Raw genomic sequence first — 230,686 nt, forward strand, 5'->3', positions numbered from 1 at the left:
GCAAGGGGCACGCCCTCAACTAGCGGTAAGTATCGATGCGCGTAATTTACCAGCTGCGCTAAAGCAGCTGCCAAAAATGCTTGAATCTTTGCGTCAGAAAAGCATTCACTTCCAGGTTATCTATCTAACCACCGATGCGCGAATTCTTCTTGAGCGATACTCAGCCACGCGTCGTCGCCACCCTCTTACGCGTGATAGTGACATGACGCTTGAAGAGGCCATCAATAAAGAAGAAGAAACCCTGCTCGACATCCGTGATCTTGCCGACCTGATGATCGACACATCGCGTCTGTCGGTTCATGACCTGCGCCGCCGAATAACGGATCAGGTTGCCCAACAGCGTGAAGATAGATTAACGCTGACACTAGAGTCATTTGGCTATAAACGTGGCGTCCCACTTGACGCTGATCTCGTCTTTGACGTGCGCTGCTTACCAAATCCCTACTGGGACCCTACGCTGCGCCAATACACTGGGCGTGACGCGAACATCATCAACTTTCTTAAGGGATATCCCGTCGTAGAAGAAATGCGCAATGATATCCAGACATGGTTGGAAAAGTGGCTACCCGCTTACCAAAATAGCCAGCGCAGTTATATGACTATTGCTATTGGCTGTACCGGCGGGCAGCACCGTTCTGTCTATATGGTGGAACAACTGGCACAAATGCTGGTGAAACAAGCGGGAGAGGTTCAACTCCGTCATCGTGAGCTAGGCCTGCAGTACACCCTAAGTGAACAGCAGCCCTCCACATCCGAGCCTTCAACAAACGCGCAATAAGCAACGCCTTTTCTTCACGACCCCACTCGGCTAAAAGGAACCAGAGTGCCAGAAAGAACCTTAACACTCACTAATCAGCGCGGCCTTCATGCTCGTGCAGCGACAAAACTCGTCAAGTGTAGCCAACAGTTTTCGGCCAACATTCACGTTTACAAACAACAGCAAATGGCTGATGCGGCCAACATTATGTCGTTATTGATGCTGGCCGCCCCTTGTGGCACTGAACTTAGAGTCCATGCGGAAGGCGACGACGCCGAACAAGCACTAGAGGCCATTGAAGCACTATTCGACGCACGTTTTGACGAAGAGCACTAACATCAGTGAATACCACTGACATCATTAAAACAGCATCAGCCAACGTGTTAACTGAGCTGTTAGCTAAGGTGTTAGTTACCAGCGACGGTCATTGCATCAATTAGCCAGCTACCCGTGTGAATACTGCCACGGGTATCGATGTCATCACCGACTGCGACCAAGCCAGCAAACATGCTATTCAAATTACTGGCAATAGTGAACTCCTCGATAGGGTGCTGTATTTCACCATTTTCAACCCAAAAGCCGGCAGCACCTCGCGAATAGTCGCCAGTCACGCCGTTAACCCCCTGTCCCATTAGCTCAGTCACCCAAATGCCACGCCCCATCTGCTTCAGCAAATCATCTCGGGGCGTCAGCGGCGCTAACAAACGTAAATTGCGTGCCCCACCTGCATTACCTGTAGATTGCATACCTAAACGCCGCGCACTGTAAGCAGACAGCATATAGCTAGCCACACTACCCTGATCAATAAAGCGATTGTTGCGAGTTTGAACGCCTTCAGCATCAAACGGCGAGCTAGCCGTCGCACCCACCTCCATAGGCCGCTCTTCCAAGCCAAACCAGCTCGGGAATAGCTGGCTACCTAAACGATCACATAAGAAAGAGGATTCGCGATAAAGCGCCCCACCTGCCAACGCCCCCATCAAGTGACCTACTAAGCCGCTGGAAAGTGACGGGTCGAACAGCACCGGAAAGGTACCTGTTGGCGGCCGTTGAGCGCCTAACCGACGTAGCGTGCGTGACGCCGCTTCGCGGCCAACCTCCGCGGGATCTCGAAGCATGGCGGGATTACGTGCCGAGGTATAATCGTAATCGCGCTGCATGCCCTTCTCATCCTGTGCAATCAGCATGCAGGAAAGTGAATGACTACTGCCTTTCTGGGTGCCGAGGAAACCGTGGCTGTTAGCGTAAACTCGCACTCCCTCACCACTGGATAGCGAAGCGCCTTCCGACTGATGAATTCCCGCAACATCACGCCCCGCTTTCTCACATGCCAGCGCCAAATCGATTGCTTCATCAGTCGTCAACGACCATGGATAATGCACTTTAAGGTCAGGTAGGTCAGTTGCCATTAGCGACGCATCTGCTAACCCTGCGGCAGGGTCCTCCCCCGTATAACGGGCAATTGCCAGGGCTTTCTCTACCGTGGCTTTAATTGACGCGCTGCTGGCATCGGTAGACGAGGCGCTGCCCTTGCGCTGCCCAACATATAGCGTAATGGCAATTCCTTGATCACGTGAAAGTTCGACAGTTTCCACCTCTCCAAGACGCACGCTTATCCCAAGGCCTTGATCTACACTAGCGCCGACTTCAGCAGCATCTGCGCCTAATTTTTTTGCCAGCGCAAGCGCCTCTTCAGCACGCTGGGTTAACAGCACCTGCTGGGCCGCTGCATCAAATGCTTGTGCCATTTTGGCCTCCTTTTCGCCTGAATCGCATTGGCGGATCAATGTTGTGGTCGCAGCCTGATATAATGCTGCAAACGAAACTAATTAGTGAGTTCTAGTATGCCTAAGCAACGCCCCGAACCCCTCGATATTGATGAACAAGAAGAGCGCCCTAGTAAGTCTCAGCTCAAGCGGGAAATGCATGCTCTCCAGGCGCTTGGCGAAACGCTTATCGCGATGAAACCAGCCGAGCGCGCAAAATTTCCGCTCTCTGACGACATGTTACGCGCCATAGAAGAAACCTCTCGCATCCGCTCCCATGAAGGCCGCCGTCGCCATATGCAATATGTGGGCAAGCTTATTCGCAAAGAAGACCTTACTGCCATACAGGGTGTCTTCGACGCTATCGAGCAGGAAAAAGAGCAGCGCGATCATGCCTTTCACCGGCTAGAAAAATGGCGCGATCGGTTAGTCGAAGAAGGCGACAGCGCTGTCGATCTATTTATGGCGGAATACCCTAACGCTGACCGTCAGGTAATACGACAACTAGTGCGCAATGCGCGTAAAGAGCGTGAGCAAAGTAAACCACCGACCAGCTCGCGCAAGCTGTTCAAACACTTACGCGATACGCTGGCACTCTAACCCCTATATGTCTCAATGACTGGGCCATAAAGGCTAGTTCATAAGGACCAAGTCATTAAGACCAAGTCATCAAGACCAAGTGATGACAATCAAGTCACGAAGACTGAGTGCCGCCGACCGTCAGCTCATCCAGCTTAAGGGTGGGCTGACCGACGCCTACCGGCACACCCTGTCCCTCTTTGCCGCAGACACCGATACCTGTATCCATTTCCATATCATGGCCAATCATTGAAACACGCCCCATTGCCTCAGGACCGTTGCCAATCAAGGTAGCCCCTTTAACAGGCGCAGTAATTTTGCCATCTTCAATGAGGTAGGCTTCGCTGGCTGAAAAAACGAACTTGCCTGATGTAATATCGACCTGACCACCACCGAAACTGACCGCATAGATACCGCGCTTAACGCTTTTGATAATGTCGGCGGGTTCATCTTGGCCTGCCAGCATGACAGTATTGGTCATACGCGGCATCGGCAAATGGGCAAAAGATTCACGCCGCGCATTACCCGTTGGCGCCATATTCATTAACCGTGCATTAAGCTTATCTTGCATATAGCCAGTTAAAATACCGTCTTCAATCAGCGGCGTGTATTGCCCTGGCGTGCCTTCATCATCCACGCTTAACGAACCACGGCAGTCAGCAACGGTAGCATCATCGACGACCGTCACACCTTTCGCCGCAACACGTTTCCCCATCTGCCCTGCAAACGCTGAACTACCCTTACGATTAAAATCACCTTCAAGCCCGTGGCCCACCGCTTCATGAAGCAAAATACCTGGCCAGCCAGCGCCGAGAACAACCGGCATTTGACCAGCAGGTGCATCGACTGCCTCTAGGTTAACTAAGGCTTGGCGAACAGCTTCTTTCGCATAGCGTTCCGCTACGTTTTCATCTCGCAGCCTGGACATGGAGTAACGACCGCCGCCCCCAGCACCGCCTCGCTCTCGCCGACCATTTTTAGCCGCGATAACACTTACATTAAAACGGACTAATGGGCGGATATCTGCCGCTAAGGTGCCATCACTGGCACGCACTAACACCACTTCATAAGTGCCTGACAATGAGGCGCTCACTTGGCTAATACAGGGGTCAGCTGCACGCGCGATGCGGTCTGCTTCTTTTAACATTGCCACTTTTTCGTCAGCAGTAAGCCCCGCCAACGGATCAAGTCCTGCATAACGACCGGCAGCGCTGACAGCCACTACCGGCTGCCCAGGTAACTGCTTACCACTACGCACAATGCCCGCTGCTGTACGGCCAGTATCCATTAGCGCATCTGCGGTAATTTGATTGGAGTAGGCAAAGCCTGTCTTTTCACCTGCTAAGGAGCGCACACCAACGCCGCCATCAATGTTATAGCTGGCTTCTTTTACTTCACCATCTTCCAGCACCCACCCCTCTTGCCAAGTACGCTGGAAGTAGAGATCGGCATAATCAATACCAGCACCCAGGGCATAAGACAGCCCTGTATCAAGGGCATCCAAATCCAGGCCACTTGGTGTCAACAAAATGGAAACAGCGGTATTTACATCGCTCTTATGTGCGGTCATTAAGGGCCTTCTAGAGTGATCTGCGGCGACGTCCACGGACCTCGCACGCGATAGTGAATAGTGGTTGCTTGATCTAACGCGCTACCAAAAAGCTGGTCCGCTACAAAAAGAGCGCCACCTACAATCGGAGCACCTACGGCTATGGCTGCGAGAGGCAAGCTTTGGCTAATAGGTAGTGTGACGCCTAGTCGCTGATCAAGTTCACGTTGTATAAGATTGACGCTTCCCGTCAGGGTTAGCGTGGTAGATGGCGCTTCAATGGAAAGTGGACCGCGCAGCAGTAATTGACCCGCGGCGACATCTGCCGTGCCATGCACCCGATCAAATGCAGTTCCTTGTCCCGTCACGTCCGAAAAATCGAAACGCAAACGACGCAGTATATTGTCAAAATTAAGCAGACCAACCAAGCGAGCCGGTGTAGATTCCAGCGTCACAAAGCGCCCATCACGTACATCGGTACGAATATCGCCTTCCGCCCGACTTAATTCAAATTGCCAGGGAGCGCCTGGCCATGCCAGCGTTGCGCTGACATCCGTGGAACGGCTGCGCATGGCTATTGGCTGGCCTAGACGCTCTAACGCAGTGCCCACATCACCACCTTGTATAGAAACATCAGCGCGGGTATGGCTATTGTTAGCGTCGCCTTCCCATACCAATTCTCCGCGGGCAGAGAGCTGCCCTAATGTCAGACCGACCGGGGAAAGAGTAAAACGTTGATCCTGGCTTTGCCAATAAGCGGTTAACGGTCCGAAACGTCCTTCGCCAACGCCAATATCGGCTAGTCTGAGCCTGCCATCCGGCAACTGGTTAAGCCATTCTGGTATAGCAGTTGGTGTGGCGTGCTGAGTTTCGACAGCATCCATCCAAGAGCCTGGTGTCGGCGCACTGCTGTCATGCGCTGCAGCAGGCATATCCAATAGTCGATCTACTTCCAGCGACGAGATAGCGATATCAAGCGGCAGCGCGCTACCGGGCTGATAATTCACTCGACCTGACACAAGGTCACCGCTTAACTGTATAGCCAAGCGCTTTCCTTCAATATTGCCTGTCGCTTCTAAGCGACCAAAACACGCATCACGGAAATGCACGCAAGGCGTACTAAGCATTACTGATATTGGCGTATCCTCACTATCGCCATTCGACGAAGATGACGCCTGCATCAACGGTGACAACGCCTCCTGCCAGTCATCAAGAGGCAACTCATCAACCTGCGCGACAACGCTCCAGCCTGGCTGCGTTGGCCAGTCACTCGGTGCGGCAGCACTGCCCAAAGCAATTACCCCTGCCAGCTCATTATGATCAAGCTGTACGCGAGCATTAACGATGTCGGCTAACTGTGTTGTTAAGTGGCCACTATCGACGTCCGCGCTTAACCGCCATGGCCATGGCTGTTCAGCGGACTTGCTAAATGGCGCTGGCAACCTGCTTGTAATACCAAGCAAGCGGCTTTCAAGGACGATCGACGGTGATGGCTGTAGGTTGACCTGCCCACGCCACTGAGCACGCCCTTCAAACAGCTGGCGAGCTTGTTCAGCGGGAATATTGGCCAGTTGAAATAAGGTGGCGACATCAATATTTCCGCCCAAGGCAATACCGTCGTCTGGAACATTGATATCCGCTTCTATGGAATTACCTGACCACAGACCCGAGACATGCCCGAGCAAAGCGCTTTTTTCGCCGTGCTGCTGCCACGTCATCTCCCCCTGAATATCTTCTAGCGGAATGTCGACAGGCTGAAAAGCAAGCGTTGTGACATTTGGTCGAGCATTAATCTCCAGCGCCAATGAGTCCGGCGCGCTCAGTGGTAACGATAAAGCGATGTCACCCTCAACCCGGCCCTCTGCACGAACATCGTTAAGCAGTGGCAGATCAATCTCAGGCATCGCCTGGAGAAACGCCAGCAGTGAATCACTATCACTGCTGACACTTCCCGACAAATTAAGCGTCTCATCAGCCATCTTTAGCACCCCATCAGAGACGTCAATGCCCTGGCTTTCAGCATGCTGAATAACCGCCTCCAACACCTGATCCTTCCAAACCAATCTGCCCTCGATCTTCTCAAGCATGGGCCAATCAGGCGCGATAGGTAATCGCCCCTGTGTGACAGAGAGGGCCAACGTGGAGGAAATTTGATCTGCAAACTGACTTTCTGAACCAGCCTCTTCCCCAGTAAAGGGAAAGCTAAGCTTGAGCGAGCCGTGGGGAACAACACCGCCTATATCGGTTAATAGCCACTCACGAAGCTCAGGCTCAAGAGCTTTAACGGGCAGCCACTGAGAGAGCGGGTAATTAAGCGCATCAACATTTGCAAACGCAATATCAAGCCCAAACTGGCCGCCCTGTTCACCCGCAATCAGACCAAAACCCCCACTCACCTCGGCACCATCCCAATCTAGGCGTAGATCCCTACCACTGATCATGGTGCTCGGGCCGTCATACACCCACTCCACCACACCCTCGGCATGGCTCAACAGCATGGGTGATTCAAACAATTCAGGAAAATTAAGCGAGCTGCTTCCAGCACTGTTAAACGTTACTCTGCCGCGAAAGTCTCTTGCCTGTACCCAAGCATCTAACGGGCCACCTCCTGGCGCTTGCTCCCAAGGCAGCACAGCCACATTGGTTAACGCCGCATCAACCCCCCAATGGCCTTCATGCTGACCTAAACGCAAACCTTGGACCTGACCACGGGGTGATAGTGTTTGTAACACTCGAGTAAGCGATTCAGGCAACAAAATATAGTCGCGCCAAGCCGCCAAAGAAGCCAGCTCAAATGCGCTGGTGCGCACCTCCCATCGATCAGGCTGGTGGGATAAGTACCAATGCCGCGGTAAGGCTGGGCCACCACTTCCACCTTCTGGACGCGCCCACTCGACGTTTTCAGCATCACCACTAAGCCATGCTTCGCCGCCCTCACCGTCTCGCCGCCAAAGGCCATTGGCCTGAATGTTTTGAAGTACGGCGTATTGAATCTCGTGGCGAAGGGTCAACTGTGGAACATCGACAGCCAAGCGAATCTCATCTAAGCGTCCTGCATGCCAGCGACCCCACAACGTAACCTCGCCTCCCATTTGCTCTAGAGAAGGCATGCGATCGGAACGTAAAACAGCGGCTAGTGCCACTAGATGATCCAGTTGCATGTCCAATTGGAGCGCCGCTGAAAAATCACGGAAACCCTGCTCTCCAGGCTGCATCTCCACGTTCATCGCAATGGCCGGCAGCGTTTCTTGTGCTTCTTGAGTCTCCTTTTCTTGAGACCCTGTTCCTTGCGAATCCACGCTTTGAGATTCTAAGATCGTGACGGCACCCTCCAAGCGCGTTCGCCGCTTATCGCCATTGAGCAGCAAGGTAGGCGCGTGCAAGGTGACGGCCTGTTGGCTTCCATGCAGCACCAGACGAGTATTATCTACCCACAATCGCTGGCGAAGAATAAGACCTGCCCAGGCGTCCAACGCCGCTAAATCAACAGTAGGCTCCTGAGACATAACGATCGGCAGCTCTGCTGGTGCAGGCCAGCCCCAAGCAGCGTCTCGCTGCTGATATAGATGAAATTCAAGGCCTGTGATGCGCGCATCATTAAATACGGGTGCAATACTTCTCAATGTCGCCCAACCATCAAGCCGTAAATGCGCACTTTCAAGGGATACTAATTGCTGCCCGTCAGGCGTCGCTGAATGCACACCTTCCAATTGCAAAACAAGATCGTTACGCGCCAACGACAGCGATAGGTGCTCGATAGTAACGGGCACCCCCACACGGGCCTCTAATAACGCTTCTATTTTCGGTGTTAGTAGGCTGGATTGGCTAATTAATAAGCGTGCCAATAATAGAAAGACAGCAAGACCTCCTAGTAACGAGGCGATCGCTACTAGGCACCATCGAGAGAATGAACGTAACGCTATCATTACATTAGTACGATGTCGTACTGTTCTTGGGAGTAGTGTTGCTCTACTTGAAAACGAATGGTTTTATTAATAAACGTTTCCAGGTCGGCGACCGCCGCAGATTCTTCGTCCAACAGTCTGTCAACTACCGGTTGAGAGGCAAGCACCATATACGTTTCGGCACTGTAGGCACGCTCTTCGCGCAATATCTCGCGAAAAATCTCGTAACAAACAGTTTCAGGCGTTTTCAACGTCCCGCGCCCACTGCATGTTGGGCAAGCCTCGCACAAGGTTTGCTCCAGACTTTCCCGCGTGCGTTTACGGGTCAACTGCACTAAACCCAGCTCAGTCACTCCGGTGCACTTCGTCTTCGCATGATCACGCTCTAGCGCTTTCTCAAGCACGCGTAACACTTGGCGCTGATGCTCTACATCCACCATATCGATGAAGTCGATAATAATGATGCCGCCAAGGTTGCGTAGCCTTAGCTGACGGGCAATCGCAGTCGCCGCTTCCAGGTTGGTTTTAAAAATCGTCTCTTCAAGATTACGATGACCGACATAACCACCGGTATTAACATCAATCGTGGTCATCGCTTCTGTCGGGTCGATAACCAGATAGCCACCGGACTTCAACTGAACCTTACGCCCCAGTGCTTTTTGAATTTCATCTTCAACGCTATACAGATCAAAGATGGGACGCTCGCCTGGATAATACTCGATACGGTCTACCGCATCTGGCATAAACTCTTCAGCGAACTCGACCAGTTTGACAAAGTTCTCGCGGGAATCGATGCGCACTTTTTCAATATCATCGCGCATGACATCCCGTAATGTACGCATAAATAACGGCAGGTCATCGTAGATCACACTAGGCGACGCCGCCGTTATTTTACGCTCACTGACTTTGCGCCAAATACGCAGCAGGAAGTACATGTCACCCGCCAGCTCTTCATCACCGACCCCCTCTGCCGCTGTGCGCACGATGAAGCCACCGGTTACCTCAATGGTCTGCTCGTCAATGCCCTTATCGAGCAGCGCTTTTAAACGCTCCCGCTCTCGCTCATCTTCAATGCGCTGAGACACGCCATGATGGGGAGAGTCAGGCATATAGACAAGATAACGTGAAGGAATCGAGAGATGGGTAGTGAGCCTGGCACCCTTGGTGCCAATGGGATCTTTGGTCACCTGAACGACAAGCGCCTGACCTTCATGTAGCAACTGACCAATAGTCTGCTGCTCATCATTAGGCGTCCCTGATGGCATTACCTCATGGGCATGAATAAACGCCGCGCGCTCAAGGCCAATATCAACAAAAGCAGCCTGCATACCAGGCAGTACACGCACTACTTTGCCTTTGTAGATATTACCTACAATGCCGCGCCTACGTGAGCGTTCAATGAGCGCCTCTTGTAAGACACCATTTTCCACCAGCGCAACGCGAGTCTCCATTGGCGTTAAATTGATGAGGACTTCACCGCTCATGCAAAATTCCTTATTGAGTCACAGTATCCTTGCCAACACAGCAGGCGGCGAAATGGCGGTTAGCTCTGCTGATAGCAGCCCGACCAGATTGGCACCCCTTGCTGGCACAACAAGCGTGTTGTTTCATAGAGAGGCAGCCCAACAACTGCTGAATGGCTGCCCTTAATTTCTTCAACAAACACAGCGGCTAAACCTTGGATGGCGTATCCTCCGGCTTTATCTACCGGCTCACCAGTTTGCCAATAGTCAGCTATTTCCTGCTGACTGATTACGCGCATCTTGACGACCGTTGTCACACAACAAGAGAGTACACCCTTGGGGCCAGCCACAGCGACCGCTGTTAATACATTATGACGACGCCCTGACAGCTTCTTAAGCATAACGGCTGCATCATGCTCATCAATTGGCTTGCCTAATATCTGATCATCAATCACCACGGCCGTATCTGAACCCAGCACAGGAAGGGCTGTTCTTGAAACAGCCGCTTGCGCTTTCGCACTCGCCAAGCGCTCCACATAAGCTTGCGCAGATTCACCCTTGAGCGGCGTTTCATCTACGTCACTTGGCATGACCTCGACCGCCACACCTATCGATGCTAACAACGCCTTACGTCTAGGCGATGCCGAAGCAAGGCATAACACAGGCGGCGATGCAGAACGTGAACTATCCATTACAGCAACTCCGGCAGCTTATTAAATGCTCAGCCGCATGAACTATAAATCATTACACGCTAGCTAAACGCTTTTCGAGCGCTTTAAGCATGGTAGACCACCAGGGCCACAGAACAGCACTGATCAGTGATGGAATCAAAAAAGACAAATGGATTGAAAAATCCCCCGTCAGCGTGCGTAACCACTGCTCAATCAACTGCACCAAGCCTAATAAGACCAACACGAGAACAGACTGCTGTACTAAAGAGTAAGCACGAAAGCGCGGGTAAACCAGGGCGCATAAGAAGGCCAACAGCGACAATATCAGAGCATGCTGACCTAACGCGGTACCTTCGATCAAATCCATCAGAATGCCGATAACAAAGCCATGAAAAACACCAACTCTATCCGGTGTTCGCATGCACCAGTAAATCAGCATTAGCCCTATCCACTCAGGCCGGTATACCTGCCACCCCTCTGCTAAAGGCATCACTTGCAAGCACAATGCAAGCACAAGCGTAAACCATACAAAGATAAGTGATACGACTGGCGTCTTAGCCATTACTGCACCTCTCGTGCAGCATCCTGCTGCAAACCAATACGCTGGGCAGCGTGCAGTGCAGCGGCTGAAATTTCCATACCCTCTCCCCAAATAGTATCCTCTATCTCTTCACGGGGCGGCGGGAACAGCAATAAGAAGTGACGTGAACGCTGCAACTGAGCAGAGGGCTCTGCGGTCACTTGAGCGAAAGGCTGACCTGGGTCGTGATAAACGTCGGTGACCCTAGCAACGGGATGGCCTGGCGGGAAGCGTCCTGCCAACCCTGATGTGGTCAGCAGATCACCTTCGCGAATGTCTGCTGTATCCGGCACATGCAAAACCTTCACGCTTCCATAACGACCAGCTCCCTGCACAATAAATCGCAGGCCATTACGGTTCACCTGAACAGGCAATGCATGGCTCGCATCAGCCAGTAACAGAACGCGGCTTGAATACGCCGACACAGCGGTCACTTGCCCCACTAAGCCAAAAGCATCAATCACCGGCTGACCGACATAGGCACCATTTCGATGCCCCCGGTCAACCACCATCTGATGACTAAAAGGATCATTATCTAGCGACAGTAGCTCAGCAGTTATGTACGGAATATCTCTACGCTGAGCTGCCTTCAGAAGATCACGTAATTCGGCATTCTCCGCGGTCAGATTAGCCAACCGCTGACCACGATGTGAAAGCGTCAAAATTTGCTCACGCAGGCGACGATTCTCATCGACGAGCGCTTGCTGGTCAGAAAGCGCAAGCGCGCCCCAGTTAAGTAGATCGCTAGGCACGCTAACGACCCACTGAATTGGGGCAACAATCATCGTCATTTGGGCACGCACATCTTCCATGCGGGTAAATCGCTGATCGGCAAACATTAAAATGCTTGCCAATAGCACACAGAAGAATAGCCGATACCCTGGCAATGACGCGTGCGAAAATAGCGGTTTAATAGGCAATCCCCCGCGATAAACCGCTACGATCAGTCGCTCGACAGCAACTCGAAGGTATGCTGATCAATCATTTCCAGTGCCTTGCCGCCACCGCGGGCCACACAGGTGAGCGGATCTTCAGCCACAATCACCGGCAAGCCTGTCTCTTCGGCGATCAATTTATCGAGATCACGCAACAGCGCGCCACCACCGGTCAGCACCAAGCCACGCTCCGCGATATCAGAAGCCAGTTCCGGTGGTGATTGCTCAAGGGCACTCTTGACCGCTGCCACAATAGAACCCAAGGTTTCTTGAAGCGCTTCGAGAATCTCATGGGAGTTCAGTGTGAAACTACGCGGTATGCCTTCCGCCAGGTTACGTCCACGCACATCAATTTCGCGCAGTTCGCCCCCGGGATAAGCACAACCGATCTCTTCTTTGATTCGCTCAGCGGTGGCTTCACCAATCAGGCTGCCGTAGTGACGGCGCACATACGCAGTGATGGCCTCGTCAAAGCGGTCACCACCGACACGAATAGATTCTGAATAAACCACGCCGTTGAGCGAAATAATGGCGATTTCGGTAGTACCACCACCGATATCAACCACCATTGAGCCCTGCGCTTCTTCAACCGGAAGCCCGGCACCAATTGCGGCGGCCATCGGCTCTTCGATTAAAAACACTTCACGAGCACCAGCACCTTCCGCCGACTCGCGAATAGCGCGCCGTTCAACCTGCGTTGACATGCAGGGAACGCACACCAAGACACGAGGACTAGGCGTTAAGAAGGTGCTTTGATGCACTTTACGAATAAAGTGTTGAAGCATCTGCTCAGTCACTGTGAAGTCGGCAATAACGCCATCTTTCATCGGGCGGATGGCGGTAATATTGCCTGGCGTGCGACCGAGCATACGTTTGGCATCGGTACCAACCGACGCCACGCTGCGCATGTTGCCAGACTGGCGGATAGCGACTACGGACGGTTCATCGAGCACGATGCCACGACCGCGTACATAAATCAGTGTGTTGGCCGTACCCAAGTCGATCGACAGATCGCTGGAAAACAGCCCCCTCAAACGTTTGAACATGGATGTTGTTACCTAGTGCAGACCGGGAACCCTGTGCGGATGCAAACGGTATCACCGCTACCCCTTGGCAGCAAGCACGAGTCGTGCCTAATACTGCCCGTTAGGGCCAATATGTGGTACCTTTTGCGGCTATTTTCTACGTCTGCTACACAAGACGAATTTAAGATGACCGTATGTATACCGCTGAACGCGGAATATGTTCCATCACGTTTGCGAGGAAAATTCGATCATGGCGCTTGAAGAATCTCATGTGCGCCGGGCCGCACACTTGGCCCGACTCGCCGTTAGCGATGACCAAGCCAGTGGTTTTGTCGACGATCTAAGCCGCATTCTGGACATGGTCGACCAGCTACAAAGCCTGGACACCGATGGCATTGCGCCGCTTGCGCACCCGCTGGATGCCACACAACGGCTGCGAGCCGACGAAGTCACGGAAACTAACCAGCGCGACGCTTTCCAGCGCTGTGCTCCGGCAGTAGAAAATGGCCTGTATCTAGTACCCCGCGTGGTGGAGTAGCCAGATTACCACGCACAGGCCGCTATTTTCTGCTCTTTCTATTCGCCCCCGAACGGAGCTTCCGGGTCATGCATGATAAAACCGTAACGCAGCTTGCCGCCGCCCTGAAAAGCGGTGAGCTTTCCAGCCGAGAGCTGACTTCACACTTTTTACAGCGTATTGAGCAAGCTGATGGCACGCTCAATAGCTTTATTACCGTCACCGCCGAGCAAGCACTTGATCAGGCAGAAGCTGCCGACAATGCGCGTGCTGCAGGCAAGGCTGGCAAGCTAACAGGCATTCCTTTCGCGCTGAAAGATATCTTTTGTACTCAAGGGGTGAAAACCAGCTGCGGTTCGAAAATGCTCGATAATTTTATCGCGCCTTACAATGCCACCGTGGTAGAGAAACTCAACGCTGCCGGCACCATTAGCCTGGGTAAAACCAACATGGATGAGTTCGCTATGGGCTCTTCCAACGAAAATAGCTATTTTGGTGCCGTAAAAAATCCCTGGGACCTTACTGCAGTTCCTGGCGGCAGCTCAGGTGGTAGTGCCGCCGCAGTAGCGGCAGGCCTTGTCCCTGCAGCAATGGGCACAGATACCGGCGGCTCTATTCGCCAACCAGCGGCATTTTGCGGCATCACCGGTTTGAAGCCTACGTATGGCCGCGTTTCTCGCTATGGCATTATTGCCTACGCGTCTAGCCTCGATCAGGCTGGCCCTATGGCGAAAAGTGCTGAAGACTGCGCACATCTGCTCAATGTCATTGCTGGCCATGATGTACGTGATTCCACCAGCGTTGCCCGCGGCGTTCCCGACTACACAGAAACGCTCAACGCACCGCTTTCCGGCCTCAAAATCGGCCTGCCAAAGGAGTACTTTGGCGATGGTTTAGACGCTGACGTCGAAAAAGCGGTCCGCGAGGCAGTGAAAGTATATGAATCATTAGGAGCGACCGTACGCGAGGTGAGCCTGCCGCATACCCACTATGCGATTCCGGCTTATTACGTTATCGCCCCTGCAGAGGCGTCCTCGAATCTCTCCCGCTATGATGGTGTGCGCTTCGGGCATCGCTGCGATGCACCGGCTGATCTTATTGACCTCTACACGCGGTCTCGTGCGGAAGGCTTCGGTGATGAGGTGAAGCGGCGCATCCTGATTGGCACACACACGCTTTCTGAAGGCTTTTTTGACGCCTACTACACCAAAGCGCAGAAAGTGCGTCGTTTGATTCGACAGGACTTCCTGGACGCCTTTGAAGACGTAGACGTACTGATGGGGCCCGCATCGCCAACGCCCGCGTTTGATCTTGGCGCCAAGAAAGATCCGGTGTCTATGTACCTACAGGACATTTACACCATCGCCGTTAACCTAGCCGGCATTCCTGGCATCAGCGTTCCAGCAGGCTTTTCCAATGGCCGTCCGGTTGGTCTGCAGATCCTGGGTACCCACTTTGCAGAAGCACAGCTGCTAAACGTGGCTCACCAGTTCCAGCAAGCCACTGATTGGCACTTACAACGCCCTGCTTTTGCCGAGGAGAACGCCTAATGCAATGGGAAACCGTGATTGGGCTGGAAGTGCACGTTCAGCTCGCAACTCGTTCGAAAATTTTCTCCGGCGCCTCCACCGCTTTTGGTGCAGAACCGAACACTCAAGCCTGTGCTGTTGACCTTGGCTTACCTGGCGTTCTGCCTGTGCTGAACGAGCAGGCCGTGGCCATGGCCGTTCAATTTGGGCTTGCGGTACACGCCGACATTCCTGAAGTATCGGTGTTCGACCGTAAAAACTACTTCTATCCCGATTTGCCCAAGGGCTACCAAACCAGCCAGATGTATCATCCGATCGTCGGCGCAGGTGATGTTGAAATCACCTTAGATGACGAATCGACCAAGCGTATTCGTATTCATCACGCCCATCTTGAAGAAGACGCTGGCAAGTCGCTACACGAAGACTTTCACGGCATGACGGGCATCGACCTTAACCGGGCGGGCACACCGCTACTGGAAATCGTCTCTGAACCGGATATGCGCAGTGCAAAAGAGGCCGCCGCGTATCTCAAAGCGATTCACTCTATTGTGACCTATTTGGGCATTTCCGACGGCAATATGGCGGAAGGCTCAATGCGCTGTGATGTTAACGTTTCAGTGCGACCTAAAGGCCAAGAAGCCTTCGGCACTCGCGCGGAAATTAAAAACGTCAACTCGTTCCGCTTTGTTGAGCGCGCCATTGCTTATGAGGTCGAACGCCAGATTGAGCTGATCGAAGACGGCGGCAAAGTCGTGCAGGAAACCCGCCTGTTTGATCCTGAGCGCGATGAAACCCGCAGCATGCGTACCAAAGAGGAAGCTAACGACTATCGCTACTTCCCCTGCCCGGATCTGTTACCCGTGGTGTTAGATCAAGCTTACCTTGATCACCTTCGCAGCCAGTTGCCAGAGCTTCCTGCCGATAAGCGGGCGCGTTTCCAGAATGAGCTAGGCTTATCGGCCTATGATGCCCACGTACTGTCTGCTAGCCGAGAAATGGCCGAGTTTTTCGAAGAAGTACAGCAAGTGTGCGGCGATGCTAAACAAGCCGCTAACTGGGTACAAGGGGAGCTTTCGGGTGCGCTTAACCGTGAAAACCTAAGCATTCAGAACAGCCCGGTTTCCGCAAAACAGCTCGGCGAGCTAATTAGTCGCGTACTGGATGACACCATTAACGGCAAAGCCGCTAAGCAAGTCTTCCAAGCACTGTGGAATGGACAAGGCGATAGCGCCGACGCCGTCATTGACGCAAAAGGCTTGAAGCAAGTAACGGATACTGGCGCGATCGAAGCGATGATTGACCAGGTTATCGCAGAGAGCCCGGCTCAGGTTGCTCAATATCGTGATTCTGAGCCAGAGAAACGCGGCAAGATGATTGGTTACTTCGTTGGCCAAGTCATGAAGGCATCTCGCGGCACGGCGAATCCGCAGCAAGTTAATGGCTTGCTAAAAGAGAAGCTGGACGCACTGCTGTAACGTCGACCGACGAGTGACAGCAGTGTCATAGCGGCTGCCTCGGCAGCCGCTTTTTTTGTGTCTATAAGCGTTATAACAACTGGCTTGGCTGGGTAAAGCGTTTTAGCTGCGCGCAACCGGCGGCCCACACGTCAGCCTCCAGCTCTGCAATGGCGGCGGTAGGAAAGCCAATCCCCTGGCTCGGCACTCCTTCTACTAACAGGCCCGCCAACTCACCCACCAGCGGCATATGGCTGACGAGCATAATCGGAGCATCTGCAGATTGATTTAGCAGCCATTCACTAACATCACTAGGTGAATCTTCCGGGGTAATAAACGCCAATGTATTAAGTTGCACACCCAAAGCATCACAGATCCGCTGAGCTGTCTGCTGAGCTCGTACAAAAGGGCTGGCATAAATCGTGGGGCAAGATAGTTCACCCTGCTCAATACGCATGGCCAGCCAGCGGGCCATTTTTTCGGCTTCAAGCTCACCACGAGGCGTTAATCGGCGCGATTGATCGGGAAACCCCGATGCAGCCTCACCATGGCGCATAACCAGCACACTAGGCATTCCTGCCTCCATTTTCACGGTGGGCTTGCTGAACAGCCTCACGAGGCAGAATAAATTCCACATCACTGCTTTGCTCGCCCATCATCAGAGTGCGTGCCATCTCCTGAGCCGGAACACCTTCAAACAGCACGCGATTCAGGCCCTCAGCCAGCGGCATATAAACACCCATTTCACGCGCTTTAGCGCAGACAAGCTTGACGGTATTTACCCCTTCAGCTACTTGACCTAATGCCGACACCGCCTCATCAAGACCTCGCCCTTCCCCCATGGCGTAGCCAACCCGATAGTTGCGGGATAGATTTGAAGAGCAGGTAACGATTAAATCACCGACGCCAGCCAAGCCTAAAAACGTCATCGGGTTAGCCCCCTGTGCAACTGCAAAGCGGCTCATTTCTGCTAGCGCTCGCGTCATCAGCATGCTGCGAGTGTTCTCTCCCATTCCCAGCGCTGCCGCCATACCTGCGGCAATGGCGTAGATATTTTTAAGCGCCCCACCCAGCTCAACGCCATGACGATCATTACTGGCATATACGCGAAAATAGCGACAGCCTAACGCTTGCTGCACCCGCGTTCTGGTGAGCGCATCGGCGCTGGCAATGACGGTGGCAGTCAACTGCTTATCAGCGATTTCGGACGCTAAATTGGGCCCCGCTATGACGCCAACGTGGGGAAACCCAGTTTCCTGTTCAAGCACCTGACTCATTAGCAAAAAGCTCTCTTGCTCAATACCTTTGGTGGTACTGACCAGAATTTGCTCCGGGGTTAACCAGGGTTTGGCAGCCTGAACAACACTTCGAAACGCTTTGGAAGGGATAGCAATCAGCACTAACTCAGCGCCTTCTAGCACCGATTGAAGATCCGTAGACGCGATGACGGCGGGATTAATTACATAATGTGGTAGATAGCGCCCATTGCGATGCTCGTGATTTATTTGCGTCACTAAAGCTTCATCGCGCATCCACTGGCGCACCTTTGCGCCATTATCTGCTGCAATACTCGCCAGAGCGGTACCAAAACTTCCGCCCCCCAGCACTGCCACATTCATCTGCTGTTCATCAGCCATGACGATATCCTGATCATTGGTCTCGTGCGTTTAGCACTTACTTTATCATCATCTCTATTAAAACAAGCGGCCCGCTTGGATATCCAAGCGGGCCGCGTCAATCAACTACTGATTCATCAAGCCGTTAAGACGTTATTAAGCCGCTTAACATAGGCAGCGGGATCATCAAGATGACCACCTTCAGCGATGATCGCCTGATCCAGCAAAATATGCGCCAACTGGCCAAACAGGTCGCCGTCAGCATTTTCCAGACGCGCCACCAGAGCATGGTTGGGGTTTAGCTCCAGAATCGGCTTCACCTCGGGCAATGGCTGGCCAGCGGCTTCCATAATCCGACGCATCTGATAGCCCATTTCATGCTCAGGAAGCACGACACAGGCGGGCGAATCGGTTAAGCGGTGAGTAATTTTCACCTCTTGAACACCATCGTTTAACGCTTCTTTGACGCGCTTAACCAAGTCTTCTTTGGCTTTAGCTGTTTCTTCCTGGGCTTTCTTCTCTTCCTCGTCTTCCACATCGCCAAGGTCCAACTCACCTTTAGCCACATCGGCAAACGATTTACCATCAAACTCGGTGAGATGACTCATTAGCCACTCGTCAATACGGTCCGATAGCAACAGCACCTCGATACCTTTCTTACGGAAGATCTCTAAGTGAGGGCTATTTTTCGCCGCATTAAAGCTGTCGGCGACCACGTAGTAAATCTTCTTCTGACCCTCTTTCATACGCTCAACGTAGTCGACCAGAGAGTGCTCCTGGGCGGCAGTATCGGTATGCGTTGAAGCAAAACGGAGCAGGCCAGCAATCTTTTCGCGATTGGCGGCGTCTTCACCTGGCCCCTCTTTTAGCACGCTGCCAAATGTATTCCAGAAGGTCTGGTACTGCTCATTGTCTTTCGCCAACTTCTTGAGCATATCCAACGCACGCTTGGTCAACGCACCCTTGATCTTATCGACTTTGGGGTCTTGCTGGAGCAGCTCACGAGAAACGTTCAGAGAGAGATCGCGAGTATCTAATACACCCTTGATAAAGCGCAGATACAGAGGCAAGAACTGCTCCGCGTCGTCCATAATGAACACACGCTGAACATACAGTTTAACGCCTCTAGCGCCATCACGATCGAACATGTCAAACGGTGCACGGCCCGGTACATACAGCAGGCTGGTATACTCCAGCTTGCCCTCAACCTTATTGTGGCTCCAGGTCAGCGGGTCGCTAAAATCGTGGGCAACGTGCTTGTAAAATGCCTTGTACTCGTCCTCAGTGACATCGCTTTTCGGACGAGCCCATAACGCAGTCGCTTCGTTAACCGTTTCCCACGTGGTGATTTCACTGCCTTCAATATCGTTGCCTTCGTCGTCCTTCGCCGTTTCGGTTTTAGGCATACGCACGGGCACTTCAATGTGGTCGGAGTATTTGCGCACTAGCCCTTGCAGGCGATAGTCGTCGGCAAACTCTTTAGCATCGTCTTTAAGATGCAGCGTGATTTCAGTACCGTGACGTTCACACTCAATATCAGCAACGGTGAATTCACCCTCACCCTTTGAGCGCCACTCGACCCCTGCTGAGGCGTCAGTGCCCGCTTTGCGGGTGCGTACCGTTACTTCATCAGCAACGATAAATCCAGAGTAGAAACCTACCCCGAACTGGCCAATTAACTTAGCGTCTTTTTGCTGCTCGCCAGAGAGCTGCTTAAGGAACTCTGCGGTACCTGAGCGTGCGATAGTACCCAGATTCGCAATGACATCATCGCGATTCATGCCAATACCATTATCACGTAGCGTGATGGTGTTAGCCTCGCGATCATGCTCAATTTCAATGCGCAGCTCGCTGTCACCTTCATAAAGCGCATCGTTATCAAGTGCGGCATAACGCAGCTTGTCACAGGCATCAGCCGAGTTAGAGATCAGCTCGCGTAAAAATATCTCCCGGTTAGAGTACAGGGAGTGAATCATTAAATTTAGGAGTTGCTTAACTTCCGTTTGAAAGCCAAGAGTTTCTTCCTGGGTTGCCGTCGTCATGCGCTTAGCCCTCATTAATCACGTTGTGCTTGGCGCTCCTGCCTAACGTTAGGCAGGAGCGGAAAAGGTTGTGAACTCAATATGGGGATAAGCGGCGGGATTTCAAGAAGGTGAGTGAGAAGAAGCGGCTGGCGTTTCTTCTGCATATTTCCAATTACGATATTCTGACAGGTGGGCATCGACACGATTAAGTAACCAACCTACGATCAAAACATCATCAACAATGCCAATCATTACGAGAAAGTCGGGAATAAGATCAAAAGGCATGACAAGATAAGCAAGTGCTAGCGCCATCAGCCCAAAGGCCGACCAGGGAATAGGGCGAAAACTGCCTCGCAGCACGTCACGCGTCATAGGCAGAAACAGCTTTAGTGCTCGGCCAATGCGTTTCACTGCCCATACACGTGTTTTGAGCCGTCGAAACAGCCACCACGTAGACATTCGTGCCATCGTTATTGAATCCTCCAGGTATCGTAATTGTCAGAACATTTTTTGCACATTTAGTTCATCATCAACCCAGCAATACAGTTCTAGCAACATAGCGGCTAGATACCATTAGCGAGCAAGAGGGAGTGCCATGCAAGCTTCGCCATTTCGATTAACATTTCGCAGCCTATGTGCGGCGATGCTCATCGGGTTACCAACTGCCTCCTGGGCAACGTCTGACTCAGCGATGCGCGAGGCACTTGAAGCTGCACGCCAACAGCAGTGGCAACAGATCAATGACCGCGCGATAGAGGGGCATATCCTTAGCGGCTATGTTGACTACCATCGCCTACGTAGCCAATTGCCTAATGCAGCCCCCAGCCAAGTGCTGCAGTTTATCGAGCGCCATGCTGATTCACCGCTATCAGAATGGATGCGTGGCCAAGCGATCGCAAAGTATGGCTATGCGGGTCGATTTGGCGACCTGCTTGCCGTTGCTGACGGCGTACCAGCAGGCACTGCTCGTCAGTGTTACTACTACACTGCTCTCTTGGATAGAGCACCTGCTGAAGCTCGCGAAGCGGGGCTTGAACTGTGGCTTGTAGGTAGCTCCCAGCCGGATGCCTGCGACCCGCTGTTCAATCGCCTTCGCGCGGATGGCACCATTGATGCCACGGCAATTTGGGAGCGTAAAATGCTCGCTTGGCAGGCGGGCGAAGAGCGCTTAAGCAACTATCTAGGCGGGTTACTGAACAGTCAGTGGCAAACAGCACTGAATACAGCCGAAACGGTCAATAACTCACCAAGCGCACTTGCCTCAGCGCCTACCTGTCTTGGCCCTGAATGCGCTGCCACGGCGGCGTTTTATAAAGCCGCCATGCAGCGCTACACGCGAGAAAACACCCCCGCAGCCTTCTCAACGTGGCAAGCCATTGGGCCACGCCTCAACTTAGCCCATACTGACCGCCAAGCGATCGAAGAAGAACTTGCGTTTTATGCACTCGTACGCAACGTTCCTGGCACCCTTTCCTGGGTCGACAGCGTACTGCCTTCGCTGAACAGCGAGCGCGTATTAGAACTGCGTGTTCGCGACGCTCTGGCCAAAAGACAGTGGACCGATGTCGTCCACTGGATCACCGAAATGCCTAGTAGCCAGCAGGAAAGTAGCCGCTGGCAGTACTGGCTAGCCAGGGCCAATGAGCAACTGGGTAATCGTGACGCAGCGTTAGCGCGTTACCAACAAGCAGCAACCGACCGAAGTTTCTATGGCTTTGCTGCTGCCGAAAAACTCAACCAACCCTACCAGCTCAACTTAGAACGCAACCATTTTGACGAAGCTACCAGGGCACAAACGGCACGCCTGCCGGTGGTTCAGCGCACCGAAGCACTCCTACGTATTGGCGAAGATGGTCTAGCCAACAGCGAGTGGCTGTATGCCGTACAGAATGGCACACCTTATCAGGCGCGGGCGCTCGCCGATTACGCCGCTCACCAGCAGTGGCATGCTCGCTTAGTGCAAACCACGATTGCAGCTGAAATGTGGGACGCGCTGGATTGGCGTTTCCCAGCGGCTTATCGTGATAGCTTCCTACATTGGGGCCGCATAACCGGCGTCGACCCTTATTTACTGATGGCCATTACCCGTCGTGAAAGTGCTTACAACCCAGTCGCCCTTTCTCCTGCCGGTGCTCGGGGGTTAATGCAATTAATGCCAGGCACGGCAAGCCAAGTTAGTCGTCAACTGGGGCTAAATGATCCAGGACCTTACGGCGTTTTAGAGCCTGAGCTTAATATTCGCTTAGGTAGCACCTACTTACGTGACAAGCTGGAACGCTATCAAGGCAATCGGTTGGCCGCCACCGCCGCTTATAACGCCGGGCCAGGCCGAGTAGATCAATGGCTAGGCAACAACAGCATGGAATCATTTGACCTGTTTGTAGAAAGCATTCCATTCCGGGAAACCCGAGATTATGTACAAGCCGTGTTGAGCTACCGGGTCATTTTCGAAAGCCTGGCAAACGGCGGCAACAGCGAGGGCGTCTCACTGCTTAGTGAGAGTGAACAGGCCGTTCGCTATGACCACGCGCTGCTTGTAAGCCGATAACCTCGACAGACCCTCCACTGATACAGCGCCCGGTTATACCGGGCGCTGCTCTAGCGCTAAACGAACGCCAAATACCACCAGCACCACACCGGTAGCGGCATTGAGCGTTTGTGCAAAACGAGCGCTGGCCAACCACTTACTTGCCCCACCCACCATTAGCACTACGCTAATTTGCCAGATATTGGCAATCACGAAATGAACCCCCGCAAGCCATAATGATTTCAGCAGTGCTGGATCAGAAGGCGAAATAAATTGGGGTAAAAATGCCATGTAGAACACCACGGTTTTGGGGTTCAAGACATTGGACAGCAGGCCTTCTTTGATAGGTTGCCAAAATGGCACTGGTGAGCCGCTTGTCATCACGCCTTGAACAGGCAAGGGGGTACCACGACGCGCCGCCAGCAAGCTGGAGACACCCAGCCAAATCAGGTAAGCCGCCCCCACCAGTTTTAGCATATGAAATGCCCAGGCCGACTGCAGCAGTATCAGTGAAATACCCAGCGCTGAAATAGTCGCATGGACGAACAGTCCGCAGCAAATAGCAATACTTGTTGCAACACCATCTCGAACACCACCGCGGGCAGTGTTGCGGATGACAAGCAGCGTATCAACGCCAGGGCTTATTGATAGCAGCGTTATCGCCACAAGGAACGAGACAAACTGAGCATCGATAAAGCCGATTTGCGTCATGAGAGGAAGCCCACCAAAAGTTAAAAAATCTTAAGTCCGCAACTGGACGCCTGAACTATTTGCTTCTACATTAATTTTGGCAGGCATTCACAATGGATGCTTGCCCAATCATTAAGCATGTTAAGGATATGGACGATGGCGACTGGCACTGTCAAGTGGTTCAACGAGACCAAAGGTTACGGCTTCATCTCTCCTGATGACGGCGGTGACGATCTATTTGCCCACTTCTCCGAAATTCAAGCTGAAGGTTTCAAGACCCTGCAAGACGGTCAAAAAGTCAGCTTTGAGGTAACACAGGGTAAAAAAGGCCTTCAGGCTTCTAACATTCGTCCGGTCTAACGCCAGAGGAATAAAACAAGGCCCACTCATGCAGCGGGCCTTATTCATATTCACTGATTATGTAAGCACATTACTCCTGGGCACGCTCAGCTTCTTGCTCCTCACCAACACTGTCTATACTTTCACTGATCGGCTGCTCACTCTCGAGGGCCTCAAACTGCTCTTCTAAACGCTTTTGCGCTTCTTCAAAACGTCTCTCAGTGTCTTCAATCAGCGCATCTACGTCGGTAGCTTCCAAATTATCATCTAAGTCAGACGTACCGGGTAAGCTGGACTCTGTTTCCCAACTTGGAGCTGGAGCGTCGCCATCCATCGGCTCCAAGGCCGGTGTCTGCTGCTCGACTTCTTTAAACTGCTCATCTAAGCGGCGCTGGGCTTCTTCAAAACGGCGCTCGGTCTCAGCAATAACGTCATCGACATCTGAACGAGTGGTTTCGCCAGGCATAGCACTGGCTTCATCGAGGGCATCTTCAGGGTCCGCTGCAAGCGTGTCTTCATCCGCCTGCACCTCTTCGTTATTGGGCGAGATTGAGGCTTCCGATGCATCATTACTGTCATCTCTCAGTGCCTCTGCTTCCTCTAGCTCCTCTGCCGCTTGGCGCGCTTCAATGTCCTCTTCGATATCATCCGCACTAGCGGCTTCATCCGTCTCTTCGCTGCCATCTGCAGCAGTAGGTGCTTGTTGAGCATCCACGTCACTGCTAGAGGTGTCCTGCTCATTTGTAGTCGTAGTATCTTCCTGTGCGTCGCCGCAGGCGCTTAGCAGCAGCGCGAGACTGGCTAGTAGCGGCATCCAAAAGCGATTTACCATTGGATTTTCTCCTTAACAGTGATTCAAATAATAAAAAACACTTAGTGGCGATCATTAGCCGTCAATAGTGAGCACCCTTCCGGCAGCAGCACTTTCAGCGCAAGCGGCACTACTTCGACGCAAAATCGCTCATAGCGACGCGCCTCTCCATCTAAGGTTAACGGCCAAGGTTCATCATCTGGCTGAGTCGTTACCGACAGCTGGCTGGCGGTAAAATAGCGCACAAAGCGCCCTTCGGCTGGAAACTGCTGCAACTCACTCAGCAACGTCGGCAACTCTGCCGCTGATGAAAAGTCCTTGACCAGTAGCACATCGAAACGGCCATCGTCGAGCTTAGCTCTTGGCGCTAATACTTGCCCGCCGCCAGATTGGCGACCATTGCCCAGCGCGAGAAGTAACAGCGACGCTTCTTGCTGCTGGTCCCCCCAATGCAACGTGCCGCAATAACTACGGTGCCGCCATGCTTTCAAAGCGCCCATCAGGGAGTATGCGCCACCACCTAACATGCGCTTTAGCGTTTTAGGGGTTGATGAGGTAATTTCGGCACCAAATCCGCCAGTTGTCATGTTGACGTAATAACTAACCGCTTCTTCTGCGCCTGACTGAGCGGTCATTCTGATCACATCAATCGGCGATGGAGACAAGTGCCTTGCAGCCTCAAGGGCTGGCCCTGGCTCCAGCGGCAAACCGAGGGAAGTAGCAAAATCGTTGGCACTGCCTAATGGCACAATGCCTAGTGCTGGTCGCAGATCATGAGCAATCCGCATGAGTCCGTTAACCACTTCATTAACGGTACCATCGCCACCACAGGCAATGACCCGCGTAGCGCCCAGCTCGACCGCTTGGGCAGCGAACTCAGCGGCATCGCCGCCTTCCCAGGTCGAACGTACGATGATCGACATCCCTGCCTTGCGCTGCTCTTCAACAGCTTCGCGCAGCGCCGGGTTACCGGCAGACTTACCGTTAATAATCAGTAAATAGTGCTGCTGTGTATCTGTCACCGGCGCATTCCCTCTCCATGGTTAGTTCGCTGGCTTACCTTATGCCAGCGCTTTCTCAACAACTTCGAATACGTTTGACGATAAAGGCTCCTGCTTAATACGCACAAGCTCATCGCGCATTAACTGCTGACGTTCTTCGTCGAAACGCTGCCAACGGGTTAACGGTGTCACCAGCCGTGCGGCTATTTCGGGATTCAGGCGATTTAGCTCAATCACCACATCGGCTAACAGCGCGTATCCTTTACCATCTAAACGATGGAAATTAATCCGATTTTGGGCAAATGCTCCGACCAGGGCACGCACTTTATTAGGGTTCTTAATTGAAAATGCTGGGTGCTGCATTAGATATTGAACACGTTCAAGAACATCTGGCTGCGGGCGTGACACCTGTATGGTGAACCACTGATCCATAACCAACGGGTCATGTGCCCATTTTTCGCCAAAGGCCTTCAGTGCTGGAGACGCGATATCATCACGGTCACTATGAACCAACAAGGTCAGCGCATGACGAACATCGGTCATGTTATGTTCCGCAGCAAACTGCGTTTCGCAAAACGTAATGCCCTCTTCGTCCTCAATCGCCATTAAATAAGTTAAGGCGACGTTTTTGAGGCTACGCTGGGCGATCTGTTCAGGCGTTGGCGCGTAGGGTTTATCGCTTTGGTTCGCTTTATACACGGCGATAAATTCATCACGCAGCGCAACGGCTAACGACTGGCGCACGAATTCGCGAGCGGCGTGTATTGCGTCCACATCTACAATTGGCTGCTGCTCGGCAATATAGGCTTCAGAGGGTAGCGTCAGCATTTCTGCCAGCACCGCTTTATCGCTCATAGCACTAGTAAGCAGCGTTCTAAAGGCTTCCACAACACGGCTGTCCATGACCTTTTCAACACCATTACGATGTGCAGCGATTAGATCATCTAACGCCAGCATAGCAAGCCGCTGGCCGGCATCCCAACGGTTAAAGCCATCGCTATCATGCGTCAGCAAAAACGCAAGGTCTTCACGCGAATAGGGAAAGTGTAGCTTTACGGGTGCAGAAAAATCGCGCAGCAGTGAAGGAACAGGCGCTTCAGCAACGTCAGTAAAGACAAACGTCTGCTCATCTTCAGTGAGATGAATAACAGCGTCGTTACCTAGCTTCTCACCTGACAGTGTTAATGTCAGATCCTGTCCCGACTTGGTGCCCACTAGCCCCATACGTACGGGAATGTGTAACGGCAGCTTGTCTGATTGCCCTGGAGTCGCGGGGGTACGTTGGCGCAGAGTGAGATGATACTCCCCATGGGCGTAATCGTATTCACCGTGCGCATCGATTTCAGGCGTGCCTGCCTGGGAGTACCAACGCATAAATTGGCTAAGGTCTACATCAGACACCTCAGCCATGCAGCCCACAAAGTCTTCAATGGTCACTGCCTGACCATCAAAACGTTCAAAATAAAGATCTGAGCCGCGACGGAAGTCTTCCCAACCCAGTAAATTACGCAGCATGCGCACAACCTCTGCACCCTTTTCGTAAATCGTCAGAGTGTAAAAGTTGGTGATTTCAATAAAGTGGTCTGGCCGGATCGGATGCGCCGTTGGCCCAGCATCTTCAGCGAACTGAGCAGTGCGGAAAAACGACACGTCTTGAATGCGCTTAACGGGAGCCGAGTTGGTATCGGCGGAAAAGCACTGATCACGAAATACAGTAAAGCCTTCCTTTAAAGAGAGCTGGAACCAATCACGGCAAGTCACTCGATTGCCTGACCAGTTGTGGAAATATTCATGGGCAACAATCCCTTCCACATTTTGGAAGGCTGCGTCCGTCGCGGTATTGGGATGAGTTAATACCGCAGCGGAGTTAAATATATTAAGCCCTTTGTTTTCCATTGCCCCCATATTGAAATCATTCACTGCCACAATCATAAACAGATCAAGGTCGTATTCACGGCCATAGGTCTGTTCGTCCCATGCCATAGCACGCTTAAGAGAGGCCATCGCATGTTCGGTTTTATCTAGGTTTTCTTGCTCGACCCATAACTGCAGCGTCACGTTGCGGCCGCTCACAGTCTCAAAAGAATCTTCCACTTTATGCAAATTCCCAGCAACTAAAGCGAACAGATAGCAGGGTTTCGGGTGCGGGTCTTCCCAGGTCGCAAAGTGGCGGCCATTTTCCAATGCACCTTGATCAACAGGATTACCATTGGCGAGTAGCACTGGTTCACTGGTGGCGTTACCAATCACCGTTACCTTAAAAGTGGCCATCACATCAGGACGATCGGGGTAATAAGTAATTCGCCGAAAGCCTTCTGCTTCACACTGGGTGCAATACATGCCGTTAGATTGGTACAGCCCTTCCAACGCAGTATTGCTGCTGGGAGCTAGCTCCACCTCACTCTCCAGCATGAAGGTCTCTGGCACATCCGCTATGTGCAGCACCTCATCCGTTAACTGATACGCAGCATCAGCCAAAGGGCTACCATCGATAGCGAGTGATATCAGCGTCAGATGTTCACCGTTAAGCACTAACGGCGCTTGTGAATCAGCGCTTGGATGACGCTCTATTTGCAGACGTGCTTTTACGCGGGTTGCTGCAGGGTCAAGATCAAACGTCAGCTCGGTATGGGTAACTAGGTAGGCGGGCGGCTGGTAGTCGCTTAAATAAACCGGCTGCGGATCAGACATAGTGCGTGACTCCTGTAAGCTTATAAATTATTTGATGAGGCAGCGCCTAACGCTGCACCATCGTATTACTGTCGATCGAGTTAATTAATCACGGAAGTTATCAAATTGTAATGGTAGTTCAGGCCCCTCTTCGCCACGTAAAAGCGCCATCACGCTCTGAAGATCGTCGCGTTTTTTACCCGTAACGCGCACTTTTTCACCCTGAATCTGAGCCTGTACTTTTAGCTTGCTGGCTTTGATACGCTTAACCACATCTTTTGCTTCAGCCTGATCAAGCCCCTGCTTTAGAACGACCTCCTGTCGGGCTTTCACACCAGACAACACCGGGTCTTGAATATCCATACAACGGGCATCAATTCCACGTGCAATCAGCCGATTGCGCAACACATCGAGCATTTGCTTTAGTTGGAAATCAACCTCAGCCTCAAGCTGAACTTTCTCTCCTTCAAGTGAAAAGCTGGCATCAACACCTTTGAAATCAAAGCGCGACTGCACTTCACGATTTGCTTGGTCGATAGCATTGGACGCTTCGTGCTGATCAAACTCTGACACAATATCAAATGAGGGCATGGCATCATTCCTAGTAAGACATGACCCACTATTCTAGAGCAGCTAGCCCCCACCCGGCCAATTTCTTACATAATGTGTCTTGCAGCGCTAACTTCGGCACCCCCAAAACTTGAACAGAATTATCCATTAACTATACAAAACTTAACCACAGCAATATTAAATTGCCGCTGGATGAATTAACCTAGCCATCATTTACTTAATCACTTACCGATGGATACCGACCATGAGCGATCGCGATGCACGTCACAAAGCGTCGATGGAAAAACTGAAAGCCCGCGTTGACGAGAAAGTGGCCAACGCTACCGAGCAGCGTGGGCTGTTGCTGATAAATACGGGCAATGGCAAAGGTAAAACGACTGCCGCCTGGGGCACCGTCACTCGCTCGCTTGGCTATGGCTATAAAGTTGGTGTCGTGCAATTTATTAAGGGATTATGGGAGTGCGGTGAACGCAATCGGCTAGAGGAAGACGCAAACCTCAGTGTTGCCATCATGGCCACGGGCTTTACCTGGGATACCCAGAATCGCGAGTCAGATACCCAAGCTTGCCAAGCAGTATGGCAAGAAGCTGAAAAAATGCTCGCAGACCCAGCGACCTATCTTGTTGTCCTGGATGAAATTACTTACATGTTGAAGTTCGGTTATTTAGATATTGATACGGTTAAGCAAGCACTGATCAATCGACCGCAAGAACAAACGGTGATTATTACCGGACGCAATGCTCATCGAGATTTAGTGGCAATGGCGGATACAGTGACAGAGATGCAAGAGGTACGGCACGCGTTTAACAATGGCCTGCAAGCCCGTCGCGGCATCGACTTCTAGTTTTAATACGGATGCTAAAAAGCAAAAAGGGGCGATTTAATCGCCCCTTTTTTCAGCTACTCAATTTTTTCAACTACTCAATCATCTCAGCAGCTTACAAACACACAAATTATTTATGCATGAATGCTAGCTTAGTCTTCAAACGGGTTACGCAGGACAATGGTTTCCATACGGTCAGGGCCAGTTGAGATAATATCAATGCTGGTACCTACCTGCTCTTCTAAGAAGCTGATGTAAGCACGTGCATTGGCAGGCAGATCCTCAACTTTCTTGGCGCCCAGGGTAGATTCTTTCCAGCCCGGTAGATCATGGTACAGCGGCTCAACAGCTTCGTAGCCTTCTGAATCAACCGGATTATCTAGCACATCGCCATCTTTACTACGATAGCCCACGCACACACGAATATTTTCCAGGCCATCCAAAACATCAAGCTTGGTTAAGCAGATACCAGAGACTGAGTTGATCTGCACCGCATGACGCAACGCTACGGCGTCAAACCAGCCACAACGGCGCGCGCGACCCGTGGTTGCTCCAAACTCATGCCCACGCTCGGCTAAATGACGGCCATGGTCGTCAAAAAGCTCGGTCGGGAATGGGCCAGAGCCAACGCGGGTGGTATAGGCTTTGGTGATACCTAGCACGTAGTCCAGGTAAAGCGGGCCAACACCTGAACCGGTAGCCGTTCCGCCAGCGGTGGTATTAGAGCTGGTGACGTAGGGATAGGTACCGTGATCAATATCCAACAGCGAGCCTTGAGCACCTTCAAATAGGATGTTCTCACCGGCTTTACGCAGATCGTGCACCATACTAACGGTGTCTGTGACCATAGGCCGTAGCTCTTCGGCCATCTGCATAGCGGTATCCAGTACTTCCTGGAAGTCCACCGCCGGCTCGCCGTGATAGTTCACCAACACAAAGTTGTGGTAGTCCAATACCTCGCCAAGCTTCGAGGCAAAACGCTCACGGTGAAGCATATCGCCTAAACGCAGACCACGACGGGCAACTTTATCCTCGTAAGCTGGCCCGATTCCACGACCAGTGGTGCCGATCTTAGCAATGCCGCGCGCTTTTTCACGTGCTTGGTCCAAACGCACATGGTAAGGCAGGATTAACGGACAAGCTGGTGACAGGCGCAAGCGCTCACGTACCGGCACGCCCTTCTCTTCAAGCTCACGGATCTCTTTGATCAGCGCTTCAGGCGACAATACGACGCCATTACCGATCACACAGGTTTTACCTGGACGCAGCACACCAGAGGGAATCAGGTGAAGAACCGTTTTCTCACCGTCAATCACCAAGGTATGGCCTGCGTTATGACCGCCTTGAAAGCGCACCACTGCTGAGGCTGATTCGGTGAGCAGGTCAACAATCTTGCCTTTGCCTTCATCACCCCATTGGGTACCCAGGACTACGACATTCTTACCCATTATGCACTCGTCTCTTGTGTCAGGGTCATTGTCTGCCAACGACCGTCAATAAACTCAAGACGGCGGTCACAACTGTGCTCCGCCGGCCCAGTACGCTGCCCAGGCAGCGCTTGAATCACGCGTTCACCCTGCTCACGCAGCGCAGCAATGGCAGCGTTAAGCGACTCTTCTTCTTGGGCAGGCGCCCAAACAGCCCCCTGGCTGGGTGAAGCCAGCGCCAGGGATGCCAATTGTTTTAAATCCATAGAAAAACCGGTCGCCGGACGCGCACGACCAAAAGCACGGCCAGTGTCATCATAACGCCCACCTTTGGCCAATGCATGGCCATAACCAGGCACATAGGCAGCAAACATCATACCAGTGTGGTACTGATAACCACGCAGCTCCGCTAAATCAAAATAGAGCGAAACGTCAAAGCGCGCCAATACACCTTTATAGAGTGCTTCCAACTGGTCAAGTGCCGCCCTCACCGGCGCGGGGGCACCGGCAAAACGATCTCGTGCTTGCCCTAACACACTTGCATCACCATGCAGCTCACCAAGCGCTATCAGCATATCTGCCAAGGCTGGGTCGCTGACACTACGGTGAACGAGCTCAGCTAACTGGCCCGGCGATTTCAGCGCCAGTGCTTCAAACAGCGCCCGCTCCTGCTCATCGCTAAGCGCAGCTGCCTCGACAAAGCTACGATAAATGCCAATATGGCCCAGCGCCAGGTGAATTTCATCAGCGCCCGCTGCTTTTAAGCTGGCCAGTGCCAAATGAATAATTTCACTGTCAGCTTCTAAACCGGCGTGACCAAACAGCTCGACCCCTACCTGCACAGGGCTTCTCCCCCCCTGATGCTGGTCGGCTTTAGCGCGCAGCACATTCGTGCAGTAGCATAATCGAACCGGCCCTTGCCGCTTCAGGGAGTGGGCATCCATACGCGCCACCTGAGGAGTTACATCGGCAGATGCCCCCATCATGCGACCCGTTAGTTGGTCAGTTAATTTAAACGTCTGAAGATCTAGATCGGTACCGGTACCGGTAAGCAAGGAGTCCAAAAACTCCACCGGCGGCGGCATTACTTGGTCGTAGCCCCAGCAATGGTAGAGATCAAGCAGCGCACGGCGCAGCTCTTCCATGCGGCTTGCCTGAGGCGGCAGCACCTCATCCATGCCGTCGGGCAATAGCCAGCGGTCAGCGATGGTCATGTGAACAATCCTGCGAGACAATGAAGGCCCAAACAAGCAGCTACATCATGACGCGTTTAGGCGTTCATGGACAAGCGCTAGTGAAATGAGGGCCACAAAAAAACCGGGCGACGCCCGGTTAATTAAGTCTATCACGTTTGTGCGCCAGATGAACCCCGCTAGGACTGCATAACCTTGCGGGGCTGGGCACACATATAACTACTCTCCGTTGCCAGGAACCGCACTACGCAAATAGCGGAAGAAATCACTATCAGGCTCCAGCACCAGCAGGTTGTTATCACCTGCGAAGCTTTCACGATAAGCGTTCAAACTGCGCCAGAAAGCGAAGAATTCCTGATCCTGACCATAAGCCTGGGAGAAAATTGCCGCTGCTTCTGCATCGCCTTCACCACGCAGCGTTTCAGAACGCTCATTGGCCTGAGCGAGCAGTACCTGACGCCGACGATCAGCGTTAGCACGAATACGCTCAGCCTCTTCCTGACCTTGTGCACGCCATTCACGAGCTTCACGCTCACGCTCAGAACGCATCCGATCAAATACTGCAGCCGAGACATCTTCTGGCAAGTCGATACGCTTAATGCGAATGTCACGTATCGCCACACCAAGCTCATCGCGCATCAGCTCATCTAGCTCAGCGGTAGGCCCTGTCATCAGATCATCGCGACGTTCGGCGATAATTTCCTGAAGATTCAAGCGACCAAACTCGTTACGTAAGCTTTCATCTACGCGCGGCTGAATCAGGCGAATCGCCATCATTTCATCGCCTGCAGTCGCCTCGTAGTAACGCGTGGGATTTACCACCTGCCACTTGACGTAAGAGTCGACAATAACCGCTTTCTGCTCAAGGGTCAGATAACGGCTGGTATCAGTATCAAGAGTCAGCAGACGCGTATCAAACTTACGAATCGTTTGCGCGATCGGTATTTTGACATGCAGTCCTGGCTGAATATTCTCTTCGATGACCTCACCAAAACGCAGCTTAACGGCACGCTGGGTTTCATCCACTACATACAAGCTATTACTAGCTAGCCAAGCCACAGCGGCCAAGCCACCTACGATTAGCAGGGATCGATTATTAATCATTTAGCGGCCCTCCCTGCGAATGGGGTTACTTGATGACGAGGATGACGAGCTACTCTGGCTTCCCCGTAACGAATCAAGCACCCGCGGATCAATCGATTCACTACTACCATCACCACTATTACTGGAAGAAGCATTACTGCCAGCAGCGCTACCGCCACGCATTTGATCTAATGGCAAATACATCAAAGGCGCATTTTCACTTACATCCAGCAGTACTTTGGGAGTATTACCAAAGACGTCTTCAATCGCATCCAGGTACATACGCTCACGCATGATGTCAGGCGCGTTGCGATACTCGGTCAACAATGCGTTAAAGCGGTTAGCCTGACCTTGTGCTTCAGCCACGACCGACTCTCTATAACCTTGACCTTGCTCAACGACACGCTGCGCTTGGCCTTGAGCTGCAGGGATAATGGCATTGGCGTAGGCCATCCCTTCGTTGATCGTACGCTGACGATCTTCACGTGCGCGAATAACATCATCGAAAGCATCGATAACGGGCGCAGGCGCAGAGGTTGACTCAATGTTAATTGTCTGGAGACGAATACCAGCGCCGTAAGCATCCAAATAAGATTGAAGGCGGCTTGCCACAGAGCTACCTAAAATTTCACGACCAGAGGTTAAAATGTCGATCATGTCAGTGCCACCGACAACGTGACGCAAGGCGGAGTCCAAGGCATTCTCGATAGAAAGTGCTGGATCGCGTACGTTTAATACGAAGTCACGGGGATTAGCCACTTGATACTGAGCAGAAATTTCCACTTCAACGATGTTTTCATCACGCGTCAACATAGACTGCGTTTGGGAAACTGACCGAACACGGGTCACGTTCACCATACGAACATCGTCAATTAGCGGCGGATTCCACTGCAGGCCTGGGTCTACGATGCCCTGATACTCACCAAAACGCAGCACGACGCCACGCTCAGACTGGTCGACCAGATAAAAACCGGATGCGGCCCAGATAGCTAAAGCGACAACGACCAGCAAACCAGGTAGCGCTAGAGAGTTACGCGGCTTACCACCACCGCTTTTACCACTCCCGTTACCGCCACTGCTTTTTTTGCCACCGCCACCCAGCATTCCGTTTAACTTATCTTGGAATTTCTTTAGTGCTTCATCGAGGTCGGGCGGACCTTGATTATTGCCACCATTATTACCTCCACCATTACTTCCACCGCGATCACCGCCGTTATTACCACGTCGGCCACCACTGCTCCAGGGGTCGTGCTGGTTGCCACCACCAGGCTCATTCCAGGCCATACATCTTCTCCACTCAGGTGTTCACCTGCACTTAGCCTCACAGTTAGCAAGGCACGGTGCTTTTAATATTATTACTATATAAATTTTGTACCATACTTCTACCCGAGTTCACATAGGCTTCACATACCCAAGCTCATTTATATTTAAGCCTATATATGCGATGCAGCCTACGTGACTACCACTCGTCAATTTCGCGTAAAGCGACGGGTAAATAGGTATTAGCACGCTCACCAAGTTGAGCCATGAGCTGATTGAAATCACGTCTAGGCAAGCGCACGTCTAAAACAGACTGTCCTTGCTCATCAAAATATTCTTCTCGAACTGCGTTCAACTCATGTAGACCAGCACGCAGCTTACCCTGCTCCGGAGACAGTGTAAGCGAAAAGCCAATAACATCATTTGCTAAACGTTCGGTTAGCGCCTCATGCAGCAAATCAAGGCCTTGCCCTTGCTGAGCTGAGAGCCACACAACCTCAGGAACGCCGTGGCCATCGCGCTCAATTCGCGGTGCACTATCAAGACGGTCGATTTTATTCATGACCTTGAGAACAGGCACGCTATCAGCGCCTATCTCTTTGAGTACACGATCGACTTGCTCAACGTTGGCATCACGATCAGGATCAGCAGCATCTATTACATGCACCAACAGCGAGGCTTCCGCAGCCTCTTGAAGCGTTGCTCGGAAAGCTTCAACCAACTTGTGAGGCAGATGGCGAATAAAACCAACTGTATCGGCCATCACCACAGGGCCAACGTCTGCAATTTCGAGACGACGAAGTGTCGGGTCAAGCGTGGCAAATAGCTGGTCAGCTGCGTATACCTCAGCATTGGTAAGCGCGTTAAACAGCGTCGATTTACCGGCATTGGTATAGCCAACTAATGAAACGCTGTGAATCTCGGCACGTGAACGTGCGCGGCGGTTCTGGTCGCGCTGGCTGCGTACTTTATCGAGCCGTTTATGAATCGACTTAATGCGCCCGCGCAGCAAACGACGGTCGGTTTCTAACTGCGTTTCACCAGGGCCGCGCAAACCGATACCGCCCTTCTGACGCTCTAAGTGGGTCCAACCGCGCACTAGGCGAGTGGACATGTATTCAAGCTGGGCAAGCTCTACCTGCAGCTTACCCTCATGGGTTCGTGCCCGCTGCGCAAAAATATCGAGTATTAAACCGGTACGATCAAGCACTCGACACTTGAGCTCATGCTCAAGGTTGCGCTCTTGGGAGGGACTTAAGCTATGGTTGAAGATCACCAGTTCTGCTTGGTGAGCTGCGAGCAGTGCTCGCAGCTCCTCCAACTTGCCTGACCCGATAAACGTTCGGGAGTCAGGGCGCTGTCGGCTAGCAGTGAGTAATGTCGCGGGCTCTGCGCCAGCAGAGCGCACGAGCTCTAAGAACTCACCCGGGTCTTCACGTGCTTGCTCATCATGAAAGTCAACGTGAACAAGTACTGCCGTTTCACCGGCATCTGGGCGCTCAAAAAACAATCAATACCTCGTGGACTCTCTAGCTATCCAACGGTGTTAGATGTCCGCGTCGGGCGCGGCTGGATCTTGTGCCGGCAAACGCACGTTGCGCGAAGGCACTACCGTGGAAATAGCGTGTTTATAAACCATCTGACTGACGGTATTGCGCAATAAAATGACAAACTGGTCAAATGATTCAATCTGGCCCTGCAATTTAATGCCGTTCACCAGGAAAATAGAGACCGGAATGCGCTCCTTGCGCAAAATGTTCAGGTACGGGTCTTGAAGGGACTGCCCTTTGGACATGTTGCTCTCCCTAAAACTGTCGTTGGGGTTGGTTATAAATGGCGCGCCCTACTGGTGCTGCGCCGCAATCTTGTTGCCCGAAAGGCCTGGGGTTGTCAAAAGAGCCAGCCGGCCACTCGAAAACACTTGCTTACGAAATCACTATCTTACGCTAAGCACCGCTTTCACGCACGAATTTCAGCACCTTATCCAGTACGTCAGGCTGCTGTGAGTCTACCCACGTAAGCGACGGCCAACTTCTTAACCACGTAAGCTGCCGCTTAGCGAGCTGGCGAGTTGCTATCACGCCACGTTCAATCAACTCGTTTTCGTCGTACTTACCGTCTAAGTGCTCCCATACTTGACGATAGCCAACACTCTTCATTGCTGGCAAGCCAAGATGAATGTCAGATCGTTGTTTGAGGGCGGCTACTTCATCTATCAAGCCCTCAGCCAACATTGTTTTGAAGCGCACCGCAATGCGGTTGTGTAGCAATTGGCGATCACTAGGGGCTAACGCTATCGACATCACCCGCCAGGGAAAGGTTTCTGGCTGCTGTTCCGCCCATAGCTCACTCATAGGACGCCCACTTACATAATATACTTCAAGCGCGCGCATTAAGCGCTGTGGATCATTGGGATGTATGCGCTGCGCTGAATCGGCATCCACTTCAGCCAGCATACGATGAAGCGCTGCCAACCCTTCATTCTGCCGAACAGCTTCCAACCGTTGACGTATGGCGGTGTCTGCGGCAGGCAAGTTAGCAACGCCTTCCACCAGACGCTTAAAGTAGAGCATCGTCCCGCCAACCAATAATGGCACGCTGCCTGCCGCGCTGATTTGCCGCATCTCCTGCAGCGCGTCTTCCCGAAAATCAGCGGCTGAATACGGCTCAGACGGATCACGAATATCAATCAAACGATGCGGCGCACGCGCCAACTCGGCAGCACTCGGCTTAGCACTGCCAATATCCATCCCGCGATATACCATCGCTGAGTCGACGCTGATCAGCTCATGCCCCAAACGCTCATGCAGAGCCATCGCCGTGTCGGTTTTACCAGCTGCCGTGGGCCCCATTAGAAAAATCGCCCAGGGGCGTGTGTCAACCATCTGCTCTTAGCACTCCCTTCGTTGTCTTAACTAACCACGCAGCTATTGTCCACGTAAGAACAGGCGGTCGAGTGCTTTCATACTCATTTGCGTCCACGTTGGACGGCCATGATTGCACTGATCGCTTCGCTCAGTGCGCTCCATATCTCGCAGCAAAGCGTTCATTTCATCAATGGTTAAGCGTCTATTTGCACGGACACTACCATGGCATGCCATGGTCGACAGCAACTCATGAATGCGTGCTTCAACCTGATGAGTTCGGCCAAACCGCGACAGCTCTTCGAGCATTTGACGTATCAGGGTCTCTGGATCTGCCTGAGCCAAAAGAGCTGGCAATTGCCGGACTAGCAAAGTTTCTGGACCCGCCACATCTAGCTCAACGCCTAACTGGGCAATGGCATCGCGCTCACTTTCGGCGGTTGCCACTTCGGCGCGACTGGCGGCCAGGGAAACTGGCACCAGCAGCGGCTGTGTATCAATCCCATCGGCTGCGGCCAGTTGGTTTTTCATGCGTTCATAAACAATTCGCTCGTGAGCAGCGTGCATGTCTACAAGCACCAACCCCTGCGCGTTTTGGGCCAAAATATAAACACCGTGCAACTGCCCTAGCGCAAAGCCCAACGGCGGCGCCGTGGTTGCATCATGCTCAGGCATCGCCTGCGTAACCTCACGCACTTCTGTCGCTTTTGATGTATTAATGCTTGGCGCGCTTGGCTGCGGCGTTAATAGCGACTCTTCATGATCCGGATGCAGCGCTTGGTAGCCCTGCATAAAACGACGCACTCGCTCTGCCCCAGGGTGGCGCTCAGGTGAGTCTGATAGCGCCATGCCTTGCTGCTGCCAACGGGGAGCCGGCGTTTGAACGTCGGCCTCATTAGTGTTGCCCGCAGCACCTACCTCTGCTACTTCACCTTCATGCCCACAAGCGGTGCTCTGTTCTTCTTCAGCAGGCTTAGAAGAAGCAAGACAATGGTGCAGGCTAGAGTAAAGGAAGTCGTGCACCATCCGACCATCGCGAAACCGCACTTCATGCTTCGTTGGATGTACGTTGACGTCGACGACATCAGGATCAAGTTCCAGGTAAAGCACAAACACCGGATGACGACCGTTATACAACACGTCGCGATAAGCCTGACGAACAGCATGGGCAACCAAACGATCACGAACGACGCGGCCATTGACAAAAAAGTATTGCTGATCCGCCTGAGAACGAGAGTGCGTGGGCAAGCCGACCCAGCCACTAATACGCAACCCACCCGCTTCACGTTCAATGTAGCGAGCATGCTCAATAAAGTTTTTACCCAATAGCGAAGCAATGCGCCGCTCGCGTGCGGCTGGCGTCACCCCTGGTGGCAATTGATGCACCACTTTCTGATTATGGCGCAGCACCCAAGCTACGTCGTAACGTGATAACGCCTGGCGACGAAAAGCTTCTTCAACATGGGCAAATTCTGTTTTTTCGGTGCGTAAAAATTTGCGCCGCGCGGGGGTATTAAAAAACAGATCCCGTACCGCGACACTGGTACCACGGGGGTGTGGCGCAGGCGTGACCCGCGCCTCCATACCACGCCCCTCAGCGACGACTCGCCACCCTTGGCGGGGGTCCTCTTCGGCATTAGAGATCAGCTCCAGTCGCGAGACAGAGCTGATCGAGGCCAGCGCCTCACCACGAAACCCCAGCGAACTCACACCCTCTAAATCTTCCAGGCTATTGATTTTGCTGGTCGCATGACGAGCAAGCGCCAGAGGCAAATCCTGCTCACCAATACCAATGCCATCGTCGCGCACTTTAATAAGCCGAGCGCCACCTTGCTCTATCTCTACTTCAATTCGCTGGCTACCAGCATCAATGGCGTTCTCTATCAGCTCTTTCGTCACTGACGAAGGGCGCTCGACAACTTCCCCCGCGGCAATTTGGTTTGCCAAACGAGGATCAAGCACATGAATGCGCGTTGGCGAAGAGATCAATTCAGACAACCGTCACCTCGGAAACCTATAATCATGAACGTGGGATGCGCAGCACTTGACCAACACGGATAACGTCACCGTTAATATCGTTGGCCTGCTTCAGTTGATTCACTGGCACACCATGGCGCACGGCAATAGCTGACAATGTATCTCCCGACTGAATACGGTACTCGTTACCGCTCGGACGACGCTGATTGTCGCGCTGCCATGCCAATAGACTTGCTGGCGGCGGATTACGCTCGAAGTGATCACGCAAACCATTGAAAATAGCCGTTGATAACCCACGCTGATGGACCGGATCCCGCAGGCGACGCTCTTCATCAGGGTTAGAAATAAAGCCAACCTCGATAAGTAGCGATGGAATATCGGGCGATTTCAACACCATGAAACCCGCTTGTTCAACACGAGACTTATGGAGACGGTTGATACGACCTAGTTGGTCGAGCACTTGGCCACCAATCGATAGCGAATCGTTTAACGTTGCCGTCATCGTGAGGTCTAGCAACACACCTCGCAGTACTTGATCTTTGTCGCGCAATGAAAGGTTGCCATCAACACCACCAATCAAGTCAGAGCGGTTTTCGCTATCAGCCAGCCATTGAGCAGTTTCAGACGTTGCACCTCGCTGGGAAAGTGCGTAAACAGAGCTCCCCTGGGGCCGCGGACTCGTAAATGCGTCGGCATGTATCGATACAAAAAAGTCTGCTTTTTGATCCCGAGCAAGCTGGGTACGCTGACGAAGACCCAAGTAGTAATCACCATCGCGAATGAGTACCGCTTTAAAGCCGCGCGTACCGTTTACCTCTGCGGCAAGACGTCGTGCAATCTCCAGCACTACATCTTTCTCGCGTGTTCCAGAAGGACCTATTGCGCCAGGATCTTCGCCGCCATGCCCAGCATCAACAGCAATAATAATATCCCGTTGCGGATGCGGTTGAGCTGGCTGAACCGCGGTAGTCGTTGGCTCTACCGCTGGCGACACCACCTCTTCAGCTACCACTTGCCCCTGTGACTGCCCCTGTGACTGCCCCTGTGCCCGAGCCTGAGCATTAGCTCTTTGAGCAAGGATTTCTTGGTCACGAATCATCGCCTCGATGGGATCAATAGGGTTTTCAACCGCGCTCTCGCCCGGGTACTCAAGATCGACCACCAAGCGATGCCCATACTGGTCGTTGGGTGGCAATGCAAAGTGACGTGGGGATATTTCACGGTTAAGCTCCAGAACAACACGAAGTCCACCGCCGTCCCGAACACCCGTTCGTACTTCATCAATAGCGCTCCCATCCAATGGCAGCGTAGACACATCGGTGTCTAGGTAGCTTTCATCAAGATCAATGACCAACCGCGACGGGTTCTCAAGGGAAAATACATTAGCGTTTGCTGCTGCCGTCAAATCAAACACCAAACGCGCATGATCAGGAGCCGCCCACAACCGCATGCTCTCTACCGTTGCCGCTTGCAGCGATGACACGCCTGCCACCATAAGAACACAGCCAAACGACACACCGCGTGCCAGATAGTTTAGTGCGCTGTTTATAGCCATTGAATCACACCACTTTCAAGCTGTTCACTGCCATGCTTGCTAACCATCTCGCTGATCACCCGTTCACCCAAGTCAGTTTCTGCGGTTAGCGTAACCAAGCGACCAGGATCAGCTACCTCCAGTGTCACTCGCAAATCAGGCGCGGGGAGCCAACCTTCACCTCGGCTCGGCCACTCAATTAAACAGAGCGCGTCATCGGCAAGCACATCTCGTCCGCCGATAAACTCAAGCTCTTCAGGATCTGCTAAACGATACAGATCTAAATGATAAATGCGCTGCGCCCCCAGTTCGTAGGGTTCTACCAGAGTATAAGTAGGGCTTTTAACCGCCCCCTGGTAGCCATAAGCTCGCAATATACCACGCGTCAATGTTGTTTTTCCTGCGCCTAAGTCGCCCTCTAAATAAACACGCCCGTGACCTTGCAGCGCCTGCCCTAATGCCTCACCAAAGGCAACGTGAGACACTTCATTATTCAATTGCACTTGCATGTAGGCCGCCTTCACGGGTTAATTAACACTCGTGCATAGGATGCCAGATCACTTGCCAGCAAGCCACGTTCACCCGTTGCTTTAGCCGCTTCATCGCCGGCCAGCGCATGCACCATCACCCCAAGCCACGCTCCACGCTCCATATTGTCGTTCTGAGCAACCAGTGTACCTAGCATACCGCTCAGCACATCCCCCATGCCGCCGCTGGCCATACCAGGATTGCCATAGGGGCAGATTACTAACCCGCTGGGGCCAGCCACTAAGCTACCCGCCCCCTTTAAAATTACGACGCCGCCCCGCGCTCGCTGTAAGGCTCGGGCAGCCGCTGGACGATCTGCTTGAACATCCGCGACGGAACAGCCTAGCAACCGAGCCGCCTCACCTGGGTGCGGTGTTAATACCCAATTATTACGACGCTCATCAGGCCAGCGGCTGGCCAACAGGTTGAGTGCGTCCGCATCAACAATTAATGGCACATCTAATTTCAAGGCACTCTGCAGTATCGCTTGCCCCCAGGCCTCTTGCCCCAGCCCCGGCCCAACAACGATTACATCTGCCTGGGAAGGCAATTGGCCTGCATCGGCGCCACCGCGAACACCATGGGCCATTACCTCAGGGCAGCGCATCAAACTAGCAGTCACATGCTCAGGTGCCGTTGCCAAGCTGACCTTACCGGCACCTAAACGCGCGGCCGCTTGAGAAGCGAGCAACGCCGCACCACCAAACCCTGGTGCACCTCCCATTACCACGACATGCCCCAGATCACCTTTATGGCTGATACGGGAGCGCGGCGTGAATACCTCACCCAAAAGCTCATCGTCCAAACGCCATGCGCTGGGCGGTATATCAAAAAACGCTTGCGCCTTGACACCTAACGGACGGAAGTCAATTTCGCCGGTATAAGCAGGTGCATCGCCAGTATGCAGGCCAATTTTGTCGCCTATAAACGTCACCGTGCAGGCCGCATTGACGGCCAGCCCCATGACGGCACCCGTGTCTGCCGAGATGCCAGAGGGAATATCCAACGCCAATACCGGTTGATGCGACGTATTGATCGCTTCAATCACCGGCCTTATTTCTCCGGCAACATCACCCGATAGCCCGGTACCGAGCAGTGCATCAACAATCACTTCACCAACCAAGGTGGTACTTGACTGCCACTGGTCCAAACCAACGCCCGCCGCCGATGCCAGCTCGGCAGCGCGAGCAACATCCCCCGTCAACGCCTCGAAAGGCCTAAGTGAGATGCGCTGTACTTTAAGCCCGGACTGCATGGCCAACGCCGCAAGCACATGGCCATCACCCCCGTTATTACCGCTACCACAAAGCACTGTCACGCTTCGTGCATGCGGCCAGCGGGAGCGGAAACTGTGCCATGCACTGGAGGCTGCTCGCTGCATCAAGGCAAAACTTTCAATACCGCCGGCAATCGTACGCCGATCAAGCTCGCGCACTTGAGCCGCTGTATAAAGGGGGCGTAGCGAGGAAGTACTTAACGTGGGCACGATCTCTCCTTAATCTGGTGACAGTTGGGCGCTAGTAGGTTGATAACCACTTATGCGTTAGCATAGCGCGCTTAACGCGCTACCGTTGATTTACCATGCAAAACTCCACTACCTTTTCACTATCTGATGATGACTTAACGCGTCTTGCAGCCCTAATCAAAACATGGGGTCGAGAGTTGGGTTTTCAGCAAGTAGGTATTACAGACACTCAGCTAGCAGCTCATGAAAAACACCTAGATGCTTGGCTTGAAAAAGGTCACCACGGTGACATGAGCTTTATGGCGAAACATGGTACCAAGCGCACCCGCCCGGAGGAGCTTGAACCTGGCACCCAGCGAGTTATCAGCGTGCGCATGGACTATTTACCCGCTGAAGTAGAAAGTACAAAAGTACTGGGCCAACCTAGCCGTGCCTATGTTTCACGCTACGCACTAGGACGCGACTATCATAAATTAATGCGCAAACGTTTGGCGCAACTAGCTAAAAAAATCGAGCAGCAAGTCGGCGCGTTTGGTTATCGCGCATTTGTAGACTCAGCCCCCGTTATGGAGCGCGCCTTAGCGCAAAAAGCAGGCCTTGGCTGGTTTGGTAAAAATGCCATGTTACTTAACCCCAAGGCGGGCTCGCTTTTTTTCCTCGGCGAGCTGTATACCGACTTGCCGCTGCCTATCGATGCACCGTTTACTCAGGAACACTGTGGCAGCTGTAGCGCCTGTCGAACCGCCTGCCCAACCGGTGCCATTGTAGATGACAAGGTCGTCGACTCGCGCAAATGCATTTCTTATCTCACTATTGAACTGCATGGCGCGATACCCACGGAGTTTCGCCGCGCCATGGGCAACCGTATTTACGGTTGCGACGACTGCCAGTTGGTGTGTCCTTTCACTCGCTTCACCCGCGTTACCCAGGAAGATGACTTTGCGCCGCGCCATGACCTTGACCGTGCCGACCTCCTTAGCCTGTTTGCCTGGGGCGAAGACGAATTTTTGGATAAAACAGCAGGCAGTCCCATTCGGCGTATTGGCTACGAACGCTGGCTGCGCAATCTCGCCATCGGCCTGGGCAATGCACCCTGGAGTCGCGCGGTAGAGGCAGCCTTGTGGGCAAGAAGAGCCTATCCCAGCAGTTTAGTGCGTGAGCACGTTGCTTGGGCGCTTGAGGAGCAGCGCCTCAAGCGCGGGGCGAAAATTGCCACTGACGGCGCTTAGCCACTTTTCTAAACTACCTTACTCCTCTTCATCTGTTACCGTTTCGAGGCGTAAGAACGTACTGCGATAGTGAACCAACTCGGCAATCGACTCCTTGATGTCATCCATTGCCAGATGGACATTCTGCTTTTTAAATCCTGCTAAGGCACCTGGATTCCAGCGTTTTGCCAACTCCTTAACGGTCGACACGTCCAAATTACGGTAATGGAAAAACGCCCAAAGATCCGGCATTTCACGCTCAAGGAAACGCCGATCCTGGTGAATGCTATTGCCACACATAGGCGATGAGCCAGAGACCACATAGTGGCGAAGAAAATCGAGCGTTTGCTGCTCGGCCTCAGCGGTAGTCACGGTGCTCGCTTTGACGCGCGCAACCAGACCACTCTCCCCGTGGGTCTTCTGATTCCAGTCATCCATTTGTGCCAACTGGCTATCAGGCTGCTTCACCGCAATCACCGGCCCTTCCGCTACGACGTTTAAATCGGCATCGGTAATCAATGTGGCCACTTCAATGATGCGCTCTTTGTTTGGATCCAGACCGGTCATTTCCAAGTCTATCCACACTAGCAAATCATCTCGCGGGGTGGCGTTGTCAGCAGTTTGCTCGCTCATTACATTCATTCCTTGGCCAGTACCGCCACTTAATACGGCGATTAGAGTTAAAGTGTGGCTTATATTGCCTTAACCAGCACCCAATACAGGACAGTAGACTGCCCAGGTGAGTACAATGCCACTATTGTACCGAGCATCAGGTGGTCATGAGCAAACGTAAATTAAGTCGCCAGCAACAGTGGCGAGTCGATAAAGTCCAAGCGGAACGTGCCCAACGTGCTGAAAAGCGCGATGTGAAAGACGCTGAAAAACTTGCCGCTGGCGAATATGGTGCCGAACAACCAGGCCGAGTTATGGCTCACTTCGGGCGAACACTAGAAGTGCGCGATGCCGATGGTACGCCCGTGCGTTGCCACCTTCGCGCCAACCTAGATGGCTTAGTCACCGGCGACCGGGTGATTTGGCGAGCAGGCCAGGACGGCTCTGGCGTCGTCGTGGCCCGCGAGGAGCGCGACAGCGTGCTAAAGCGCCCAGATCCGCGGGGCCAGCTTAAGCCTGTGGCGGCCAACATCGATCAATTGCTGATCGTCTTTGCGGTAGAGCCCGCTCCTCACCCCAATCTGATTGACCGTTATTTGGTCGCTGCCGAAGCAACAGGTATTGCCCCCGTGCTGGTGCTCAACAAAACCGACTTGCTGCCAGAAGATGGTGGCAAACTGGGAGAACTGCTTGAGCGCTACCACTCTCTGGGCTACACCGTGGTGCGCACCACCACTGCTAATGAAGCTGGCTTAGATGATCTACGCCAGCAGCTTGAAGGGCGAACATCTGTGTTTGTCGGTCAAAGTGGCGTGGGCAAATCATCACTGATTGATCTTCTGCTACCCGATGAAACTTTGCGTATTGGCGCTCTGTCAGAAGATTCGCGTAAAGGCACCCACACCACCACCACCGCTCGGCTTTATGCGATGAGTAGTGACGAAGTGGCTGACGGTGAGCTTATTGACTCACCGGGTATTCGCGAGTTTGGCTTAATCCATCTTGATGAGCAGGAAGTTACCGATGGATTTATTGAGTTTCATCCGTTCATTGGCCATTGCCGCTTCCGAGATTGCCGCCACCGCAACGAGCCAGGCTGCGCTTTACTTGAAGCAGTCGAGGCAGGCAAGATCCATCCAGAACGTTTTGCCAGCTATCGGCGCATTCTCGATAGCTTAAACGCATAATTTTTATTAGCTTGATGCCTGATATATCAATTGCTAAGCATAGGGAGCTGTCAATGAGCACCGCTAGCCATTCATCGGAAACCAACCTACTGCCGCTGATTGTTGAGCCCGAGCAGCTTCAAGAACACCTGGATAATCCACAGCTGCTGATTATCGATGTACCAGTAAATGGCGATAGCTATCGCCAAGGTCATGTACCGGGTGCTATTTACCTTGATTTTCGCTACCTAATGCGTGGCGAAGGACCGGTACCCAACGATGTGCCGAGCACTGAATTTCTCTCACGCCTGTTCAGCGCACTTGGCCTAACCCGGGATACTCACGTCGTCGCTTATGATGACGAGGGCGGTGGCTGGGCGGCACGACTGCTATGGACACTGGAGCTAATCGGCCACACCCGTTACTCGTATTTGAATGGCGGCATCCATGCCTGGAGAGATTCCGGCTTGGCAGAAAACACTGAATCCACCGCCCCAACACCAAGTGAGTACCGAGCGGAGATCTTAAGCCCGCACGCCTTAATCACCTGCGATGAAATCAAACAAAAGCTCGCAGATAAGCAGTTCGCCGTTTGGGATGCTCGCTCTAAAGGCGAGTTTGATGGTGAAAAAGGCAACAATAAGCACCTTGGTCATATTCCGGGAGCGGTCAACATGGACTGGCTCAATGCTATGGATCGCAATCGCGCACTTCGTATCCGCGATTACGCTGAGCTAATGACCGAACTAGGCGCGCTCGGCCTAACTCCCGAAATGGAAATTGCTACTCACTGCCAAAGCCATCATCGCAGCAGCTTCACATGGCTAGTCGGTAAAGCGCTGGGCTTTAATATACGTGGTTATGCGGGCTCTTGGGGCGAATGGGGCAACCGCGACGATACACCGATTGAGAAGTGAAAATACGACTGTGACTGTTTCCCAAAAAGCGTTTTCCCTAATTCAGTACCCGCTCCCCCACCATGCGCTTTCGCGTTTAACAGGTAAGCTTGCCCAGTGCGATGCTCCCGCGGTGAAGAACAAGTTAATTAAGGCGTTTATCAAACGTTTTAATGTGGACATGAGCCAAGCGCTGGAGCCAGACCCCACCGCTTATGCAACGTTTAATGACTTTTTCACCCGCGCTTTGAAAGCCGATGCTCGTCCATTGGGAGAGGGCCTGCTAAGCCCTGCTGATGGCACCCTGTCACAGTTCGGGCGTTTACAGGCAGGTCAGTTAGTACAAGCGAAAGGCCACACGTTTTCTGCCCAAACCCTGCTAGGTGGCGACAGCGCGCTAGCCGAAGAGTTTATGGGCGGCAGTTTTGCGACTGTTTACCTCTCTCCTCGAGATTACCACCGCGTACATATGCCGGTTACAGGCACACTGCGCGAGATGATTTATGTACCAGGGCGGCTCTTCTCGGTCAACCAAGCAACCGCTAACTACGTGCCAGGGCTGTTTGCGCGTAACGAGCGATTGGTGTGTATTTTCGATACCCAGCACGGCCCAATGGCCATGGTATTGGTAGGTGCAATGATCGTCGCGGCGATCGAGACTGTCTGGGCAGGCCAAGTGACGCCGCTTTCAGGCCACCCTCAGCGCATGCGTTTCGGGCAACCCATCACGCTTGAAAAAGGCGCTGAAATGGGCCGCTTCAAACTGGGCTCAACGGTGGTGATGTGCTTTGCCAAGCCGGTGACTTTTGAAGATAATCCGCTAGGCGCCAAGGTACAAATGGGCCAAACACTGGGCGAGCCTTAAAACGCGAGAAATTAGTGCTAACAATTAGCTGTTGAAAATGTAAGCACGTCTTCCAGGCGTGCTTTACCCAGCGCCAGCTGAATAAGCCGATCTATGCCCAATGCCACCCCAGCGCTTTCTGGCATTCCATGGTCTAGCGCTGCTAGCAATTGCTCATCAACATCCACCTCAGGTAAACCTAAACGGCGACGCTCAGCATTATCTTCACTGAAACGCAGCCGCTGCTCCTCAGCATCAATCAGCTCATCATAGCCATTCGCCAGTTCAACACCATTGAGATAAAGCTCAAAGCGAGAAGCGACCCACTCACCATCTGCGTCTTGATGGCGGCGCGCCAAGGCCGCTTGGCTGGCAGGATAATCCAACACAACACTAAGTTCGTTTTGGCCAAGCGTTGGTTCAATTACCATGCTCATTAACAGGTCGAGACAAGTATCGCGACTCTCTTCTGTTAGCGCATTTGCCGACATCTGGCCACGCTCTGCAGCCAAAGTACGCAATGTCTCAATAGATGTCGTGAAGGGGTCTACCGCTAAGTAGGTATGAAACAGCTCACGGTAACGATAGTGCACCACGGGGCCTACAAAACTCGGCAGCACGTTAGCAACCAGCGTGGTCGTCTCATCAATCAGCTGTGCCAGGGTAAACCCTGGGCGGTACCACTCAAGCATAGTGAATTCAATATTATGGCGGCTGCCAATTTCACCATCACGAAAACTTTTAGCTAGTTGAAATATCGGCCCACTACCTGCGGCCAGCAGGCGCTTCATATGAAACTCGGGCGACGTTTGCAGCCAAAGCCTACGCTGGCCTTTATCCGTACGCGCCATGCTAGACAGCGAGACTAAGTGCACATCGGTGCTGCCACCCTGCCCCAGTATCGGTGTTTCCACCTCCAGCACACCCCGCTCAGCGAAAAATGCACGCACCCCAGCGAGTAAGCGCGCACGCTCGCGCAACGTTTCGATACTTGCCGTTGGCTGCCAGCTAGCCGTCATTTACGTCCCCTCCAATGCTATAAAGCCACGCATGGTCATCACGTGGCTTTATAAAGTAGATGCTTTCGCGGCTAACTAACTACCGGTCACTCGGCAGCGCTTATGTTTGAAAAACGCTTAGGCACGAGAAACACTTATGCTCGAGAAACACTTATGCTCGAGAAACATAGTCGCCAGAACGCGTATCAATCTTCAGCACTTCACCCTGGTTGATAAACAACGGTACGCGCACAACCGCACCTGATGAAAGTGTGGCAGGCTTAGAACCACCCTGGGCAGTGTCACCTTTCAAACCTGGGTCCGTCTCAACCACTTCCAGTTCAATGAAGTTGGGTGGTGTAACGGAAATCGCTTTATCGTTCCAAAGCGTAATAATATAAGGCACCTGCTCCTTGAGCCATTTCTCAGTATCGCCCAACGCTTTCTTTTCAACGGCATACTGCTCAAAAGAGCCATCCGTCTTCATGAAATACCACATGTCGCCGTCGGTGTAGAGATATTCCATCTCCAAATCCATGACATCGGCACCTTCCAGTGAGTCACCGGATTTGAAAGTACGCTCGCCAACACGGCCAGTCATCAGGTTGCGTAGCTTAACGCGGTTAAATGCCTGCCCCTTGCCTGGCTTGACCAGTTCGTTCTCGACGATAGAACAAGGATCGCCGTCGAGCATTACTTTCAAACCGCCTTTGAATTCATTGGTAGAATAGTTCGCCATGATGCCTCTCAGTGTTTTATTTCAGTAACATAGTGCGCGAAGCCATGCTTCGCCGTTGATAATGTCGTTGTAAGCGTCGTCTAATAAGTGCGCGCATGATAACCCGAAGGAGGGCTTTTTTGCAGGAGAACATTATTATCGCTGATAAGCGCCCGTCTACCCAGATATACGCGTCATGGCAGCGGCAGCTTTCCCAAGCGATTCGCGACCCAGCCACTTTGTGCAAGCGCTTAAACTTGGACGACAGCTGGCTACCTGGTGCTGCTACTGGGCACCAGCTGTTTGAGATCTGTGTTCCCGACGCCTATCTTACGCGCATTGCCCCCAACGACCCCAATGACCCTCTGCTCCGCCAAGTACTGCCGGTACGCGATGAAGCCTCAACACCGCAAGGTTACGTCACCGACCCGCTAGAAGAAGCAGAGCATCAGCCTGTTAAGGGGCTCATTCATAAGTACGCTGGCCGCGTTCTGTTAATTGCCAGCCCCGCTTGTGCAATCAACTGCCGCTACTGCTTCCGACGCCATTTTCCCTACAGCGACAACTCCCCTTCCAGAGCGCAGTGGCAGGAAGCACTAGACTACCTGCGCGCCGACACCACCCTTCATGAAGCGATTCTTTCTGGCGGTGACCCGTTGGCCGCCAACGATCGTCAGCTGGCGTGGCTGGTGGAGCAGCTTGAAAATATTCCGCATCTCAAGCGGCTGCGCATTCATACACGTCTACCCGTAGTGATCCCCGACCGGGTTGATGATGCCCTTCTTGGCTGGCTAGCGGCGACACGCTTGCAAAAAGTCATGGTACTGCATATTAACCACGCCAATGAGATTGACCAAGCGGTCATTGATGCCTGCACACGCTTAAAGCAGGCGGGTGTGACGCTGCTCAACCAAAGCGTGTTACTACGCGGAATTAACGATAGCGTCAGCACGTTGGCTACCCTGTCCGAACGCCTATTTGAAGCGGGAGTGTTGCCCTACTATTTGCATGTGGTCGACCCCGTACAAGGTGCCGCCCATTTTGACGTCCCCGATGAGGAAGCCAAAACACTGGTTAAGCAGTTACTTGAACACTTGCCAGGTTTCTTAATGCCACGCTTAGTGCGCGAAGTGCCTGGCAGGACTAGCAAGACGCCGCTGTAGTTCCCATAACCATGCTAGCTGTCATCACCACATTAGCTAACGATAAGGAGGCCAACGCCTCCTTATCGGTCTGCTAGCGATCACGTCCAATCGGGTATTTACCCTAACGTCTCTGCAGTGACATTGGCAGCCGGCGCCTGGGTAGAGTGATGACGGTTAATGGCACTAAGCACACCTTTCATCGACGCGCTGGTGATGCTTTCGTCGGTGCCGACACCAAACACTGCTTTGCCATCAATGCGCACCTCAACATAGGCAATTGCTTCAGCATCGGCCCCTTGTCCGCGGGAGTGCTCATGGTAATCAATTATTTCCACCTCTTGGCCGCTAGCCACCAGCGCTTTCACAAACGCGGCCAAGGGGCCGTTGCCCTCACCGGTTACCGTTTGGCGCTCACCTCCGCGTTCCAGTATCGCTTCAAGCGCAACTTTTGGGCTTTCTGGTTCAGAGGAAAGGCGATGGCTTATCAGCGCCAGCGGCGAATGCTGCTCCAGGTACTCATCAGCAAACGCCTGGTAAATCATTTGTGAGGTAATTTCGCGCCCAGTGCGGTCAGCGACTTCTTGCACGACTTGGCTAAACTCAATCGACAGCCTACGCGGTAGTTCAATGCCGTGCTCCTGTTCCAGCAGATAGGAAATACCGCCTTTTCCAGACTGACTGTTAACACGAATTACTGCTTCATAGCTACGCCCCACATCCAGCGGGTCAATAGGTAAATAGGGTACATCCCAAGGCGCCTCGGGATGAGCACGACGATCTGCCATGCCTTTTTTAATCGCATCCTGATGCGAGCCTGAAAACGCGGTAAATACTAAATCGCCAACGTAGGGATGGCGTGGGTGGACGGGTAACTGATTGCAGTACTCGACCTCGCGCATAATGGGCGTAATGTTGGAGAAGTCCAGGTTCGGGTGAACGCCTTGAGTATAAAGGTTCATCGCAAGCGTCACGATATCCACGTTACCAGTACGCTCGCCATTGCCAAACAGCGTACCTTCCACCCGGTCAGCACCGGCCATTAGCGTCAACTCTGCCGCCGCTACGCCAGTACCGCGGTCATTATGAGGGTGTACACTGACAATCAGCGTGTCGCGCTTTTTAACATGACGACAGAACCACTCAATTTGATCAGCATAGTTATTGGGTGTTGCGACTTCGACGGTGGCCGGTAAGTTAACGATCATCTGGTTATCAATGCTAGGCCCGAAGGTATCCATCACCGCTTCGACAATTTCCACCGCAAAGTCCATCTCCGTGGTGGTGAATAGCTCAGGCGAGTACTGGAAGGTCCAGTGAGTCTCTGGATTAGCGGCCATTAAATCGCGGATTTGCGCCGTGGCATCAACGGCGATCTGCACGCACTCTGTTTTATCTACATTAAACACTACCCGCCGAAACATCGGGTCGGTGGCATTGTAGACGTGCACAATGGCGTTTTTAGCGCCTTTAAGGGCTTCGAACGTGCGTTCAATTAAATGCGGACGCGCCTGGGTCAGCACTTGAATCGTCACATCATCAGGAATTTTATCCTGCTCAATCAACGAACGGACAAAGTCGAAGTCAGTTTGTGATGCCGATGGGAAGCCCACCTCAATCTCTTTAAAACCAACGTTCAGCAGTAGATCGAACAAACGCTGTTTGCGTTCTTGATCCATGGGGTCGATTAACGACTGGTTGCCATCGCGCAAATCTACACTGCACCATATAGGAGGCATTTCGATACGCTGACTAGGCCAACGGCGGTCAGGCAATTCAACGGCCACGAAGGGGCGATATTTTTTAGAGGGATCGGACAACATCATGACGTCGCTCCTGTCGTTAATCTGTTTTTGGCAACCCTGTATTAGGTTGGTCGGTTTGGTCACTTGAAGCTGATAGAGTGCCTTTATGGGCCATGGCAGCCTCCATACGATCAAGCTGCGCTTTTAACGTATGCACGTCGCTACGCAGAGCTTGCAATTGAGCTGAGTCGCCTTCGCCGCTATCCAACTCCATCTGCGCACTCTCCTTTTGCATAACATCGAGCACGATACCAATCATCATATTGAGGAAAATAAACGCGGTAAGGAATATAAACGTCAAATAATAGATCCAACTCCAAGCATAGACCTCTTGGGTGGCATACATAACGTCAGTCCAATCTTCAAACGTAGCGATGCGAAACAGCGTGAGCATCGCTACGGAAATGTTACCCCATAAAAAGTCGTCAACGTTATGGAATAAAAAGCTACCCAGGGCAGCATAGATATAAAAGATGATAAACATCAGCAGTACGACATAGCCCATCCGAGGGACCGACTTCACCAACGCTCCCAGCAACATTTGCAGCTCAGGAATCATCGACACCAAGCGCAAAACACGGAAAATTCGCAGCAAGCGTGCCAGCAGTACCATCTCCGAGTCGTCCATGGGGATAAGGCTAGCGGTCACTATCAGAAAATCGAAAACATTCCAACCTTTCTTAAAAAAGCTGACTAAGTTGCGCTCGGCTGCCATTCTGATCAAAATCTCAATCAGAAAGAACACGGTTACGGCAATATCAAGATAAAGCAGCCACTGCTCTATTCGGGAGGTTTCCTCATAGGTTTTCGCGCCTATTACCAGGGCAGAAATCACAATGATGGAAATCACGGCGCCTTCAAACAGCTTGTTTGAGCGCAGCTTTTCGAAGCGGGCTTGCCAGGTATTGAATGGTTCACTCATGGAACAGGGAGTCTCTAAACGGTTAACGGCATCACTTTATACTAAAATCACGTACTTACTATACAAGTGATATCCTGTTGTTTCACTTGAAGTATCTCCGCCACCCAGGTAGCTATTGCCACCTTGGTGTTTCACGATTTTTTGCGCTGGATAAGCCCATGACACTGCTGTGGATAGCCTTACTGCCCCTGTTAGGCGTGCTGGTGCCGGCATTAAATGCCAAACGCGGCCGCACCCTGTGCTCGCTGGCGACAAGCATACTGCCCGCTGTTGCCCTGCTGCTGACACTGTTGCAGATCCCCGCCCTGTTAAAAGGCGAAGCACTGCGTTTTAACGCGGCATGGATGCCTGAGCTAGGCCTTGAGCTGGCATTTCGTTTAGATGGCTTGTCGTTGCTGTTTAATCTTTTGATTATTGGCATCGGTCTGCTGATTTTATTGTATGCACATTTTTACCTAGACAAAGATGAGCCATTCGGACGTTTTTATGCCTTTCTGATGCTGTTTATGGCATCGATGGTGGGCATTTCGATGTCTGACAACCTCATCTTACTCTGGTTATTCTGGGAACTAACCAGTCTTTCGTCATTTTTGCTGATTGGCTTTTGGTCGTATCGTAGTGATGCACGTAAAGGTGCCCGCATGGCGCTTACCGTTACCGGCGCTGGCGGCTTGGCCCTACTAGCGGGTCTCCTACTGCTGGGTGATATGGCCGGCAGCTATCGAATGGACGATGTACTTAGCAGCGGCGCTGCCATCGTCGCCGATCCTCGCTATCCGCTGATGCTTGGGCTGGTTCTACTCGGTGCATTTACCAAGTCAGCTCAGTTCCCTTTCCAGTTTTGGCTACCTCATGCCATGGCGGCCCCAACGCCAGTCTCAGCGTATCTGCACTCTGCCACTATGGTGAAAGCGGGTATTTTTCTGATGGCACGCTTACACCCTGCGATTGCTGGCAGCGAGCTTTGGAGCGTAGTGGTGCCACTCATAGGTACTATCACGCTACTCTACGGCGCTTGGTTTGCCCTGTTTAAGACTGACCTAAAAGGAATTCTCGCGTTCTCAACCGTCAGCCACCTAGGCTTGATCACCGTATTATTGGGTATTGGTAGCCCGATGGCGGTGTTAGCAGCCCTGTTTCATATTTTGAATCATGCGGCCTTCAAAGCGGCCCTGTTTATGAGTGCAGGAATTATCGACCATGAAACAGGCACCCGAGAACTCAAGCAATTAGGCGGTTTGAAAAAGGCGATGCCTGTTACAGCACTGCTGACCACATTGGCCGCTGCAGCCATGGCAGGTGTGCCGCTATTTAACGGATTCCTTTCCAAAGAGATGTTCTTTACCGAGACGTTAGCAACCCCGGTACTAGGTGGGCTTAGCTGGCTACTCCCTGCGCTGGCAGCGTTAGGAGGCATTCTTTCTGTGGCCTATTCGGTGCGCTTAGTGCATGCGGTATTTTATAAACCTGCAACAGAAGCAACGCCTAAAGCGCCTCACGAACCTCCTCATTTGATGCGGTTACCGGTGGAAATCCTCGTAGCGCTTTGTGTCTTAGTCGGGCTTTTCCCCGCTTTTTTTGCCACTGACATTTTACAACTAGCGACCCAAGCCGTATTGGGCGAGCCACTTGATTTCCACTTGGCTATTTGGCACGGCATCAACTTGCCATTGATGATGAGTGGGCTGGCCTTTGTTGTGGGCATCACACTCTACTGGCGCCATACGGATCTACGCCGTTTTGTGCAATCATTCCCCAGTATTGATGCGCGCCGCGTCTTTGAGCGCTTTATCGTCACTCTGGGTTATCGTGCCGAACAGCTTATCACCAAGCTTGAAGGCAACTCGCTTCAGCGCTATATGGGCTGGCTGCTTTTCGCGGCGTTGCTGATGGGTGTGATTGGCTTGGCAAGCATTGACGGCTTAACTGGCTCGAAAGGCAATCAGCCAATTGATGGTATTGTTTTATTAGGTGCTGGCATGCTGATATTCGGGGGAGTAGCAACGGCTGCTACCCATCGATACCGGTTAATCTCACTACTGATGCTTTCGGTCGTAGGCTTATTCGTTGCCCTCACCTTTGCACGCTTTTCTGCCCCAGACTTAGCACTGACTCAGCTATCGGTAGAGGTTGTTACCATGATACTGCTGATGTTAGCGCTATTTTTCTTACCCCAAAAAACGCCGCGTGAATCGAGCCCTAAGCGCAACGTACGGGATATGTTACTGGCAGGCGCATTAGGCTTAGTGGTGGCTAGCCTTAACTATGCGGTGATGACACGTGAGACGCTGTCGATTTCTGAGTTCTTCGTTGAAAACAGTAAACCTGGTGGCGGCGGGTACAACGTCGTCAACGTCATATTGGTCGACTTCCGTGGTTTCGATACGCTTGGCGAGATTACTGTGCTGGCCATTGCTGGCCTAGCCATCTTTAAACTATTAAACCGACTACGGTTGTTTATCCCACATAGCGATGGCGAAGGTCGTGTTTGGTCGCCTGATCGCTACCCCGCCATTTTAACGTCGATTTCTATGACGTTACTGCCGCTGGCGCTGCTGGTTTCTGCGTTTATCTTCTTACGCGGCCATAACCAACCTGGCGGCGGATTTATCGCCGGCTTGATTACGGCTGTCGCGCTTATCTTGCTGTATATGGCACGCGGCGTTGAGTGGGCACAAGAGCGCCTAAACTTCCCCTTCCAGCCAGTGGCCGTGGTAGGCGTTGCCATTGCAACACTTACAGGGCTGGGTAGCTGGCTTTTGGGCTATCCGTTCCTGACGTCATCATTCGGTTACTTTACGCTACCACTGATTGGCACCTTTGAACTGGCTACCGCTCTGCTCTTTGATCTTGGCGTTTATCTAGCGGTTGTCGGTGCAACGCTGATGATTCTGGCCAACCTGGGTAAAGTCACCACGCCACACCGCCCCGTCACCGAACCCAAAGCAAGCGATGATTCGAGTACGCCTAATAACAAGGAGTCCCACTAATGGAAATGCTCTATGCCATTACAACGGGCATATTAACTGCGTGCGGACTCTATCTAACACTGCGCGGGCGTACGTTCCCCGTTGTGGTTGGTCTGACGCTGCTCTCCTACGCGGTCAACCTATTTTTGTTTTCCATGGGAGGCTTAACCACGGATGGCGCTGCTCTGGTAAATGAAGGCACGAACATTGCTGACCCGCTGCCCCAGGCACTGGTATTAACAGCGATCGTGATTGGTTTTGCGATGACCGCCTTTGTGGTCATCCTGGCCATGCGTGCACGCAGCGAAGTAGGTAACGACCATGTCGACGGCAAAAAGGAAGACCACGAATGATCCAGCATCTGATTGTTTTCCCCGTGGTGCTACCGTTAGTCGCGGGTATTTTGTTGCTTTATCAACGCCAGGGCTTAGTGCGCTATAAGCGTATCGTCAGCGTTGTCGCCTCGATACTTCTGCTGTTCGTCTCAATAGCGCTGGTCAACCAAGCGGCGAGTGGTGACATTACTTACTACGCTCTGGGCGACTGGCAGCCACCGTTCGGCGTGGTGCTAGTGCTGGATCGCTTGTCGGCATTGATGGTGTTAGTCACCGCTATTTTAGCGGTCGGCGCGGTCATTTTTGCCTGCGGCGGCGACGATGAAAAAGGCAGCAACTTCCACGGCCTATTTCAATGGCAATTGCTAGGCATTAACGGGGCCTTTTTAACCGGTGACCTGTTTAACCTCTTCGTATTTTTCGAAGTGTTACTCCTGGCCTCTTACGCATTACTGCTGCACGGTGGCGGTAAAGCACGTATCCAAGCCAGCGTTCACTATGTCGTGCTTAACTTAGCGGGCTCCTCACTGTTCCTGATCGCCGTGGGCATTTTATATGGTGCAACGGGCACGCTGAACATGGCTGATATGGCACATAAGCTGTCCAGCCTGCCCGCTGAGCGCGAAGGCTTAGTCACCGCAGGGGCATTGATGCTGCTGGTAGTTTTCGGTTTAAAAGCGGCTATTTTGCCTCTCTACTTTTGGCTCCCCCGCGCTTATGCAGCAGCTCCCGCACCAGTGGCAGCGTTATTCGCCATTATGACAAAGGTGGGGATTTACGCGATTTTGCGCGTTTATTCGCTGATATTCAGCGATCAGGCAGGTGGTCTAGTCGCACTGGAACAGCCCTGGGTATGGTGGTTAGCGCTAGCAACGCTAGCCGCAGCGGGTGTTGGCGTTATCGCCGCACGTGATTTACGCCTACTGATAGCGTATCTGGTGCTTATTTCGGTAGGCACGCTACTGGCTGGCATTGGCATGCGTTCTCCTGCCGCGACATCAGCACTTCTCTATTATCTCATTCACACCACGCTGATTACCGGCGGACTTTTCCTGCTAGCGGAGATGATTGGCCTACAGCGGGGCAAACCCGGCACGCGCATCGTTAAAGGCCGACCATTGGTGCAAGGAAATGCACTAGCGCTTACCTTTTTTATCGGTGCCATTGCCGTGGCCGGGTTACCGCCACTATCCGGCGCGTTAGGGAAGGCACTCATGCTTAACGCCGCCGAAGGTGGTGAGCGCCTGTGGCTTTGGCCGCTATTACTATTAACGAGCCTTGCGTCGTTAATTGCCCTTTCTCGCGCAGGCTCTACGCTGTTTTGGCGCAGCCACCGTGGCAGCCCAAGCGGCAGCAACCTCTCTCGCTACCAATGGATTGGCATGCTGTGGCTACTTAGCGCGGCACCACTAATGGTCGCCTTTGCAGGGCCCGTGAGTAGCTATACCCAGGCCACGGGAGAGCAGTTGGCCAACCCGCAGCTGTTGATTAATTCGCTTCTGCCTGATGCTGGAGACGCTCAATGATTGCCCCCCGCGCTTGGCTCCCTACGCCGGTACTGTCACTGCTGCTGCTGTTGGTATGGCTATTACTTGTGCGTAGCTTTGCATTCGGTCAGATCGTGCTAGGCGGCGCGCTGGCCATCCTTATTCCGTTATTGACCCATCGCTTTTGGGACGCACGCCCCCGCATTGGTAAACCGCTTAAACTCTTGCGTTTTGCGTTTCGCGTACTAGGCGATATCGTCATCGCCAACTTCGAAGTTGCGTACTTAATTGCTAACCCCTGGCGTAAAGTCAAACCACACTTTATTGAATACCCGCTGATGCTTGAAGAACGCTTCACCATTACACTTCTCGCAAGCACCATTAGCCTAACCCCAGGAACAGTTTCAGCGAATTTGAGGATGGACGGAAAATCGTTGCTCATTCATGCACTTGATGTAGACGACGAGGACGCCCTAATTGCCCAAATTCGCGAGCGCTATGAGCGCCCCCTTAAGGAGATTTACGAATGCTAAGCGCCGCACTCGTGATCACTTTAGCGCTAGTGGTAATGGCGCTACTGATGAATCTTTATCGCCTAACCATTGGCCCCGACCTGCCAGATCGCGTGCTGGCGCTCGACACTATGTATGTCAATTCAATTGCGCTGATCGTACTGCTGGGGCTGTGGCTCAACAGCAAGACCTACTTTGAGTCTGCGCTGTTAATTGCCATGCTCGGTTTTATCAGCACGGTGGCCGTATGTAAGTACATTTTACGAGGGGATATTATCGAATGAACCGTGTAACGTCTCAGGAGATGCGCTAATGTCCTTTTTTGTCGAAGCGCTGATTTCACTACTGCTGGTAGCAGGCGGTATTTTCGTCTTTATCGGCTCACTGGGTCTCGCTCACCTAAGAGACTTCTACATGCGCCTCCATGGCCCTACCAAGGCCACCACACTCGGCATAGGCTGCATGCTTGTCGCCTCAATGGGTTACTTTTGGAGTATCGATGGCAAGCCTGACGTACAAGAACTGCTAATCACGCTGTTTTTATTCATTACCGCACCGGTTAGCGCTCACTTGCTCGCCAAAACGGGTCTTCACATGCAGCTCAAGCACGTAGATAAAACCCAGGGCAAACCGGTAGAACTCCGCTCAGAAGAAGTCGGTGAAAAACCTGTCCCGCACCCCGACAAGGGACATGGTTAAAAGGCAGGAACACCCGTTCTTGGTTACTTAGCGCTGGCTGAAACGCCAGCGCTTTTTATATGTCAACGACGCGAGATAGTAGTGGGAAGCGACACTTTCCGGTAAGCTCCTTGCGTTTTGTTAGCCTGTTTTGAGGTAATTATATGTGGAGCCTGCTTAGATTGTCGGCACTGTCATTAACCACGTTGATGATAGCGGGTTGCTCAGACCCCAAAATAGACACAAGCTCAATGCCAGCCGCCGTAGTTTCGGTTGAGAAAGTGCGCGACTCACTCCCCGCCTACAAGCGCGATGAGTTTGATCAAGCATTAACGATCATTGCCATGTCATCGTTTAGCGGCATCGATTTACTCAATGCCCAACGTATGAATGCCGCCGAAATTGCCGAGTCAGCGAATGCCTACATGCATGGCCTAACGGGTGATGAGATTATAGAGCGCGCCGATAAAATGCTGCGCGAACGCCGTGCCCGCGAACGCGAGCAGGCGCTGCAAACGCTTGATCGTCTAGAAACCAAACAAGCGCGGGCCGAACACGATCAACAACAGCGCGCCCAGGTGAGCATTGAAAGTGCCGATTACTACATCAGTACCAGCCCCTATGGCGCATTCGAACCTGTCATTGATCTTCAGGTAACGAATGGTTCTGACCAAGAGGTATCAGAACTGTTTTTACATGGCGTATTGACCAGCCCAGGACGCGAAACAGCGTGGGTCGATGAAACGTTTTACTATGTTATTGCTGGCGGCCTGGCACCCGGCGAGACCGCACAATGGAGTCTTGCCCCCAACCGCTTCGGCCCCTGGGGTAATGATCAGATTCCCCGCGATTCACAGCTAACCTTAACGCTACTGGGGATAAATAACGCGCAAGGTGAGCCACTTTGGAACTCACCATCGCTTAGCGAAAATGAGGTCGCTAAGCTAGAAGCCCTGCGTGCGGAGTATGGCGGTGTTAACGCTCAAACTGCCAACTAGGGCTAAGGCGGTGCTAAAGCACCGCCTGTTCACTTGGTAGCGCTATCAGTCAGTCGATCAAATCTGCTTCCCGATAGCCAATTAAATACAGTACCGCATCAATTCCCAACGTTGAAATTGCTTGACGAGCTTGTGCGCGAACCATCGGCTTGGCGCGAAATGCAATACCAAGCCCCGCTTTTGCCAGCATTTTCAGATCGTTGGCACCATCACCAACGGCAATGGTCTGCTCTAAGGTAAAACCTTCACGTAACGCAATTTGCTCTAAAAGGTCGGCTTTGCGCTGCGCATCGACAATCGGTTCTTTCACATCGCCGGTCACTTTGCCATTTTCAATGACCAGCTCGTTGGCGTGGATTTCGTCAAAACCGAGCTTTTCCTGAAGATGGCGAGCAAAGTAAGTAAAGCCCCCAGACAGTATCACCGTGCGGTAACCAAAGCGCTTTAAGTTCGCCATTAGCCGCTCAACGCCGTCCATTAATGGCAGCTCGGCAGCAATCTCTTTTAAGACCGACTCGTCTAAACCGGCTAGTTTACTCATACGCTCGCGGAAGCTTTCTTGAAAATCCAGCTCGCCACGCATCGCTCGTTCGGTCACGTCGGCGACTTCATCTCCGACCCCATGGCGGCGAGCAAGCTCGTCAATCACCTCAGTCTTGATCAGCGTCGAGTCCATATCAAAACACACTAAACGACGATGCCGACGCCAGATAGTATCTTCTTGAATAGCAATATCGACACCATGCTGGGCACCTAGCGCGAGCGCCTTTTCGCGTAGGGCTTCTAGCTCTACATCACTGCCTCTGAGCCAACATTCAACGCAAGCCCCGTTAGCAGGCGAGTCACCTTCAAGCGCTTCGCGGCCTGAAAGACGGTGAATTAGCTCAACAGTGAGACCAAACTCTGCGGTCAGCGATCCTACTTCAGCTAATATGCCGGCAGGCAGCTTGGGGGCTAGCAGGCTTAAGATTAGTCTTGGTTGGCTGGCTTGCTCACTCCAGCGCTGATAGTCGTCACCACTCACTGCAATTGCCTGCACGTCTAAGCCTAGCGTATCTCCTGCTTCACTAAGAGCGGCTTCCAAAGCGCTGTCCTGATCAAGCCCCACCAGCATTTCCAAAGAGAGCATGCCAAACGTCACGCTTTGATTAATATCCAACAGCCGGGCACGCCCAGCCGCCAATGCATTACCCAGGCCAGCTAACTGCCCTGGGCGTGCAACCCCGGTCGCACGAATCAAATAACGTGTTGCCATGACTTACTCCCCTGCCTCTAAACAATCTACTTTTTGGAAACCGCGAGGCAGTTTGCTGCCTCGCCTACCGCGTTCACCACGATAATACGCGAGATCGTCGGCTTTCAGGGTTAGCTTACGCTTACCGGCATGAATAATGAGTTCACCACCCTCTGCCACAACGGCAATATCGCGCACAAACTCTTCACGTCGAGCCGCACGCGGGCCGGGAATATCGAGCATTTTATTGCCTTTCCCTTTGGCCATTTCAGGCAGTTGATCTAACGGAAACAGCAGCAGCCTGCCTTCATTGGAAACCGATGCAACCCAATGGCCTTCGCCTTCCGGCACTTCCACTGGGGCCATAACGCTGCACCCTTTAGGAACACTCAGTACCGCTTTACCGGCTTTATTTTTGCCTGTCAGCGCCTCGAGCTGCGCGACAAAACCATAACCACCATCACTGGCCAATACGTATCGTTTGGTGGGCGGCGCCAGCATTAGCCCTGCCATGCGCGCACCTGCCGATACGTTGACACGGCCGGTAACGGGTTCACCCTGGCCTCGGGCACTAGGCAAATTATGCGCTGCTAGGGTGTAAGCGCGGCCAGTGTCGTCTAGTAACACCAAGGGTTGATTGGTTTTACCACGAGCCGCCAGTTGGAAACTATCGCCGGCCTTATAGGAGAGCCCTTCCGGATCGATATCATGGCCTTTCGCCGCACGAATCCAGCCTTTTTCCGACAACACGACGGTAATCGGATCAGCGCCTAACAACTCTACTTCAGAGAGCGCTTTTGCTTCACTACGCTCAACCAGCGGCGAACGACGCGCATCACCATGCTCTTTACCCGCCGCGCGGATCTCTTTTTCAATTAACGTGGTTAGCTTAGCTTCACTACCCAGCAAGCCTTGCAGTGACTTGCGCTCTTTCTCCAGTTCATCCTGCTCGCCGCGAATTTTCATCTCTTCCAGCTTAGCAAGATGGCGCAATCGCAGCTCTAGGATCGCCTCTGCCTGCCGCTCAGAAAGACCAAACGCAGCGATCAATGCTGGCTTAGGCTCATCCTCTTCACGAATAATACGGATCACTTCATCAAGGTCGAGGTAAGCCGTCAGCAGGCCTTCAAGAATATGCAGACGGTCTTCGACTTTACCTAAACGATGCTCTAAGCGGCGGCGCACGGTCGCTCGCCTAAAGCGCAGCCACTCGCTCAGCATATCGGGTAGCGGCATCACACGGGGGCGGCCATCCAGGCCGATCACGTTCATGTTCACCCGCACATTTTTTTCTAAATCCGTGGTGGCGAACAGGTGCGCCATCAGCGATTCAACATCCACGCGGTTAGAGCGTGGCTCAATCACCAGGCGAGTAGGCTCTTCATGGGTGGACTCATCACGCAGGTCGGCTACCATCGGCAGCTTTTTGGCCTGCATTTGCGCGGCGATCTGCTCTAACACTTTGGCACCGCTGACCTGATAAGGCACAGCGGTAATCACGATATTGGTCTCTTCGCGCACATAGCGAGCGCGCAGTTTGACCGAACCACGGCCTGATTCGTAGAGCTTGCGCAGGTCTTCTTTCGGCGTGATGATTTCGGCATCGGTGGGGAAATCGGGTGCGGGTACAAACTCCATCAGGTCGACAGTGGTTGCTTCCGGGTTCCGCAACAGGTGACAGGTCGCCTCTACCACTTCAGTCACGTTGTGAGGTGGAATATCGGTTGCCATCCCAACCGCGATGCCGGTACCGCCGTTGAGTAACACGTGCGGCAAACGCGCGGGAAGCACTACCGGCTCTTGCATCGTGCCATCGAAGTTGGGGGTCCAGTCCACGTTGCCCTGGCCTAACTCGCTGAGCAGCACTTCTGCAAACTTAGACAGCTTGGCTTCGGTGTAGCGCATGGCAGCAAAGGATTTGGGGTCATCAGGGCTACCCCAGTTGCCTTGCCCATCCACCAGCGGATAGCGATAGCTAAACGACTGGGCCATTAGCACCATTGCTTCATAGCACGCGCTGTCGCCATGGGGGTGAAACTTACCCAGCACATCACCGACGGTACGCGCCGACTTTTTGTACTTGGCATTGGCGTGCAGCGCCAGTTCACGCATGGCGTAAATAATGCGCCGCTGCACAGGTTTCATCCCATCGCCAATATTGGGCAAGGCGCGGTCTAAAATGACGTACATCGAGTAGTCGAGGTACGCTTTTTCGGTGTAATCGCGCAGGGACAGCCGTTCGACGTCACCCTCTGCTACCTGAATATCCATGTCAATCATATCCTACCTTAACAACAAAACCGCCCCAGTCGGGGCGGCTGATAAGCGGACACGCGGCCACTTAGCATGGCACGCTATGTTAATTGATACTTTTCATGCGATGCATTCGACAGTGCTGGAGCCTGGGATACCGCTTGCGCACCGCCGTGAAACTCGTCCAGCAAGCCTTTTAAGCGCTGGGCCTGTAACGACAGTTCATTAGCAGCCCCTGCGGCCTGGCTAACCAAGCCCGCATTCTGCTGGGTCACCGTATCCATCTGCGTTACCGCACTGTTAATCTCGTCAATGCCATTGGTTTGTTCGCTGGAAGCTTGGCTGATTTCGCTAATGCGTGCCGTTACTTCCTCAATGGCAACTACAATCTCTTTCATAGCGGACTCAGCTTCTTGAGCATAACCGCTGCCCGTCGCGATCTGCTCAGACGTGGTTTTGATCAGCCCATTAATGTTTCTGGCCGATGCAGCACTGCGCGAGGCAAGCTCACGTACTTCACTGGCAACCACCGCAAAGCCTCTTCCGTGCTCACCCGCACGCGCTGCTTCTACCGAGGCATTTAGCGCTAATATATTGGTTTGAAAAGCAATATTTTCGATTACTTGAACAATTGAAGCGACTTCAACAGAGCTTTCGTTGATCGCTTCCATGGATTGCGCCAGCCTCGATACCTGTTGGCCGCCACGCTTCACTTTATCCGCTGACTCTTTTGCCCGCAGGTCTGCCTCTTGAGCGTTATCAGCGTTTCGCTTCACCGTAGCTGCCATCTCTTCCATCGTTGATGATGTCTCCTGAAGAGAAGCCGCCTGCTGTTCTGTTCGGCCAGAAAGCTCCGTATTGCCTGCCGCGATTTCAGTGGACTCGCTGGCGATGGCATCGGCCACGCTCCGCACATCACCAAATAGCCGCTGTAGTTTCTCCGAGTATCGATTAACAGCACTGCGCAGCTCACCAATCTCATCCTCGCGATAGATCGTCAGCTCGCGACTCGAGTCGTCCTGCCCCAGCTGATCGATTTGGCGGGTAGTGCTGCGTATTTGCGCTAGCAAAATACGCCCACCCCACCATCCAAGCCCCAGTAAAAGTGCCAGCAAGGGGACAATAAATAGCAGTAGATCACGTGTTAACGTGCGAGCCAAAGCCGTGACTTGCTCGCTAGGCGTTACTAACCCCAGCGTCCATCCCGTACGTGGCATGTCAAATAAGCGCACCTCAGCAGCTTCTGCTAACACGCCTGCATTTTCGACACTCGCCTGTTCACGGCCAGCAGTTATCGCCGTTATAACGGGCTGAAGCCAGGGCATATCACGGGCAACGTCAGCTAAACCTTTCATCTCATCAGAGGCTTGCTCTACCCCCGGCAGGTCAATGACATTGCGCTCATTATCCAGCACAAAGGCGTAACCGCCTGTGCCACCGCCATTTTCTGCAAGAAACTCGGCCACGCCGCCTAGCTGCATATCAATGGTGGCGACTCCTGAAAAAGCGTCATCGATATAATACGGAACACTACAGGTCACCATGGCAACCCCTGTCGCTGGGTCGCGGTAGGCAGCAGACCAAACGCACTGCCCTGGCGTCGCATCGCGAGCACTGCTATACCATGCTTCGTCGTGGTATGGCGCAATAGTGCTTGCGTTGTAGTCATCCAGAAACTCCAACGCTCCCTGAGCATTACGTGCCCAGAAAAAACTGAAGCGCTCGACACCCGGCGAAAATGCGTCTGGCTCAGGCCAAATACCGCCTCCGGCAATTGTCATATTGCCGTTATCATCGACCACATTGGGCAGTGCTTGCCGGTAAATCGCTTCATCTTGAGGAAGCGACTCGGCCAACGCCGCTAAGCTCGAGGTATTCCCCTCGACGCGAGCCAGCTGGCCATTCAGCGCATTCACGATAGAGCCGCCCGTACGCTCAATCAATGACTGACTTGCATCGATCACCAGCGGCTGACCACGCCATGCCATCACGCCGTAAATACTTACAGCCATTAGTAGTGTGAGCACCACTGCAGACAACGTTAACTGCCGAGAGATTGTGTTGAACAAAGCTATTCCCCTGTCTATGAGCGTTTTTTTACGCGTCTTAGTATGTAAGCTACCTATTCAACTATCGGCCAAATAGCATGGCACTGTAATAATGCCTGTTAACGTTTGCCTAGCAGATTGGGCTCCCCCCTCCGGTCTTTATAACTGGCTTTGCAACTGTTGCGAAAACAGTCGCAAAAACAGTCGCAAAAACAGTCATTAAAACCAGACTGATGACGCTTCTATCTCTGTAACTACACCTCTACATCAGCGAGATTGCCGTAATCTTCTAGCCATTTTTTGCGGTCACCGGCGCGTTTCTTGGCCAGCAACATATCCATCATTTCCATCGTGCCATCGCCCTCTTCCAGCGTTAACTGCACTAGGCGACGAGTTTCTACCGACATAGTGGTCTCACGCAGCTGTAGCGGGCTCATTTCACCCAAGCCTTTAAAGCGCTGAACGTTAGGCGTGCCACGCTTTTTCGCCAGTTGCTTGAGAATGGCGGCTTTCTCGCTCTCATCCAGGGCATAGTGCACTTCTTTACCTAAGTCGATTCGGTAAAGCGGCGGCATGGCGACAAACACATGCCCGGCATCCACCAGGCTGGGGAAGTGTTTTACAAACAGCGCGCACAACAGCGTCGCAATGTGCAGGCCATCGGAGTCCGCATCCGCCAGGATACAAATTTTGTGGTAGCGCAGTTTTTCAAGATCTGCGCTGCCGGGGTCGGCACCAATCGCCACGGCGATATCGTGTACTTCCTGAGAGCCATAGATATCGTGGGTATCGACTTCCCAGGTGTTGAGGATTTTGCCGCGCAGCGGAAGAATGGCTTGAGTTTCACGGTTGCGTGCTTGTTTGGCACTACCACCGGCCGAGTCGCCTTCGACTAAAAACAGCTCACTCAGGGCAGGATCCTGGCCGGAACAGTCGGCGAGTTTGCCTGGCAACGCGGGGCCAGAAGTCACCTTTTTACGGGCGACTTTTTTGGACTTTTTCTGGCGCTGCTGAGCGGCGCTAATCACCATTTCGGCCAGCTGTTCAGCCTGTTCAATGTGGTGGTTAAGCCAAAGCGAGAAAGCATCTTTCAACACCCCAGACACGAAGCCCGCAATCGTGCGTGAGGAGAGCCGCTCTTTGGTCTGCCCGGCAAACTGGGGATCAAGCATTTTCACCGAGAGCACAAAAGAGGCTCGCTCCCATAAATCATCGGCGGTTAGCTTAATGCCGCGGGGCAACAGGCTGCGGTATTCACAGAACTCCCGCAGCGCTTCCAACAAACCTGAACGGAAGCCATTAACATGCGTGCCGCCCTGAGGCGTGGGAATCAGGTTTACGTAGCTTTCCAACAACGCGTCGCCACCTTCGGGCAACCACTGAATCGCCCAGTCAACGCCATGCTCATCGTCGCTAAAATGGCCGACAAAGGGTTCATTCGGTACCACTTCATAGCCATCGGTAGCTTCAGCCAGGTAGTCCTTTAAGCCATCGGCATAGGCCCATTCAGTTTTGGTGCCATCAGGCTCTACCAGCGTAACCGCCAGTCCAGGACACAGTACTGCCTTGGCACGTAACAAGTGCTTTAACTTTGAAAGGGCAAGCTTTGGGCTGTCAAAGTAGCTCTCATCTGGCCAAAAACGCACGAGAGTGCCCGTCGCTTTTTTTGCCGCTTTACCAATTTCGTGTAGCTCTTCGACTTTTTCGCCAAACTCAAAGGCCATGGCATGGCGCGCGCCATTACGAGTAACTTCAACATCTAAACGGCGCGATAAGGCATTAACCACCGATACGCCAACCCCATGCAAACCGCCCGAGAAGCGATAGCTGGAGGAGGAAAACTTGCCACCCGAGTGGAGCTTGGTAAAGATTAGCTCGACGCCCGACACGCCATGTTCAGGGTGCAAATCGATCGGCATGCCACGGCCGTTATCCTGCACTTCTATGGCACCATCGGAATGCAGCACCACGCTAATAGCCGATGCATGCCCTGCGAGGGCCTCATCGACACTATTATCGATAACCTCTTGAGCGAGGTGGTTAGGACGCGAGGTGTCGGTGTACATACCGGGACGCTTACGCACCGGCTCCAGCCCTGACAGGACTTCGATGGAACTCGCGCCGTACTGGGAGGCATCAAACTGGGTCATGTAACATCGGTTCCTAAAAAAATAGCGCTAGCAGCCGCTCTTAAGTACTTGAAACAAAGCGTACTGAAACAAAACTCATTGAAACGAGTCTTTGGCGGCTTACAAAAGGGCACAGGATAGCGGAAAAGCAAAAAGCTGTATATCCAGCCATGAAAATCATAATAGCGTGCTACTCCTGCTCTGCCGCCCAAAACGCCTCGATCAGGCCGCGGCTGGAAGCATCCATACGGGAAATATCACCGCCTCCATCAATGATCGCCTGGGTGTCGGTGGCAATTTTCTTACCTAGCTCAACGCCCCACTGATCAAACGGATTAATATCCCAAATAACCGCCTGTACAAACACTTTGTGCTCATACAGGGCGATCAGTGCCCCCAGCGTAAAGGGTGTTAGCTTATCCAACAGGACCGTTGTAGAGGGCTGGTTCCCACGGTAGCGCTTGTGCTCTGGGCGAGGGCCTTCATCCTCTAGAGCGTCATCCCCCAGCATCAGCACTCGTGACTGAGCAAAGCAGTTCGCCAGCGCTAGGCGGTGCTGTGCTTTTAGATGGCGACGTGTATCCGGGTCTTCCACTTCATCGTAGCGCTTCAGCGGTGCTATAAAATCGCATACGACCGGCTGGGTGCCCTGGTGAAGTAACTGATAAAAGGCGTGTTGAGCGTTGGGACCAAGCTGCCCCCAAAGCACTGGGCACGTTGAATAATTCACCGCTTGGCCTTGGCGCGTCACCGACTTACCGTTGGACTCCATCTCAAGCTGTTCAAGATAGGCAGCAAAGTACTCTAAGCGTCCGTCGTAGGGCAGTATCGAATGGGCACGAATATCCAGGAAATTGACGTTCCAGATACCAGCTAACCCCAGCAGTACTGGTAGGTTTTCTTCCATCGGTGCATCACGGAAGTGGCAGTCCATTGCATGGGCACCCGCCAACAGTTCACGGAAGTTATCCATACCTACGACGAGCGCAATCGGGAGGCCGATGGTGCCCCACAAGGAGTAACGCCCGCCGACCCAGTCCCAGAACATCAGTTGGTGATCTGAGGAAATACCCCACTCACTCATCTTTTCAGGGCTCGCCGACACACCAATGAAGTGCTGGCGAACAATTAACTCTGCGCTTAATGGTGCGGCATTGGGAAGATCGCCATGCTCAGAAAGCTTTCCTAATAGCCAGTCTTTGGCCGTATTAGCATTGGAAAGCGTGTCGATAGTGGTAAACGACTTGGACGATAAAACAAACAAGGTTGTTTCAGGATTAAAGCGACTTAGATAATCCGCCAGCTGGGAGCCATCCATGGTAGACGCAAAGTGCACGTCCAATGGGTGCCCCTCTTTTGGACGATAATCTGCCAGCGCATGGGTGACCATTAACGGACCAAGATCCGAGCCGCCGACACCTAAATTCACCACATGCCGGATCGGCTTACCGGTTGCACCACGCCACTGCCCCGCCTGTAAGCGCTGCACCAAGCACTCCATTTGGGCAAGGCTGTCATGCACAGCGGCCACCACATCTTCCCCTTCTACTTCAAGCGTGGCATCAGCAGGTAACCGTAAAGCTGTATGTAGTGCGGGGCGATTTTCACTGACGTTGACACGCTTTCCGCTTAGCAGCGCATCAATCGCCCCAGGCATTCCCGCCTCATGCGCCAGCGCCAGCAAGTGTTCAAGGGTGTCATCATCCCAACGCTGTTTAGATAAATCCAAGGTTAAACCTGCCACTTGGCGCGTGAAGTTCAACCAGCGACTGCCATCATCACCGAACAAATTTTTTAAGTGTACCTGTTGTAGCGTGTCAGCATGATGCTTCAACGTCTGCCATGCGGGTAGTGTATCGGGGGTTGTGCGTGTTGCTGAAGCCATATGCCTTCTCCTGTGGCGCCATTCCATGCAGCAGGAATCTGTTATAAACAGGTCTGTTCTGGTGTATCAAGGGCGCGTAAACTACGCAGCCTCATTAATAATCCTGGCTTGCCCATGAGTGATGCATCTTACCGCGACGCTATCTTTTCAACACCCTTAGATAAGGTGGCAAGGTTCTCCTTCGACGAACAGGTCGTTGCGTGCTTCCCTGATATGATCCGCCGTTCAGTGCCCGGTTACGGGCAAATCCTCGGCATGTTGAGCTTAATTGCCCAACGCCATTTGCGCCATGGCGCTCACGTTTACGACCTAGGTTGCTCGCTGGGCGCATCCGGCCTGGCACTGGCGGGTGCACTTCCCGCCGATGCCTTTCGTTATACCGGTGTGGATCTTTCACCCGCCATGGTGGCTAGGGCCAAGCAAACCTTTTCAGAAGAGTGCCCAGACCATGCCATGCAGATCGAGGAGGCCGACATACGCACGCTTGAGTATGCACCTTCCGGCATGATCATTCTTAATTTTACGCTGCAGTTTCTGCCCCCTGCCGATCGCGATGCGCTGCTGAAGCGGCTTTACGATGCCCTTGAACCGGGCGGCGTACTGATTTTATCGGAGAAAACCATCGATGCCGATGAGCGGGATAACGCATGGCGAGTCGAGCGCTACCATGACTTCAAGCGTGCCAATGGCTACAGCGATATGGAAATCAGCCAAAAACGCACAGCGCTGGAAAACGTGCTGATTCCCGACACGCTTGATGCCTTACATGGCCGCTTAGCCCTAGCGGGCTTTCCTCGCTCAATGACTTGGTTCCAGTACTTGAACTTTACCTCGCTGATCGCCTTCAAGGAGGATTAAGGTGCCGCTGTTACCCGATGATCATCGCGCGCTTTATCAGGCATTTTTAGATCAAGCCAGCCAGGATGCCGCACTGACACCCTGGCTTGCCAAGCTGCCTGAACAGCTGGCCAATGGGCTAGATCGCCAGCGCCATGGCGACCTGTCCGCCTGGGAGAAGGCAGTTGCCAAACTACCTGCTCTACCCGAAGAGCGCCACGTCGATCTTACCAGCGATACAGTGAGCGTTGATGTCGCTTTGAGTGATAGCCAAAAGCGCCAGTGTTTTAACCTGCTGCGCAAACTGTCGCCCTGGCGCAAAGGCCCCTTTCGGTTGGGTGGCATTGATATCGACACCGAATGGCGCTCCGACTGGAAATGGCAAAGAGTCGCCCCGCATCTCGCGCCGCTAAAGTACCGTAAGGTATTGGATGTTGGCGGTGGCAGCGGCTACCACGCTTGGCGCATGGCCGGAGAAGGCGCAGCCTTTGTGCTAGTGATTGATCCTTCACCACGCTTTTATTGGCAGTTTCAGGCGGTGCGCCACTTCGTTGGCAATGCCGACGGCGGCCGCACGCAGTTTCTACCGGTAGGCATTGAAGATGTGCCGGAAAAGCTGGGATTTTTCGATACGGTATTTTCCATGGGCGTGCTCTACCACCGTCCTTCGCCACTTGAGCATCTGCAGCAACTAAAAGAGGCGTTAGCCCCTGGCGGTGAACTGGTGCTAGAAACACTAGTGGTGGAAGGCGATGAGCAAACCGTGTTTGTACCCGGCGAACGCTACGCCGCGATGCCTAATGTTTACTTCCTGCCCTCTTCAAAAGCGCTATGCCACTGGCTAGAACGGTGCGGTTTTACCAATGTGCGAGTGGTCGACGAAGCGCTAACAACACTTGACGAGCAGCGCTCAACCGAGTGGATGACCTATCAATCGCTAGCGGATTTCCTCGACCCCAGCGACCCAACCCGCACCATTGAAGGCTACCCCGCCCCACGTCGAGCGGTGATTATCGCCAACCGAAACTAATACGAATACGTTATGTCGTATTTTCAGCAGTATAGGCCTTAATGAAACAGTTCTTAATTACACAGCCAGTCATCACCTAGTTCATAATGACGTGCTCACTAATAGAACATCGAGGAGTAAAGATGGGTTTTTTAGCATGGATTCTATTCGGTCTTATCGCCGGTGTTATTGCAAAAGTGATTATGCCTGGTAAAGATCCAGGTGGCCTTATCGTTACCATTCTTCTCGGTATTGCTGGCGCCTTTGTCGGTGGCTGGATTGGCTCACTGGTTGGGCTTGGCACCATGGGTGACTTTAGCTTTGGAAGTTTTGTGACCGCTATTGTAGGTGCTTTGGTATTGTTGGCTGGTTACCGGATGATTAAGAAGTAATTTGTCTGCATCCAACGCATAACGCTGAAAAGCCGCTCTAATGTTGAGCGGCTTTTTTGTTACTCATCGTGGCTTCCCAAGCTCTAGCCAATCTCAACGCCGCAAAATCACCAGCCAGCGGCCAAGGTTCATCACGCTGGCTAACGAAGCAGCAACGTAGGTGAACGCGCAGGCGGTAAGCACATGGCGAGCGCCGGGCATGTCATAGGGCGGCACGTACTCTTTAAGCAGTGGCAGTGCACGGTTAAAGCTGGCATCGAACTCAACGGGCAGCGTCACTAGATGCACCAGCGCGGCGGTGCCAAAACTAATAACGGCCATGGCGATAACCGCTGCCAGCCCACCAGGCAGTCTTGTGAGCACAAACAGAAACGGTGCGGCCATCATTAAAATAGCGCCCAGCTTTTCTGCCTTTTGCGCTACTTGAACCATACGACTTCGGGCTAGCAGAGGCGCGTAGCCTTCATGGTGTTGAATAGCGTGCCCGACCTCGTGGGCAGCAACGGTCACTGCCGTCAGTGAACGGCCATCATAATGGTCCGGGGTGAGACGTACGCAGCGCGATTCCGGGTCGTAATGATCGCCAAACTCGGTACGCTCAACTTTCACACCTTCAACACCCAAACGGCGTAGCAGATGCTCGGCAAGCTCCGCGCCGGTACCCGGATAGTCATCCCGCCCACGGGTGTGGCGTTTCAACACCCATTTTGCCCATAGGTTAGGCAGAACAAAAATGGCCAGCGCCAATACGATTAACACAATGACCATGATCACACTCACCGCTGATTAAGAACCTAAATTAACGACCCGCTAACCCGTGTTTAGTTTTACCATGAGCACAAAATAGGCGCACTCACCTACAACTATTCAGGGTCATTGTGATGCGCGTCTACATCCCGTTGTACAGCCTGCAGCCCTCTGGCAGAAATATCGCCTTTAGAGTAGGCATGTTCGGCGATCAAAATACTGTCAGCAGCGAGTACTAATTCACAATCAGTATGGGCAAGTTCATCCCGTAAACGCTGAATCGCCTCTTCCCGTTGAGGATCCTTATCAACCCGACGAATATAGATCGCTTTGATTCGTGTGGGATATGCCTTCACCACCTCGGTATAAACCTCTGGGTCGTGCTGGCCGCTGTCACCAATCAAAATGCAGGGCATATCGTGATAGAGCGCTAACATGCGGTCGATCAAATCACGCTTGTGCGCTTCAGCCCGCCGCGGCCACGGGCGGCGCAGAGAAATCCCCCACTCGCGTAGAAACAGAATGGGCCCGACGGGTATGCGATTGAGTTGAAAGAAGGTTTCCAACATCTCATAGATTGCCCAAGGCCCTCTGGAAACATACAAAATAGGCCGTTCAGCTTTCTCAGTTTCCCCTCGATACAGCGCCTGATAAAGCGATGCCACCCCAGGAAAAGCCGTGCGTCGATGCGGCTTACGGACAAACAAGCGATACAGCATTTTGAGCTTTTCAGCGACACCAGTGAACATGACGGTGTCGTCAATATCACTGATCACCAACAGGTCTGCTTCGGGAGGCGGCACGTAAACTTCGACGCTGGTCCGGATTGGCGGGTGGCCGTCAGCATGAACCATGATATCGGCACGATGCCAGGAAACATCAACCGGTAACGCAGTACTGATCGGCAAGTGAGCGTCAAAGTAACCGTCGCGGTCAGTCGTTAGACACAGCTGATTATCGCCAATGCGTATATCCACTTTGGCATTAGCGAGGCCGCGTCGAAAGATACGTCGAGCAACATCTGCAGTGTCTCGCAACATACCTCGCCGAGGTATCGCCCTACCTAATGCGGCCTGACGAAACACGCGCCCCATCACAAACACCTCTTGCTGGGAACCATAACCACGGTAGGGGTGCACCATCATCCCCCCATGACCGCTGTCGCGCTTCATCGGCTGTGCCACCACGTGAGCCAACCGCTTGGCAAAGCTTGCCCACTGGTGGTACCACGCCATTATTGGCACCCACACGAAAAACACTCAGCCACGTCATCGGCAACCGCTATATTTTGCGTCATTCCTAACATTGTTCACTTCCTGTGATGGCTCTGTTAAATAGCTAAACGGTCACCAGTGTGGCGTAATGGCGGGTGTCCCTCAACCGCCAAAAGCCATATTGCTAAGCGTTGTACAACACTTCTCCCAAGCCGCTCACGTCATAGCCTTGCAAAGCCCCCGCCCGCTGGATAAAACGCTCCTGGCGAGTAAATGAGATAAGCGCCTGAACCGCTGGTTCGAAGTAACTTCGGCGGTGCATCACCAAGTCAAATGATTCTTCAATTAGCGGTATAAAGTGTAGGTGTTGACGGTGGGCTGCTGCTTCGACCCCAAGTCCAACGTCCGCTTCACCTTGAGCAATGGAAAGGGCCAGATCATCTTCGCTCAACGAAACGTTAGCTGCCAAATTTAGTGTATTCGGTTCAATCGCTGACCGCTGTAGCAGGCAACGCAGCAATTGAGCCGCACCTGCATCAGGCTGACGGTGGGCAAGCGTAGCCTTCTGCCGAGAAATATCATTAAGCGTTTGAATGCCCAGTGGATTTCCTGGTGCCACTAGCAACCCTTGCTGACGCTTCGCCCAATGCAGCACGATTAAGTCCCGCACCCCCCCCAGCCCTAGTGCCGCTGGCTCGTTATAGCGCCCGGATTCAAAGTTGAGTAAGTGAATACCCGCCAGCATCGCTTTTCCTTCCATCAAACGGCGCAGGCCATCGCCACTGCCGTGGCACAGTGAAGCCAAATCACTACCGCTTTCGCGAACCGCCCACTCCAACAGTGGATCTTGGCTACCCGCCACTATCAACGGCAGCGGCGAACGCAGCGCTTGGTCACCTTCTAAATGGCTAAGCACCCACATATCGATATGCTGACGAGGAAAGAGCAATTTTCCGGTAGCGCGGCTGCAAGGTATCTGCCCCTGGCGCACCAAGTCATACACCTTTCGCTCTTTTAAGCGCAGGTAGTCGGCCACCTCTGCCGTGGTGAGGAATTCCCTTAACATGCTCATGCGCCTCGCACTTTACTGCATATAGCTGCATATATTTCAGGCTAAAGTGCATTACATCAAGTTTGCGTACATTATGCTAGCGGATGCACCTAAGGTGATTGAACTCACATGATGTCGGTTGTTAAAACGATGCTGAATTACAAAAATGAGGGTGCGAACAGCAATGTCCCCAAGTGAGAACCCCTTTTACACAGCGCTTGCCTTGATTCTGGGCATGGATCAGGGGCTAATCGATATCGTGATGCTGTCACTGCAGGTATCGTTGCTTGCAGTACTGCTCGCTAGTGCACTGGCATTACCACTGGGCGCAGCGCTGGCTCTTTGGCGCTTCCCTGGCCGCAATGCGTTGATCGTGCTGCTCAACGCGCTCATGGGTCTTCCCCCAGTGGTCGCTGGGCTATGTGTTTATCTACTGCTTTCCCGCGCGGGGCCACTAGGTCAGTTTGGGCTGCTGTTTACGCCAACGGCCATGGTGATTGCACAAGTCATTTTAGTATTCCCGATTATTGCCGCGCTTACTCGCCAGCAAGTAGAGACACTGCATAACGAGTATGCCGAACAGCTGCGCTCCCTTGGCCTGAAGCAGCTACGGATGATGCCTACTCTGCTGTGGGACGCACGTTTCGGACTATTAACCGTGATACTCGCAGGCTTTGGCCGCGCTAGCGCTGAAGTCGGCGCGGTGATGATTGTCGGTGGCAATATCGATGGCGTTACCCGCGTAATGACCACCAGCATTGTGCTGGAAACCAGCAAAGGCAACCTACCCCTCGCGCTGGGATTAGGCATAGTGCTGCTTAGCCTTGTGACGCTGATTAATGCATTGGCTCACATGGTCAGTGAGACGGCTAAAAGGCGGTTAGGATGAACGCGTCTGTTTTTCCACCAGCTAGTTTTCCTCAGTCTCTTATGACGACCGTGCCTTCGCTGCATTTAGATCAGATCAGTTTTGAGCATCGCGGCCATCGTTTACTCGCCCCCACCACACTGACACTCTCAGGCTGCCAGCGCACACTGATTATGGGCCCCAACGGCGCAGGAAAGAGCCTGTTAATGCGTTTGGCCCACGGCCTGCTCACCCCCAGCAGTGGCCACGTTAGTTGGCAGGGAGAGCCGCCTGCCCAAGCCATGGTGTTCCAGCGCCCGGTGCTACTGCGCCGCTCGGCAATCGATAATTTGACCTATGCCTTGGCAGTTAGCGGAGTGCCACGTCGGCAGCGCAAACATATGGCCCTGCAGGCACTCGAAAAATTTGGCTTAGTCGCGCTTGCCAAGCGTCCTGCCCGGGTGCTCTCCGGCGGCGAACAGCAGCGCCTTGCGCTTGCTCGCGCCTGGTTACTTAACCCTGCCGTGCTGTTTTTAGATGAGCCTACATCTGCTCTAGATCCTGCTGCTATCAAGGCGGTTGAAGATGCGGTAAATGAATTTCATCAGAACGGCACCCGCATCATTATGACGACCCACGACCTGCATCAAGCACGCCGCCTGGCTGATGAGGTGGTGTTTATGTATAGCGGTCAAGTGCTAGAGCACACACAGGCCCAACACTTTTTTGACACGCCAGCTTCCACACAAGCGGGAGCCTTTATTCGCGGCGAACTTGTTTGGTAACCCCAGGAGCAACCCTATGAAAAAAACCACAACGTTGGCTACCGCTAGCTTATTAACCTCAGGATTAGTAGGCCTCTCGTGGAGTGCCTCACTGCTCGCTAACGATGATTTCATCACCTTAGCGTCAACCACCTCCACTGAAAACTCAGGGCTATTTGACGCGATTATTCCTACCTTCACCGATGCCACTGGCATTGATGTGCGTGTGGTTGCTGTAGGAACAGGACAAGCGTTTGAGATTGCCCGCCGAGGAGATGCCGATAGCCTACTGGTACATGACACGGCGGGCGAAGAGCAGTTTGTCGCCGATGGCTACGCCAGCGAGCGCCTGGACGTCATGTATAACGACTTTGTGATTGTTGGGCCCAGCGATGACCCTGCAGATATTAGCAGTAGTGCCAACGTCACCGAGGCGTTTGCACGTATCGCGGAAAGCGAATCACCCTTTGCATCCCGCGGAGATGATAGTGGCACCAACCGTGCCGAACTGCGTTTATGGGAAGGTGCAGAGGTGACCCCTCAAGGTGAATGGTATCGCGAGTTAGGTAGCGGCATGGGGCCAACCCTAAATACCGCTGCAGGTATGAACGCCTACACATTCACTGACCGTGCAACTTGGGTAGCGTTTGAAAACCCGCAAGACTTAACACTGTTATTTGAAGGCGACGATGCGCTGTTTAATCAGTACGGCACTCTGCTGCTTTCTGAACAGCGACACCCGCACTTGAAGCATGATTTAGCGGCCCAGTGGCACCAGTGGCTGGTGTCTGACGAAGGACAGCAAGCGATTGCCGATTTTACTGTCAACGGCCAACAGCTGTTCTTCCCTAACGCGCAGTCTTTCTAACACACAGTAGCACTGCTCCTTACGTAAAAGCCGCCTTGGTCAATGACCAAGGCGGCTTTTTGGTTCAGCTCACTTAACTGCTACCAGTACCTACTAACAGCACTTGCTAACAGTACCTGTTAACGCAGCAAGTCGCGCACATCCTTCGCTTCCCAGTGCGGAAAATGCTTACGCACCAGCGCATTCAAATCACGCTCAAAGGCTGCCCAATCAGTAGCGCCACTGACCTGCTCGCGGGCATCGGCAGTTCCGCGAATCATGCCAGCGCCAACCGTTACGTTAGTCAATCTGTCGATGATGATAAAGCTACCAGTACCAGGGCTGGTGCGATAGTCATCCACTGGAATCGCGGCTGTTAACTCTACCTCACAGCGAGCAATCGCGTTTAACCCCAGCGAATCAGTGGCATGTCTTTCAAGTGTATTAACGTCAATCTGGTACTCGATGGCACTTACCTGCCCAGATAGATCTCGAGTGGCGAGCTTAAAGTCATACAATTTTCCCGGCGCCAGTGCATCTTCATGCATCCATACAATATCCGCCATGAACGCATTAGAAAGCGGCAAGTCGGCGTCGGCACTAACAATCCAATCACCGCGGGAAATATCAATCTCATCTTCCAGGGTGACAGTGATTGCTTGGCCTGGATAAGCGGCGCTTAAGTCGCCGTCAAACGTCACAATTCGCTCAACCCGTGACGTTTTACCCGATGGCAGCGCTTTTACTTCCTGGCCTGGGTGCAGAATACCTGCCGCCAATGTGCCGCAATAACCGCGAAAATCCAGATTCGGGCGGTTAACGTACTGTACCGGCAAACGTAAATCAGTGAGGTTTTGGTCACGACTGATTTCGACACTTTCCAGCAGCTCAATCAGCGTTTTACCTTCATAATCCGCACCGAAATACCAAGGCGTCTGGTCACTTGGGTTGACGACGTTGTCGCCGTTGAGTGCTGACATTGGTACAAAGCGAATATCCGGCGCGCTAAGGTTGGTGGCAAACGCGCGGTACTCATCAACAATCTCGTTGAAGCGCTGCTCAGAGAACTCCACCAAATCCATTTTGTTTACCGCAATCACCAAGTGCTGAATACCCAGCAAATCGGCAATAAAGCTATGGCGACGAGTTTGGGTCTGCACACCATAACGGGCATCAATCAAAATAATCGCCAAGCTGGCTGTTGAAGCGCCCGTGGCCATATTTCGGGTGTACTGCTCATGCCCTGGAGTATCCGCAATGATGAACTTACGCTTTTCGGTGGAGAAAAAGCGATAAGCAACATCAATGGTAATGCCCTGCTCTCGCTCTGACTGCAAACCATCTACCAACAGCGCCAAATCAACCGTATCACCGGTAGTGCCACTGGTTTTAGACGCTTGGGTAATTGCCGCCAGTTGATCTTCAAAGATCATTTTAGAGTCGTGCAGCAGTCGCCCGATCAGCGTAGATTTGCCGTCATCAACACTGCCGCAGGTAATAAAGCGCAGCAGGTCTTTGTTTTCGTGCTCGTGAAGATACTGCTCGATATTGTCAGCAATTAAATTGGATTGATGAGCCATTAGACCTACTCCTTAAAAATAGCCTTCGCGCTTTTTCTTCTCCATCGAACCGACCTGGTCACGATCAATGGCACGGCCACTACGCTCACTGGTTTTGGTCAACAGCATCTCTTGAATAATCTCGGGCAGTGTAGCTGCCGTTGATTCCACCGCACCGGTCAGTGGATAACAGCCCAGCGTTCTGAAGCGCACAAACTTCTCTTCAGGCACTTCACCTGGTGCCAAAGGCAAGCGATCATCGTCAACCATAACCTGCATGCCATCACGCTCAACCACAGGACGCTTGGCGGCGTAGTAAAGCGGCACAATCGGAATCGACTCAAGATAGATGTACTGCCAGATATCCAGCTCGGTCCAATTCGAAAGTGGGAAGACGCGAATTGACTCGCCCTTGTTAACGTTGGCGTTATACACATTCCAAAGTTCAGGACGCTGACTCTTCGGATCCCAGCGGTGGTATTTATCGCGGAAGGAGTAGACACGCTCTTTAGCGCGTGAGGCTTCCTCATCACGCCGTGCGCCACCGAAAGCCGCATCAAAGCCATGCTTATCCAGCGCTTGCTTCAGCGCCTGGGTTTTCATGATGTCGGTATATTTCGCACTACCGTGGTCGAAGGGGTTGATATTGGCAGCCCGCCCCTCTTCATTGGTATGCACAATCAGCTCCATGCCCGCTTCTTCTGCCATGCGGTTACGAAACTCGATCATTTCACGAAACTTCCAGGTAGTGTCCACATGCATCAACGGGAATGGCGGTGTCCCCGGGTAGAAGGCTTTGCGCGCCAAGTGCAGCATCACCGAGGAGTCTTTACCGATGGAGTACATCATGACCGGGTTACTAAACTCAGCGGCGACTTCCCGGATAATATGTATCGATTCAGCTTCTAGCTGCTTTAGATGGGTCAAACGTGCCGCGTCGGGTGTGGCAGACACCTCACGCTGGGACGCCGACGGCGCAGAAAACTGGTTCATTACCTACTCCCTCATAAAACGGTGCTTGCACGTGCAAACGCTATTTTCCGACTAACGGCAACGCGGCCGGAAGACGGTTATTTGGGGATAGGGTAACGCCGAGTCAATAATAACCCAAAAGAATTAATAACTATCTTTTTATATCTTTATTGCCTAACAGTGTCATCACAGGCACAGACTATACGACAACACGCTCAATCCAGGTCTGCCAATCACTGCCATGAAGATCAATGATTCGATAGCCGGGTCGAGACGCTTCATCAATCGCAAACTGCTCTGCGCCGGGTAAGAACTGGTCTGCGATGGCAGGACAACCATACACGTCAATCTTGCCATCCGCGGTACGGTGCGACTGGGCATAGGCTTGGTGGGCATGACCAAACAGGATGATCTTAACCTGAGGGTGGCGGTTTAACAGTTGCCAAAACGCATCGCGATCTTGAAGGCCAATAGCGTCCATCCACACAGCGCCCACATCAACGGGGGGATGATGCATCACAATCAAGGTAGGGCGATCATCTTCTTCTAGGCGCTCAGCCAGTGCGTTTAAGCGCTCAGCGCCCAATTCGCCATACGGATGGCCTTCCACATGGGTATCCAACAGCAATAATCGCCATTGGACCAGGTCGACTTCCTCCACCAGCGGGTGCTCCGCTTGCATGAATGCCAACTGATCGTGATTGCCAGGAATCCAGAACCATGGGCACGGCAATGATGCCAGCGCTTGGCATGCCAACGCATAAGAGGCAGCCGTTTCATCTTGGCTTACATCTCCGCTAAATACGACGATGTCGGGCCGTTCAGCAATCACTGCTTCCAGCACACGCTCAAACTGCTGCCACGGAATTCCCGCCCGTGAGCGAGCCGCCTTATCGGCATGCAGGTGCGAATCGGTAATCTGAACCAGCCGCATCAGGGTAACTCCGGCATATCATAGGCATGACCATGGGCTAAGCCATGCGCCAGCCACTCACCTAGAAAGCGATTCAGTTGCAGCTTCTCATCTGGCTGGTGCATTCTGGCATTCGGGTAACGATAGCGACCACTAAAGTGGCGCTCACGCTGAAAATCAGTCACTTCTGCCATACGTACATCATGGTAGAGATGGACACGCATTCTGGGGCCTTCAATAACCGCATCTAGCGGCCCACTCTGGGTCACTTCCACCATCGTGGTATAGGGCGCCTGCTCCAGAATCTTAAGATGTAAATCGCCGAAATGCTGGTCATCGCCATGCAGCGCGATATCACGTCGCTGGCCACTTTCCATATCACCTACCAAACGAAGCATGCGCATATAGTTGGCGCTACACTCGCCCTGCAGGGACTTTAAATCGGTGACATAGGCGGTTCTAGCCATGTTCACTCCTTTTCAGATTCGCTTGGCATTGTCGCTGCTCGATGAGAAGCAGCACGCAGCGAAGCGCGCTGGCTCGCTAACCAATGTAGCCCAATCAAACACATGGCGTTATCGAGTCTTCCCTGCTCCAGGAGTTCCCATGCTGTTGGGAACGTCACCACATGAACACGGATATCTTCGTGCTCATCATCCAGGCCATGGATTCCCCCCATACCCTGGGTATCGACTAAGCCACAAAATAGCGTCACGCGCTCGTTACACGCCCCTGGGCTTGGATAATAAGTATGTAATTTAGTCAGCACGCCAACCTGGCAGCCAGACTCTTCCATGGCTTCGCGGCGGGCAACATCTTCAAGAGATTCGTCTTTATCTGCCAGCCCCGCCACCAACTCTAACTTCCAAGGGGAAAGCGGATCGTCAATCGCGCCAGCACGAAACTGTTCGACAAGTACTAACGCGTCACGAGCAGGGTCGTAAAGCAGCACACCAACAGCGTCGAAGCGGTTATGCACCTCACGCCGCATCGTGCCGCTCCAACCACCTTCAAACAGACGATGACGCAGTTCTAAGGCTTCCAAACGGAAAAACCCCTGATAAAGGGTCTCTCGCTGAATAAGCTCGACATCGTCTCGGCCTAACTGAGGCGGCGCTGACGCATCGGGCACTAATGAATTAGGGCTAGATGCCATGAAGCACTCCCAGTGTTAACAATCGTTCTATTATCAATGCTTACCACTGGGAATGCCAATGCGCCTATCAACCTTAGCGTTTCTATCAACCTTAGCGTTTCTATCAATCTTAGCGTTTCTATCAACCTTAGCGCTAGACGCCTTGGCTAACAGCCTACAGCTCGCCGAGTAATACCTCGGCATCCCGGCGCAGTGCTTCATCAGATGCTTGACGGGTCTCGCGTGCAGTACCATTCACCGCGCGCTGGGCATGCTCACGAGCAGCTTGGGTATTACCTTCTTCTTTCAAGAACGCCGCGTAGTAATAGTTCACATCAATACCGTCTGGGCGAATCTCTAGCGCGCGCTGAAACATGCGCTCAGCGGTATCGCTGTTGCCAAAGCCTAATGGCCTGCCTGGGGCGCGGTCGTATAGCGCTCCTAGCGTGACATAAGCCGAACCATTACCGCCTTGTGGGTCGATTTCAATGGCCCGCTCCAGCACATCGCGGGCATCGCCCGCGGTGCCTAATGCACCAAGCCCGCCGCGTTCACGTGCATAGGAAGCCAGCACGATGCCTTGCCAGATTAATACTTCCGCTTGATCAGGGTGTTGGCTAGCCAGTTGCTCAGCCTCACTGGCCAGCGCTTTAAGCGTGCTCTCGCGCTCGTTAGCTGGCATCTCAGTGACGGTGTGTTCCCAACGATTTTTTAGCGAGAATACGTCGCCTTCATAAGCCGACACACTTAATGGGGCTAGCGCTAAGGCGCTGCCTAACGCCGCTGCAATGAGTAACCGAGAAAAAGGGGGTGTGCGCATAATAAGCTCCTGGTTTATTTTTGTGCTTTCTAACAAGTAATACGTTTGGTTTTGGGGTCTGAAATCACCCACACCCATAATGTAACGAACGTTTGAATGAATCGCCAATAAATAAGCGCTTTGTTAACCACACTGCCATTAGCGTAAGCTGGTGCTCTTTGAGGAGGTGAAAAACGCAATGAAAGGCCGAAATATGACGCGCTGGCGCGATCCAGCGAAAGACCCGCGCCAACAACCTAAGAGCAACCTGATCACAGCAGAGGGTGCGGCTCGCCTGCGCGCTGTCCTGGACCATTTATCGCGAGTTAAACGCCCCGCCATTTCGGCCAAAGTCGGCGAAGCGGCCGCCCAAGGAGACCGCAGTGAAAATGCCGATTACACCTATAACAAGAAAGAGTTAAACCGCGTTATTGCGCGTATTGGCTACCTAACAAAACGGTTGGACGAACTGCAGATTGTTGATCGTCTGCCCGCTGACACCAGCAAGGTTTTTTTCGGCGCGTACGTAGATTTGGAAGATGAAAGCGGAGAGCAGGTTCATCTTAGAATTGTTGGCCACGACGAAATCGATACCAAAAAGCGCTGGATCAGTATCGATGCTCCCATGGCCAAAGCACTGCTCGGGAAAGAAGTAGACGACGATATCACGGTACTCACACCCAATGGCGAGACGTTCTACACCATCACGGCGATCCGTTATCCGGGCATGAAATCACCGTCTACTTGAGGCGGTAAGGACTACTCTTCTAACGAGTAATCTACCGTAGTGACAACTCTGATTCGCTTGATATGGGGTGTATAGCTATCGAGATCTTCAATGGAAAAGTAGCCCTGGGTCGCTTGGCGTATTCCCCCAACACCACTACCAGAATCTTCGGCAAACTGCTGGGCTGCATTGCGTGCATCAGCAGTCGCTTCAGCAATCATTTCAGGCTTAATCGCGTCTAGGCCAGTAAACAAAAACTCAGTGCGGTATTCATAGCTAGGCGACAACAGCACGCCTTGACGTACCAAAGCAGTGGCTTGGGGCACCGCCTCTATCACCCCACTAACATTATCAGTACGTAGCAGCAACGTAGCCTCAGCGCGATAGCGCTCGTCTGGGCGTTCGCCACCATACATATTGCTAAATTGATCAGTAATACGCGGTGGCGTTACGCTGACGTTGCCCATATCGAAACCACGGGCCTCCAGAAATTGGCGAATTAACTGCTCATTACTGGAGAGTTGCTGCTCTAAGTCAGAAAGCGAATTGGCATTAACAGTATAGTTAAGTGGCCATAGCACCATATCCGCCGCCACTTCGCGCTCGGCCAAGCCACGCACGGTGACACTGCGTGAAGACTGCTGCCAAACCTCCGCTGCCCCTTTGAAGTAACTGCCTCCCCACACGAGCCCCAGCGCCAGCAAACCGCCCAAGATCAACGCACTGCCAATAACGGCCGTCGTACGAACGCTTCCTGTCATTTCCATCTCCTTTACACGTAAAGCCGAAACGCGGCTTACTATTGGCAGCATAGACGCAAATAGTCGTCTCAGCAGTGGCGCTTGCTATTTAGCGGCTCGATACACTTTAAAGCGCCGATTATCTGCCAAGGTCTCAAAACCACCGAAGGTGCTTTCCAGCACATCAGGGTATGGAAGAAAGGCATTCGCCACTAACACAAGCTGCCCCTTGGCCGATAAATGATTGGGCGCTTCTGAAATAAGGCGTGCGCTAGGGCTATAGGTAATCTCTCGTTCCTGGTGAAACGGAGGGTTACTCACTATCAGATCAAACTGCTGACCTTCAAGCGCTGAATAAACGTCGCTCTCAAGCACCCGACCACTAAGCTGGTTGGCTGCTAGCGTTCGGCGGCACGCTTCCACTGCAAACGCACTGACATCCACAGCGGTGACCTGATGGCCTCGCGCTGCAAGCCAAGCACTAATAATGCCGTCGCCACAGCCCACATCCAGCACGTTGAGCGGCTTTTTGGGCAAGCTAGTCGCTATGCTTTCGAGCATTAAACGCGTGCCTTCATCAACCTTGCCGTGACCAAAGACGCCAGGATGACTCACCAGTTTTAAATCCAGCGCTTCAAAGGTTTGCCACGCATTATCTGGCTGCCCCATCGCTACCGTGCGCGTAGCAAACAACGAGCAACGACGAGCGTTATCAAGCTTATCGCAGCGCATGCCCAACTCACTCAATATCTTAGGCACGCGCTTGATGCCTCCCTGATGCTCACCGACAACATCAAGCGGAGTATTTTCAGGCAACACGTGACATAGCCATGTTAGCCACCAGATTCCCAGTTGATGAGCCTTCGGCCAAAACAGCACCACCTGCCCAGCCTGCTGAATAAAGGGTGCATCAAACGGGCTAGCGGCTGCTTTACCACTGGCCACCCACTGCTCACGCAGCGCTACATCACCACTTATCATTGCCGTAGAATGGGCTTGCAACCAGGCATCAGCAGGCGGCGCAACAGGCCATAAGTTAGCCGATTGGCCATAGAAACGTTCAAGAAGTTGGCAAGCAGGCAGTTGCGCGCTCATACATCGGCCTCGGGTTTGGTGAAGGTATAAAGTAAATAGCGTCCTAGCCGCCAGTGAGGATCTTGACGGCAATACTGCTTTTCAAGCGCCAGCAGCGTTGCCTGCTCGCTCTCTTCCGCAGAGGGATGGCGTAAATAATCCTGAAAAATTCGTATCCCGGCAACGGAATCCATGAGCAGGCCGTTATTCGCTGCCCACTGGCACACTTCGTCGTGGGTGACCGGTGAGATAGGCGTTAACCGCTGTCGCTTACCTTTACCCTCAAGCTGGTCGCTAAGCGCTTTTTTTAAGTTACCTTTGATGACGTTGGAAAAGCGCAACGCATCGCGGTTAAACACCATCAAACTTAACTGCCCGCCAGGGGCAAGCAGACTAGCAAGCGTTTGCACGGCCTGCTCAGGCTCTCCTAACCACTCAAGCACAGCGTGACAGGTGATGAGCGGCCAAGGCCCAGGCGCTTGCTGCGGCAGCGACTGAAGCGGCGCGGCAAGATAGCGAAGCTGTTCTGGTGGCCAAGCACCTGCAGCACGTCGCTCGTCATGCCATGCATTTGCATGGGCCAACATATCCTGGGAAGGCTCTGCCATGGTGACCGCGTGCCCGCGCTCAGCAAACCACCCCGATAGTTGTCCTAAACCACCACCAACATCAAGCACTGGCTGTGCCGTCAGGCGCAGCATTTGCGGCAGCAAATAATCCAGCATCGCCAGTCGCAGCTCGCCACGGGGCGCTTGATAAAGCGAACGGGAGAACTTATCGACCAAGCCATCGAAATAACGATCTCCCGCTTGGGTTAGCTCATAGCCTTTTGCAATATGGCTGTTTGAAATATGACTTGTTGATGTATCAAGGGGATGCATGCATGGCGCCAAGCGTTGACTCAAAGTCGCGTAGTTTAACCTGCCTGAGAGCAGAAGGCTTGCCTAGTCGCCTACCGTTCGAGCCACATTTAAAAGTAGGTGGCCAAATGCTCTTTCACGTTTAACTCGTCGTCTACCAGCAGCAGCTGGCGCCACTTATCAAAGGTTAAACAGGGATGGGAGGCACCAAAAGCGATGATATCACCGACCTCAACATCCTGAGATGCTTCAGGAAGGCGCACGAAGGTATGCTGATCCATAAGCTTCGTCACTTCCCAGCCAGCGACTGACAAAAGGTGCGAGGCCTCACTTCCCTCTCGATAACGGCGTAGAGCAATGGGGAACTGGTCGTGGCCAATATCGCGTTTGCCGAGCGCCACAATAGCAAGCCCAGGTTCAGGCAGCGACTGCACTTGAGCAAAAACTTCCAAGGCTGGTTCAAGCCCCTGCTGCAGATCTGGCCGACGTTTTAACACCGCAGATTGCGCGTCACGATAAAGGCCATGATCATGGACGATATAGCAACCGGGGCGTAACACGGGGGTAAATCGCCCTTGAAGCGGTGCGCTGTCAAAGGCTTCTGCAATCACGTCATACCAGGCAGAACCCGATGCGGTGACCATAGGATTTTCCTCTGAGAAACGTCCAGCGGCCTCAAGCTCTACCGCCACGTCCACCAACTGCTTGGCATAGTCACGAACACGGGGCTCCGGGTTATCGCCATGCATCACACCTTCATAGCCCTCTAGCCCCACCAGTGAGAGCGCGGATTCATTAGCAATGGCTTCCGCGAGCGAGAGAATCTGCTGTTTGCTGCGACAGCCACAACGTCCTCCGGGCACCCCTACCTCAATGAGCACCGTTAGCGTCAATCCTCGCTCGGCAAAGAAACGCCCAAGCTGACGTACGTTATCCTGGCTATCGACCACACAGTAAAACGTCACACCCTGCTCAAGCAGGCTAGCGATGATGGCCATATTAGCTTGGCCGACCAACTGATTCGCCATGATCAATCGGGTCACGCCGTTAGCGTAGGCAGCACGACACTGGGGCGCGGTTGCCAAAGTAATGCCCCACGCCCCCGCCTGCAGCTGACGCTGAAAAAGCGCAGGGGCCATGGTCGTTTTGCCATGGGGTGCCAAGTAAGCACCATGAGCGTCAGCGAATCGCTGCATCCACGTGATGTTATGCGCCAGCGGGCCTTCATGCACCACCGCAGCGGGCAAGCTGACGCCTGACAAAAGATTCGGCCCCAGCTCCACACCGCCTTTATCCATCGCTAACGTCGTTGTATGCATTTACCTATAATCCTTGAGAAAACAATCTGCTTTTTACGCTATACAGTTGCTGTATGCGCCATTGACCACCACACACCGAACCTTAATGTTGGCCTACACGACACTGCCAATCACCATGTCGCTCCATATCTGCCGCCAGCTGTAGCAGTTGCTTATCCTCACCCAGGCGCCCTACCACTTGCACCCCAACGGGCAACCCATTGGCCGCCACATGGAAAGGTACCGACATAGCAGGCTGGCCGGTAAGATTCGCCAATTGCGTAAACGGGGTACGGCTAAGCGCATCCACCGCCAGGTGCTTTAACACCCCCGCTTTCAGTGCCAGCGCTGATGCACCAGGAACCACTAACAGAGACATTAATCGCTCGCGAGCCGCAGAGGGATAAAGCTCGCCTATTTTGGGAGCAGTATCCGCGGCTACCGGCAACACCAGAGCATCATAACGCTGGTGAAACTGGCTCATCTGCTCGGCAGCCTCGTGCCAATAGCGCTTTGCTAGCTCGTAATCTTTTGCCGAAAGCTTAGCGCCCAGCCTACCAACGGCGCGGGTAGACGGCTCAATGGCTAACCGATGCACCGGCACACCGGTTTGCTGGCTTACCCACTGAAGGTCAGCGGCTAAATGGCCAAGGTAGAGCGTCAGGTAACTGTCGGCCAAGGCATCACCATCAACCGGTGGATCACACCACTCCACCTCGTGTCCCATATCGGCCAGTGCCTTTGCGGCCTTCTCAACCGCTATTTTCACATCTGCACTTAATTGGGTATCCAGTCCGTAACTTAAAAAATCACCCTGCGACACGGCGATGCGTAGCGGCTTAGTGGAGGCTGATAAGGCATCCACATAGCCCGTTTCCCGCGGCACTGGGTAAGGGCCAGAAGGTGCCATGCCGTTAATCTGTTCTAGCAACGCTGCACTATCGCGCACGCTACGGGTGATGGCGTGCTCGACCACCGCGCCCTGCCAGACTTCACCGTGGGCAGGCGCTAACGGCACCCGCCCGCGAGAAGGTTTAAAACCGAACAAACCACAATAACTGGCAGGAATGCGGATAGAACCACCACCATCGCCTGCCAGCGCAATAGGCACCATTCCGCTAGCGACCGCCGCTGCTGCACCTCCGCTTGAGCCGCCTGGGGAATAGCCCTTTCGAGATGGGTTTTGCGGGTGGGGAAATGCCTTAGGTTCTGTAATCCCCATTAGTCCTAATTCCGGCGTGGCCGTTTGCCCCACCACCACTAACCCTGCCATCCGCACACGCTGAATAAGCAGCGAATCTTGCTTAGGACACCACGCTGATAATGATGAACTTCCGAATGCCAGCGGCTCACCCGTTAATGCCATCAATAGATCTTTACTTAACGTTGGGACACCAGCAAATATCGAGTTTGCCGACACTTGGTCACGCTCGTGTTTCGCTTTGTCGAAGCGCGTTCTAACCACCGCATGAAGAGATGGGTTAAGCGTTTCAATCGCAGTCACCGCCGCGTCGAATACCTCAGTCTGGCTGACGTCTCGGCGGCGAATGAGTTCAGCAAGACCGGTGGCGTCGTACTTCTGGTAGTCCTTAAGTTGCATCGCATTAACTCCGTTTAATTAACAACGACGCTTTATGCGCATCTAGCGTCGCTTAATGACAATCGCTATCTCGCTATCTCGCCATACTTAAGTACGTTTTCCATCGCTACTGTCAAGGAGCGGCCAATGAACCGCAACGTTATTTTGACCTGTGCTGTCACCGGCGCAGGTGACACCACAAGCAAGAACCCCAATGTTCCTATCACGCCCGAACAGATCGCGAACGACTGTATTACCGCCGCAAAAGCCGGTGCCAGCGTGGCCCATATTCATGTACGTGACCCTAAAACCGGCGGCATCAGCCACTCTCTCGAGCATTTTCGTGAGGTGATGCAGCGTGTGCGCGAGGCCGAGGTGGATATCGTCATGAACATTACCGCCGGTGGAGGCGGAGATTGGATTCCTGACGCTCAGGATCCCACCCGCGGTGGCCCCGGCACGGACATTCAAACGCCCGCCCAACGCCATGAGCCAGTCGGTGAGCTTTTGCCCGAACTCTGCACCCTAGACTGCGGCAGCCTCAACTTTGGCGATATGGTCTACGTAAACCCTGCCGACTGGCTACGCGAGCACGCCCGCCTGGTGCAGGCTGCTGGCGTCAAACCAGAGCTTGAATGTTTCGACCTGGGCCACGTTTGGTTCGCACGCCAGCTACAGCAGGAAGGGCTGATCGATGGCGATCCTCTTTATCAACTCTGCTTGGGCATTCCCTGGGGCGCTGAAGCCGATACTGAAACGATGTTGACCATGCGCAATAAACTGCCAGAAAACGCTCAGTGGGCAGCTTTCGGCATCGGTCGACATCAGATGCCCATGGTGGCTCAGGCGGTTCTACTAGGCGGCCATGCCCGCGTCGGTCTTGAAGATAATCTTTATCTTAAAAAGGGCGTAATGGCGACTAATGGGCAATTAGTTGAGAAAGCCGCCACTGTCATCGACAACCTTGGTGGCCGAGTGATGACACCTGCAGAGACACGCGCTCACCTGTCCCTACGCGATCCACACACCGGGAATATCAGCGCGGGAGGTGACGTATGAGCCGCCAACTTAGCGTGATAGGAACCGGCGTCATTGGCAATGGCTGGATTGCTCGCGCCTTGGCACAAGGCTGGGATGTCGTGGCCTTTGACCCAGACCCCAATGCAACCGATCGCACGCGTGCCTTTATTGACAATGCCTGGCCCTCTTTACAGCGTCTTGGCTTGGCAGAAAGCGCTAACCCAAAACGCTTACGGTTCGTCGATAGTGTAGAAGAGGCGGTTATTGGCGCTGACTTAATTCAGGAAAACGTACCTGAGCGACTTGAGCTTAAGCGCGAAATGCTTGCGGCGCTGGATTCAGCTGCGGAAAAGCACGTCATTATCGGCTCTTCCACATCTGGCTTTAAACCCAGCGACTTGCAGCAAGACTGCCACAATGCTCCTGGGCGAGTTATCGTGGCTCACCCCTTTAACCCGGTCTATCTGCTACCGCTAGTGGAGCTCGTTGGCGGAGAAGCCACCACGCCTGACGAGTTAGAGCGTGCTCATGCGCGATACCAAGCACTCGCCATGCGCCCACTGGTCGTGCGCCGAGAAATTGAGGGGCATATTGCTGACCGCCTGATGGAAGCGCTCTGGCGTGAGGCGCTGCACCTAGTCAATGATGGCGTGGCGACAACCGAAGAGATAGATGCCGCCGTCGTCTACGGCTGTGGTTTGCGTTGGTCACTAATGGGCACCTTTCTCACCTTTCATTTGGCTGGTGGCGAGTCAGGGATGCGCCATATGCTTGAACAGTTCGGTCCAGCGTTAAAACTACCGTGGACAAAGCTTGAAGCTCCCGAGCTTACCAACGAGCTTATTGATCGCGTGGTAGAAGGCTGCGAGCATCAAGCCGCTGGTCGCTCAGTGGCCGAGCTGGATCGCCGCCGTGATGACTTTCTGGTAGAACTGCTCGGCTTAGTACAAAAATATTGGCCTGAAGCCGAAGGCTTGGAAGGACGTATTTAATGATTATTTTACAAAGCCGCGTTGCCTCGGAGTGGGTCGACTACAACGGCCATATGAACGACGCCGAATATGCCCGAGTATTCTCACTTGCGGTAGAAGCACTCATGGAACATATCGGCCTGGACACCTCCGGTCGTGCCCGCCATGGCTATACCATTTACACCCTTGAGACGCATCTTTGTTATCGCCGCGAGGCCCATGAAGGACAGCCACTCGGCGTGGAGCTGACCCTGCTGGATCGCGATAACAAGCGCCTGCATGTCTTTTTCAAGCTGAATGATGAAGCAGGCAACCTGCTAGCCACCAGCGAGCAGATGCTGATGGGCATTGATATCGATACCGCTCGCCCTGCGCCTTTCCCATCCCCCGTTGAGGAAGCCATCTCTGCGTTACCTTTAGCAGCGCCATCAACATGGCCAGAGCTGGCTAACCGCACAATTGCCATACGGCGATAACGACACGGCAAAACGGAATAGCAAAACCACATAGCAAAGCAAAACTAAAAATAATGAGAACCGTCCGCCAGCACGGACGGTTGACCGGGATTGCCGGCCCGACGTCCGGCCCAAGAGGACAAGCATATCGCTACGCCAACTCCCCCTCATCGATCCACGCCGCCTTCGCATAACAACTCACCCAAGGCCGAACTCAGTACAGACTACATGGTGACAGAGCTCGCCCAAGGCGGTTTCTTCCAAGGCATGCACAAGGGAATGACGCTAAGTGCTAGCGGCCTAGTGCTGCTCTTCGTACTTTTCACCGGGCTTGGCTCAGATACAGCTGGCAGCGTGTTCGGAGCAACACGCGCCTGGATTGAGAGCACGTTTAGCGGTTATTACCTGATTACCGTGATGCTGCTACTAGCGGTCTGCGCCTTCATTGTCTTCAGTCGCTATGGAAGCGTAAGGCTTGGCGCTGACGACAGCCGCCCAGAGTTCAGTAACTTTGCGTGGTTCTCGATGCTCTTCTCAGCAGGTATCGGCATTGGCATCCTGTTTTTTGGCGTCGCAGAGCCAATCTTTTATATTGACGATACCGGTGCGTTTGGCTACCCCAACAACCCCCATGCCGATATGGCCGGTGCCGTCGCCATCGGTCACGAGCGCGCTATCGATGCGTTACGCGTTACCGTTTTTCACTGGGGCCTTCACGGCTGGGCCATCTATGTGATTGTCGGTATGTCGCTGGCGTATTTTGCTTATCGAAAAGGGTTGCCGCTAGCACTGCGCTCGGCGCTTTACCCCTTTATAGGCGAACGCATCTTCGGCCCTATCGGCCACCTGTTTGATATCCTTGGGGTGCTCGGCTGCGTCTTTGGCGTCGCTACTTCGCTAGGGCTTGGGGTTAGCCAAATGGCCGTTGGCTTAGAACGGCTAATAGGTGTCGACCCAGGACTAAATACCCAGTTAATACTTATCGCGGGTATTTCAGTTATCTCAATACTCTCAGCCGTATCCGGCGTACGCGGCGGTATTCGTCTTATCTCCGAGATGAATATCTGGGTGTCCCTAGTGGTCGTGAGCATTTTCCTAATTGCAGGCCCCACGCTGTGGCTCATCATGGCGTTCGGCGAAACCATGCTCGACTACGCTATCAATTTTATTCCCATGGGACTTTGGTACGCTGATGAGGAAGGAACCGCCGCTTGGCAACAGGGTTGGACAATCTTCTACTGGGGCTGGTGGCTAGCCTGGGCTCCCTTTGTCGGTCTTTTCATCGCCCGAATTTCTAAAGGACGTACGTTACGCGAGTTTGTATTGGGCGTTCTGTTAGTACCTACCCTGATCATTTTTGTTTGGCTGATCATCTTTGGCGGCAACGCCATGTATCAGGAGTTATATGCAACGAATGGCCCAGGTAGCGCCGGTATTATTGAGCTGGTTAACGCTTGGAACCTACCCTCAGCACTGTTTGCCACGGCTGATGGCATTGTCGGCAGCGGCACGTTTGGCTGGATACTCTCCGCCATGATGGTATTTCTGCTAATGAGCTGGTTTGTCACCTCTTCAGACTCCGGCACGTTAGTGCTGACCACCATTTTATCATTAGGTGACAATGAACCGCCTAAACGCTTCCGAGTGTTCTGGGGCGTGGTGATTGGTTTGGTGGCGGCAGTGTTGTTGGTTGCCGGAGGCCTGAACGCACTGCAAACAGCGCTTATTGCTGCTGCCTTACCGCTAAGTGTTGTTGTACTCGTGATGACCGCAGGTGTACTACTTTCGCTATTCCGCGAGACGCTCGATGCACGACGCAAAAGACGCTGATCTAACCATCCCGATGACATCAGGCGTGCTTAACGGCAGCGCCTGATTGTCAGTGAGAGACAGCATCAAACCAACGCAGTAACGACTGACTGGTGGAGCCGCTAATGGACATAAACGCTTTTATAACCCGCTTCGATGCGGGCTTAAAAGATATCGAAAATGGCTCTCCTGCAGTAGCTCGACAGCGCTACGATCAATTATGTCAAACGTTTGCGCCGCCTAATCCGTCAGGCATGACAATCACTGACGAAACCTGGGAAAGCTTAGCCCTCCGACACTTTATCCCTGCATCCGCTGAGTCTGGCCAAGTGCTATACATTCACGGGGGGGGATTTACCCTGGGGTCTATCGACAGCCATCATGGCGTTGCAGCAAGCCTTGCAGAGCAGCTAAAGCGCCACGTTATCAGTGTCAGCTATCGCTTAGCGCCGGAGGCGGGCTACCACAACATGCTAGAAGACTGCCTCAAGGTCGCTGAGGTTATAAAGCCCATCGCAGTAGTAGGTGACAGCGCTGGCGGTCGCATAGCAATAGATTTAGCCCCCTTACTGCACCGTTGCGTGCCCCTAGGACTTATCTATCCGCCGGTCGGCAAACTAAACCAGCAAACGCTGGGGGCCGATGCGCCGTTACTTAGCCGACATGATGTCTTGTCACTCATTCCCTACTGCCCGTGGATTGGGAACCACTTCGATACACTTCCACCGGAAACGCAGATTGAGGTTCTTTCAGTTGAGCACGACCCTTTGACCGCACCGCTCGAAAAAGCCATTGCGGACTGGAGGAACAGCGGTATGCCGGTAGGCTATCGCTGTGCAAAAAACATGGTTCATGCGGCATTACATGCCCACGCGAACCTGCCTGAAATGCAAAGCGCTTGGCAAGATTTTTGCCAAGCGCTTAACAAACGGTTAACACGAAATATTGGTTACTGGTAAGTCGAACGTACCGCCTGTATCGCTGGCTGCCCATCTTTAGTCGTCACGCCATCCAGCCATGTCTCTACCGTGTCTAAATTAGCGCTAATCCACTCAGACGCTACCTCGTTGGCGGGACGATCCTCATAGCTGTAGTCATGCACCCACGCGTTTTGATCCTCAATATCCACTACATACTGTGAAAGAAAACGATGCAGCTGGGGATCATCTTCGGCCATATTGGCCGGAACGATAGTCCAAACAGTGCTCTCAATTTGGGCAATGCCCGCCTCATCGGCATCATCCAGATAAGCTATGTCGAAACTGACGTTCATCCAATGGGGCTCCCAACCAACAAAGGTCACCCACTCTTCATCCGCCATCTTTTGCTCTGCCTGCGCCAACATAGCGGCGGTGGAGCTTTCACGCAGACGCCAGTCTCCTAAGCCTGCAATGTCATTATCAATAGCTGCCAGAATGGCCGTGTTAATCCCGGTGCCCGCCTCGATGCCCTGAATATCACCGTCGAAACGGTCACGGTAGGCGTCCAGGTCGGCCACCGATGTCACACCGGCATCGTAAACGTACTGAGGAACCACCAGGCCAGAGTTCGCCCCCTGGATATTGGAGACCAGCTTTTCAATTTTATTATCAGCAACCAGTGGCTCAACCATATCGGTTTGCACCGGGTACCAGCCCCCTAGATAAACATCCACATCGTTACGCGCTAGCCCCTCAAGAATAACGCTTACGGCCAAATCACGCTGACTTGTTTGATAGCCCATCGCTTCCATCAGTTGCGCTGCCACTTCAGATTTCACGGTGACACCTGGCCAAGGGGGGACGCCCAAACTTACTTCGTCAAGTTCAGCGGCGGCAGGACCAGCAATCGCAAGCGCTGCCAGTCCTGCGGCGCCAAGCGTGTAAATACTCTTTAAACCACCGTGTGCGTTCTTCATTGTAATGTCCTCTTTTATCGATATACGACATCAGTTTGCCTGCTAAGCCGCAGCAGGAACGACACAAAGCGACATTACTTAAACACAAAGCGACAGTCACTCCGAGAACACTCAACTATCTGCTTGTTGGCGCGCTTCAATCGGTGAGCGGCCATAGTGTGCACGGAACGCACGGGCAAAGCTCGAACTAGAAGTAAAGCCGCAGGCCACACCTATGGCAAGTACGCTCATATCGGTCTCCGTCAACAACCGCTGGGCACGGCGTAAGCGAAGTTGTTGATACCACTGGCGAGGAGATACATTCAAGTGCTGTTCAAAAAGCCGCTGTAACTGGCGAGATGACACACCACTCCGGTGGGCAATATCAGCCAATGGAAGAGGCTCTTCTAGATGCCTCTCCATCAGTGCAACGGCCTCGACCAAACGCCGATTGTGGGTGCCTAAACGCTGAGCTAGCGACATTCGCTGCTGATCGCTACGGCTACGTAAACGCTCGTGAATAAGCTGCTCGGAAACATCAACCGCCAGCTTGGTTCCGTGACGCCTGGCGATCACTGCTAAGGCCATGTCCATGGCTGCGGCTCCCCCCGCACAGGAAAAACGTCGCTCCCCGATCTCAAATAACTCGTCGGTTGTTTCAATCGTTGGAAAACGCTCACGGAATACCGGCAAGCTCTCCCAGTGCAAGGTGATTCGCTCTCCCTTCAATAACTGAGCGGCGGCTAATATAAAGCCTCCGGTGTCCAACCCCCCCAGGGCACATCCGGCTTGATCAAGCCGATGCAGCCATGAAATGAGCGCTCGGCTTAAATGATCTTCAGGCTCAAAGCCGCTACACACCGCCAACGATGGCAGGTCGAGACCCTCGCCCATCGACTGATCGACTAATAGCGTCATACCATTGCTTGCGGTGACAGGCTCACCATCACGACTAAATAGCGTCCACTCAAACAGCGTTTGGCCGCTGATCCGATTGGCTATTCGTAACGGCTCTACCGCAGAAAAAAATGCCATCATTGAAAAGCGCGGTAATAATAAAAAACCAACGCGCTCTGGCAGTGATCCAGAATAGTTAAGGCGCAAAATAACTCCTAAAATAAGCGCTTTCTTATCGATGCTGACGATTACTAAGCGAATCAGGCAACGCCAATGAATCCTTGTACATAATACACGCCCAACCAGCAACAGGATGCCCTGGGCCTTTGCACAAGGTACACTGGAGATGGTTAGACATTAGATTCATTTGAAAGGCACTTCATGACCAGCGCTCCTCCACTTTATCTGCAAATACAGCAGCACCTGTTAGAAAAAATCCAGGGCGGTGCCTGGCAAGCACACCACCAGATCCCTCCCGAAGAGCAGCTTGCCCGAGATTTTGGGGTAAGCCGAATGACGGCTAATAAAGCGATTCGTGATCTCGTCCAAAAAGGCTACCTTACACGCCAGCCTGGGTTAGGTACCTTCGTGACAGATCGCAAGGCAGAGTCGTCGCTGGTCGAGGTCTACAACATTGCCGATGAAGTGCGCTTCAGGGGGCACCATTACAGTAATCACGTACTGGTATGTGAAGCCATTGAAGCGGATGACGAAGTCGCTTTGCGGCTAGGCGTTCGCTTGGGTAGCCGCGTGTTTCAAACGCTGCTGGTGCATTTGGAAGACGACACACCTATTCAGCTTGAAAACCGTTATGTTAACCCTCGCTGGGTACCCAACTACTTAACCAGCGACTTCTCACTGCACACACCCAATGAAGTATTGGTAGCGGCCTGCCCGATTACTGACGTAGAGCACACTGTTGAAGCTGTGCTTGTCGACCAGCAAACTGCCGATTGGCTTGCTATTGATACCGCAACCCCCTGCCTGAGTATGGTACGACGCACGTGGTCAGGCGAGCAGCTCATCAGCTATGCCCGTTTACTGCATCCAGGCGACCGCTACAAGCTGCGCTCCTCGGTGCATCGCCAAGCGTCATAAAGACTTAGATGGTAAAAACTTAGCTGGTAAAGACCTATATGGTAAAGACCTAGCTAATAAGCGCTTGTACCAAATACCCGGTGGGTACGGCGAGCATCAAGCTTAATGCAACGCGAATAAACCACACCACCACCATGCGCCCTACAGAAAGCGGAATGCTCGTAGAAAGAATGCAAGGAATTGAGGCTGAGAAGAACAGCACAGCGGATACTGATACAACGCCTGCAGCAAAACGCGAAACAAAGTCCGCTTCTGCCATTAACAGTGCCGGTAAAAACATTTCGGCAAGGCCAGCAGCGGATGCCTGGGCAAGCGCAGCCGCATCAGCAATGCCCCACACGGCCACAAAGGGGTAAAACAACCAACCCAGCCACTCAAATAGCGGCGTGTATTTAGCCGCAAGCAAGCCTAGCAAACCCACCGACATGATCGAAGGCAGAATGCTAATCGCCATCACTAGCCCTTCTTTAAAGTTAATTGCGACACTTTTATGCAACGCCGGTGCGCGGGCGGCCACTTCCAACCCGGTATGCCATGCCGTTAGCAAGCGTTTGCCTGCTACCGCCGTAGGTTCCCCGTCTTCAGCACTATCATCTATACGCGATAAGGGCGGCAAACGAACGGTGACAGCCGTGACGATAAACGTGATCAATAACGTTAGCCAAAAATAGGCGTTCCACACCGCCATTAAATCCAGCGTGCGCGCCACAATAATCATGAACGTCGCCGAGACAGTCGAAAAACCCGTGGCGATAATGGCCGCTTCCCGCGCGGAATACTGCCCCGCCTGATACACCCGGTTGGTAATCAATAATCCGATAGAGTAACTGCCCACGAATGAAGCGACCGCATCGATTGCCGAGCGTCCTGGCGTTCGCCAAATGGGCCGCATTACGGGTTGAACCAGCACGCCAATAAGCTCAAGCAACCCATAGCTGATCAACAAGGCCAGGAAAATCGCGCCAATAGGAACGATCAAACCAACGGGAATCACCAGCTTTTCAAACAGGAAAGGCAGCATATCGGGTTCATGCAGAAAGGCAGGCCCCCAGCCAGTCAGCGCCATCAGGGCAGCCATTACCCCGAGCAATTTTAGTGCGGTAAAAATGCGCTCGGTAACGTTTCGATTCCAGTAGCCTCGAATCAACGGGTACGCAGCCCCAGCGGCAATCAGCGCCAGCGCATAGAAGCCACTTGCATCTCCTAGCCAGCTCCGGGCACCGGTCACCATATGATCGAGCAATATAGTGCTGCGACCGCCAATTTCGACAGGCACGAAGAAAATCAAAATCCCCAGCGCACTTGGCAAAAACAGTTTGAGGATCAGCGCGGCGCTGGGCCGCTGACGGGTTGTAGTATTGGGAGGGAGCATGAGCATGCCTCTTGTTATGTAACAGCGTTTAGAGAGCCTTCCACGTATCTTCAACACTTAATGTATATACATATACACACCAATTGAAGAGCACCACCAGCCAATATAAATAGACATTAGTCTAATGAATCAGACTAAAAACAGTCTTCATTAACATCAAAAAACACATAACAAACTGTTTAAAATACCAAAAACAACAAAACCTCATCTTTTCATGCATTTCACCCTTCCCTCTATTTTGTAACAAGCAGCTTGACGAATCGGCTCATATTGACCTTAATTGTATATACATTAAGATTTGAAAATAAATTTTTGCACATCGCCTTTGAAAGGAGCTCCTCATGCCGAATGCAACGGATCGTCGCCTCTGGCGCGATATCAGCGTCTTCGATGGCTTGCGGACATTGCCCGACCGCATGGCCGTTATTACCGAAGGGGCACACATCATCACCTTGTCGCCCATGAGTGAGTTCGACGAGCAACTCGCCAATAACTGCACAGAGATGGGCAGTGGCGGTGTGATGACCCCTGGTCTTGTGGATTGCCACACCCACCTTGTATTTGGCGGTTCTCGGGCTGAAGAGTTTGAAGCGCGGCTTGAAGGGGCTAGCTATGAAGAGATTGCTAAACGCGGTGGCGGCATTCTCAGTACCGTTCGTGCCACGCGTGAGGCTAGTGAAGATGAGCTGCTAAGGCTCGCTAAACCGCGCCTTGAAGCACTGATTGCCGACGGCATTACCACCGTGGAGATTAAGTCTGGCTACGGGCTTACTGTCAAAGATGAACTCAAGATGCTGCGTGTCGCGCGCCGTCTCGGCAAGATGCTGCCAGTCAACGTCGTCACGACGCTGTTGGGCGCCCATGCCCTCCCCCCAGAATACAAAGATGACAGCGACGGCTATATCGATCTTGTCTGCCAGGAAATGATCCCCGCAGCAGTGGCTGAAGGCCTGGCTGATGCCGTTGATGTGTTCTGCGAAAAAATCGCTTTCTCGGTGGAACAGTGCGAGCGAGTGTTTGCAGCCGGCGAGGCCCACGGCCTACCCATAAAGGCACACGCCGAACAGCTCTCTAACCTGGGCGGAACGGCCATGGCCGCGCGCCACGGAGCACTATCTGCTGACCACATTGAGTACCTGGATGACACTGGCATCGCTGCCATGCGTGAGGCCGGTAGTGTGGCAGTAATCCTGCCAGGTGCTTTCCATACCCTCCGTGAAACGCAACAACCGCCGATTGCGGCGCTGCGCACCGCGGGCGTCCCGATGGCGGTGGCAACCGACGCCAACCCCGGCAGTTCCCCACTGTTTATGCCCACGCTAATGCTCAACCTAGCCTGCACGCTGTTCCGCCTGACTCCCCAAGAGGCACTGGCGGGCATGACCGCTCATGGGGCAACTGCGCTAGGCCTATCGGGCAAAGGGCGCATCCACGAAGGTGCAGAAGCCGACCTCTGTGTATGGGATATCGATGCACCCGCCGAGCTCGCTTACGCCGTACAACCAGGCCGCCTTCGTCAGCGCATGTTCCAGGGGGTGCTTACCCATGGCCATTAACAGTAAAGCCACTGCCACTGAACTCGACATGTCACTCTGGACGGGCCGAACAGACCCTGAGCCCAACAGTGAGCGTTGGCATCAAAAGATCCAACCGCTCAGCCCAACGGCAGCGCCGGGCTGTGCTTTATTAGGTTTTGAAAGCGATGCAGGTGTAGCCAGAAACCAAGGACGTACCGGTGCCGCGCAAGGCCCTTCGGCGCTGCGTAAAGCGCTGGCACCGCTGGCGTGGCACCGCACAGGCCCGGCCTATGATGCGGGAAATGTACGCTGCGAAGGCGATGCCCTAGAAACCGCCCAACAAGCCCTCGCCGATCGATTAGCAGCGTTAATTAAGGCTGAACACTTTCCCGTTGTGCTAGGTGGCGGCCATGAGGTGGCCTACGGCAGTTGGCTGGGGCTTGCCCAGCATCTCGCTGATAACGGTGAAAAAGCACCACGCATCGGCATTATCAATTTTGATGCCCACTTCGATCTGCGCGATCCCTCTCATGTGCGCTCTTCGGGCACCCCCTTTACGCAAATTGCTGATGAATGCGCCAAGCGCGGCTGGCCGTTTCGCTACGCCTGCTTAGGCGTAAGCCGCGCTGCAAACACGCGCGCGCTGTTTAGTCGCGCAGCAGAACTCGGCGTCATGGTTCGTGAAGACCGGGAGTTTCAACCGGCCCACCTTGAGTGCATTCGGCGCGACCTGGAGCGCTTCATGGTGCGTTGCGATCACCTCTATCTGACCATCGATCTGGATGTACTGCCCGCTGGGGAAGCCCCTGGGGTCAGTGCTCCCGCCGCTCGCGGCGTATCACTCGCACTGATTGAACCACTGCTTGAGGCCATTCGCGACAGCGGCAAGCTCCGCTTAGCTGATCTCGCCGAGCTAAACCCCGATCACGATATCGATAGCCGTACGGCCCGCGCGGCAGCACGGATTGTCTTTCAGTTGGCGCTCGACACCTAGCGCCTTGCATTAACGAATCAACTAACAAAAAACCGCCAAATCAGAGGAACCAAATCATGTTACCAAACGATAAACGTCACGACGCTTCCCGTAAGATTGCTGCTCCCACCGGTAGCCAACTCAGCTGCAAAAGCTGGCTGACTGAAGCACCGCTGCGCATGCTAATGAACAACCTCCACCCTGACGTGGCTGAACGCCCCGAGGACTTGGTGGTGTACGGCGGCATTGGCCGCGCTGCGCGTGATTGGGAGTGCTACGACAAAATCGTTGAGACTCTGCAGCGCCTGGAAGATACGCAAACCTTGTTGGTGCAATCCGGCAAACCGGTAGGCGTATTTGAAACCCATAAAGATGCCCCGCGGGTACTTATTGCCAACTCCAACCTGGTTCCCGCCTGGGCCAACTGGGAACACTTCAACGAGTTGGATCGTAAAGGCCTAATGATGTACGGCCAAATGACTGCAGGCTCATGGATTTACATCGGCTCTCAAGGCATTGTCCAAGGCACCTACGAAACCTTTGTGGAAGCAGGCCGCCAACACTTCGACGGTAACCTGACAGGCCGCTGGGTTCTCACTGCAGGCCTGGGTGGCATGGGGGGCGCTCAACCGCTCGCCGCTACCCTGGCCGGTGCCTGCTCGCTGAATATCGAGTGTCAGCAAACCAGCATCGACTTCCGCCTGCGCACGCGCTATTTAGATGAGCAAGCAGACGATCTCGACGATGCGTTAGCGCGCATCGAACGCTATACCGCTGAAGGCAAAGCTGTCTCGATTGGCCTGTGCGCGAATGCGGCGGATGTGCTGCCTGAGTTGGTCAAACGCGGCGTAAAACCCGATATGGTGACGGACCAAACCAGCGCCCACGACCCGCTACACGGCTACTTACCTGCAGGCTGGACCTGGGAAGAGTACGTGGCACGTGGTAAATCACAACCACAAGCCACCGTAAAAGCGGCCAAGCAATCGATGGCAGTGCATGTACAAGCCATGCTCGACTTCCAGAAGATGGGCGTGCCCACTTTCGATTACGGCAACAATATTCGCCAAATGGCTCAAGAAGAAGGCGTTGAAAATGCCTTCGACTTCCCTGGTTTTGTACCCGCCTATATCCGCCCCTTATTCTGCCAGGGAATTGGCCCCTTCCGCTGGGCCGCGCTATCAGGCGACCCGGAAGACATTTACAAAACCGATCAAAAAGTCAAAGAGCTGATCCCCGACGACCCGCACCTGCACAACTGGCTGGATATGGCCCGGGAACGCATCAGTTTCCAAGGCCTTCCGGCGCGTATCTGCTGGGTCGGCCTGAAAGATCGTGCGCGTCTTGGTCAAGCCTTCAACGAGATGGTCAAAAACGGAGAGCTTAAAGCACCCGTCGTGATTGGCCGTGACCACTTGGACTCCGGTTCCGTGGCTAGCCCCAACCGCGAGACCGAGGCGATGATGGATGGCTCCGATGCCGTCTCCGACTGGCCGCTGCTGAATGCCCTGCTTAACACCGCCGGTGGCGCGACCTGGGTCTCGCTACACCACGGTGGTGGTGTCGGCATGGGCTACTCCCAGCACTCTGGGGTGGTTATCGTCGCCGACGGCACCGATGATGCCCACGCACGACTTGGCCGCGTACTGCGCAACGACCCGGGTACTGGTGTTATGCGACATGCGGATGCAGGCTACGACATTGCCAAACAATCTGCCCGTGAAAACGGCCTCGACTTGCCGATGCTGAAGAGCTAATTCAACAACTACAAGGAGCACTAATAATGACCCATCTCGATATTCAGCCCGGCAAAATGACACTGGCGCAAGCGCGCCAGGTCTTTCAATCCCCCGTCACGGTCAGCCTGCCTAGCAGTGCTGACGAGGCGATCCAAAAAAGCGTCGATTGCGTCAATCGTGTGGTCGAGGAAAACCGCACGGTCTACGGTATTAACACCGGGTTTGGGCTGCTTGCTCAGACACGTATCGCCGATGAAGACCTGGAAGCACTGCAGCGCTCGTTGGTACTTTCCCATGCCACCGGCGTGGGTGCAGCGATGGACGACAGCCTGGTCAGGCTCATCATGGTGCTTAAGGTTAACAGCCTGGCACGCGGCTTTTCTGGTATTCGTCGTGAAGTGCTTGATGCCCTTATCGCATTGATTAACGCCGAGGTGTATCCGCATATTCCGCTCAAAGGCTCTGTGGGTGCCTCTGGTGACTTAGCGCCGCTGGCCCATATGAGTGTGGTACTGATTGGTGAAGGCAAAGCACGCTACAAAGGCGAGTGGCTCAGTGCCGAAGAAGCGCTAAAAGTCGCCGGTCTTAGCCCGATTGCACTAGCTCCGAAAGAGGGTCTCGCGCTGCTCAATGGCACCCAGGTGTCAACGGCTTACGCGCTACGCGGCCTGTTCGATGCCGAAGACCTCTATGCTGCCGCCACGGTTTGCGGCTCACTGACAGTTGAAGCCACCCTAGGGTCGCGCTCACCGTTCGATGCGCGCATTCATGAAGTACGTGGCCAACGTGGCCAGATCGATGCGGCGGCGGCCTACCGACATTTACTCGGCGAGAGCAGCGACATCGGCAACTCCCACGCCAACTGCGATAAAGTGCAAGACCCTTACTCCTTGCGCTGCCAGCCGCAGGTGATGGGCGCTGCGCTTACCCAAATTCGCCATGTTGCCGACATACTGGCCGTAGAAATCAACGCGGTATCCGACAACCCCCTGGTATTTGAAGACACCGACGACATCATCTCCGGCGGCAACTTCCATGCCGAGCCGGTGGCCATGGCGGCTGATAACTTAGCCTTGGCGATTGCCGAAATTGGCTCACTGGCGGAACGACGCATCTCGCTGATGATGGACAAACACATGTCCCAGTTGCCGCCCTTCCTGGTCGAGAAAGGCGGCGTCAACTCTGGGTTTATGATCGCCCAGGTAACTGCAGCCGCGCTTGCCAGTGAAAATAAAGCCCTAGCGCACCCGCACAGTGTGGATAGCCTGCCCACTTCCGCCAATCAGGAAGACCATGTTTCCATGGCCCCAGCGGCTGGCAAACGCTTATGGGAAATGGCCGATAACGTGCGTGGCATTCTCGCCATTGAATGGCTCGGCGCCTGCCAGGGGCTGGATATGCGCCACGGCTTAACCACCACTGCACCGCTGGAACAAGCCAAGCAGTTGCTGCGTGAACATGTCACCCACTACGAACAGGACCGCTTCTTTGCGCCAGACATTGAAGCCGCAAGCGAGCTGTTGGCAAGCAGAGCTTTGAGCCCGCTTATTCGGCCTGGCACCCTGCCAAGCCAACGTTAAATGACACTCGTTTTCCCGCTACGAGGGGTGGCGGGAAACTCTCGCATTCAATTCCAACGACAAGAGTAGCTATTCATGAATGCTATCGTTTTGGCCATTTTAGTGATGGTCAGCCTCAGCTTGGCTCGCGTTTCCGTTGTCTTTGCCTTAATCGTCGCAACGTTGGTGGGTGGGCTTTATGCGGGCATGCCGATCAATGCCATCCTTGATGCCTTTAACGACGGTCTCGGCAACGGCGCTACTGTGGCCCTGGCCTATGCCGTGCTGGGCGCTTTCGCCGTCGCGCTATCACGCTCGGGCATCACCGAAGTAATGGCAAATCGCGCCATTGCGCGTTTTCATGTTGATGATTCTGGCAGCAGTCGCCGCATGGTGACTTATACCCTGCTGGCCGCCTTGCTGGCCGCGGCGGTCAGTTCTCAAAACCTTATTCCGGTACACATTGCTTTCATTCCTGTGCTGGTTCCGCCGTTACTGAAGCTAATGAATCACCTCCAGCTCGACCGCCGTCTCGTCGCCTGCGTGATTACCTTCGGCATTACCGCCCCCTATATGCTGTTACCAGTAGGGTTTGGCGCTATCTTTCTGAACGATATTTTGCTCACCAACCTCAATGAAAGTGGTGCCGAATTTGGACTGGAGATCACCCGTCAGATGGTCCCCATGGCAATGGTGATTCCTATTGGTGGCATGGCATTGGGCCTTGCCGTAGCCGTATTGTTTAGCTATCGCAAAGGGCGTAACTACCAAGACCGAGACCTGGCCAAGGGTGATGAAACCCCAGCACAAGCGGCCCAGCATTTAAAAGGTTGGCAAAAAGCGGTACTGGCAATAGCACTGGTTGGCACCGTGGCCGTTCAGCTCTACACCGGCTCAATGGTTCTGGGTGGGATCTTTGGCTTTGCTCTGCTCTCTTTAAGCGGCGTCTTCCGCTGGCACGAACAGGACGGTATCTTCACCGAGGGCATGCGTATGATGGCCTTGGTTGGGTTCATCATGATCACCGCGGCGGGCTTCGCCAGTGTGATGCAGGCCAGTGGCGAGGTTGAAGCGCTGGTCAGCAGTTCTACAGAGATAATTGGTGATAACAAGGGATTAGCGGCATTGATTATGCTGCTTGTGGGCCTTTTCATTACCATGGGTATCGGCTCTTCCTTCTCAACAATCCCAATCATCGCATCACTTTACGTACCCCTTGCGCTGAATTTTGGCTTTTCGCCGCTAGCCACCGTGGCGCTGGTAGGCACCGCAGCCGCCTTGGGCGATGCAGGCTCCCCGGCCTCCGACTCAACGCTTGGCCCAACCGCCGGTCTCAATGCCGACGGCCAGCACGACCATATCTGGGACAGCGTTGTACCGACCTTCTTGCACTATAATATCCCGCTGATTGCCTTTGGCTGGATAGCCGCCATGATCCTATAACGCGCCCCCCCGCTTTTCAGCGCAATAACCATCCCCCAAAACGAAACCACCCCGCTCAGTTGAGCGGGGTGGCTTCGTCAGCAAACACAGTACATTACTACCTTTATTGGCAATAATTACTCGCTATCACTACCTGTACCTGTACCTGTATCGCTATCGCTTGGACGCAACACCTTCGGGTTGGAGTTTCCCCATACCGTGTAAAGGTCGGCGAGTAGCGCACTATTGAGGTCTTCAAGTTCACCAATGGTAATTCGCTCGTCACCCTGGAGCCCGTAAAGCACCACTTCATCACCCGCTGCCACTCCCTCGACATCCGTCACGTCGACCATGGTCGTGTTCATCGACACTCTTCCCATGACCGGCACTCGCTCACCGTTGACCAGTACAAAGGCAGCGTCACTGAAAACACGCCGATAGCCGTCAGAATAGCCAACAGGTAAATTCGCCAATAAGCTATCGCGCTCCAACACCCTGACATTATCGTAGCCAACGCCACTGCCTTGCGCGTAATCGTTGACCGACGCTACCCGCGTGCGAAACGACATCACCGGCTTGAACTGCTCATAATGGGGTAGATCGCCATACAGCAAACCACCCGGGCGTACCATATCAAGGCGAGCTTCAGGCACTTCCATGGTGGTAAATGAATTGGCGGCGTGAAGCGTTAGCGCCTCGCGATCCAGGTTAGCCGTCTCGATTAACCAATCACTTTGCTCGTGAAACGCTTCCAGCCCCTGGCGAACAAAATCTTCATCCTCAAAGGCAAAGTGGGTCATGATGCCCACCAGCTCTAACGACGCTAAGTCTTGAAGCTCTAACGCTTCCTGGCGCCCTGCTTCACTATCAAGCGCCATGCCATTGCGCCCCATACCGCCAGCATTCAGACCCAAATGATAGCGCAGTGTTACCCCTGCCTCAGCTGCATCGCTGGATGCTTGGCGGGCGGCTGTTATATCCCCGAATAACTCTTCCATGTCGTAATCAAAGGCACCGCGCACTTCTTCTGGTGTCGCACTGCGCACGCGCATTAAACGCCCATCGAAACCAGATGCCCGAACAACCCGCGCTTCTTCGTTACTCGCCACACCAATGCAAGGAATACCTAACGCGATCACGGAAGGCATTAAATTAGCAATGCCGTGACCGTAGGCATCGGCTTTCATAATGGCGCAAAGCTCCGCTTCTTCGCCCAATAATTCCAGCACACCGCGAACGTTCCCCTCAAAAGCCGATTGCGAGATTTCTACCCAGGCATTGGCACTCAAGTGTTCTGGGCTATCAACGAGCAATGCTTGGTCGCTCAGCAACGGCGCCGCATAGCTGGTAGTAGTAACGGTGGCAGCAACAGCGGCAGCTAACAGGGTTAGTGGATATTTCATTATCAGATCCTTGATTCGTTTTCATTGTTAAGACCCCACTGCTCACACTACCTCTACTAAACAATTCTTAACGATAGCGGGTGCCGCGTTTATTAAAAAAAGCAGCACTAGGACGCAATAACCTGATGAGAAGGAAAGATCTTTCGCTGATTGCTCTGACTGTCGGCGGGGCGCAACTCTTCTGCTCTGCGTGTATCCAAGCTCTGTTCCAAAGCAGGTTTAGGCCACTAACAGACTCGACGATCTGTTGGCTACACCGTTTATCAACGCTTATCTAATACATCTGATCGGCAATCTATCGCTCAAAAACACAATAACTCAATGAAAATTAATAAAAAATTAATTTATAGACGCAGTTTCGGTTTGGTTTGACATCAGTCAACGTAATGTAAAAATGTTGATGTTAGACGATTTTATAGAAATTTTTTATAGCCTGAGCACCATGCGTGTGATTAAACTGGGGGCGCAACATGGTTTCGAAACTGAAGCATGGATGCCCTCTATAACTCTAAACGCTATCAACAAAGAGGTTTTATGAAGCTCTCAACATCCGTGAAATGCGCTCTAGCGACGTCCATCGCCGCTTCCATCATGGCTAGCCAAGCGCTCTATGCCGATACCGTTCGTTTACGCATGCACACGTTTTATGGCACCGAAGTGGATCAGATTGCAGCTGATTTGCGGGAACGGGTAAGTGAAGCGAGTGATGGCACTATCAACATTCAATTTTTCCGTGGCGGCGAGCTAGTCAGCAGCGACCAGTTTGTCGAAGCTGTTGCCCGTGGGAGCATCGATATCGGCCATGGTGTAGGTAGTTACTGGCCTGGCACGGTGGGTATCGGCACAATCGAAGGGGGCCTACCTGGAGCATGGGTAAGCGCTGAAGAAGCACACGATATATTTGCCAACCAAGGTCTTGATGAGCTCATCGCAGAAGCTTACGAAGAGCAAGGCGTTAAGCTGATTGGCCGCGGCTTTGGTAGCGATTATGGCTTAGTCACCCGAGAGCCTGTTTCCAGCCTGGAAGATCTTTCCACCATGCGCATCCGCGCAACCAGCTCCATTGCAACAGTGCTGGAAAAGTTCGATATTCCAACAGCCTTTATTCCCGGTGAAGAACTCTACGTCGCGCTTTCGACTGGCGTTATCGACGGTGCCATTTACGGTGGCCCTGTTGAGTACGAACAGCTACGAATTAATGAAGTGGCGGGCTACTACACCGATATCAACTTACTCAACCCAGGCTGGACAGAAAACGCATTCATCAATCCTCGCACCTGGGAACGGATGAGCGAAGAGCAGCAGCAAATTTTGGTAGATGAGCTGGCTCAGTACCTGGAAGACGTTCACAACTGGCTGGAAGAAGGCAACCAACGCATCATCGATGAAGGTGAGCTGTTTGAATTCGCCACCCTGCCAGCAGAAGATTCACAACGCTTAGCCGAAGCATCTTTGCCGATTTGGGAAGAAGAGGCGGCACGCTCTGAGCGAAATGCCCAAGCCGTTGAAATCTTGATTAACAACGCCAAAGCGCAAGGAAGATTGAGTGAGTAAGATCAACCGATATCTACGCTTTCAGGATGGGCTTTCCGACTGGGTCGGACGAGTCACCGCTTGGCTGACGCTAGGTATTATCGGTGTACTGCTCTATGAAGTAGTCGCTCGCTATGTACTCAATGCCCCCACTGTGTGGGGGCACGAACTAGCGACGATGTTCTTCGGTGCGCTGAGTATCCTGGCTGGCAGCTATACCTTACGCCACCAAAGCCACGTGCGCAGTGATGTCATCTATCGCCTGCTGCCCTTCCGCATGCAGGCGTTGTGTGACGTGATTGTGTTCTCACTGGGTATCTTGGTGCTGAGCGTATTTTTCACCATGGCCGTGGAATTTGCCCACCGCTCCTGGCTAATTGGTGAGTATTCCAACCGAAGCATTTGGCGTCCAGCGCTTTGGCCGATAAAAGCGACCATTCCAATTGCTGTTGGATTGCTAATTCTGCAGAGCGTAGCAGAGCTAGTGAGGGCCATCGTGCGTTTACTTGGCATTCCCTATGATGATCCGCGAGACGACATTAGCGACGCTGACTAAATACAGCCCGACTCTGTTTAAACAGAGTGCTGCTTAACCCTCGCTCTATTTCAACGTGGTTTTACCGTGAAAAATAAGAGACACACCCCGGCACGTCCTTGTGGATATGCCATGCAAAGGGTATCCCTATGTTAAATTTAGACCCCATGATAATTACGGCGATCATGTTTCTCTCCATGATCGTCCTAATGGCAATAGGCGCTCCGCTAGCGTGGGCGTTGATGATATCGGGCATGGGAAGTGCCTACATGATGTTTGGCCCTGGTGGCTTGGACTTCTTGCTATCGTCGGCATACAGCACCATGGATAACTTTCTCCTGGTGGCCCTCCCGCTGTTCATCTTTATGGGATTGGTACTGGAACGTTCCGGTATTACCGATGATCTTTTCGAGATGATGCATAAGCTGATGGGCAGCCTTCCTGGCGGGCTCGGGATAGGCACCATTCTGATCTGCGCCCTTATCGCTGCCATGGCGGGAGTCTCAGGGGCAGCTACCGTCAGCCTAGGGATCATTGCATTACCGGCAATGCTCAAGCGGGGCTATCACAAGCGGCTAGTCACCGGCACGATCATGGCAGGTGGGGCATTAGGTTTTCTCATCCCACCTAGCATCTTAATGATTGTTTATGCGTTTCTGGCCCGTGAATCGGTAGGAAAGCTATTTGCTGCTGGCTTAGTGCCTGGCCTAATGCTTGCCGCTATTTACATGGCCTATATATTGATACGCTGCCGCATCAACCCTTCCCTAGGCCCTGCTGCGCCAGTAGAAGAACGCTTTAGTGCCAAAGAAAAGCTGATGTCTTTGCGCCACGTTATTGCCCCAGGCCTTTTGGTCACTGCCGTATTGGGCTGCATTATCGGAGGGGTGACCTCGCCTTCCGAAGCCTCTGCAGTCGGGGCTGGCGGTGCCATGCTAATTGCAGCGCTGAGAGGCCGGCTTAACTGGAGCCTGCTGCGCTACGCGATGCTCAGCACGGCCAAAATAACCGGTATGTTGCTCTGGATTGCCATTGCCGCGGTATTCTTTAGCCGTATCTATATGGGCTTAGGCGCCGGTATGATCGTCAGTGATTTTATTAATGACTTCTCGCTGTCGCCCTATACCGTCATCATCATCATGCTGATTAGCTTTTTTGCACTGGGCATGTTTCTCGATGACTTTGCGATCCTGTTCATCACGATTCCGCTTTATGTGCCAATCGTGCGTGACTTAGGGTTCGATACTACCTGGTTTGCGGTGCTGTTTATTATAAGTATGCAGTCCGCTTATCTGACACCACCCTTCGGGTATAACCTGTTCTATATGCGATCAGTCGCACCAAAGTCCATTACTATCGTCGATATCTATCGCTCAGCACTGCCGTATGTTGCTCTACAAATAGTGGGCTTAGCACTTATCGTACTATTCCCAAGTATTGCGCTGTGGTTGCCCAACCTACTGTTCTAAACAAGCGTATCAAACGACTATCAACAGAAACCAAACTAAAAAGGCCCTAATGATTAGGGCCTTGTCTTTTATTCTTTCTCCGATTCATTCTTTTACCTTGCCTTACGCCACACTTTGTTGGCGCATCACCTGTGCAATAATCGGCACAGGAGACATCAAGTGTTCGTGCATCAATGCCACTGCTTTATCCTTCTGGCGCTCAAGGGTGGCGTCTACTAAAGCGGCATGCTCTTGGCGCTTTACTTCAAGGGCTTGAGCAGAAAACACAGTTTCCTTAAGCCACAAAAAGCGGTAGCGCTGAACTTTATCAAACAGCCCAGCGCGCACTTTCATCAAATGCGGAGAGTTACAACCAACGACCATCGCGGTGTGAAAATCACTATGTCGTCTATCCCAAATATCTAACAGCCCTTCTGCCGAGCTCATTTCCGTCAGCTTTGCTAATTGATAAGACTTTGCCAAGATATTAGCTTCCCAGGCATCATCGCCACGCTCTATCGCAAGCCCCAACATCATCGCTTCAACCTGCGCCCGGGCATCGTATATATCGTTAAGCTCAGCGAGCGACATGGGTGCCACACGATAGCCACGCTGGCTAATAGCCACCACTAGATGCTCAGCAACAAGCTGGGAAAGTGCTTCTCGCAGAGGACCAATACCCAGGTCATAGCGCGCTTTAAGCACACTCATGCGCAATTTTTCGTCAGGCTGAAAAATGCCTTTAATAATATCTATCTTAAGTAGCTTGTAAGCACGAATACCCAAGTTTTCCTTGGCATCCGCCTTTTCGTCTGGGAAGAAAGATGAATTCATGAGTATGCATTTCGCAAAATGGGCCAAAATAATAGCACAATTTGTAACACCTGTTTGAACGTATTCACCCACTCGCATTTAATAACAAATGCAACAAGAAATAAAAAGCCGATGCAGACTAGCTGCACCGGCTTCTATCAACACTCTCTATATATCAGCACACTTATCAGCGCCCTCTACAAACGCTTCTATTGGCGCTTAACTAACCAATAGACGCTAGATATTACGCTGTAAGCTCTTCGAGCAATTCTTCAACAATCGTCAAACCTTCTTCAAGGATGCTGTCTTCAATAGTGACCGGCATCAAGAAGCGGATCGTATTGCCGTAAAGCCCACACGACAGCAGGATAAGCCCCTTCTCCCGGGCACGTTTGCACATGGCCGCTGCGAGTTCTGGGTCGGGCGTTTGATCTGCGGCAACAAGATCCAATGCCGCCATCGAACCTAAATGGCGCACGTTTTCGACACAGGCAAAACGTTGCTGCCACTGGGTAAAGCGCTGCCCCAGCACTTCTCCTAGGGCTTGGCTCTTCTCAAGAATTTTTTCTTCTTCGAATACTTCAAGCACCGCTAAAACGGCAGCACAAGAAACCGGGCTGCCTGAATAGGTGCCACCCAGCGAGTTAGGGCCACACGCATCCATATGCTCAGCCGTTCCTACGACGGCTGAAATCGGCATGCCACCAGCCATGCTCTTGGCCATGGTCATAAGGTCAGGCTCAACACCACTGTGTTCAATGGCAAACAACTTGCCGGTACGACCAAAGCCAGACTGAACTTCATCGACGATCATCAGCATGCCGTGCTCGTCGCAAATTTCACGCACCGCTTTAAGGAAACTGGCCGGTGCAGGATAGAACCCGCCTTCACCCAACACAGGCTCGATCACGATAGCCGCGGTATCTCTTGGGTTGGCATCGGTCTTCAGCGTCATTTTAAGACCGCGGATGGCGTCTTCTTCGCTTACCCCGTGGAACGGAACGGGGTAAGGCGCACGGAAAACATTCCCAGGCATGCTGCCGAAATCAGCCGAGTAAGGCACCACTTTGCCGTTCATTGCCATGGTCATAAAGGTACGGCCATGGTAGCCGCCATCGAAGCAGATCACGTTATTCTTGCCGGTGGCGGCACGCGCAATCTTAACGGCATTCTCTAGCGCTTCAGCCCCGGAGTTAACCAGCATGACTTTGCCATGGCCGCGCACAGGCGTGAGCTGACTGAGTTTTTCAGCGACTTTCACGTAGCCTTCGTAAGGAATAACGGTTTGGCAAGTGTGCATCACCCGGCCCAACTGCTCCCTAACCGCTTCGACGACTTTAGGATGGCAGTGGCCGATATTAAGCACGCCAATACCACCCGCGAAATCAATAATACGGTTACCATCCGCATCCCAGATAATCGCGTTTTCAGCACGGTCCGCAAATTGCGTTGCAGGGCTGGCGGCACCATTAGCGACATATTTCTGTTTAAGCTCATTCAGCTGTGCATTGCTCATCTTCATTTACTGCATTCCTCAGTTAATTAGTGAAAATCGCTTATAGGCCGCCAACACAGACGTATTTCAACTCAGTAAACTCATCAAGGCCATGACGTGAACCTTCACGGCCCAGCCCAGACTCTTTCACCCCACCAAAGGGCGCTAGCTCGGTAGACAGAATGCCCTCGTTAACCGCAACCATTCCGTACTCCAGCCCTTCCATTACGTGCCAAATTCTGCGGTAGTCACGGGCATAGAAGTAAGCTGCCAACCCGAACTCAGTCGCATTCGCCATGGCAATGGCTTCTTCGTCGGTCTCGAAACGGAACACAGGCGCCAAGGGACCAAACGTCTCTTCACGGGCAACCCGCATGGTATCGGTCACATCAGCAATAATCGTCGGTTCAAAGAAAGTGCCGCCCAACGTGTGAGGCTTGCCACCACAGACCAACCGCCCACCCTTTTCCATCGCATCAGCAATGTGGGACTCGACCTTTTCAACCGCGGCCTGATTGATCAACGGGCCTTGCATAACGCCTTCATCCAGCCCATTGCCCACGTTTAGTTGCGCCACCCGCTTGGCAAACTTCTCAACAAATGCCTCGTAAACGCCGCTTTGCACCAAGAAACGGTTGGTACACACACAGGTCTGGCCAGAGTTGCGATACTTGGAGGCAACAGCTCCTTCAACGGCGGCGTCTAGGTCGGCGTCATCAAACACGATGAAAGGGGCGTTACCGCCTAACTCCAACGATACTTTTTTGACCGTACCGGCACATTGAGCTAGCAGCTTCTTACCCACCGGCGTTGAGCCTGTGAAAGAGAACTTACGCACGCGCGGATCGGTGGTTAGCACCTCTCCAATCGGTGCAGGCTGGCTGGCAGTGACCACATTGATCACCCCAGCGGGCAGGCCAGCAAGCTCAGCCAAGCGCGCCACCGCCAACGCCGTTAGTGGCGTTGCTTCTGCAGGTTTGATAACCACCGTACAGCCTGCCGCTAAAGCGGGGGCGCACTTACGGGTGATCATTGCCAGCGGGAAGTTCCAGGGCGTAACGGCGGCCACAACGCCAATGGGTTCGCGAAACACCAGAATGCGCTTATCGACACCATGGCCCGGCAAGGTTTCACCGGCCATACGCTTGGTCTCTTCGGCATAAAACTCGACAAATGACGCGCCATACGCCACTTCACCACGGGATTCTGCCAGCGGCTTGCCCTGCTCCAACGTCATTAGCCGAGCCAGATCTTCTTGGTGCGCCATGATGGCGTCGAACCAGGCGCGCAACAGCGTTGCACGCTCTTTCGCAGTACGCTTTTTCCAGCCCGGCCCTGCTGCCTCCGCTGCGGCAACCGCTGCTCGTGCACCATCAGCATCCAGGTCAGGGACTTCTGCTAATAGCTCACCATTTGCCGGATTAGTGACCGCAAAGCGCTTGTCAGCACCGCACCACTCTCCGCCAATAAATGCGTCAGGTATCAAAATATCGGGTAACTCACTCATCTTGTTTTCCTTTTTGCCATGACATTAGAGCGTGCTCTCAAACGCTGGCCGCGCCTCCCACGAACTCGCTACAACGCCATTGCCTGTACTTCCGAAAGCACTACCGAGCCAGCTTCTGCATTTTCAGATAGGCAGCATCAACCGTAATGACTAACAAAAATATCTACATTTACAAAAAACGTCAAAATATATTTTTAGCATATACACTAAAAACTGGACGATGGGGTTGGATGACACCGAAAATGATGGCTAAGCTGCGGGCAGAATTGGTACAAAAAGCGGTCAAGGCGTGTGCTGGAGGCCGCTGCCGGTATGCACGCCAGCGACATGGCCAACAACGACTACGCTAGCCATACCGATGCTAACGGCGCAGGAATTGAGCAACGCGCCAATCAACATGGCTACACGTGGTAAGCCGTGGATGAAAATATTGCTGCTGGGCATACATCTGTCGCCGCCGTGGTAAACGGCTGGTTAGAGAGCCCCGGCCATTGCCGCAATATGATGAATGGCACCTTCACCGAAATGGGCATGGCCAAGGCCAGCAATGCTGATTCGCGCTATACCACCTTTTGGACACAGATGCTGGGGAACCCCCGCTAGCCCTTCTTAAAACCCACCGTAATGGACCGCTGAAATCGCATTCTTTGGTGAACCATCCACCAGCTTGGTGCTGTAAGTTAAGTACACAAAGGTTTCGGTTTCAGCATCGTGCATGCGCACCACGCGCATATTCTTAAATAGCGCAGAGCGGCGTTGGTTAAAAACGACCTCTTGCTCGTCTACCTCGTCAGGGTCAAAGACGATCTCTCCCGTTTGCCGACAAGCCACGCTGGCCTCGCTAGCTTCCTCAGCAAGCCCTACCGCACCTGAAATCCCGCCCACCTGAGAGTAGGAAAGATAGCAGGAAATCCCCTGTACTTTTGGGTCGTCAAAGCGCTCCACTTCAATCGTACTGTTCGGGCCGATCAACCTAAACTCCGTTCGCACGCTGCCAATATGGGCATCCTGCGCCAAAAGCGAAGTAGGCAGCAGCAACGAAGACATCATCACAAGCGACGTAATAACAACCGGTGTAGAAAAACGCATAGAAATGTCCTTAGCAGGTGCAGCAGAAACGGCAAGCCAAGAGCATACCTGATACCGGTAGAGCCGGGGCAGTCAAGAAAGGCTGAATGTCGAAATGGAAATAGATGGCAAAGGAAAAATAAAGCGGGAGGACATGGCCATAACAGGATCACAACCTATCATTTAAGATGCTGATAAATATAATTTTCTATGATCATAAAAATCTCCCGCATACCATTTGTCATTCGTTAGGGCTTTTCTACCACCCTGCCTCCGAAAAGCCGTCTACCTTTTCATAGCGGCTATTTAGTGTAGGGAGACATCCCATACAAGAGCAATACCCAAGCCTGTTATCCGCAAGTTGATTACGAAGCTGGTTGAAAGCACTCTGTCACTGTCGATACCTCAGTGAAAATTACAGATTCGTACCAATCGCTCGTACCGTCATTCGTACTTTTATCCAGCCACCATCTCAAAGTGCTTACCAATCTTGTATGGTAACCATCCGTGGCCACTAGCCATTTGGTGGATACCAGCGTAGAAACCATTAGAAGAGACAATGGTCTATTTGACCCAATTTTTAAACGCTATCATTCTCATGATGACGGTCATGTTCGTGGTCACTGTTTGGGTAGTGACTCTGTCAATATCAATCTATCTAAAAGAGGCAAGCCATGGATGCAGATCAAAAAGCCATCGAAACTCTACTTATGACACAGCTTCAAGGGTTTGCAGATCGCGATGCTGCCAGCATGAGCGATATCTATGCCGAAGATGCCGATTGGACTAATGCATTCGGGCGAACTATTACAGGGCGCGACGCAATTATCTCTTATCTAGACGAGCTCTTTGCCGATTCGAATTTTTCTGATAACTCAATGGCCGGGCAGCCTGATATTTCTGTCCGTACGATTGGCGGAGATGCCGTTGCGGTCAAGGTCTACACTCAGATCGAAGGCCAGCGCACCATTGAGGGCGACTTACTGCCCACCCGTCACAACTATTCCCTCAAGCTGCTTGGCCGTCAATCCGACGGCTGTTGGAAGATTGTGTCGGAACTCTTTATGGACGCGCGCTCGGAGACGACCCATATCAAGGATTAGGAGCGACTAGGGGGAGTGATATGGCGTCCCTGGCAGGAGTCGAACCTGCGACCTGCCGCTTAGGAGGCGGCTGCTCTATCCTACTGAGCTACAGGGACTTATGGGGCGCATAGTATAGCGTGTTGGTGAGTGTCAGCCAACCGCGCAGTTAAATCCATCCTAGCAGGCGCAGCACAAAGATACCGCTGGTGACGGTGACGCTGGCCATTAAGGTGGTTATGGCGATGATATTGGCGGCCAGCGCTACATTGCCGTTAATTGCTTTTACCATCACAAAGCTGGCGGCGGCAGTTGGGCTGGCGAAAAATAGAAATAACAGCCCGAGCTGCTCTCCAGAGAACCCCACCGCCCACGCTGCTAGCGTGGAAAGCAACGGCAGCACAATCATTTTCATACTACTGGCGCTTAATGCGATTTGGCTGCCGCTGCGCATGCTGGCAACCGAGAGTGTGGCGCCGACACAGATCAATGCCAGCGGTAACGTTAACGAGGCGAAGTAATCGCCGGAAGTAATTAGCCAACTGGGCAGCGGAACCGAAAACGCTGTGAATGGCAGCGCGGCGATGACAGAAATAATCAGTGGATTAGTGACGATATGCTTTAACAGGCTGCGCCAATTTGTCGATTGCCCAGGTTGGTAGGCTGCCAGAGCCACCACCGAAAGTGCGTTATACATTACAATCACCACGCCAAGCAGCAGGCTACCGGCAGAAAGCCCGTAGTTACCGTACATTCCCGCCGCCAGTGCTAACCCTACGATGCCGCAGTTACCACGGAACGCGCCCTGAACATAAATACCGCGGTCTGCTTTAGGCACCCGATAGCTCGCCCATAGCCAACTGATCAGGAACTGGCCGAGTGTCGCGGCGGCAAAAAACAGCAGCAACGGCACATCTAATGCAACGCTTAAATCGGCTTTTATTAAACTCAAAAAAATCAGCGTGGGGAGCGTTGCTTTGAAGACGAGGGCTGACGCTGTAGAGACAAATTCTCTGTCGATCCACTTTAGGCGCTTTAAGCCGATACCGACGAACACCATGGCAAAAACAGGCAACGTGATATCCAGCGTGCGGGAAAATAGCTCAAGTAGGTTCACGAAAGCCCTCTCATTCGAATAAGCAGACGCTTATATTCTACTGTCAACCAAGGTTTGTCGACTAATGGGAATGAATAAGAGACGCAATATAGAAGGCGAACCCAAAGACCACGTGTTATTCAAATAACGACATTGGGTCTAGTGCCTTTGGCAGCTTGACCACCACACTATCACGCCCATGCCCTTTGGCTTCGTAACTGGCGGCATCCGCTCGGGAAAGTGCCACGTCGTAGTTAGTGTCGCTTTCATCGAAGCTGGTCACGCCAATGCTCAACGTCACGGTGTACTCTTTGCCTTCATGGGAAACCGACACTTCGCTCACCGCTTGGCGTAGCGATTCAGCAATGCGTTGCGCCTGGCCTAAGGTACAACTCGGCAGCAACACCCCGAATTCGTCACCACCTTGACGTGCCACGTGGTCGCTGCGACGAACCTCCCACGCGACTACCTGGGCAATACGGCGCAGCATTTCGTCCCCTAACGCATGTCCACCTTCATCGTTAATGGGTTTGAAGTGATCAAGGTCGAACAGCAGCAGCGCTGACGGTGTACTGGTTTTCCGGAAGTCGGCAAAGGCCTCTTCAAGACGACGATCAAAACCACGGCGGTTAAGCAAGCCAGTCAATGGATCATGCTCGGCTTCCCAACGTTGAAGCGCTTCCTGCTCACGCCGTTCGGTAATGTCTTTTACTACACCCACCAAGCCAAGCGAGTTCCCACCCTGGGAAAGCATGACCACACGGGCGTGAATCTCAAGCCAAAGCATCTCTTTGTCACTGCGTATAAAGCGCAGTTGACGCACGTAGTCATTGCCGGTTTTTAAGCTATGCATCCACATATCTTTCGCGCCGGAACGATCATCTATATGGATTTGCTCAAGCCAGGCTTCCATAGGCATATCAGGCTCAATACCCAAGATATCTAATAGCGCGGGGTTCATATAGGTAATGTTGCCGCCAAAGTCAGCCACAAACATTCCTTGGGGCGAGGCATTGAGCACCGAATCCAAAAATGCTTCACGCTCTTGAAGGTGACCTACTAGCAGCTGACGCTCATTCTCAACACGATTAAAGGTACTGGCCACTTGTTTTAGCTCTTGCATATTGGTCGCAAGATCAACGCCCGAACGGCGGCCAAGCCCTACTTCGCCAATTTGCGTTTCCAGCAGATTTAATGGCGTTAAAATACGTGCCAGCAACCACCATAAAACAGGCATCATTAATACCGCAGCGACGCACCAAATCCACCATAGCTTATGGATAAAACCAGATAACGGTAATTGAGCTTGCTTTAGAGGAAGATAAAGCCCTACCACCCAGTTCGCAGACCATACCTGTGCATAGGACTGTAGACCAACTCGGCCATCAAGCAACTTACCAACGCCATCGCCCTGCCAGCCATCGAGCGCTAAGTCCAACAACGGGATAGCCGTTGCATCGAAGCTATCGTTATTAATTAGCGCCCTATTCGGGTGATATAACATTTGGCCAGTTGCAGTAGAAACCGCAGCATAGCCTTCACTACCTAATCGAATGGTTGCAAGGCGGTTGAATAACCCACTGCTATCTAAACTAACCACGCCTCCGACAAAGCCCGCGAACCGCCCATCGCTGTCTAGCCGGGGCACACTTACTAATACCATCGGCATGTCGCTTGCCCGGCCCACAAACGGCTCGCTAACGTAAGGCCTTCGCGTGCCTCTGAGCATTTTAAAATATTCAAGCTCTGTTGTATCAAGGCCCACTCGCCCGACAACCGTTGGCCAATCTGCCACAATGGTCCCATTGCGATCACTAACAACAATCGCGTCAAACCAAGCCAGCAGTGCGTCGTTTTTGCGTAGCTCATAGCCAAGCCATGCCGGATCACCTGAGCTTCCAAGAATTTGACTGAGCCGCTCTAATGCTTGGAAACGGAGATCAATCTGCTGAGTAACTTCATCTGCAATCAGGTCGGCTTCGTAGCGCAAGTGGGCCATGTTGGTTTGTTGCACCATGGTTTTTCCCACCTGCCACGCCATCCCCAGCACCAACCCAGCCAGTATCAACAGCGCACACAAAAGTCCCAGCAGCAGCCGGCCTTTTAAGGAGCTGAGGATTGATTTACTCAGCATCGATTCCCTAAACATCGATCTTTTGCAGGTAGGAACCAGACGTACCAATCACCACCTTCTTATTAACGTTTGCTACCTTTGCGTCCAATGAGCCTATCCCAATCGCGTTATAAACCGATAACTTACCAAAATAGAGGAAAAAGTGCGCGTTGGTGAAATTCAATGTGGTTGTACTGTTGATATGTATCATTATGTAACAAGAAGCCCTCTTACCGTAAGACCACTTTAGGCTTAATTGATAAGCTAGACCTTTTCACGTATGTTCGCCGCTTTAATTATTTGCGTTTATATTTCCGCTTGTTTTTGACACTAATTCGGCTCTTTCATGGCAAAACTAATAGCAGGCTATACATCTCCCGGTATTACCAAGATCAACGCGTTTGCTTCTTTTTTGCCTGAATACTCGCATTTTTCACGCATTAGGCCACTGAGCTCGAAACCGAATGCGGTTATTGGCTGGGGGCTTAAGTCCACAAGTGATGGCGCGCGAAATTATGCCGCTCGTCATGGCCTACCGTATGTCGCTCTTGAGGATGGCTTTCTTCGTTCTTTAGGACTAGGAGTCGAAGGCTATCAGCCTCATAGCATGGTCGTCGATTACACGGGCATCTATTATGACGCCTCTCGCCCTAGTGATTTAGAAAACTGGCTCAATCATGCCACGTTCGACGCCGAAGAGCTTGCCCAGGCCACGCGCTGCATTGAGCAACTATCGCGTTACCGCTTATCGAAATACAACCACGCGCCTGATTATTCGCTTCCCATTGCTGAAACCATCAATGCTAAAACTAACAACGTATTAGTGGTAGATCAAACCGCAGGTGATGCTTCTATTCACCATGGTGGTGCGGATGCAGACAGTTTTCAGCAAATGTTAGCGTGCGCTATAAACAACCACCCTGATGCCGATATTCTAATTAAAGTACATCCTGACGTTATCGCAGGTAAAAAGCAGGGGCATCTAGCAGACGCTCACGATCACCCGCGTTGCCATATCATCAGCGATAACATTAACCCCTGGGCGCTGTTTGACCGAGTTAAAGCCGTTTATGTCGTCACCAGCCAGTTAGGTTTCGAAGCCCTGATGGCAGGTAAGCAAGTACACTGCTTTGGCCTGCCCTTCTATGCAGGATGGGGATTAACGCAGGATCAGCTCAGTTGTACACGTAGAAGAGTCTCTCGGCGCTTAGAAGAGGTATTTGCCGCCGCCTATCTTCGTTACACCCGATACGCTAACCCCTATACGGGCAAGGCTGCGACGCTGGAAGAAACGATTGCCCTGATTGCCGACCAAAAGCGCCAGCAAGAGCGCCTGCGTGGTGAGTGGTTAGCCTGTGGCTTCTCTTCATGGAAGAAGCGCTTCATTGGCCATTTCCTTGGCCCCGCGGCAAAGGTTGATTATCAAAAAGAGCTGCCAGCCGCTTTCTCAGCGGATGTTGAAAAACCAAATCTTCTGGTGTGGTCCAGCCGTATTAACGATGATTTTAAAGCCCGCCACCGTGACCATATAGCGGCACTATGGCGAATGGAGGACGGCTTTATACGCTCCGTGGGCCTTGGAGTAGACCTCACCCAGCCACTCTCTTTGGTCATTGATCGCCAGGGCATATACTACGACCCCAGCCAGCCCAGCGAGCTAGAAACGTTGCTGAATACCGCCGATTTCAGCGATGACTTATTAGAGCGAGCGGCACAACTGCGCGAACGGTTGGTCGCATTGAAGCTTTCCAAATATAATGTACCGGGCAAAGAAGCCATTGAATTACCCGCCAACAAGCACATTATTTTGGTGCCTGGTCAGGTAGAAAGCGATGCGTCCATTGCCACAGGTTCGCCAGAAATAAGTACTAATAGTGCGCTGTTAAACGCCGTGCGGGACACCAACCCCGATGCTTTTATTGTTTACAAAGCCCACCCTGACGTGATTACCGGTGCGCGTATCGGAGCACTCGATACCAACGCCAAACGCCTGTATGATCTCGACGCCAGCCATATCGATATCACTGTGTTGTTAGCACGCGTTGATGCAGTGCACACCATGAGCTCGCTCACTGGCTTTGAAGCGCTACTTCGTCGACGCCAAGTATGCACCTATGGCCTTCCATTTTACGCCGGCTGGGGGCTAACCCAGGATGCCATGCACTGCCCGCGACGCAACCGGGTGCTGTCACTGGATGCGCTAGTCGCAGGAACACTGCTTCTATACCCAAGCTATGTCGATCCCGGCTCTCGGCAGCTATGTAATGCTGAAACGGTAGTCGGCTTGTTGGAGCAGGCTAAATTAGAACAAGTTAAATCTCAAAAACACATGCTTACATGGAAGCAGCGGCTATATCGCTCCTATCGTAACTTATTCATTGGAAGTCATTAAGTTGAAGCAAAAGCGTGCATTCTTATTTCTCCAAGGCGTCTGCTCGCCCTTTTACCAGCGTCTCGCCCGTCGGCTAACCGACGATGGTCACCGCGTGGTAAAGGTTAACTTCAACGCTGGCGATATCGTCTACTGGCAGCGCACCCACAGCCAGAACCATTTGTTTCGCGGCCCGCTAAGCGAGCTACCGGCTTATATCCAGTCGTTGTGGCAACGTTACGACATTACCGATCAGGTGCTGTTTGGTGACAGGCGTCCGATTCACCGCCCCGCGGTTGACTTAGCATCCGCGGCTGGCATTCGCACCCACGTCTTTGAAGAAGGCTACTTTCGCCCTTTCTGGGTCACCCTTGAGCGCGAGGGTGTTAATGGTCACTCGCTGCTGCCCAGAGACCCCAAGTGGTTTTTTGAAACTGGCAAAGCACTGCCCAAACTCCCTGCACCGGTTCGCTTTCGCTCGTCTTTTAAAATCCGTGCCGCTCACGACATGTGCTATCACCTAGCGGGGTTAGCGAATCCCCTGGTGGCTCCCCACTATCGTAACCATGCACCCATCACTGCGCCGGTGGAGTATGCGGGCTACGCCAAACGCTTTACCTTACTTCGATACTGGAAAAAGCGCGATGCAGCGCGGATTAAAAATCTTATAGAAGGCGGAAAGCCTTATTTTATGTTGCCGCTGCAGCTCAACACCGATGCGCAGATTCGCGACCACTCACCTTATGCCAATATGGAAGAGGTGATGGATCACGTGATGGGATCATTTGCGCTACATGCCCCTAGTGATGCGCTGCTGTGTATAAAAAATCACCCGCTGGATATGGGGCTGGTTAATTACCCGAACATCATTAAACGGCTGGAAGATTTTTACGGCCTACATGGGCGCATCGTTTACCTGGAGTCAGGCAATCTCAATCCATTGCTGAAACACGCCACGGGCACCGTCACAGTAAACAGCACGGTCGGCATTGTTTCCCTTGAAAAACAGTGCCCTACCTTTGCGCTCAGCGATCCCATCTACAATTTAGCGGGCCTCACCTACGAAGGCTCTCTAGACGAGTTTTGGCACCAACCGCCGCTGCCTAGCCAAGCGCTCTTTGGCTATTTTCGCAACACAGTGATGTACACGACGCAAATTAATGGTGGTTTTTACTGCCAACCCAGTATCGATTTAGCGGTGAACAATGCAGCGGGTATACTAGAAGCTTGCCCTTCACCACTGGAGACGTTGCTGTGAGCGTTGGTGTGAACGTTGATGTAACGACCTCTTTCTCTTCTAATGCCCCCCGCTGCGTATTGATTACCGGTGCCACCGGTGCAATAGGCGGGGCGCTAGCCCTTGCTTATGCAGCCCCTACAACGCACTTGGTGCTACATGGCCGCAACCAGCAGGCGCTTGAAGGGTTGGCGATGGCGTGTCGAGAAAAAGGCGCACAGGTGTCGCTATCATCAGCCAGCTTGACCGACGAAAGCGAACTCAACGCATGGCTTGATGCGCTATGTGCCGAGCACGTTCCAGATATTGTGATTGCCAACGCGGGCATTAATACTCATCCAAGCGCAAGCACGCTAGAACCGTGGGACGAGGTTCAAGCGCTACTCGATGTCAACTTGAAAGCCCCCATTGCAATGGCCCAGCGTCTGGTTCCTGCCATGCAAGCACGCGGCAGCGGTCAATTGGTATTTATTAGCTCGTTGGCGGGCTGGCACGGCCTACCGACAACGCCAAGCTACAGCGCCAGCAAAGCGGGCATCAAAGCCTATGGAGAAGGCCTAAGAGGCTTACTCGAACCCCATGGCATTGGTGTGACCGTGGTAATGCCTGGCTACGTCACTTCCGCCATGTGCAATGCCATGCCTGGCCCCAAGCCTTGGGAATGGCCGCCAGAGCGGGCCGCCAACGCCATACAACGTGGTATCACCGCTAACCGCGCCCGTATCAGTTTTCCCTTCCCGCTGAATTTCGGTACTTGGTGGCTGGCCGTGCTACCGGCGGGCATTTCTCAATGGCTCATCAAACGCCTTGGCTTTAATCATACCGGGGGCGCGTAGCGTGGAGTTCTTTCTATCATCCACATTTATTAGCCCACTTTTAGTAGGCTTGTTAGGTAGTGTGCTGTTCGAGGCACTGCTGAGCCCTCGCCCACAACCGCTTTGGAAACGCGGCATAGCCGCAAACACGCTGCACCTTGGTAGCTGGTTACTGTTGTTTGGCGGCTTTATGCTGCTTCTGCAACGCCCTTGGTTTGCTGTTGTTTTCATCTTATCGCTGCAACTCGTGGTCGTGCAGTCCAGCAATACTAAATCACGCACGTTGAACGAACCCTTTATTTGCCATGATTTTGAATACTTCTGGGATGCTATTTTGCACCCGCGTCTGTATGTGCCTTTTTTCGGCATTGGTCTCGCCATTGCTGCCAGCAGCGCCGGTGCGGTTGCGATTGGTAGCTTTTTGGTTTTTGAACCATCGCTAATTCGCCAATGGGGCGGCACTGCGTTTCTAGTGAATAGCCTAATGCTGATAGCAATCGGTGCGCTGCTCGTTTGGCTGGGGTGGCGAAAACTGCCGCCTATCACGCTGACCCCTAACATTGACCTAGATCGACTGGGACTATTTTCAAGCCTGTGGGCATACGGCATTGCCCTGATGCGCTCACAACCGCCCACACCCGAGACATCGCCCTTTCAGCCACTTGCTCAACATCAGTCACTTGATCAACATAGCTTTGAGCTAGACGCCGATGCGGCAAAGCCAAACGTTGTGCTGGTACAAAGTGAATCGTTTTTTGATCCTCGCCCCTGGTGTAGCGAGATTGCCGCTGACTTACTGCCGAATTATGACGCTACCTGCCAGGAAGCTGTCGTGCAGGGAGCGCTGAATGTGCCCGCATGGGGGGCAAACACTGTGCGCACCGAATGCGCCGTTTTAACTGGCATAGCGCCTGACACCTGGGGACCGCGCCAGTTTAATCCTTACCGTACGCTGTCGCGCCACACACTGCCCAGCATTGCCAGTGCATTCAAAGCCCAAGGCTATCGAACTGTTTGTGTTCACCCTTACCCGGCTACCTTCTACATGCGTGACAGCGTTATTCCCAAACTAGGGTTTGAGACGTTTATCGACATTCGCGCATTCGAAAGCCAGGATAAGCATGGTCAGTATATTGGTGACCAAGCCGTTGCACGTAGAGTTGGACGCCTGCTTGAAGATAACGATAATAGGCCACTCTTTGTGTTTGTTATTACCATGGAGAATCACGGCCCTTTACACTTAGAAGCACCGGAAAAGGCCAGAGTAGCGTCAACATTGCCAGCAGCGCCGTGGCCACTACCGCATCATTTACGCGATTTGGCCGTTTACCTGCACCACTTAGGTGAATCAGATAAAATGCTCGGAAGCGTTAAAGCAGCGCTAAACTCTGCTATAAGACCAGGGCTGCTGGGCTGGTACGGTGACCACGTACCCATACTGCCTGCCGCATATAGGCACTATTCGCCTCCTGCTAGCAGCACCCCGTACATGATATGGTCAACGGAAGTAGATCGTAATTTGTGCGACCAGCCGCCAATTGAGCGCGCGTCGTACATGCTGGAAGCAAACGAACTTGGCGTCCACCTATTTAAACGGGCGTTTGGACGCGATATAAGTAGCGATGTGATCAAGGCAGAACCAGAACCTCAGGAGCAAGAATGACTAAACGCGTTGCCATTATCGGTGCCGCCCATCGTTTCCCCGGCACCACACCTGAAACGTTCTGGCAGGACCTGCAAGCCGAAAAAGACCTCGTCACCCAAGTGGCCTCCGACCGTTGGAGCCACGATGCTTTCCTGCATCCCGACAAACGCCATCCCGGCACCAGCGTCACGTTTGCCGCGGGTAGCCTAGGCGATATAAGCGGATTCGACGCAGAGTTTTTTGGCATTTCGCCCCGTGAAGCGGCGAACATGGATCCGCAACAGCGCATGCTGTTAGAACTTACCTGGGAAGCCATGGAAAGCGCGGGCATCGTGCCCAGCACCCTGCGCGGTAGCCAATGCGGCGTTTTCCTTGGCGTCGCCAGCCTTGATTATTCCTATCGTCTTGCCGATGACATGTCGGCGATTGATGCCTCGACCGCGACAGGCAATACATCAAGCATCGCCTCTAACCGGCTCTCTTACGTCTTTGATCTACATGGCCCCAGCATGTCGCTGGATACCGCCTGCTCATCTTCCATGGTGGCATTCCACCAGGCATGCCAATCGATACGCAGCGGCGAAACTAATATGGCGCTAGCAGGTGGCATCAGCCTGCACCTGCACCCCTATGGTTTTATTATTTTTTCTAAGGCCAGCATGCTCTCGCCCACTGGCCGCTGCCAAGTCTTCGATGAAGCCGGTAATGGTTACGTGCGCTCAGAAGGTGCTGGGCTGTTTTTGCTAAAAGATTATGATCAAGCCGTGGCCGATGGCGATAATATCCTGGCCGTGGTAGCAGGCTCAGCAGTTAACACTGACGGCCACAAATCTGGCCTTACGGTGCCCAACCCCAGCGCTCAAATTGAATTAATGCGCCGCGCCTACGAACAGGCTGGCATTTCGCCGGACGAGATCGACTACCTTGAAGCTCACGGCACCGGCACCGCCGTTGGCGACCCCATTGAAACTCGGGCTATCGGCGAAGCACTCGGCAAGCATCGTAAAACACCGCTGCTGATTGGCTCAGTGAAAAGCAACCTGGGCCATTTAGAAACGGCTTCAGGCGTTGCTGGGCTTGCTAAAGCGCTGTACAGCCTGCAGCACCGTGAAGTGCCCGCTACGATTGGCATACGCAATCTCAATCCACGCATCAAATTTGATGAGTGGAACATTAGCGTTGTCACCAAAGCCCAAGCGCTCAAAAAGCAAGGCCGCTTGGTCATTGGCGTTAACTCCTTTGGTTTTGGTGGCGCCAATGCTCACGTCATACTGGAAAGTGCCCCCGAAAAAGCACCAGCACCTCGCCAAGTGCCCGATGCTGCGCTACCCGTTCGTATTAGCGCACGAAGCCAGGAAGCACTGGCGGCCAATGCCCGTGCCCTAGCTAGTTTCCTACGCGAAAGCGACCATGCTTTCTATGATACCGCCCACACGCTGAACAGCCACCGCGAACAACACACGTTTGGCGCGCTCTGTTTCGCCCAAACATCGGAAGCCGCCGCCAGCGCGCTCAGCCAGTTTGCTGAAGGTGAAACCAACAGCGTTGTGACACTGGAGCGCTTAGCTAACGCCCGAGGCCCAGTGTTTGTTTACGACGGGAACGGCTGCCAATGGGAAACCATGGGTCACGACCTGCTAGACAGCGAACCCGTGTTTAGCGACGCCATTGACCGTGTAGATACCCTGTTCCAGAAGCATGGTGATTTTTCACTGCGTGACGAGCTTGCGGGCCGTAACCAGGAAGAGTCCAGCGAAGGTCGCTTTGAGCGCACCGAAATCGCCCAACCCGCCCTGTTTGCACTGCAGGTCGCGTTAACCGAATGGCTTAAATCCAAGGGTATCGTGCCCACCGCCGTATTCGGCCACAGCGTTGGCGAAGTTGCTGCCGCCTGGGCATCCGGCGCATTAACGTTAGAAGACGCCGTTAAAGTTATTTATTACCGCAGTTTCTACCAGGGCAAAACCCGTGGTCTTGGGGAAATGACGGCTGTCGCTATCAGCGCGGAAGAGATCGCTCCCTGGCTTGAAAAACCCGAATTTAGCAACATTAGCCTGGCAGGCATTAACAGTCCCAAAGGCATTACGTTAGCAGGTGATCGTGACCAACTAAGCGCCATTGAGGCAGCCCTTAGCGAGCAGAGCACCTTTGCAAAGCGCCTGCCACTGGATTACGCCTTCCACAGCCCCGCCATGGACAGTATCAAAGCAGGCGTCGTGGAAGCCCTGGCTGACATTCGTCCAGGCACCACGCAGATTCCTTATGTGTCCACCGTGACCGGCACCATCAGTGAAGGCACACAGCTGGATGCCCATTACTGGTGGCTCAATATTCGTGAGCCCGTCCTATTTGACAACGCCGCTACGGTGCTTATTGAGCAGGGTTACAACGTATTTGTGGAAGTCGGCGCGCACCCCATCCTGCGTCGCTATATGAACGACTCCTTACGCCAGCAAGAGCGTAGCGGATTAGTGCTAGGCACCATTGAACGGCATAAGTCAGGCGCAGATGGTTTAACCCGCTGCCTCGGCCAATTGTTGCTAAGCGGGTTAAGCCTCGATAGCCACCACTTCTTCCCTGTAGAAGGCCAGCGCGTCCTGCTGCCACACTACGCCTGGCAACGCACCCAACTTTGGGTGCAAGGCACCAACGATGGCCAAGGGTTGCTTTCCCGCTATTATCAGCACCCATTACTTGGCTACCCATTGGCGCAGCATGATCACACCTGGGAAAGCCAGCTGGATACCAAGCGCCAGCCATGGCTGGCCGACCACGTCGTTGGCGAAGGTGCAGTCTTCCCGGGTGCGGGGTTTGTGGAACTTACGCTAGCAGCAGCCCTACAGCAGAAAGATACACCGCTTTTAGACATTGAAGAGCTGGAGATTCGCGCTCCCTTACTGTTGGATGGGCCCAATGGGCGCACCATGCGCTTGACGCTGGATCCAGACGACGGCCGCTTAGCCATCCACTCCCGCGAGCCAGCCACCGGTAGCGAATGGCAGCTAAATGCCGTTGCTCGCCGCATGCGCGAAAGCCGCGGCTTCTTGCTCAACCGAAAAGCACCAAGCCTGCCAAGCCGCGCGCCAGACTATACCCTGGCCGAGCACTTGCAGATGGCTGAACGTATTGGACTGCATTACGGGCCTGCGTTCCAAGCCATTAGCCGTGGCTGGATTGAAGGCGACAGCGTCATTGGTGAAATTACCCTATCCGATAGTGTCCAGTCGCAGCTCGATACGCTGCACGTTCATCCGGGCATTCTGGATAGTGCTTTTCAGATGTTCATTCCGCTGCTAGCTCAACACAACGAGTTTGCAGCCCAGCTAGCCTTTGTGCCAGTTCGTGTTGGGCGCATCCAGGTGAACGCTGAAGCCGGTGCACCGGTGCTGGCGCGAGCAGTAATGGGTAAGCGCGCGCCCCACTCCTTCACCGCCGACTTCGAACTGTATGACGCCGCCGGTAACGCCGTGGCCGTGCTTAGTGAAACCCGCTTCAAGGCGATTCGCTTAAACCGCGCTCATCACCAGCATTTTAGCTACCTGGATGTTGAGTTAACGCCTGCTCCGCTAAACGCGGCGACGCTTTCGCTGCCAGGCAGTGCACTCGCCCGGCTGGCTGGGCTAAGCGATGCGTTTACCGCCAGCACCGGCCAACGCTATGCCCAAGAAGTATCACCGCTGCTCGATAGCCTTAGCGAAGCCTTTACTGGTGTTAATGTTAACGCCGGCAAAGATCAGCTCGCACCGGAAACCATTTGGCAGTTACTGGTACAGGATTACCCCGACTATTTTGCCCCGATTCATATGGTGGGTCGCTTAGGGCTACACCGTGAGCAATTGACCAGCGGCACCGACACCCTTGAAAGCCTAGGCATTACCACTGAGCACCTAGCAGGCATTAATCGCGTCCTTATCGGCGAAAACGGCTGGCAAGTGTTAGCCGCCGAGCTTGGCGCATTAATGGAAGCCACGCTAGCCACGCTGCCCACCGGTCAGCGGCTGCAGTTGTTAGAAGCAGGTCCCTGTACTCCCGCTCTGGGCCAGCGACTGCTCGAACAGCTAGCTAATACGACTATCTCTAAAGATGCGCACCACTACCGCGCCATCACCACCAGCGACACGGCTCGCCATCAGGCGGAACAGCTTCAAGAACGTTTCCCGCTGATGGATATTCAGCCACTGGAAGATTCACTGCCAACGCTTAGCCCTGCAGAGAAAGCCCAGCTGGCGTTTATCAGCGTGGACGTGACCCAGCCTGAACGCACCCGCCAGTTGATTGAAGCGCTGCCAGGCCAGCTTGCGCCAGGCGCTCAGGTAATGGTGATTGGTGTCCACCCGAGCCGTTGGCTTGATGACTTACTGGCGACACCCGGCATCGACCAAACCGCCCTGGAACAAGACAACCTAGTCGAGTGGTTAGCGCAACAAGGCCTCAGCGTTTCGCCGCCGGTTGAGCTGGAAGAGAATGGTGCTTACCTACTGCATGGCCAATACGCAGCAAGCAATGACTCGCTGACGCAAACGGCAGCAGAGGCCTACCATTTGCTTGTCTCTGACGCGGAGCACGAAGCACTTGCTGCCCAGCTTGCAGAGCGGTTAGGCACCGCCAACACATGGCTAACCGTCAGCGACGCAACCCCGCAAGCACTGTTAAATACAGCGCTAGGTGAACGCGAAGACGTACCTGCCGCACTCAATGTGATTGATCTGCGTGGGCTTAAGGGCTGTACAACCGCCGCTCAAACCCAACGCTGCTACATGGCACAGCAGTGGTCACTGGCATTAGAAGCAAGCGGGCTGGAAAGCCAAGGCAGCCGTGTCACGCTTTGGCTACCGACCCAGTCTGCCAGTACAGGCGATGACGCCGCGCTATGGGGCTTTGGTCGTTCGCTCGCCAATGAAGCAGTTGGCCATAGCGTCACACTGATCGAGCTACCAAACGTTCCCAGCGATGCGACGTTAAACGCCTTTGCAGCGTCGCTTGCTACGCCAGATAGCGAAAACGAGCTGGTAATAACGGTTGAAGGCGAGCGGTTTGCTACCCGCCTTCGTACCCTGCCCGCTCCTCACCCAGTCAAGCAGGCAAGCGCTGCGCCTCATCAGGCAATGACGCTGGGCTTTGCCCTACCAGGGCAACTGCGTCAGCTGCAGTGGCGGCCACGCCCACTGCCTGAACTTGGCGCGGATGACGTTGAAATTCGCGTCAAAGCGACCGGTCTCAACTTCCGCGATGTCATGTACACCCTTGGCTTGCTGTCTGATGAAGCGATTGAAAATGGCTTCGCTGGCCCGACTCTAGGGCTTGAGTTCTCGGGTGAGATTATCGCGGTGGGTGCCAATGTTCAGCACGTTGCGCCCGGTCAGGCGGTCGTGGGCTTTGGACCCGCCAGCTTCAGCGACCGTCTCATTGCTAGCCAGAATGCCGTCGCGCCCCTGCCGGAAGGCGTCAGCTTTGCTGCTGCCGCGACGATACCGACCACTTTCTTCACCGTGTACTACGCGCTAAAACATCTAGCGCGCTTGGAGCCCGGTGAGAAAGTACTGATTCACGGTGCCGCTGGCGGTGTGGGTATTGCCGCGCTGCAAATTGCCCAGTGGCTGGGCGCCGATATCTACGCCACCGTTGGCTCTGAAGAGAAGCGCGACTTCCTGCGCCTTATGGGTGAAGAGCGTATTTACGACTCCCGCTCGCTGACATTTGCCGAAGAGATCCTAGAGGACACGCAAGGCGAAGGCGTGGATGTCGTACTGAACTCATTGGCAGGCGAAGCGATTAACCAAAACCTCCGCGCATTGCGCCCGTTTGGCCGCTTCCTAGAATTAGGTAAACGGGATTTCTATGAAAATACTCATATTGGCCTACGCCCGTTCCGCAACAACTTAAGCTACTTCGGCATCGACTCCGACCAGTTGATGAAAGTGCAGCCTGCCCTCACCCAGCGCCTGTTCGGTGAAATGATGGCGCTATTTAACGATGGCACACTCAGCCCGCTGCCGTTCACGGCGTTCAGTCACAACCAAGTGATTGATGCCTTCCGTTATATGCAGCAAGCACGCCAGATCGGCAAAGTGGTAGTCACCTACGAACAGCCTATTGCTCCACCGCGTAACGAGCTATTAGGCACCGGCGCGATGACACTCGCAGCCGACGCCAGCTATCTAGTGACCGGTGGCTTGGGTGGCTTTGGCCTAAAAACGGCTCAATGGTTAGTCAGCAAAGGCGCACGTCAGCTTATCCTGCTAAGCCGCAGCGGTCCCGCTAGCGAAGAAGCCCAAGCTGCTATCGCGACCTTTGAAGCCCAAGGCGTGAAAGTACTGGCTGCGGCCTGTGATATTACCGATTACGACGCGCTAGCAAGCGTTATGGCGCGCGTGCAACGCGAACTTAGCCCGCTGCGTGGCATCGTGCATGCCGCCACAGTGATCGACGACGGCTTGATTCGTAACTTAGATGCCGAGCGTATTCAAAAGGTGCTGGCTCCTAAAATTGACGGTGCCCGTCACCTGGATGCTCTCACCCAGGACATCTCACTCGACTTCTTTGTGCTCTACTCCTCGGCGACGACGCTATTTGGTAACCCAGGACAGGCCAATTACGTTGCCGCCAACCACTGGTTAGAAGCCTTTGCTGCCCGCCGTCGCGCCGCTGGCCTTCCTGCGACCTGCGTACGCTGGGGTGCCATTGAAGATGTCGGCTTCCTGGCACGCAACACGCGCACACGCGATGCGTTGCAAGAGCGCTTAGGCGGTTCTGCGCTGCGCTCTGATGATGCCCTCAAAGTGCTCGAACAAATGTTGCTGACCCCAGGGGCAAGCCTTGGTGTTCTTGAACTTGAATGGGGCGCACTGGCACGCTTCTTACCCACCGCCCAGGCACCACGGTTTAACGAAATTGCCCGCACCAGCGATGATGATGGCAGCGTTGACCACGATGACGATATCAGTGCGCTACTGGCCGACCTCTCGCCAGAAGAGCTGCATAGCACCATTACCGACTTACTGCGCGCAGAACTAGCCAGTATCCTGCTGATTGATGAAGAGAAAATCGACATCAACCGTTCGGTATACGATATGGGGTTTGATTCGCTCATGGGCGTTGAATTGATGACCGCCATCGAGAACCGCCTGAACGTGCAAGTACCGGTGATGGTGTTGAGTGAAGCGTCAACGCTGAACAAACTGGCAGGTGTGCTGATTCAAAAATTACATCAGCATGACAATGATGTTGAAGAAGCGCCACAAGATGCGTTAGCCTCTCTGGCCGCTCGCCACGGGGCGGACGGGCTCAACAATGAGCCGGCTTCAACATCTACCACCGAGACACCATGACCGTAAAGCGCTCTGAACTGAAACGACAGCTGCTGGAACAGGCACGCAAGCGCCCAACGCCCCGTGCCACCAGCACCCAAGCCACTGCTATCTCAGGCGCCGAGGCAACTCGGACTGTTCCCGAGCGCTTTACACGATTTGATGCCCACCCGGGTTATCAGCAGCTAGTCATGATGCGCCAGGGCGCTAAACAGCTCGGGCTTATAGACCCGTTCTTTAAAGTCCATGACGGCCTCGCCGGTGCTACCAGCGTGATTGATGGACATGAGTGCATTAATTTCGCCAGTTACAACTACCTGGGTTACTCCGGTGACCCACGGGTTGTTCAAGCGGCATCCGACGCAGCGGCTCACTACGGCACCTCCGTCTCTGCCAGTCGCGTCGTCTCGGGTGAACGACCTATTCACGGCGAACTAGAGCAAGCGATCGCCAACATCTATGGTGTTGAAGACGCGGTTGTTTTTGTCAGCGGTCACGCAACCAATGTGTCTACCCTTGGCTATCTATTGGGCCCGAAAGACCTTGTGCTTCACGACGAGTACATCCACAACAGCTCGTTAGTCGGCGCACAGCTTTCCGGCGCCAAGCGTATATCTTTCAGCCATAACGATCCCGCCGCGCTAGACGCCCTGTTAAGCCGCCATCGCCATCAATTTGAACGCGTTCTTGTCGTCATTGAAGGGCTTTACAGTATGGATGGCGACATCCCCGACCTACCCCGCTTTATTGAACTGAAGCAGCGTCATCAGGCGTGGCTGATGGTCGATGAAGCGCATTCGTTTGGCGTCATGGGTGACACTGGCCTAGGCTTACGAGAGCACTTTGCGATTGACCCAACCGATGTTGATATATGGATGGGCACTATGAGCAAAACGCTATCAGGCTGCGGGGGCTATATCGCAGGCAATAAAGCGCTGGTCGAAACACTGCGCTACTTTGCACCCGGTTTTCTTTACAGCGTCGGCATGCCCGCTCAAGTGGCCGCGCCATCGCTTAAAGTACTGGAATTAATGCCCCAGGAAACCGAGCGCGTTACCCAGCTACAGGCAATTTCGCACTACTTCCTGGAGCAGGCGCAAGCTAGGGGAATGGACACCGGTCATAGCATTGGCTCTGCCGTCGTACCCGTTATTGTGGGTAGCTCGCCGCTCGCGGCACACCTCTCCCATGCGCTGTTTGCACAGCATATTAACGTGCAGCCTATTCTGTATCCTGCGGTTCCTGAAAAAAGTGCTCGGCTACGCTTTTTTCTTTCCTGTGAACACACGAAAGACCATGTTGACCAAACGCTGGATGCACTCGCGCTACTGCTCGCAAACGCCAAAGGGTGATTTATGGAGGAGTTCGAAACCCAAGCAGAGCGGGCTACCCCCTGCTGGTATGTAATTCAATGCAAAGGCGGCGAATCATTTCGCGCCGCAGAACACCTCACCAACCAAGGTTATGAGGTGTTCCATCCAGTGCTTAACGCTAAACGTAAGCGCCAAGGCAAACTTACCCTGGTGACCGAGCCACTTTTCCCCTACTACCTGTTTATTCGGCTGGATCAGACCGTCAGCAACTGGCGGCCAATTCGCTCTACCCGCGGCGTGCTGCGCCTACTCACCTTTGGCAACACGCCCATCGCCGTACCGAATGCCCTGGTAGATACCCTTCGCGCACAGCCGCATGATCAAGAAGGCAGCCACAGCTACTTCTGCGCAGGGGAAAAAGTGACGATCACCGACGGCCCCTTCAAAGATTTAGAAGCCGTTTTCAAACGTTGCAAAGGCGAAGAGCGCGCCATTGTGCTGCTTAACGTGCTACAACGCCCACAGGATGTTGAGATCTCTGTCGACAACTTACAGAAGCGCGAGGGGTGATACTTCCCTCTCTTTATCGATGAAACTGCTTCTCCCGCTCGGGCTGCCAGAAAATCGCATCAATGCGTAGGCGTACTTCGGTGTTGTTGGGTAGCGGCCACTCAATGACATCGCCCACGCGCAAGCCAATTAACGCTGCGCCTATTGGTGCCATCACCGAAATTCCATCCTCAACGCTTTCAAGCGCATGAGGATACACCAACGTTCGAATCATCTGACGCTCGCGGGTCAGATCAGTAAAGCGTATCTGGCTGTTCATACTAACCACATCCTCAGGAATATCCTGAGGGTCAAGCACCTCTCCGCGCTCCAACTCCTCTTCCAGTAGCTCCGCCACCATCATGTCTTTTTCAGATGCGTTATCAATCAGGCGCTGAAGTCGTTCAGCATCAAGACGATTAATGATAATAGAAGGACGCTGCCCCATCTCTACTCTCCTTGGAAAGCAATCAATAGTGATGTTAGTGAGCATAAAACGCACCAACGAAAACAGCCCTTCCCCAGAGGGAAAGGACTGTGTCACAACAGTGTATGTGGTTTAGCTAATAAAAGCGATTAGATAACGCCCTGCTCAATCATCGCATCGGCCACTTTGCGGAAGCCCGCAATATTGGCACCCAATACAAGGTTGTCAGGTTCACCAAACTCACTTGCCGTATCCGCACACTGACGATGAATATCCGCCATAATCTGTTTAAGCTTCTGGTCAACTTTCTCTAACGGCCACTGCTCCATACTGCTGTTCTGGGCCATCTCCAACTGACTCGTCGCCACGCCACCTGCATTCGCTGCTTTGCCGGGCCCATAGGCAATTTTGGCCTCCAAAAAGACATCTACCGCCTCTTTGGTGGAAGGCATATTAGCACCCTCGCTCACGCAGGTAACGCCATTCGCCAATAGTGTTTTGGCATCGGCTTCGGTCAGCTCGTTTTGCGTCGCACAAGGGAACGCTGCCTCGCCTTCAATACGCCAAACCGCGTGGCCATCCTGCGGGTAATCCCGAGCCGAAATATAGTGAGCTTCCGGGTGCTCATGCAGGTAGCTTTCCAACGATACACGCTGGACTTCTTTTAACTGTTTTAGCAGGCCTAAATCGATACCGCTAGGGTCGTGAATAGTCCCCTTGGAATCACTACAGGTAACGGGCTTGGCACCCAGTTCATAGAGCTTCTCGATCGTATAAATCGCCACATTACCCGCGCCAGATACCAAGCAGGTTTTACCACGCAAGGCTTCGCCTTTCGCTGCCAGCATGTTCTCGGCAAAATAAACCGCACCGTAGCCAGTCGCCTCTTTGCGACCGAGGGAACCACCCCAGTTTAGGCCTTTCCCTGTCAACACGCCCTCGTAACGGCCCGTTAAACGCTTATATTGACCAAATAGATAACCAATTTCTCGTCCACCAACGCCAATGTCCCCAGCGGGCACATCGGTATGCGGCCCAATATGACGATAAAGCTCCGACATAAATGCCTGACAGAAACGCATGATTTCGTTGTCAGACTTCCCTTTTGGATCAAAGTCAGCGCCGCCCTTACCACCGCCAATCGGCAACCCCGTTAACGCATTTTTGAAGATTTGCTCAAACCCTAAAAATTTAATGGTGCCCGACGTCACGCTGGGATGAAAACGCAAACCGCCTTTATAAGGACCAAGCGCCGAATTAAATTGCACGCGATAGCCTTTGTTGACTTGTACACGACCAGCATCATCCACCCAGCTCACCCGGAACATAACCTGACGCTCCGGCTCAACAATGCGCTCAATAATACTGTGCTGATGGTAATGCGGCGCACGCTCGAACAATGGGCGAAGACACTCAAGCACTTCCTCAGTGGCTTGATAAAACTCAGTTTGTGCAGGGCTACTTTTCGCTAAACGTGTCAGCGTATCGTGAACATAAGGCATATACAGTCACCCTTTTATAGTTAAAAACGTCGATTTGCTGGCCAGAGCGATGACGTATTTAACTGCGGCAACGAATATATGCATACCCTATGCAGGTTCGGTATAGGCCAGAAACACATCAACAATAGACTAAAGTGCTAGCTTTTCCGCCCAGTTTTGGTGCAATTAATAAATACTAATAAACGAAAAATAAACGACAGTGCTGCTTGGAAGTCAGTTTAAGTAAGTGTTTAAACACAGTTGATGTCGCCTATCCATTTTTTAATTCCCTAATACTCCAACAGTGCTTTTTTAGTATTACGTGCTAACTTAGAAATATGTGTGAACTTTAACAAATATTACTGAGCATTTTAGGTCTTGAGTCAGTTCTTGAGTCAGGTCTTGAGTCAGGTCTTGAGTTAGACCTTGAGGTAATAAAGCAAAATGCTCTTTTCTGCGGGCAACGCTATAAGCAATTAATCTCTAAGGAGTTGATTATGCTGACCTTAAACTACTCTCGCACAAGCTACTCTCGAATCACTGGATTAAGCACTGTCATTGCCGCACTCACTTTCTCTAACTCCACTTTAGAAGCCCAGACCGTTAGCGGAACCATCGACGCTTCAATTACTCTTGAAGACGCTTGTTCAGTTAATGGGGAAGAAGGCGCTGCAGTCGACTTCGGCAGCTTGGCATTCGGCACCCACTCTGCCCTATTCGATCAGGCAGATGCCTAAGTGGCTGGAGGAGGTGGTATTACAGTGCTCTGCTCACCTGGAGTAACCCCCACCTTCACTCTGCTCAGCGGCCTTCATGATAACCAAGCCTCACCTGCTACCCATGCCATGCAAGATACTGCCGCAACGGCATTTGTCGGCTACACCTTGTACACAGATACAGCACGAACGGCGGCGCTGGCTGTAAACGACACCATCATACTCAGCGCATTCGCCAGCGCTCCCCAGACAATCGATCTTTACGGAAGAGCCTTTGGCGACCCTGGCAACCTACCTGCAGGCACCTACGAAGACACACTGAATGTTGAGTTGTCCTGGTAGCTTCTCGAATGGCTCGGCGCTTGAGACTCACCGCCCCGATGATGATAGTGGCGGGGCTGACGCAGGCCTCTCCCACCGACACGTTCATGGTGTCAGCTACCATTACGCCTGGCTGCCTAATCAATAACGAAGTTCCTCCGGCAGGCACCCAGGTTGGGGCACTAGGAAGCCTAGCCTTTGGCACCGCCTCAGCGCTTTCACAGGAAACACGTAATGTATCGCTGCTTGCCTCCGGGTCTTTTACGCTTAGCTGTACACCAGGAATTTCATTAAGCATGCGTATTGATGGTGGACTTCAGCCGGATGGTGATCGACAGCTCAAGCGGGAAAATGGCAGCGAAACGCTGGCCTACCAACTCTACCAGGATGCCGCTTCACAGAACGCGATTGGTATTGACCAGCCCATCACCTTAGACACCACGACCAGTCCTAATGATATTACCCTCCCCATCTGGGGCAGGTTAACGCTGCCAGGCAACCGCCCAGCAGATAGTTACCGCGACGAACTCGTACTAACGCTGGAGTGGTGACATCGCAGCGAAGGGCACAAGCTCGATTTAGGAGAACATCTATGCTGGAAAAGCGCTTCGGCCACATCATTGGTATTTTCATCCTGCTAAGCCTTCTTGCGGGCCCTTCATCAGCTAACTCTCTGTTGATTTGGCCCATTTACCCTGTTATTGAGAGTCACCAGCAGGCAAGTGCACTTTGGCTGGAAAACAGAGGTAGCGAAACGGTCAATATGCAGGTGCGGATTTTTGCTTGGTCTCAGGTAGGAGGAGAAAATCAATACCAATCTCAACAAAGCGTTGTGGGTAGCCCACCCATGACGGCAATTGCTCCCGGGGAACGCCAGATGGTGCGCCTGATCCGCCAAGAACCCTCACCAACTGGCGAAGAGCAAGCCTATCGCATTATTGTTGACGAAATTCCGGCCCTAGCACCTAATAGCGGAGGAGAAAGCTCGCCTCGTGCCGCTGTGCAATTACAAATGCGCTACTCTCTTCCCCTGTTCGTTTATGGTGAAGGAGCACTGCCCCCTGAACGTATCGCCTCCAGTAATATCCCCTACCCCGGCCTAACCTGGAGACTCGTAACACATGAGGGACAGTCGCAACTAGAAATACACAACGCGGGTCAGCATCATGTGCGCCTAAGCCAAGTTACCTTTGAGCAACCAGGGCAGCGCAACGAAGTCACCAACGGGCTGCTTGGCTATGTACTGCCCAGGCAGGTACGACGCTGGCCACTACCCCAAAACATAAGACCTACTGGCGAGCTTCGCGCTCATATTTCGGGAGTCAGTCATCGCATTTCGGCCGAGTAGGCGCCAGCATGGTCCCGCGTATCCATTGGCATTTCCCGGCATGGCTTATGTTGGGCAGTTGCGCTTTACTTTTAACGGCGGCGTCTTTTCCTGCTATCGGCCAGGTATTGCCGCCACCACCTCGCGCGGGTGATCTCCAGGCAGTTTCGGAACTCTACCTAGAGATCATCGTCAATCAACGCTCCACCCAGCGTATCGAGCACGTTACCCAGCAGAATGGCGAACTGTTCATCAAGCGTGAGGTACTCCAACAACTAGGCCTTCCTAATGAACACCTGCAGCGTCAAGATAACATCATTAATATCAGCCAATTAGATGAATTAGAAGCGCGCTATCACAGCCCCAGCCAACGGCTATATCTGGAAGTACCTTCCCATTGGCTACCACATCAGTTTCATACTAATTTACCTCAAAACGAGACATTCGCACTTAACACCAGTCCTGGCGCACTGCTTAACTACGACGCTTATATCAGCGACACTCAGGGTGGCGCGACACTTGCCAGCTTAGGGCACGAAGCGCGACTGTTTGGTGCAGCGGGGACACTAAGCACCTCTGGCATTTACCGCGAGATAGTGACGGGAGAGAGTGGACAAGACAACGGCTACCGGCGCTTCGACACCCGCTGGGAGTACGCCGATCAACAGCGGATGCTTCAGTACAGCGCAGGAGACGTCATCACCAGACCACTGGGTTGGACAAATGCAGTTCGTCTTGGCGGCATTCAGGTTTCTCGAAACTTTGCCCTTCGTCCCGATATCATCACCCACCCACTACCTGAGTTCAGCGGCGAAGTAGCGATTCCCACGACCCTCGATCTGTTCATCGATGGCGCGCAGCAATCCTCAATGGAACTAGCGCCGGGCCCCTTCACTGTCACCAATATGCCCATGGTCACCAGCGCTGGCGAAGCCACCATTGTGACCACCGATAGCCTGGGAAGACGAGTTTCCACTAGCCTGCCGTTTTACGTTTCCAGCGAACTGCTACAACCCGGTTTAAGCACCTTCAGTTTCAGTGCAGGTGCCCCGCGCCGCCACTTCGGCCAGCGTGATTTTGCCTAGAGCGGAATGGCCGCCACCGGCAGCTATCGGCGCGGCATCAACAATCAATTCACCATGGAATTGCAAACTGAAGTCAGCGACGATTTAACCACTGCAGGCGCTGGCGGCACGTTTGGCTTATGGCAGCTAGGCACGCTAGAGACAGCCTACCGCCAAAGCCGCAGCGAAGGCGTCACCGGTAATGCCTACACGGCCGGATACCGCTACCGGAGCCGCCGCTTTAACATCGCTCTGCGCCACCAAGTAGAGCAGGCTGGTTTCACCGATCTATCTCGCCACATTCACAGCGCGACACGCGAAAATACGCAGCGGAAAGTTACCCAGGTTACCGGGGGTTTAAACCTTGGCACGCATGGGTCGCTTGCTGGCGGCTACTTTGACATCCAGACCGGTGACGATAGCCGTACTCAGCTGTTTAACCTATCGTACAACCGCTCTCTATGGGATCGCATGCATCTCTCGCTCTCTGCCAACCGTGAGATAGGCGGCGGCTGGAACACCCTAGCCCAGATAACAGTGCCACTAAGCAGCCGTCCTGGCACATTAAGCACCAGCGTACGCCGAGACAATAACGGAGAAATGACCAGCAGAGTCCAATATGCCCACACCCCACCCATACAAGGCGGCTGGGGCTGGAACCTCGCCTATGAACACCGCGACACCGAAAGCAGTTACCGTCAGGCCGAAGTGGCTTGGCGGGGAGCTTCCACTGAATTACGAGGTGGCATTTTCGGCACCGACGACAATGACACACGCTATGCCGATGCCAGAGGATCGCTGGTATACATGGACAATCAGTGGTTCGCGACCAATTACGTGCGCGATGGATTTGTCGTCGTCAGTACCGTTGGCCAGGCAGGCGTGCCAGTTCGCTACGAGAATCAATTAGTCGGCCATACCCGTGATAGCGGCCACCTACTCGTCCCCTGGGCCCGTGCCTACTACGCTGGTAAATACGAGATCGACCCACTGGTTCTTTCCGCCAACCTCAATGTCCCAACAATTGAGCAGCGCGTAGCGGTAAACCCAGGTAGCGGCTACCTGCTGCGCTTCCCGGTTGAACGTGTTATTGCCGCAACGATGGCCATTCTAGACAGGCAAGGCGAGCCACTGCCGTTAGGCTCTCGTGTTATCACTGACAACGGTTCAAGCGCGCTGGTGGGCTGGGATGGACTGACGTATCTCGAAGGCCTACAGAGTGACAACCAATTACAAGTGACACTGCCCGACGGTAGCGCGTGCGCGCTCAGCCTATCTATTGATACCCACATCGATGATATCCAGCAGCTAGGGCCTAAACCCTGTACTTAGAGGAGCGCCAACCAATGCCACTCACAACTCATCGCTGCTATCACCGCTGGCTGGCCGGAGCTCTATTGCTGGTTTTGTTATTGATTACGCCTACGGCTTGGGCGTGCACGGTAAGCCCAAGCACCAGCGCTAACTTTGGTAACATCAGTTCCTTCGCCATCACTAATACACCACACGACACATCCGCCCAACCCAATGCGGGTGCTGTTTGCCAGGGGTCTGTACTAGGGCTCGCGGTTGTGTCTGACCAATGGATTCGCGCAACGGTCACTAGTGCTAACCAAGGGGAGCTGGTCAATGTTACCAGCGGTGATGCCATTCCTTTTCGCATCTTCGCGCTGGCCTCAGAGAATGAAGAGATCTTTCTCAACACGACCTACAACTATTTCAACTCTGTACTCATCGACCTGCTCGGCCTGCTTGGCGGCCAAAGCGTCGACATCCCCATGGAGTTTCGCACCCAACCCACGGCCAATGTAGCCGCTGGCACGTACACCGACACCTTGACTGTCAATTGGAACTGGCGCATCTGTAATCTAGGTGTACTTGTGTGTCTCAGCTATCGTACCGGCTCGGGCACCAACACCATCACCATTAACCTGACTGTCACTCCAGACTGCGCCATTCAAGCACCCGACCTGAACTTCGGAAGCTCCCCACTGGTCGCCGGATTCAACCCAGTAACGCAAACCATCGATATTACCTGCACAAAAGGCAGCGACTACTCAGTAGGATTGAGCGATGGTCAGCATCCTGCTGCCAACATCCGCCGCATGGAGAACAATGGCCACTACCTGGAATACCAACTTTACAAAGGCACTACCGGCAACGACCGCTGGGGCAATACTGGCAGCGAACGACGCCCCTCCTCCTCCGCCGACACCAACCCCGGCACACCTAGTGGCATAACAAGCCAGGGCTTCACTTACCGAGGCGACATTCTACCGGGGCAAAACACACCACCGGCAGGTACCTACACCGATATGATTGTTGTCGATGTTATTTTTTAGCCAAGGCGCTTTTCGAACCCAAAATCCCCCGCGGGTGCGCTGACGCTTACGCCGCGCTACAAAACCACTAAATCAGCCTACGGCACCTACCGTAGCGCGGCGTAACGAATCTCGCGAGGAACGAGCGAATGAGGCACCCGCGTCGTAGCCACGGATGCAACGTTCCATACTCCCCCGCGGGTGCGCTGACGCTTACGCCGCGCTACAAAACCACTAAATCAGCCTACGGCACCTACCGTAGCGTGGTGTAACGAATCTCGCGAGGAACGAGCGAATGAGGCACCCGCGTCGTAGCCACGGATGCAACGTTCCATACTCCCCCGCGGGTGCGCTAACGCTTACACCGCGCTACAAAACCCGCTAAATCAGCCTACGGCACCTACCGTAGCGCGGCGTAACGAATCTCGCGAGGAACGAGCGATGAGGCACCCGCGTCGTAGCCACGTAAGCAACGCTCCATACTCCCCCGCGGGTGCGCTGACGCTTACGCCGCGCTACAAAACCACTAAATCAGCCTACGGCACCTACCGTAGCGCGGTGTAACGAATCTCGCGAGGAACGAGCGAATGAGGCACCCGCGTCATGGCCACGTAAGCAACGCTCCATACTCCCCCGCGGGTGCGCTAACGCTTACACCGCGCTACAAAACCCGCTAAATCAGCCTACGGCACCAACCGTAGCGCGGTGTAACGAATCTCACGAGGAACGAGCGAATGAGGCACCCGCGTCGTAGCCACGGATGCAACGTTCCGTGCCCCCCCGCGGGTGCGCTGACGCTTACACCGCGCTACAAAACCACTAAATCAGCCTACGGCACCTACCATAGCGTGGTGTAACGAATCTCGCGAGGGACGAGCGAATGAGGCACCCGCGTCGTAGCCACGGATGCAACGTTCCATACTCCCCCGCGGGTGCGCTAACGCTTACACCGCGCTACAAAACCACTAAATCAGCCTACGGCACCTACCGTAGCGCGGCGTAACGAATCTCGCGAGGAACGAGCGATGAGGCACCCGCGTCGTAGCCACGGATGCAACGTTCCATACTCCCCCGCGGGTGCGCTAACGCTTACACCGCGCTACAAAACCCGCTAAATCAGCCTACGGCACCTACCGTAGCGAGGCGTAACGAATCTCGCGAGGAACGAGCGAATGAGGCACCCGCGTCGTAGCCACGGATGCAACGTTCCATACTCCCCCGCGGGTGCGCTAACGCTTACACCGCGCTACAAAACCACTAAATCAGCCTACGGCACCTACCGTAGCGCGGCGTAACGAATCTCGCGAGGAACGAGCGATGAGGCACCCGCGTCGTAGCCACGGATGCAACGTTCCATACTCCCCCGCGGGTGCGCTAACGCTTACACCGCGCTACAAAACCCGCTAAATCAGCCTACGGCACCTACCGTAGCGAGGCGTAACGAATCTCGCGAGGAACGAGCGAATGAGGCACCCGCGTCGTAGCCACGGATGCAACGTTCCATACTCCCCCGCGGGTGCGCTAACGCTTACACCGCGCTACAAAACCCGCTAAATCAGCCTACGGCACCTACCGTAGCGCGGCGTAACGAATCTCGAGAGGGACGAGCGAATGAGGCACCCGCGGCATGGCCACGTAAGCAACGCTCCATACTCCCCCGCGGGTGCGCTAACGCTTACACCGCGCTACAAAACCCGCTAAATCAGCCTACGGCACCTACCGTAGCGCGGCGTAACGAATCTCGAGAGGGACGAGCGAATGAGGCACCCGCGTCATGGCCACGTAAGCAACGCTCCATACTCCCTCGCGGGTGCGCTGACGCTTACGCCGCGCTACAAAACCACTAAATCAGCCTACGGCACCTACCGTAGCGCGGCGTAACGAATCTCGCGAGGGACGAGCGAATGAGGCACCCGCGTCGTAGCCACGGATGCAACGTTCCATACTCCCCCGCGGGTGCGCTGACGCTTACGCCGCGCTACAAAACCACTAAATCAGCCTACGGCACCTACCGTAGCGCGGCGTAACGAATCTCGCAAGGAACGAGCGATGAGGCACCCGCGTCGTAGCCACGGATGCAACGTTCCATGAAGTGCTCGCATCACTCCACGGTGACACTTTTCGCCAAGTTACGTGGCTTGTCTACGTCGGTGCCTTTTACCAGCGCTACGTGGTACGACAATAACTGAAGTGCCACGACATGCAGCACAGGGGAAAGCAAACCGTAGTTTTCCGGCATAACCAGCACATTAATGCCCTCACTTGGCTTAACGGTACTGCCGCCATCGGCAAACACATAAAGCTGACCGCCACGGGCACTCACTTCCTGCATATTGGCTTTTAGCTTTTCTAACAACTCATCGTTAGGCGCCACTACCACCACAGGCATATCAGCATCAACTAATGCTAGCGGGCCGTGTTTCAATTCCCCAGCAGGGTAAGCTTCTGCATGAATATAAGAGATTTCTTTTAGCTTCAGCGCCCCTTCCAATGCAATTGGGAAGTGGCGGCCTCGGCCTAAGAAAAGCGCATGCTGCTTATTAGCAAAATGCTTTGACCACGCCTTGATGCTTGGCTCTAGTGCCAACACTTTTTTAACCGCGATGGGCAAGTGGCGCAGCTCATCCAGATAAGCTTTTTCATCTGCTTCATCTAGCCGATGATTCGCCTTTGCCAACAAGAGCGTAAGCAAAAATAGTGCGCTGAGCTGAGTAGTGAAAGCTTTCGTAGAGGCAACACCAATTTCCGGGCCAGCACGGGTAATAAAGCGCAACAGTGTTTCACGCACAATGGCAGACTCAGGCACATTACAAATTGCTAACGTATGAATGTGCCCCATTGATTTAGCGTGCTGTAACGCGGCGAGGGTATCAGCGGTTTCACCGGACTGAGAAATAACCACGACGAGCTGATTAGGATTCGCTACGCTTTGGCGATAACGGTATTCACTGGCAATTTCGACATTGCACGGGATACCGGCCACTTGCTCAATCCAGTACTTAGCCGTCATACCCGCATAGCTAGACGTACCACAGGCCAGGATCAATACGGAATCAACCTGCTCAAAAACACCTTGCGCTTCTGCGCCAAAAATACCCGGCTGCAACTGACCTGCGCCGCTCAGCATTTCCAGCGTATTCCCCAACGCTTGTGGCTGCTCAAATATCTCTTTTTGCATGTAGTGATTAAACTCACCTAACTCAACTGCATTCGCAGCAAGGCTAGAGGTAATCACTTCCCGCTGAGCGGGCTGACCAAGCGCATCGACTAATGTGATCGAGTCACGCGTTAGGCGCGCCACATCACCATTTTCCAGGTACATCATCTTCTGGGTGACCGACAGCAGCGCCGAGGCATCTGAAGCGGCATAGTGGCCGTCATCAGCAATACCTAACATCAGCGGCGAACCTTCACGAGCCACGACTAAGCAACCTGGTTCTTCTTCGCTTATCACCGCCAGCGCGAAAGCACCATGCAAATGCGCCACGGCACAACGCACAGCAGAAAAAAGATTTTCGGCTGGTTCGCCAATCTCGCCTTTAAAGCACGCTTGAATCAGGTGGGCAATGGTTTCAGTGTCGGTGTCTGAAGTGAACTCGTACCCTAACCCCTGAAGCTTTTCACGTAGGGTTTCATAGTTTTCAATGATGCCGTTATGCACCACCGCCAAGCCACTCGAAATATGTGGATGAGCGTTACGTTCAGCAGGAACACCGTGAGTTGCCCAACGGGTATGAGCAATGCCCACTTTCCCCTCAACTCCCTCCTCTTCAACGCGGGCTTCAAGAACTGACACTCGCCCCTTGGCGCGGGCACGCGATAGCGTACCAGAGTCACTTAGCACAGCTAACCCAGCAGAGTCATAGCCACGGTATTCAAGTACTTTCAAGCCTGAAAGCAAAAACGGGGTACATTCCATTGCGCCAATGGCGCCAACGATTCCGCACATACTCAATCCTTTAATAACGACTTATAACGACGATGGCTTTCATCGTATGTAAAGAGCCATGTGCAAAGAACTATTTGCAAAACACAACTAGCAAAGGGCCATTTGCAGAGAGCTATTTACAAAGACCCGTCATAGCGAGCATCCCGTGAACTGGCTCTTCTTTCTTAAAGGGGAGCATATTACACTCCCCCGTAGCTCAGAGTCTTTAAAACTCGGTCTTTAAAGCTCGGTCTTTAAAACATGGCCTTCACACATTTCCCCAAACAACAAAATACGGATTAAGCTTTTCGCTGGGGTTGGCGTAGCTAAGCGGTTTACCCTCTAGCGTTTCAACTCGGCCACCCGCTTGAAGCACGACCGCATGAGCGGCGCCAGTGTCCCAAAGACAGGTAGGGCCTAAACGAGGATAAGCATCGGCCTTACCTTCTGCAATTAAGCATAGTTTAAGCGAACTGCCCATGGGCAACATTTCGTGCTCACCTAGCTTTTCAAGCCACGCAGCCAAGTCCGGGCTGGGATGCGAGCGACTACCCACAACACGCCAAGTGGAAGCAGCTTCCGGCTCGCCCGCAACACGAATCTCATGGCGTTCGCCATTCGCTTCCACTTTAAATGCACCTAAACCTTCAGCGGCAACATAAGCGGTTTCAAGCGCCGGAGCGGTAACAACACCCAACACGGGCTTACCGTTTTCAATCAGCGCAATATTAACGGTGAACTCACCGTTACGCTTGATAAACTCTTTAGTCCCGTCAAGCGGGTCTACCAACCAATAGCGGCCATTGCCGTCTACCCCGGCAAAGCCTTCTGCGTCTTCTTCAGAGAGTATAGGCAACTGTAAAGAAAGCGCCTGCAAGCCGCTTACAATCACATGGTGAGCAGCTTGATCCGCTTCAGTTAATGGGCTTTTGTCTTCTTTTTCTTCCACGCTAAATTCGCGTGCATAAACCGCCATAATGGCATCGCCCGCTTCACGAGCAATACGTTCCACAGAATCCAATAACGCTTGATCAATCATTTTGTCATTTCCTTATGATTAAGCCACCAAACAACGACTGGCTGCTTGGTGGCTTATCAGTATTTACATTACGTGTTTAACCTACACTGCATGGAAATCAGCTAATTAGGCCACGCTCACGCAACGTCTTAATCACGCTATCAGCCGCTTCTTCGGCACTCATTTCTGAGGTCTTCAGATGAACATCTGGCGACTCAGGTGCTTCATACGTTGAATCAATGCCTGTGAAGTTTTTCAGCTCACCTCGACGGGCCTTTTTATAAAGACCTTTAGGATCACGAGCTTCTACTACATTTAGCGGTGCATCTACGAAAATCTCGATGAATTCACCTGCTTCCAGCAAATCTCGCGCTAGTTGACGCTCGCTGCGGAAAGGCGAAATAAACGCGGACATAACGATCAACCCAGCATCAACCATCAGCTTGGCAGTTTCCGCTACGCGACGCACGTTTTCAACCCGATCAGCATCAGTAAAGCCTAAGTCACGATTTAAACCATGACGAACGTTATCACCGTCCAGTAAGTAGGTATGCTGGCCCTGGGTAAATAGCTTTTTCTCAACCAGGTTAGCGATCGTTGATTTGCCAGCACCAGAAAGGCCTGTAAACCATAGAACTGCCGGTTTCTGGCCCTTCGCCAACGCACGTGCCTGCTTATCAATATCCACATGTTGCATATGAATATTCTGGCTACGACGAAGGGCAAAATGCAGCATACCTGCACCCACCGTATTATTCGTCATACGGTCAATCAGGATGAAGCCACCGGTATCGTGGTTATCTTGATAAGCATCAAAAGCAACCGCACGGTTGAGGCTAATCGTACAGACACCAATGCCGTTCAAATCAAGCTGTTTGCCAGCCGTGTGTTCCAGCGTATTAACGTTAACCTGATATTTAATATCGGTAACGGTCGCTGACACCATTTGGGTGCCTAGCTTCATTAAGTAAGGGCGGCCTGGCAGCAGCGGCGCCTCATGCATCCACACCAACGTTGTTTCGAACTGATCAGCCGTATGCGCAGGCTGCTCTACACCGGAGATGACATCGCCCCGAGAGATATCAATTTCATCTTCCAGCAGCAGTGTTACCGACTGTCCTGCCACCGCCTCATCCAAATCACCATCAAAGGTGTAGATGCGTGACACCGTGCTGGTTTTACCAGAAGGCTGAACACGAATCTGATCGCCAGGGCGAACAACGCCACTGGCTACCATTCCAGAAAAACCACGGAAATCCAGGTTAGGACGGTTCACCCACTGCACTGGCATCCGGAACGGAGAGCGCTGCAAATGCTCAGCATCCAACTCTACCGTTTCCAAATAGCCCATCAGCGTAGTGCCGTGATACCAGGGCATGTGGGGGCTTGGCGCAATAACGTTATCGCCTTTTAACGCCGACATAGGGATAAACGTAATGTTTTCCAAACCGAGCTGTTTGGCAAACGTACGGTACTCTTCAACGATCTGGTCGAAACGCGCTTTAGAGTAATCCACCAAGTCCATTTTATTGATGGCAACGACAACATGCCGCATGCCGATCAATGACATTAAAAAACTGTGGCGGCGCGTCTGCGTTAAAATTCCGTGGCGCGCATCAACCATTAAAATAGCTGCGTCTGCCGTGGATGCACCAGTTACCATGTTACGGGTGTACTGCTCATGCCCAGGCGTGTCAGCAACGATAAACTTGCGCTTTTCAGTGGAGAAAAAGCGATACGCCACATCGATAGTGATGCCTTGCTCACGCTCTGCTGCCAAGCCATCAACCAGCAGCGCGAAATCCATATCGCCGCCTTGAGTACCGAACTTTTTAGAGTCAGCTTCAATCGCAGCCAGCTGATCTTCAAATAGCAGCTTGGATTCAAACAGCAAGCGGCCAATCAGGGTGCTTTTGCCGTCATCAACGCTGCCACAGGTAATAAAACGCAGTAGGCCTTTATGCTCGTGGGCCTTCAGGTAGCCTTCGATGTCTTCGGCAATGAGTTCAGATGAATGCGACATTAGAAGTAACCCTCTTGCTTTTTCTTCTCCATGGAGGCAGCGCTATCGTGATCAATCACACGCCCCTGGCGCTCAGAGGTCTTAGTCAGCAGCATCTCTTGGATAATAGCTGGCAGCGTATCGGCGTCAGACTCCACCGCTCCCGTTAAGGGGTAGCAGCCAAGCGTGCGGAAACGAACTTTGCGCATCATCGGGACTTCGCCCGGCTCCAGCGGCATACGCTCATCATCTACCATGATCAACGCACCGTCACGCTCAACTACGGGGCGCTCTGCCGAGTAGTACAGCGGAACAATGGGAATATTCTGCAGATGGATATACTGCCAGATATCCAGCTCGGTCCAGTTAGAGATAGGGAACACACGAATAGACTCTTTAGGATTCTTACGCGTGTTGTACAGCTTCCACAGCTCAGGACGCTGATTTTTCGGGTCCCAACGATGCTGAGCAGAACGGAAAGAGAACACGCGCTCTTTGGCGCGAGACTTCTCTTCATCACGACGAGCACCACCAAAGGCCGCATCGAACCCGTACTTATCAAGTGCTTGCTTCAAGCCCTCGGTTTTCATCACATCGGTGTGAATCGCCGAGCCGTGCGTAAACGGATTGATGCCTTTCTCGATACCTTCCGGATTGACATGCACCAGAAGATCCATGCCGATCTCTTCGGCCATTTTATCGCGGAATTCATACATCGCGCGGAACTTCCAACGCGTGTCCACGTGCAAGAGTGGGAACGGCGGTGGCCCAGGCGCAAACGCCTTACGTGCCAAGTGCAGCATAACCGCAGAATCTTTACCGACGGAATACAGCATGACTGGATTTTCAGCCTCGGCGACCACTTCGCGCATAATCTGAATACTTTCTGCTTCCAGACGCTGCAGATGGGTGAGTGATGTCATCATCTATCCCAATGTTATATGAAAAAACCGTTCTCAAGTGGCCGCTCAGGGCGCTAACTCAAAAACCCTTAACTTCAGCAATTTACGCAACTAACATGGCCCTACTTAAAGCGCCAAATCAGCAGGTACTGGCACTAGCCAAAACGAAGGCTTTCGCTCTAACCAATCAGTCACTTCTGGGCTTGCCGAAAACAAAGCCCCATGAAATACCAGGGCAGCAGCACCGGATGAATTTAATGCACCAAATACCGCTAAGTAATCTTGCGCTTCAGGCGGCTTTTTAAAGCAACGCATTAATAACCTTCCCCTGGGGCCATGCAAATAAATCTGGTACAAAGAACCAGATGGACGAGCCACCCGCCGAACACCACCTTGCCAACGTTGGTCCGCATCTTTCAGCTTGGTAAAAACGGGAGCCACCGCGCTGCGAAACCAACGCCCTTCTTGGGAACGCTGCGTTGCTAAGTGGTTATTTGCTAGGTGGCTATTTGTTAAGTACTTAAGCTTCCAAGGCTTATGCTTCAACCCTTGCGCTTCCCACCAGTGCTCAATTGCCCGTTGAGATAGCACAACACCGTGGTGCGTAGTAAGCCATTCAGCCAAACCAGCACTGCTCCAACCTGGTGCTGGGTGCAATAAAGGGGGCAATAAACTATTTTGTGGCTCCTGATAAAGTGCCTGCCACAAAAGCGCCTGGACATCTGCCCCAAGGACGTTAGCCTGACCTTTTAAACGCCCACGAGGCTTGACGGGTACCGCCGCCCACCCGCCTTCACGAAAGGCCTTCCAAGCAGCCGAAACGGTCGGCGCGGAAAGCCCAGTTTGCTGGCAGGCTACCGCAACGGTATGGCCGTCTAAACGAAGCTTAACCGCCTGCTTACGGCGCTCATTTAGCAATTCAGGCGATAAATGTTTAATAGCCAATATTGATCACAAACCTTTGAATTAAAACAACTAACAAACTAAACATAACGCTATCGTTGGCAATTATTAGACACCATCATAAAAGCCTGCGTAAAATCCAGCAAGCACCTCACGTATTTTCTGGTTTTATAAGGACCCAACATGACCCCCTGGGCCGTTCTGTTATCTATTTTTGTATTGCTTGTAGTGTTAATTAGCGGAAAAGTTAAGCCTGCGATTGCCTTTGTTACCCTTGCTGGCCTGTTTTTGCTTTTTGGGTTTGTTGATACCAGCACGTTGCTAATGCAATACACCAACCCCGCCTTAGCTACGCTACTCTTACTACTACTGGTATCACTTGCATTAGAGCGCTCGCCACTGCTGGACTGGCTTTCCCGCCACTTACTCAAAGGCCACCCCCGCTTAGCCACGGCCCGGCTGATGGGCAGCACTGCAGTGCTTTCTGCATTTTTGAACAACACTGCGGTCGTTGCGGCTTTTTTAGGGGCTATCTCACGCCAGCAACGTATTGCACCTTCACGGCTATTAATTCCACTCTCCTACGCTTCAATTTTAGGAGGGATCACTACGCTGGTAGGCACATCCACTAACCTAGTAGTAAACTCATTTAATCTTAGCGCCAGCGGTAGTGAGCTAGGCATGTTTCAATTCAGCTTAGTGGGCGTGCCTGTCGCATTAATTACGCTATGCATACTGCTATGGCGGGCGAATGCCTTACCTCACCATCGCCTGGAAGACACCGACGAAAAACTCTCCTACTTTCTTGCTGCAGATGTAGAAGCCGACTCACCGATGATTGGCAAGAGTATTGAAGAAAATGGCTTAAGAAGCCTAAACGGGCTGTATCTACTAGAAATTGAACGCCAAGGCCGCCTAATCAGCCCAGTTGCGCCAGATGAGCGCCTTCAAGCGGCCGATACGCTAGTGTTTACCGGAGAAGTAAGCAAAGTTCAGGCGCTACAGCGCTTTCCTGGGCTCAATCTATTTGGCCATCAAGCCGATAACCTACTCGCCACCAATTTGGTAGAAGTGGTTATTTCCCACGAATCAGAGCTTTCCAGTAAAACACTACAGGACGTCGATTTTAGAAGTATGTTTAGCGCAGGGGTTGTCGGCATACGCCGTGGCGGGAAACGCTTAGAGGGACAACTCGGTAAAATCCCCCTGCGGGTGGGCGACTGCTTGCTCCTGGCTGTAAGTGCCGACTTCCGTCAACACCGCAATATAGACCGCAACTTCCATCTGCTCAGCGGCAGTTTCACTCGCCCGCAGCTCACGCGAAAAGAGAGCGCTATTACTCTGGGCGGGTTTGCAACGGTTATCGTACTGGCGACAGCCAACTTGTTGCCGCTGTTTCATGGCTTGCTACTGTTGCTTGGCGGCCTATTGCTATTAAAAGTAATTAGCTTGGCAGAATTACGCCGCCGCTTTCCGTTTGAACTTTGGCTGATCATTGGTTCTGCACTGGGGATAGCACAAGCGTTAGAAAACTCAGGAGCCGCCTCTGTTCTAGCAGGGGGAATGCAGTGGATGTTTAGCGGTTACGGCGTTTACGCTGCTTTTATTGGCTGCTATCTATTAACACTCTTGCTAACCGAAACCGTCACCAATAACGCAGCTGCCGCACTGGCTTTTCCTATTGCCTGGAGCACCGCCCAAGCCTTTGGTGTCGACCCTTTGCCATTTGTGATGGCAGTTGCCTATGGTGCCAGCGCCTGCTTTTTAATTCCCTTTGGCTATCAGACCCACTTGATGGTGTATTCACCGGGGCGCTACAAGATTACTGATTTCTTCAAGATTGGTTTACCCGTCAGCATCACTTACTCAGCCGCAGTCTTAGTGATTACCCCGATGGTGTTTCCTTTTTAAGAAAATCGCTTACGAGAACCGTCTAAAAGAGCCTTAAACAAAATAAAGCCGCTGCAGAGTGAACTGAGCGGCTTCTTTTCGCAATATGATTTGCCGTTGACCTTATACGTCGTAACCCGCTTCGCGGGCGAGCGTCGTGTTGGCTTTCAACCAACCTTCAATGTGCCCACAGTCAAAGGTGCGGCCGTGCATACGGAACGCCTGTACGGCTTTACCTTCCTGCATCAAGCGATCAATGGCATCCGTCAGTTGGATTTCATTACCCGCACCAGGCGGCTGATCGCGCAGCAGTTCCATGATGCGATATGGCAGCACGTAGCGGCCAATGACCGAAAGGCGTGAAGGCGCTTCTTCAGGTGTCGGCTTCTCTACAACACCTCGCATATTGGCGCTCTCACCGGCAGCAGGCTCGTCACAATCAACAATGCCGTAACGGTAAACATCTTCCTGGGGCACCGCTTCCACCATGATTTGCGAAGCATTATTTGCGTTCCAACGCTCTACCATGCTCCCCAGATCACAAGCCGTACTGCCAACTTGTGGCTTCACCAGTACATCCGGAAGAATAACCGCAAACGGCTCATCTTTGTCCAATAGGTGCGCAGCACAAAAAATCGCATGGCCCAAACCTTTGGCGTTAGGCTGACGAACGCTAGTCACCTTGAGTTTTTTGGGGGAAATCGCCGACAGCGTCTCTAACAACGCATCTTTGCCCTTGCTGGCCAGCGAATGCTCAAGTTCAAAGTGGGCATCAAAATGGTCTTCAATGGCTGATTTTCCCGCCCGAGTCACCAGAATGATTTCATTGATACCCGCCGCCAGCGCTTCTTCCACCACGTGTTGAATGAGCGGACGATCCACAACGGGTACCATTTCCTTGGGAATCGCCTTGCTGATGGGCAGCAGGCGTGTGCCAAAACCGGCTACCGGAATAATCGCTTTGCGCACTTGAGTCATTAACTACTTCCTTTATCGTTTCGTTGCTTACGCCACTCATTCACTTTGTGTAGCAACTGAGTAGTACTAGGGTCTTCTACATTTTGATGCTCAACCGGCTCATCTGCCAGCGTTTGGTAAAGGCTTGTTGCTAACTGCTTGCCAAGCTCCACCCCAGGTTGATCAAAGGGGTTTAAATTCCACAAAACCGATTGGACGAAGACCTTGTGTTCATAAAGCGCTAACAAAGCCCCCATCGACCACGCATCCAGCGTCTTTAACAGTACAACAGAATTGGGCTGATTACCGCGATACCCCTGCGCCATTAAACCACGCAGCGCTTGAGGGATCGCATCATCGCCTAACGCAAACAGCTGCGATTGAGCCAAACAGTGAGCTAAAGTTAATTGCTCTTGAGCTTCAAGTGCACGGGTTACTTTTTCACAGGCGACCACTGGGCGCTGCGCAACCGCCACAAAATCAGCACTAACCGTATGACTGCCTTGATGTAAAAGTTGATAAAACGCATGTTGACCGTTAGGCCCCACATCACCCCATAAAATGGGGCACGTAGCATGGGAAACAGAACGCCCATCCAAGCCAACACTCTTACCGTTAGACTCCATTTCTAACTGTTGCAAATACGCGGCTAAGCTCTTTAAACGACCATCGTATGGCAACACAGCATGAGTGGGAATATTCAAAAATTGCGAGTTCCACGCCCCTACCAAAGCCATTAGTGTGGGTAGATTTGAGGCAAAAGGAGTTTCTAGAAAATGCTTATCCATTGCATGAGCACCTTCCAACAGTTCATCGAAGCACTCCACTCCCAGTTGCATCGCCACACTTATTCCAATAGGCGACCACAGCGAAAAGCGCCCACCGATCCACTCCTTGAACACCAGCTGCTGCGCTTCAGGAATGCCAAAATCCGTCATCTTTTCAGGCTTAGATGACACACCAATCAACTGATAACGGCAAACGGTCGCTTCATCGACCTCTAGTGCGTGGCTTAACCACGCAAGTGCCGTACGTACGTTAAACTGAGTATCTGCGGTAGTGAAGGATTTGGAGGCCAGCACCAGCAGCGTAGTTGCCGGGTTTAAGTTCTCCATTAAGGGCAGCAGCTGGGCGCCATCCATGGTAGAAACATAATGCACGTCTACTTTAATGCTGCTGGGGCGATCAGCTAGGGCTTCGCTGATCAGTTTCGGTCCCAAGTCAGAACCACCCACACCGATATGCACAATATCAGTGATCGCTTGTCCGGTAGCGCCATACCACTCACCACGATGAACGCGATTAACCATCTCCGACATACGCTCACGCTGGTACTGACAAAAAGCCGCTGCGCTTTCCATACCTCTTGGTGGTACTTCGTTAGCTGGCCACCTTGCAGCTACATGAAGTGCCGCCCGCTTCTCAGAAGGATTAACCTCAGCACCAGCAAATAGCGCCTGCCGTTTAGCAGCAAGCCCGCAGCTTTCTGCCCATGCCGTTAAAAGCCCAATGGTTTCAGTCGTTAAACGCTGTTTACTGAAATCAACATGCAGGCTACCGAAGGTGAATACTAATGAAAGAGCACGCTGTTGAGCACAGGCAGAATCATTACCTAAAAGATCACTTAAAGACTGAGCATGAAGATGTTCTGCATGCATATACAATTCATTAATAGGGGTATATACACGCGGATTAACTATTGAAAGCGATGCGTTCATCGTATCTTCCTTGATTCATTTAGAGTTGAACTGACAAAGATAAGAAACAACAATCAGATCAGCCTCTCTATACATTCGACGCGCAAGTTTACAATAAGGCGCTAAAAATTGTTAAATCTAACTAGCAAAATGCATCGCTCTGACCAAAACGAGCCAATTGCAGCCACAATTAACCTTTCAGCACAACCGATAGCAGCGTGGTGGCACTATCAATTAATTCATCTAAATGCTGCGGGCCTTTAAAGCTTTCAGCGTATACTTTATAGAGCGATTCAGTGCCACTGGGGCGGGCGGCAAACCAGCCATTGTCAGTCGTTACCTTCAAACCTCCAATAGCCGCGCCGTTGCCGGGGGCATTAACCAACACCGCGGTGATCGGGTCACCAGCTAACGTGGTTTCCGTAACACTTTCAGCAGTAAGTTTCTTAAAAGCTGCTTTTTCTTCAGCTGTACAGGCAGTATCAACGCGCTTGTAGAACGGCTCACCGAAGCGTTCGGTTAATGAGCGGTAGTACTCACTGGGCGTTTTCCCTATGACCGCAGTAATTTCAGCCGCTAACAAGCAAAGCACAATGCCGTCTTTATCGGTAGACCAAGCCTTCCCATTGCGTGTTAACAAGCTCGCACCAGCACTCTCTTCACCACCGAAGGCGAGCCAACCATCGTGCAGCCCTTCAACAAACCACTTAAAGCCAACCGGCACTTCATAAAGCTCACGCTGATGGGAAGCCACAACCCTATCAATCATTGAAGAAGACACCAGCGTCTTACCGATGTTGAGCGTTTCTGCCCACTCAGGACGATGGCCAATCAAATAATCCACGCACACCGCTAAAAAGTGGTTCGGATTCATTAAGCCATTGGCGTCCACAATGCCGTGGCGATCAGCGTCAGGGTCGTTGCCAAAAGCGAGATCAAAGCGGTCTTTAATCTTTAATAGGTTAGCCATGGCATCAGGGCTAGAGCAATCCATACGAATCTTACCGTCATGATCCAACGGCATAAAATCGAAACTGGCATCTGTTGACGTATTGACCACTTCAAGATTCAAGCCATAGTGCTCAGCCACTGCCTGCCATACTGGCAGCGCTGCCCCCCCCATGGGGTCGACTCCAAGAGTGAGGTTAGCGTTTTGGATAGCGGCCATGTCCACCACGTCGCCCAACTGAGCTACATAGTGGGCGGTGAAATCATACTCTTGCGCATGTGCCAGCGCCTGCTCTAATGGCACCAGTGAAATATCACATAACTGACGTAGCAAATAGGCATTGGCACGCAGCTCAATCCATTTCGTTGCTTCAGTATCCGCTGGCCCGCCATGCGACGGGTTGTACTTAATACCGCCATCTTCAGGTGGATTATGAGAAGGGGTAATAATCAAGCCATCAGCCAGCGCAGTGTCTGGTGCTGCCTGATGGTTGAGTTGGTTATGCTGCAAAATTGCACGACTGACCAGTGGTGTGGCCGTAATACCACTATCTTTTTCAATTAACACGGGCACCTTATTGGCGGCCAGCACCCGCAACGCACACTCCCATGCGGGTTTTGAAAGTGCATGGGTATCGTAGCCAACGAACATCGGGCCTTGGTAGCCAGCCTCCGAGCGGTAATCCACCACCGCTTGAGTGATTGCAAAAATGTGCTCAGCGTTAAAGGTGCGATCTGTGGCACGCCCTCGGTGACCTGAGGTTCCAAATGCCACACGCTCTTTTGTGATATTGGCATCTGGGGTTTCATCAAAAAACGCCTTAACGATGGCATCCATTCTACTTGCTCCCTCATTTACATTTGATTGGTCCGCGCGCGCCTGCCAAAACCTTATTGCACGCTGCGGATTACCGATTTTACTGGCGTCTTTCGCGGCTTGCTTCGCCATTTTAGCCGTCGCCATTGGATTATTAAGTAGCTGCTCGATGGCAGCCTGCCATGCCTTCGGTGAATCTTCTACCAACAGTCCATTAACTCCATCGCTCACCACGTCGGTATAAGGAGAGCGGTTAGAATAGACACCTACTCCGCCCATCGCAGCAATATCGAGAAACTTAATAAACGACTTGCCCTGATTAAAGGGTGTGTTTAATAACGGCGCTAGACCAATGTGCAGCTGACACTTAGCCTGATAACTGCGAAAAGCGTGCCAAGGTAGCGGGTCTGGTGCCAAAACATTAGGTAATTCTACCAAGGCCTTTGGCGTATGCTTACCCAGCATCAGCTCAAGCTGTGTATCGTCGCGAGTTTGCTGAATAGCCTGCAACGCAGGAGCAATGTGCATTAAGTCATTCAGGTGCGCTCGAGTACCGTGGAAACCGATCCGCCACGGTGCTGAGGATGAAGGAGATGACTCAAAGTGAGTCTTTATTGGCAGCGTAGCGATAAGAGGCGGCGTTAAGACTGAGACGCAGCGGTGAAGAGGACGAAAACGCTCAGCCAAAACAGCGCTGCAAGCAATTACTTCATTGCTTAATGCCACTAAGCGGGGTTGCAGCTTAGCGATACGCGCCATACGCTTTCGATAAGCTGGTGGTAACGCGGGATCATTGGCGGCCGCCCCAATATCATCATCAATTAGATAACCGATATAGCCAAATGCTTGGCGATGCCGTTCTAGCCAGCGCAGCCAGCTCAACGGCAGCGAGCGGCATAGCAACACATTTGCACCAGCATACTGGTGTAAAAAAGAGCGGCCATGACGCCAAGCTGCACCAAAAGAGCGCGAAGCAACAGTGCGCTCAATCGCTGACCCCTGGCTTCGCAGCGCTGGAGCAGCAGATTCGAGAAAATAGATATCTTCAGTCGGTAGGCCACCATCGCTAAGGACAACCCAACGCGCGGGGTAACTCCTCCTCACTCTACCCCCTCACTTGAGCGAAAAATCTTCATGCACAAGCGTTAAATTGGGATTGTAAGCGGGGTCGCTGTCTAGGTGCTTTCCCCAGGTACGGCGCATATAAGCAACTTCACTCAGCCAGCGGGCGCGTTTAGTAGGTGTATCATCGGCACCGCGAGAGATAGACTCATGGTGGTAAAGTTCAGCAAACGGAGACCACAAGTTACGGTAACCTGCTTGTCTAACCTTTAAGCACAAATCAACATCGTTATAGGCAACGCTTAATTTCTTTTCGTTTAAGCCGCCCACGTTATTGAACACATTCTTGCGCAGCAGCAAGCAAGCAGCGGTCACCGCGGATAAGTTCTGAACCAACTTCAAACGGCCAGCGTAACCATCACTTTCACGTGGGAAGAAGCGATGCGCATGGCCTGCTACGTCTCCCAAACCAAGTATTACCCCACCATGCTGTAGCATACCGTTTGGGTAATAGAGTTTGGCCCCGACACAGCCAATTTCAGAGCGGCAGGCCTGGCTTACCATCTCGGTTAACCAATGCTCATTGACCGGTTCCACATCATTATTAATCAAACCAATGATGCTGCCATGGGAATGCGCCGCGCCAAAATTATTGATCGCTGAGTAGTTAAACGGATGATCCCAACGCAATACCCGAACACGCGGATCGCGCGCTGCCACAGCATCCATGTACGCAATGGTTTCCGGGCAGTCACTCTGGTTGTCCAGAATCAGCAGCTCAAAATGAGAGTAGGCGGTGCGCTCTAAAATGGCATCCACACATGGCCGCAAAATATCAACGCCATTACGAGTAGGTACCAACAAGCTCACTAGCGGTGCAGGGTTAGGAATTGGCCACTCAATTCGCACTGAACTTTCCAACAAACCCGGGTGTACTACCGCTTTTGCGCTAGCCACTTGCTGCTTCAGTACGCTGCTGACCAACGAAATAGCATCCTGTTGGTGAAGCGGATGAGGAAAATCTTCACTACGGTGATACAACATGGCTGGCAAATGACACACCGACTTTTCGTTACCGTGAGTCACTTTCCACATCATAAAGGTGAGTGCCAGCGCGTAATCAACCGCGGCTCGGCTGGTCAAATGAGACAGCAGATCCGTCTGCTCAGACTCCAATTGCCACAGCAATCGCCGTTTATAGAGCGCCACACGACCAATGTAGTTGGTCGAAAGCAACAAATCCGGATTCCAGCCCGGTTTGAAGTTTGGCTTGCAACGCTTACCATCTGCTCCCAGTACATCTTCATCACTATAAAACAACTGTGCTTCAGGATGATCATTCCAGGCTCTTGCCAGTTGGCACAACGCTTCCTTCGCTAACTGGTCGCCCCAGCTAATCCGCATGACCCCATCGCCCTGGGTTTGAATGAACCCTTGATGGTCTAACTTTGCCAAGGTGCGATGATAACTATGGATCAAGTTGATACGGCTAGTGGTGGGAATATAACGCTCTAACGCTTTTCGCTGCGCATCGGTGATCTCAGCGGAAAGCACAATAAAGACTTCCCAAAAAAAGTAACTTTGTGCTTTTAAAGAGTTAATGGTGGCAATGAAAGGCGCTTCACCCTGCTCTAAATCACTCAGCGTAACCGGCATGATAATTGAGAATAGCGGCGCGGTTTTCAGGCCCGCAATAATCGATTGAGGATCTTCAACAGCCTCTTTCTCGGTGGTACTTACCCAACGCGCATAATCTTCAGACACATGCTGCTTTGCGTGGGTTTGGTTATATTCCGCCAAGGCAATTCGACGCCAATTGCGCCCTTGGGCAACGGATTCAATGTGAAAGTGCCGCACAACGTCGCGCGTTTTCATGCCTTTATAACTGGCGTGGTTATTGATCAAACGTCGCGCCAAGCGGCTTCGGGCGAACCAGGGGGTTAGCCACACCCACTCTGCCGTTAAGTTTGCCAACGCTGCTTCACTGGCGAGAAACGAAAACGCAATTTTTTTCACCCCAAGCGGCACCCAAAGAATTCGCTTAGTGGTTTTACCGGGGCGCAGCGAAACGGATGTTTCGATAATGCCTTTACGGGTATAGAAAAGAATCGTGGCTGCGCCATGAGCATCTGCCCCTAACCCATCCAGTTCTAGCATATTCCAGCCGGGAAGAGGCTTTTCTCCTTCACTAACACAGTAGGTACTTGCCTTTACTGGCGTATTTACATTTGCTGCTGCTTCACTTTTAAAGGCAGGTGCAGCGGCCACACGAATACTGGGATTACGCCGCCAGAAAGAGGGAACAGCACTGTGCCTCCCAATAGCAGCCATCATTTCTTTTAAACTGACAATATGTTGCCTCATCGCCATCCTTAACCCATTCCGTTACCAAGGCAACACTTACACAAGATGGCTACTGGCAATCTGTTCCCAGCGCAGCAACCCCAAGGTTTGAAGGTAATCATTTGATGCGATGATACGCTTTTCATGGACACCTTCAAACGCCTTCTCATCCAGCTGTGCACACTTTTGGTGAATCACCTCATCCAGATTATGGGTAACCGTTGGTATCTGCACCACAAAACGGGCATTGGTCTGAGTTGCTAAATACGCTGGGGTAACCGCTTTTACCAGGTCCGGATCCACATTGCCCGCGCTATGCACAAACACAATGCGCTGAAACACACGGCATAAATAGTTAAACATCGAGTAACTAGAGGAAGAACCAAAAATCAAACACGTGCCTGTCATCAAGGCCTCTGGATACTCAATCACCAGTAATCGGCCAAAGTTGGGCAAGCCGTTATCATAGGTTTTATAGCGAGAATGACTAAAGGAAACCAGCACATCAACGCTAGATTTCTGCTTAGGGGTTAGCTTATTACCGAGATCACCGCCCATCGCTCTATTCTTATAGCGATCTTTTTTAAACAGCGCCATGCAGGCTTTCTTTTCGACACCCAGCTTCACCGCTAGCGCGATCGTTGCGGCCAACGCCCCCTGATGGGTCCAATGGGTATCAGTAGGAATAAACGCCCCATCACCCAGGGCTTTCAGTTCTTTGACAGGATAAACCACTCCAGCAGAAGCAATTAAGCTAAGCACCTGATGCATAGGACCAGAAGTGCCCTCTTTCCGAGGGTGATAACTCGCCCCCATCACGCTCTCTTTAGAAGGTGCCACCAATAACGCCCAAGGAAGTTCATCAGCAACATTTTCAAGCTGATGAAGATAATCATCCCACCCTTCTAAACCTGACTGGGTGAGGCGCATGCGCCCCATAAACTGGTCAACGCTACCGTTAGTGTCGTTATCCAAAAACAGCCAGCCCTGCTTGCCTTCCAGTACCTTGAGCTGCTGAGCGGTTTCTACGTCGCGTGTATCTACGCTAACTTCTTGAAGAAGCCAACGCGCTTCCTCAAGTGCCAGCCATAAACGAAAGCTGCCAAGCTTAGGGGGCACCGTAAAACGAAAACCACACACGCGCTGGGGGTGATCTTCCGCCGACACGGAAAAAATATTCTTAATAACATCCGGTCGATCAATTTCCAGAGGATGGCATAGCTCAAACGCAGGCTGCCATTCAGCTATAATGCGCACTTGAGCGTGCATTTCCACCAAGTCTTCGGGCAGTAACAACCAACCTTGCACTACCCGACCAGAAGGCTGAAAGCGCGAGCCACGTTGTTCTGAAGGATAATCCAGTGCCCAACGCTCAATAGGAGGATGCTCACTTGCGGTAGTGGAAGACCACTCTTTTAGGCGACGTCTCAGCCAGCGGGTTAACTCTGAGCCAGAAGAGGGCTCAGCAAGAGGTGTTTTACTAGCCTGCTCGTTGGTCTCCGAGCCGCTAATGGCTTGCTTTTTATCAGCAAGTTGCTGCAACCATTTCATTTGTTTTTTGACCTTAGGCGCGAGTTCAACGGCCAAATGACACGCAGCATCGTTGCGGTCATGGCGCATAAAATAATCGCGCTGCTTTTGATAATTAGGCGTAGCCGCACTGCCCCGCTTAGCTTTACCTAGTACAAATTCTTCAACCGACTTTACTAAATAGTGATTAATACGCGCCCCTTCCCAGGTAACGTTTTCACTTAACCCGAACCGTTGCTTGCCGTGCTTATCTTTACGCGGCAACAAGGGCTGGCCCACACTATTCACGTAATGACCGCGCTTTAAACGTGCATAGTGAGGGTTATCAAAGCGCTTAACATAGCGTGGACGAACCACACTTTTAAAATGATGATTGGGGCCGAATTCCTGATTAGCGCGCTGAGTAAAGCGCTCAATAACTAACCCATCCTCGCGGAATTTTGCGCCATTGGAACCAAAGCAGGCCCAATTCAACCCTAGCGCACCAACGTCAGGCGAAATAAAGCGCTCTTCTAACCACGCTAATAGTGTTTGCCCTTCAAGCGTTGGCAATAAATACTCATCAGCGTCAATAAAAGCAACTAAATCAATTTCCTTAGGGCATTTTTCTAAAAGCATTTGATAAGCTGGCAACTGGGGAGGCATCTCTCCTGTTGGCACTGAAATCAGCGTTACCAAGCCCTGCTCAGCCAGCATCGACAAGAATTCGTTAGTGCCATCGGTACTGTCGTTATCAGCCATTAAAAAATGGCTGACCCCCACCGTAAGATGGAACGCCAGCCACTCAACCAAGCTGTCTAATTCATTTTTAACAATGGCAGCAATCGCAAGCTTCAAATAAAACCCCTAGTCGTTCGATACCAAATCAGAAAATTCATCACACTGAGTGAGTGCGTAGGCGTTAGCCATGGCCTTGCGTAGCTCAGCGGTGCTAAAGCACACTTGCGCACGATGTCGAGCAGATTGCCCTAACCGCCTGCACTGAGCAGGATCATTCGCCAACATCGCCACTTGCTGGGCAGCCATCAATGAGTCGCCAAAGGGAACCAATATACCAGTAGTCGCATCGCCATTTTCAGCAGCAACGACAAGTTCACCCAATGCGCCCCAATCATACGCCACCACAGGCCTAGCCGCGGCCATCGCTTCTAACACGGTACGCCCAAAAGACTCCTGGAAACGGGATAGGTTCACCACGATATCCAGCTGAGCCAGGGCTGCCTCAGGATTTTCCACATAGCCAGCAAAACGTATATTAGTAGGCGCTTTACCTTGAGTTTGACGACGCAGCAGGTCATCAATAGCGGGCGTTTGCGCACCAAATAGCACTACTTCAACGCATGAGGCCAAGGTGGATAGATGACTAGCCATTGCTTCTACATCTTTCAAACCTTTTTTAGCCACATTGCTACTCAACATACCCACGCGAACACCGCTTTTCTGAGTAAAGTCGACTTCTGGCAAAGTAAGCAACGGCAGCATATCAATGGTGTTAGGGACAATCGCAAGGCGCGCAGACGAACCAGGCAATGCAAACGCTTCAGCCACACACTGAGAGTTTGCGATGACGACATCGGCAAGCTGATGCACGTGGTTCACAAGCTCATTCGGCGTCGCCCCGAGCAATGCACATAAGCTCTCATCGAAGGCAGGCAGTTCTCTCACATGCACAAGGGAAGGAATACCTGCACGCTTTGCCGCAAGGTATGGCTCATGCAGCACCGCCGTATTGCCATGCAGTGCCTTAACGTTATAGCGAGATAGTAGCGCTTCAAACTGGGCTACCGTTGTCTGGTCGGCTTGTTTGCCTACCTGCCACCAACCATAGGGCATTACGACCAGTGCACGACAACGTGTTAGCAGCGCCTGTTCGTAGGCCACGTTGCTGGCTTCCGGGAGTGTTACCACTACGTTCCAACGCAGTTCGCCCATCGCGTCTAGCACATCTAGCAGGCTGCGTTCCGCGCCAAACAGCGTACTGCCCGCCTGATGAGCACAAAGCATTACGGTAGGCCGGTTTGCAAAAGTCCGCTTACCCTGCCATTCGGGCAGTGGCTGATAACCCTTTGCCTGCCCCACACTTAGAAAATGAGCCAGCGGATTAAGGTTAGTTTCTGCAACCTCCGGATAACGGCGCATATAACCAGAGGTCGAAAAACCTGGGCCAGGATCACGCCCCTCGCCTGCACCACTTTCCATGTAGTGGCTTAACGGCTCTACCGGCGTCTGTTGCAAATCGATATAGCGGGTAAGGTACCAGCCCGCATCTAACAAGCCAGACTCACTCACCAGCTCAAACTCACTTGGTGGGGGATTCGGAGGAGCCGTCTCTCGAAGCATGCCTGCCGGAGCGGTAAACAATCGCTCCGTAGGCGCGATAGGCATATTCAGCTCCTGTCTCAACCCCTGTCTCAACCCCTGTCTCAACCCCTGTCTCAACCCCTGTTTCAACTCCTGTGCCGACTGATGCCAGCGCCCTGCCGCTTGCATATAGCGGAAACGGTCGCCGGTGAATTGGCTCACCAAATGAGACGAGGCATGCTGGCTTAACGAACCACCATCGGCGAGCCCAAAGGAAAGCGGTATGCCTGGCAGCACGTCACTAACGCTGCCTGCACCGAAGGCGGCTTCTACCCGCCAGCGCCATTCAGTATCCGCATTGACCTTTACCCCATCCCAATAGCCCAGGGCTTCAAACACCTCACGACGGAACATCAGCGACGACATGTTTGGATACACCCAGCCGTACTCATCCAACCGCCAGCGGTGGAACATAAGCTCAGGAGTCACCCGCACCCAGTGAGACAAACAGGCTTTTATGGTCGGTTGTTCCATTAACGCCCGGCATTGCAGCGAAAGCTTTTGGGGATGCGACCAGTCATCGCTATCGTGGGTGGTAATAAATGGAGCAGTGGCCGCCGCCATACCCGTATTACGGGCAGCGTAAGCCCCTTGATTATGGGAGTGACGCAGCAACACCAGTTCTATATTTGGCGGCAAACTGTTCTGAAGCTGTTCGACCTTAGCAACGCTACTATCGGGGCTAGCATCGTCCACCACGATAATTTCCAAGCGCACGTCGCGTTGGCAAAACAAGCTAGTTAGCGCCATTGTAATCGTACGTTCCGCGTTATACAGCGGAATAATGACGCTCACGTGAGGAGTGAAGGGTGAAGGGTGAGGAGCAGCTCCACTACCGCTTGATAAGCCTCCACCGAAGTCAGTATCGGAATAATCAGGCGCGAGATTATACAAATGCAGCGGCTGTTCGGGGTCAGCTAAGGTAATTGGCTGCAATCCCTGGGCCTGAAAATAGCGATTAATTACCGCCAACCGCTCCAGATCTGTGTCTGGGGTTAACCGTTCTTTCGATAAACTGAACGCATTCGCCTTGGCTAACGCGGTATCAGCATGGCCTGGATAATGCGCTTCTAAAAACACGAGCGCCTGAGCTAACGCGCTTTTACACTGAGAAGAATCGTCAGACTGCTGGCAGCAAGCGTCTACCACCAGCAATGCTGGGCCAGCAAAGCCAAAATTCGGAAGTTTCCCTTCCGGCAGCAGAACCTCTAACACCGCTGACCAGTTCGCCTGCCAGGCGTACCACCGAGCAAGCTCCCAACGAGCGGTTAAGCGCTCAAGTGGCGTTGCATTATTAGCAGTAAGTAAGCGTTGCAAGCGTGGCAACACAACAGCTTCAGCCCCACGCCACAACGCGTGCCCCCAGCCAATGGCTTGATTGCGACATGGTAAGCGCCCTTCTGCCTTACCATGGTGCTGGTAATGCTGCCAAGGGTCGATACCGGCCTTGGCCACATCTGGATACGCAGCCAGGTACCACTGGGCATCAAAGACATCGTTATCAAGGAGCTCATTATTAAGCCCTTGGTTAAGCCCTCCCTTAGAAGCACTTTTAAGGGGGGCACTGGCAAGTGATTTACCGGTATGTGCCTTACGTAACCACTTAGCTAAAAAAGAGAGCATGGCAACCTATTATCAAAACACACTAAGCTTAATCGCTGCCGAACAGGTCACGGGTATATACTTTATCCGCTACATCCTGCAGCTCATCCACCATGCGGTTCGCCAAAATCACATCGGCTTTTTGTTTAAACACATCTAAATCGCGCATTACTTTCGAGTGGAAAAATTCTTCTGCTTCCAATGCTGGTTCAAACACAACCACTTCAATGCCTTTGGCTTTCAAGCGTTTCATCACGCCTTGCATAGCGCTGGCACGGAAGTTATCAGAGCCGGTTTTCATAATCAGCCGATACACGCCTACCACTTCTGGGTTTCGGCGCATAACGGATTTTGCAATAAAATCTTTACGAGTACGATTTGCCTCAACGATGGCCTGAATCATATTGCTAGGCACGTCTTGATAATTGGCCAGCAACTGCTTGGTATCTTTCGGCAAACAGTAGCCACCGTAACCAAAGCTAGGGTTGTTGTAGTGTTTGCCAATACGTGGGTCTAGGCCAACGCCTTCAATTATCTGCTTGGCATCTAGGCCATGAGATTCTGCGTAGGTATCCAGCTCATTAAAGTACGCCACTCGCATCGCCAAATAGGTATTGGCAAACAATTTAATCGCTTCAGCTTCAGTACTGTTGGTAAGCAGCACATTAATATCTTGCTTAATAGCTCCTTGCTTAAGCAGCTCGGCAAAGGTAGCGGCACGCTCGGAACGCTCACCGACAATAATTCGTGAAGGGTAGAGGTTATCGTGCAAGGCCTTGCCTTCACGCAGAAACTCTGGCGAAAACAGTAAATTTTGGGTATTAAGACGCTCAGCAGTTTCGGTGGTATAACCTACTGGCACTGTCGATTTAATCACCATCACCGCATCGGGATTAATACGCATTACCTGAGCAATCACCGCTTCAACGCTTTTGGTATTGAAGTAGTTAGTTTCAGGGTCGTAATCCGTCGGGGTGGCGATAATGACAAATTCCGCCCCTTGGTAAGCGGCCTCGGCATCCAGGGTTGCCGTAAAGTGCAGGTCTTCACGAGCTAAAAATGCTGAAATTTCAGCATCTTCAATCGGAGAAACACGGTTATTCAGCATCTCAACCTTTTCAGGCACGATATCAACGGCGACCACTTCGTGGTGCTGTGCCAGCAACATCGCGTTTGAAAGGCCCACATAGCCCGTGCCAGCAACTGCAATTTTCATCCTAGTATCCTCACCTAAAATCGTTACATCCATAACGCATTCAAACACCTGCCTAGCCCACAGGATTTTTTTCAAAGCGATGGGGTTAACGCAATTGTATCAAAATAAGCGCAGTCCGTTTTATAGCTTCCATCTTCGTTTCTAGGAGCCCACTGAGGGCTGCTGCCACCGTGGAAGGTGCTAAACAACAAGCGCTGGATCTGACTTGCCTCTGTAGCCTCGGCCCGGAAACGCAACCCCGTGTGGTCTATGACATGCCTGCCATCGACAGTTACAGATACGCGCCCGTTACTTTCTGAAGAAGGTTCATTTAACGCTACCTGCATTTCCACGTAGTGATACTGCCCAGGCACAAAGACAAAGTCTTGCGCGATTTGCGTATCACCGTAGCGGCCTGCCATTCCCTGATGGTAAACATAGGTTTGCAAACCACCATCACGGCGGAACATTAAACGTGCACTCCACCCTTCCGGTGTGATGGCATTTCCACCTGCAACTGGCTTGGCTGGCCCTAAACCATGTAATTTACCGCCACGGACAAAATCAAAGCCTTCACAAAAACGCACCCAAAATGAAAGCTCATACTCCAACGCAGGCGTAATACGAGGTGAAACAACCACACGGCGGCTACCACGTTCATAGCCTTCATAATCAACGCGAAGCGCAGTACTGTTTTCCACCCCCTCATCGGGCGCTAAGTGAGTAAAAGAGTGATCAACGATGGCCTGCCCCTGGGATGAGAAAGAGGCACTGTCGAAGGTTTCAATCTCGGCATCAGGAGATGATTTCGAAGACCAGGGCTGCCATACGAAAACAACCAGCAACAACAATATAGCCAATGCAACCCATCGCTTATTCATGGCATACCAACCCAGTACATGTTAGCTAATTTGGTAACAATAACTCATGGGCACGCTTCTCTTTAAATAGCGTATCCCACTGACCCTCATGCTCAACCACGTTATTTAGCATATTTGCCCAAAATACACGAGGTGCACTCTTATGCCCTTTACCCCAATCACCAACATGAGTTAATAATTTTTCACTAAGTTGATAGCTTCCAAACTCGTTGGGCGTACTCAGTTGCAGAGATGATAAAAATTCTGAAAAATGGGTTTCAAAATGTCCTGCATCTTCTCTATTTTGAAGGTAGATAGTGAAATTATTTAGCGTGCCTGAGTAGAAGTCCATTATGTTGGTAGTAACCCCACCCAAAACTTCTGGATTTTTTTTTGCAGTTTCAACTCCTCGAACCCCTAAGCACTTTCTCAAATACCTATTCACATGATGTTTCCGATATTTTAAAATATCAGTTTGAGGGTTTGAAGTTATACAAAATGCACCAGGAAAGCACCTGGCATAGAATAGGCTTGCTGTACCTCCAGCAGAACCACCTACGAAAATCAAACTAGAGGCATCGATACCTTGGCGAATCTTATTTATTATCTCAGGTATAACTTGATGCTGTAAATTTAGAAATTTACTGCCTGCATACCAACCTATTTTTATATTTTCCCCCATATATAAAGAAGGATCACCAATACATAGCAAGGAGGCTTTTTCAAGAGGCGTTACTCTAAGCCCAGAAAAAGCAGGAAACCGATATTTGTCGCTTCTATTTTGAGCCCCATTAAAAAAAACAACTAGAGGTTTGCCAGACTTAGCTTTCAAATGAATGTCAATAATAGACTGATTTTCGATGATACTATAAGTCTTATCCCCTATGAAAAGCTCAGCACTATATTCTTCAAATTCATTCAGACTATAAAATAATTGAGGGTCACCCCACCGAGAAAAGTCTTGATCATCGCTGACACTTTTAGCTGCCCATATCATATTGTTTCACCAGTATAAAATCAAACAACGTCAAAACTATTAAAATTAGATACTTTTACTTCTTTAAAGCTTAGAGATGACGGGCTTGATTTTGCGGGCCCTATAGCACATAGTCTTTTCATTTCATCAATAGAAGCGGGGCTTCCCTCAACAACCACTTTCACCCCCCCGCCCTTAATATTCTCACAGCTACCCGACACACCTAATAACATAGCTTGCCTTTGAACCCAGTTGCGAAAACCAACCTTTTGAACACCCCCTTTAATCAATATCTCGTATGCTTTTATTTCAAAGACTGGTTCATCAGGAAATAAATAATCAGCTAAACTTTTCGCCACATTTAAGGGCTGGCCAACTGTAGGAAAATGATGGATGGAAATATCACAATTCACATTAACTTCAACTACCGCATGCTGCTGTTCAGCTGCAGGCCTCGAAATATCCTCAGCGATGAGATCAACACCACAATAGAAAAGGTCACCAAATGCTTTCCAGCAATTGACAGCAGTTTCAATAAAATCCGGATGAATTTTATGAGTTATATCTTCACTGTCGCCACCTGCTCCAATATTTGCAACACTTCTAATCTGTAGCTTTTCCCCTTTAGAAAGTACCGAGTCTTTTTTCAGTCCTTTAGCTTTCAAAATAGACTCTGAGTCTTTATTAAACGACAACAAATACTTTCCATTATAAGGATTTTTCACTCTACCTTTATTTTTTTCCTCAACCAACTCATTAATTGTACTAACACCATCACCTATTACAAAGGCTGGGTGCCTAATTTGTACAGCAGCAACCTTGCCACCAATGACAAGAATTCTATGATCGTTACCAGGTATGTGCTCTTCAATAATTGCTTGTTTACTAGCATCTATAAGCTTTAGCGCATCAAGCATACCTTTTTGAGAAGTTATTCCTGCTGTAATACCTTTACCTCCAGAACCATTACGCGGCTTAACCACGACTGTTGAATCTAGGCTTTGGTAAAACTTTATTGCCTTATCTTCTTCATTTGGAAGCAAAGAGATTCCTCTAGGGACTTTAACACCAGCCTCAGAAAGAAATTTCTTTGTTTCAACCTTATTATCAACTATTCTTTTAGTCTTTTTACTAGTTAAGGATGGCACACACCTGATAAACCGCAATGACTTTAAAGCACCTTGCGCCACCCACACCGACTGCCCTTTGTCATTTTTCCAACTATCAATTTTGACATTTTTTTGCCATAATGCACGCTTTAAAATAGTACTATTAGTACCTAATGGACGTGTGTGCTTTTGATTTAAGTCAAAGCTAAGATTTTCTATTTGACCTTGGTAGCTTGGCAACATACTAATTCCTCAACAAAAGTATTATGAGTTAAAAATTTCACATACACCAAGCAGAACACCAGACTTTCTCAACTTAGAGCCTTTGTTGAAAGAATCTATTTCATTTACAGCTTGCTTAATATAAGAATCATCAAATCCAAGGTCTAAGGCTACCTCAGTCATAACTTTCTTTTTATTAGCAAGGATATTTTTTATATCTCCGTACCAGTTTGCCTCTAATGCTTCTCCCGCTCCTTTAAAATTAAGAGTTTTATCCACATCACCATAAAAGCAGGTGTACTCTTCTCCCTCAACCTTAGACAGCTTTTCTGTAAATTTAGGCTTTTTAACTTTTACTTTATCGGGAGTATCAAATGGAACATTGAGAAGATTTCCGCTTGCTACAGAAATTATATCTCTGACCACTCCATTTCCCTCAACATATTCTTTATCAGTGAGCAAAGGAATTTGGTGCAAACGGCTATCGAGTAATGGTTGAACCTGAATTGAACCAAATCTCGTATATACTTCATTACCGTAATGATATCGAGCACGAAAATTATAGTAATGATGGAACATAGCCCACGGATCTTTTCTATCTATACCTAGAGACTTAAGCGATAGCAAAATCTCGTTCCCAACATTTTCTCCAGCTTCTCCAAATTGCTTTATGAGTCTTTCTGCTCTAGCCTTATAGGAACTCTTCATATAGAACGACCCAATAGCACATCCACCTATGAAGTGAAACTGAGGGTCTTTTATAGCATTCCTTCTAAAACCAAAATTTGTTTTAATGCTAGCATTAGCAGACATTGACAGTAGATAAGAGTCTTCTGCGGATAAAGCTGTTGAGCTAAGCCCTTTCATACCTGAGCCAAAATTCTGGCTTGATAGAACACATAGCTTTTTTGCTATTTCATATTCAGTCTCATATTTTTTATGTGAGTGGCAATTAATTTTTTTATCAGCCAAACTATTTTCCCATAAAGCTAGTATAGCTCTACTATCAACTCCTCCAGAAAGAGCCAAATAACTCTCTTTGTGCATTTTTGAAATAGCTCCGAGTCTTCCACGCCAACTGCTTACCAGATCGCATAGCAACTCTTCGTAATCTGTGTAAGATTTCTTTTTTGGAATCTTTTTAATTGAGAAACTATTCTCAACTTTCACCCATGACAACTCTATATATTCATCGAGCCCTAGTGTTTTAACATTTTTCAAAGCTGTGTTATTCGAAACAAGCTGCCCGCCAATGAGGCTCAGCCTTTCATTTTTAAAGACATCAACAGATGGCTGGTATACTTTTCTTTTCAGGCCGGAGTTTGCAATAACTTCAGATATCTTTAGCAAACTATCCGAGATAGCCCAAAAATCGTCCTGCTTATAATAGTAAATTATATATTGCCCTGCTGGATCTGCTCGCAGTCTAAAAGCATCTCCATTTTTCTCGAACAGTAAAAATCTTCCATCTTCGATATTATCGAATAATGAGCCTTTCTCCTTCTTATACTTCTCGTAGCCACCATAATTCATCACAAGCGAGCGGTCAGCAAAAGCATACCCATCGAAATAACTATTCGATTTACGTTCATTACTCGTTATACAAAAAAAACTCATACATATTCCTTAACTGAATTCAACAACCGCCCTTCAGCACTCAGGTAGCACTCCCCCAAATACCGATCAAACGTCTCATTAAATGAAGAAAATTGGCCAGGCCTTGGGGTAAACTCTCCAAATGAGAAGTCATTTTTACTCTTGATAAAATCAATGCGCATAAATGGCGTAGGGATTGCCTTGCTGATCCGCTTTGCTGTTTCAAGCTGTTCGTTGGAAAAACCATTGCCAATGAATGTTTTTCCAGGGTAACGGCCTGTTGCTGCTAAACGTCCATCAGGAAGCCACTCGCAGTAACGCGTTTCATTGGCACGTTCAACTTCCAGGACAAAACCGACCTCACCGAAAAAGCAGTAGAACTTAAGATCTACAGTCGGTAGAGGCTTGCCCTGTTCGAAATCACCAATGAACTCTTCTAACAGCCACGAATCCTTTTTGATGACACCTGAAGTGATAAGTTTTTTTGCTTTCAGCAATGCATCTTTCGTAGAAGAGAGCGTCTCACCGGTTCTGACCTCGAAAGCTCCATCTTCTTCATCGAAAATAAAAACACCATGACCTGAAGAGCCATTTTCAGGCTTCAGAACGGTGCTCTTTCGAATCGCGATGTCTGCTAACGGCTTATTGAATGCGTATGTCTCTGGCCTTTTTACACCAAGCTCATCGATGAACTTATAGGCATAGCGCTTGTTATTAAGCTTCCACTCTGGCTGAAAGTTAAATAGCTGCCTTCTACGGGTAGCTTGAACCAACAGCTGTTGAAACGAGGCTACATTGGTCAGTGGAATTTTATTTTGACTTAGCAGCCGTGTAAATTTTTCCGTTAGCTCATCAGCAGACAGTAATGCACCAAACCGCTCAAGGACTGGTTGCCGCTCTTCCGGCGGCAACTTTAGTGCTGCGGCGGCCAGTTGATTGGCAAGCTTCATTTTTTCCGCTTTTTCGCTCTTAACTTTCTCTTCCGCTTGAGCTAGCGCTGCCAGCAGACTATTTACTTCTTTTTCACGTTTGCTCACAGTGCCTTCCATGCTTCAAATCCTACAAAATCTGGCGAACCATCCAAGGGATACTCTACAAGCTCTTTGTCTACTACATTAAAGGTCTGTGCTTCAACCGTTTGCCCCATTACGATCGGTTCAATTTTGCCTTGCTGTAATAACTCAAAGTATAGATTACACAGTGACTCCGGCGCTTTATGGAAACTCGGCCAATGGAATAAAGCTACCTTTTGCTTGGAGTTCTTACTGATAAATGAAGCAGCTTTTTGGCAATCTTCCAGGCGTGAAAAATCTCCAGCAATGACAGAGTCAAACTCAAGCGGATCGCCCCCACGTTCAAACATGCTTCGAGGTGCAGGAAAAGCACGTTTGGTTTTGGCATCTTTCACATGTAAATGTTTCTGAGAGGCATGCCACCAAGCGCAAATCTCACGGTAAATATGGCGCAAACCAAAATAGACCGTGCGCACATGGGTAGCCTTGGTTCGAGTTAATGAAGACTCTTCATCCAAAGCAAACGCGAGTGGCGTTTCTAGATGGATCTTAGCAAATGACTTTTTGCCAAACTGCGCTTGCATACGCCAAATGTATTCTGTGTCGCCACCAATGCGCACATGGTCCCATTCTCCAATCGTGTCTAGCACTTCACGACGAAACATAAAGGAGGATTGGCTCCAATGCGTAAGGCTGCTGTTCGGCCGCCAATTTTGCGTGAACGCAAGATTTTCCTGGGCACGAATCCAATGTGCAGAACAGCCTTTGATATCTTTATGTTTTTCGAGGTAAGCGACCTGGGTAGCAATCTTCTGAGGATGAGACCAATCATCGCTGTCATGGGTAGTTAACAAATCGCCTTTTGCAAAGGTAAGGCCATAATTACGCGCTGCATACGCACCGCCATTTTGTGGGGGCTGTACAGCTTTTACGCGAGGGTCTTGTTTCTCAAGCGCCTTCAATATTTTAAAGGTATCATCCGGTGAACAGTCATCCACCGCAATAATTTCAATATTTTCGTAGGTTTGCGCTAACAGCGACTCAATGGCAATGCGCACCTGCTCGCCTGCACTATAAATAGGCATTACGATAGAGACTTTATTAGCCCCTTTTACTTTAGCGGCGGGCAAGCCAACAACATTTCCAATCGAAAGAGGCTTGCTTTTATCTTTGCGACGGATGCCGGCGAAGCCATGGATAGCATAGGCTTGATTAATGAGTTCAATACGTTTGCCGTCATCATTTACCGAATTGGACAAGGCAAAATGTGCATCAGCATCCTTCGGGTGCTGCTGAACAAACGCTTGTAGCGTTTTATATGCCTCCTCGGAACGCCCAAGCGTAAGAAGACAAAAGTATTTCAAATATACGGTTTCTTTACGTGATTTATTAGCGCCGACTAATTGCTGCATTTTTTCTGCAAATGCCAATGCACCTTCAATGTCGCCGCAGAAATATAGCCATCTAGCCGTGTGCCACATTGCCCACCAACGCGAAGCCTCTGTTGCCGCTTGGTCGCTATATACGTCTTCTAGTGCCTTCAGAGCCGTAATCGAGTGACCATTCCACAGCTGAACAGCCAAATTCGCAGTGCCGTTCGCTTCTTTATCTTTAATCTCGCTACCTTGCGCTTTACCTTTATAGAGGTAATGCAGCAGTGGGATTTCGTTGGGGCGCATTTGCGCTTCGTGGCTTTCGAGATAAAAGTCGTTATCAAACCGCTTGCACGGATTGAGCCCTAAACGACACCCTACCACCAAGTAATGTAGGATTGGGTCTACCTTCTTAGGTAGCCATACCGCGTGTTCAACGACATACCATTTTCCATTCACCAAGCGAGACTTTTTCACCAGGGAGAGATCTTCTTCTACCTTTCCTGGCCGAAGCACCGAAAATGCACTTTTAAGCAGCCTATCGCAGGTGGCTTTATTTTCTATCTTGCGTAACGCTAGTGCCAAATTCACATAGCAAGGCTTAAACCCACTTTGGCGTTGAAGGGCCTTAACATAATAGGAAGCCGCCTGTTCATATGCCCCCTGCCGATAAAGTTCGTTTCCTTTCTGAAAGTCCATAGTGTGGTTTAAGCTCTCTGTTTGCTTAGTGTTCATTTTGCAAGACGCAGTTATAAATGCAAAGGGCCCAACTCAACGTAGGCCCTTTGCAAACAATTAATAGTGGATAAATTCTACCATAAGGTAGCTAGCAGCATTGTAGGGCTATTGATCGTTATGAAGAAGGTAGAGCACTGGCAATGTGATCGGCACACCATTGCGCAAGCTGCGCGTCGCTGGCTTCTACCATCACACGAATTAACGGCTCAGTGCCTGACTTACGTAACAGCACGCGCCCATTGCCACCAAGCTTCTCCTCTGCTTCGTTGAGTGCCCGCTGTACCGGCACACTTTCAAGTGGATCTTCGTTTTTACTGGTTTTAAAACGCACGTTAACCAGCACCTGAGGCAGCTTGTTCATGCCCTGTTTAGCCACATAAAGCGTCGTGCCCAGGTTTAGCAATGAAGTCAGTACGCGTAGGGAAGCAATCACCGCATCTCCTGTAGAGGCATGATCCAGGCTCAGCAAATGGCCAGAGCCTTCTCCACCTAAGCGCCAACCTGTATTTCTTAGCTGCTCCATCACGTAGCGGTCGCCTACTTTTGCGCGCACAAAGGGGACTTCAATCGCAGCCAATGCTTGCTCAAGCCCCAGGTTGCTCATCTGGGTGCCAACAATGCCGCCTGTGTAACCAGCGTCTTTGGCATCTTTCGCCAACAAAAACAGCAATTCGTCACCATCAACGACCGCCCCCGTATGATCAACCATCATCAGACGGTCAGCATCACCATCCAACGCGATACCAAGGTCGGCTTCATGTTCTAACACTGCTGTGCACAGGCTGCGCATAGAGGTCGCGCCACAGTTCGCATTAATGTTCACACCGTTAGGCTGGTCATGAATGCTAATAACCTCAGCACCTAACTCTTTGTAAACAGCAGGCGCAACTTTGTAGCCAGCACCATTCGCGCTATCCACTACAACTTTCAGCCCGCTCAAACTTAATGTGCTGGGCAGCACGGCTTTGCAGTATTCGATATAACGACCAGCCGCATCGTCTACACGGCGCGCTTTACCTAATGCTTCTGAACTTACACACTCCATACCGCCTTCCAGAGCAATATGGAGCTTATTTTCAATTTCCTGCTCTTGTACATCGGTTAGCTTATAGCCGCCCTGTCCAAATATTTTGATACCGTTGTCGTCAAACGGGTTATGAGAAGCGCTGATGACTACCCCGGCATCTGCGCGGAAAGTAGAGGTAAGGTACGCTACCCCCGGTGTAGGAAGAGGCCCAACCAGCGCCACATTAACCCCCGCCGCTGAAAAACCCGCTTCCAACGCAGATTCCAACATATAGCCACTGGCCCGGGTATCCTTACCAATCAGCACCTCTTTAATACCTTCTGCCCCTAGCACTTTGCCAGCGGCCCAACCCAGCTTCATTGCAAAGTCTGGGGTCATGGGGAATTCGCCAACACGGCCACGCACACCATCGGTGCCAAAATATTTACGCATAAAATCAAACCATTAAAAATATTATGATACGCGAGACAGGTTTAGAGATATTTTAAAACCCCGTCACTCCCGAATGCCTAAACCAAACTGGATTCCCGCTAAGGGCATGCGGGAATGACAGAAAAGCGGAAATGCCCCACATTCCTACTAAGGCACCCGCAGAGGCGGCGAAGCCGCCCCTGGACTACTCCACCGTGACGCTTTTCGCCAAATTACGGGGCTTGTCTAGGTCGGTGCCTTTTACCAGCGCTACGTGGTAAGACAACAGCTGAAGAGCAACCACATGCAACACGGGCGAAAGCAGGCCATAGTGTTCCGGCATCACCAGCACATTAACGCCTTCACTCGGCTTCACGGCGCTACCACCATCAGCAAACACATAAAGCTGACCGCCACGGGCACTCACTTCCTGCATATTGGCTTTTAGCTTTTCAAGTAGCTCATCATTGGGCGCCACCACCACTACCGGCATATCCGCATCAACTAATGCCAGCGGGCCATGCTTCAACTCCCCAGCAGGATAAGCTTCTGCGTGGATATAAGAGATTTCTTTTAGCTTCAGCGCGCCTTCCAAGGCAATCGGGAAGTGGCGGCCACGGCCTAAGAACAGCGCATGATGCTTATTGGCAAAATGCTTCGACCACGCCTTGATACTTGGCTCTAGCGCCAGCACTTTTTCGACCGCGATGGGCAAGTGGCGCAGCTCATCCAAATAGGCTTTTTCATCTGCTTCATCTAGCCGCTGATTCGCTTTTGCCAACAACAGCGTAAGCAAAAATAGTGCGCTGAGCTGAGTAGTGAAAGCTTTCGTAGAGGCAACACCAATTTCCGGGCCAGCACGAGTAATAAAGCGCAACAGCGTTTCACGCACAATGGCAGATTCAGGTACATTGCAAATCGCCAATGTATGGGTGTGCCCCATTGATTTAGCATGCTGCAACGCGGCGAGGGTATCAGCGGTTTCTCCCGACTGAGAAATAACCACGACGAGCTGATTAGGATTCGCTACGCTGTGGCGATAACGGTACTCACTAGCAATTTCAACATGGCACGCAATACCGGCGACTTGCTCAATCCAGTACTTAGCCGTCATACCCGCATAGCTAGACGTACCACAGGCCAGAATCAATACGGAATCTACCTGCTCAAAAACGCCTTGCGCTTCTGCGCCAAAAATACCCGGCTGCAACTGGCCTGCGCCGCTCAGCATTTCCAGCGTATTCCCCAACGCTTGCGGCTGCTCAAATATCTCTTTTTGCATATAGTGATTAAACTCACCCAGCTCTACCGCATTCGCAGAAAGGCTAGAGGTAACCACTTCCCGCTGAGCGGGTTGGCCAAGTGCATCGACCAAGGTGACCGAGTCACGCGTTAAGCGCGCCACATCACCATTTTCCAGATACATCATACGCTGAGTGACAGACAGCAGCGCCGAGGCATCTGAAGCGGCATAGTTGCCGTCATCAGCAATACCTAGCATCAGCGGCGAACCTTCACGAGCCACGACTAAGCAATCCGGCTCTTCTTCGCTGACCACCGCCAATGCGAAAGCACCATGCAAATGCGCCACAGCGCAACGTACCGCAGAAAATAGGTTTTCCGCTGGTTCACCAATCTCACCTTTAAAGCAGGCTTGAATCAAGTGAGCAATGGTTTCTGTGTCGGTGTCTGAAGTGAATTCATACCCCAGCTCCTGAAGCTGCTCACGCAGAGCCTCGTAGTTTTCAATGATGCCGTTATGCACTACCGCCAATCCACTCGAAATATGCGGATGGGCGTTACGTTCAGCAGGAACACCGTGGGTTGCCCAACGGGTGTGAGCAATGCCCACATTTCCCGACACCCCCTTCTCCGCAACACGGGCTTCCAGTTCCGCTACACGGCCTTTTGCGCGGGCACGCACCAGCTCACCGGAAGCATCTAGCACCGCAAGCCCAGCAGAGTCATGGCCGCGGTATTCAAGAACCTTCAGGCCAGAAAGCAAGAAAGGGGTACATTCCATTGCGCCAACGGAGCCGACGATTCCGCACATAATTGTTCTTATATTTGGTAATAAAAAATTTAGAAACCTTTAAAAGCGGTGATAAAAAAATGACTAATTTATTAGCAACAAGAACACACCTCTCAAAAAAACAGCAATCATATATACAGCTAAAGCAAAAAAAATTAAAACTTAGTCAACTCAGCTACATTAGAAGGTGATAATAAAAAACTCACTCATCAAATAAGTAAATTTTAAAAATTAACTCATACGACCTAGGTGAGAAGCCCAAGAAAAGAAATTTAAACATCTAGCTGACCAAAAAAGAAAAAAAATGACAGCCATCCCAAGCTCAACGATAAAAATTACTTCTATGGATGCAAGGTTAACTCAGCGTAAAATTGATCAGCAGTTTGACATTAATAACAACATCTTGAGCATTTAAAAACCAAGAGATAACACAAGCGTAGCGTTACAGTAATCACGGAGTAACATCGGAAGAGCGCTAAAATTTCCTGTTCATAACAATAACCCCCTAGCAATATATCAGCAGTATAGGGTTTACAATTACTAGGCAATATTAAGGTGTTTAATAATCCTGTAAATTTTATGCTGACAAAGAAATTCCTGATTAAAATCCTGTATAATGAAATTATCACTGATGCATTATAGGTAATAATAATTAAAACCTACTGATCTTCAGGGAGAGAAAAATCCAGACCTAAATTAGCCTCCGTTGAAAACTCAGAAAAATCTGGACAGTGAAAACCATCAAGCTCTACGCTTTTATGCCACAGGCGGCTCATACCTTTTTCAAGCGAAATAAATTCCATTTCAAAGCCATATCGTTTAGCCCACTCTTCAGTAATTTCTTTTTCTTCCTGGCGGTTGGCGTCATCCATCCAAACTTCAGCATTGGGAGAAAGTCGATTAAAAAGAGCAGGTAAAGCAGGGTAACGGGCAAACAGGCATGTATTACCAGGCGGACCATCCACAATCAAAATGTCGATATTGTTGATATTTTTAAAATTTAAGGAATACCATCGAGAAGGTTTATCAGCGTCAGAAGGATTAAGATGATCACCTGTCCAGGATTCCAGCGGACAAACACGTAAATCAACCCAAGTTGTCAGGTTCTCATCAAGCAGTGTTTGGCTGGTTTCATCAGCATAAAACTGTAAATGCTCAAGGCTAATCAGTTTCCCAGCGCCATTTTGGCGTAGAGCATCTGCAATCACTAAAGTGCTTGCACCACTACCGGTTTCTACAATCAACTTTGGCTTATGCTTTAGAATCCAGGTATGCAGCTTCAGCAAAAAATCAGGGGAAGTTGGCCAGCCTCTCAAGGGTGGCAGATGACCTTTAATTGTCAACTGACGTTGTAACCAGCTTAGACTTTCTAACTGCGTATAAAGCTGGTCGACGCTTTTCTGGTGATTTAAACGGCTTTGGCTAAACCCCTTCTTAACCTCTTGGCTAAGAGATTGATAGAACGCTTTATCAGCCACACTGGCACCTCAATTTTTTAAATTACTTATAACCTGTTGGGTTCATCTCTTGCCATCGCCACGCATCTTTACACATATCTTCTACGCCAAGATGTGCTTTCCATCCAAGCAACTGCTTGGCGCGCTGCGCGTCAGCATAACAGGCAGCAATATCCCCCGGTCTTCTATTTACAACCTCATAAGGAATTTTTCTGCCGCTTGCTTTTTCAAATGCGTTGACCAATTGCAGAACTGAAATTCCCTGCCCTCGGCCGAGATTAAAGGGTGAGAAGCTTTCAGCCTGCTCACTGTAAAGATAATTCAAAGCTGCCAAGTGCCCTTTAGCCAAGTCAGTAACATGAATATAGTCTCGAACACCGGTACCATCAACAGTAGGATAATCGTTACCAAATATACTCAACTTCTCCCTCTTGCCAACCGCCACTTGAGAAATATAGGGCATCAAGTTATTAGGAATATCTTGCGGATCTTCACCAATCATACCCGAAGAATGAGCTCCTACAGGATTAAAATAACGAAGGCAAGCAATCTTCCACTCCGGATCAGCTTTAGCCAAATCCTCAAGGATATGTTCAACCATTAGTTTTGATTGCCCATAAGGATTTGTTGCACTACGAGGAAAAAACTCCTTAATAGGCAGCGTTTCTGGGTCACCATAAACAGTAGCAGAAGAAGAAAAAACCAGCTTTCTAACATTGTACTGAGACATGACATCCAGAAGGTTCAAAGTACCCAAAACATTATTTTGATAATATCTAACAGGATAACTTACCGACTCTCCTACCGCCTTTAATCCTGCAAAATGAATAACCGCTGAAAAGTCTGATGCTTTAAAGACCTCTTGAAGTGAATTTTTATTACGAATATCGACTTCATAAAAAGATACTTTCTTACCAGAAAGCCTCTCTATCCGCTCTAAAGACTCGCCAACACTATTAGAGAAATTATCTATAATCGATACGTTAACACCAGCGTTGATTAACTCAAGGCATGTATGAGTACCGATAAAACCACTCCCTCCTGTAACCATAATACTACACATAACAGTAAAGCCTTTAAGTAGGTCTATCAAACAGGGCTAAAAAACTTACAAATACTGCCCAAAATTATTTATTGAAAAGTAATTTTTGATAGCTTTTTCATAAGCCCAATTTTCCCAACCCTCTACCTCGCTCCAATCGCTTAGAAATACGAAATCCAGCCCTGCGGCGCTAGCCGCCTGATAATCGTACTTACTATCACCCAAAAACAGTGCAGGTTGTAGAATGTTGGAAGCCGCCTGTTCACGAGCCAGTATCTCATCTTTGGTGTCAGGGCTGCCGAAAATGCCCCCATCGAACCACTCAGCAATACCCCGCTGGGCAAACACGTCACGTAACTCAGTTTGATCGCCGCCGGAGACAATCAGCCAACGCGAGTTAGGTGTTTTTTGTCGCAAGAGTTCAATGCCAGGCGCTATCGCACAGTTCAGCAGCCCTTCACGCACATGATTAGCATAGGCTTGCAGCAGGGCTTCCAAATCAGGGACTTGTTGTTGGCTGCTATGGACTGGGATAATCTGCTCAAGAAAATGAGCAAACTTTTTGTAGCGCGACACTCCACCATTGGTAACGTGGTAATCGACCATGGCTTGGGCGACAGCTTCGCCATAGGGCAAGATAGTTTGGTAGAAGGCCTCAGTCTTGACTTTATTGGAGTCAAGCACTACACCATCGCAGTCGAAGACATAGCTCACATAGTAGTCAGAGGGTATCATTGGATATATCCAAGTTCTTTCAAGTCACATGCAACAACTTCCTGAAAACTAATATTTGAAACTAAGTAATGATCAAATATTTTTCTTCGAAGAGCTTCAGTTAAAGTAAGTTTTCCCGGAACATGCTTTTCAGACTCATTATCCCACAAACTCCAAGAGTCACTTCCTGTTGATTTTTTATTAACACGAGCTGAGTTTTCAGGCTCGCTTCCAAAAGTCTCAATCCCAGTAAACTGCCTGAATAAAAGTACATTCTCATTACTCATAAGCTTCTCATAGGGTAGCGCCATTACACGCCTTTCACCAAGAGCATCAGACAGGGATTCATACAAAATATCATATTTCAAGACGTGATCACCGTACATCCATGGTCTATCTATCATCAAATCCATTCTATTTTCAAAATCTTTTTGGCATGGATTCTTTAGGACCTTACTCATTTCGCTGTACATAGATGCCATCCATTCCGGCTGCCTTCTAAAGAAAAAAACAACCTGCAATTCCATATCATAATTTCCTAACAAATCTGAGATAACTTTTATATGGTGTGAAAACGAAAATGGCTCAACTCCTGAAACCCCTCTATCCATATTTTGTTTAAATATTTTTGCGCGATACAAATTCTCTGCGGAATATAGCGACTTTTCTAAGAAAAGGGACTCAACTAGCTCTACGCCTTTTTCTGTTTTCCACCACATCGGAGAAGCATTCATAAATGCTTGGTGAAAACTTAGTTCAAGCTCTCTAGGCGAGATATGCATGCCAGCATACTCATCCCCTTTAAATATCTTTTTTTGCAAAAAAGTTGTACCAGTTTTCCACAACCCCATATGCAGTGTAATTTTTTTCATTTCGCATCCAGATTCACAAAAATAGCATATAAAAATGGTTAACTTCAGACCCCTACCAACCCTTTTTCCACCAGACATTCCGCCATCACGAAATCTTCTGGCCAGTCGATATCGAAACCAGTGAGTTTATCCATTACGTAAAGGTAGGGGTGGCGCCCAATACGATCATCCATCTCACGATAAAGAGAGGCAGGCGCCATAAAAGCCCCGCTATTCACCTCATGAACCGGTTTCAGCGTCTGGGTACGTGGCCATTTCTCAATCGTGCGATCATAATTTATGGGGTGCTCATCCTGCCAAAGAAACCCGTGAATGGCCGTGGTGGTCATTAAAGAATCGTAGCCATTTTTGAGCTGTTGAAAATAGGTTTGTATCACCTCATCGTAGCGTTGGGCGGTGATAAAAGGTGAGGTTACATGTGTCCAGAGTATGTGGCCTTCGGGGATCAGCTCAAGCGCATGGGTAATCAGTTGATCCGTACTGGTTGCGCTTGACGATAGCTCCTCAACTCGGCGATGAAGCCGCAGATGGGGAACCTCCAATGTTTCGGCATAGGCCAAGATATCAGCGTCGTTAGTGCTCAATACTACTTCATCAATCCTCTCCGCCGCGAGCAGCTGGCGAAGTTTGACTTTAATCAGACCATGATCATAGCCAGCAAAAGGCTTGATATTTTTTCTCACAACACGCTGACTACCCGCGCGGCAAGGCAAAAAGCAGGTAACCTTCTTTTTTATCATGAGACCATCCCATAGACACTTTGTTTGATGACATCGTAGCGCGACGGTGTAATGGCAACCAGGGGCAAGATGTCATTAAACTCTTGAAATTGCTTTACTACGTGGTTCATTTCAGTATTACGTGGATCTTCACCTGCATAACCATCGAAACCTGCAAGATAAAGAGTATGCGCTTCACCGCTGGCCGCAATGGCAAAAGCATAAGCCATCACGAGGGATGTTGGCGCTGTGCAGTGCATCTCAGAAAACGCAAAGCTACCCACCTGTACATTTAAACCAAAATCCAGCACTTCCTTGTTGGCCAAGGAATCACGTACATCTGCCGGAAGCATAGAATAGGGCGTGATCAATGGCTGTGGCAACTTAGTATGGGCCTCACAGTCTGCCAAAAGGCGCACCGGATGGCAGGCCACGCGTAAGTCAATCAGCTCAGCGTTGATAGCACTCTGAGTATTGAGCGCCAACACCAGTGGTTTGTGATCGCGGATGTAACGCTCTAGTGCCTCCCGATGACGAGCAACACCAGGCCCAGTGCCTAGTAGCAGTACCTTACGCCCAGCAAAGCGCTCCTTAGGTGACCATTGCCCTTTGGGTTCGCCATGATAGAAATGCCGAGCCGCATCCAAGGTGTTGAGGCTGAACTTCTTACCTCCTTCTACCCGCAGATGTTCAATTACGGCCAGCACGTCTTCTTCACTATAGCGGGTATCGCTGAGCATCTCCTGAATATAGGTAGGATGGATACCGTATTTACCAGCCAGATAGTAATAAGGATTGGTGCCCCAACCATAATGCGCCTGCATGGGTTTGAAATGCTCACGCAACAGCACCATCAAGGGCACCATATTGGCTTGCTGACCACGTAGCTCTGCCATTTCAATGGCCAATTCCTCGGTGCGGGCATTGCCTGGCCCTCTGCCCATCCCTGTAACGGTAGAGTCCACCCATGTCACGCCTTCATCAAGAGCACGTAGGGTATTAGCAAGCGCTAGACCCAAGTTATCGTGGGTGTGTATGCCCATAGCTCCCGTCCATTCACTACGGAACCACTGAATGATCTGCGCAGCCTGATCTGGGTTCATGCTGCCCATGCTGTCAGCGAAATAAAGCGCATCCATTGGGTAAGCCTTAGCAACGCGGGCAAGGGCTTTTACTTCCTCTTCCGTGCGGTCTGCCACCTGCATCAGGTTAAAGCCGACCTGATAGCCACGTTCTTTTAGCCAGGTAACCGCTGGAAGTGCTTTTTCAAATTCGTGTACGTGGCAGGCAATACGTACCAACTCAACTGGTGAATCTGCTGCCGCGTTGGGAAAAAGCCGCTCCAGAGCTTCTTGCTGGGGCACCTCTCCCACCAATTCGCTACCATTAACCATCACACCTACAATCAAGCCAGTAGGAATTGTCAGGCTACGGATGAACTCGTCAGTAGTAAAAGCGCAAGGGCCTTGGAAGCTCTGGTTCTTCAATGAACGCAGGCCCAACTCCACCACATCTACCCTTGCGGCTTGCATTGCATCAAGATATTGATTAATAAGTTCAGGAGAGAAATCCCAGGCGTTGTAATAGCCACCGTCGCGGAGAGTGCAGTCGAGATAAAAAAGATTCATAATGCATACCCTTGCAATTTTTTAAACTTACCCAAACATTTATCTGAAATTAAAGAAGCGTATGTTTCTGGAATAACTTTTCCTATACCTATATTCTTAACTGATTCACTGGGATTAAAACTTTTATAGGCATCAACATCAACCAAACACAGCCTGTCTTTAATCTTTTGCCTTATACTTGACGAAAGGACAAGCTCGTTGAAATCAATAATCAAAACACTTCCATCAATACTGTCTATAACACTAAAAAACTTATCTACTTTCTGGATATACTGCTTGCAAAATTTTTCGACCCCATTTTCATCAATTTTATTACCATAAAAAGGCAACCATTCTGCTGCGGTGTCTATGGGGTCCCTAATAGAAACAATTTGGTAGTCATAGTTAATGTATTTTAGTAGATGCAGGCCACTTGCAGCGGGGTCATTTCGAAATACGCAATATCCATCTAAACACCCACTTTTCACTCTTGCCAAGTCACATACTTGATCGATAAAAAAATTATAGCTTGAAGAAAATTCTTCCATATTTTTCTTATTTAAAAAACAACCATAACTTTCAACAATGCCATCTACAAGCTTTTCATAAACCTCACCCAGATACGTCCTTATCCTCCTATTTCTAACAAAATCATCTTTAACTGGTTTCTTGCCCTCATATCTATCATAATAACTCATATCCCCTAACAACAGAGCTCGCAAACTTTCAGGGTGCACTTCCCCACCACGCTCCTGACTGTTTGCTATAATTCCCGAAAAACCCCAAGTACTTCTTACAATAGACGACTCACTGTAATTATGCCCTACCGGGAAAGTATTACTAAATTCAGATATAAAATCCAATACTGCTGTGTTCCCTGAGTGCCCAAAACCACCAATATTAATCCTCATTACTACCTCTCTTAAAAAAGTCTTTATAATAAAATGGAATACTTTTTACATCAAATTTTTTTTCTAAGTATTTATCGACTTCACTCCAGTGTTTCAGATAAACTTCTTTTTCAATCTCTTCCCCGAATTGGCTTATAATGTAATCAAACTGAGACAAAAATTTACTTTTTAGATTAATCATTTCCACGTTATATACTTTATTACTAACAGCAGAGGGTTCAGGGTTAAGCCTTACAAGAGCTTTTTTTATACTTTCCACTTGATAGCTCTCAAAAAAACGTATATTGAACTCTAAATCCTGGTGTCGACGGTAACTTTCATCAAATCCATTCAAAGCAATAACGGCTTCTCTTTTATAGGTCGCTGTATTGGTATGTAAATAGTGTTTTTTATAATCTAATAGCAAAATATCTTTGGTTAAATCACCTTCTTTATAACGCCCCAAGTCATTTTCAGGAGAGTTCCAACCTAAAAACCCACAATATACAGCACCCACTTTATATGAAGTTTCTTTTAATTTCAGTATAGATTGCGAAATTCTTCCTGGCAAATAGATATCATCATCATCTAAAAAACTTATATATTCACCTGTGGAGTTGAGCACCCCAGTATTTCTTGCAGCTGCACCATTTCTATTATCCTTATGCTCTATGTATATAATATTACAGTCAGGACTATCACTTCTCACTGTGTCAACAATATCTTTAGTTTCCTTGTTAAACTCTGATCCAACTCCGTTGTCATTTACAACAACAATTTCAACATCACTATAATCTTGCTCAACTACAGATTTTAAAGCACTCAATAAATTACCTGGTCGCTTATAAGTAGGAATAACAACACTTACTCTTCCATGTACAATTTTTTTTCCTTCAACTAAACTGTCATCAATTTCAAAAAAACTAGAATTATTTTCTTTTTTTAAACCAACTTTATATTCAATAAAATTTACCAGCTCGCTTTCTGAAACAGCGCTCACTTCATCTAAAGAAAGATTATAGTCTGCTGGGGGAAGAGATAACTTTTGATCGTTAAATTTTAAAAAATCATCGTCTATAAGGGATGAAATATTATGTACTGGCCTAACACCATCTGAAGAGTTATAGTAAATCCTCAACAAAAAGGGCTGAGAAAAACCCTTATCAAATTTGTCCAAATATTTAAGCTGTTTTTTATTATTTACTAAAAGGTTTACTATTGGCTTTTGGGGAGGATAGTCAAAATCACTTAAGCGCCACTTTACACGTTTACTGTGCTCTATCTGGCAACGAGCGCCTCGAATTGTGCTTTCGCCTACATCCGGCATCACAATATTGGGATATGCAACAAAGCATTGACCAAGATACCGTTCATAAATTTCACCCATTGGTAAGTGGTCAAAGGGTGCCTCAAAAGCACTTTCTGCTTCAATTAATTCATCAACAACAGACTCATCGAAAGCAATTGCAAAGGATCCACATGTATTACAACCATCGATTCTTCTTGGCAAATAATACCCTTGGGATAGAATTTTTTCTTCGTCTAAACCTAACCAACCGTATTGAGAAGCCCCCAACTGCAAGATCTTCCAGTCTGATCCAACCTTTCTTAAAAATTCTTCAATTTTTTTTTCAAAGCCATTCGCAAGAATAATATCATCTTCAATAATTAAAAATCTAGAATACCCTTTATACTTAGCGTCTTTCAATATTTCCAAATAAGTATATATATAACCTATCGCACCAGCCGATTCTATATAAGGACTGCCTCTTTTAACTTCCTTTTCTTTCTCACTTACATAACGTACAAACTCCCCTAACGGCCTCTTGCTATACTCTTCCCATTTCTTGAAAGCTTCACCTTTATAGCCATTCACAGCCTCATAAATTTCAAACTTTATATTATTTTCTTTAAGATGCTTTGATACGACAATTTTATCTTTTATATTTTCTTTTAGATTAACAACATATACATTATCAAAGTAATGATTAATTAAACTCTTCTTAACTTTAAAGTTAACCATCTTTTCACAGATGCTAACATTCAACTTGACATTTTCTTTTCCTATAGTATCGCCCGCACGCTTATATAATGACAATGAATTTTCATAATCACCTTCTTCGTACAGTTTATATGCTCTTTCAATTATAGATACAGCCACTTATGAGCCTCCTTTGTATCCAGATAAGTCGTCGATTCAAATTTTTAACAAACAGAGATTATAAGTTGATAGCCACTGACCAGGGCGTTGGCGGTTTTCTAGCAGCTTATTCCAGTTTTCTTGCAACCTAGTTTCCTGTAGTTTGTTGCTGCCTTCCAGCACAATATCCAAGCGCTGGGTGAACAGCTGCTTAAGCAGTAGTGGTAGGACAGCTTCACGGCTGTGGCCTGCCTGGGGTAGGGTTTCCCCCACAATGACCAAGATACGAGCATTTTCGGGTAGCCATTGATTAAGGCGCTGCAAGGTGGTGTCTACCGCGTAAAACAGTGCTACTGGCGCGTTAACGCTCTGGCATTCCACCCAAGGGGCGTTTACCACATTCACTGCAGGGCTAAGCCGTTTATTGTTGAGACTTTCTTTTAGGCTTTCGCAGGCCGCTTTATTGTGCTCGATACTGATGATTGTTTGTGGCAAGTCGTCATGCGACACGGTCACTTCTTTGAGAGTTTCTTGTCTGTGGTCACTCTTACCAATGCGACTAACTTCAGCACGGGTATGGATGATTCGCTGTGCTAATAGTTCTGTGGTTTCCGCTGCACCAAAAATCACCACAACATCAGGGTTGTGAGTATCATAATGCTCTAACAGAGCGGTTACGTAGCTGGGCGATAGTTGGGTAGTTATTGGGCGCTGACCATACTGCAAGTAGTTGATCATCGCTTGCTCGTCTCGCTGCTGACGGGCGCTACGGGTGACATGCTGGCCAAGTACATTCGTGGTTTGCTGAATGTAGGTACGCTGTTCACTGAATAGTGATTCCAGCTTGCTTTCTAACTGGCCGAACCGTTCGTTACTGTGTTGCAGTGTGTCTAGCTGCTCACTTAGCTGACGAATCGTTGTATCTTTCTCATCCGACATTTGCTGAGTTTCGGCTAGCTTGGTCTCAGCTTCTTCATGCTTTTTTTTACGGTTGGCAAAATAGCTTTTGTATTTGTCGCGCTCTTCTTCGCGGGCCGCCAGCCCTTCTTGAAGGTTTTCGACCTGCACTTGCTGTTTTTTAAGCTCCGCTTGAAGACTAGCAACTTCTTCAGTGCTCTCTTCGATTTTTTTCTGAGCTTTTTTGCCAGCATGTTCAGCGTCTTGATACTGCTGTTCAAGTATTCCTAGCTTCTTTTGCGTTTCTTCAAGCTGCTGCTTGATTTCTTCATGCTCTTTCTGGTGCTGCTGGCTGCTCTTGAGCGACTGGTTGAGTTGCTTTTTCAACGTATCGCGTTCTTCGGTGATCTGGTTAAGCTGTTTTTGAAGCTCGGCTTGCTGGGCTTCTTTCTCTTTCACTGCCCGATCATTATTGGCTGATTTCTGTTGCTCAGCTAATTGCTGCTCTAGATTTTTATATTTTTGTTGCAGTTGTTCATACTTGCTGTGTTGCTGATGTAACTGTTCTTCGCTATCGGCTAGGCGCTTTTGAGATGTCGCTTCCCGCTGCTCCAGCTCCTTTATGCGTTCGGCTTGCTCTGTAGCTTGCTGAGCCAACTGTTGTTCTGCTTCTTGCTGCGCTGTTTTTAGCTGTTTTGCTAGTTTTGCGCTGCGCTTGGCTTCTTCTTGCCAACGGTGATAGTAGGCATGACGCGTCAACTGAAGCAGGGGGAGATCTGGGTCGTCCTCATTACGGGCCTGCAGCTCAAAACCGTGCTCTTGACACCAAGTCAGTATCTCGTCTGTTTCTGGCATGCCGTGATAAAGCGGAACTGCCCCCACTCTTAACCACAGTGCCTTGATATGTTGGTAGCGTTGGTTACTCGCTAACACTTGTAATACCGGCCACACCAGTTCTGGTTGTTCAACCACCAAGGCGCCAATTTCTTGAATTTCCGTCTCTTTCTCTAGTTCGCCTAGCTGAGCTTCCACCCCCACCAGTGGTTGTTTGGCACTTTCTATTAGCTCTAACCCCGGATAAAGCGTATAGAGGCCCGAGGCGGGTCGACTGGCGTTGAATTCCGGCAGATTAAATTCGTAATACGGTAGCTCACCGCTGTTTTCTGCTAGCTTTATGACTTGCTGGCTAGCGTGGGGAATTGCTTCCTGCACTTCTTGCCAATGCGCTTCATTTTCTGAGGGCGTTATGAACAGCGCGTGTTCGGCTTCATTCTGGCTGAGTAATGCAAGCGTTTCTGGCCGAATGGGGCCAATATAAAGAAAGTTAGCGCGGGTCGTTGGCATAATGATCACTTCTATTTGCTTGTGCCTGGCTTATTTATTTTAAAGCCCAACATTACTGGTTATGGGGGGCTGGCAGCTGCTGTTGCGGCCTGGCGGGCAGGCGTTCTTCATGCTGACCGTGGCGCAAATAGTGGAGTAATGGGTTCTGGCCTGATTCAGCAACATCCGGGTATTCACTGAGATAGAAGTAAGTATCGAATTTGTCGCTTGGGTTGCGGCCTTCTATGGCTCCAAACTTTAGGTAGTGTTCGGCTGGCGCAATGCCCGACGTTTGTACATCGGGGTATTGTTCGTAATACCACTGTGCATCAAAGAAGGCACTTTCATTAATAATCGAGACTTGCTGCGGTAAGGCCCGCTTAAATGGACGACTGTAGCGGTATGCCGCCGCTGCATTGCGATGCCCGCTTACCCGTAACCATAGAAGAACGCTTTCGTACTGGTGCCGCTCTAACTGGTATTGCTGTTTTAGCACATTAAGGGCTTTTTGGCGGGTTTCTGCTTGCTGCTTGAAGTGGTCGTGGTTCTCAGCGGTTTGAATCAGTTGCTCTTGAACGTCGTGTAATTGAGCAACAATGAGCGCTTTTTCCGAACGCTCTTTCTCGAACTGACGTTGCTGCTGCTTTGCTGCCTTCTCCTGCGCTGTTAGCTGCTTATCAAGCACTGTTTTGTCTTTCAGAACAGCTTCTTTTGCGTTTTGTTCGTGAGCAAGGGTCTCTTGAGTGCCATGCAATTGCTCAATTAAGATAACTTTTTCCGCTTCTAGAGCAGTAAGGTCTTTTTGAAGCTGGTTGGCTTGCTTTTCAACGTCGGTTTGTAGCTTGTGAGCTTGCTGTACTTTCTCAATCAGTTGCTGTTCTTTTAACTTAGCGCTAGCCGTTACTTTGCCAAGCTCTTCGCTATGTTTTTCAGCCGTTAAGGTGGCTGCTTTTTCTAGTTTGGATATGCTTGCCTTGAGTGCTTGCGCGTGCTGATCTTTCTCTTTGCTTTCTTTTTTCAGCTGGCTGATGGCTTGCTTATACTCTTCAAGCTTTTCTTGCTGCCTTTTGGTTTTATTTCTCAACCAATTCAACTTGACCTCTTTTTCACCAAGGCCTTCTGACTGCTGCTGATTTTTGAGAATGGTTTGTTCCAGAGCTTCTTGTACTTTCATTAGCTGTTCTAGAAGCGCTGCATTTTCTTCTTCCATGCCGTGTGCATGGTCTTGAAGGCGTGCTTTTTCTTGTTCCAGCTTAGTATTTTGCTGCTGATGATCTGCTGTGTTCTCTTCTATAGCTTGCTGCACGCTGGTTAATTGCTCTAATAACGCAGCATTCTCTTTTTCAACACTATAAACATGTTTCTGAAGGCGCGCTTGTTCTTGCTCCAGCTTAGAGCTCTTCTGCCGATATTCGAGCGCACTTTTTTCTAGAGTTTGCTGTACTGAGGTTAGTTGCTCCAATAAGGCAGCCTTCTCTTTTTCAACACTATGAACATGTTTCTGAAGGCGTGCTTTTTCTTGTTCCAGCTTAGTATTTTGCTGCTGATGCTCTGCTGTGTTCTCTTCTATAGCTTGCTGCACGCTGGTTAATTGCTCTAATAGCGCAGCATTCTCTTTTTCGACGCTGTGTGCATGATTTTGTAGCTGATCTTTGGCTTTTTCTGTTTCAAGTAGCTGGGCATTTTTTTCGGATAAGCGCTGGCTTACTTCTGTTACTTGTTTCTGGGCCTTTTGACTACGTGACTGCTCGTTAATGTGCTCTTCTTTAACTTGTGCAAGCTGCTGTGTTAGCTGCTCACTGCTTTCCTGTGCTTTTGTTAGTTCAGTTTTCACAGCGTGCAACTGAGTTTCCAGCGTTTGATGCTGCCGCTGTTCGCAGCTCAAATAATGCAGGCTTTGTTCAACCATATCCACTGCTGGCATTTGCCAGGAAGCGGTACCTGAACTGCTTGCTTTAAGATAATTATGAGCTTGCTGGAGCAGGCTGTCTTCTTGGGTAAGTTGGGAGGCCATTAAGCGGTAAAGCGGCGCAATATGTTCAAGCGACAGGTCAACCACTAAGGGAAGCTCTTCGCCGACAGGCGCACTGGGTACATAACCAATCAGTGTAATCTGGCGACGTTTTGTCTTATAGAGCTTGAGGATAAGGTCTGCTTGGTAGCTCCATTGCCATAACGCTTCTTTCGGGCGGCGTTCAGCTTGTAGGCTAGCCGCTAGCCATGCACTCGGGTGCGGCCAGGCAATAATGCATTCGTGAGTGGTATCTTTTCTTAGCCAATGCTCTAAGGTGGCTGAGGCTTCTTCATTAAACGCCGCAAGCACAAGCGATGGGCTTTCAGAAGCGCTGGCATCATCGATACTGTCTTGACTGATGCTGGGCTGCCCCTTCGCGATGTCGCTTAACGTTATTTCAGTCGCGTTTTGTTCGCGCACGGCGGCAACTGATTCGGCCTTGAATTTATCGATTCCTACGTACACGACTAAGGACATGGTGAGAGCAGCTCCATTCTCTTCTTTTTCAATCATTAATTTTAATTAAAACGCGGGGCGTGTAGCAAACTTAAGCCCTGTGTATCTTTCGCTGAAAGCACAGGTGGCTGGCCATTTGCCAGAGGCCACTGAATATTAAGGGTAGGATCGTCCCAACGCAGCGACACTTCATCCCCTGGGGCGTAGTAATCGGTGCATTTGTACTGAAATTCGGCTTCTTGACTGGTTACATAAAAGCCATGGGCAAAGCCGGGGGGCACCCAAAGCATTTGTTTGTTCTGTTCGCTGAGCGTTACACCTACCCACTGGCCGAAGGTTGGCGAACTTTGACGCATATCTACCGCCACATCGAAGACTTCACCTTGCGTTACCCGCACTAGCTTACCTTGGGGCTGTTGGTGCTGATAATGCAGCCCTCGCAAAATGCCATGGGCGGATTTGCTGTGATTATCCTGCACGAACATGTGTTGACCGCAGTGGGCTTCGAATTCGCTTTGGCGAAAGGTTTCCATGAAGAAGCCGCGCTCATCACCGAAGACTTGGGGGGTAATGAGCACGACGTCAGGAATGGCGAGTTTTTCGTATTGCATATCTAAACCGTGAGGGGTGAGGAACTCGATGTAAGGCGTGAAGGGTGAGACTACTTTCTCCTCACTACTCCCCCCTCACTTATTACCTTTCGTTTTGAGTAGGCGTTGCAGGTATTGGCCGTATTGGGTTTTGGCGAGTGGCTTGGCTAGTTCGGCTAAGCGCTCGTCGCTAATCCACTGCTGCTGCCAGGCGATCTCTTCCAGACAGGCGATTTTAAGGCCTTGGCGGTGTTCAATGGTTTGCACATATTGGCTGGCTTCTAGCAAGCTGTCGTGGGTGCCGGTGTCTAACCAGGCAAAGCCGCGGCCAAGGCGTTCTACGCGTAAATCACCACGCTTTAGATAGGCGTTATTCACACTGGTAATTTCTAGCTCGCCACGCTCTGATGGCATTACGTTTTTGGCGATTTCAACAACATCGTTATCGTAGAAATATAAGCCAGTAACAGCATAAGCCGACTTGGGCTTTCTCGGTTTCTCTTCGATAGAGATCGCGTGGCCTTGCTCATCAAATTCCACCACGCCGAAACGTTCAGGGTCTTTCACTAAATAGCCAAATACCGTCGCGCCCGACGTGTGTGAACTGGCGCGCTTTAACTGGTCAGAAAAGTGCTGCCCATGGAAGATGTTGTCGCCTAGTACCAAGCAAACGGGGCTTTCACCGATAAATTCTTCCCCAATGATAAACGCTTGGGCCAAGCCATCGGGGTTAGGCTGTTCAGCGTATTGCAGGCGAATGCCAAAGTCTTCGCCAGTGCCTAGTAGGTTTTGGTACTGGGGAAGGTCTTCCGGCGTTGAGATAATCAGAATATCGCGAATACCTGCCAACATAAGCACCGAGATCGGGTAGTAGATCATCGGCTTGTCATAAATCGGCAGGAGTTGCTTGGATACACCGCGGGTAATGGGGTGTAACCGCGTGCCCGAGCCACCGGCTAGGATAATGCCTTTTCTTTGTGAGCTTTGGCTCATAGTCATTCATTAACCTTTTGTTCTGTCATTCCCGCGGCCTGCCGTTCTGTCATTCCCGCGTACCTTTAGCGGGAATCCAGTTTGATTTTAGTACTCTGGCTTCAGTGGGTAAGGTCAAGATGGATTCCCGATAACCCCACTCGGGAATGACACCTTACACCTCGTCATTCCCGCATGCCCTTAGCGGGAATCCAGTTTGATGTTAGTACTCTGGCCTCGGCGGGTAAGGTCAAGGTGGATTCCCGATAACCCCGCTCGGGAATGACACCTTACACCTCGTCATTCCCGCATGCCTTTAGCGGGAATCCAGTTTGATTTTAGTACTCTGGCCTCAGTGGGTAAGGTCAAGGTGGATTCCCGATAACCCCACTCGGGAATGACGGGGGTGTGGTTTGGCGGGAATGACGCCTACTGACGGTCACTCCCGCATGCCTGCCGCTCTGTCACTCCTGCATGCCTGCCGCTCTGTCATTCCCGCATGCCTGCCGCTCTGTCACTCCCGCATGCCTGCCGCTCTGTCATTCCCGCATGCCTGCCGCTCTGTCATTCCCGCATGCCTGCCGTCCTGTCATTCCCGCATGCCTTTAGCGGGAATCCAGTTTGATTTTAGTACTCTGGCCTCGGCGGGTAAGGTCAAGGTGGATTCCCGATAACCCCACTCGGGAATGACGGGGGTGTGGCTGTCGGGAATGATGCCTACTGACGGTCACTCCCGCATGCCTGCCGTCTTGTCATTCCCGCGTGCCCGACCTTCTGTCATTCCCGCGTGCCTTTAGCGGGAATCCATTGTGGTTCTGCTAGCCAGGCTAAAGTATGTCAGGGTAGAGGTCTTTCCAATTTGGGTTGTGGTTTTCGATTAACTGGATTTTCCACGCTCTGTTCCATTTCTTGAGCTGCTTCTCACGTTTTATAGCCGCTTCCATATCACTTGCTTGTTCAAAGTATACGAGTTGGTTGGTTACATACCTTGCTGTGAAACCGTCGTATGACTGCTGCTTGTGCTGCCATGCTCGCTGGACTAAGTCGCTGGTCACACCGATATAGAGTGTGCCGCGTTTTTCGCTGGCCATTATGTATACGCAAGGCTGTTTCTGCATGGCTTGTTAATGATCGGGCTATTGATCCAGATATTCACGTAATGTCAGTCCCAGCTGGCTTTGCCAGGCGGGCATTGTAATGCCTAGTGCGCTCTCTAACTTACCCAGCGCCATGCGTGAATTCAGTGGGCGTTGGGCGGGCGTTGGGTATTCTGCCGTGGGAATACCAGCCGTTTTTTCAGATGTAATCGCCAGTGCCTCCCCTGCTTCACGCGCCTGGTTGAAAATTTCGCTGGCGAAGCCGTGCCAGCTGGTTTCACCGCGTGGTGCGAGATGATAAACCCCTGACGATATATTGATGGTCAGTGGAGAGCCTTGGGTGGTGAATGCCAGCGCGGTGACTTGAGCGATTAGCCGTGCCGGCGTAGGCGCGCCTATTTGGTCGTTGACGATGCTTAGCGCTTCCCGTTCGCGGCCCAGCCGCAGCATAGTTTTCATGAAGTTGTTGCCGCGTGCGGCGTAGACCCAGCTCGTGCGAAAAATCAGGTGGCTGGCACCACTTTCAAGCACCGCTTTATCCCCTTCCAGCTTGGTTTGGCCGTAAACGCTTAGCGGGCCTGTGGGGCTATCTTCCTGCCAAGGTGTTTCGCCGTTACCCGGATAAACATAATCCGTTGAGTAATGTACCAGAGGAATACCCTGCTTCGCGGCGTAATCAGCTAGCTGCGCGGGTAGCTCGGCGTTTAAACGCTGTGCCTGCTCTGGTTCACTCTCGGCTTTATCAACGGCGGTGTAAGCAGCGGCATTGAGAATCAGGTCAGGCTGGTGTTTCTCAAGATAAACATCGACGGCTTCGGCGTTGGTTAGGTCAAGCTCTTGGCGCGCTGGGGCCAGGATAGTGCCGAACGGGGCAAACTGGCGCTGGAGCTCAAAGCCTACTTGGCCATTTCCGCCGGTGATGACGATATTCATGAAATACTACCCAATCGCTGACCTTGATAACTGCCATCTTGTACGCGCTTCCACCAGGTTTCGTTGGCGAGGTACCATTCGACGGTTTTTCTTAGGCCGGTTTCGAAGGTTTCTTCTGGCTTCCAGCCCAGTTCACGTTCAATTTTGCTGGCATCAATGGCGTAGCGTACGTCGTGGCCGGGACGGTCTGTCACGAAGGTGATGAGCTCACGGTACGAATGCTCTTGTGGCACTAGCTCTTGAAGCAGGTCGCACAATGTTTCAACAACGGTGAGGTTGGCTTTTTCGTTATGCCCGCCGATGTTGTAGGTTTCGCCGATTTCACCTTCTGTGGCCACTTTGATTAAGGCGCGAGCGTGGTCTTCTACATATAGCCAATCGCGGATTTGCTGGCCATTGCCGTATACCGGTAGCGGCTTGCCTGCTAGGGCATTGAGGATCATTAGCGGGATCAGTTTTTCTGGGAAGTGATATGGCCCGTAGTTGTTAGAGCAGTTGGTGACCAGTGTGGGCAGGCCGTAGGTGCGCTGCCATGCACGCACTAGATGATCTGAGCTGGCTTTGCTGGCCGAGTAGGGTGAACTGGGCGCATAAGGCGTAGTTTCGGTAAAGAGGTCATCGGTGCCTTCCAAATCGCCATACACTTCATCTGTACTGATGTGATGAAAGCGAAAGGCTTCTGCCTTGGCTGCATCTTGCTGCTGTAGGGTTTTCCAGTACGCGCGTGCGGCTTCTAGCAAAACTGCAGTACCAACCACGTTGGTTTGAATAAACTCGGAGGGGCCGTCGATAGAACGATCTACGTGACTTTCTGCTGCGAGATGCATTACTACATCGGGCTGGTGCTGTTCAAACAGCTGCTGCATCACAGGTGTATCGCAAATATCTGCTTGCACAAACGTGTAGCGCTCACTGTCGGAGACACTTACCAACGATTCTAGATTGCCTGCATAAGTGAGTTTATCAACATTCACGACTTGGTTGTCGGTGTTATGGATTAACTCACGAATAACGGCAGAACCAATGAAACCTGCCCCGCCGGTAATGAAAAACGTTTTACTCATGCTGCAATCTCAATAACTGTCTTATTGGCTATCTTATTAGCGCTGACACTAGCGTGTGCTTTGCCGTAGCTCTAAATTTTCACGCGCTTCTTTTGCTCTACTGCTAGCTTCTTTAACTGCCTTTTTAGCTGCAGCGAGCGCCTTTTTGTCGTCCTGCTCTTTGGCATCAGCTAGGGTTTCTTGAGCGGCTTTTAAATCAGCGTGACAGGCCTGCAGGTATTTACGAGCCCCTATCACATCGCTAGGCAATTCAGACTGACGTTTCTTTTTGTCTACATCTGAATGATAGGCGGCAATGGCATCGTTGATATCGTCGTACCAAAAGGCGCTGCCTTTTTTTAAATAAACTCCTGCCTGGCAGAGATCTTTCAAAATGCCTTCTGAGTGGGAAACCATTATCAAAGAGGCTTGGCCCGTTTTCGATTCAAATAGCTCTTTAGCTTTGGCTTTAAACGCACGATCGCCAACGGCAGTGGCTTCATCGGAAATGTAGACATCAAAATCAAACGCGAGCGATAAACCAAACGAAATACGTGACTTCATGCCCGATGAATAAGTACGAATGGGCTCATCAAAAGCTGGGCCAATTTCTGCGAACTCTTCTACGAATTTGATAACCCGTTTGACTTCTTCGGAGCCACTGCCTTGCACACGCGCAACGAATTTAACGTTTTGGCGCCCCGTCATGTTTCCCTGCATTCCCCCAGAAAGCCCTACCGGCCAGGAAACACGGCTGTGACGAATAACCTCGCCACGTTCAGGGGTGTCCATGCCAGCAATAAGACGCAAAAGTGTCGATTTACCTGCTCCGTTCGCGCCTATTAAGCCTACACTAACGCCCAGAGGGATGGTGAAATTGACGTCTTTTAGTACCCAATCGCTACCATGATGGTTGTGGTAACGCTTGTAAAGATGTTTGATTTCAATCATTTTAAATTCGTGAATAGTGAGTGGTGAATAGTGAATAGGAAATTCATGGGCAAGTAAGTTTCACCGACTCTTTAGGTGTTTAATAGGTAGCGCGCGGTAAGCGAAGCGCACCCGTGAGTGCAGTGCGAAGCGGTACTATACTAATCAGCAGTCTAGGACTTCGCTGTGGTTGCGGATACTTTGGTTTCGCTCGTTCCTCGCGGCCTTGTTACACCGCACTACATATTGATATTAAGCGGTTTGCTAGTGCGCTGATAAAGCACTTCTAGCTCATGTTTGAGCGCGCGTTTGGCGGTTTGTTCACCGTGCACCAAGTGTATGGTGTAGGGCCAGCGCCGCATACGTTTTACGAAATTGAGCAGGCCTTTTTGATCGGCATGAGCTGAGTAGCCGCTGATGGTGGTAACCCCTGCTTTAATGTCGATACGTTGACCATCAATTTCCACCCAACCGCCCTGCGGGCCATATTGCTGTATCGCTCGCCCTGGTGTGCCTGCGCCTTGATACCCCACGAACAATACCTGGTGGCGCTCATCACCTAGCATGGCTTTTAGGTAGTTCATGATGCGCCCACCCGCACACATGCCACTGGCAGCAATGACTACCGCTGGGCGACCGGTTTTTGCTAGGTATTGGACAGTTTGCTCGTGGGCTTCGTGGCTTTCTACGGTGTAGAGATTTTCGAAGTTGAGCGGGTGGCGGCCACTGCGTACGCGGCGTTGGGATTCCTTGTCCCAGTAGGGTTTTAACTGGCGGTACACACGGGTAAAGCGCGCTGCCAAAGGGGAGTCGACGATAATTTCTAGCTGTTGCCACTGGCTGTTTTTGTTGCGCTTGGCTTCATGGACAATGCCTTCTAGCTCGTATAACAGCTCTTGTGTACGGCCTATACTGAAGGCTGGCACCATCACTGTACCGCCGTTACCAAGGGCTTTTTCTATGGCATTTTTAAGCGTGGCACGGCGCTTGCGGCGGCCTACGTGCTGGCGGTCTCCGTAGGTGCTTTCGAGAATTAGCTGGTCGCAACCGTAGGGTGATTTAGGTGCAGGTAGTAGTGGTGCGTAGGGTGCCCCTAAATCACCGCTAAAGATAATCCGTTCTTTGGCTCCATTGGCGCGCCGATGAGCTATTTCTACGTAACTAGAACCGAGTATGTGGCCTGCCCGTTTGAGCTTGACGCGGGTAGTAATGCCCTGCTTACCCTTTTCGTAATCATTCACAACCGTGTGCCATTTGCCGTAAGGCACGCTGACGATTTGTGATTCGAGCTGCGCTTGAAAGCGTTGAATCAGATCTGCATTACGCGTGAAGCCGATTTTTAAGGCATCTTCAATCACTAGCGGTAGCAGTATGGCCGAAGGAACCGAGCAGATAATGGGGCCTTTATAACCCGCCGCCAGCAGGTAAGGCAGCCGCCCCACGTGGTCAATATGTACGTGGGTAATGATCAGAGCTTTAACGGTACTGATATCAAATTCAATTTGCAGCTGTTGGAAATGGTCTTGCGCTGCGTCTTCACCTTGAAAGAGACCGCAGTCTACTAGTAACGAGTGTGTACTATTGAGGATGAGCTGATGACAGCTACCCGTTACGCCTGTTGCGCCACCGTGGTGGATGATATCTAACATCGAAAAGTCCTTTTTCGGTGGCGCTAGCCGCCGTTGCGGGTGCCTCGGTTTCGCTCGTTCCTCGCGACCTCGTTACACCGCACTACGATGTGCATTGATTTTGTAGCGCGGTGTAAACGAAGCGCACCCGCGGGGGCATCAATGCGGTGCTGACTGCAAGCCTTTGGGCGGCTTCGCCGCCGTTGCGGGTGCCTCGGTTTCGCTCGTTCCTCGCGACCTCGTTACGCCGCACTACGATGTGCATTGATTTTGTAGCGCGGTGTAAGCGTCAGCGCACCCGCGGGGGCATCAATGCGGTGCTGACTGCAAGCCTTTGAGCGGCTTCGCCGCCGTTGCGGGTGCCTCGGTTTTGCTCGTTCCTCGCAACCTCGTTACGCCGCACTACGATGTGCATTGATTTTGTAGCGCGGTGTAAGCGTCAGCGCACCCGCGGGGGCATCAATGCGGTGCTGACTGCAAGCCTTTGGGCGGCTTCGCCGCCGTTGCGGGTGCCTCGGTTTTGCTCGTTCCTCGCGACCTCGTTACGCCGCACTACGATGTGCATTGATTTTGTAGCGCGGTGTAAGCGTCAGCGCACCCGCGAGGGTATCAATGCGGTGCTGACTGCAAGCCTTTGGGCGGCTTCGCCGCCGTTGCGGGTGCCTCGGTTTTGCTCGTTCCTCGCGACCTCGTTACGCCGCACTACGATGTGCATTGATTTTGTAGCGCGTGGTAAGCGAAGCGCACCCGCGGGGGTATCAATGCGGTGCTGACTGGAGGCTTTTGGGTGGCTGCGCCGCTGTTGCGGGTGCCTCGGTTTCGCTCGTTCCTCGCGACCTCGTTACACCGCACTACGATGTGCATTGATTTTGTAGCGCGTGGTAAGCGAAGCGCACCCGCGGGGGCATCAATGCGGTGCTGACTGCAAGCCTTTGGGCGGCTTCGCCGCCGTTGCGGGTGCCTCGGTTTTGCTCGTTCCTCGCGACCTCGTTACGCCGCACTACGATGTGCATTGATTTTGTAGCGCGGTGTAAGCGTCAGCGCACCCGCGAGGGCATCAATGCGGTGCTGACTGCAAGCCTTTGGGCGGCTGCGCCGCTGTTGCGGGTGCCTCGGTTTTGCTCGTTCCTCGCGACCTCGTTACACCGCACTACGATGTGCATTGATTTTGTAGCGCGTGGTAAGCGAAGCGCACCCGCGGGGGTATCAATGCGGTGCTGACTGCAGGCCTTTGGGTGGCTGCGCCGCCGTTGCGGGTGCCTCGGTTTCGCTCGTTCCTCGCGACCTCGTTACACCGCACTACGATGTGCATTGATTTTGTAGCGCGGTGTAAGCGTCAGCGCACCCGCGGGGGCATCAATGCGGTGCTGACTGCAAGCCTTTGGGCGGCTTCGCCGCCGTTGCGGGTGCCTCGGTTTTGCTCGTTCCTCGCGACCTCGTTACTCCGCACTACGATGTGCATTGATTTTGTAGCGCGGTGTAAGCGTCAGCGCACCCGCGAGGGCATCAATGCGGTGCTGACTGCAAGCCTTTGGGCGGCTGCGCCGCTGTTGCGGGTGCCTCGGTTTTGCTCGTTCCTCGCGACCTCGTTACACCGCACTACGATGTGCATTGATTTTGTAGCGCGTGGTAAGCGAAGCGCACCCGCGGGGGTATCAATGCGGTGCTGACTGCAGGCCTTTGGGTGGCTGCGCCTCCGTTGCGGGTGCCTCGGTTTCGCTCGTTCCTCGCGACCTCGTTACACCGCACTACGATGTGCATTGATTTTGTAGCGTGGTGTAAGCGTCAGCGCACCCGCGGGGGCATCAATGCGGTGCTGACTGCAAGCTTTTGGGCGGCTGCGCCGCCGTTGCGGGTGCCTCGGTTTTGCTCGTTCCTCGCGACCTAGTTACGCCGCACTACGATGTGCATTGATTTTGTAGCGCGTGGTAAGCGAAGCGCACCCGCGGGGGTATCAATGCGGTGCTGACTGGAGGCCTTTGGGTGGCTGCGCCGTTGTTGCGGGTGCCTCGGTTTCGCTCGTTCCTCGCGACCTCGTTACTCCGCACTACGATGTGCATTGATTTTGTAGCGCGGTGTAAGCGTCAGCGCACCCGCGGGGGTAACAATGCGGTGCTGACTGGAGGCCTTTGGGTGGCTGCGCCGCCGTTGCGGGTGCCTCGGTTTCGCTCGTTCCTCGCAACCTCGTTACGCCGCACTACAAGGGGCACCGCTCGGCTACAACGGTACTCATCAATCCCTATGATCTTTCACAATCATCATAATCATGCTGAAAATAAAGGCTAGGAAGATAGTGATGATGGCGAACACACTGCTGTTGTAAAGGCGGTTTGGTTCGGTTGGGTATTCTGGGAATAGCGGACTTTGCAGCACACTCACCTGTTTGAGCTGGCGGGCGGCTTCTAAGCGCGTGTTTTCCAACGCGGCTAATGCGCTTGAATAAGTTTCTTGAGCAAATTGAGCTTGAAGTTCTAGTGTTTCGTACTCAGCCGATACGCGGTTTAACGAATCACCCGTTGCCTGGGCTAAGCGGTCGCGCTGCTCAACAATTTGGTCGCGCAGTGCCGTGATACTGCGCTCTACTTGGCGCAGCTCAGCTGACTGCGAGCTTTGAAAGCTTGCCAATGCATTGCGTTGCGCTTGCAGTCGAGCTAAGTCACCTTCTAGCGTAGCGACAACTTGGTTAATACTTTCTACCGTTGAGGTGGGCGATACTAGGCCGTACTCGTTTTGAAATTCGAGTAGTTCCGTACGCGTTTCGCGAAAACGATCTTCCAGGCGAATCATCTGCTGTTCTAAAAAGCGAACCTGCTCTTCGGCTAAGCGATGACCCATTTCATTCATATGGTTTTCGCCTGCTTCTAGCAGCAATGCAGCCATATCATGAGCAAATTCCGGTGTGTAACCTTGCACATGAATATTTAGAACACCCGCATACTCATCAAGCTCTACCTCTACCCGGCGCAGGTAATATTTATGTAAGTCTTCAATCGGGACATTAGGGTCACGCAATTTGGCAAAAATATCGCCGTGTTCGTTGTAGTGCTGGCGAATATCGAGCTGTTCATCTAGTAAACGCAGCATATCGACAGACAGCAGATGCTCACGTAGCAATAGAAGATCAGCTGTATTACCAGCGCCACCGCCCATCAATGAAGAAAGACTAAATTCTGGTGTGGCGACCTGAGGGCTTTCTAGCACCACCGTAGCCTGGGATACATAGCGCTCTTCTGCCCATACAAACCAATAAAAAGACACCAGCAGAATAGCAACAAACGCTACTGCCCACTGGGGCGATGTTTTTACAAATCGACGTAGGGAAGCTTGCATGAATTATTTTGCCTTTAACTTATCAACAAAGCGCAGGTGCATCAGTAGCCCTACCGAAATCAAAGTGAGTGTAAACAACCAAAAATAGAGCATACTGGTGCCGTGAACCACCTGGTAGTTTTCAAAAAAGCCTAGGCGCAATGTCTCTAGCCCATGAGGAATGGGGTTGAGCATTAGGTATTCCAACAGCCAGTGAGGCAAGCTATTTAGTGGGATTATCACACCCGATAGAATCATTAACGGCATGGAGAGCATTCGTATCACTTTGCCAACTTCAGGTACCAGTGTTGCGGCAACAGACGTTACCAGCCCCAAACCTAACCCCAGACTCCAAAGCGATAGCCACGCCGCCATCACGCGAACCGCATTGTCTGGGTACATATCCAACCCCAGCATGAGGCCGCCTGCGATAAAAACTAAAAAAACGAAGCTACGCAATGCCCCTTCTAAGAAATTACGTACAATAACAGGATCAACGGGTTGTACTTGGCGATAGGCGAACAGTGCTTTATTACTGTCAACCGCACCCATACCACGCATCATTCCTTCCCGAACTAACATAAACCCCAATAGTCCCGCAATTAACCATGGGATAAATTCAGCGTTTACAATTAGCCTACCACCGCGAATAAAGCTTCGCATGGACACCATAATGCCAACAAAGGCAACTGGCTCAAATAGCATCCAGAACCAGCCCATGCGATCGCCCATCGTACGGGAAAGCGCTTCCCGTATGAACATGGCGTACCAAACGCTACGAGTGACTTGCCAAGGCGTACGGGCGCCCTTAGGCGCACCTTTTACATTTGCCATAGCTCTACTTTTAAATAAGTGAGATGTGAGGTTTGAGGCGTGAGGTGTTAGTGGTTTTACCCCTCACACCTCACCCTTTACAGATCAACTGCGACGCGGGTAGCGACGGCAATTTGGAACAATATCTGCGTGAGCGTAGAAGCTAGCTGCAGGTTGTGGGTAGGTGCGGCGGGCATGACCAGAATTTCATCGCCTGGGCGCAGGTTAACGTTGCGGGCATTTTCTACCGCGCCGTTCTGACGAACCACTAGAATGTGGTCTTCATCGGCGCGGTTAGTGAAACCACCAGCGCTTTCGATGTAGTCAATCACGTTCATGCCAGGGCGATAAACAGCGGCTTGGGGTACGAGCACTTCACCACTAATGAGCATCGAATCGCTCAATTCAGGAATAGTGATAACATCGCCATCTTGCAGGCGAATATCCGAAATTTGGTCGTTGTAAGCAACAACCAAACGGCCGCTAGGCTCTAGCTCTCGGGCACGCTCAATGAAGTTTTGGATCAGTTCGGCTTCTTGGGCACGAATTCGCGCTTCTTCATTAGTGCTGGATTCAGCACTGAGATAGGTAGTTTCTAAGCGACGCAGGCTGTCTTCCATAGACTGCTTTTGCTGCTGCCTAACGCTTTCGCGCTGTAGCGAGATACTTTCTACCGCGGTCATATTTTCTGGCACAGGGATGGCATCTAGCAGTTCGCTTAAGCGTGCATCGCGGGGTAACGCGTAACGCGAAGGCCCGTAGTAGCTGCCCTCCACTTCAACCACGATGGTTTCACTACGCTTGTCGGCGCTGAACAGGACTTCATCGCCACTACGAATGGTTTGACCGTAGAACATATCAATAGGGAAGTATTGAGCAATGGGTCCTTCTTCCCGGTTACCGCGTAGCAGAACATGGGAAACACCGCTTCTTAAGCGCGCCAGATTCACTAACTCAGCGCCGCTTAGCTGATTGCCCAGTAATTCATAACGGTGTTCGCGATGCACATCGCCCCCCACCGCAATCGCCGGGCCGCGCTCTTCGACCACAATGGTATCGCCATCTTCAAACTGCGGCCGAGCAATAGAACCATTGATAAGAAAGTCGTATAGGTCGACCGTGGCAACCGTACGGTCGTTACGCATCACGCGAATTTGACGATAACTGCCCAAGTCTTGGTCGATACCGCCTGCTTGATCAAGAAAATAGAGTACTGAGTCGTTCGGTGTACCTGCGAAACGGCCTGGATTTTCAACATACCCGGTGACAAAAACAGCAACGGGCTGAACACCCTGCACGTTGGTGTAAACTTGTACGTTTTCTGGGTAAACCGATGTGATGGCACCGCGCACACTGCTTTCTACCTGCTGGCTGTTTTGGCCCTCTACATTTAATGGGCCAGAACCAGGAATAAAGATATTGCCCTGGGCATCCACCGGTAGCACGCGTTCAAACTCAAACGCACCCCAGGCACGCACGGTAATTTGATCACCGGGCTTTACTTGGTAGCTAGCATTCAAGCCATCGCCCATCGCGCCACGAAAGCCACCGCTAAACAGGTTGGCCCCGAACGGGGGTAATTCATCTGGGTTTTGCGGCTGTGCGCTGATAGGCCCATAAGTGCCGCTACGCCAATCGGCACGTGGCGTATCATCTACCTGTTCTTGCTGCTCACGGGTTTGCCCTTCCGGCAAAATAGTATTAGGTAGGCTAATGCTTTGTGCCCAGCCCGTCGTGCTTACGGCACTACTCATAATAACCAGCGAAGCAACGGCAAGAGGGCGTTTAAACGAGAGCCGTTTAAGAAGACGAATAGCGTTCATTTTTAGCGCCCTTGTGCTGCTGTTGATGTCGCGGAAGTGCTTTGGCTTAGCACTCGCTGATTAACCCAACCATTGGGAGTCTCACAGGTAAGTGCAGTACGGGCAGCGCCACTTCCTGACTCTACTACTCGCAACTGCCGACACGCTCTACCACTGGCCGCGAGGTAGGGGGCATCTGCAATAATTTCGACATTATCGCCCCAGGGGCTGCGTACTAGATTCATGACTGCCCCAGCAGGCGCTTGAGATAAAAAGCCATTGAGGTTGTCGTCGCTCAGCAGTTTGGCTGAGTCGGTATTCAGCACGTACTGCGCTTGCTGTTGTGTGCTGTTGGGATAGGTAGCGCAGCCGCTTACTACGGCAACGCTTAACGCTGCCAGCAGCATGCGAGCCGGCCGCGTTAGAAAAAATGGGCTATTTGACATGATGATTTCCAGTAAAAAGGCACGCTACCGCCCAGGGATTCTAACGGGCGCATTCCCTTGCCCTACGCTGTGCGGCTTAAAAAGTGGTTAACCTGTGCTATCGAAGCGGAGCCATTGTAAGGGATTAACTGGCAAGGCTCTACGTTGACAAACCTTATACAGTTAATTCATTAAATTTTGCTACATTACCCATGAAACACATAAAAAAAGCCAGATCTGTAAGAACTGGCTTTTTTTGTTACGGGATCAATGACTTAAAAGTTAACTTTGGAACTTGGTATGACTTGCTTCTCTCGTAAGATTTGCATAGATACCCCAAAACGAGGCTAGTAAAAAAGCATACATCATCACACCGCTGTTATGAGTTAAGAACGCTTGAGAGAGGCCAAAGTCGATATAGGTGACTGAGAGCAGCACGCCCGCGGTAGCAATAGATCGAATTGCTAAATGGTCGGCACCTAGCTGCCTAGCAAACAAGCGCATTGGAATGATGTAGAGCGCTAATAGAACAAACAAGCCAATCAAACCACGCTTGGCAAAAGCATCTATAAATTCATTATGTGCGTGGCCGTACGAAGCGGCCTCTTGCTCAATAACGCCCTCCTCCCCCAGCACTGCCATCGCCTGCTCGTAGCCATTGCTTCCCCAACCTATTAACGGTTTTTCTTGAATTAACAGCGTAGCTCCACGCCACATTTCAAACCTAGAACCCAATGAGGTGGAACGGTTCTCACCAGAGATATACAAATTGACATCATTGAACGCTTGATGAACGCGGCTTTGCACACCAAGCTGAGGCACGGCATAGACCGCGACACCGGCGATTAACACCGCGACTACAGCCGCGACCTTTAGCTTCGGTGAAAACCCTGTTCCATAAGCACGGTATAGCACCATCAATACGATAGGGAAGCCTACCCACCCCCCTCGGCTACCTGAAAATAGCGAGCCTAGTATGCCGCCCATCGCACCCAGCATCATGAAAACCACCCACACGTTGCGCTGTCGCTGAACAACTGCCCATCCAAGCCCCGCCAAACAAAGCACCCCAAGTAACATACTTAGGTTACCGAATTGGATAACGTGGGTATGCCCCTGGGCACGATCTACTCCTTCGAATAGCTTCTGCCATCCGGCCCAGGTGCCAGCACTGATCGCCCCCACGGCGATGCCGCTCCAAAGAAAAGCCAAGTTTGGGGGGTAGCGTAGCACCCAGAAGAGGGCCGGAATGGCCAGGATGAAACGGCTAGGCTTGTCGTAGCCTTTACCACCCTGACCACCCAGCCAAGCTTCCAACATCGTAATAGCTGCATAAACCAGTAGCACGGCGATGATGGCACCGTCCTGGCGCGTCAGAATGGGAACTCTGCGAAGGGCGATAAGCACTAGACCCGCCAGCACCAGAAGTAACGCACCCAGTGAGTAACCGCTGGGCACCACCAGTGCGATGGCGGCCAATAGAAAGACGGCCACGCCGGTGAATAGTTGTGGGGGCTGACTGCCTGTTGGTGACGAAAAACTGGGCGTTGACAACATTGAAACTGGCTTCCTTTCATGGCCTTGAGGCGGCAATTCATTAAGGCAGCCGATAGTAGCACAGGCAACGACGTTGCTCGCCAGGAGTTCACTTGACGGGCATTACCTCATGAGGCTGCTTGCTGCTGCCAGCGCCAGGTGTCGATCATCATATCGTCGAGAGTTCTGGTAGCTTGCCAGCCCAGCTCTTGCTGCGCCTTTTCAGCACTGGCCCAGAAAGCAGCCAGATCACCATCGCGCCGAGGTGCATAGCGGAAAGCCACGGGCACCTGTGTGGCCTGGGTGAAAGCATCAATCATTTGCTTGACCGACACCCCCTGCCCCGTGCCCAGGTTGTAGTGGCGGGCACCCGGCATTTCTAGTGCCTTAAGCGCAGCGCGATGCCCGGCAGCGAGATCAACCACGTGCAGGTAGTCGCGCACGCAAGTGCCGTCTTCAGTGGGGTAGTCATTGCCGTAGACCTGCAGCGCGGGCAGTACGCCTGCCGCCACTTGGCTGATATAGGGCATCAGGTTGTTGGGAACCCCTTGAGGTGACTCGCCGATCATGCCCGAGGGGTGCGCCCCAATGGGATTGAAGTAGCGCAACATAGCCACAGACCACTCCGAGTCACTGACGCACAGATCTTCCAGCACCTGCTCAACCATTGCCTTGGAGGTACCGTAAGGGCTGGTACAGCTGCCGCGCCCCATGGTTTCCACGTAGGGCGGGATAGCTTCCACGCCATAGACGGTGGCTGATGAGCTAAAGATCAGCTTTTTAACACCAGCCTTATGCATGGCATGGCACAGCGCAATAGTGCCGTATACATTGATATTGTAATACGCCAGCGGTTGGGTAACGCTTTCGCCCACAGCCTTCAGGCCCGCACAATGAATCACTGCTTCGATACAATGGCGCTCGAAAATAGTAGCCAGCAGTGCGGCATCGCGCACATCGCCCTGGTAGAACGCAACTGTGCGCCCGGTGATTTTTTCAATACGCGGCACTACAGAAGCCACACTATTGGAAAGGTCGTCCAGCAGTACTACCGTGTAACCTTCTTCCAGCAGCTCAACGGCGATGTGCGAGCCAATATAGCCTGTGCCACCTGTCACTAGGATCATTCAGAGGCTCCGGTTAGTAGGCATTGGCATGTTTAAAGCCTTTAAACACGGTCATGAAAATTATCTTGAGATCGAGCCATACCGACCAGTTATCGATGTACCACAGGTCGTATTCGACCCGTCGCTGCATCTTTTCAAGCGTCTCGGTCTCTCCACGTAGGCCGTTGACCTGAGCCCAACCGGTAATACCGGGCTTCACCTTGTGCCGACGCATATAAGACTCCACCAGCTCCTTATAGTACTCGTTGTGGGCTAGCGCATGGGGGCGCGGGCCGACAATGGACATACGTCCTTGCAACACGTTGTAGAACTGCGGCAGCTCATCCAGGGAGGTGCCGCGTAAGAAGGCGCCTATCGGGGTTAGGCGATCGTCATTCTTGGTGGCCTGTGTGACGGCACCGTCCTTCTCCTGATGTACCTTCATTGACCGGAACTTGTAGACCTTGAACATCTTGCCGTTGGAACCCGTGCGATGCTGCTTGAACAGTACTGGACCGGGCGAGGTCAGCTTGATCGCGAGGGCAATGGCCATGCACACCGGAAGGATCATCAGCGTGATCATGCTGCCGACGAGGATGTCTTCGGCGCGCTTGACGATACTCGCCATGCCGTTGATGGGCGATACGCTGAGGTCGATCGCCAAGTGACCCGCCACTTCGCTGGTGCGGTGGTTGAGTAGGCGCATGTCTTTGAATTCCGGGATCAGGCGAATCTCTTCGGTGTGGTTGCGCAATGCATAGAAGAGGCCATGCACGGTCTCGCCCATTTCCAGCGGTACACAGATCCACACTTCGGCGGCGCCCGCATCGCTGATGCGGCTGGCGATGCGCTCCAGGTCCTCTTGATTCGGCGCTTCATTACCTAGGCGCTCAATACCCGCAATGGAGTGCCCTTCCCAAGAGGCCGCCCGCATGCCTCTCGCCACGTGCAGCACATTCTTGGCAGGCCCCACCAGAAAAACCGGGCGGCGCGCGCCACCGCGAATGCGAATACGCCGTAATCCATACTGCACCAGTGCTCGGGCGCTGGCGGTCAGCACGAAAGAGAACAATAAGGTAAGGCCTACCCATAGCCGCGAGTAGCGCTCTGCGGCGTGAGCAAAGTAAATAGCGGAGGTGACGATGATGCCAATCACCAGCCAGACCAGCATCAACTTAGTGATAATATAAAAGGTGGATGAGATACGCCAACGCTTGTAGCTACCCGTCGAGCTGTTGGCCACCACCACCAGCAAGGACATGCACGCAAGCGCCAGTACGTAACGCTCATGCAAGTGAACAGTCTCGAAACGCAGCAGGTACGCCAGTACCCCCGAGAGGACGACGATGGCAACATCGAACACTGGGAAGATGATTTTGGGTGGATAGCGCTCGGAAAAGATTACACCTCTTTTCTGCGCCCCTCCCGATTTACTGTCTGAGTGCATAGTACGGTCTCTATTCTACGATCTAATTATTGAGCGCTTTATAAGGCCTTTCTGGGCGCATTCAAGCCGTCTTGTCGCCGGACGCTTCCGCGGAGGAAGCCGAACCCTGCTCCCCTATCCCATAAGAGAGATAGAACATCATGGAAAGCATGGCAAACACGCTATTGAATGCCGATACAGAAAGCGATGAGGCCATCAATACGCCCAGTACACACAGAGTGTCGGCCCAGCTATAGCCGCTCTTGCGCAGCGCAAATACGGTAAACGCCACGAGAAAGATCAGCCCCAACACGCCATGGTCGTAAAGCACGCGAATGATGTAAGAGTGCAGAATGACCGAATAGCAGGTACCGTCTCCCGAAAAGCTATACAAGTCGCTCCAGTAGGAGAGCGCTTCGCACGTTTGCGTAGAAAGCGGGGTCAATGGCTGGGTGCCCAGCATTACGTTCCACCACTGCCAACCCTCTACCTCGTCGAGAAAGTAGAGCAGAAACCGAACGCGGTCGATGGAAGCGCCCCGCTCCAAAAATGAGCGGAAGGTGAGCGGCTGTTCGATGACTTCTCTATCCGAATCCAACGTCGTGGCAGGTGAACGTCCTTCTTCCATGGAAAGCGAACGTCCTTCTTCTATGGCGGGCATGCTGGAGTTCTCACCAGCCGTATCGGCCCCACTTCCCAACGTGATATCCATTCGGTCATTGACGATGCCGTAAGCCAATAACACTAGCAACGGGAAAAGCAGCAACCATGGCTTGATAAAGCCCTTACCCACACGAAACACACTGAAGACATACACCGCCAGAAAACACAGGAACGCGCTGCGCGATCCAGACAGAAAAATGATCAGCATCACGGCGACAATCGAAACGAACCGCCAGCGCATTACGGGTAGCACCAGGTAAAGTAGCAGTATCAGCAGCACTAACTCGAAATTGTTCTCTGTGAAGATGCCAGGACGCTGACTGACCCAGGCGTCCAGACCAATTAATCGCGAGTAGGCGTACTTGAGAAAGAACAGCCCCAGCAACACGTAAAAAAATTTGACGACCTGCACCTGCTTGAACAGTGGCCGAGCGATGAATGAGCACAGTAACAGGACGTAAAAGAACGCCTTGTACGCTTGGACGTAATCGAGAATATGACTGCCACTCATCAGCTGGGCGATGGCCAAGGTAACGACCAGATAACCGCCAGCCGCCAGCATAAATAGCCAGGCCGAACGACTTTTAGGAGGAAACACCAATGCGGATACGCCAAGCACCGCCAGCTCCAGCAGCGGCACGGCAGGAAGTATGTTGTAGTGCCAAGGCGACATCACCCCCACCACGCCCAGCACCAGGATGACGGCCATCAATAGCATCGCTGCCAGCGGCTGTGCCTTGCTGCGATAAGTTAATAGGGTATTGCCCAGCGGGTAACGACCTTGCATCCCTTGCTCCCGAACGCATCTAGCTAAAATGAAGACTTTTGCCGCTACGGATCACTTAAACAGCTTTCTAAAAGCTTTTTCCACCAACCCCATTTTCCACCCCTTTCCCCAGTGGTGGATGAGATAAGTATCGCTTTCGATATAGCAGTACATCAGTTGCTTGCGATCGTGCGCCTTAGCGTAGGGATTGTAAGGGTAAAAGTAGTGCCAGGGTTTGAGATCGATATCTCTGGCGTCCTGTTCAACACAGGCATTGGCCACTTCAGGGGCAATCAGAAACGGTTTTTTTTGCTGATGACGGGTTTCGATTAGTGTCATAGCACTCTTGAAGAAGTGATGCCCGGCCACGCCACCTACCACAGCGGTATTCAGTCGACCTTCATCCTCATAGCCTAGAAAACAGGGACTTTGCAGTAGTGGTTCCAGCGAACGCACAACCTCCATGTCAACATCCAGATACACGCCGCCATGCTCATGAAGTGCCGCCATACGCACGTAATCAGACAAGAAGGCCCACTTATTATTTGCCAGACAGTATTTAATGAACGGGTTCTCATGATCAATTGTGGACTCGTTCCACTCGATGATCTCAAAGTCAGGCATTTTTTCTTTCCATGTGGCGATGCACTCTTTGTAGAGTGTGCCCATGGGGTTACCGCCAAACCAGCAAAAATGGATCTTTTTAGGAATCATGATTCACTCAATTTTGTTACCGTATTTGATCAAAAACCGAGGGTAGTCTTTCAGGTAGCGTTTCAGCAACCGATTGGGCTCTTTGATCATTCGGTATAGCCAGCGCAGGTTGAGGCGGTCTACCCAGGCAGGGTAGTAATCTTGCCCCTTTGCCTGCACGAACTGATCTAGATAGCCGCCGCAGGTGAAACCAGTGCCTTGCCAGCCGGCAGCGCGCAGATCCAGCAGCAAACGCTCCTGTTTGCCTGCGCCCATTCCTACGATGACGATGTCTGCACGGGCAGCGTTCACCAAGCTCTGTTGGCGCTCCTCCTCGCAGCTAAAAAAGCCTGAGCGTACGTAGCTGATCTCCAAGCCAGGATATTTCTGCACCAGTAGCTCAGCCGCCTGACGGATGTTCTCTTCCGTGCCGCCCACTAGCGCAACGCGCTTCTGCAAAGCCTGTGCATGTCCCAACACCACTGGGGCAATCGAGGTATCGTCGAAGCTGGTACGTTCGATCTTTTTGCCCTTGAACAGCCGGACATAGAGCACTACAGCAATACCGTCGGCGTAAAAGCGAATCTGTCGGCACTCTTGTTCGCTCAGACTTTGCGCCACAATGCCTAGAGAAAATGGATTAATAAAGCTGTAATCAACCCCTTCTTCCAGGTGAAATTCCCTTTCAAGTCTAATCATTTTAGTTCACCATCATTGTTAAGCTTGGTTTCGCGGCGCTATGACGAAACGCCAATCGGTCATCAGGAAACCAAACTTTTTCTTCACCACGTAGACCGCCACGACGTTCTGAATCAATAGGCACAGCAGCAGCGCATAAGCCGCCCCCTCTGCGCTATAACGTGGTATCAGTACCAGCGAGGCAATGCCCCCTACTACCACCGACCAGATTAGTATATTCCGCGCTGCGCGCTGCTGGTCAGCCATTAAAAGCAGCAATATGACCGAGCCAGTCATTACATTGACCAACTGTCCGACCACGAGAATTCTTACTACGCCTGCAGCACCGCTGTAATCACTGCCAAACATGGCAAGCACAGCTTCGGGCCAGATAATGAATACCAGCGAAGGCAGCAAGGCAAAGCAGGTCATTTGGAAGGCGCTTTTCTGAGCAAGCTGCTTGAGTCCTTCCCTATTCCCTTCGTGTTGAAGCCGAGAAAAGCGCGGCCCTAGAATGCTGTCATATACCGTCAGGATGAAACCAATGATCATAGCCAGCCGTAACCCAAGACTAAACAATGCTACGTCGCTTTCGCTATGGAAGGCACCTAGCACCAGCCCAACACCCCATTGAGTGTAATAGAAGATGATGCCTACCAACAGGAAGTCAGGCAAATGGCGGTAGAAGCTTTGGCTAAAGCTGACACTTTCACTTTCGACCAGCGTGCTGCGGCGATACAGCCACCAGACTGCCCACAGCGCCACCAGCAGGTACACTACCAGGATTACACCCAGCGCAGAAATTAGTGCCCGCGCACCCAACGGAATACCCAGCCAAGCACATATAAGTACAACGCCACTGAGCACTATAGAGATACACCCTATTTCGAACAGGCAGGAAACATTAGCCTTGCCCCATCCTTTCATCAGGAAGTTGCATAAATAAATCACACTGTATAGCGGCGACAATAGCGCGGTAATACGTAGGCTCTCAACGGCGTGCTCGGTTGATGAAAGCAGCATCCTTGCCACACTAGGGGCTAATATCCACAGCACTACGCCCAGCAGGACTCCCACCAATACGTTAACCGTCATGGCATGTTTGTAAATCCACGCGACCTCTTGGCGATTATTATTAGAAGTAGCCACCCCCATATATTTGAGTGTGGCCCGATCAGTTCCCAGGCTGGCAAACACCTGCATACCAATCATAATCGAGAGGCATAACATGAAAGCACCGAAGGACTGGATACTAACAAACGTGGCCAACACGTAGGAAAGCAGGAAAGTACCGCCTGCTGCCAACCCCCTTGCTCCCAACGTTGTAAGAAGCTGGTTTTTCAATACTCTATTAATCATGTAGAACTCTTGAGACAATCAAAAAACTGACTTAATGGTTGACTTAGATTGCTATCGCAAAAAATTACATCATCAAAACTATTTACATCTAAATGCTTACTGAGCTGGCAGGTCAGATGCAGTGATCTTCCACTATTTCAAATTAACCGCCTCTGTTTAAGAAGACAAACAAGCTCTCACAAACCTTAGTAAACCTCTGATTAGGCTTGCTCGTTTACCTCCTTCCTCAATATTGATTATTTAACAATTACCATAAGAATATTCATAAAATAACTCACTAGCACACAATGAAACCTCTTTACCATCAGCAAATAAACGAATCCTGCACTTCAGGAGATCATTTTTTAGTCTTATACATAAGGACGATTTCAAGCGCAGCAAGGATTCCAAAAAAGCCTATCTTAACAAGGCATAAGACCATGCTTTAGTAGCGAGCTGCTTACGTGAGAGAGTATACGCTTGATAGGTATCATATTGCAGCGGTCAACGGCACTCACACTGATTGGAGGTGCTTAGCCAGGGGTCGCACAAACGTTTTCTGGTCTATAGGCATTACTTTTTGACAGCGCCTCTTTCATAATTTTGACCTGAATAAACTTGCCAGGTAGGTAGTTTTTATTTCATTGCTTCTCTCGCCTCAAGACAGTCATGATTTTAAAACTTGCATTCCACTTTACTGCTCTGAAATCTAACTAATAATAAAAAACCGACCTCGCAATGAGGCCGGTTCTATATTACTTACAGGGGTTACCTGCTAAGCATGGCGATAGAGCCAAGCTTAGAAGTGGTAACGTGCGCCTGTTAGGTAGTAGATGTCATCACCATCGGCACGATCAACACGTACACCATCACCACCACCGATAGTTACGTCGATAGACTGCTGGTCACGCTGGTTCAGCTCAAGGAATACGTCGAAGTTGCTGGAAACTTTGTAGTAAGAACCAAGCGCCCAAGCAGTACGGCTATCATCGTCGCCGTCGTTATCAACATTATAGATATCAGCAGCAAATGCCCACGGACCAGTGGTGTAAGTACCACCCAGACCAAAGGTGTCGTAACCACCACCACGAGTGCTGCTGTTTTCACGACCTTCATAACCCAGACGAGCAGTTAGCTGATCATTGATCTGGTAAGAACCGATCAGACCGCCCATGATTTCGCCGTTACCGCCGCCACGTACGACGTCGTCAACAAAACCTAGACCAACAGTAATTGGGCCTTGCTCGTACCGAACACCACCCTGTGCAGCAACAACGTTGCCATCGTCACGCACGCCGTCAGCACCGCCAGGTACGTTCTCAAGGCGGCCACGCTCGCTGTAGTACTTAAGCTGCAAGAATGCAGTCCAGCCTTCCAAGTTCGGCGTGTAGTAACCGATAGAGTCACCACGAGACTGTTTCGTATGACCAGCGAATTCTAGACCACGATCGATTTCCCAGTCGAACGGCAGAGAAACGAACTGGTTGTAGAAGCTGTCGAAGTTACCAGCCTGAACGGTACCATACTGCTTGCTTTGCAAGCCCAGGTAGCTCTGACGAACTTCAGTGAAGCCAGACTCTGTGTAACGCTCGTCACCTTTGAAGCGCCACTCTACACGACCAAAAGCAGTCAGGTCAGAGTTAACTTCTTGGCTCATGCGCAGGCCAAGACGAGAATAAACGTCAACAAACTCAGCGCTGTTGTCGATTTTCTCTTTATCGTCGTTGTACTCAGCACCGCCGCCAGCGATACCCATGGCGATACGGCCATAGACGTCGAGCTTGGTACCATCCTGGTCATAAACGGTAGCTGCTTGAGCGGCAGCAGATGCACCGAGGGCGCCAATGATAGCAGTCGCTAAAAGTGTCTTTTTCATGATGTAGGTTCCTTAACTAGCTTACTGTTTCGATCGTTACCGCAAACTTATTGTGAAGTCTGCAGCTGGCTTGCGGGCCATGCTCTTTATGCCATCCTCCGGTTTTTCCCGGTGGTATGCGGCACGTCCTCAACTAAGCCTTGTTATAGTCCAATGCTCGCAGGTCAAACTCTATACTGGGATTCCAGTGAACGCAATAGAAAAAAACAGTGTTTTTTTACGATTTGCATTTTTTTAAGGAACCCATGGACAACTGGCTGGTCTCAGCGACCGGTAAATTTTTGCTGAAGCCCTCTTAATTTATCCTCTAAGCTAAGCGGTTTTGCTGCTTCAACTTTTTCTTTCGCTTCATTCGCCCCCCGCTGTTCATGCTCTTTCACAGCTGCGGGGGTAGCATTTTTTGGTGCCTTTTGAAGCACTTGTTTCGATGCTTGTTTTGAAGACTGCCTTGAAGATTGTTGCGACTTTCTATTTTCTAAAGACTGTGCTTGCTTTGGTGTATTGCTGTCTTGCTTATCTTTTCGCCGCTCACTGGCATGTCGCGCCGCTTCTTTATCGACTTTGCCTGCTGGGTTTCCATCCAAATCGATTCGCTCAGCACCTTCTCGCATGGATTTCACATAGCGTGGCAAATTCACATAGTTAGCTAATGCTCGACGAATCAACTTCCCCGACCAGGGTTCTCGCTGGGCTAAATCCTGATGAATGCCCACTTTTAGCGGTTTAGTATGTCCAGTGAAAAACGCTTGCGGGTAGCGTTTGTACCACTGACGCAAAAGCGCTTGCGGGGAGGGTGGCTGAGGCGCAGCTGCTGTTTCTGCCGTTACTTTCTCTTCACTCATGGACCTTGAGGCTAACGCTTCTTCTGGTGTTTGCTCTACGGCCATTGAGTCGGACTTTTCTGAAGAGGGCTTTGCATCTACTGCAGACGGCTCAACGGCAGACACATCAGACTGGGCTGGGTCTTGTAACGGCTGCGAAGGCGGCTGGATTTGTGCTGTTTGATCAAGCAACTGCCTTTTGAGCATTTCGTTCTCTTCACGCAACGCGTTCAATGCGGCTTTGGTCTGCTCAAGGTGCGTTTCCAATGTTTCTAGCAGATCCAGTACTGTTGCGGCCATAACCCCCTCCTTCTTTGCGCTGATCAGTCGGCGATCCGCTCATAGACTACAAAGTCATATTGAGGCTGCCCTTCTACTGGCTTGCCCGCGACACGCTGAACTTCCTGCCACTCTTCCGTAGAGAGTTCGGGGAAAACGACATCACCATCGACATCAATATCCACTTCAGTGATATAGAGGCGCTGGGCATGAGGAAGCGCTTGTCGATAAATTTCTCCCCCTCCCATCACCATAATTTCTTCGGCGGCCTCAATGGTGGCCTGCTGGTCGGCCAATGCCAATGCTGCTGGTAGCTCATGACATATCCGCACGCCTTCGGCGGCAAAGCTTGTATCACGGGTTACTACAATATTGAGCCGATTGGGCAGCGGTTTGCCTATTGATGCGTAGGTTTTGCGCCCCATAACAAGCGGCTTGGCTTGAGTCATGCGTTTGAAGAACTTTAGATCTTCAGGTAGGTACCAAGGTAACTTACCTTCGACCCCAATCACTCGGTTTTTGGCCATCGCCACAATCATCGCTATCGGCACCAGGGGGTCATAAGCATTTTGCTGCTGACTCATACCGCCACCTCCGCTTTGATATGGGGGTGCGATTCATACTCTTCGATGCTGATGTCGTCAAAGGTGAAATCAAACAGATTGGTTACCTGAGGGTTAAGCGACAGACGCGGTGGCGCTTTAGGCGTGCGGCTCAACTGCTCCTGAGCCTGCTCTAGGTGATTGCTGTAAAGATGGGCATCACCCAACGTATGTACAAACTCGCCGGGCTCCAGGCCAGTTACCTGTGCCACCATGCTGAGCAGTAGCGCATAGCTTGCAATATTAAACGGCACACCTAAAAAAATATCCGCACTGCGTTGGTAAAGCTGGCACGATAAACGCCCATTAGCCACATAAAACTGAAACAAACAGTGGCAAGGCGGCAATTTCATTTCATCAACTTGACCTGGATTCCAGGCTGAAACAATCAGTCGCCGTGACTGAGGCGTCGTACGAATCTGCTCCAACACATTAGAAATCTGGTCGACACCACCGCCATTGGGGCTCGGCCAACTACGCCACTGATAACCATAGACCGGACCAAGATTACCGTTTTCATCGGCCCACTCGTCCCAGATACGTACGCCATGCTCTTTGAGATACCCAATATTGGTATCACCCTTAAGAAACCACAGCAGCTCATGAATAATAGAGCGCAGGTGCAACTTTTTAGTGGTTAGCAGCGGAAAACCACGGGAGAGGTCGAAACGCATTTGATGACCAAACACTGAGCGTGTACCAACACCAGTGCGATCATCCCGATCAACGCCTTGCTCCATCACGGTGCGCATTAGGTCGAGATACGGCTGTTCTAGCGCTTCTTTCGGCATGGGCGTTATTGCAGTCACAGAAATTCCAGATTAACAGGCAATGTAATTGGGTATTCTAGGCTGGTAAAGGGGGGTAGGTCGAGCCTAATTAGACCACTTTCGCGGGTGCGCTGCGCTTACCACGCGCTACAAAACCTTTAATGTCAATCTATTGCGATTATCGTAGCGCGGCGTAACGAATCTTGTGAGGAACGAGCAAATGAGGCACCCGCGACGGGAGCCGCCGCTCTGCTTAATAACAGCGTCGCTTCGCGCTGGAGCACCATCGCGGGTGCGCTGACGCTTACACCGCGCTACAAAACCACTAAATCAGCCTACGGTACCTACCGTAGCGCGGTGTAACGAATCTCGCGAGGAACGAGCGAATAAGGCACCCGCGTCGTGGCCACGTAAGCAACGCTCCATACTCCCCCGCGGCTGCGCTGACGCTTACGCCGCGCTACAAAACCACTAAATCAGCCTACGGCACCTACCGTAGCGCGGCGTAACGAATCTTGTGAGGAACGAGCAAATGAGGCACCCGCGACGGGAGCCGCTGCTCTGCTTAATAACAGCGCCGCTTCGCGCTGGAGCACCATCGCGGGTGCGCTACGCTTAACACGCGCTACACCTTGGCATCGATGGGTTGATGACGCGACCAGGCGATAAAAACGAGGCCTAACGCGATCATCGGGAGCGTAAGCAGCATGCCCATGGTGAACCAGCCAAAGGCGAGATAGCCAATATGGGCATCCGGCATACGTACAAATTCAACCATAAAACGGAAGACGCCGTAGCCTAACAGGAATAACCCCGAGACCAACCCTCTGGCGCGCGGCTTGGCAGATACCCACCACAGGATGGCAAACAGTACGATACCTTCCAGAAAAGCTTCGTACAGCGCTGAAGGGTGGCGTGGCTCTGGTCCCATACCAGGAAATGGCATGCCCCAGGGTAGCGACGTCACCCCTCCCGGCAACTCATGGTTAATAAAATTACCAATCCGCCCAGCGCCTAACCCAATGGGCACCAGCGGGGCGATGAAGTCGGCGAGGGTGAAGAACGCCAGTTGTTTACGACGTGCAAATAGCCATGCGGCAATCAGTACCCCTAATAAACCGCCATGGAAACTCATACCGCCATCCCATACGCGGAACACCCATAGCGGGTCAGCCGTCCACTGCCCTAGGCCGTAAAACAGTGCGTATCCTAATCGCCCCCCCACCACCACACCAATGGCGCAGTAAAAAAGCAAATCACCGATATCATCTTTCGTAAGCCCAATACGTGGTGCCCGTTTACATCCTAGCCACCATGCCGCCACAAACCCCACCACATACATTAAGCCGTACCAATGAACCTGCAGCGGACCAAGTGAAATCGCTACCGGATCGATATCTGGGTAATTAATCATCGAGACTCTCTAAAGCAAACAGGAAGAAAACAGCAGCGTGGCATAGGTGAATTACGCCAATATGAAGCGCAAGCCCACTATGGCCAACAGCGTTGCAAATAAAAACCTCAATACAGTCGCTGGGAGCACGTGAGCCAAACGAACGCCAAGCCGTGCAAAAGGTACACTGGTTAGCACAATGCCGATAAAGGCAGGCCACATGACAAAGCCAGTCGCCCATTGGGGAAGAAGCGGATTACCCCATCCCACAACAATAAACGTTAACGCACCAACCATCGCTATTGGTAAGCCACAGGCAGCAGAGGTTCCCACTGCTTGGGTCATGCTTGCACCACACCGTGAAAGCCAAGGCACTGTCATTGTGCCTCCTCCAATACCAAACAGTGCTGATATGGCTCCTACTACGCCGCCAGCAATGGCCATCGCAACATTTCCTGGTGGCGAACTACCGGGCTTTGGCGAAAGGCCAAACACCATTTTGGTTGCTAGCAGCAATACAAACACCCCGAATAACGTTCCCAAAACGGTGCCAGAAAGGTTGTCTGCGATAAATACACCACCGATAGCCCCCAACATAAGTCCGGGTAACAGCGCCATAAACCATGGCTTATGAATACTGCCTTTTCGGAAGTGCCCTAATGCTGACGAAGCCCCGGTGACGACGATCGTCGCCAGTGAGGTGCCTACTGCAAGATGCATGGTAATTTCAGGAGCAACCCCCTGTAGACCAAATGCAAAGACAAGCGCAGGCACAATAATTAAACCGCCCCCCACCCCAAACAAACCAGCCATGGTGCCTGCCACTGCGCCTAGCAACAAATACCCTGCTAAAATACTCAATACTGTCATTTATCCTGCACCTGGTTATTCGCGCTGGGTACCCACTTAGTAATCATGCTGAGTAGTGTTTCAGGCTTGTAGGGCTTAGCTAGCACGTCATCCATACCGGCAGCGTTATAAGCGCCATTACCAGCACTATCAACGTTTGCGGTGAGAGCAATCAAGACACTGCGTCGCTGACCGCCACCAAGACGCTCAAAGGTCCGCCAGCGACGTGCTGTTTCTAGCCCATCTAAGGTCGGCATAAAAATATCCATAAACACGAGATCATAAAAAACCGTTTGCTGGCAGTCCAAAGCTTGCTCCCCACTGCTGACACCGTCTACCTGCAGCCCCTGGGTTTCCAGCATTTGGCGTGCCAGCATTAAATTAACGGGGCCATCGTCTACCACCAAGATACGTAGTTTGCGCTCAGAAGCTGGAAGCAGCTGCTCATAAGCATCTGTTTCGTTAGCACTTTGCTGAACAAAATTAGTAAGCAGTGCGCGTATATCCGCCAGCCGCTCTCGCACGTGAGTAATATTTTTGTGACATGTTTCTGAATTATCCATCTGCAACATATCGCCCAAATGATCAAACAGACTGTCGGCCTCACGCTGAAGTAACGTTAGATAACCAGACTTCAAGCGTGACTCTTCCCGCGCACGGTCGCGCCCAGCAATGAGGTGCTTCAACTGTTTTTGCTGGTGATGAAGGTCATCAAGCAAGGTTTGATCGGGTCGGAACGGCTCGCTTAAAGAAGCCGGATGCTGGACATCCTCACCTGCGCGAATGACATCCGCCAACAACTGATTGACCATCGCCAAGCGATTAAGTGGCAGCCCTTCACTGACGTCTTCCACCTGTGAATCAGCCTGCTCCGCTTGTCGATTAACCAATTGGGCTGCTTGGCGCTCTAACTCGGCCAACTCTTGCATGCAACTGGCGTCTTCTTGCTTTGCGCGACTTTTAACCAGCATCAAGAAAACGCCAACGTTTAAACAGCTACCCAGGAGCAACGCGAGGGTCAGCCATAGGGTGGTGCTCCATGACGTTTGACTAGGGGAAAGCCCCCAAACCACCAGCCCTACCAGCACACAAAGCAGTACCAAGGCCGCCTGAATGAGTAAAAGAGGCCACAAAGTAGGCCAGACAATCGCATTCCAGAAGTGCTCTCGCTGATAGCGTTGCATAGTATGCGCCTTCCTAGGTGGCTTCTAAAATATTGCGCCTCAACATGCTGGCAGCCATAGCGTGGCTAAGCATATTTATATTAATGTTAAGTGTATGTCTACGCCTCAATACTGTCATGCCACACTGGCTAATTGGGTTCCTGTTACTATTCGTGAGCCTTACTTATGTGCTTAATCACTTTTTCTTGGTCCCCTGGCTCTTCTATACCATTACGCTTGGCAGGCAACCGAGATGAATTCCACCAGCGGCCCACTGCCCCTCTTGCTCATTGGCAAGAACACACCGCCGTACTGGGTGGACGCGACTTGGAAGCCGGTGGTACGTGGTTAGCCGCTAACTCCCAAGGCGTTGTTGCAGCGTTGACCAATGTGCGTGACCCAGCACTGGCAACACCCGTCAACGCACCCAGCCGAGGCGAACTCGTTGCTAGCGTGTTACAAAGCGACGATGTCGAAGCATGGCTTAAAGCGAAAGAGCGCACGACCGCGCATCGCTATACCGGATTTAATCTCTTGGTTGCGACACAACACCGCATGTGGCACCTGCACCGTGGCCGCCATGGGGTAGCACTTAATAGCGTGCCCCCAGGGGTACATGGCTTGTCAAATGCAACCCTGAATACCCCCTGGCCAAAATTAAGCCTGGTTCGCGACGCCTTGTTAAATAGTAATGACGAACAGTGGCAGGCCGCGACGCAATTTGCACTGCATAACCCGCAAACCGCACCTGATGAGCAGTTGCCAGATACTGGTGTAGGCTTAACGCTGGAGCGCCAACTCTCTGCCGCGTTTATTGTTGGTGAACACTACGGCACCCGGGCAACCACATGGTTAACGCTAAACCACCAAGGGCAAGTGACGATTACCGAGCAGCGGTTTGGGCCACTCGGTCGTTTTGAGGGAGAAACCACGTTGACGACACCCTCCCCACTGATACCCAATCAGCCTCGGCATTAATCTCGCGGCGGCATTAAGTGTGATAGCTGCCACTCATCCATACGCTGATTGAGATGTTCATGCACCAATGCTGGGGTATCCAGATCCATGATTTCTTTAAGCAGCATTTGCGCATCTTGCATTGGCACTCGGCGAATAGCAGCCCGTACCCTGGGCAAACTAGGGGCATTCATAGACAGGCTGGTAAATCCCATGGCCATTAATAGCAACGCACCAGCAGGGTCACCCGCTAATTCGCCGCAAAGCGATATAGGCTTTTCTAGACGAGTGGCATCCTGAGCGAGTTCTTGCAGCGCACCCAGCAGCGCTGGGTGCAACGCATCGTACAGACTAGATACGCGAGGATTATTGCGATCCACCGCGAGCAAATACTGCGTAAGGTCGTTACTACCCACCGAGAAGAAATCGACTCGCTTTGCCAGTGCATCCATTTGGTAAATAGTCGCAGGTACTTCAATCATCACGCCTACTTTAGGCCGCTCGACATCAATGCCCTCTTCACCTAGCTCTAGAATGGCACGATCCAGTAGACGAATCGCTTCGTCCACCTCTTCCACATTGGTAATCATCGGGAAGAGCACGTAGAGATTATTCAAGTCATGCGATGCTTTCAGCATGGCACGCAGCTGTACCATCAATACTTCTGGGTGATCGAGGGTTACCCGCATTCCCCGCCAACCCAAGAATGGATTAGCTTCCTCAATGGGAAAATAGGGAAGGTCTTTATCGCCACCGATATCCAGCGTTCGCATGACTACCGGTAGTGGCGCAAAGCCCTCTAACTGCTCGCGGTACATACGCATTTGTTCTTTCTCACCGGGGAAGCGCTCAGTAATCATAAATGGCACTTCGGTGCGGTATAGGCCTACGCCGCCGATTCGGCTTTTCAGCAACGCTGAGGCATCAACCGCCAGCCCGGTATTTACCATCAGCGGCATGGCATAGCCATCCGGTGTTTCGCTGGGCAGGTCTTGTTCGTGCTCCAGCAACTCGCTCAGCGCTGCTTCTTCAGCAATCAAGCTTTCGTAGCGAGTTCTTAGCTCTGGCGCTGGCCGCACAAACAATCGCCCTCGGTGGCCATCAATCACTACCGGGGCGCCATTTAAGCGCGGCAGCGGGAGATCCATCATCCCTAGCACCGTCGGAATCCCCATAGCCCGGGCAACAATAGCAACATGCGAGGTACTCGAACCACGTACGGATACCAAGCCCTTTAGCTTGTCCCTTGGCACCTCTCCCAACATGGCAACGCTGATTTCATCACCTACTAAAATGGCGTTTTCTGGGTAGGTTTCTGGGGTCGAAGGCGTGTCTTCTTGCAGATGAGCCAACACACGACGACCAAGATCGCGAATATCCGCCGCACGCTCACGTAAATAATCGTCGTCTACGCGTTCAAGGTATTGCACATGGCGGCGCACGACATCGGCTAACGCACCAGGTGCCCACTGCCCTTCACGAATACGCTTTTCCACTTCTTCAGAGAGCGCCGCTTCGCCAAGCATTTGCTGGTAAACGTCGAATAGCGCCAGCTCTTGGGAAGAAATACGGTTAACCAAGCGCTCTGCCGCTGCGCGGATTTCATCGCGTGTTTTGCCAATGGCTTCTTTTAGCCGTGCGACTTCATAGTCTTGATCGCTCGGAATAAGATCAGGCACGCTGTTCAGATCAGCGGGCGGCGTGATCACTACCGCTTCCCCCATCGCCATTCCTGGAGAAGCCGCTACGCCTTTAAACATGGCCTGGCCACCCGGCAGCGCAGGGCGAGCAAGGTTACCGGTAGCGAGTGCGTGAGCCAGCACACCTGCCAACTGAGCAGCCATAGTGACCAGAAAAGCTTCATCTTCGTCGTCGTACTGACGTTTTTCAGCTTGCTGTACGACCAAAACGCCCAGCATGAGGCGCTGATGGATAATCGGCACCCCTAAGAAGCTTGAGTAACGCTCTTCGCCAGTTGCTTCAAAATAACGAAAGTGAGGGTGGCTTTGCGCATCTTCTAAATTAAGCGGTTCGCTGCGCTTAGCCACTAGACCTACCAAACCTTCGCCTAGCGGTAGCACAACGCGGCCTACCGCTTGCGTGCGAAGGCCAATCGTCTCCATCAATACAAGCGACTCGAGCTCCTTATCGTATAAATAGAAGGAGCACACATCCGTCTGCATGGCCTTTCGTATGCGGCGTACCATCGTTGACAGCGCGGCGTCGAGGTTTCGTGCGCCATTCACTTCTTGAATAACGCGTCGCAGCACCTCAAGCATGGACGTTTTCCTATTCACTATTATTTGCCTCGCTGAGGGATTTTCGGCCAACTGTCACTATGTCCTTCGAAGCGTCGCCTTTGAACTGTTTCTTTTGAACAGTTTACCTAGAACAGCTTCCTAGAACAGTGGAGCGCACGTTATCCATCGTGATCTTGTTGCGCCAAGCGCTGAACGCGAGGAGAGAGCTCCCGTAGCGCGCGCCGATATACCTCTCGTTTGAACGGCACCACTTGCCCCAGTGGATACCAGTAACTTACCCACCGCCAACCATCGAACTCGGGTTTAGGCGTTGCCGTCATACAGATTCGATTTTCTTGGCAGCGAATCTTGAGTAAAAACCACTTCTGCTTCTGGCCGATACAAACCGGCCGCGAGTGGGTGCGAATCATGCGTCGTGGCAGACGGTAGCGCAGCCATCCCCGGGTACAGGCGACAATATCGACATCATCGGCGGTTAGACCGATTTCCTCAAAAAGCTCACGAAAAAGCGCTTGATGTGGTGTTTCGTTTGCCTTGATGCCTCCCTGGGGAAACTGCCACGCGTTTTGCCCTACACGACGCGCCCAAAGCAGCTGCCCCTGGCTGTTGGCAATAATGATGCCAACATTGGGGCGAAAGCCGTCAGCGTCGATCACGGACATCACCTTATAAATTTTCAGTTGTCCCCATTTTTCCACAAGGGAGACAAGCGTATCAATACAATATCACCCTAAGTGGTTAAACCATGGTGACTCTGCGATAATCCGCCGCTTTGCAAACCGTTACTGACGTTCATTACTGAGCTAACGAGCAGCACAATTAACCAACACCATAAGGGGAGCGCCGTGAGTCTGGCCATTTTCGATCTGGATAATACGCTGATATCCATCGACAGCGATCATGCCTGGGGCGAGTTTTTGCTCGAACAGGGGGCAGTTGACCCAGTTGCCTACCGCGAGGCCAATGAGCGCTTTATGGCGGATTACAATGCGGGCACGTTAGACATGGCGGCTTTTTTGGAAATGGCATTGAAGCCACTGGCTGAAAATACGCCGGAACAGTTAGCCGCTTGGCATCAGCAGTTTATGGTCAGCAAAATCGAGCCGAATATCTTGCCTAAAGCAGAAGAACTGCTGGCTCGGCACCGCACGAAAGGCGATACGTTACTTATCATCACCGCCACTAATCGCTTTATTACTGCCCCCATCGCTAATCGTTTGGGCGTGGACGACTTGATTGCAGTTGACCCAGAAATAGTAGACGGCCGCTATACCGGCCGAGTAGCGGGCACACCCAGCTACCGCGAAGGCAAAGTGACTCGCTTAAAGCAATGGCTTGAGGGCCAAGAGTTCACCATGGATGGCGCATGGTTTTACAGCGACTCTCACAACGACCTTCCCTTGCTTGAACAGGTAGAACACCCGGTTGCCGTCGACCCCGATGATACCCTGCGCAAGGTGGCCGAAGAACGCCAATGGCGCATTATGAGCCTGCGAGATTGAGCCAACTGATTCGCGGGTGCGCTGACGCTTACACGCGCTACAAACCCGTTAATTCAATACGTTAACCGTAGCGCGTGGTAACGCATCTTGCGAGGAACGAGCAAATGAGGCACCCGCGAACGGCGCAGCCGCCCAATAAAAAACCCCGCAAGCACTATGCTTGCGGGGTTTCGTATTACTGAGCATTATTCTTAAAACAGTTTTTAGAACAGCTCAAAGAACGCCAGCCAGCGTACTTAGCCGAGCAGGTGCTCAACAGCTGCGCGCTCTTCACGCAGTTCTTTCTCGGTAGCCTGCATCTTCTCTTTGCTGAACGCGTCCAACTCAAAGCCTTGAACGATTTCATACTTGCCACCCTGACAACGAACTGGGTAGGAGTAGATGATGCCTTCTTCAATGCCGTAGCTGCCGTCAGACGGGATCGCCATGCTGACGATACCATCGCAACCCAGCGCCCAATCACGCATGTGATCAATCGCTGAAGACGCCGCAGACGCTGCAGAAGATGCGCCGCGTGCTTTGATAATCGCCGCACCGCGCTGCTGTACTGTCGGGATAAAGTCGTTTTCGTACCAGTCACGCTCGACCAGATCGAAGGCGGCTTTGCCGTCTACTTTGCACTGCGCCAGATCCGGATACTGGGTAGCACTGTGGTTGCCCCAGATAATCATGCTGTCAACGTCGGTAACGTGCTTGCCGGTTTTCTGAGCCAGCTGTGTCAGCGCACGGTTGTGATCCAAACGCGTCATCGCAGTGAACTGGCCTGCATCGAGGTCCGGCGCATTGCAAGAAGCAATCAATGCATTGGTGTTAGCCGGGTTACCGACAACGAGTACACGCACGTCACGGCTAGCGTGATCGTTCAGCGCTTTACCTTGTACAGAGAAAATCGCGGCGTTGGCTTCCAGCAGATCTTTACGCTCCATACCCGGGCCACGCGGACGTGCACCTACCAGCAAGGCGAAATCGGCATCTTTGAAGGCAACGTTCGGATCATCAGTGGCAACGATGTCTTGTACCAGCGGGAAAGCACAGTCGTTAACTTCCATGACAACGCCATTCAGGGCGTCCATGGCTTGGGGAATTTCGAGAAGCTGGAGAATGACTGGCTGATCCGGCCCCAGCATATCGCCAGCGGCGATGCGGAAAATAAGAGAGTAGCTGATCTGGCCGGCACCGCCGGTAATCGCAATACGTACTGGATCTTTCATCATTGCTCCTTGATGGTTCGCCTAGGGTGGGTTCTCGCCTGAGAGTGAGACGACAGAACTCAAGACGCAAAGATGGTATGCCCAGATGTGCAAAAACTCAATCATACATGAGACTACTACCCATTCTCTCAGCGGCTTGGTACTCGCTGCCAGACGCCAGTTACGCTATGGTGTGTCGGTCAGTAAGCTTAACTTTTAGTACGGCCTACCCTTCAGCATGACTTGCCTTGTGTGATTTTTTTGGGTTAATACGGATATAACTACCCCATGCGACGAATCCCCTACTCTTACGCGCTTGCTAGCCTGCTAGTTCTGGCGCTTGTGATATGGCTAGCGGTTGGCGATTTTCAACGTTTCCAAAGTAGTCCACCTGATGTAGATGCCACTGAACGCGACGCAACACCTCGTGTAGAGGTGATGACCCAGCAGAGCGCGCCCTATATTCCTAAGCACGTGCTGCAAGGCCAGCTAACTGCTGAAAAAGAAACACTGCTGCGCGCCAATGTAACTGGCTATGTCGCAGAAAAACCGGTGGCCCAAGGAGAAACCGTCAGCCGAGGCGAGACACTGCTGGTACTAGACAACGACGCGCTCCCTCAACGCCTACAGCAGGCACGTGATGAGTTAGCGCTTGCTGAAGCGGAGTACGCGGGTGCTCAAAGCCTACGCCGCCGCGAGCTGATTTCTCAGCCAGAATTGCTGCGCCTGCAAAGTGCCTTAAGCGCCAGCGCCGCCCAGGTGGCTCAGTTAGAAAAGCAGTTAAGCGATACTCGCCCTACCGCGCCCTTTGAAGGCGTGCTGGACCGCGTCCAGGTTGAACTTGGCGACTTACTGCAACCAGGCGAAGAGTGGGCACGACTGATCTACGACCGACGCTTAATCGGCACCGCTTGGGTGGCTCAACAGCAAATCGGTGAGTTAAGCGTTGGCTTGCCTGTCACCGCGCGACTGCTCAATGGCCAGTCGCTTTCAGGCGAAGTGTCTTACATTAGTAGTCGCGCAGAAGAAGCCACTCGCACGTTCTATATCGAAGTAACGCTCGACAATCCAGACAGGCAACGCCTAGCAGGGAGCAGCGCTGAATTCACCATAACGCTGCCACCTCGCCAAGTGCATACCCTATCGCCTGCTCTCTTTAATCTGAACGAGCAGGGTCAATTAGCCATCAAGCATGTTGTTGAAAATAACCGCGTTGCCCAAACGGCGATTGAATTGGTCAGTGCTGATACCGAACGCGCCTACGTTACTGGCCTACCCAGCTCCGTGCAGTTGATCACCCTCGGCGCAGGTTTGGTCAACCCAGGCGACACCGTAACACCAGTGTCTACCCAGGAAGGTGGTCATGCGTCAGTTGATTAATGCGGCGCTAACCCACACGCGAACCACCCTGCTGCTCCTGGTTGGCCTGCTGCTGGCGGGTACAACTGCCTGGCAGATGATTCCCAAGGAAGCCAATCCAGACGTCACTATCCCGATTATTTACGTCTCGCTTTCGCTGGAAGGCGTTAGCCCGGAAGATGGTGAGCGCCTGCTAGTTCGCCCAATGGAGCAGGAGCTGCGTGGAATCGAAGGGCTGCGCAA

General features: G+C 51.8%; 186 protein-coding genes, 1 tRNA gene and 1 pseudogene (2 of these 188 running past the window's edge). 64 read left to right on the forward strand and 124 right to left on the reverse strand.

Annotation, left to right across the window (positions count from 1 at the left end; translation table 11 throughout):
- Window positions 1–778, forward strand: the 3' portion of a protein-coding gene (gene rapZ, locus J4377_RS10990; RefSeq protein ID WP_038485520.1) for an RNase adapter RapZ. 137 nt of this gene lie to the left of the window's left edge; 778 of the gene's 915 nt are visible here — the last part of the coding sequence; the start codon falls outside the window, past its left edge; it ends in the stop codon at window positions 776–778.
- A 45-nt stretch (window positions 779–823) separates the two neighbouring features.
- Entirely contained in the window at window positions 824–1,093 is a 270-nt protein-coding gene (locus J4377_RS10995; protein ID WP_038485523.1) for an HPr family phosphocarrier protein, read from the forward strand.
- 71 nt (window positions 1,094–1,164) lie between these two features.
- On the opposite strand, the gene pmbA is transcribed toward J4377_RS10995, so the two are convergent.
- On the reverse strand, window positions 1,165–2,505 hold the full coding sequence (pmbA, locus tag J4377_RS11000) for a metalloprotease PmbA (protein ID WP_120386766.1): 1,341 nt from the start codon (window positions 2,503–2,505) through the stop codon (window positions 1,165–1,167).
- 96 nt (window positions 2,506–2,601) lie between these two features.
- On the opposite strand from pmbA, the gene yjgA reads away from it, so the two are divergent.
- A complete protein-coding gene (yjgA, locus tag J4377_RS11005) occupies window positions 2,602–3,123 on the forward strand; it encodes a ribosome biogenesis factor YjgA (protein WP_038485529.1) in 522 nt (173 codons plus the stop codon).
- Window positions 3,124–3,217: 94 nt separating this feature from the next.
- Here the strand turns inward: yjgA and tldD are convergent, their stop codons facing one another.
- From tldD to J4377_RS11040, 7 genes are read right to left on the reverse strand one after another with little or no spacing between them, the layout of a single operon-like run.
- On the reverse strand, window positions 3,218–4,672 hold the full coding sequence (gene tldD / locus J4377_RS11010) for a metalloprotease TldD (protein ID WP_038485532.1): 1,455 nt from the start codon (window positions 4,670–4,672) through the stop codon (window positions 3,218–3,220).
- Window positions 4,672–8,577, reverse strand: a complete 3,906-nt coding sequence (locus tag J4377_RS11015) for a YhdP family protein (protein WP_253485530.1) — start codon at window positions 8,575–8,577, stop codon at window positions 4,672–4,674. Before J4377_RS11015 ends, tldD begins: the two co-directional genes overlap by 1 nt.
- Complete coding sequence (gene rng / locus J4377_RS11020; RefSeq protein WP_038485538.1) at window positions 8,577–10,040, reverse strand: ribonuclease G; 1,464 nt, start codon at window positions 10,038–10,040, stop codon at window positions 8,577–8,579. Before rng ends, J4377_RS11015 begins: the two co-directional genes overlap by 1 nt.
- Window positions 10,041–10,099: 59 nt before the next feature.
- Window positions 10,100–10,711 carry a nucleoside triphosphate pyrophosphatase gene (locus J4377_RS11025; RefSeq protein WP_038485541.1) on the reverse strand — a complete coding sequence of 204 codons (612 nt, stop codon included), beginning with the start codon at window positions 10,709–10,711 and terminating at the stop codon, window positions 10,100–10,102.
- A 52-nt stretch (window positions 10,712–10,763) separates the two neighbouring features.
- Window positions 10,764–11,252, reverse strand: coding sequence for a rod shape-determining protein MreD (gene mreD / locus J4377_RS11030; protein WP_120386764.1), 489 nt, complete (start codon window positions 11,250–11,252; stop codon window positions 10,764–10,766).
- The gene (gene mreC, locus J4377_RS11035; RefSeq protein WP_038485547.1) at window positions 11,252–12,190 is read right to left on the reverse strand and encodes a rod shape-determining protein MreC; all 939 of its coding nucleotides are present in this window, start codon (window positions 12,188–12,190) and stop codon (window positions 11,252–11,254) included. Before mreC ends, mreD begins: the two co-directional genes overlap by 1 nt.
- Before the next feature lie 23 nt (window positions 12,191–12,213).
- Window positions 12,214–13,251: a rod shape-determining protein gene (locus J4377_RS11040; protein WP_009721960.1), complete on the reverse strand. Its 1,038-nt coding sequence runs from the start codon at window positions 13,249–13,251 to the stop codon at window positions 12,214–12,216.
- Window positions 13,252–13,480: 229 nt separating this feature from the next.
- On the opposite strand from J4377_RS11040, the gene gatC reads away from it, so the two are divergent.
- From gatC to gatB, 3 genes are all read left to right on the forward strand, one after another.
- Window positions 13,481–13,768, forward strand: a complete 288-nt coding sequence (gene gatC / locus J4377_RS11045) for an Asp-tRNA(Asn)/Glu-tRNA(Gln) amidotransferase subunit GatC (RefSeq protein WP_038485550.1) — start codon at window positions 13,481–13,483, stop codon at window positions 13,766–13,768.
- Window positions 13,769–13,836: 68 nt separating this feature from the next.
- Window positions 13,837–15,297, forward strand: coding sequence for an Asp-tRNA(Asn)/Glu-tRNA(Gln) amidotransferase subunit GatA (gene gatA, locus J4377_RS11050; protein ID WP_038485553.1), 1,461 nt, complete (start codon window positions 13,837–13,839; stop codon window positions 15,295–15,297).
- Window positions 15,297–16,751 carry an Asp-tRNA(Asn)/Glu-tRNA(Gln) amidotransferase subunit GatB gene (gatB, locus tag J4377_RS11055; protein ID WP_083005853.1) on the forward strand — a complete coding sequence of 485 codons (1,455 nt, stop codon included), beginning with the start codon at window positions 15,297–15,299 and terminating at the stop codon, window positions 16,749–16,751. Before gatA ends, gatB begins: the two co-directional genes overlap by 1 nt.
- A gap of 70 nt (window positions 16,752–16,821) precedes the next feature.
- Here gatB and sixA read toward each other — a convergent pair whose 3' ends face one another.
- From sixA to J4377_RS11075, 4 genes are all read right to left on the reverse strand, one after another.
- A complete protein-coding gene (gene sixA, locus J4377_RS11060; protein ID WP_038485559.1) occupies window positions 16,822–17,304 on the reverse strand; it encodes a phosphohistidine phosphatase SixA in 483 nt (160 codons plus the stop codon).
- Complete coding sequence (locus tag J4377_RS11065) at window positions 17,297–18,367, reverse strand: NAD(P)H-dependent glycerol-3-phosphate dehydrogenase (protein WP_253485532.1); 1,071 nt, start codon at window positions 18,365–18,367, stop codon at window positions 17,297–17,299. The genes sixA and J4377_RS11065 overlap by 8 nt, the downstream gene beginning before the upstream one ends.
- A gap of 116 nt (window positions 18,368–18,483) precedes the next feature.
- Entirely contained in the window at window positions 18,484–20,388 is a 1,905-nt protein-coding gene (gene htpG / locus J4377_RS11070) for a molecular chaperone HtpG (protein ID WP_038485565.1), read from the reverse strand.
- A gap of 102 nt (window positions 20,389–20,490) precedes the next feature.
- A complete protein-coding gene (locus tag J4377_RS11075) occupies window positions 20,491–20,838 on the reverse strand; it encodes a YkvA family protein (RefSeq protein ID WP_038485568.1) in 348 nt (115 codons plus the stop codon).
- Between the two features lie 127 nt (window positions 20,839–20,965).
- Between J4377_RS11075 and J4377_RS11080 the strand changes: the two genes are divergently transcribed.
- Window positions 20,966–22,918 (forward strand): transglycosylase SLT domain-containing protein, encoded by a 1,953-nt coding sequence (locus tag J4377_RS11080; protein WP_038485572.1) that lies wholly within the window; start codon window positions 20,966–20,968, stop codon window positions 22,916–22,918.
- 33 nt (window positions 22,919–22,951) lie between these two features.
- Here J4377_RS11080 and J4377_RS11085 read toward each other — a convergent pair whose 3' ends face one another.
- Window positions 22,952–23,608 carry a LysE family translocator gene (locus J4377_RS11085; RefSeq protein ID WP_038485575.1) on the reverse strand — a complete coding sequence of 219 codons (657 nt, stop codon included), beginning with the start codon at window positions 23,606–23,608 and terminating at the stop codon, window positions 22,952–22,954.
- Between the two features lie 135 nt (window positions 23,609–23,743).
- Between J4377_RS11085 and J4377_RS11090 the strand changes: the two genes are divergently transcribed.
- Complete coding sequence (locus J4377_RS11090; RefSeq protein WP_009721950.1) at window positions 23,744–23,947, forward strand: cold-shock protein; 204 nt, start codon at window positions 23,744–23,746, stop codon at window positions 23,945–23,947.
- Window positions 23,948–24,017: 70 nt separating this feature from the next.
- Here J4377_RS11090 and J4377_RS11095 read toward each other — a convergent pair whose 3' ends face one another.
- From J4377_RS11095 to J4377_RS11110, 4 genes are all read right to left on the reverse strand, one after another.
- Window positions 24,018–24,758 carry a hypothetical protein gene (locus tag J4377_RS11095; protein WP_120386762.1) on the reverse strand — a complete coding sequence of 247 codons (741 nt, stop codon included), beginning with the start codon at window positions 24,756–24,758 and terminating at the stop codon, window positions 24,018–24,020.
- A 41-nt stretch (window positions 24,759–24,799) separates the two neighbouring features.
- Window positions 24,800–25,759, reverse strand: a complete 960-nt coding sequence (gene yegS, locus J4377_RS11100; protein ID WP_231657122.1) for a lipid kinase YegS — start codon at window positions 25,757–25,759, stop codon at window positions 24,800–24,802.
- A 39-nt stretch (window positions 25,760–25,798) separates the two neighbouring features.
- Window positions 25,799–28,429: an aminopeptidase N gene (gene pepN / locus J4377_RS11105; protein WP_253485535.1), complete on the reverse strand. Its 2,631-nt coding sequence runs from the start codon at window positions 28,427–28,429 to the stop codon at window positions 25,799–25,801.
- Window positions 28,430–28,513: 84 nt separating this feature from the next.
- The gene (locus J4377_RS11110; protein ID WP_038485589.1) at window positions 28,514–28,999 is read right to left on the reverse strand and encodes a YajQ family cyclic di-GMP-binding protein; all 486 of its coding nucleotides are present in this window, start codon (window positions 28,997–28,999) and stop codon (window positions 28,514–28,516) included.
- Window positions 29,000–29,222: 223 nt separating this feature from the next.
- Between J4377_RS11110 and cobO the strand changes: the two genes are divergently transcribed.
- On the forward strand, window positions 29,223–29,822 hold the full coding sequence (cobO, locus tag J4377_RS11115) for a cob(I)yrinic acid a,c-diamide adenosyltransferase (RefSeq protein ID WP_038485592.1): 600 nt from the start codon (window positions 29,223–29,225) through the stop codon (window positions 29,820–29,822).
- Between the two features lie 131 nt (window positions 29,823–29,953).
- Here cobO and J4377_RS11120 read toward each other — a convergent pair whose 3' ends face one another.
- The 11 genes from J4377_RS11120 to J4377_RS11170 all read right to left on the reverse strand — a co-directional run bounded on the left by J4377_RS11120 (window position 29,954) and on the right by J4377_RS11170 (window position 43,153).
- Window positions 29,954–31,249 carry an adenylosuccinate synthase gene (locus J4377_RS11120; protein ID WP_038485594.1) on the reverse strand — a complete coding sequence of 432 codons (1,296 nt, stop codon included), beginning with the start codon at window positions 31,247–31,249 and terminating at the stop codon, window positions 29,954–29,956.
- Entirely contained in the window at window positions 31,249–32,442 is a 1,194-nt protein-coding gene (locus J4377_RS11125) for an ATP phosphoribosyltransferase regulatory subunit (protein ID WP_038485596.1), read from the reverse strand. The genes J4377_RS11120 and J4377_RS11125 overlap by 1 nt, the downstream gene beginning before the upstream one ends.
- Window positions 32,443–32,640: 198 nt before the next feature.
- On the reverse strand, window positions 32,641–33,525 hold the full coding sequence (gene hflC, locus J4377_RS11130) for a protease modulator HflC (protein WP_253485538.1): 885 nt from the start codon (window positions 33,523–33,525) through the stop codon (window positions 32,641–32,643).
- Complete coding sequence (hflK, locus tag J4377_RS11135; protein WP_038485602.1) at window positions 33,526–34,788, reverse strand: FtsH protease activity modulator HflK; 1,263 nt, start codon at window positions 34,786–34,788, stop codon at window positions 33,526–33,528.
- A 175-nt stretch (window positions 34,789–34,963) separates the two neighbouring features.
- Window positions 34,964–36,274: a ribosome rescue GTPase HflX gene (gene hflX / locus J4377_RS11140; RefSeq protein WP_038485605.1), complete on the reverse strand. Its 1,311-nt coding sequence runs from the start codon at window positions 36,272–36,274 to the stop codon at window positions 34,964–34,966.
- Window positions 36,275–36,310: 36 nt separating this feature from the next.
- Window positions 36,311–36,559: an RNA chaperone Hfq gene (gene hfq, locus J4377_RS11145; RefSeq protein ID WP_009099947.1), complete on the reverse strand. Its 249-nt coding sequence runs from the start codon at window positions 36,557–36,559 to the stop codon at window positions 36,311–36,313.
- A gap of 151 nt (window positions 36,560–36,710) precedes the next feature.
- Entirely contained in the window at window positions 36,711–37,649 is a 939-nt protein-coding gene (gene miaA / locus J4377_RS11150; RefSeq protein WP_231657126.1) for a tRNA (adenosine(37)-N6)-dimethylallyltransferase MiaA, read from the reverse strand.
- A gap of 42 nt (window positions 37,650–37,691) precedes the next feature.
- Window positions 37,692–39,626 (reverse strand): DNA mismatch repair endonuclease MutL, encoded by a 1,935-nt coding sequence (gene mutL, locus J4377_RS11155; protein ID WP_370687184.1) that lies wholly within the window; start codon window positions 39,624–39,626, stop codon window positions 37,692–37,694.
- Between the two features lie 22 nt (window positions 39,627–39,648).
- Entirely contained in the window at window positions 39,649–41,100 is a 1,452-nt protein-coding gene (locus tag J4377_RS11160; protein WP_370687202.1) for an N-acetylmuramoyl-L-alanine amidase, read from the reverse strand.
- A gap of 50 nt (window positions 41,101–41,150) precedes the next feature.
- Window positions 41,151–41,648 carry a tRNA (adenosine(37)-N6)-threonylcarbamoyltransferase complex ATPase subunit type 1 TsaE gene (tsaE, locus tag J4377_RS11165; RefSeq protein ID WP_038485618.1) on the reverse strand — a complete coding sequence of 166 codons (498 nt, stop codon included), beginning with the start codon at window positions 41,646–41,648 and terminating at the stop codon, window positions 41,151–41,153.
- An 11-nt stretch (window positions 41,649–41,659) separates the two neighbouring features.
- The gene (locus tag J4377_RS11170) at window positions 41,660–43,153 is read right to left on the reverse strand and encodes a bifunctional ADP-dependent NAD(P)H-hydrate dehydratase/NAD(P)H-hydrate epimerase (RefSeq protein ID WP_038485621.1); all 1,494 of its coding nucleotides are present in this window, start codon (window positions 43,151–43,153) and stop codon (window positions 41,660–41,662) included.
- 95 nt (window positions 43,154–43,248) lie between these two features.
- Between J4377_RS11170 and queG the strand changes: the two genes are divergently transcribed.
- A complete protein-coding gene (queG, locus tag J4377_RS11175) occupies window positions 43,249–44,361 on the forward strand; it encodes a tRNA epoxyqueuosine(34) reductase QueG (protein WP_038485624.1) in 1,113 nt (370 codons plus the stop codon).
- 18 nt (window positions 44,362–44,379) lie between these two features.
- Here queG and orn read toward each other — a convergent pair whose 3' ends face one another.
- Entirely contained in the window at window positions 44,380–44,973 is a 594-nt protein-coding gene (gene orn / locus J4377_RS11180; RefSeq protein ID WP_038485627.1) for an oligoribonuclease, read from the reverse strand.
- Between the two features lie 146 nt (window positions 44,974–45,119).
- Here orn and rsgA point away from each other — a divergent pair, with 146 nt between their 5' ends.
- The 3 genes from rsgA to asd are packed head-to-tail and all read left to right on the forward strand — an operon-like array spanning window position 45,120 to window position 47,879.
- Entirely contained in the window at window positions 45,120–46,139 is a 1,020-nt protein-coding gene (gene rsgA / locus J4377_RS11185) for a small ribosomal subunit biogenesis GTPase RsgA (RefSeq protein ID WP_198349143.1), read from the forward strand.
- 53 nt (window positions 46,140–46,192) lie between these two features.
- The gene (locus J4377_RS11190; RefSeq protein WP_253485541.1) at window positions 46,193–47,035 is read left to right on the forward strand and encodes a sulfurtransferase; all 843 of its coding nucleotides are present in this window, start codon (window positions 46,193–46,195) and stop codon (window positions 47,033–47,035) included.
- A 10-nt stretch (window positions 47,036–47,045) separates the two neighbouring features.
- Window positions 47,046–47,879, forward strand: a complete 834-nt coding sequence (asd, locus tag J4377_RS11195) for an archaetidylserine decarboxylase (RefSeq protein WP_038485636.1) — start codon at window positions 47,046–47,048, stop codon at window positions 47,877–47,879.
- A gap of 17 nt (window positions 47,880–47,896) precedes the next feature.
- Here asd and epmA read toward each other — a convergent pair whose 3' ends face one another.
- Window positions 47,897–48,877: an EF-P lysine aminoacylase EpmA gene (epmA, locus tag J4377_RS11200; protein WP_253485543.1), complete on the reverse strand. Its 981-nt coding sequence runs from the start codon at window positions 48,875–48,877 to the stop codon at window positions 47,897–47,899.
- Between the two features lie 151 nt (window positions 48,878–49,028).
- A complete protein-coding gene (efp, locus tag J4377_RS11205; protein WP_038485642.1) occupies window positions 49,029–49,595 on the reverse strand; it encodes an elongation factor P in 567 nt (188 codons plus the stop codon).
- Window positions 49,596–49,714: 119 nt separating this feature from the next.
- Here efp and epmB point away from each other — a divergent pair, with 119 nt between their 5' ends.
- Window positions 49,715–50,737 (forward strand): EF-P beta-lysylation protein EpmB, encoded by a 1,023-nt coding sequence (gene epmB, locus J4377_RS11210; RefSeq protein ID WP_253485545.1) that lies wholly within the window; start codon window positions 49,715–49,717, stop codon window positions 50,735–50,737.
- Window positions 50,738–50,835: 98 nt separating this feature from the next.
- Here the strand turns inward: epmB and leuA are convergent, their stop codons facing one another.
- Window positions 50,836–52,542: a 2-isopropylmalate synthase gene (gene leuA / locus J4377_RS11215; RefSeq protein ID WP_253485547.1), complete on the reverse strand. Its 1,707-nt coding sequence runs from the start codon at window positions 52,540–52,542 to the stop codon at window positions 50,836–50,838.
- 16 nt (window positions 52,543–52,558) lie between these two features.
- A complete protein-coding gene (locus tag J4377_RS11220; protein ID WP_038485652.1) occupies window positions 52,559–53,443 on the reverse strand; it encodes an ion transporter in 885 nt (294 codons plus the stop codon).
- Window positions 53,444–53,601: 158 nt separating this feature from the next.
- Between J4377_RS11220 and J4377_RS11225 the strand changes: the two genes are divergently transcribed.
- The 7 genes from J4377_RS11225 (at window position 53,602) to J4377_RS11255 (ending at window position 60,422) form a co-directional block, all read left to right on the forward strand.
- On the forward strand, window positions 53,602–56,433 hold the full coding sequence (locus J4377_RS11225; RefSeq protein ID WP_253485549.1) for a monovalent cation/H+ antiporter subunit A: 2,832 nt from the start codon (window positions 53,602–53,604) through the stop codon (window positions 56,431–56,433).
- Complete coding sequence (locus J4377_RS11230) at window positions 56,433–56,765, forward strand: Na+/H+ antiporter subunit C (RefSeq protein ID WP_038485658.1); 333 nt, start codon at window positions 56,433–56,435, stop codon at window positions 56,763–56,765. The genes J4377_RS11225 and J4377_RS11230 overlap by 1 nt, the downstream gene beginning before the upstream one ends.
- Window positions 56,762–58,273, forward strand: a complete 1,512-nt coding sequence (locus J4377_RS11235; RefSeq protein WP_038485661.1) for a monovalent cation/H+ antiporter subunit D — start codon at window positions 56,762–56,764, stop codon at window positions 58,271–58,273. The genes J4377_RS11230 and J4377_RS11235 overlap by 4 nt, the downstream gene beginning before the upstream one ends.
- Window positions 58,270–58,767 (forward strand): Na+/H+ antiporter subunit E, encoded by a 498-nt coding sequence (locus J4377_RS11240; RefSeq protein WP_038485664.1) that lies wholly within the window; start codon window positions 58,270–58,272, stop codon window positions 58,765–58,767. The genes J4377_RS11235 and J4377_RS11240 overlap by 4 nt, the downstream gene beginning before the upstream one ends.
- Window positions 58,761–59,030: a K+/H+ antiporter subunit F gene (locus J4377_RS11245; protein WP_038485667.1), complete on the forward strand. Its 270-nt coding sequence runs from the start codon at window positions 58,761–58,763 to the stop codon at window positions 59,028–59,030. The genes J4377_RS11240 and J4377_RS11245 overlap by 7 nt, the downstream gene beginning before the upstream one ends.
- A 28-nt stretch (window positions 59,031–59,058) precedes the next feature.
- Window positions 59,059–59,445: a Na+/H+ antiporter subunit G gene (locus J4377_RS11250; RefSeq protein ID WP_038485670.1), complete on the forward strand. Its 387-nt coding sequence runs from the start codon at window positions 59,059–59,061 to the stop codon at window positions 59,443–59,445.
- Window positions 59,446–59,588: 143 nt separating this feature from the next.
- The gene (locus tag J4377_RS11255; protein ID WP_370687185.1) at window positions 59,589–60,422 is read left to right on the forward strand and encodes a DUF6694 family lipoprotein; all 834 of its coding nucleotides are present in this window, start codon (window positions 59,589–59,591) and stop codon (window positions 60,420–60,422) included.
- Window positions 60,423–60,471: 49 nt separating this feature from the next.
- Here J4377_RS11255 and serB read toward each other — a convergent pair whose 3' ends face one another.
- The 5 genes from serB to pgi (J4377_RS11280) all read right to left on the reverse strand — a co-directional run bounded on the left by serB (window position 60,472) and on the right by pgi (J4377_RS11280) (window position 69,971).
- The gene (gene serB, locus J4377_RS11260) at window positions 60,472–61,677 is read right to left on the reverse strand and encodes a phosphoserine phosphatase SerB (RefSeq protein ID WP_038485677.1); all 1,206 of its coding nucleotides are present in this window, start codon (window positions 61,675–61,677) and stop codon (window positions 60,472–60,474) included.
- A gap of 3 nt (window positions 61,678–61,680) precedes the next feature.
- The gene (gene parC / locus J4377_RS11265) at window positions 61,681–63,936 is read right to left on the reverse strand and encodes a DNA topoisomerase IV subunit A (protein WP_231657136.1); all 2,256 of its coding nucleotides are present in this window, start codon (window positions 63,934–63,936) and stop codon (window positions 61,681–61,683) included.
- 74 nt (window positions 63,937–64,010) lie between these two features.
- Complete coding sequence (locus J4377_RS11270) at window positions 64,011–65,978, reverse strand: methyl-accepting chemotaxis protein (protein ID WP_253485551.1); 1,968 nt, start codon at window positions 65,976–65,978, stop codon at window positions 64,011–64,013.
- Window positions 65,979–66,211: 233 nt separating this feature from the next.
- Complete coding sequence (parE, locus tag J4377_RS11275; protein WP_095603217.1) at window positions 66,212–68,107, reverse strand: DNA topoisomerase IV subunit B; 1,896 nt, start codon at window positions 68,105–68,107, stop codon at window positions 66,212–66,214.
- A gap of 169 nt (window positions 68,108–68,276) precedes the next feature.
- Window positions 68,277–69,971, reverse strand: coding sequence for a glucose-6-phosphate isomerase (gene pgi, locus J4377_RS11280; RefSeq protein WP_253485554.1), 1,695 nt, complete (start codon window positions 69,969–69,971; stop codon window positions 68,277–68,279).
- A 114-nt stretch (window positions 69,972–70,085) separates the two neighbouring features.
- Here pgi (J4377_RS11280) and cmoA point away from each other — a divergent pair, with 114 nt between their 5' ends.
- The 3 genes from cmoA to J4377_RS11295 all read left to right on the forward strand — a co-directional run bounded on the left by cmoA (window position 70,086) and on the right by J4377_RS11295 (window position 72,209).
- Entirely contained in the window at window positions 70,086–70,829 is a 744-nt protein-coding gene (gene cmoA, locus J4377_RS11285) for a carboxy-S-adenosyl-L-methionine synthase CmoA (protein WP_038485692.1), read from the forward strand.
- Window position 70,830: 1 nt separating this feature from the next.
- Window positions 70,831–71,838 carry a tRNA 5-methoxyuridine(34)/uridine 5-oxyacetic acid(34) synthase CmoB gene (cmoB, locus tag J4377_RS11290; RefSeq protein ID WP_193068145.1) on the forward strand — a complete coding sequence of 336 codons (1,008 nt, stop codon included), beginning with the start codon at window positions 70,831–70,833 and terminating at the stop codon, window positions 71,836–71,838.
- A gap of 122 nt (window positions 71,839–71,960) precedes the next feature.
- A complete protein-coding gene (locus J4377_RS11295; protein ID WP_038485698.1) occupies window positions 71,961–72,209 on the forward strand; it encodes a GlsB/YeaQ/YmgE family stress response membrane protein in 249 nt (82 codons plus the stop codon).
- A 93-nt stretch (window positions 72,210–72,302) separates the two neighbouring features.
- On the opposite strand, the gene J4377_RS11300 is transcribed toward J4377_RS11295, so the two are convergent.
- The 3 genes from J4377_RS11300 to J4377_RS11310 all read right to left on the reverse strand — a co-directional run bounded on the left by J4377_RS11300 (window position 72,303) and on the right by J4377_RS11310 (window position 75,242).
- Window positions 72,303–72,977, reverse strand: a complete 675-nt coding sequence (locus J4377_RS11300; RefSeq protein ID WP_193085716.1) for a zinc metallopeptidase — start codon at window positions 72,975–72,977, stop codon at window positions 72,303–72,305.
- 95 nt (window positions 72,978–73,072) lie between these two features.
- Entirely contained in the window at window positions 73,073–74,191 is a 1,119-nt protein-coding gene (locus J4377_RS11305) for an App1 family protein (RefSeq protein WP_120386742.1), read from the reverse strand.
- A gap of 163 nt (window positions 74,192–74,354) precedes the next feature.
- Complete coding sequence (locus tag J4377_RS11310) at window positions 74,355–75,242, reverse strand: helix-turn-helix transcriptional regulator (protein ID WP_232482825.1); 888 nt, start codon at window positions 75,240–75,242, stop codon at window positions 74,355–74,357.
- Between the two features lie 163 nt (window positions 75,243–75,405).
- Between J4377_RS11310 and J4377_RS11315 the strand changes: the two genes are divergently transcribed.
- Genes J4377_RS11315 through J4377_RS11325 form a run of 3 tightly spaced genes read left to right on the forward strand, consistent with a single transcriptional unit; the run spans window position 75,406 to window position 77,700 of the window.
- Window positions 75,406–76,110: an ABC transporter permease gene (locus J4377_RS11315; RefSeq protein ID WP_253485558.1), complete on the forward strand. Its 705-nt coding sequence runs from the start codon at window positions 75,406–75,408 to the stop codon at window positions 76,108–76,110.
- Window positions 76,107–76,853 (forward strand): ATP-binding cassette domain-containing protein, encoded by a 747-nt coding sequence (locus tag J4377_RS11320; protein WP_253485560.1) that lies wholly within the window; start codon window positions 76,107–76,109, stop codon window positions 76,851–76,853. The genes J4377_RS11315 and J4377_RS11320 overlap by 4 nt, the downstream gene beginning before the upstream one ends.
- Before the next feature lie 16 nt (window positions 76,854–76,869).
- A complete protein-coding gene (locus J4377_RS11325) occupies window positions 76,870–77,700 on the forward strand; it encodes a substrate-binding domain-containing protein (protein ID WP_253485563.1) in 831 nt (276 codons plus the stop codon).
- A gap of 119 nt (window positions 77,701–77,819) precedes the next feature.
- Here J4377_RS11325 and cysN (J4377_RS11330) read toward each other — a convergent pair whose 3' ends face one another.
- The 6 genes from cysN (J4377_RS11330) to J4377_RS11355 form a co-directional block, all read right to left on the reverse strand.
- Window positions 77,820–79,259, reverse strand: a complete 1,440-nt coding sequence (cysN, locus tag J4377_RS11330) for a sulfate adenylyltransferase subunit CysN (protein ID WP_193085713.1) — start codon at window positions 79,257–79,259, stop codon at window positions 77,820–77,822.
- A 12-nt stretch (window positions 79,260–79,271) separates the two neighbouring features.
- A complete protein-coding gene (gene cysD / locus J4377_RS11335) occupies window positions 79,272–80,231 on the reverse strand; it encodes a sulfate adenylyltransferase subunit CysD (protein ID WP_038485724.1) in 960 nt (319 codons plus the stop codon).
- A 178-nt stretch (window positions 80,232–80,409) separates the two neighbouring features.
- Window positions 80,410–81,144 (reverse strand): phosphodiesterase, encoded by a 735-nt coding sequence (locus J4377_RS11340; RefSeq protein WP_193085712.1) that lies wholly within the window; start codon window positions 81,142–81,144, stop codon window positions 80,410–80,412.
- Window positions 81,144–81,590, reverse strand: coding sequence for a DUF1249 domain-containing protein (locus tag J4377_RS11345; RefSeq protein ID WP_009721899.1), 447 nt, complete (start codon window positions 81,588–81,590; stop codon window positions 81,144–81,146). Before J4377_RS11345 ends, J4377_RS11340 begins: the two co-directional genes overlap by 1 nt.
- Window positions 81,591–81,592: 2 nt before the next feature.
- A complete protein-coding gene (locus tag J4377_RS11350) occupies window positions 81,593–82,279 on the reverse strand; it encodes an NUDIX domain-containing protein (RefSeq protein ID WP_038485731.1) in 687 nt (228 codons plus the stop codon).
- A gap of 154 nt (window positions 82,280–82,433) precedes the next feature.
- The gene (locus tag J4377_RS11355) at window positions 82,434–83,078 is read right to left on the reverse strand and encodes a tetratricopeptide-like helical (RefSeq protein WP_038485734.1); all 645 of its coding nucleotides are present in this window, start codon (window positions 83,076–83,078) and stop codon (window positions 82,434–82,436) included.
- A 178-nt stretch (window positions 83,079–83,256) separates the two neighbouring features.
- Here J4377_RS11355 and greB point away from each other — a divergent pair, with 178 nt between their 5' ends.
- Window positions 83,257–83,805, forward strand: a complete 549-nt coding sequence (gene greB, locus J4377_RS11360; protein ID WP_084183742.1) for a transcription elongation factor GreB — start codon at window positions 83,257–83,259, stop codon at window positions 83,803–83,805.
- 11 nt (window positions 83,806–83,816) lie between these two features.
- Here greB and J4377_RS11365 read toward each other — a convergent pair whose 3' ends face one another.
- The 5 genes from J4377_RS11365 to J4377_RS11385 all read right to left on the reverse strand — a co-directional run bounded on the left by J4377_RS11365 (window position 83,817) and on the right by J4377_RS11385 (window position 89,356).
- Entirely contained in the window at window positions 83,817–84,545 is a 729-nt protein-coding gene (locus tag J4377_RS11365; RefSeq protein WP_193085710.1) for an SIMPL domain-containing protein, read from the reverse strand.
- Between the two features lie 84 nt (window positions 84,546–84,629).
- On the reverse strand, window positions 84,630–85,619 hold the full coding sequence (locus J4377_RS11370; protein ID WP_253485567.1) for a methyltransferase: 990 nt from the start codon (window positions 85,617–85,619) through the stop codon (window positions 84,630–84,632).
- Window positions 85,616–86,479, reverse strand: coding sequence for a methyltransferase domain-containing protein (locus J4377_RS11375; RefSeq protein ID WP_253485568.1), 864 nt, complete (start codon window positions 86,477–86,479; stop codon window positions 85,616–85,618). The genes J4377_RS11370 and J4377_RS11375 overlap by 4 nt, the downstream gene beginning before the upstream one ends.
- 89 nt (window positions 86,480–86,568) lie before the next feature.
- Window positions 86,569–87,777: an amino acid deaminase gene (locus J4377_RS11380; protein ID WP_198349158.1), complete on the reverse strand. Its 1,209-nt coding sequence runs from the start codon at window positions 87,775–87,777 to the stop codon at window positions 86,569–86,571.
- A gap of 82 nt (window positions 87,778–87,859) precedes the next feature.
- Complete coding sequence (locus J4377_RS11385) at window positions 87,860–89,356, reverse strand: amidase (RefSeq protein WP_253485571.1); 1,497 nt, start codon at window positions 89,354–89,356, stop codon at window positions 87,860–87,862.
- A gap of 126 nt (window positions 89,357–89,482) precedes the next feature.
- Here J4377_RS11385 and J4377_RS11390 point away from each other — a divergent pair, with 126 nt between their 5' ends.
- The 5 genes from J4377_RS11390 (at window position 89,483) to J4377_RS11410 (ending at window position 94,549) form a co-directional block, all read left to right on the forward strand.
- Window positions 89,483–90,394 (forward strand): 3-keto-5-aminohexanoate cleavage protein, encoded by a 912-nt coding sequence (locus J4377_RS11390; protein ID WP_038485777.1) that lies wholly within the window; start codon window positions 89,483–89,485, stop codon window positions 90,392–90,394.
- On the forward strand, window positions 90,391–91,347 hold the full coding sequence (locus J4377_RS11395; protein WP_120386729.1) for an L-carnitine dehydrogenase: 957 nt from the start codon (window positions 90,391–90,393) through the stop codon (window positions 91,345–91,347). Before J4377_RS11390 ends, J4377_RS11395 begins: the two co-directional genes overlap by 4 nt.
- Window positions 91,347–91,802: a thioesterase family protein gene (locus tag J4377_RS11400; protein WP_038485783.1), complete on the forward strand. Its 456-nt coding sequence runs from the start codon at window positions 91,347–91,349 to the stop codon at window positions 91,800–91,802. The genes J4377_RS11395 and J4377_RS11400 overlap by 1 nt, the downstream gene beginning before the upstream one ends.
- A 207-nt stretch (window positions 91,803–92,009) precedes the next feature.
- Window positions 92,010–93,611, forward strand: coding sequence for a BCCT family transporter (locus tag J4377_RS11405; protein ID WP_253488136.1), 1,602 nt, complete (start codon window positions 92,010–92,012; stop codon window positions 93,609–93,611).
- Window positions 93,612–93,715: 104 nt separating this feature from the next.
- Entirely contained in the window at window positions 93,716–94,549 is an 834-nt protein-coding gene (locus J4377_RS11410; RefSeq protein WP_253485574.1) for an alpha/beta hydrolase, read from the forward strand.
- Here the strand turns inward: J4377_RS11410 and J4377_RS11415 are convergent.
- Window positions 94,540–95,487: an ABC transporter substrate-binding protein gene (locus J4377_RS11415; RefSeq protein ID WP_038485792.1), complete on the reverse strand. Its 948-nt coding sequence runs from the start codon at window positions 95,485–95,487 to the stop codon at window positions 94,540–94,542. The genes J4377_RS11410 and J4377_RS11415 overlap by 10 nt on opposite strands.
- Before the next feature lie 111 nt (window positions 95,488–95,598).
- A complete protein-coding gene (locus J4377_RS11420) occupies window positions 95,599–96,570 on the reverse strand; it encodes a GlxA family transcriptional regulator (protein WP_120386726.1) in 972 nt (323 codons plus the stop codon).
- A 174-nt stretch (window positions 96,571–96,744) separates the two neighbouring features.
- On the opposite strand from J4377_RS11420, the gene hutC reads away from it, so the two are divergent.
- Complete coding sequence (gene hutC, locus J4377_RS11425; protein ID WP_038485798.1) at window positions 96,745–97,461, forward strand: histidine utilization repressor; 717 nt, start codon at window positions 96,745–96,747, stop codon at window positions 97,459–97,461.
- Window positions 97,462–97,510: 49 nt separating this feature from the next.
- Here the strand turns inward: hutC and J4377_RS11430 are convergent, their stop codons facing one another.
- Window positions 97,511–98,833: a YjiH family protein gene (locus tag J4377_RS11430; protein ID WP_253485577.1), complete on the reverse strand. Its 1,323-nt coding sequence runs from the start codon at window positions 98,831–98,833 to the stop codon at window positions 97,511–97,513.
- Between the two features lie 341 nt (window positions 98,834–99,174).
- On the opposite strand from J4377_RS11430, the gene hutI reads away from it, so the two are divergent.
- From hutI to J4377_RS11455, 5 genes are all read left to right on the forward strand, one after another.
- The gene (hutI, locus tag J4377_RS11435) at window positions 99,175–100,389 is read left to right on the forward strand and encodes an imidazolonepropionase (RefSeq protein WP_253485580.1); all 1,215 of its coding nucleotides are present in this window, start codon (window positions 99,175–99,177) and stop codon (window positions 100,387–100,389) included.
- Window positions 100,379–101,344: a formimidoylglutamase gene (gene hutG, locus J4377_RS11440; RefSeq protein WP_051626504.1), complete on the forward strand. Its 966-nt coding sequence runs from the start codon at window positions 100,379–100,381 to the stop codon at window positions 101,342–101,344. Before hutI ends, hutG begins: the two co-directional genes overlap by 11 nt.
- A gap of 56 nt (window positions 101,345–101,400) precedes the next feature.
- Complete coding sequence (gene hutU, locus J4377_RS11445; RefSeq protein ID WP_038485805.1) at window positions 101,401–103,080, forward strand: urocanate hydratase; 1,680 nt, start codon at window positions 101,401–101,403, stop codon at window positions 103,078–103,080.
- 26 nt (window positions 103,081–103,106) lie between these two features.
- Window positions 103,107–104,642, forward strand: coding sequence for a histidine ammonia-lyase (gene hutH / locus J4377_RS11450; RefSeq protein WP_038485808.1), 1,536 nt, complete (start codon window positions 103,107–103,109; stop codon window positions 104,640–104,642).
- A gap of 75 nt (window positions 104,643–104,717) precedes the next feature.
- A complete protein-coding gene (locus J4377_RS11455; protein ID WP_095603240.1) occupies window positions 104,718–106,064 on the forward strand; it encodes a Na+/H+ antiporter family protein in 1,347 nt (448 codons plus the stop codon).
- A gap of 116 nt (window positions 106,065–106,180) precedes the next feature.
- Here J4377_RS11455 and alr read toward each other — a convergent pair whose 3' ends face one another.
- Window positions 106,181–107,446, reverse strand: a complete 1,266-nt coding sequence (gene alr, locus J4377_RS11460; RefSeq protein ID WP_253485583.1) for an alanine racemase — start codon at window positions 107,444–107,446, stop codon at window positions 106,181–106,183.
- 534 nt (window positions 107,447–107,980) lie between these two features.
- Between alr and dctP the strand changes: the two genes are divergently transcribed.
- The 3 genes from dctP to J4377_RS11475 all read left to right on the forward strand — a co-directional run bounded on the left by dctP (window position 107,981) and on the right by J4377_RS11475 (window position 110,983).
- Window positions 107,981–109,000: a TRAP transporter substrate-binding protein DctP gene (gene dctP, locus J4377_RS11465; RefSeq protein ID WP_253485585.1), complete on the forward strand. Its 1,020-nt coding sequence runs from the start codon at window positions 107,981–107,983 to the stop codon at window positions 108,998–109,000.
- Window positions 108,993–109,535 (forward strand): TRAP transporter small permease subunit, encoded by a 543-nt coding sequence (locus J4377_RS11470; protein ID WP_038485821.1) that lies wholly within the window; start codon window positions 108,993–108,995, stop codon window positions 109,533–109,535. Before dctP ends, J4377_RS11470 begins: the two co-directional genes overlap by 8 nt.
- 128 nt (window positions 109,536–109,663) lie before the next feature.
- Window positions 109,664–110,983: a TRAP transporter large permease subunit gene (locus J4377_RS11475; protein WP_038485824.1), complete on the forward strand. Its 1,320-nt coding sequence runs from the start codon at window positions 109,664–109,666 to the stop codon at window positions 110,981–110,983.
- Between the two features lie 102 nt (window positions 110,984–111,085).
- On the opposite strand, the gene csiR is transcribed toward J4377_RS11475, so the two are convergent.
- The 3 genes from csiR to J4377_RS11490 form a co-directional block, all read right to left on the reverse strand.
- Window positions 111,086–111,796, reverse strand: coding sequence for a DNA-binding transcriptional regulator CsiR (csiR, locus tag J4377_RS11480; protein WP_084183746.1), 711 nt, complete (start codon window positions 111,794–111,796; stop codon window positions 111,086–111,088).
- 223 nt (window positions 111,797–112,019) lie between these two features.
- On the reverse strand, window positions 112,020–113,291 hold the full coding sequence (gene gabT, locus J4377_RS11485) for a 4-aminobutyrate--2-oxoglutarate transaminase (RefSeq protein ID WP_253488137.1): 1,272 nt from the start codon (window positions 113,289–113,291) through the stop codon (window positions 112,020–112,022).
- Between the two features lie 40 nt (window positions 113,292–113,331).
- The gene (locus tag J4377_RS11490) at window positions 113,332–114,777 is read right to left on the reverse strand and encodes an NAD-dependent succinate-semialdehyde dehydrogenase (RefSeq protein WP_253485587.1); all 1,446 of its coding nucleotides are present in this window, start codon (window positions 114,775–114,777) and stop codon (window positions 113,332–113,334) included.
- Between the two features lie 417 nt (window positions 114,778–115,194).
- Here J4377_RS11490 and J4377_RS11495 point away from each other — a divergent pair, with 417 nt between their 5' ends.
- On the forward strand, window positions 115,195–115,380 hold the full coding sequence (locus J4377_RS11495) for a CAP domain-containing protein (protein ID WP_245846643.1): 186 nt from the start codon (window positions 115,195–115,197) through the stop codon (window positions 115,378–115,380).
- 6 nt (window positions 115,381–115,386) lie between these two features.
- Here J4377_RS11495 and J4377_RS11500 read toward each other — a convergent pair whose 3' ends face one another.
- Window positions 115,387–115,866, reverse strand: a complete 480-nt coding sequence (locus J4377_RS11500; protein ID WP_095603245.1) for a CreA family protein — start codon at window positions 115,864–115,866, stop codon at window positions 115,387–115,389.
- 653 nt (window positions 115,867–116,519) lie between these two features.
- On the opposite strand from J4377_RS11500, the gene J4377_RS11505 reads away from it, so the two are divergent.
- Window positions 116,520–116,948, forward strand: a complete 429-nt coding sequence (locus J4377_RS11505) for an SgcJ/EcaC family oxidoreductase (protein WP_038485832.1) — start codon at window positions 116,520–116,522, stop codon at window positions 116,946–116,948.
- A 21-nt stretch (window positions 116,949–116,969) separates the two neighbouring features.
- On the opposite strand, the gene J4377_RS11510 is transcribed toward J4377_RS11505, so the two are convergent.
- The 3 genes from J4377_RS11510 to J4377_RS11520 all read right to left on the reverse strand — a co-directional run bounded on the left by J4377_RS11510 (window position 116,970) and on the right by J4377_RS11520 (window position 120,157).
- Window positions 116,970–117,046, reverse strand: a tRNA-Arg gene (locus tag J4377_RS11510).
- A gap of 50 nt (window positions 117,047–117,096) precedes the next feature.
- Window positions 117,097–118,044: an AEC family transporter gene (locus tag J4377_RS11515; protein ID WP_253485589.1), complete on the reverse strand. Its 948-nt coding sequence runs from the start codon at window positions 118,042–118,044 to the stop codon at window positions 117,097–117,099.
- Window positions 118,045–118,159: 115 nt separating this feature from the next.
- Window positions 118,160–120,157 carry a diguanylate cyclase domain-containing protein gene (locus tag J4377_RS11520; protein WP_253485591.1) on the reverse strand — a complete coding sequence of 666 codons (1,998 nt, stop codon included), beginning with the start codon at window positions 120,155–120,157 and terminating at the stop codon, window positions 118,160–118,162.
- 325 nt (window positions 120,158–120,482) lie between these two features.
- Here J4377_RS11520 and J4377_RS11525 point away from each other — a divergent pair, with 325 nt between their 5' ends.
- The 7 genes from J4377_RS11525 to rfaH are packed head-to-tail and all read left to right on the forward strand — an operon-like array spanning window position 120,483 to window position 135,394.
- Window positions 120,483–122,528 carry a capsular polysaccharide biosynthesis protein gene (locus J4377_RS11525; RefSeq protein WP_253485592.1) on the forward strand — a complete coding sequence of 682 codons (2,046 nt, stop codon included), beginning with the start codon at window positions 120,483–120,485 and terminating at the stop codon, window positions 122,526–122,528.
- Window position 122,529: 1 nt separating this feature from the next.
- A complete protein-coding gene (locus J4377_RS11530; RefSeq protein ID WP_095603250.1) occupies window positions 122,530–123,765 on the forward strand; it encodes a capsule biosynthesis protein in 1,236 nt (411 codons plus the stop codon).
- A complete protein-coding gene (locus J4377_RS11535) occupies window positions 123,762–124,580 on the forward strand; it encodes an SDR family oxidoreductase (protein WP_231657177.1) in 819 nt (272 codons plus the stop codon). Before J4377_RS11530 ends, J4377_RS11535 begins: the two co-directional genes overlap by 4 nt.
- Before the next feature lies 1 nt (window position 124,581).
- Complete coding sequence (locus J4377_RS11540; RefSeq protein ID WP_253485594.1) at window positions 124,582–126,222, forward strand: LTA synthase family protein; 1,641 nt, start codon at window positions 124,582–124,584, stop codon at window positions 126,220–126,222.
- Window positions 126,219–133,532 (forward strand): type I polyketide synthase, encoded by a 7,314-nt coding sequence (locus tag J4377_RS11545; protein WP_253485596.1) that lies wholly within the window; start codon window positions 126,219–126,221, stop codon window positions 133,530–133,532. Before J4377_RS11540 ends, J4377_RS11545 begins: the two co-directional genes overlap by 4 nt.
- The gene (locus tag J4377_RS11550; protein ID WP_038485856.1) at window positions 133,529–134,863 is read left to right on the forward strand and encodes an aminotransferase class I/II-fold pyridoxal phosphate-dependent enzyme; all 1,335 of its coding nucleotides are present in this window, start codon (window positions 133,529–133,531) and stop codon (window positions 134,861–134,863) included. The genes J4377_RS11545 and J4377_RS11550 overlap by 4 nt, the downstream gene beginning before the upstream one ends.
- Before the next feature lie 3 nt (window positions 134,864–134,866).
- A complete protein-coding gene (gene rfaH / locus J4377_RS11555; RefSeq protein ID WP_253485599.1) occupies window positions 134,867–135,394 on the forward strand; it encodes a transcription/translation regulatory transformer protein RfaH in 528 nt (175 codons plus the stop codon).
- 13 nt (window positions 135,395–135,407) lie between these two features.
- Here rfaH and rnk read toward each other — a convergent pair whose 3' ends face one another.
- Both rnk and gdhA read right to left on the reverse strand, forming a co-directional pair.
- Window positions 135,408–135,821 carry a nucleoside diphosphate kinase regulator gene (gene rnk / locus J4377_RS11560; protein WP_095603255.1) on the reverse strand — a complete coding sequence of 138 codons (414 nt, stop codon included), beginning with the start codon at window positions 135,819–135,821 and terminating at the stop codon, window positions 135,408–135,410.
- A 128-nt stretch (window positions 135,822–135,949) separates the two neighbouring features.
- Window positions 135,950–137,302 (reverse strand): NADP-specific glutamate dehydrogenase, encoded by a 1,353-nt coding sequence (gene gdhA / locus J4377_RS11565; RefSeq protein WP_038485870.1) that lies wholly within the window; start codon window positions 137,300–137,302, stop codon window positions 135,950–135,952.
- Between the two features lie 476 nt (window positions 137,303–137,778).
- Here gdhA and J4377_RS11570 point away from each other — a divergent pair, with 476 nt between their 5' ends.
- Genes J4377_RS11570 through J4377_RS11600 form a run of 7 tightly spaced genes read left to right on the forward strand, consistent with a single transcriptional unit; the run spans window position 137,779 to window position 143,051 of the window.
- Window positions 137,779–138,018 (forward strand): hypothetical protein, encoded by a 240-nt coding sequence (locus tag J4377_RS11570; RefSeq protein WP_253485602.1) that lies wholly within the window; start codon window positions 137,779–137,781, stop codon window positions 138,016–138,018.
- Entirely contained in the window at window positions 138,019–138,339 is a 321-nt protein-coding gene (locus J4377_RS11575) for a spore coat protein U domain-containing protein (RefSeq protein ID WP_301271679.1), read from the forward strand.
- A 20-nt stretch (window positions 138,340–138,359) separates the two neighbouring features.
- Entirely contained in the window at window positions 138,360–138,869 is a 510-nt protein-coding gene (locus J4377_RS11580; protein ID WP_253485607.1) for a spore coat U domain-containing protein, read from the forward strand.
- Between the two features lie 41 nt (window positions 138,870–138,910).
- Window positions 138,911–139,666 carry a molecular chaperone gene (locus J4377_RS11585; RefSeq protein WP_253485609.1) on the forward strand — a complete coding sequence of 252 codons (756 nt, stop codon included), beginning with the start codon at window positions 138,911–138,913 and terminating at the stop codon, window positions 139,664–139,666.
- Between the two features lie 8 nt (window positions 139,667–139,674).
- Window positions 139,675–140,730: a hypothetical protein gene (locus J4377_RS11590; protein WP_253485611.1), complete on the forward strand. Its 1,056-nt coding sequence runs from the start codon at window positions 139,675–139,677 to the stop codon at window positions 140,728–140,730.
- A gap of 6 nt (window positions 140,731–140,736) precedes the next feature.
- On the forward strand, window positions 140,737–142,041 hold the full coding sequence (locus J4377_RS11595; protein WP_253485613.1) for a fimbria/pilus outer membrane usher protein: 1,305 nt from the start codon (window positions 140,737–140,739) through the stop codon (window positions 142,039–142,041).
- A 14-nt stretch (window positions 142,042–142,055) separates the two neighbouring features.
- A complete protein-coding gene (locus J4377_RS11600; protein ID WP_253485614.1) occupies window positions 142,056–143,051 on the forward strand; it encodes a spore coat U domain-containing protein in 996 nt (331 codons plus the stop codon).
- 2,080 nt (window positions 143,052–145,131) lie between these two features.
- On the opposite strand, the gene glmS (J4377_RS11605) is transcribed toward J4377_RS11600, so the two are convergent.
- The 5 genes from glmS (J4377_RS11605) to J4377_RS11625 form a co-directional block, all read right to left on the reverse strand.
- A complete protein-coding gene (gene glmS, locus J4377_RS11605; protein WP_193068752.1) occupies window positions 145,132–146,979 on the reverse strand; it encodes a glutamine--fructose-6-phosphate transaminase (isomerizing) in 1,848 nt (615 codons plus the stop codon).
- Between the two features lie 247 nt (window positions 146,980–147,226).
- Window positions 147,227–147,997, reverse strand: a complete 771-nt coding sequence (gene cysQ, locus J4377_RS11610; protein WP_193085502.1) for a 3'(2'),5'-bisphosphate nucleotidase CysQ — start codon at window positions 147,995–147,997, stop codon at window positions 147,227–147,229.
- A 97-nt stretch (window positions 147,998–148,094) separates the two neighbouring features.
- The gene (gene cysN / locus J4377_RS11615; RefSeq protein WP_253485616.1) at window positions 148,095–149,999 is read right to left on the reverse strand and encodes a sulfate adenylyltransferase subunit CysN; all 1,905 of its coding nucleotides are present in this window, start codon (window positions 149,997–149,999) and stop codon (window positions 148,095–148,097) included.
- Entirely contained in the window at window positions 149,999–150,901 is a 903-nt protein-coding gene (cysD, locus tag J4377_RS11620; RefSeq protein ID WP_253485618.1) for a sulfate adenylyltransferase subunit CysD, read from the reverse strand. The genes cysN (J4377_RS11615) and cysD (J4377_RS11620) overlap by 1 nt, the downstream gene beginning before the upstream one ends.
- Before the next feature lie 105 nt (window positions 150,902–151,006).
- On the reverse strand, window positions 151,007–151,825 hold the full coding sequence (locus J4377_RS11625) for a helix-turn-helix domain-containing protein (protein WP_253485620.1): 819 nt from the start codon (window positions 151,823–151,825) through the stop codon (window positions 151,007–151,009).
- Between the two features lie 141 nt (window positions 151,826–151,966).
- Between J4377_RS11625 and J4377_RS11630 the strand changes: the two genes are divergently transcribed.
- Entirely contained in the window at window positions 151,967–153,694 is a 1,728-nt protein-coding gene (locus J4377_RS11630; protein WP_253485622.1) for an SLC13 family permease, read from the forward strand.
- 102 nt (window positions 153,695–153,796) lie between these two features.
- Here the strand turns inward: J4377_RS11630 and J4377_RS11635 are convergent, their stop codons facing one another.
- From J4377_RS11635 to rfbA, 28 genes and pseudogenes are all read right to left on the reverse strand, one after another.
- Window positions 153,797–154,651 (reverse strand): UTP--glucose-1-phosphate uridylyltransferase, encoded by an 855-nt coding sequence (locus J4377_RS11635; RefSeq protein ID WP_253485625.1) that lies wholly within the window; start codon window positions 154,649–154,651, stop codon window positions 153,797–153,799.
- A complete protein-coding gene (gene pgi / locus J4377_RS11640) occupies window positions 154,651–156,348 on the reverse strand; it encodes a glucose-6-phosphate isomerase (RefSeq protein WP_301271680.1) in 1,698 nt (565 codons plus the stop codon). The genes J4377_RS11635 and pgi (J4377_RS11640) overlap by 1 nt, the downstream gene beginning before the upstream one ends.
- A 169-nt stretch (window positions 156,349–156,517) precedes the next feature.
- Window positions 156,518–158,224, reverse strand: coding sequence for a phosphoglucomutase (alpha-D-glucose-1,6-bisphosphate-dependent) (gene pgm, locus J4377_RS11645; protein ID WP_301271697.1), 1,707 nt, complete (start codon window positions 158,222–158,224; stop codon window positions 156,518–156,520).
- A pseudogene (locus tag J4377_RS18900) lies at window positions 158,207–158,851 on the reverse strand (glycosyltransferase); the annotation flags it as partial. The pseudogene J4377_RS18900 and the gene pgm, both read right to left, overlap by 18 nt.
- Window positions 158,852–159,205: 354 nt before the next feature.
- Window positions 159,206–161,518, reverse strand: coding sequence for a glycosyltransferase family 2 protein (locus J4377_RS11655; RefSeq protein ID WP_253485631.1), 2,313 nt, complete (start codon window positions 161,516–161,518; stop codon window positions 159,206–159,208).
- Window positions 161,519–161,554: 36 nt separating this feature from the next.
- Window positions 161,555–163,864, reverse strand: coding sequence for a glycosyltransferase family 2 protein (locus J4377_RS11660; RefSeq protein WP_253485634.1), 2,310 nt, complete (start codon window positions 163,862–163,864; stop codon window positions 161,555–161,557).
- 9 nt (window positions 163,865–163,873) lie between these two features.
- Window positions 163,874–167,011 carry a glycosyltransferase gene (locus tag J4377_RS11665; RefSeq protein WP_253485636.1) on the reverse strand — a complete coding sequence of 1,046 codons (3,138 nt, stop codon included), beginning with the start codon at window positions 167,009–167,011 and terminating at the stop codon, window positions 163,874–163,876.
- A 28-nt stretch (window positions 167,012–167,039) separates the two neighbouring features.
- Window positions 167,040–168,206, reverse strand: coding sequence for a nucleotide sugar dehydrogenase (locus tag J4377_RS11670; protein WP_253485639.1), 1,167 nt, complete (start codon window positions 168,204–168,206; stop codon window positions 167,040–167,042).
- 71 nt (window positions 168,207–168,277) lie between these two features.
- Window positions 168,278–169,066 (reverse strand): polysaccharide lyase, encoded by a 789-nt coding sequence (locus J4377_RS11675; RefSeq protein WP_253485641.1) that lies wholly within the window; start codon window positions 169,064–169,066, stop codon window positions 168,278–168,280.
- 25 nt (window positions 169,067–169,091) lie between these two features.
- Entirely contained in the window at window positions 169,092–170,042 is a 951-nt protein-coding gene (locus tag J4377_RS11680) for a hypothetical protein (protein WP_253485643.1), read from the reverse strand.
- Between the two features lie 20 nt (window positions 170,043–170,062).
- Window positions 170,063–171,373 carry an acylphosphatase gene (locus J4377_RS11685; RefSeq protein ID WP_253485645.1) on the reverse strand — a complete coding sequence of 437 codons (1,311 nt, stop codon included), beginning with the start codon at window positions 171,371–171,373 and terminating at the stop codon, window positions 170,063–170,065.
- Window positions 171,374–171,394: 21 nt separating this feature from the next.
- A complete protein-coding gene (locus J4377_RS11690; protein ID WP_253485647.1) occupies window positions 171,395–172,969 on the reverse strand; it encodes a hypothetical protein in 1,575 nt (524 codons plus the stop codon).
- Window positions 172,966–173,997, reverse strand: coding sequence for an ATP-grasp fold amidoligase family protein (locus J4377_RS11695; RefSeq protein ID WP_253485649.1), 1,032 nt, complete (start codon window positions 173,995–173,997; stop codon window positions 172,966–172,968). Before J4377_RS11695 ends, J4377_RS11690 begins: the two co-directional genes overlap by 4 nt.
- Entirely contained in the window at window positions 173,982–176,033 is a 2,052-nt protein-coding gene (locus J4377_RS11700; protein WP_253485651.1) for a glycosyltransferase family A protein, read from the reverse strand. The genes J4377_RS11695 and J4377_RS11700 overlap by 16 nt, the downstream gene beginning before the upstream one ends.
- Before the next feature lie 154 nt (window positions 176,034–176,187).
- The gene (glmM, locus tag J4377_RS11705; protein ID WP_253485653.1) at window positions 176,188–177,531 is read right to left on the reverse strand and encodes a phosphoglucosamine mutase; all 1,344 of its coding nucleotides are present in this window, start codon (window positions 177,529–177,531) and stop codon (window positions 176,188–176,190) included.
- 184 nt (window positions 177,532–177,715) lie between these two features.
- Complete coding sequence (glmS, locus tag J4377_RS11710) at window positions 177,716–179,563, reverse strand: glutamine--fructose-6-phosphate transaminase (isomerizing) (protein ID WP_253485655.1); 1,848 nt, start codon at window positions 179,561–179,563, stop codon at window positions 177,716–177,718.
- A 638-nt stretch (window positions 179,564–180,201) separates the two neighbouring features.
- Window positions 180,202–181,020, reverse strand: a complete 819-nt coding sequence (locus J4377_RS11715; protein ID WP_253485658.1) for a class I SAM-dependent methyltransferase — start codon at window positions 181,018–181,020, stop codon at window positions 180,202–180,204.
- 22 nt (window positions 181,021–181,042) lie between these two features.
- Window positions 181,043–182,050, reverse strand: coding sequence for a UDP-glucose 4-epimerase GalE (gene galE, locus J4377_RS11720; RefSeq protein ID WP_253485661.1), 1,008 nt, complete (start codon window positions 182,048–182,050; stop codon window positions 181,043–181,045).
- Between the two features lie 57 nt (window positions 182,051–182,107).
- Window positions 182,108–182,776, reverse strand: a complete 669-nt coding sequence (locus J4377_RS11725; protein ID WP_253485664.1) for an HAD family hydrolase — start codon at window positions 182,774–182,776, stop codon at window positions 182,108–182,110.
- Entirely contained in the window at window positions 182,773–183,627 is an 855-nt protein-coding gene (locus J4377_RS11730; protein ID WP_253485667.1) for a hypothetical protein, read from the reverse strand. Before J4377_RS11730 ends, J4377_RS11725 begins: the two co-directional genes overlap by 4 nt.
- Window positions 183,628–183,671: 44 nt before the next feature.
- Entirely contained in the window at window positions 183,672–184,367 is a 696-nt protein-coding gene (locus tag J4377_RS11735) for a cytidylyltransferase domain-containing protein (RefSeq protein WP_253485670.1), read from the reverse strand.
- Window positions 184,364–185,974, reverse strand: coding sequence for an aldolase catalytic domain-containing protein (locus J4377_RS11740; RefSeq protein WP_253485673.1), 1,611 nt, complete (start codon window positions 185,972–185,974; stop codon window positions 184,364–184,366). Before J4377_RS11740 ends, J4377_RS11735 begins: the two co-directional genes overlap by 4 nt.
- Window positions 185,971–186,864, reverse strand: a complete 894-nt coding sequence (locus J4377_RS11745; protein ID WP_253485676.1) for a hypothetical protein — start codon at window positions 186,862–186,864, stop codon at window positions 185,971–185,973. Before J4377_RS11745 ends, J4377_RS11740 begins: the two co-directional genes overlap by 4 nt.
- Window positions 186,854–189,004 carry a glycosyltransferase gene (locus tag J4377_RS11750; protein WP_253485678.1) on the reverse strand — a complete coding sequence of 717 codons (2,151 nt, stop codon included), beginning with the start codon at window positions 189,002–189,004 and terminating at the stop codon, window positions 186,854–186,856. The genes J4377_RS11745 and J4377_RS11750 overlap by 11 nt, the downstream gene beginning before the upstream one ends.
- A 36-nt stretch (window positions 189,005–189,040) precedes the next feature.
- Window positions 189,041–191,224 (reverse strand): hypothetical protein, encoded by a 2,184-nt coding sequence (locus J4377_RS11755; protein ID WP_253485680.1) that lies wholly within the window; start codon window positions 191,222–191,224, stop codon window positions 189,041–189,043.
- A gap of 52 nt (window positions 191,225–191,276) precedes the next feature.
- Complete coding sequence (locus tag J4377_RS11760) at window positions 191,277–193,694, reverse strand: hypothetical protein (RefSeq protein ID WP_253485682.1); 2,418 nt, start codon at window positions 193,692–193,694, stop codon at window positions 191,277–191,279.
- 41 nt (window positions 193,695–193,735) lie between these two features.
- Entirely contained in the window at window positions 193,736–194,284 is a 549-nt protein-coding gene (gene rfbC, locus J4377_RS11765) for a dTDP-4-dehydrorhamnose 3,5-epimerase (protein ID WP_253485683.1), read from the reverse strand.
- A gap of 75 nt (window positions 194,285–194,359) precedes the next feature.
- Window positions 194,360–195,256, reverse strand: coding sequence for a glucose-1-phosphate thymidylyltransferase RfbA (gene rfbA / locus J4377_RS11770; RefSeq protein WP_253485685.1), 897 nt, complete (start codon window positions 195,254–195,256; stop codon window positions 194,360–194,362).
- Window positions 195,257–195,657: 401 nt separating this feature from the next.
- On the opposite strand from rfbA, the gene J4377_RS11775 reads away from it, so the two are divergent.
- A complete protein-coding gene (locus J4377_RS11775) occupies window positions 195,658–195,909 on the forward strand; it encodes a hypothetical protein (protein WP_253485687.1) in 252 nt (83 codons plus the stop codon).
- Window positions 195,910–196,062: 153 nt separating this feature from the next.
- Here the strand turns inward: J4377_RS11775 and J4377_RS11780 are convergent, their stop codons facing one another.
- The 23 genes from J4377_RS11780 to J4377_RS11890 form a co-directional block, all read right to left on the reverse strand.
- Entirely contained in the window at window positions 196,063–196,353 is a 291-nt protein-coding gene (locus J4377_RS11780) for a GIY-YIG nuclease family protein (RefSeq protein ID WP_301271681.1), read from the reverse strand.
- 18 nt (window positions 196,354–196,371) lie between these two features.
- Entirely contained in the window at window positions 196,372–197,265 is an 894-nt protein-coding gene (rfbD, locus tag J4377_RS11785) for a dTDP-4-dehydrorhamnose reductase (protein WP_253485691.1), read from the reverse strand.
- A complete protein-coding gene (gene rfbB / locus J4377_RS11790) occupies window positions 197,262–198,329 on the reverse strand; it encodes a dTDP-glucose 4,6-dehydratase (RefSeq protein ID WP_253485693.1) in 1,068 nt (355 codons plus the stop codon). Before rfbB ends, rfbD begins: the two co-directional genes overlap by 4 nt.
- 48 nt (window positions 198,330–198,377) lie before the next feature.
- On the reverse strand, window positions 198,378–199,259 hold the full coding sequence (locus J4377_RS11795; RefSeq protein WP_253485696.1) for an ABC transporter ATP-binding protein: 882 nt from the start codon (window positions 199,257–199,259) through the stop codon (window positions 198,378–198,380).
- Window positions 199,260–199,477: 218 nt separating this feature from the next.
- Window positions 199,478–200,887: an MBL fold metallo-hydrolase RNA specificity domain-containing protein gene (locus J4377_RS11800; protein ID WP_253485699.1), complete on the reverse strand. Its 1,410-nt coding sequence runs from the start codon at window positions 200,885–200,887 to the stop codon at window positions 199,478–199,480.
- Window positions 200,888–203,098: 2,211 nt separating this feature from the next.
- Complete coding sequence (locus tag J4377_RS11805; RefSeq protein ID WP_253485702.1) at window positions 203,099–204,196, reverse strand: chain-length determining protein; 1,098 nt, start codon at window positions 204,194–204,196, stop codon at window positions 203,099–203,101.
- A 3-nt stretch (window positions 204,197–204,199) separates the two neighbouring features.
- The gene (locus tag J4377_RS11810; RefSeq protein WP_253485705.1) at window positions 204,200–205,009 is read right to left on the reverse strand and encodes an ABC transporter permease; all 810 of its coding nucleotides are present in this window, start codon (window positions 205,007–205,009) and stop codon (window positions 204,200–204,202) included.
- A gap of 77 nt (window positions 205,010–205,086) precedes the next feature.
- Window positions 205,087–206,811: a polysaccharide biosynthesis/export family protein gene (locus J4377_RS11815; protein WP_253485707.1), complete on the reverse strand. Its 1,725-nt coding sequence runs from the start codon at window positions 206,809–206,811 to the stop codon at window positions 205,087–205,089.
- A gap of 2 nt (window positions 206,812–206,813) precedes the next feature.
- Window positions 206,814–207,236 (reverse strand): DVU3141 family protein, encoded by a 423-nt coding sequence (locus J4377_RS11820; RefSeq protein WP_083006182.1) that lies wholly within the window; start codon window positions 207,234–207,236, stop codon window positions 206,814–206,816.
- A gap of 261 nt (window positions 207,237–207,497) precedes the next feature.
- Entirely contained in the window at window positions 207,498–208,772 is a 1,275-nt protein-coding gene (locus J4377_RS11825) for an O-antigen ligase (RefSeq protein ID WP_253485709.1), read from the reverse strand.
- Window positions 208,773–208,879: 107 nt separating this feature from the next.
- A complete protein-coding gene (gene galE, locus J4377_RS11830) occupies window positions 208,880–209,878 on the reverse strand; it encodes a UDP-glucose 4-epimerase GalE (RefSeq protein WP_253485711.1) in 999 nt (332 codons plus the stop codon).
- Window positions 209,879–209,891: 13 nt separating this feature from the next.
- The gene (locus J4377_RS11835) at window positions 209,892–211,304 is read right to left on the reverse strand and encodes an undecaprenyl-phosphate glucose phosphotransferase (protein WP_253485713.1); all 1,413 of its coding nucleotides are present in this window, start codon (window positions 211,302–211,304) and stop codon (window positions 209,892–209,894) included.
- Window positions 211,305–211,365: 61 nt separating this feature from the next.
- Window positions 211,366–212,733 (reverse strand): hypothetical protein, encoded by a 1,368-nt coding sequence (locus J4377_RS11840; protein ID WP_253485715.1) that lies wholly within the window; start codon window positions 212,731–212,733, stop codon window positions 211,366–211,368.
- 51 nt (window positions 212,734–212,784) lie between these two features.
- The gene (locus J4377_RS11845) at window positions 212,785–213,426 is read right to left on the reverse strand and encodes a glycosyltransferase family 32 protein (protein WP_253485717.1); all 642 of its coding nucleotides are present in this window, start codon (window positions 213,424–213,426) and stop codon (window positions 212,785–212,787) included.
- Between the two features lie 3 nt (window positions 213,427–213,429).
- Window positions 213,430–214,104 (reverse strand): WecB/TagA/CpsF family glycosyltransferase, encoded by a 675-nt coding sequence (locus tag J4377_RS11850; protein WP_253485719.1) that lies wholly within the window; start codon window positions 214,102–214,104, stop codon window positions 213,430–213,432.
- An 18-nt stretch (window positions 214,105–214,122) separates the two neighbouring features.
- Window positions 214,123–215,442, reverse strand: a complete 1,320-nt coding sequence (locus J4377_RS11855) for a polysaccharide biosynthesis C-terminal domain-containing protein (protein ID WP_253485721.1) — start codon at window positions 215,440–215,442, stop codon at window positions 214,123–214,125.
- Window positions 215,443–216,220: 778 nt separating this feature from the next.
- On the reverse strand, window positions 216,221–217,297 hold the full coding sequence (locus J4377_RS11860) for a porin (protein WP_253485724.1): 1,077 nt from the start codon (window positions 217,295–217,297) through the stop codon (window positions 216,221–216,223).
- Between the two features lie 263 nt (window positions 217,298–217,560).
- Window positions 217,561–218,418 (reverse strand): ProQ/FINO family protein, encoded by an 858-nt coding sequence (locus J4377_RS11865; protein WP_253485726.1) that lies wholly within the window; start codon window positions 218,416–218,418, stop codon window positions 217,561–217,563.
- A 23-nt stretch (window positions 218,419–218,441) separates the two neighbouring features.
- Entirely contained in the window at window positions 218,442–218,981 is a 540-nt protein-coding gene (locus J4377_RS11870) for a dihydrofolate reductase (protein ID WP_253485728.1), read from the reverse strand.
- Window positions 218,978–219,808, reverse strand: a complete 831-nt coding sequence (locus J4377_RS11875; RefSeq protein WP_370687186.1) for a thymidylate synthase — start codon at window positions 219,806–219,808, stop codon at window positions 218,978–218,980. Before J4377_RS11875 ends, J4377_RS11870 begins: the two co-directional genes overlap by 4 nt.
- 586 nt (window positions 219,809–220,394) lie before the next feature.
- On the reverse strand, window positions 220,395–221,183 hold the full coding sequence (gene lgt / locus J4377_RS11880; protein ID WP_198350237.1) for a prolipoprotein diacylglyceryl transferase: 789 nt from the start codon (window positions 221,181–221,183) through the stop codon (window positions 220,395–220,397).
- Window positions 221,184–221,234: 51 nt separating this feature from the next.
- Window positions 221,235–222,032 (reverse strand): sulfite exporter TauE/SafE family protein, encoded by a 798-nt coding sequence (locus J4377_RS11885; protein WP_253485730.1) that lies wholly within the window; start codon window positions 222,030–222,032, stop codon window positions 221,235–221,237.
- Window positions 222,029–223,195: a response regulator gene (locus J4377_RS11890; protein WP_253485732.1), complete on the reverse strand. Its 1,167-nt coding sequence runs from the start codon at window positions 223,193–223,195 to the stop codon at window positions 222,029–222,031. The genes J4377_RS11885 and J4377_RS11890 overlap by 4 nt, the downstream gene beginning before the upstream one ends.
- 165 nt (window positions 223,196–223,360) lie before the next feature.
- Between J4377_RS11890 and J4377_RS11895 the strand changes: the two genes are divergently transcribed.
- On the forward strand, window positions 223,361–224,152 hold the full coding sequence (locus J4377_RS11895) for an NRDE family protein (protein WP_253485734.1): 792 nt from the start codon (window positions 223,361–223,363) through the stop codon (window positions 224,150–224,152).
- Here J4377_RS11895 and ptsP read toward each other — a convergent pair.
- The gene (gene ptsP, locus J4377_RS11900) at window positions 224,149–226,410 is read right to left on the reverse strand and encodes a phosphoenolpyruvate--protein phosphotransferase (RefSeq protein ID WP_095604565.1); all 2,262 of its coding nucleotides are present in this window, start codon (window positions 226,408–226,410) and stop codon (window positions 224,149–224,151) included. The genes J4377_RS11895 and ptsP overlap by 4 nt on opposite strands.
- A 140-nt stretch (window positions 226,411–226,550) precedes the next feature.
- The gene (locus J4377_RS11905) at window positions 226,551–227,048 is read right to left on the reverse strand and encodes an RNA pyrophosphohydrolase (protein WP_038486029.1); all 498 of its coding nucleotides are present in this window, start codon (window positions 227,046–227,048) and stop codon (window positions 226,551–226,553) included.
- A 189-nt stretch (window positions 227,049–227,237) separates the two neighbouring features.
- Between J4377_RS11905 and J4377_RS11910 the strand changes: the two genes are divergently transcribed.
- Entirely contained in the window at window positions 227,238–227,894 is a 657-nt protein-coding gene (locus J4377_RS11910; protein WP_038486032.1) for an HAD family phosphatase, read from the forward strand.
- A 236-nt stretch (window positions 227,895–228,130) separates the two neighbouring features.
- On the opposite strand, the gene J4377_RS11915 is transcribed toward J4377_RS11910, so the two are convergent.
- Complete coding sequence (locus J4377_RS11915) at window positions 228,131–229,105, reverse strand: malate dehydrogenase (RefSeq protein ID WP_038486035.1); 975 nt, start codon at window positions 229,103–229,105, stop codon at window positions 228,131–228,133.
- A gap of 267 nt (window positions 229,106–229,372) precedes the next feature.
- Here J4377_RS11915 and J4377_RS11920 point away from each other — a divergent pair, with 267 nt between their 5' ends.
- Both J4377_RS11920 and J4377_RS11925 read left to right on the forward strand, forming a co-directional pair.
- The gene (locus J4377_RS11920; RefSeq protein ID WP_253485736.1) at window positions 229,373–230,464 is read left to right on the forward strand and encodes an efflux RND transporter periplasmic adaptor subunit; all 1,092 of its coding nucleotides are present in this window, start codon (window positions 229,373–229,375) and stop codon (window positions 230,462–230,464) included.
- Window positions 230,448–230,686 carry the start of an efflux RND transporter permease subunit gene (locus J4377_RS11925; RefSeq protein WP_253485738.1) on the forward strand. Its footprint extends 2,836 nt past the window's final position, so only the first 239 of its 3,075 coding nucleotides appear in the window; it begins with the start codon at window positions 230,448–230,450; its stop codon lies off the right edge, out of view. Before J4377_RS11920 ends, J4377_RS11925 begins: the two co-directional genes overlap by 17 nt.

The sequence above is a fragment of the Halomonas sp. XH26 genome (genome assembly GCF_024138895.1).
GTDB classification, from domain to species: Bacteria; Pseudomonadota; Gammaproteobacteria; order Pseudomonadales; family Halomonadaceae; genus Vreelandella; species Vreelandella alkaliphila.

Coding starts and splice junctions, on each gene's coding strand:
- pmbA (WP_120386766.1), bottom strand. CDS start 2,505: ATGGCACAAGCATTTGATGCAGCGGCCCAGCAGGTGCTGTTAACCCAG.
- yjgA (WP_038485529.1), top strand. CDS start 2,602: ATGCCTAAGCAACGCCCCGAACCCCTCGATATTGATGAACAAGAAGAG.
- tldD (WP_038485532.1), bottom strand. CDS start 4,672: ATGACCGCACATAAGAGCGATGTAAATACCGCTGTTTCCATTTTGTTG.
- J4377_RS11015 (WP_253485530.1), bottom strand. CDS start 8,577: ATGATAGCGTTACGTTCATTCTCTCGATGGTGCCTAGTAGCGATCGCC.
- rng (WP_038485538.1), bottom strand. CDS start 10,040: ATGAGCGGTGAAGTCCTCATCAATTTAACGCCAATGGAGACTCGCGTT.
- J4377_RS11025 (WP_038485541.1), bottom strand. CDS start 10,711: ATGGATAGTTCACGTTCTGCATCGCCGCCTGTGTTATGCCTTGCTTCG.
- mreD (WP_120386764.1), bottom strand. CDS start 11,252: ATGGCTAAGACGCCAGTCGTATCACTTATCTTTGTATGGTTTACGCTT.
- J4377_RS11040 (WP_009721960.1), bottom strand. CDS start 13,251: ATGTTCAAACGTTTGAGGGGGCTGTTTTCCAGCGATCTGTCGATCGAC.
- gatC (WP_038485550.1), top strand. CDS start 13,481: ATGGCGCTTGAAGAATCTCATGTGCGCCGGGCCGCACACTTGGCCCGA.
- gatA (WP_038485553.1), top strand. CDS start 13,837: ATGCATGATAAAACCGTAACGCAGCTTGCCGCCGCCCTGAAAAGCGGT.
- gatB (WP_083005853.1), top strand. CDS start 15,297: ATGCAATGGGAAACCGTGATTGGGCTGGAAGTGCACGTTCAGCTCGCA.
- sixA (WP_038485559.1), bottom strand. CDS start 17,304: ATGCCTAGTGTGCTGGTTATGCGCCATGGTGAGGCTGCATCGGGGTTT.
- J4377_RS11065 (WP_253485532.1), bottom strand. CDS start 18,367: ATGGCTGATGAACAGCAGATGAATGTGGCAGTGCTGGGGGGCGGAAGT.
- htpG (WP_038485565.1), bottom strand. CDS start 20,388: ATGACGACGGCAACCCAGGAAGAAACTCTTGGCTTTCAAACGGAAGTT.
- J4377_RS11075 (WP_038485568.1), bottom strand. CDS start 20,838: ATGGCACGAATGTCTACGTGGTGGCTGTTTCGACGGCTCAAAACACGT.
- J4377_RS11080 (WP_038485572.1), top strand. CDS start 20,966: ATGCAAGCTTCGCCATTTCGATTAACATTTCGCAGCCTATGTGCGGCG.
- J4377_RS11085 (WP_038485575.1), bottom strand. CDS start 23,608: ATGACGCAAATCGGCTTTATCGATGCTCAGTTTGTCTCGTTCCTTGTG.
- J4377_RS11090 (WP_009721950.1), top strand. CDS start 23,744: ATGGCGACTGGCACTGTCAAGTGGTTCAACGAGACCAAAGGTTACGGC.
- J4377_RS11095 (WP_120386762.1), bottom strand. CDS start 24,758: ATGGTAAATCGCTTTTGGATGCCGCTACTAGCCAGTCTCGCGCTGCTG.
- pepN (WP_253485535.1), bottom strand. CDS start 28,429: ATGTCTGATCCGCAGCCGGTTTATTTAAGCGACTACCAGCCGCCCGCC.
- J4377_RS11110 (WP_038485589.1), bottom strand. CDS start 28,999: ATGCCCTCATTTGATATTGTGTCAGAGTTTGATCAGCACGAAGCGTCC.
- cobO (WP_038485592.1), top strand. CDS start 29,223: ATGAGCGATCGCGATGCACGTCACAAAGCGTCGATGGAAAAACTGAAA.
- J4377_RS11120 (WP_038485594.1), bottom strand. CDS start 31,249: ATGGGTAAGAATGTCGTAGTCCTGGGTACCCAATGGGGTGATGAAGGC.
- J4377_RS11125 (WP_038485596.1), bottom strand. CDS start 32,442: ATGACCATCGCTGACCGCTGGCTATTGCCCGACGGCATGGATGAGGTG.
- hflC (WP_253485538.1), bottom strand. CDS start 33,525: ATGATTAATAATCGATCCCTGCTAATCGTAGGTGGCTTGGCCGCTGTG.
- hflK (WP_038485602.1), bottom strand. CDS start 34,788: ATGGCCTGGAATGAGCCTGGTGGTGGCAACCAGCACGACCCCTGGAGC.
- hfq (WP_009099947.1), bottom strand. CDS start 36,559: ATGTCCAAAGGGCAGTCCCTTCAAGACCCGTACCTGAACATTTTGCGC.
- miaA (WP_231657126.1), bottom strand. CDS start 37,649: ATGGTTGACACACGCCCCTGGGCGATTTTTCTAATGGGGCCCACGGCA.
- J4377_RS11160 (WP_370687202.1), bottom strand. CDS start 41,100: ATGGTGGCAGGCGTGTCATCGCTGCAAGCGGCAACGGTAGAGAGCATG.
- tsaE (WP_038485618.1), bottom strand. CDS start 41,648: ATGCAAGTGCAATTGAATAATGAAGTGTCTCACGTTGCCTTTGGTGAG.
- queG (WP_038485624.1), top strand. CDS start 43,249: ATGCAAAACTCCACTACCTTTTCACTATCTGATGATGACTTAACGCGT.
- orn (WP_038485627.1), bottom strand. CDS start 44,973: ATGAGCGAGCAAACTGCTGACAACGCCACCCCGCGAGATGATTTGCTA.
- rsgA (WP_198349143.1), top strand. CDS start 45,120: ATGAGCAAACGTAAATTAAGTCGCCAGCAACAGTGGCGAGTCGATAAA.
- J4377_RS11190 (WP_253485541.1), top strand. CDS start 46,193: ATGAGCACCGCTAGCCATTCATCGGAAACCAACCTACTGCCGCTGATT.
- epmA (WP_253485543.1), bottom strand. CDS start 48,877: ATGACGGCTAGCTGGCAGCCAACGGCAAGTATCGAAACGTTGCGCGAG.
- efp (WP_038485642.1), bottom strand. CDS start 49,595: ATGGCGAACTATTCTACCAATGAATTCAAAGGCGGTTTGAAAGTAATG.
- leuA (WP_253485547.1), bottom strand. CDS start 52,542: ATGATGTTGTCCGATCCCTCTAAAAAATATCGCCCCTTCGTGGCCGTT.
- J4377_RS11220 (WP_038485652.1), bottom strand. CDS start 53,443: ATGAGTGAACCATTCAATACCTGGCAAGCCCGCTTCGAAAAGCTGCGC.
- J4377_RS11225 (WP_253485549.1), top strand. CDS start 53,602: ATGACACTGCTGTGGATAGCCTTACTGCCCCTGTTAGGCGTGCTGGTG.
- J4377_RS11230 (WP_038485658.1), top strand. CDS start 56,433: ATGGAAATGCTCTATGCCATTACAACGGGCATATTAACTGCGTGCGGA.
- J4377_RS11235 (WP_038485661.1), top strand. CDS start 56,762: ATGATCCAGCATCTGATTGTTTTCCCCGTGGTGCTACCGTTAGTCGCG.
- J4377_RS11240 (WP_038485664.1), top strand. CDS start 58,270: ATGATTGCCCCCCGCGCTTGGCTCCCTACGCCGGTACTGTCACTGCTG.
- J4377_RS11245 (WP_038485667.1), top strand. CDS start 58,761: ATGCTAAGCGCCGCACTCGTGATCACTTTAGCGCTAGTGGTAATGGCG.
- J4377_RS11250 (WP_038485670.1), top strand. CDS start 59,059: ATGTCCTTTTTTGTCGAAGCGCTGATTTCACTACTGCTGGTAGCAGGC.
- J4377_RS11255 (WP_370687185.1), top strand. CDS start 59,589: ATGTGGAGCCTGCTTAGATTGTCGGCACTGTCATTAACCACGTTGATG.
- serB (WP_038485677.1), bottom strand. CDS start 61,677: ATGGCAACACGTTATTTGATTCGTGCGACCGGGGTTGCACGCCCAGGG.
- parC (WP_231657136.1), bottom strand. CDS start 63,936: ATGATTGACATGGATATTCAGGTAGCAGAGGGTGACGTCGAACGGCTG.
- parE (WP_095603217.1), bottom strand. CDS start 68,107: ATGACCCAGTTTGATGCCTCCCAGTACGGCGCGAGTTCCATCGAAGTC.
- pgi (WP_253485554.1), bottom strand. CDS start 69,971: ATGGCTTCAGCAACACGCACAACCCCCGATACACTACCCGCATGGCAG.
- cmoA (WP_038485692.1), top strand. CDS start 70,086: ATGAGTGATGCATCTTACCGCGACGCTATCTTTTCAACACCCTTAGAT.
- J4377_RS11295 (WP_038485698.1), top strand. CDS start 71,961: ATGGGTTTTTTAGCATGGATTCTATTCGGTCTTATCGCCGGTGTTATT.
- J4377_RS11300 (WP_193085716.1), bottom strand. CDS start 72,977: ATGGTCATTGTGTTAATCGTATTGGCGCTGGCCATTTTTGTTCTGCCT.
- J4377_RS11305 (WP_120386742.1), bottom strand. CDS start 74,191: ATGGCGTGGTACCACCAGTGGGCAAGCTTTGCCAAGCGGTTGGCTCAC.
- J4377_RS11310 (WP_232482825.1), bottom strand. CDS start 75,242: ATGAGCATGTTAAGGGAATTCCTCACCACGGCAGAGGTGGCCGACTAC.
- J4377_RS11315 (WP_253485558.1), top strand. CDS start 75,406: ATGTCCCCAAGTGAGAACCCCTTTTACACAGCGCTTGCCTTGATTCTG.
- J4377_RS11320 (WP_253485560.1), top strand. CDS start 76,107: ATGAACGCGTCTGTTTTTCCACCAGCTAGTTTTCCTCAGTCTCTTATG.
- J4377_RS11325 (WP_253485563.1), top strand. CDS start 76,870: ATGAAAAAAACCACAACGTTGGCTACCGCTAGCTTATTAACCTCAGGA.
- cysN (WP_193085713.1), bottom strand. CDS start 79,259: ATGGCTCATCAATCCAATTTAATTGCTGACAATATCGAGCAGTATCTT.
- cysD (WP_038485724.1), bottom strand. CDS start 80,231: ATGAACCAGTTTTCTGCGCCGTCGGCGTCCCAGCGTGAGGTGTCTGCC.
- J4377_RS11340 (WP_193085712.1), bottom strand. CDS start 81,144: ATGCGGCTGGTTCAGATTACCGATTCGCACCTGCATGCCGATAAGGCG.
- J4377_RS11345 (WP_009721899.1), bottom strand. CDS start 81,590: ATGGCTAGAACCGCCTATGTCACCGATTTAAAGTCCCTGCAGGGCGAG.
- J4377_RS11350 (WP_038485731.1), bottom strand. CDS start 82,279: ATGGCATCTAGCCCTAATTCATTAGTGCCCGATGCGTCAGCGCCGCCT.
- J4377_RS11355 (WP_038485734.1), bottom strand. CDS start 83,078: ATGCGCACACCCCCTTTTTCTCGGTTACTCATTGCAGCGGCGTTAGGC.
- greB (WP_084183742.1), top strand. CDS start 83,257: ATGAAAGGCCGAAATATGACGCGCTGGCGCGATCCAGCGAAAGACCCG.
- J4377_RS11365 (WP_193085710.1), bottom strand. CDS start 84,545: ATGACAGGAAGCGTTCGTACGACGGCCGTTATTGGCAGTGCGTTGATC.
- J4377_RS11370 (WP_253485567.1), bottom strand. CDS start 85,619: ATGAGCGCGCAACTGCCTGCTTGCCAACTTCTTGAACGTTTCTATGGC.
- J4377_RS11375 (WP_253485568.1), bottom strand. CDS start 86,479: ATGCATCCCCTTGATACATCAACAAGTCATATTTCAAACAGCCATATT.
- J4377_RS11380 (WP_198349158.1), bottom strand. CDS start 87,777: ATGCATACAACGACGTTAGCGATGGATAAAGGCGGTGTGGAGCTGGGG.
- J4377_RS11385 (WP_253485571.1), bottom strand. CDS start 89,356: ATGCAACTTAAGGACTACCAGAAGTACGACGCCACCGGTCTTGCTGAA.
- J4377_RS11390 (WP_038485777.1), top strand. CDS start 89,483: ATGAACCGCAACGTTATTTTGACCTGTGCTGTCACCGGCGCAGGTGAC.
- J4377_RS11395 (WP_120386729.1), top strand. CDS start 90,391: ATGAGCCGCCAACTTAGCGTGATAGGAACCGGCGTCATTGGCAATGGC.
- J4377_RS11400 (WP_038485783.1), top strand. CDS start 91,347: ATGATTATTTTACAAAGCCGCGTTGCCTCGGAGTGGGTCGACTACAAC.
- J4377_RS11405 (WP_253488136.1), top strand. CDS start 92,010: ATGGTGACAGAGCTCGCCCAAGGCGGTTTCTTCCAAGGCATGCACAAG.
- J4377_RS11410 (WP_253485574.1), top strand. CDS start 93,716: ATGGACATAAACGCTTTTATAACCCGCTTCGATGCGGGCTTAAAAGAT.
- J4377_RS11415 (WP_038485792.1), bottom strand. CDS start 95,487: ATGAAGAACGCACACGGTGGTTTAAAGAGTATTTACACGCTTGGCGCC.
- hutC (WP_038485798.1), top strand. CDS start 96,745: ATGACCAGCGCTCCTCCACTTTATCTGCAAATACAGCAGCACCTGTTA.
- J4377_RS11430 (WP_253485577.1), bottom strand. CDS start 98,833: ATGCTCCCTCCCAATACTACAACCCGTCAGCGGCCCAGCGCCGCGCTG.
- hutI (WP_253485580.1), top strand. CDS start 99,175: ATGCCGAATGCAACGGATCGTCGCCTCTGGCGCGATATCAGCGTCTTC.
- hutG (WP_051626504.1), top strand. CDS start 100,379: ATGGCCATTAACAGTAAAGCCACTGCCACTGAACTCGACATGTCACTC.
- hutU (WP_038485805.1), top strand. CDS start 101,401: ATGTTACCAAACGATAAACGTCACGACGCTTCCCGTAAGATTGCTGCT.
- hutH (WP_038485808.1), top strand. CDS start 103,107: ATGACCCATCTCGATATTCAGCCCGGCAAAATGACACTGGCGCAAGCG.
- J4377_RS11455 (WP_095603240.1), top strand. CDS start 104,718: ATGAATGCTATCGTTTTGGCCATTTTAGTGATGGTCAGCCTCAGCTTG.
- alr (WP_253485583.1), bottom strand. CDS start 107,446: ATGAAATATCCACTAACCCTGTTAGCTGCCGCTGTTGCTGCCACCGTT.
- dctP (WP_253485585.1), top strand. CDS start 107,981: ATGAAGCTCTCAACATCCGTGAAATGCGCTCTAGCGACGTCCATCGCC.
- J4377_RS11475 (WP_038485824.1), top strand. CDS start 109,664: ATGTTAAATTTAGACCCCATGATAATTACGGCGATCATGTTTCTCTCC.
- csiR (WP_084183746.1), bottom strand. CDS start 111,796: ATGAATTCATCTTTCTTCCCAGACGAAAAGGCGGATGCCAAGGAAAAC.
- gabT (WP_253488137.1), bottom strand. CDS start 113,291: ATGAGCAATGCACAGCTGAATGAGCTTAAACAGAAATATGTCGCTAAT.
- J4377_RS11490 (WP_253485587.1), bottom strand. CDS start 114,777: ATGAGTGAGTTACCCGATATTTTGATACCTGACGCATTTATTGGCGGA.
- J4377_RS11500 (WP_095603245.1), bottom strand. CDS start 115,866: ATGCGTTTTTCTACACCGGTTGTTATTACGTCGCTTGTGATGATGTCT.
- J4377_RS11505 (WP_038485832.1), top strand. CDS start 116,520: ATGGATGCAGATCAAAAAGCCATCGAAACTCTACTTATGACACAGCTT.
- J4377_RS11520 (WP_253485591.1), bottom strand. CDS start 120,157: ATGCTGAGTAAATCAATCCTCAGCTCCTTAAAAGGCCGGCTGCTGCTG.
- J4377_RS11525 (WP_253485592.1), top strand. CDS start 120,483: ATGGCAAAACTAATAGCAGGCTATACATCTCCCGGTATTACCAAGATC.
- J4377_RS11545 (WP_253485596.1), top strand. CDS start 126,219: ATGACTAAACGCGTTGCCATTATCGGTGCCGCCCATCGTTTCCCCGGC.
- J4377_RS11550 (WP_038485856.1), top strand. CDS start 133,529: ATGACCGTAAAGCGCTCTGAACTGAAACGACAGCTGCTGGAACAGGCA.
- rfaH (WP_253485599.1), top strand. CDS start 134,867: ATGGAGGAGTTCGAAACCCAAGCAGAGCGGGCTACCCCCTGCTGGTAT.
- rnk (WP_095603255.1), bottom strand. CDS start 135,821: ATGGGGCAGCGTCCTTCTATTATCATTAATCGTCTTGATGCTGAACGA.
- gdhA (WP_038485870.1), bottom strand. CDS start 137,302: ATGCCTTATGTTCACGATACGCTGACACGTTTAGCGAAAAGTAGCCCT.
- J4377_RS11570 (WP_253485602.1), top strand. CDS start 137,779: ATGCTGACCTTAAACTACTCTCGCACAAGCTACTCTCGAATCACTGGA.
- J4377_RS11585 (WP_253485609.1), top strand. CDS start 138,911: ATGCTGGAAAAGCGCTTCGGCCACATCATTGGTATTTTCATCCTGCTA.
- J4377_RS11590 (WP_253485611.1), top strand. CDS start 139,675: ATGGTCCCGCGTATCCATTGGCATTTCCCGGCATGGCTTATGTTGGGC.
- J4377_RS11595 (WP_253485613.1), top strand. CDS start 140,737: ATGGCCGCCACCGGCAGCTATCGGCGCGGCATCAACAATCAATTCACC.
- J4377_RS11600 (WP_253485614.1), top strand. CDS start 142,056: ATGCCACTCACAACTCATCGCTGCTATCACCGCTGGCTGGCCGGAGCT.
- glmS (WP_193068752.1), bottom strand. CDS start 146,979: ATGTGCGGAATCGTTGGCGCCATTGGCGCAATGGAATGTACCCCGTTT.
- cysQ (WP_193085502.1), bottom strand. CDS start 147,997: ATGATTGATCAAGCGTTATTGGATTCTGTGGAACGTATTGCTCGTGAA.
- cysN (WP_253485616.1), bottom strand. CDS start 149,999: ATGTCGCATTCATCTGAACTCATTGCCGAAGACATCGAAGGCTACCTG.
- cysD (WP_253485618.1), bottom strand. CDS start 150,901: ATGACATCACTCACCCATCTGCAGCGTCTGGAAGCAGAAAGTATTCAG.
- J4377_RS11630 (WP_253485622.1), top strand. CDS start 151,967: ATGACCCCCTGGGCCGTTCTGTTATCTATTTTTGTATTGCTTGTAGTG.
- J4377_RS11635 (WP_253485625.1), bottom strand. CDS start 154,651: ATGACTCAAGTGCGCAAAGCGATTATTCCGGTAGCCGGTTTTGGCACA.
- pgi (WP_301271680.1), bottom strand. CDS start 156,348: ATGAACGCATCGCTTTCAATAGTTAATCCGCGTGTATATACCCCTATT.
- pgm (WP_301271697.1), bottom strand. CDS start 158,224: ATGGCGAAGCAAGCCGCGAAAGACGCCAGTAAAATCGGTAATCCGCAG.
- J4377_RS11655 (WP_253485631.1), bottom strand. CDS start 161,518: ATGAGGCAACATATTGTCAGTTTAAAAGAAATGATGGCTGCTATTGGG.
- J4377_RS11665 (WP_253485636.1), bottom strand. CDS start 167,011: ATGCTCTCTTTTTTAGCTAAGTGGTTACGTAAGGCACATACCGGTAAA.
- J4377_RS11670 (WP_253485639.1), bottom strand. CDS start 168,206: ATGAAAATTGCAGTTGCTGGCACGGGCTATGTGGGCCTTTCAAACGCG.
- J4377_RS11675 (WP_253485641.1), bottom strand. CDS start 169,066: ATGAATAAGCGATGGGTTGCATTGGCTATATTGTTGTTGCTGGTTGTT.
- J4377_RS11680 (WP_253485643.1), bottom strand. CDS start 170,042: ATGATATGGGCAGCTAAAAGTGTCAGCGATGATCAAGACTTTTCTCGG.
- J4377_RS11685 (WP_253485645.1), bottom strand. CDS start 171,373: ATGTTGCCAAGCTACCAAGGTCAAATAGAAAATCTTAGCTTTGACTTA.
- J4377_RS11690 (WP_253485647.1), bottom strand. CDS start 172,969: ATGAGTTTTTTTTGTATAACGAGTAATGAACGTAAATCGAATAGTTAT.
- J4377_RS11695 (WP_253485649.1), bottom strand. CDS start 173,997: ATGGAAGGCACTGTGAGCAAACGTGAAAAAGAAGTAAATAGTCTGCTG.
- J4377_RS11700 (WP_253485651.1), bottom strand. CDS start 176,033: ATGGACTTTCAGAAAGGAAACGAACTTTATCGGCAGGGGGCATATGAA.
- glmM (WP_253485653.1), bottom strand. CDS start 177,531: ATGCGTAAATATTTTGGCACCGATGGTGTGCGTGGCCGTGTTGGCGAA.
- glmS (WP_253485655.1), bottom strand. CDS start 179,563: ATGTGCGGAATCGTCGGCTCCGTTGGCGCAATGGAATGTACCCCTTTC.
- galE (WP_253485661.1), bottom strand. CDS start 182,050: ATGGTTACAGGAGGGAGTGGTTTTATCGGTACTCATACATGCCTTGAG.
- J4377_RS11725 (WP_253485664.1), bottom strand. CDS start 182,776: ATGATACCCTCTGACTACTATGTGAGCTATGTCTTCGACTGCGATGGT.
- J4377_RS11730 (WP_253485667.1), bottom strand. CDS start 183,627: ATGAAAAAAATTACACTGCATATGGGGTTGTGGAAAACTGGTACAACT.
- J4377_RS11735 (WP_253485670.1), bottom strand. CDS start 184,367: ATGATAAAAAAGAAGGTTACCTGCTTTTTGCCTTGCCGCGCGGGTAGT.
- J4377_RS11740 (WP_253485673.1), bottom strand. CDS start 185,974: ATGAATCTTTTTTATCTCGACTGCACTCTCCGCGACGGTGGCTATTAC.
- J4377_RS11745 (WP_253485676.1), bottom strand. CDS start 186,864: ATGAGGATTAATATTGGTGGTTTTGGGCACTCAGGGAACACAGCAGTA.
- J4377_RS11755 (WP_253485680.1), bottom strand. CDS start 191,224: ATGCCAACGACCCGCGCTAACTTTCTTTATATTGGCCCCATTCGGCCA.
- J4377_RS11760 (WP_253485682.1), bottom strand. CDS start 193,694: ATGTCCTTAGTCGTGTACGTAGGAATCGATAAATTCAAGGCCGAATCA.
- rfbC (WP_253485683.1), bottom strand. CDS start 194,284: ATGCAATACGAAAAACTCGCCATTCCTGACGTCGTGCTCATTACCCCC.
- rfbA (WP_253485685.1), bottom strand. CDS start 195,256: ATGAGCCAAAGCTCACAAAGAAAAGGCATTATCCTAGCCGGTGGCTCG.
- J4377_RS11775 (WP_253485687.1), top strand. CDS start 195,658: ATGACGCCTACTGACGGTCACTCCCGCATGCCTGCCGCTCTGTCACTC.
- J4377_RS11780 (WP_301271681.1), bottom strand. CDS start 196,353: ATGCAGAAACAGCCTTGCGTATACATAATGGCCAGCGAAAAACGCGGC.
- rfbD (WP_253485691.1), bottom strand. CDS start 197,265: ATGAATATCGTCATCACCGGCGGAAATGGCCAAGTAGGCTTTGAGCTC.
- rfbB (WP_253485693.1), bottom strand. CDS start 198,329: ATGAGTAAAACGTTTTTCATTACCGGCGGGGCAGGTTTCATTGGTTCT.
- J4377_RS11795 (WP_253485696.1), bottom strand. CDS start 199,259: ATGATTGAAATCAAACATCTTTACAAGCGTTACCACAACCATCATGGT.
- J4377_RS11800 (WP_253485699.1), bottom strand. CDS start 200,887: ATGTTAGATATCATCCACCACGGTGGCGCAACAGGCGTAACGGGTAGC.
- J4377_RS11805 (WP_253485702.1), bottom strand. CDS start 204,196: ATGCAAGCTTCCCTACGTCGATTTGTAAAAACATCGCCCCAGTGGGCA.
- J4377_RS11810 (WP_253485705.1), bottom strand. CDS start 205,009: ATGGCAAATGTAAAAGGTGCGCCTAAGGGCGCCCGTACGCCTTGGCAA.
- J4377_RS11815 (WP_253485707.1), bottom strand. CDS start 206,811: ATGAACGCTATTCGTCTTCTTAAACGGCTCTCGTTTAAACGCCCTCTT.
- J4377_RS11820 (WP_083006182.1), bottom strand. CDS start 207,236: ATGTCAAATAGCCCATTTTTTCTAACGCGGCCGGCTCGCATGCTGCTG.
- J4377_RS11825 (WP_253485709.1), bottom strand. CDS start 208,772: ATGTTGTCAACGCCCAGTTTTTCGTCACCAACAGGCAGTCAGCCCCCA.
- galE (WP_253485711.1), bottom strand. CDS start 209,878: ATGATCCTAGTGACAGGTGGCACAGGCTATATTGGCTCGCACATCGCC.
- J4377_RS11835 (WP_253485713.1), bottom strand. CDS start 211,304: ATGCACTCAGACAGTAAATCGGGAGGGGCGCAGAAAAGAGGTGTAATC.
- J4377_RS11840 (WP_253485715.1), bottom strand. CDS start 212,733: ATGCAAGGTCGTTACCCGCTGGGCAATACCCTATTAACTTATCGCAGC.
- J4377_RS11845 (WP_253485717.1), bottom strand. CDS start 213,426: ATGATTCCTAAAAAGATCCATTTTTGCTGGTTTGGCGGTAACCCCATG.
- J4377_RS11850 (WP_253485719.1), bottom strand. CDS start 214,104: ATGATTAGACTTGAAAGGGAATTTCACCTGGAAGAAGGGGTTGATTAC.
- J4377_RS11855 (WP_253485721.1), bottom strand. CDS start 215,442: ATGATTAATAGAGTATTGAAAAACCAGCTTCTTACAACGTTGGGAGCA.
- J4377_RS11860 (WP_253485724.1), bottom strand. CDS start 217,297: ATGAAAAAGACACTTTTAGCGACTGCTATCATTGGCGCCCTCGGTGCA.
- J4377_RS11865 (WP_253485726.1), bottom strand. CDS start 218,418: ATGGCCGCAACAGTACTGGATCTGCTAGAAACATTGGAAACGCACCTT.
- J4377_RS11870 (WP_253485728.1), bottom strand. CDS start 218,981: ATGAGTCAGCAGCAAAATGCTTATGACCCCCTGGTGCCGATAGCGATG.
- lgt (WP_198350237.1), bottom strand. CDS start 221,183: ATGATTAATTACCCAGATATCGATCCGGTAGCGATTTCACTTGGTCCG.
- J4377_RS11885 (WP_253485730.1), bottom strand. CDS start 222,032: ATGACAGTATTGAGTATTTTAGCAGGGTATTTGTTGCTAGGCGCAGTG.
- J4377_RS11890 (WP_253485732.1), bottom strand. CDS start 223,195: ATGCAACGCTATCAGCGAGAGCACTTCTGGAATGCGATTGTCTGGCCT.
- J4377_RS11895 (WP_253485734.1), top strand. CDS start 223,361: ATGTGCTTAATCACTTTTTCTTGGTCCCCTGGCTCTTCTATACCATTA.
- ptsP (WP_095604565.1), bottom strand. CDS start 226,410: ATGCTTGAGGTGCTGCGACGCGTTATTCAAGAAGTGAATGGCGCACGA.
- J4377_RS11915 (WP_038486035.1), bottom strand. CDS start 229,105: ATGAAAGATCCAGTACGTATTGCGATTACCGGCGGTGCCGGCCAGATC.
- J4377_RS11920 (WP_253485736.1), top strand. CDS start 229,373: ATGCGACGAATCCCCTACTCTTACGCGCTTGCTAGCCTGCTAGTTCTG.